The sequence below is a fragment of the Marinococcus sp. LNHM4E3-1 genome (genome assembly GCF_056034405.1).
Genome location: NZ_JBQLID010000007.1, coordinates 1 through 206,158, shown reverse-complemented (window position 1 = coordinate 206,158; position 206,158 = coordinate 1). Strand labels below are relative to the sequence as shown.

Annotated in this window: 217 protein-coding genes, 3 riboswitches and 1 other annotated feature; of the genes, 165 read left to right on the top strand and 52 right to left on the bottom strand. The window is 48.5% G+C overall.

Going from position 1 to position 206,158, the window contains the following annotated elements; genetic code table 11:
- Positions 1-231: 231 nt before the first annotated feature.
- Positions 232-1,065, bottom strand: a complete 834-nt coding sequence (locus ACTRXI_RS09985; protein WP_474262278.1) for a LysR family transcriptional regulator — start codon at positions 1,063-1,065, stop codon at positions 232-234.
- Between the two features lie 36 nt (positions 1,066-1,101).
- Between ACTRXI_RS09985 and ACTRXI_RS09980 the strand changes: the two genes are divergently transcribed.
- Both ACTRXI_RS09980 and ACTRXI_RS09975 read left to right on the top strand, forming a co-directional pair.
- Positions 1,102-1,449, top strand: a complete 348-nt coding sequence (locus tag ACTRXI_RS09980) for a DMT family transporter (RefSeq protein ID WP_474262277.1) — start codon at positions 1,102-1,104, stop codon at positions 1,447-1,449.
- Between the two features lie 86 nt (positions 1,450-1,535).
- Positions 1,536-1,763, top strand: a complete 228-nt coding sequence (locus tag ACTRXI_RS09975) for a DMT family transporter (protein ID WP_474262283.1) — start codon at positions 1,536-1,538, stop codon at positions 1,761-1,763.
- Positions 1,764-1,832: 69 nt separating this feature from the next.
- Here ACTRXI_RS09975 and ACTRXI_RS09970 read toward each other — a convergent pair whose 3' ends face one another.
- Complete coding sequence (locus ACTRXI_RS09970) at positions 1,833-3,011, bottom strand: MFS transporter (protein WP_474262276.1); 1,179 nt, start codon at positions 3,009-3,011, stop codon at positions 1,833-1,835.
- 62 nt (positions 3,012-3,073) lie between these two features.
- The gene (locus ACTRXI_RS09965; protein ID WP_474262275.1) at positions 3,074-3,619 is read right to left on the bottom strand and encodes a TetR/AcrR family transcriptional regulator; all 546 of its coding nucleotides are present in this window, start codon (positions 3,617-3,619) and stop codon (positions 3,074-3,076) included.
- A 203-nt stretch (positions 3,620-3,822) separates the two neighbouring features.
- Between ACTRXI_RS09965 and ACTRXI_RS09960 the strand changes: the two genes are divergently transcribed.
- A complete protein-coding gene (locus tag ACTRXI_RS09960; RefSeq protein WP_474262274.1) occupies positions 3,823-4,200 on the top strand; it encodes an iron chaperone in 378 nt (125 codons plus the stop codon).
- 157 nt (positions 4,201-4,357) lie between these two features.
- On the opposite strand, the gene tyrS is transcribed toward ACTRXI_RS09960, so the two are convergent.
- Positions 4,358-5,605, bottom strand: a complete 1,248-nt coding sequence (tyrS, locus tag ACTRXI_RS09955) for a tyrosine--tRNA ligase (RefSeq protein WP_474262273.1) — start codon at positions 5,603-5,605, stop codon at positions 4,358-4,360.
- Positions 5,606-5,647: 42 nt separating this feature from the next.
- Positions 5,648-5,861 (bottom strand) — a binding site (T-box leader).
- A gap of 6 nt (positions 5,862-5,867) precedes the next feature.
- Complete coding sequence (locus ACTRXI_RS09950; RefSeq protein ID WP_474262271.1) at positions 5,868-6,467, bottom strand: MarR family transcriptional regulator; 600 nt, start codon at positions 6,465-6,467, stop codon at positions 5,868-5,870.
- A 202-nt stretch (positions 6,468-6,669) separates the two neighbouring features.
- Here ACTRXI_RS09950 and ACTRXI_RS09945 point away from each other — a divergent pair, with 202 nt between their 5' ends.
- Positions 6,670-6,846: a hypothetical protein gene (locus ACTRXI_RS09945; RefSeq protein WP_474262270.1), complete on the top strand. Its 177-nt coding sequence runs from the start codon at positions 6,670-6,672 to the stop codon at positions 6,844-6,846.
- Between the two features lie 107 nt (positions 6,847-6,953).
- Here the strand turns inward: ACTRXI_RS09945 and ACTRXI_RS09940 are convergent, their stop codons facing one another.
- On the bottom strand, positions 6,954-7,244 hold the full coding sequence (locus ACTRXI_RS09940) for a hypothetical protein (RefSeq protein ID WP_474262269.1): 291 nt from the start codon (positions 7,242-7,244) through the stop codon (positions 6,954-6,956).
- Between the two features lies 1 nt (position 7,245).
- Positions 7,246-7,470: a helix-turn-helix transcriptional regulator gene (locus ACTRXI_RS09935; RefSeq protein WP_474262268.1), complete on the bottom strand. Its 225-nt coding sequence runs from the start codon at positions 7,468-7,470 to the stop codon at positions 7,246-7,248.
- Between the two features lie 179 nt (positions 7,471-7,649).
- On the opposite strand from ACTRXI_RS09935, the gene ACTRXI_RS09930 reads away from it, so the two are divergent.
- Positions 7,650-8,393, top strand: coding sequence for an amidohydrolase family protein (locus ACTRXI_RS09930; RefSeq protein WP_474262267.1), 744 nt, complete (start codon positions 7,650-7,652; stop codon positions 8,391-8,393).
- Between the two features lie 99 nt (positions 8,394-8,492).
- Here the strand turns inward: ACTRXI_RS09930 and araD are convergent, their stop codons facing one another.
- From araD to ACTRXI_RS09910, 4 genes are read right to left on the bottom strand one after another with little or no spacing between them, the layout of a single operon-like run.
- Positions 8,493-9,182 (bottom strand): L-ribulose-5-phosphate 4-epimerase AraD, encoded by a 690-nt coding sequence (araD, locus tag ACTRXI_RS09925; protein WP_474262266.1) that lies wholly within the window; start codon positions 9,180-9,182, stop codon positions 8,493-8,495.
- 42 nt (positions 9,183-9,224) lie between these two features.
- On the bottom strand, positions 9,225-10,226 hold the full coding sequence (locus ACTRXI_RS09920) for a glycoside hydrolase family 43 protein (RefSeq protein WP_474262265.1): 1,002 nt from the start codon (positions 10,224-10,226) through the stop codon (positions 9,225-9,227).
- A gap of 42 nt (positions 10,227-10,268) precedes the next feature.
- On the bottom strand, positions 10,269-11,693 hold the full coding sequence (araA, locus tag ACTRXI_RS09915; protein WP_474262264.1) for an L-arabinose isomerase: 1,425 nt from the start codon (positions 11,691-11,693) through the stop codon (positions 10,269-10,271).
- A gap of 26 nt (positions 11,694-11,719) precedes the next feature.
- Positions 11,720-13,357 (bottom strand): xylulokinase, encoded by a 1,638-nt coding sequence (locus ACTRXI_RS09910; RefSeq protein ID WP_474262263.1) that lies wholly within the window; start codon positions 13,355-13,357, stop codon positions 11,720-11,722.
- 337 nt (positions 13,358-13,694) lie between these two features.
- Here ACTRXI_RS09910 and ACTRXI_RS09905 point away from each other — a divergent pair, with 337 nt between their 5' ends.
- Entirely contained in the window at positions 13,695-15,077 is a 1,383-nt protein-coding gene (locus ACTRXI_RS09905) for a sugar porter family MFS transporter (protein WP_474262262.1), read from the top strand.
- 160 nt (positions 15,078-15,237) lie between these two features.
- Here the strand turns inward: ACTRXI_RS09905 and ACTRXI_RS09900 are convergent, their stop codons facing one another.
- Positions 15,238-16,347, bottom strand: a complete 1,110-nt coding sequence (locus ACTRXI_RS09900; protein ID WP_474262261.1) for a substrate-binding domain-containing protein — start codon at positions 16,345-16,347, stop codon at positions 15,238-15,240.
- A gap of 196 nt (positions 16,348-16,543) precedes the next feature.
- On the opposite strand from ACTRXI_RS09900, the gene ACTRXI_RS09895 reads away from it, so the two are divergent.
- The 9 genes from ACTRXI_RS09895 (at position 16,544) to ACTRXI_RS09855 (ending at position 23,546) form a co-directional block, all read left to right on the top strand.
- Positions 16,544-17,914 (top strand): ABC transporter substrate-binding protein, encoded by a 1,371-nt coding sequence (locus tag ACTRXI_RS09895; RefSeq protein ID WP_474262260.1) that lies wholly within the window; start codon positions 16,544-16,546, stop codon positions 17,912-17,914.
- Positions 17,915-17,968: 54 nt separating this feature from the next.
- A complete protein-coding gene (locus ACTRXI_RS09890; protein WP_474262259.1) occupies positions 17,969-18,901 on the top strand; it encodes a carbohydrate ABC transporter permease in 933 nt (310 codons plus the stop codon).
- A 6-nt stretch (positions 18,902-18,907) separates the two neighbouring features.
- Positions 18,908-19,750 carry a carbohydrate ABC transporter permease gene (locus tag ACTRXI_RS09885; RefSeq protein ID WP_474262282.1) on the top strand — a complete coding sequence of 281 codons (843 nt, stop codon included), beginning with the start codon at positions 18,908-18,910 and terminating at the stop codon, positions 19,748-19,750.
- Between the two features lie 23 nt (positions 19,751-19,773).
- Complete coding sequence (locus ACTRXI_RS09880) at positions 19,774-20,451, top strand: YesL family protein (RefSeq protein WP_474262258.1); 678 nt, start codon at positions 19,774-19,776, stop codon at positions 20,449-20,451.
- A complete protein-coding gene (gene arfA, locus ACTRXI_RS09875; RefSeq protein WP_474262257.1) occupies positions 20,432-21,949 on the top strand; it encodes an arabinosylfuranosidase ArfA in 1,518 nt (505 codons plus the stop codon). The genes ACTRXI_RS09880 and arfA overlap by 20 nt, the downstream gene beginning before the upstream one ends.
- A 151-nt stretch (positions 21,950-22,100) precedes the next feature.
- Positions 22,101-22,274 (top strand): hypothetical protein, encoded by a 174-nt coding sequence (locus tag ACTRXI_RS09870; RefSeq protein WP_474262256.1) that lies wholly within the window; start codon positions 22,101-22,103, stop codon positions 22,272-22,274.
- A 52-nt stretch (positions 22,275-22,326) separates the two neighbouring features.
- On the top strand, positions 22,327-23,079 hold the full coding sequence (locus ACTRXI_RS09865; protein ID WP_474262255.1) for a M23 family metallopeptidase: 753 nt from the start codon (positions 22,327-22,329) through the stop codon (positions 23,077-23,079).
- Complete coding sequence (locus ACTRXI_RS09860) at positions 22,973-23,212, top strand: M23 family metallopeptidase (protein WP_474262254.1); 240 nt, start codon at positions 22,973-22,975, stop codon at positions 23,210-23,212. The genes ACTRXI_RS09865 and ACTRXI_RS09860 overlap by 107 nt, the downstream gene beginning before the upstream one ends.
- A gap of 112 nt (positions 23,213-23,324) precedes the next feature.
- Complete coding sequence (locus ACTRXI_RS09855; RefSeq protein WP_474262253.1) at positions 23,325-23,546, top strand: DUF6007 family protein; 222 nt, start codon at positions 23,325-23,327, stop codon at positions 23,544-23,546.
- Positions 23,547-23,988: 442 nt separating this feature from the next.
- Here the strand turns inward: ACTRXI_RS09855 and ACTRXI_RS09850 are convergent, their stop codons facing one another.
- On the bottom strand, positions 23,989-24,813 hold the full coding sequence (locus ACTRXI_RS09850; RefSeq protein ID WP_474262251.1) for a DUF6920 family protein: 825 nt from the start codon (positions 24,811-24,813) through the stop codon (positions 23,989-23,991).
- Positions 24,814-25,046: 233 nt separating this feature from the next.
- Between ACTRXI_RS09850 and ACTRXI_RS09845 the strand changes: the two genes are divergently transcribed.
- The 3 genes from ACTRXI_RS09845 to ACTRXI_RS09835 all read left to right on the top strand — a co-directional run bounded on the left by ACTRXI_RS09845 (position 25,047) and on the right by ACTRXI_RS09835 (position 27,142).
- Positions 25,047-25,298 (top strand): hypothetical protein, encoded by a 252-nt coding sequence (locus ACTRXI_RS09845; protein ID WP_474262250.1) that lies wholly within the window; start codon positions 25,047-25,049, stop codon positions 25,296-25,298.
- A 74-nt stretch (positions 25,299-25,372) separates the two neighbouring features.
- The gene (locus ACTRXI_RS09840; protein ID WP_474262249.1) at positions 25,373-25,924 is read left to right on the top strand and encodes a TetR/AcrR family transcriptional regulator; all 552 of its coding nucleotides are present in this window, start codon (positions 25,373-25,375) and stop codon (positions 25,922-25,924) included.
- A gap of 93 nt (positions 25,925-26,017) precedes the next feature.
- Positions 26,018-27,142 carry an MFS transporter gene (locus ACTRXI_RS09835; RefSeq protein ID WP_474262248.1) on the top strand — a complete coding sequence of 375 codons (1,125 nt, stop codon included), beginning with the start codon at positions 26,018-26,020 and terminating at the stop codon, positions 27,140-27,142.
- A gap of 17 nt (positions 27,143-27,159) precedes the next feature.
- Here the strand turns inward: ACTRXI_RS09835 and ACTRXI_RS09830 are convergent, their stop codons facing one another.
- Entirely contained in the window at positions 27,160-27,717 is a 558-nt protein-coding gene (locus tag ACTRXI_RS09830; RefSeq protein ID WP_474262247.1) for a hypothetical protein, read from the bottom strand.
- Positions 27,714-28,307 (bottom strand): TetR/AcrR family transcriptional regulator, encoded by a 594-nt coding sequence (locus tag ACTRXI_RS09825; RefSeq protein WP_474262246.1) that lies wholly within the window; start codon positions 28,305-28,307, stop codon positions 27,714-27,716. Before ACTRXI_RS09825 ends, ACTRXI_RS09830 begins: the two co-directional genes overlap by 4 nt.
- Before the next feature lie 183 nt (positions 28,308-28,490).
- Between ACTRXI_RS09825 and ACTRXI_RS09820 the strand changes: the two genes are divergently transcribed.
- The 4 genes from ACTRXI_RS09820 to ACTRXI_RS09805 all read left to right on the top strand — a co-directional run bounded on the left by ACTRXI_RS09820 (position 28,491) and on the right by ACTRXI_RS09805 (position 31,918).
- Entirely contained in the window at positions 28,491-29,051 is a 561-nt protein-coding gene (locus ACTRXI_RS09820) for a sugar O-acetyltransferase (RefSeq protein ID WP_474262245.1), read from the top strand.
- Between the two features lie 47 nt (positions 29,052-29,098).
- Complete coding sequence (locus tag ACTRXI_RS09815; protein ID WP_474262244.1) at positions 29,099-29,521, top strand: VOC family protein; 423 nt, start codon at positions 29,099-29,101, stop codon at positions 29,519-29,521.
- Positions 29,522-29,590: 69 nt separating this feature from the next.
- Positions 29,591-30,178: a type 1 glutamine amidotransferase family protein gene (locus ACTRXI_RS09810; RefSeq protein ID WP_474262243.1), complete on the top strand. Its 588-nt coding sequence runs from the start codon at positions 29,591-29,593 to the stop codon at positions 30,176-30,178.
- 207 nt (positions 30,179-30,385) lie between these two features.
- Positions 30,386-31,918 carry a BCCT family transporter gene (locus tag ACTRXI_RS09805; protein WP_474262242.1) on the top strand — a complete coding sequence of 511 codons (1,533 nt, stop codon included), beginning with the start codon at positions 30,386-30,388 and terminating at the stop codon, positions 31,916-31,918.
- A gap of 95 nt (positions 31,919-32,013) precedes the next feature.
- Here ACTRXI_RS09805 and ACTRXI_RS09800 read toward each other — a convergent pair whose 3' ends face one another.
- Positions 32,014-32,415, bottom strand: coding sequence for a VOC family protein (locus ACTRXI_RS09800; protein WP_474262241.1), 402 nt, complete (start codon positions 32,413-32,415; stop codon positions 32,014-32,016).
- A 176-nt stretch (positions 32,416-32,591) separates the two neighbouring features.
- Between ACTRXI_RS09800 and ACTRXI_RS09795 the strand changes: the two genes are divergently transcribed.
- Positions 32,592-33,485: a PhzF family phenazine biosynthesis protein gene (locus tag ACTRXI_RS09795; RefSeq protein ID WP_474262240.1), complete on the top strand. Its 894-nt coding sequence runs from the start codon at positions 32,592-32,594 to the stop codon at positions 33,483-33,485.
- A gap of 837 nt (positions 33,486-34,322) precedes the next feature.
- Here the strand turns inward: ACTRXI_RS09795 and ACTRXI_RS09790 are convergent.
- Positions 34,323-34,598 (bottom strand): hypothetical protein, encoded by a 276-nt coding sequence (locus tag ACTRXI_RS09790; protein WP_474262239.1) that lies wholly within the window; start codon positions 34,596-34,598, stop codon positions 34,323-34,325.
- A 221-nt stretch (positions 34,599-34,819) separates the two neighbouring features.
- Between ACTRXI_RS09790 and msrA the strand changes: the two genes are divergently transcribed.
- Both msrA and ACTRXI_RS09780 read left to right on the top strand, forming a co-directional pair.
- Positions 34,820-35,947: a peptide-methionine (S)-S-oxide reductase MsrA gene (msrA, locus tag ACTRXI_RS09785; RefSeq protein ID WP_474262238.1), complete on the top strand. Its 1,128-nt coding sequence runs from the start codon at positions 34,820-34,822 to the stop codon at positions 35,945-35,947.
- 307 nt (positions 35,948-36,254) lie between these two features.
- Positions 36,255-37,217, top strand: a complete 963-nt coding sequence (locus tag ACTRXI_RS09780) for an arsenic resistance protein (protein ID WP_474262236.1) — start codon at positions 36,255-36,257, stop codon at positions 37,215-37,217.
- A 353-nt stretch (positions 37,218-37,570) separates the two neighbouring features.
- On the opposite strand, the gene ACTRXI_RS09775 is transcribed toward ACTRXI_RS09780, so the two are convergent.
- On the bottom strand, positions 37,571-38,176 hold the full coding sequence (locus tag ACTRXI_RS09775; RefSeq protein ID WP_474262281.1) for a LysR substrate-binding domain-containing protein: 606 nt from the start codon (positions 38,174-38,176) through the stop codon (positions 37,571-37,573).
- A gap of 66 nt (positions 38,177-38,242) precedes the next feature.
- Complete coding sequence (locus ACTRXI_RS09770; RefSeq protein ID WP_474262235.1) at positions 38,243-38,437, bottom strand: LysR family transcriptional regulator; 195 nt, start codon at positions 38,435-38,437, stop codon at positions 38,243-38,245.
- Positions 38,438-38,593: 156 nt separating this feature from the next.
- Between ACTRXI_RS09770 and ACTRXI_RS09765 the strand changes: the two genes are divergently transcribed.
- Positions 38,594-39,019 carry a DMT family transporter gene (locus ACTRXI_RS09765; RefSeq protein ID WP_474262234.1) on the top strand — a complete coding sequence of 142 codons (426 nt, stop codon included), beginning with the start codon at positions 38,594-38,596 and terminating at the stop codon, positions 39,017-39,019.
- Positions 39,020-39,915: 896 nt separating this feature from the next.
- On the opposite strand, the gene ACTRXI_RS09760 is transcribed toward ACTRXI_RS09765, so the two are convergent.
- Positions 39,916-40,494 (bottom strand): LysE family transporter, encoded by a 579-nt coding sequence (locus ACTRXI_RS09760; RefSeq protein ID WP_474262233.1) that lies wholly within the window; start codon positions 40,492-40,494, stop codon positions 39,916-39,918.
- Positions 40,495-40,622: 128 nt separating this feature from the next.
- Between ACTRXI_RS09760 and ACTRXI_RS09755 the strand changes: the two genes are divergently transcribed.
- Both ACTRXI_RS09755 and ACTRXI_RS09750 read left to right on the top strand, forming a co-directional pair.
- Positions 40,623-41,519 carry a LysR family transcriptional regulator gene (locus ACTRXI_RS09755; protein WP_474262232.1) on the top strand — a complete coding sequence of 299 codons (897 nt, stop codon included), beginning with the start codon at positions 40,623-40,625 and terminating at the stop codon, positions 41,517-41,519.
- 1 nt (position 41,520) lies between these two features.
- The gene (locus tag ACTRXI_RS09750; RefSeq protein ID WP_474262231.1) at positions 41,521-42,081 is read left to right on the top strand and encodes a flavodoxin family protein; all 561 of its coding nucleotides are present in this window, start codon (positions 41,521-41,523) and stop codon (positions 42,079-42,081) included.
- Between the two features lie 215 nt (positions 42,082-42,296).
- On the opposite strand, the gene ACTRXI_RS09745 is transcribed toward ACTRXI_RS09750, so the two are convergent.
- Complete coding sequence (locus ACTRXI_RS09745; protein WP_474262230.1) at positions 42,297-43,160, bottom strand: LysR family transcriptional regulator; 864 nt, start codon at positions 43,158-43,160, stop codon at positions 42,297-42,299.
- Between the two features lie 110 nt (positions 43,161-43,270).
- Here ACTRXI_RS09745 and ACTRXI_RS09740 point away from each other — a divergent pair, with 110 nt between their 5' ends.
- The 4 genes from ACTRXI_RS09740 (at position 43,271) to ACTRXI_RS09725 (ending at position 46,550) form a co-directional block, all read left to right on the top strand.
- The gene (locus ACTRXI_RS09740; RefSeq protein WP_474262229.1) at positions 43,271-43,840 is read left to right on the top strand and encodes an NAD(P)H oxidoreductase; all 570 of its coding nucleotides are present in this window, start codon (positions 43,271-43,273) and stop codon (positions 43,838-43,840) included.
- 320 nt (positions 43,841-44,160) lie between these two features.
- Complete coding sequence (locus ACTRXI_RS09735) at positions 44,161-44,568, top strand: DUF4181 domain-containing protein (protein ID WP_474262227.1); 408 nt, start codon at positions 44,161-44,163, stop codon at positions 44,566-44,568.
- 27 nt (positions 44,569-44,595) lie between these two features.
- A complete protein-coding gene (locus ACTRXI_RS09730) occupies positions 44,596-45,846 on the top strand; it encodes an aminopeptidase (protein WP_474262226.1) in 1,251 nt (416 codons plus the stop codon).
- 575 nt (positions 45,847-46,421) lie between these two features.
- Positions 46,422-46,550, top strand: a complete 129-nt coding sequence (locus ACTRXI_RS09725; RefSeq protein ID WP_474262225.1) for an SDR family oxidoreductase — start codon at positions 46,422-46,424, stop codon at positions 46,548-46,550.
- A 17-nt stretch (positions 46,551-46,567) separates the two neighbouring features.
- Here the strand turns inward: ACTRXI_RS09725 and ACTRXI_RS09720 are convergent, their stop codons facing one another.
- The 6 genes from ACTRXI_RS09720 to ACTRXI_RS09695 form a co-directional block, all read right to left on the bottom strand.
- Entirely contained in the window at positions 46,568-47,728 is a 1,161-nt protein-coding gene (locus ACTRXI_RS09720; RefSeq protein ID WP_474262224.1) for an FAD-dependent oxidoreductase, read from the bottom strand.
- A gap of 196 nt (positions 47,729-47,924) precedes the next feature.
- The gene (locus ACTRXI_RS09715; protein ID WP_474262223.1) at positions 47,925-48,044 is read right to left on the bottom strand and encodes a hypothetical protein; all 120 of its coding nucleotides are present in this window, start codon (positions 48,042-48,044) and stop codon (positions 47,925-47,927) included.
- Between the two features lie 10 nt (positions 48,045-48,054).
- The gene (locus ACTRXI_RS09710; RefSeq protein WP_474262222.1) at positions 48,055-48,159 is read right to left on the bottom strand and encodes a hypothetical protein; all 105 of its coding nucleotides are present in this window, start codon (positions 48,157-48,159) and stop codon (positions 48,055-48,057) included.
- 346 nt (positions 48,160-48,505) lie between these two features.
- Positions 48,506-48,937 (bottom strand): hypothetical protein, encoded by a 432-nt coding sequence (locus ACTRXI_RS09705; protein ID WP_474262221.1) that lies wholly within the window; start codon positions 48,935-48,937, stop codon positions 48,506-48,508.
- Between the two features lie 114 nt (positions 48,938-49,051).
- A complete protein-coding gene (locus ACTRXI_RS09700; RefSeq protein ID WP_474262219.1) occupies positions 49,052-50,038 on the bottom strand; it encodes an NAD(P)-dependent alcohol dehydrogenase in 987 nt (328 codons plus the stop codon).
- Between the two features lie 88 nt (positions 50,039-50,126).
- Complete coding sequence (locus ACTRXI_RS09695; protein ID WP_474262217.1) at positions 50,127-51,719, bottom strand: phytoene desaturase family protein; 1,593 nt, start codon at positions 51,717-51,719, stop codon at positions 50,127-50,129.
- Between the two features lie 187 nt (positions 51,720-51,906).
- On the opposite strand from ACTRXI_RS09695, the gene ACTRXI_RS09690 reads away from it, so the two are divergent.
- From ACTRXI_RS09690 to ACTRXI_RS09670, 5 genes are all read left to right on the top strand, one after another.
- On the top strand, positions 51,907-52,347 hold the full coding sequence (locus ACTRXI_RS09690; RefSeq protein ID WP_474262216.1) for a MarR family winged helix-turn-helix transcriptional regulator: 441 nt from the start codon (positions 51,907-51,909) through the stop codon (positions 52,345-52,347).
- A gap of 1 nt (position 52,348) precedes the next feature.
- Positions 52,349-52,765 (top strand): organic hydroperoxide resistance protein, encoded by a 417-nt coding sequence (locus ACTRXI_RS09685; protein ID WP_474262215.1) that lies wholly within the window; start codon positions 52,349-52,351, stop codon positions 52,763-52,765.
- A 168-nt stretch (positions 52,766-52,933) separates the two neighbouring features.
- The gene (locus ACTRXI_RS09680; RefSeq protein WP_474262214.1) at positions 52,934-53,320 is read left to right on the top strand and encodes an RrF2 family transcriptional regulator; all 387 of its coding nucleotides are present in this window, start codon (positions 52,934-52,936) and stop codon (positions 53,318-53,320) included.
- 67 nt (positions 53,321-53,387) lie between these two features.
- Positions 53,388-54,290, top strand: a complete 903-nt coding sequence (locus tag ACTRXI_RS09675) for an NAD(P)/FAD-dependent oxidoreductase (protein ID WP_474262213.1) — start codon at positions 53,388-53,390, stop codon at positions 54,288-54,290.
- Between the two features lie 86 nt (positions 54,291-54,376).
- On the top strand, positions 54,377-55,246 hold the full coding sequence (locus tag ACTRXI_RS09670) for a PhzF family phenazine biosynthesis protein (RefSeq protein WP_474262212.1): 870 nt from the start codon (positions 54,377-54,379) through the stop codon (positions 55,244-55,246).
- A gap of 4 nt (positions 55,247-55,250) precedes the next feature.
- Here ACTRXI_RS09670 and ACTRXI_RS09665 read toward each other — a convergent pair whose 3' ends face one another.
- Entirely contained in the window at positions 55,251-55,826 is a 576-nt protein-coding gene (locus ACTRXI_RS09665) for a DUF4256 domain-containing protein (protein ID WP_474262211.1), read from the bottom strand.
- Positions 55,827-55,960: 134 nt separating this feature from the next.
- Here ACTRXI_RS09665 and ACTRXI_RS09660 point away from each other — a divergent pair, with 134 nt between their 5' ends.
- Positions 55,961-56,719 (top strand): SDR family NAD(P)-dependent oxidoreductase, encoded by a 759-nt coding sequence (locus ACTRXI_RS09660; protein ID WP_474262210.1) that lies wholly within the window; start codon positions 55,961-55,963, stop codon positions 56,717-56,719.
- 111 nt (positions 56,720-56,830) lie between these two features.
- A complete protein-coding gene (locus tag ACTRXI_RS09655; RefSeq protein WP_474262209.1) occupies positions 56,831-57,547 on the top strand; it encodes a class I SAM-dependent methyltransferase in 717 nt (238 codons plus the stop codon).
- Here the strand turns inward: ACTRXI_RS09655 and ACTRXI_RS09650 are convergent.
- Entirely contained in the window at positions 57,544-58,311 is a 768-nt protein-coding gene (locus ACTRXI_RS09650; protein WP_474262208.1) for a helix-turn-helix domain-containing protein, read from the bottom strand. The genes ACTRXI_RS09655 and ACTRXI_RS09650 overlap by 4 nt on opposite strands.
- 118 nt (positions 58,312-58,429) lie before the next feature.
- Here ACTRXI_RS09650 and ACTRXI_RS09645 point away from each other — a divergent pair, with 118 nt between their 5' ends.
- The 15 genes from ACTRXI_RS09645 (at position 58,430) to ACTRXI_RS09575 (ending at position 74,483) form a co-directional block, all read left to right on the top strand.
- Entirely contained in the window at positions 58,430-60,352 is a 1,923-nt protein-coding gene (locus ACTRXI_RS09645) for a right-handed parallel beta-helix repeat-containing protein (RefSeq protein ID WP_474262207.1), read from the top strand.
- Positions 60,353-60,495: 143 nt separating this feature from the next.
- Entirely contained in the window at positions 60,496-61,776 is a 1,281-nt protein-coding gene (gene hisD, locus ACTRXI_RS09640; RefSeq protein WP_474262206.1) for a histidinol dehydrogenase, read from the top strand.
- Positions 61,777-61,879: 103 nt separating this feature from the next.
- On the top strand, positions 61,880-62,884 hold the full coding sequence (locus ACTRXI_RS09635; protein ID WP_474262205.1) for a LacI family DNA-binding transcriptional regulator: 1,005 nt from the start codon (positions 61,880-61,882) through the stop codon (positions 62,882-62,884).
- A 34-nt stretch (positions 62,885-62,918) separates the two neighbouring features.
- Positions 62,919-63,761 (top strand): SDR family NAD(P)-dependent oxidoreductase, encoded by an 843-nt coding sequence (locus tag ACTRXI_RS09630; RefSeq protein WP_474262204.1) that lies wholly within the window; start codon positions 62,919-62,921, stop codon positions 63,759-63,761.
- Between the two features lie 49 nt (positions 63,762-63,810).
- Positions 63,811-64,416, top strand: coding sequence for a cupin domain-containing protein (locus tag ACTRXI_RS09625; RefSeq protein ID WP_474262203.1), 606 nt, complete (start codon positions 63,811-63,813; stop codon positions 64,414-64,416).
- Between the two features lie 79 nt (positions 64,417-64,495).
- Positions 64,496-65,779, top strand: coding sequence for an ester cyclase (locus ACTRXI_RS09620; RefSeq protein ID WP_474262202.1), 1,284 nt, complete (start codon positions 64,496-64,498; stop codon positions 65,777-65,779).
- Positions 65,780-65,800: 21 nt separating this feature from the next.
- Positions 65,801-67,159: an amidase gene (locus ACTRXI_RS09615; protein ID WP_474262201.1), complete on the top strand. Its 1,359-nt coding sequence runs from the start codon at positions 65,801-65,803 to the stop codon at positions 67,157-67,159.
- A gap of 64 nt (positions 67,160-67,223) precedes the next feature.
- A complete protein-coding gene (locus ACTRXI_RS09610) occupies positions 67,224-68,555 on the top strand; it encodes an ABC transporter substrate-binding protein (protein WP_474262200.1) in 1,332 nt (443 codons plus the stop codon).
- Between the two features lie 80 nt (positions 68,556-68,635).
- Positions 68,636-69,514: a carbohydrate ABC transporter permease gene (locus ACTRXI_RS09605; protein ID WP_474262199.1), complete on the top strand. Its 879-nt coding sequence runs from the start codon at positions 68,636-68,638 to the stop codon at positions 69,512-69,514.
- Positions 69,514-70,383 (top strand): carbohydrate ABC transporter permease, encoded by an 870-nt coding sequence (locus ACTRXI_RS09600; protein WP_474262198.1) that lies wholly within the window; start codon positions 69,514-69,516, stop codon positions 70,381-70,383. The genes ACTRXI_RS09605 and ACTRXI_RS09600 overlap by 1 nt, the downstream gene beginning before the upstream one ends.
- A 23-nt stretch (positions 70,384-70,406) precedes the next feature.
- Positions 70,407-71,663 carry a histidinol dehydrogenase gene (gene hisD / locus ACTRXI_RS09595; protein ID WP_474262197.1) on the top strand — a complete coding sequence of 419 codons (1,257 nt, stop codon included), beginning with the start codon at positions 70,407-70,409 and terminating at the stop codon, positions 71,661-71,663.
- A gap of 25 nt (positions 71,664-71,688) precedes the next feature.
- Positions 71,689-72,384, top strand: coding sequence for an alpha/beta fold hydrolase (locus tag ACTRXI_RS09590; protein ID WP_474262196.1), 696 nt, complete (start codon positions 71,689-71,691; stop codon positions 72,382-72,384).
- 15 nt (positions 72,385-72,399) lie between these two features.
- Positions 72,400-73,164, top strand: a complete 765-nt coding sequence (locus ACTRXI_RS09585) for an HpcH/HpaI aldolase family protein (protein WP_474262195.1) — start codon at positions 72,400-72,402, stop codon at positions 73,162-73,164.
- 86 nt (positions 73,165-73,250) lie between these two features.
- Entirely contained in the window at positions 73,251-73,427 is a 177-nt protein-coding gene (locus ACTRXI_RS09580) for a CsbD family protein (protein ID WP_079476655.1), read from the top strand.
- Between the two features lie 177 nt (positions 73,428-73,604).
- Complete coding sequence (locus ACTRXI_RS09575) at positions 73,605-74,483, top strand: AraC family transcriptional regulator (RefSeq protein ID WP_474262194.1); 879 nt, start codon at positions 73,605-73,607, stop codon at positions 74,481-74,483.
- A gap of 94 nt (positions 74,484-74,577) precedes the next feature.
- Here ACTRXI_RS09575 and ACTRXI_RS09570 read toward each other — a convergent pair whose 3' ends face one another.
- From ACTRXI_RS09570 to ACTRXI_RS09560, 3 genes are read right to left on the bottom strand one after another with little or no spacing between them, the layout of a single operon-like run.
- Positions 74,578-76,068 (bottom strand): phytoene desaturase family protein, encoded by a 1,491-nt coding sequence (locus ACTRXI_RS09570; protein ID WP_474262193.1) that lies wholly within the window; start codon positions 76,066-76,068, stop codon positions 74,578-74,580.
- Positions 76,065-77,171: a glycosyltransferase family 2 protein gene (locus ACTRXI_RS09565; RefSeq protein WP_474262192.1), complete on the bottom strand. Its 1,107-nt coding sequence runs from the start codon at positions 77,169-77,171 to the stop codon at positions 76,065-76,067. The genes ACTRXI_RS09570 and ACTRXI_RS09565 overlap by 4 nt, the downstream gene beginning before the upstream one ends.
- Before the next feature lie 14 nt (positions 77,172-77,185).
- Positions 77,186-77,896, bottom strand: coding sequence for a lysophospholipid acyltransferase family protein (locus tag ACTRXI_RS09560; RefSeq protein WP_474262191.1), 711 nt, complete (start codon positions 77,894-77,896; stop codon positions 77,186-77,188).
- Positions 77,897-78,177: 281 nt separating this feature from the next.
- On the opposite strand from ACTRXI_RS09560, the gene ACTRXI_RS09555 reads away from it, so the two are divergent.
- A complete protein-coding gene (locus ACTRXI_RS09555) occupies positions 78,178-78,678 on the top strand; it encodes a PTS sugar transporter subunit IIA (RefSeq protein ID WP_474262190.1) in 501 nt (166 codons plus the stop codon).
- A gap of 51 nt (positions 78,679-78,729) precedes the next feature.
- Here the strand turns inward: ACTRXI_RS09555 and uppP are convergent, their stop codons facing one another.
- Positions 78,730-79,560, bottom strand: a complete 831-nt coding sequence (gene uppP, locus ACTRXI_RS09550; protein WP_474262189.1) for an undecaprenyl-diphosphatase UppP — start codon at positions 79,558-79,560, stop codon at positions 78,730-78,732.
- A 154-nt stretch (positions 79,561-79,714) separates the two neighbouring features.
- Here uppP and ACTRXI_RS09545 point away from each other — a divergent pair, with 154 nt between their 5' ends.
- The 14 genes from ACTRXI_RS09545 to ACTRXI_RS09480 all read left to right on the top strand — a co-directional run bounded on the left by ACTRXI_RS09545 (position 79,715) and on the right by ACTRXI_RS09480 (position 92,481).
- Positions 79,715-80,254: an NUDIX hydrolase gene (locus ACTRXI_RS09545; RefSeq protein ID WP_474262188.1), complete on the top strand. Its 540-nt coding sequence runs from the start codon at positions 79,715-79,717 to the stop codon at positions 80,252-80,254.
- Between the two features lie 225 nt (positions 80,255-80,479).
- Positions 80,480-80,968, top strand: a complete 489-nt coding sequence (fur, locus tag ACTRXI_RS09540; RefSeq protein WP_474262186.1) for a ferric iron uptake transcriptional regulator — start codon at positions 80,480-80,482, stop codon at positions 80,966-80,968.
- 155 nt (positions 80,969-81,123) lie between these two features.
- Positions 81,124-82,011: a site-specific tyrosine recombinase XerD gene (xerD, locus tag ACTRXI_RS09535; protein WP_474262185.1), complete on the top strand. Its 888-nt coding sequence runs from the start codon at positions 81,124-81,126 to the stop codon at positions 82,009-82,011.
- A gap of 19 nt (positions 82,012-82,030) precedes the next feature.
- Positions 82,031-83,224 carry a phosphopentomutase gene (gene deoB / locus ACTRXI_RS09530; RefSeq protein WP_474262184.1) on the top strand — a complete coding sequence of 398 codons (1,194 nt, stop codon included), beginning with the start codon at positions 82,031-82,033 and terminating at the stop codon, positions 83,222-83,224.
- Between the two features lie 7 nt (positions 83,225-83,231).
- Positions 83,232-84,059: a purine-nucleoside phosphorylase gene (locus ACTRXI_RS09525; protein WP_474262280.1), complete on the top strand. Its 828-nt coding sequence runs from the start codon at positions 83,232-83,234 to the stop codon at positions 84,057-84,059.
- The gene (locus tag ACTRXI_RS09520; protein WP_474262183.1) at positions 84,060-84,875 is read left to right on the top strand and encodes a purine-nucleoside phosphorylase; all 816 of its coding nucleotides are present in this window, start codon (positions 84,060-84,062) and stop codon (positions 84,873-84,875) included.
- A 29-nt stretch (positions 84,876-84,904) separates the two neighbouring features.
- Positions 84,905-86,206 carry a pyrimidine-nucleoside phosphorylase gene (locus ACTRXI_RS09515; protein ID WP_474262182.1) on the top strand — a complete coding sequence of 434 codons (1,302 nt, stop codon included), beginning with the start codon at positions 84,905-84,907 and terminating at the stop codon, positions 86,204-86,206.
- Between the two features lie 93 nt (positions 86,207-86,299).
- Positions 86,300-87,625 carry a diaminopimelate decarboxylase gene (gene lysA / locus ACTRXI_RS09510; protein ID WP_474262181.1) on the top strand — a complete coding sequence of 442 codons (1,326 nt, stop codon included), beginning with the start codon at positions 86,300-86,302 and terminating at the stop codon, positions 87,623-87,625.
- A gap of 16 nt (positions 87,626-87,641) precedes the next feature.
- A complete protein-coding gene (locus ACTRXI_RS09505; protein ID WP_022792317.1) occupies positions 87,642-88,079 on the top strand; it encodes a peptidylprolyl isomerase in 438 nt (145 codons plus the stop codon).
- A 74-nt stretch (positions 88,080-88,153) separates the two neighbouring features.
- A riboswitch (FMN riboswitch) is annotated at positions 88,154-88,303 on the top strand.
- Positions 88,304-88,472: 169 nt separating this feature from the next.
- Positions 88,473-89,555: a bifunctional diaminohydroxyphosphoribosylaminopyrimidine deaminase/5-amino-6-(5-phosphoribosylamino)uracil reductase RibD gene (gene ribD, locus ACTRXI_RS09500; RefSeq protein WP_474262180.1), complete on the top strand. Its 1,083-nt coding sequence runs from the start codon at positions 88,473-88,475 to the stop codon at positions 89,553-89,555.
- Between the two features lie 4 nt (positions 89,556-89,559).
- Positions 89,560-90,159, top strand: coding sequence for a riboflavin synthase (locus ACTRXI_RS09495; protein WP_474262179.1), 600 nt, complete (start codon positions 89,560-89,562; stop codon positions 90,157-90,159).
- 30 nt (positions 90,160-90,189) lie between these two features.
- On the top strand, positions 90,190-91,398 hold the full coding sequence (locus ACTRXI_RS09490) for a bifunctional 3,4-dihydroxy-2-butanone-4-phosphate synthase/GTP cyclohydrolase II (RefSeq protein WP_322525185.1): 1,209 nt from the start codon (positions 90,190-90,192) through the stop codon (positions 91,396-91,398).
- A 12-nt stretch (positions 91,399-91,410) separates the two neighbouring features.
- Positions 91,411-91,884, top strand: a complete 474-nt coding sequence (ribH, locus tag ACTRXI_RS09485; RefSeq protein ID WP_091611315.1) for a 6,7-dimethyl-8-ribityllumazine synthase — start codon at positions 91,411-91,413, stop codon at positions 91,882-91,884.
- 219 nt (positions 91,885-92,103) lie between these two features.
- Entirely contained in the window at positions 92,104-92,481 is a 378-nt protein-coding gene (locus tag ACTRXI_RS09480; RefSeq protein ID WP_474262178.1) for a GNAT family N-acetyltransferase, read from the top strand.
- A 55-nt stretch (positions 92,482-92,536) separates the two neighbouring features.
- On the opposite strand, the gene ACTRXI_RS09475 is transcribed toward ACTRXI_RS09480, so the two are convergent.
- The gene (locus ACTRXI_RS09475; RefSeq protein ID WP_474262177.1) at positions 92,537-93,067 is read right to left on the bottom strand and encodes a DUF309 domain-containing protein; all 531 of its coding nucleotides are present in this window, start codon (positions 93,065-93,067) and stop codon (positions 92,537-92,539) included.
- A 134-nt stretch (positions 93,068-93,201) separates the two neighbouring features.
- Between ACTRXI_RS09475 and ACTRXI_RS09470 the strand changes: the two genes are divergently transcribed.
- A complete protein-coding gene (locus ACTRXI_RS09470) occupies positions 93,202-93,942 on the top strand; it encodes a segregation/condensation protein A (RefSeq protein ID WP_474262176.1) in 741 nt (246 codons plus the stop codon).
- On the top strand, positions 93,939-94,511 hold the full coding sequence (gene scpB / locus ACTRXI_RS09465; protein WP_474262174.1) for an SMC-Scp complex subunit ScpB: 573 nt from the start codon (positions 93,939-93,941) through the stop codon (positions 94,509-94,511). Before ACTRXI_RS09470 ends, scpB begins: the two co-directional genes overlap by 4 nt.
- Here the strand turns inward: scpB and ACTRXI_RS09460 are convergent.
- Entirely contained in the window at positions 94,496-95,023 is a 528-nt protein-coding gene (locus ACTRXI_RS09460; RefSeq protein ID WP_474262173.1) for a hypothetical protein, read from the bottom strand. The two genes, scpB and ACTRXI_RS09460, sit on opposite strands and share 16 nt — an antisense overlap.
- Before the next feature lie 83 nt (positions 95,024-95,106).
- Between ACTRXI_RS09460 and ACTRXI_RS09455 the strand changes: the two genes are divergently transcribed.
- From ACTRXI_RS09455 to ACTRXI_RS09410, 10 genes are all read left to right on the top strand, one after another.
- Positions 95,107-95,820, top strand: coding sequence for a pseudouridine synthase (locus ACTRXI_RS09455; protein WP_322525178.1), 714 nt, complete (start codon positions 95,107-95,109; stop codon positions 95,818-95,820).
- Positions 95,821-95,913: 93 nt separating this feature from the next.
- The gene (locus tag ACTRXI_RS09450) at positions 95,914-96,633 is read left to right on the top strand and encodes a response regulator transcription factor (RefSeq protein WP_474262172.1); all 720 of its coding nucleotides are present in this window, start codon (positions 95,914-95,916) and stop codon (positions 96,631-96,633) included.
- Entirely contained in the window at positions 96,630-98,375 is a 1,746-nt protein-coding gene (locus ACTRXI_RS09445) for an ATP-binding protein (protein WP_474262171.1), read from the top strand. Before ACTRXI_RS09450 ends, ACTRXI_RS09445 begins: the two co-directional genes overlap by 4 nt.
- 20 nt (positions 98,376-98,395) lie before the next feature.
- Positions 98,396-99,127, top strand: a complete 732-nt coding sequence (locus tag ACTRXI_RS09440) for a class I SAM-dependent methyltransferase (protein ID WP_462866576.1) — start codon at positions 98,396-98,398, stop codon at positions 99,125-99,127.
- Between the two features lie 22 nt (positions 99,128-99,149).
- Positions 99,150-100,100: an ABC transporter substrate-binding protein gene (locus tag ACTRXI_RS09435; protein ID WP_474262170.1), complete on the top strand. Its 951-nt coding sequence runs from the start codon at positions 99,150-99,152 to the stop codon at positions 100,098-100,100.
- Positions 100,081-101,127 (top strand): FecCD family ABC transporter permease, encoded by a 1,047-nt coding sequence (locus ACTRXI_RS09430; RefSeq protein ID WP_474262169.1) that lies wholly within the window; start codon positions 100,081-100,083, stop codon positions 101,125-101,127. Before ACTRXI_RS09435 ends, ACTRXI_RS09430 begins: the two co-directional genes overlap by 20 nt.
- Positions 101,127-102,458 (top strand): ABC transporter ATP-binding protein, encoded by a 1,332-nt coding sequence (locus ACTRXI_RS09425; protein WP_474262168.1) that lies wholly within the window; start codon positions 101,127-101,129, stop codon positions 102,456-102,458. The genes ACTRXI_RS09430 and ACTRXI_RS09425 overlap by 1 nt, the downstream gene beginning before the upstream one ends.
- 14 nt (positions 102,459-102,472) lie before the next feature.
- Positions 102,473-103,060 carry a cob(I)yrinic acid a,c-diamide adenosyltransferase gene (locus ACTRXI_RS09420; protein ID WP_474262166.1) on the top strand — a complete coding sequence of 196 codons (588 nt, stop codon included), beginning with the start codon at positions 102,473-102,475 and terminating at the stop codon, positions 103,058-103,060.
- On the top strand, positions 103,057-103,491 hold the full coding sequence (locus ACTRXI_RS09415; protein ID WP_474262165.1) for a hypothetical protein: 435 nt from the start codon (positions 103,057-103,059) through the stop codon (positions 103,489-103,491). The genes ACTRXI_RS09420 and ACTRXI_RS09415 overlap by 4 nt, the downstream gene beginning before the upstream one ends.
- A gap of 157 nt (positions 103,492-103,648) precedes the next feature.
- Positions 103,649-104,119, top strand: coding sequence for a GNAT family N-acetyltransferase (locus ACTRXI_RS09410; RefSeq protein WP_474262164.1), 471 nt, complete (start codon positions 103,649-103,651; stop codon positions 104,117-104,119).
- A gap of 56 nt (positions 104,120-104,175) precedes the next feature.
- Here the strand turns inward: ACTRXI_RS09410 and serA are convergent, their stop codons facing one another.
- The 3 genes from serA to ACTRXI_RS09395 form a co-directional block, all read right to left on the bottom strand.
- Entirely contained in the window at positions 104,176-105,792 is a 1,617-nt protein-coding gene (gene serA, locus ACTRXI_RS09405; RefSeq protein WP_474262163.1) for a phosphoglycerate dehydrogenase, read from the bottom strand.
- A gap of 257 nt (positions 105,793-106,049) precedes the next feature.
- On the bottom strand, positions 106,050-106,541 hold the full coding sequence (locus tag ACTRXI_RS09400) for an inorganic diphosphatase (RefSeq protein ID WP_022792297.1): 492 nt from the start codon (positions 106,539-106,541) through the stop codon (positions 106,050-106,052).
- A 122-nt stretch (positions 106,542-106,663) separates the two neighbouring features.
- Positions 106,664-106,912, bottom strand: a complete 249-nt coding sequence (locus ACTRXI_RS09395) for a ferredoxin (RefSeq protein WP_022792296.1) — start codon at positions 106,910-106,912, stop codon at positions 106,664-106,666.
- Between the two features lie 172 nt (positions 106,913-107,084).
- Between ACTRXI_RS09395 and ACTRXI_RS09390 the strand changes: the two genes are divergently transcribed.
- The 5 genes from ACTRXI_RS09390 to ACTRXI_RS09370 all read left to right on the top strand — a co-directional run bounded on the left by ACTRXI_RS09390 (position 107,085) and on the right by ACTRXI_RS09370 (position 111,969).
- Complete coding sequence (locus tag ACTRXI_RS09390; RefSeq protein WP_474262162.1) at positions 107,085-108,140, top strand: YpbB family protein; 1,056 nt, start codon at positions 107,085-107,087, stop codon at positions 108,138-108,140.
- Positions 108,112-109,605, top strand: coding sequence for a RecQ family ATP-dependent DNA helicase (locus tag ACTRXI_RS09385; protein WP_474262161.1), 1,494 nt, complete (start codon positions 108,112-108,114; stop codon positions 109,603-109,605). Before ACTRXI_RS09390 ends, ACTRXI_RS09385 begins: the two co-directional genes overlap by 29 nt.
- Positions 109,598-109,888 carry a hypothetical protein gene (locus ACTRXI_RS09380; protein ID WP_474262160.1) on the top strand — a complete coding sequence of 97 codons (291 nt, stop codon included), beginning with the start codon at positions 109,598-109,600 and terminating at the stop codon, positions 109,886-109,888. Before ACTRXI_RS09385 ends, ACTRXI_RS09380 begins: the two co-directional genes overlap by 8 nt.
- Positions 109,889-110,205: 317 nt before the next feature.
- Positions 110,206-110,970, top strand: coding sequence for a metallophosphoesterase (locus ACTRXI_RS09375; protein ID WP_474262159.1), 765 nt, complete (start codon positions 110,206-110,208; stop codon positions 110,968-110,970).
- A gap of 12 nt (positions 110,971-110,982) precedes the next feature.
- Positions 110,983-111,969, top strand: a complete 987-nt coding sequence (locus ACTRXI_RS09370; protein ID WP_474262158.1) for a YpdA family putative bacillithiol disulfide reductase — start codon at positions 110,983-110,985, stop codon at positions 111,967-111,969.
- 33 nt (positions 111,970-112,002) lie between these two features.
- Here ACTRXI_RS09370 and ACTRXI_RS09365 read toward each other — a convergent pair whose 3' ends face one another.
- Positions 112,003-112,977: an asparaginase gene (locus ACTRXI_RS09365; protein WP_474262157.1), complete on the bottom strand. Its 975-nt coding sequence runs from the start codon at positions 112,975-112,977 to the stop codon at positions 112,003-112,005.
- Positions 112,978-113,080: 103 nt separating this feature from the next.
- Here ACTRXI_RS09365 and prsW point away from each other — a divergent pair, with 103 nt between their 5' ends.
- The 36 genes from prsW to ACTRXI_RS09185 all read left to right on the top strand — a co-directional run bounded on the left by prsW (position 113,081) and on the right by ACTRXI_RS09185 (position 146,139).
- Entirely contained in the window at positions 113,081-113,728 is a 648-nt protein-coding gene (gene prsW / locus ACTRXI_RS09360; RefSeq protein WP_474262156.1) for a glutamic-type intramembrane protease PrsW, read from the top strand.
- Between the two features lie 23 nt (positions 113,729-113,751).
- Positions 113,752-113,916, top strand: coding sequence for a hypothetical protein (locus ACTRXI_RS09355; protein ID WP_176967630.1), 165 nt, complete (start codon positions 113,752-113,754; stop codon positions 113,914-113,916).
- Positions 113,917-113,974: 58 nt separating this feature from the next.
- A riboswitch (SAM riboswitch) is annotated at positions 113,975-114,081 on the top strand.
- A gap of 92 nt (positions 114,082-114,173) precedes the next feature.
- Positions 114,174-115,277 carry a methionine biosynthesis PLP-dependent protein gene (locus ACTRXI_RS09350; RefSeq protein WP_474262155.1) on the top strand — a complete coding sequence of 368 codons (1,104 nt, stop codon included), beginning with the start codon at positions 114,174-114,176 and terminating at the stop codon, positions 115,275-115,277.
- A gap of 32 nt (positions 115,278-115,309) precedes the next feature.
- Positions 115,310-117,151 carry a bifunctional homocysteine S-methyltransferase/methylenetetrahydrofolate reductase gene (locus ACTRXI_RS09345; RefSeq protein ID WP_474262154.1) on the top strand — a complete coding sequence of 614 codons (1,842 nt, stop codon included), beginning with the start codon at positions 115,310-115,312 and terminating at the stop codon, positions 117,149-117,151.
- A gap of 47 nt (positions 117,152-117,198) precedes the next feature.
- The gene (locus tag ACTRXI_RS09340) at positions 117,199-117,873 is read left to right on the top strand and encodes a flagellar brake protein (RefSeq protein WP_474262153.1); all 675 of its coding nucleotides are present in this window, start codon (positions 117,199-117,201) and stop codon (positions 117,871-117,873) included.
- A gap of 159 nt (positions 117,874-118,032) precedes the next feature.
- Positions 118,033-118,719 carry a (d)CMP kinase gene (cmk, locus tag ACTRXI_RS09335; RefSeq protein ID WP_462866543.1) on the top strand — a complete coding sequence of 229 codons (687 nt, stop codon included), beginning with the start codon at positions 118,033-118,035 and terminating at the stop codon, positions 118,717-118,719.
- On the top strand, positions 118,709-119,314 hold the full coding sequence (locus ACTRXI_RS09330) for a lysophospholipid acyltransferase family protein (protein ID WP_322525154.1): 606 nt from the start codon (positions 118,709-118,711) through the stop codon (positions 119,312-119,314). The genes cmk and ACTRXI_RS09330 overlap by 11 nt, the downstream gene beginning before the upstream one ends.
- 63 nt (positions 119,315-119,377) lie before the next feature.
- Positions 119,378-120,532 (top strand): 30S ribosomal protein S1, encoded by a 1,155-nt coding sequence (gene rpsA / locus ACTRXI_RS09325; protein WP_091611240.1) that lies wholly within the window; start codon positions 119,378-119,380, stop codon positions 120,530-120,532.
- A 12-nt stretch (positions 120,533-120,544) separates the two neighbouring features.
- The gene (fni, locus tag ACTRXI_RS09320; RefSeq protein WP_474262152.1) at positions 120,545-121,600 is read left to right on the top strand and encodes a type 2 isopentenyl-diphosphate Delta-isomerase; all 1,056 of its coding nucleotides are present in this window, start codon (positions 120,545-120,547) and stop codon (positions 121,598-121,600) included.
- A gap of 144 nt (positions 121,601-121,744) precedes the next feature.
- A complete protein-coding gene (der, locus tag ACTRXI_RS09315) occupies positions 121,745-123,058 on the top strand; it encodes a ribosome biogenesis GTPase Der (protein WP_474262279.1) in 1,314 nt (437 codons plus the stop codon).
- Between the two features lie 33 nt (positions 123,059-123,091).
- Positions 123,092-123,748, top strand: a complete 657-nt coding sequence (plsY, locus tag ACTRXI_RS09310; RefSeq protein WP_474262151.1) for a glycerol-3-phosphate 1-O-acyltransferase PlsY — start codon at positions 123,092-123,094, stop codon at positions 123,746-123,748.
- Positions 123,749-123,762: 14 nt separating this feature from the next.
- Complete coding sequence (locus ACTRXI_RS09305) at positions 123,763-124,800, top strand: NAD(P)H-dependent glycerol-3-phosphate dehydrogenase (RefSeq protein ID WP_474262150.1); 1,038 nt, start codon at positions 123,763-123,765, stop codon at positions 124,798-124,800.
- 114 nt (positions 124,801-124,914) lie between these two features.
- Positions 124,915-125,481 carry a GTP cyclohydrolase I FolE gene (gene folE / locus ACTRXI_RS09300; protein WP_322525149.1) on the top strand — a complete coding sequence of 189 codons (567 nt, stop codon included), beginning with the start codon at positions 124,915-124,917 and terminating at the stop codon, positions 125,479-125,481.
- 81 nt (positions 125,482-125,562) lie between these two features.
- The gene (mtrB, locus tag ACTRXI_RS09295) at positions 125,563-125,790 is read left to right on the top strand and encodes a trp RNA-binding attenuation protein MtrB (protein ID WP_091611224.1); all 228 of its coding nucleotides are present in this window, start codon (positions 125,563-125,565) and stop codon (positions 125,788-125,790) included.
- 98 nt (positions 125,791-125,888) lie between these two features.
- Positions 125,889-126,647 carry a heptaprenyl diphosphate synthase component 1 gene (locus tag ACTRXI_RS09290; RefSeq protein ID WP_474262149.1) on the top strand — a complete coding sequence of 253 codons (759 nt, stop codon included), beginning with the start codon at positions 125,889-125,891 and terminating at the stop codon, positions 126,645-126,647.
- Between the two features lie 15 nt (positions 126,648-126,662).
- Entirely contained in the window at positions 126,663-127,367 is a 705-nt protein-coding gene (locus ACTRXI_RS09285) for a demethylmenaquinone methyltransferase (RefSeq protein WP_474262147.1), read from the top strand.
- Between the two features lie 30 nt (positions 127,368-127,397).
- A complete protein-coding gene (locus ACTRXI_RS09280) occupies positions 127,398-128,258 on the top strand; it encodes a UbiA-like polyprenyltransferase (protein WP_474262145.1) in 861 nt (286 codons plus the stop codon).
- A 50-nt stretch (positions 128,259-128,308) separates the two neighbouring features.
- Positions 128,309-129,169, top strand: a complete 861-nt coding sequence (locus ACTRXI_RS09275) for a menaquinone biosynthesis protein (RefSeq protein WP_474262144.1) — start codon at positions 128,309-128,311, stop codon at positions 129,167-129,169.
- Between the two features lie 11 nt (positions 129,170-129,180).
- Positions 129,181-130,152 (top strand): heptaprenyl diphosphate synthase component II, encoded by a 972-nt coding sequence (gene hepT / locus ACTRXI_RS09270; protein WP_474262143.1) that lies wholly within the window; start codon positions 129,181-129,183, stop codon positions 130,150-130,152.
- An 85-nt stretch (positions 130,153-130,237) separates the two neighbouring features.
- Positions 130,238-130,687, top strand: coding sequence for a nucleoside-diphosphate kinase (gene ndk / locus ACTRXI_RS09265; protein WP_474262142.1), 450 nt, complete (start codon positions 130,238-130,240; stop codon positions 130,685-130,687).
- A 69-nt stretch (positions 130,688-130,756) separates the two neighbouring features.
- Positions 130,757-130,930, top strand: a complete 174-nt coding sequence (locus ACTRXI_RS09260; RefSeq protein WP_462866522.1) for a YqaE/Pmp3 family membrane protein — start codon at positions 130,757-130,759, stop codon at positions 130,928-130,930.
- 180 nt (positions 130,931-131,110) lie between these two features.
- Positions 131,111-131,926 carry a CheR family methyltransferase gene (locus ACTRXI_RS09255; RefSeq protein WP_474262141.1) on the top strand — a complete coding sequence of 272 codons (816 nt, stop codon included), beginning with the start codon at positions 131,111-131,113 and terminating at the stop codon, positions 131,924-131,926.
- A gap of 113 nt (positions 131,927-132,039) precedes the next feature.
- On the top strand, positions 132,040-133,212 hold the full coding sequence (gene aroC, locus ACTRXI_RS09250) for a chorismate synthase (protein ID WP_322525140.1): 1,173 nt from the start codon (positions 132,040-132,042) through the stop codon (positions 133,210-133,212).
- 3 nt (positions 133,213-133,215) lie between these two features.
- Entirely contained in the window at positions 133,216-134,295 is a 1,080-nt protein-coding gene (gene aroB / locus ACTRXI_RS09245) for a 3-dehydroquinate synthase (RefSeq protein WP_474262140.1), read from the top strand.
- A gap of 13 nt (positions 134,296-134,308) precedes the next feature.
- Positions 134,309-134,689, top strand: a complete 381-nt coding sequence (gene aroH, locus ACTRXI_RS09240) for a chorismate mutase (protein ID WP_474262139.1) — start codon at positions 134,309-134,311, stop codon at positions 134,687-134,689.
- A gap of 247 nt (positions 134,690-134,936) precedes the next feature.
- Positions 134,937-136,445 (top strand): anthranilate synthase component I, encoded by a 1,509-nt coding sequence (gene trpE / locus ACTRXI_RS09235; protein ID WP_474262138.1) that lies wholly within the window; start codon positions 134,937-134,939, stop codon positions 136,443-136,445.
- Entirely contained in the window at positions 136,438-137,463 is a 1,026-nt protein-coding gene (trpD, locus tag ACTRXI_RS09230) for an anthranilate phosphoribosyltransferase (RefSeq protein ID WP_474262137.1), read from the top strand. Before trpE ends, trpD begins: the two co-directional genes overlap by 8 nt.
- Positions 137,456-138,238 carry an indole-3-glycerol phosphate synthase TrpC gene (trpC, locus tag ACTRXI_RS09225; protein ID WP_474262136.1) on the top strand — a complete coding sequence of 261 codons (783 nt, stop codon included), beginning with the start codon at positions 137,456-137,458 and terminating at the stop codon, positions 138,236-138,238. Before trpD ends, trpC begins: the two co-directional genes overlap by 8 nt.
- Positions 138,213-138,878, top strand: coding sequence for a phosphoribosylanthranilate isomerase (locus tag ACTRXI_RS09220; protein WP_474262135.1), 666 nt, complete (start codon positions 138,213-138,215; stop codon positions 138,876-138,878). Before trpC ends, ACTRXI_RS09220 begins: the two co-directional genes overlap by 26 nt.
- Positions 138,856-140,058, top strand: a complete 1,203-nt coding sequence (trpB, locus tag ACTRXI_RS09215; protein ID WP_474262134.1) for a tryptophan synthase subunit beta — start codon at positions 138,856-138,858, stop codon at positions 140,056-140,058. The genes ACTRXI_RS09220 and trpB overlap by 23 nt, the downstream gene beginning before the upstream one ends.
- Positions 140,051-140,875: a tryptophan synthase subunit alpha gene (gene trpA, locus ACTRXI_RS09210; RefSeq protein WP_474262132.1), complete on the top strand. Its 825-nt coding sequence runs from the start codon at positions 140,051-140,053 to the stop codon at positions 140,873-140,875. The genes trpB and trpA overlap by 8 nt, the downstream gene beginning before the upstream one ends.
- A 35-nt stretch (positions 140,876-140,910) precedes the next feature.
- Positions 140,911-142,011: a histidinol-phosphate transaminase gene (gene hisC, locus ACTRXI_RS09205; RefSeq protein WP_474262131.1), complete on the top strand. Its 1,101-nt coding sequence runs from the start codon at positions 140,911-140,913 to the stop codon at positions 142,009-142,011.
- 45 nt (positions 142,012-142,056) lie between these two features.
- Positions 142,057-143,193: a prephenate dehydrogenase gene (locus ACTRXI_RS09200; protein ID WP_474262130.1), complete on the top strand. Its 1,137-nt coding sequence runs from the start codon at positions 142,057-142,059 to the stop codon at positions 143,191-143,193.
- 283 nt (positions 143,194-143,476) lie between these two features.
- Complete coding sequence (locus ACTRXI_RS09195) at positions 143,477-144,736, top strand: tetratricopeptide repeat protein (protein ID WP_474262129.1); 1,260 nt, start codon at positions 143,477-143,479, stop codon at positions 144,734-144,736.
- Positions 144,737-144,787: 51 nt separating this feature from the next.
- The gene (locus ACTRXI_RS09190; RefSeq protein WP_474262128.1) at positions 144,788-145,390 is read left to right on the top strand and encodes a DUF1405 domain-containing protein; all 603 of its coding nucleotides are present in this window, start codon (positions 144,788-144,790) and stop codon (positions 145,388-145,390) included.
- Between the two features lie 71 nt (positions 145,391-145,461).
- Positions 145,462-146,139: a zinc metallopeptidase gene (locus tag ACTRXI_RS09185; RefSeq protein ID WP_474262127.1), complete on the top strand. Its 678-nt coding sequence runs from the start codon at positions 145,462-145,464 to the stop codon at positions 146,137-146,139.
- 77 nt (positions 146,140-146,216) lie between these two features.
- On the opposite strand, the gene ACTRXI_RS09180 is transcribed toward ACTRXI_RS09185, so the two are convergent.
- Positions 146,217-147,086: a YitT family protein gene (locus ACTRXI_RS09180; RefSeq protein ID WP_474262126.1), complete on the bottom strand. Its 870-nt coding sequence runs from the start codon at positions 147,084-147,086 to the stop codon at positions 146,217-146,219.
- 127 nt (positions 147,087-147,213) lie between these two features.
- Here ACTRXI_RS09180 and ACTRXI_RS09175 point away from each other — a divergent pair, with 127 nt between their 5' ends.
- The 17 genes from ACTRXI_RS09175 (at position 147,214) to ACTRXI_RS09095 (ending at position 165,689) form a co-directional block, all read left to right on the top strand.
- Complete coding sequence (locus ACTRXI_RS09175; RefSeq protein WP_462866500.1) at positions 147,214-147,555, top strand: nucleotide pyrophosphohydrolase; 342 nt, start codon at positions 147,214-147,216, stop codon at positions 147,553-147,555.
- Positions 147,552-148,355: a 4-hydroxy-tetrahydrodipicolinate reductase gene (gene dapB / locus ACTRXI_RS09170; protein WP_474262125.1), complete on the top strand. Its 804-nt coding sequence runs from the start codon at positions 147,552-147,554 to the stop codon at positions 148,353-148,355. Before ACTRXI_RS09175 ends, dapB begins: the two co-directional genes overlap by 4 nt.
- Positions 148,356-148,367: 12 nt before the next feature.
- Positions 148,368-148,775, top strand: a complete 408-nt coding sequence (gene mgsA / locus ACTRXI_RS09165) for a methylglyoxal synthase (protein ID WP_322525126.1) — start codon at positions 148,368-148,370, stop codon at positions 148,773-148,775.
- Position 148,776: 1 nt separating this feature from the next.
- Complete coding sequence (bshB1, locus tag ACTRXI_RS09160; RefSeq protein WP_474262124.1) at positions 148,777-149,487, top strand: bacillithiol biosynthesis deacetylase BshB1; 711 nt, start codon at positions 148,777-148,779, stop codon at positions 149,485-149,487.
- Between the two features lie 2 nt (positions 149,488-149,489).
- On the top strand, positions 149,490-150,617 hold the full coding sequence (bshA, locus tag ACTRXI_RS09155; protein WP_474262123.1) for an N-acetyl-alpha-D-glucosaminyl L-malate synthase BshA: 1,128 nt from the start codon (positions 149,490-149,492) through the stop codon (positions 150,615-150,617).
- Positions 150,617-151,774: a tRNA nucleotidyltransferase/poly(A) polymerase-related protein gene (locus ACTRXI_RS09150; protein ID WP_474262122.1), complete on the top strand. Its 1,158-nt coding sequence runs from the start codon at positions 150,617-150,619 to the stop codon at positions 151,772-151,774. The genes bshA and ACTRXI_RS09150 overlap by 1 nt, the downstream gene beginning before the upstream one ends.
- A complete protein-coding gene (locus ACTRXI_RS09145) occupies positions 151,767-152,750 on the top strand; it encodes a biotin--[acetyl-CoA-carboxylase] ligase (RefSeq protein ID WP_474262121.1) in 984 nt (327 codons plus the stop codon). Before ACTRXI_RS09150 ends, ACTRXI_RS09145 begins: the two co-directional genes overlap by 8 nt.
- Positions 152,751-152,771: 21 nt before the next feature.
- Positions 152,772-155,576, top strand: a complete 2,805-nt coding sequence (gene dinG / locus ACTRXI_RS09140) for an ATP-dependent DNA helicase DinG (protein WP_474262120.1) — start codon at positions 152,772-152,774, stop codon at positions 155,574-155,576.
- A gap of 14 nt (positions 155,577-155,590) precedes the next feature.
- Positions 155,591-156,898: an amidohydrolase gene (locus ACTRXI_RS09135; protein WP_474262119.1), complete on the top strand. Its 1,308-nt coding sequence runs from the start codon at positions 155,591-155,593 to the stop codon at positions 156,896-156,898.
- Between the two features lie 21 nt (positions 156,899-156,919).
- The gene (locus ACTRXI_RS09130; RefSeq protein WP_474262118.1) at positions 156,920-157,093 is read left to right on the top strand and encodes a YpmA family protein; all 174 of its coding nucleotides are present in this window, start codon (positions 156,920-156,922) and stop codon (positions 157,091-157,093) included.
- 11 nt (positions 157,094-157,104) lie between these two features.
- The gene (locus tag ACTRXI_RS09125) at positions 157,105-157,581 is read left to right on the top strand and encodes a PepSY domain-containing protein (protein WP_474262117.1); all 477 of its coding nucleotides are present in this window, start codon (positions 157,105-157,107) and stop codon (positions 157,579-157,581) included.
- Between the two features lie 90 nt (positions 157,582-157,671).
- A complete protein-coding gene (locus tag ACTRXI_RS09120; protein WP_474262116.1) occupies positions 157,672-158,841 on the top strand; it encodes a pyridoxal phosphate-dependent aminotransferase in 1,170 nt (389 codons plus the stop codon).
- 38 nt (positions 158,842-158,879) lie between these two features.
- Entirely contained in the window at positions 158,880-160,169 is a 1,290-nt protein-coding gene (gene asnS, locus ACTRXI_RS09115) for an asparagine--tRNA ligase (protein ID WP_474262115.1), read from the top strand.
- Positions 160,170-160,247: 78 nt separating this feature from the next.
- Complete coding sequence (locus tag ACTRXI_RS09110; RefSeq protein ID WP_474262114.1) at positions 160,248-160,940, top strand: DnaD domain-containing protein; 693 nt, start codon at positions 160,248-160,250, stop codon at positions 160,938-160,940.
- Positions 160,941-160,951: 11 nt separating this feature from the next.
- Positions 160,952-161,614 carry an endonuclease III gene (nth, locus tag ACTRXI_RS09105; protein WP_474262113.1) on the top strand — a complete coding sequence of 221 codons (663 nt, stop codon included), beginning with the start codon at positions 160,952-160,954 and terminating at the stop codon, positions 161,612-161,614.
- Positions 161,608-162,132 (top strand): YpoC family protein, encoded by a 525-nt coding sequence (locus tag ACTRXI_RS09100; protein ID WP_474262112.1) that lies wholly within the window; start codon positions 161,608-161,610, stop codon positions 162,130-162,132. The genes nth and ACTRXI_RS09100 overlap by 7 nt, the downstream gene beginning before the upstream one ends.
- Positions 162,133-162,146: 14 nt before the next feature.
- Positions 162,147-165,689: a dynamin family protein gene (locus tag ACTRXI_RS09095; protein ID WP_474262111.1), complete on the top strand. Its 3,543-nt coding sequence runs from the start codon at positions 162,147-162,149 to the stop codon at positions 165,687-165,689.
- 36 nt (positions 165,690-165,725) lie between these two features.
- Here the strand turns inward: ACTRXI_RS09095 and ACTRXI_RS09090 are convergent, their stop codons facing one another.
- Both ACTRXI_RS09090 and recU read right to left on the bottom strand, forming a co-directional pair.
- On the bottom strand, positions 165,726-168,266 hold the full coding sequence (locus ACTRXI_RS09090) for a transglycosylase domain-containing protein (protein ID WP_474262110.1): 2,541 nt from the start codon (positions 168,264-168,266) through the stop codon (positions 165,726-165,728).
- A gap of 87 nt (positions 168,267-168,353) precedes the next feature.
- Positions 168,354-168,956 (bottom strand): Holliday junction resolvase RecU, encoded by a 603-nt coding sequence (gene recU / locus ACTRXI_RS09085; RefSeq protein WP_474262109.1) that lies wholly within the window; start codon positions 168,954-168,956, stop codon positions 168,354-168,356.
- A gap of 146 nt (positions 168,957-169,102) precedes the next feature.
- On the opposite strand from recU, the gene ACTRXI_RS09080 reads away from it, so the two are divergent.
- The 3 genes from ACTRXI_RS09080 to ACTRXI_RS09070 are packed head-to-tail and all read left to right on the top strand — an operon-like array spanning position 169,103 to position 170,641.
- Positions 169,103-169,369 carry a DUF370 domain-containing protein gene (locus ACTRXI_RS09080; RefSeq protein WP_022792233.1) on the top strand — a complete coding sequence of 89 codons (267 nt, stop codon included), beginning with the start codon at positions 169,103-169,105 and terminating at the stop codon, positions 169,367-169,369.
- A gap of 54 nt (positions 169,370-169,423) precedes the next feature.
- The gene (locus ACTRXI_RS09075) at positions 169,424-169,783 is read left to right on the top strand and encodes a DUF1798 family protein (RefSeq protein WP_322525110.1); all 360 of its coding nucleotides are present in this window, start codon (positions 169,424-169,426) and stop codon (positions 169,781-169,783) included.
- A gap of 15 nt (positions 169,784-169,798) precedes the next feature.
- The gene (locus tag ACTRXI_RS09070; RefSeq protein ID WP_474262107.1) at positions 169,799-170,641 is read left to right on the top strand and encodes a sulfurtransferase; all 843 of its coding nucleotides are present in this window, start codon (positions 169,799-169,801) and stop codon (positions 170,639-170,641) included.
- 54 nt (positions 170,642-170,695) lie between these two features.
- Here the strand turns inward: ACTRXI_RS09070 and ACTRXI_RS09065 are convergent, their stop codons facing one another.
- Together ACTRXI_RS09065 and ACTRXI_RS09060 are read right to left on the bottom strand one after the other, a co-directional pair.
- On the bottom strand, positions 170,696-172,372 hold the full coding sequence (locus tag ACTRXI_RS09065) for an ABC1 kinase family protein (RefSeq protein WP_474262106.1): 1,677 nt from the start codon (positions 172,370-172,372) through the stop codon (positions 170,696-170,698).
- Positions 172,373-172,404: 32 nt separating this feature from the next.
- The gene (locus ACTRXI_RS09060) at positions 172,405-172,713 is read right to left on the bottom strand and encodes a phasin family protein (protein ID WP_474262105.1); all 309 of its coding nucleotides are present in this window, start codon (positions 172,711-172,713) and stop codon (positions 172,405-172,407) included.
- A gap of 287 nt (positions 172,714-173,000) precedes the next feature.
- On the opposite strand from ACTRXI_RS09060, the gene ilvA reads away from it, so the two are divergent.
- From ilvA to ACTRXI_RS09035, 5 genes are all read left to right on the top strand, one after another.
- Entirely contained in the window at positions 173,001-174,248 is a 1,248-nt protein-coding gene (ilvA, locus tag ACTRXI_RS09055; RefSeq protein WP_474262104.1) for a threonine ammonia-lyase IlvA, read from the top strand.
- Between the two features lie 38 nt (positions 174,249-174,286).
- A complete protein-coding gene (locus ACTRXI_RS09050; protein ID WP_474262102.1) occupies positions 174,287-175,033 on the top strand; it encodes a DUF3891 family protein in 747 nt (248 codons plus the stop codon).
- 31 nt (positions 175,034-175,064) lie between these two features.
- The gene (locus ACTRXI_RS09045) at positions 175,065-175,589 is read left to right on the top strand and encodes a type 1 glutamine amidotransferase domain-containing protein (RefSeq protein ID WP_474262101.1); all 525 of its coding nucleotides are present in this window, start codon (positions 175,065-175,067) and stop codon (positions 175,587-175,589) included.
- Between the two features lie 80 nt (positions 175,590-175,669).
- Positions 175,670-176,059 carry a thioredoxin family protein gene (locus tag ACTRXI_RS09040; RefSeq protein WP_474262100.1) on the top strand — a complete coding sequence of 130 codons (390 nt, stop codon included), beginning with the start codon at positions 175,670-175,672 and terminating at the stop codon, positions 176,057-176,059.
- A complete protein-coding gene (locus tag ACTRXI_RS09035; RefSeq protein ID WP_474262099.1) occupies positions 176,013-176,438 on the top strand; it encodes a TlpA family protein disulfide reductase in 426 nt (141 codons plus the stop codon). Before ACTRXI_RS09040 ends, ACTRXI_RS09035 begins: the two co-directional genes overlap by 47 nt.
- A 47-nt stretch (positions 176,439-176,485) precedes the next feature.
- On the opposite strand, the gene ACTRXI_RS09030 is transcribed toward ACTRXI_RS09035, so the two are convergent.
- Positions 176,486-177,211, bottom strand: a complete 726-nt coding sequence (locus ACTRXI_RS09030) for a metallophosphoesterase family protein (RefSeq protein WP_474262098.1) — start codon at positions 177,209-177,211, stop codon at positions 176,486-176,488.
- Between the two features lie 165 nt (positions 177,212-177,376).
- Here ACTRXI_RS09030 and ACTRXI_RS09025 point away from each other — a divergent pair, with 165 nt between their 5' ends.
- The 4 genes from ACTRXI_RS09025 to ACTRXI_RS09010 are packed head-to-tail and all read left to right on the top strand — an operon-like array spanning position 177,377 to position 180,736.
- Positions 177,377-178,516, top strand: a complete 1,140-nt coding sequence (locus tag ACTRXI_RS09025; RefSeq protein WP_474262097.1) for a conserved virulence factor C family protein — start codon at positions 177,377-177,379, stop codon at positions 178,514-178,516.
- A gap of 24 nt (positions 178,517-178,540) precedes the next feature.
- Positions 178,541-178,750 (top strand): hypothetical protein, encoded by a 210-nt coding sequence (locus tag ACTRXI_RS09020; RefSeq protein ID WP_322525099.1) that lies wholly within the window; start codon positions 178,541-178,543, stop codon positions 178,748-178,750.
- Positions 178,747-179,268 carry a PH domain-containing protein gene (locus tag ACTRXI_RS09015; protein WP_474262096.1) on the top strand — a complete coding sequence of 174 codons (522 nt, stop codon included), beginning with the start codon at positions 178,747-178,749 and terminating at the stop codon, positions 179,266-179,268. Before ACTRXI_RS09020 ends, ACTRXI_RS09015 begins: the two co-directional genes overlap by 4 nt.
- Positions 179,252-180,736, top strand: coding sequence for a PH domain-containing protein (locus ACTRXI_RS09010; RefSeq protein WP_474262095.1), 1,485 nt, complete (start codon positions 179,252-179,254; stop codon positions 180,734-180,736). Before ACTRXI_RS09015 ends, ACTRXI_RS09010 begins: the two co-directional genes overlap by 17 nt.
- A gap of 35 nt (positions 180,737-180,771) precedes the next feature.
- Here ACTRXI_RS09010 and ACTRXI_RS09005 read toward each other — a convergent pair whose 3' ends face one another.
- Genes ACTRXI_RS09005 through ACTRXI_RS08995 form a run of 3 tightly spaced genes read right to left on the bottom strand, consistent with a single transcriptional unit; the run spans position 180,772 to position 183,753 of the window.
- Positions 180,772-181,734, bottom strand: coding sequence for a DUF2777 family protein (locus ACTRXI_RS09005; RefSeq protein WP_474262094.1), 963 nt, complete (start codon positions 181,732-181,734; stop codon positions 180,772-180,774).
- A gap of 21 nt (positions 181,735-181,755) precedes the next feature.
- Positions 181,756-182,667: a hypothetical protein gene (locus tag ACTRXI_RS09000; protein WP_474262093.1), complete on the bottom strand. Its 912-nt coding sequence runs from the start codon at positions 182,665-182,667 to the stop codon at positions 181,756-181,758.
- 30 nt (positions 182,668-182,697) lie between these two features.
- Complete coding sequence (locus tag ACTRXI_RS08995; RefSeq protein ID WP_474262092.1) at positions 182,698-183,753, bottom strand: toxic anion resistance protein; 1,056 nt, start codon at positions 183,751-183,753, stop codon at positions 182,698-182,700.
- Between the two features lie 392 nt (positions 183,754-184,145).
- Here ACTRXI_RS08995 and ACTRXI_RS08990 point away from each other — a divergent pair, with 392 nt between their 5' ends.
- From ACTRXI_RS08990 to kapB, 5 genes are all read left to right on the top strand, one after another.
- Positions 184,146-184,898 carry an NRDE family protein gene (locus ACTRXI_RS08990; protein WP_474262091.1) on the top strand — a complete coding sequence of 251 codons (753 nt, stop codon included), beginning with the start codon at positions 184,146-184,148 and terminating at the stop codon, positions 184,896-184,898.
- 191 nt (positions 184,899-185,089) lie between these two features.
- Entirely contained in the window at positions 185,090-189,697 is a 4,608-nt protein-coding gene (gene gltB, locus ACTRXI_RS08985) for a glutamate synthase large subunit (protein ID WP_474262090.1), read from the top strand.
- A gap of 93 nt (positions 189,698-189,790) precedes the next feature.
- Positions 189,791-191,275: a glutamate synthase subunit beta gene (locus ACTRXI_RS08980; RefSeq protein WP_474262089.1), complete on the top strand. Its 1,485-nt coding sequence runs from the start codon at positions 189,791-189,793 to the stop codon at positions 191,273-191,275.
- A 123-nt stretch (positions 191,276-191,398) separates the two neighbouring features.
- Positions 191,399-191,623 (top strand): hypothetical protein, encoded by a 225-nt coding sequence (locus tag ACTRXI_RS08975; protein ID WP_474262088.1) that lies wholly within the window; start codon positions 191,399-191,401, stop codon positions 191,621-191,623.
- 19 nt (positions 191,624-191,642) lie between these two features.
- Complete coding sequence (gene kapB, locus ACTRXI_RS08970) at positions 191,643-192,020, top strand: sporulation phosphorelay system protein KapB (RefSeq protein WP_474262087.1); 378 nt, start codon at positions 191,643-191,645, stop codon at positions 192,018-192,020.
- Positions 192,021-192,059: 39 nt separating this feature from the next.
- Here kapB and ACTRXI_RS08965 read toward each other — a convergent pair whose 3' ends face one another.
- Positions 192,060-193,769 carry a PucR family transcriptional regulator gene (locus ACTRXI_RS08965; RefSeq protein WP_474262086.1) on the bottom strand — a complete coding sequence of 570 codons (1,710 nt, stop codon included), beginning with the start codon at positions 193,767-193,769 and terminating at the stop codon, positions 192,060-192,062.
- A gap of 203 nt (positions 193,770-193,972) precedes the next feature.
- Here ACTRXI_RS08965 and ACTRXI_RS08960 point away from each other — a divergent pair, with 203 nt between their 5' ends.
- From ACTRXI_RS08960 to ACTRXI_RS08930, 7 genes are all read left to right on the top strand, one after another.
- Entirely contained in the window at positions 193,973-195,178 is a 1,206-nt protein-coding gene (locus ACTRXI_RS08960; protein ID WP_474262085.1) for a cystathionine gamma-synthase family protein, read from the top strand.
- Positions 195,179-195,193: 15 nt separating this feature from the next.
- On the top strand, positions 195,194-196,408 hold the full coding sequence (locus ACTRXI_RS08955) for a M20 metallopeptidase family protein (protein WP_474262084.1): 1,215 nt from the start codon (positions 195,194-195,196) through the stop codon (positions 196,406-196,408).
- 16 nt (positions 196,409-196,424) lie between these two features.
- The gene (locus ACTRXI_RS08950) at positions 196,425-197,465 is read left to right on the top strand and encodes a homoserine dehydrogenase (protein WP_474262083.1); all 1,041 of its coding nucleotides are present in this window, start codon (positions 196,425-196,427) and stop codon (positions 197,463-197,465) included.
- Between the two features lie 12 nt (positions 197,466-197,477).
- Complete coding sequence (locus tag ACTRXI_RS08945; RefSeq protein WP_474262082.1) at positions 197,478-198,917, top strand: aldehyde dehydrogenase family protein; 1,440 nt, start codon at positions 197,478-197,480, stop codon at positions 198,915-198,917.
- A gap of 35 nt (positions 198,918-198,952) precedes the next feature.
- A complete protein-coding gene (locus ACTRXI_RS08940) occupies positions 198,953-200,176 on the top strand; it encodes a M24 family metallopeptidase (RefSeq protein ID WP_474262081.1) in 1,224 nt (407 codons plus the stop codon).
- 132 nt (positions 200,177-200,308) lie between these two features.
- Complete coding sequence (locus ACTRXI_RS08935) at positions 200,309-201,682, top strand: hypothetical protein (RefSeq protein WP_474262080.1); 1,374 nt, start codon at positions 200,309-200,311, stop codon at positions 201,680-201,682.
- Between the two features lie 21 nt (positions 201,683-201,703).
- Positions 201,704-202,645, top strand: coding sequence for a DMT family transporter (locus ACTRXI_RS08930; RefSeq protein WP_474262079.1), 942 nt, complete (start codon positions 201,704-201,706; stop codon positions 202,643-202,645).
- Here the strand turns inward: ACTRXI_RS08930 and yidD are convergent.
- Positions 202,629-202,871 carry a membrane protein insertion efficiency factor YidD gene (gene yidD, locus ACTRXI_RS08925; protein ID WP_322525080.1) on the bottom strand — a complete coding sequence of 81 codons (243 nt, stop codon included), beginning with the start codon at positions 202,869-202,871 and terminating at the stop codon, positions 202,629-202,631. The two genes, ACTRXI_RS08930 and yidD, sit on opposite strands and share 17 nt — an antisense overlap.
- 105 nt (positions 202,872-202,976) lie before the next feature.
- The gene (gene dapA / locus ACTRXI_RS08920; protein ID WP_298785836.1) at positions 202,977-203,864 is read right to left on the bottom strand and encodes a 4-hydroxy-tetrahydrodipicolinate synthase; all 888 of its coding nucleotides are present in this window, start codon (positions 203,862-203,864) and stop codon (positions 202,977-202,979) included.
- Between the two features lie 149 nt (positions 203,865-204,013).
- A riboswitch (Lysine riboswitch) is annotated at positions 204,014-204,193 on the bottom strand.
- Between the two features lie 280 nt (positions 204,194-204,473).
- On the opposite strand from dapA, the gene ACTRXI_RS08915 reads away from it, so the two are divergent.
- Positions 204,474-204,740, top strand: a complete 267-nt coding sequence (locus ACTRXI_RS08915) for a hypothetical protein (RefSeq protein ID WP_322525078.1) — start codon at positions 204,474-204,476, stop codon at positions 204,738-204,740.
- 58 nt (positions 204,741-204,798) lie between these two features.
- Positions 204,799-205,188, top strand: a complete 390-nt coding sequence (locus ACTRXI_RS08910) for a type II toxin-antitoxin system PemK/MazF family toxin (protein ID WP_022792199.1) — start codon at positions 204,799-204,801, stop codon at positions 205,186-205,188.
- Positions 205,189-205,260: 72 nt separating this feature from the next.
- Here the strand turns inward: ACTRXI_RS08910 and ACTRXI_RS08905 are convergent.
- Positions 205,261-206,158: transposase (locus ACTRXI_RS08905; protein ID WP_474262078.1), on the bottom strand; the 898-nt coding region annotated here is incomplete at its 5' end.

Below are 206,158 nucleotides of genomic sequence, written 5' to 3'. Positions count from 1 at the left end.
ATCCGCATGAAGTACAGACAAACGTTGTTTCCCGAAACAAGTGGTCTATCTTAATTGGTGAACGTTGATCTATCTTAATTGGTGAACGTTGATCTATCTTATTTGGGAGAAAGTGATCTATTCTACTTGACGGTTACACGAGGGAAGTGTTTTTTTGTGAAGATATAACTTTTGGTTATATTTCCATCCAGAATAAGTATTATGCGCACCTGCCATATGCATTTATAGTAATTACAGGTCGAAGCCGTTCCGAAGCATTTCCAGATAGATTTGATCGGTGGCAAACAAATACATGTCGCGGTGAAGGGGAGCCTCCTGAAGAGGTATAAACACAACTCCTCTATAGTCCACGTTTTGAACTACCATCGAAGGAAGGTAGGAAATGCCGTACCCTTGAGCAACAAATCCCACAATAGCATTATAAGGAACTTCCTTAATAGAAGGAACTGGAGCATTGTAAGCATCTATAAGCCTTATGATCCGCTGGTATAGAGGGGTGGAGGGGCTCAATATTTGGGGATGCTGAAAGCATTGGGTTATGGAAAGCCGTTCGAACTGGGCCAACGGATGATTGACAGGGACAGCCGCAAAAAATTCATCGTGAAATAAAAAAGCAGAAGCCAGACCGTGGTACGAGGGTTGATCCTGGACAATAGCTGCGTCGATATCTCCTGAACGGAGGAGCGGCAATAAATCGACCGTATCATCCTTAATATGGGTGAGCTGAATTTGAAAAGGACTGAAGCTCTCCATATGCTGCGGAAAATAATACGAAGCCAGTAAAGGGTCGGCACCTATATGAATAATTCTGCTTTCCGTATGTTTTTTCATACGGGAGTGCAGCTGATTTACAAGAGGTTCAATATCATCATACAGCTGTTCTCCCTTATGGGTTAGCATCATCCCATGGGTGGAGCGCACAAAAAGGGAAAACCCAAGTATGCTTTCCAACTGTTTGATTTGTTTGCTTAAGGCCGGCTGAGAAATAAATAACTTTTTGGAAGCTCTGGAAAGATTTTTTTCCTGAGCGACGGCCAGAAAATAATCCAGCATACGTATATTCATCTGTACACATCCATTCTAAAAATAAAAGGAGCTTCTATGCTAAAATACTACACTTTACTGAGTTTTGCGATTGTTTTAGAAGTGATTGGAGCTGCATATATGAAGGTGGCGAATGGGTTTGCCAACCTGGAGGGGACGATTGTGGTCGTCATTTGTTATATAGTAGCGCTTAGCTGCTATATTATTCTCACTAAAAACTATGAATTAGGAATTGTAAATGCTTTATGGGCAGGAGGAGGAACGGTGCTGGTCGTCCTGATCGGATCCATTTTCTTTCAGGAAAGCATGTCTATGATTAAAGCCGCCGGGGTGTTGTGTGTAGTGGCGGGGATGGTAGGACTGAATATTCCTGAACGGCAAAATTATAATAAAGGAGCTTGGTGATGGGCGCATTATTATTAACCGTAAGCTTAGTGTTTGCGGTCATAGCTAACCTGGCGGTGAAATTATCCAGAGGGTTCTAGGAAAAGCTGCCAAGCGCTGCGGCTTATTTGTTTTTTCTCGGTTGCATTTATTTTTTGACGTTAAGCATTCAATATATTGATATAAGTATCGCGTACGCGATCTGGTCCGGAGTCATGGTCGCTGTGACAGCGACGCTTGGTACTCTTTATTTCCAGGAACCGCTCACGAGAAAAAAATTCATATCTTTAGCGCTGATCGCAGCTGGCGTTTTAATACTGCATCTTCAAAGTTAAATAATAAGAATGGCAATAAGAGCAGAGGTGTATTTGACCTTTGCTCTTATTTATTCCCTTTCATTAAGTTTAAAGATAATATTGATCAGTCTGCTGATAAACCCGGTACAGACTCTTGTTAATTTTCTTCGGACCAAGGGTCATCGCGAATATGCCGATGAAACCGTATATAATGAAAGCCCACGAGTAATTAAACGCCCCAATCAGTGCTCCGGCGAAGATAGAACCAAGCACCTGGCCGAGCGCAAGGAGTAAAAACGGAGTGCCAATGCCGAGTGAAGCGTTGTGGATAAACACCCGGATGCCCCACACCATTAAAACACCAGTAATAAAAATGTAGGAAAAACCAAAAAGTGCAGCTGACAGATAAGCCAGAATCCATTGTTCAGGAAACAGAGCCAACAGTAAAGAAGCGGTCCCAATCACTAAACTTGCCCATTTATAAGCAAAAGGGAGGCTCAGTTTTTCGATTAAAGCCCCGGAAAAGCCGCCAAGGATGCCTGAAGAACCAATAATGATCCAAAAAAGGGAAGTCCCGCTGCCGCTGTATTGATTGGTCGATGTTAAATAATCGATGGAAAATGTCCAGAATGCAGCGGTGGAGATTCCTAAAATCGTAGAACAAATAACTAAGGGGACAGCGCCCTTTACGCCTCTGAAAGAAAATTTGCCTTTTTCGAACATTACCTTGGGTTTAGGCCCGGGGGAAGGAATCATTTTCGCATTCCAGAAAAAAGCAAGCAGGGCAACACCTGCATAGATCATATATGTTAAGCGCCATTCCGAGGCCAGAAAAACAGCGCCCACTCCAGAGAGCGCAAGCCCGATACTGGTGCCGGAATTAATCCAGGTATTGGCCTGGCCCTGCTGTTTTTCCTTCAGCCAAAGCGAGATCGCAGCGCCGTACGGTGGCGAAACAAATCCTGTGCTCGCCCCGGCAAGCAGGACCCCGATACCAAGAAACCAGACGTTCGGACTGGTCGCCATGATCAACAGACCCAAAAAGGCTGAGGCGCCGGCAGCGAGAATCATTCCCCGCGGTCCTTTTTCTGTGGTAAATACCGTAGCAGCTACAATGGCAAGACAATAAGAAAAATAAAATAGTGATGAAATAAAACCGGAAGTAGTCGAATTCATCTCCAGGTCTTCGTTGATATTTGGCAGCAGCAGGCCATAGCTAAACCGGGCGAGTCCGTAAGCGACGGCAATCATAATAATTCCTGGAGCCACTAGTGCTGAAAAACGCAATGGGTGTTAACCTCCTTTTAGATAGAACGACCTTTATAATAAAGGGATAAAAAATAACGCAGCTACGTAACGATTTTTTTGGCCATCGCGAGCGAATAATCTGTCGCCTGTTCAGCACCTATGAGTGTCGTCATAGACGTAGTGCCTTCGAGCAGCAGGGTGAAGTAGTGGGCGACTTCATTATGGTTTTCTTCCCCGAGACGAACAGCTGAATGCTGTAAGTACTGCAGTAATTTTTCTTTGTGGGAACGGGCGATACTTTCGATGCCGTTATCAGTACCGGCGTAGTCTTCAATAGCCCGCAGGAACATGTCTCCCTTGTAGGATTCTTTCTTCAGCCAGGTTCCGTGTGCTTTGACAATAGTGATAAAGGGGTGATCATTTTCGTCATGAACGAAGTTGTCCAAATAGGACCAGTATCTTTCTTCCCGCTGCTTCAATACTTCCTCAACCAAGTGTTCCTTGGAGGAAAAGTGATTATACAATGTCATCGTTGCAACGTCTGCTTCCTGAATAATTTGTTTCAGTCCGACACCGCGAAATCCATGTTCGTAGAAAAGTCTTTCCGCTGCGGTCAAAAGTGCTTTCTTTTTCTCAGAAATAGCCATCCAATACTCCTTTACTATACAGAACGTTTATTATAGTTGAGGGTATCATTCAATGTATCAATATTTCAACTAGTGCATTTCGTTTTTCTGTTTTAATTTAAACAAAGCAGCAGTTCACCTTTTTAAACTGATAGAATATAAGTAGGGTAACGACAGTTTTTTAAGAGAACGAATAGAGAATAAATTTAAATGGAGGGGTATTAATGGAAGTTTTCACAGAATATTTATCACGTATGGAAAATCAGGAGCACCGGGAGCGGACAGAAGAGATTCTGAATTGGACAGCAGGGGAGTTTTCTCATTTAGTTCCGAAAATTGCATGGAACCAGCCAATGTTTACTGATCACGGTACCTTTATTGCTGCCTTCAGCACGGCCAAACGCCATTTGGCATTTGCACCGGAAAAAACGGCTATTGATCAATTTTCAGAAGAAATTACGAAGGCGGGATATGAGTATACAAAACAGCTGGTGCGTATTCCGTGGGAGCAGCCGGTGGATTACGGGTTACTTAAAAAAATGATCGAGTTTAATATTTCCGATAAAGCAGATTGCTCCACTTTTTGGCGGAAAGAGAAATAAAATACGCCGGTTGTGTCTTTATTTATGAATAAACCTTCACGCAGATAAACTTCGCGTGAAGGTTTGCTGCTATCTTATGGTTTGTAGAAAATACATAGCCATTAGGAGCATGAAATCCTGTAATCACTGAATGGAAAACTGCTGCTTTCATATTTATCTACGCGGGCACCACTTTAATAAATTTCCGCTTGCCAACTTGAATAATTAGATCTGAATGAAGCTCGAAGTAAACATCGATGCTGTCGATGCGTTCGCCGTTTACTTTCACTCCACGGTTCTGAATCATTTTCCGTGCTTCTGTCTTCGAGGGGAGCAGATGTAATGTGGCCAGCAGATCAACAATATTGAACGGCTGCTCTCCATTAAGTGTAACCACTGGTATTTGCTTCGGCATATCCCCCTGCTGAAAAACGGATATAAATTGCTGCTCGGCTTCCAAAGCTTTCTCCTGGTCGTGGTACACGGTGACAATGGTACGGGCCAAATGCATTTTCGCTTCTTTCGGATGCAGGGTTTCTTCCCGGAGCCCGGTTTCGACGTCATAAATCTCTATTTTCGGTAAAGGCGTCACCAGGTTAAAGTATTTGACGATCAGCTCATCCGGTAGCGACATGACTTTTCCGTACATAGAAGCCGGGTCTTCGTAAATACCAATGTAGTTATTCTGGGATTTTGACATTTTTTTCGTGCCGTCGAGGCCTTCGAGCAGCGGCATCGTCATGGCTACCTGTTTGTCTTTGCCCAACCGCTCCTGAAAATGCCTTCCCATTAGGATATTAAAGTATTGATCAGTGCCGCCGAGTTCAATATCACTCTCGAGCACAACGGAATCATAGCCCTGCATGACAGGGTAAAAGAACTCATGAAGCGCAATTGGCTGACCGAACGCCGTTCGCTCTTCAAAATCATCCCGCTCCATCAGTCGGGCGGTCGTAATTTTTCCTGCCAGCTGAATGACCTCTTCAAACGAGAGCGGGGCAAGCCATTTGGAATTGTAATGAAGCTCCACCTGGTCCATGTTAATGACCTGACCGAACTGTTCGAAATAGGTCTGGGCATTTTGCGCAACCTGTTCCGTCGTCAGTGGCTTCCGGGCGACGGGCTTTCCAGTAGGGTCTCCGATTTTTCCGGTAAAATCTCCGATCAACAGCTGGACAATATGGCCGTGATCCTGAAACTGTTTTAATTTGTTTAAAACCACCGTGTGGCCTAAATGCACATCCGGCGCCGAAGGATCGAGGCCGAGCTTGATTTTTAGCGGACGGCTTTCCCTTACGGAGGCAGCGATTTTTTGTTTAAGTTCCTCATGGGGAATAATTTCTTCAACACCGTGCATGAAAAGGTCCATCTGCGCCTGGACAAGCTGTTGTTGCTGCGGGGTTAATGGTTGGTGATGGTTTTGCATGATACGTCCTCCCAAATAATAGAATATAAAAAACAGCCTTCATCAAGGGACGCGATATGTCGCGCGGTACCACCCTTGTTGAAGCCTGTCAGCTCTTCCAACTCCCGGATAACGGCCCGTCCGTCCCGCTGCCCAGGGGGGCAGCGGGAAAACTCCAAAAATGTATTTCACTCTATCTATAGGACCGACTCTCAGCACGATCGGCTCTCTGTACCCAGGGAGATAGAAGCTACTGCGTTTTCTTCTTCGTTGTTTTCGTGTATTAAAATTGCTGTTGACGTATGATCCGCCGCAGGTACTGGGCGGTTTGTTTTTTTTCTTCTGGGGAAAGGCATTGGACAATCTCTGCTTCTTTCTGATGAAAGAGAGGATAGAGTTCCTCTAGAACAGCTGTACCTTCTTTCGTAATATATACGTAAGTGAGGCGCCGGTCGCGAAGATCCGATTTTCGATAGCATAAAGATTTGTCTTCCAGCGTGCGGATGATGTTGCTGATCGTCGCGTTTGATACGCCTGCGGACACAGCCAGCGACCGGGTATCCAAAGGTGTGTGCACCCAGAGATCGTATAACAAAGAAAAGGCCGTCCAGGATAGCCGGTACTTCCGCAGCACTTCCTGTTCCATTTTGTTCCGAAGCCCCTGGGCCAACCGGTATACGTTGGTAACTACCGAAATGGCATCCATATCGAGCAGGGAAACCCCTCTGTCTTCTAACTGTTTCAGGGTTTGATGTTCCTCCGGAAGAAGTTCCCCGTATTGATCGAATTCGTGAATATCATCACCGCCTCTTAAAATGTCAAAATCATTAGCTATGAAATGATTATAATGAATGGAAATAAAAAATGCAATAGAATTCCTCAATATTTCATATAGTTGAAGCAGCTAAATGAAATAAAATGACTCGTGGCTTCAACACAACTTATGCTGGAGCGGCAGACTCTATCGTATTTATAATGACAGTCCTTATACTGCTCGGAATTGATGGGAATTTTGGATTGATTAGTGGCACAACTTTGTCGTTGATGCTACTCCATTAGCGACGAAAGCGAAAACGCAGGGTTCCGTGGATGTCTGGATGGCCTTTTTAGGGGCAATCGGTGGAGGATTGTCTGAAATCCTCGCAGCGTATTCGAGTTTTGCTGCGCTGTCCAGTGGGATGTCAATGCTTTCATTATTGTTGATTCCGATCCTTATCTGGGCAGGCATCAATAAACAGCGTGAGGAGACTGAAGCACGGTAAAAAAGTAATTAAAAATGCATTAACGAATCGTTGAATTCTTTACAATAAAAGATCTCTGCATCTCTTAAGAATTAAGAGATGCAGGTTTTTTATACTGAAGGCGTATCTTAATAGATCTTTCTAAAGATAAAAATGAGCACCGAATGGAGGATCATAATTCCGGTAATCAAATACCACATGGCGTTCCGCCAGGCGTCCCCGTCAAGTGGAATGATGAAGTCCTCGATCAATCTGACTACGACCCAGCCGATAAGAAACATGGGAAAAATAATCGAATACGATCGGTTAATAATTTCACGGCCGCGTTCGTCTTTACCTTCTTCGCCGTGTTGAAATCTAAACCAGATGATGAGAGAGAAAAGGAAGACGGCCAAATACGGATAGAAAAACCATTCCATGTTAGTCCTCTCCTTTCAAATTATATTGAAAAATATCTTCCACACCGGTATCAAAGAGATGCGCTAGTTCAAATGCTAATTTAAGAGAAGGGCTGTATTTATTTTTTTCCAGGGAAATAATGGTCTGGCGGCTCACACCGATTCTCTTTGCGACCTCTGCCTGGGAATAGCCCTTTTTGGCCCGGAATACCGACAGCTGATTAGTTAATTCACCTTGTTCTTTCATTCATCTATGGCCTCCTTACATTTATGGTAATATATTTTTAACATAATGTCAAAAATATATTATGTTTTTATTATATTGCCTACTATGTGTGAGGAGAGATGGGGCGAACATTTAGAGATTTTTTGACCAAATAATCTGAACCGGGATATTCTTAGGAGAGATAAAAGAGGAGGAAGAATATGAGAATGTTTGATGCGCACCTGCACATTATTGATTTTGATTTTCCTATTACTAAAAATCAAAGCTATATACCTCCGGAATATGAGGCAGCCGATTATCAGAGGGATACGGCTGAACTCAACGTCCTGGGCGGAGCAGTGGTGTCAGGTTCGTTTCAGGGGTTTGATCAGGGGTATTTATTAAAAGCTCTTCAACAGCTGGGGCCCGAATTCTGTGGAGTAACTCAGCTGCCGTCCAGTGTGAGTGATGAAGAAATTTTAAGGCTGCATGACCATGGGGTGAGGGCGCTGCGGTTTAATATCCGGCGGGGCGGATCTGAAGATATTTCCCGGCTCGAGTACATGGCACGGAGAGTGGATGAAACAGCGGGCTGGCACTCTGAACTTTACTTGGACGCCAAAGGGCTGCCTGAACTCGCAGCAACTATTGAAAAGCTGCCTGCTGTATCCATCGATCATTTAGGGCTGTCGGAGGAAGGGCTGCCTCATCTGCTGAAATTAGTGGATAAAGGCCTTCGGGTGAAAGCTACCGGCTTTGGGCGCGTGGACCTAAATGTGGCGAATGCTTTAACTTCCATTTATAACGTAAACCCAGAGGCTTTGATGTTTGGCACAGACCTTCCATCTACAAGAGCGCCGAGACCGTTCAAGTATGAAGACATTGAAATGGTTCAAAATTTATTTGATGAGAACGCAACTGATAAGATCCTGTATTCGAATGCATTGAGCTGGTATACGAAATAGATTAATTATTATACAAAAGGTATGTAAGCCTTTTTAAGCTTTTTAGACGTGAAAAAGAGCAAGCCTGTTTAAACCATGGCTTGCTCTTGAAAGTAGGAATTATTTAGACTGCCCGTAATAGGCGTTTTCCCCATGCTTTCTTTCGTAATGCTTTTGCAGTACATGGTCATCAAGGGGAAGCTCACCTGAGAGCTGGAAGGAAAGAAAGGTCATTTTTGCGACTTTTTCAAGCACGACAGCGTTATGAAGGGCGTCCTCCGGAGAGCTTCCCCACGCAAACGGAGCATGCCCGTGAACAACTATTCCCGGTACTTCCACAGGATTTTTTCCCTGCATTGCTTCTATAATGACGGACCCTGTTTCTTTTTCATAACCATTTCGGACTTCTTCTTTTGTTAGTTGACGTGTGCAGGGAATATCTCCGTAAAAGTAATCCGCCTGAGTAGTTCCGGAGCAGGGAATGCTTTTACCAGCCTGGGCCCAGGCTGTGCCCCAGTCCGAATGCGTATGAACAATACCCTTTACACCTGGAAAAGCTTTATACAGCTCGATATGGGTAGGAGTATCAGAGGAGGGCTTTAAATCGCCTTCCACAACGTTTCCTTTTAAATCCACCAATACAATATCCCCGGGAGACAGCTCTTCATAAGGCACCCCGGAAGGCTTGATGGCCAATAATTCTGTCTCGGGGTCAAATCCGCTGACATTCCCCCAGGTAAAAGTAACGAGATCATGATCAACGAGTCCCTGATTTGCGCTGCACACCTGCTGCTTCAATAGTTCCAGCAATGGGAAACCTCCTTCAATGTACGTACATGTATTATCAATAAATTATTCATTGGAATTTTCTTTAGTTAATATTGTTGGCGTGCCTGGAGTCCACCGGTCATCCGACACAGGAATTCCAAATACCGGGTTACCGTTTTCATCCCATGTAATTTCCTGCGCACGCGCATGACGATTCGGGTCATAAAGGGGATCCCCGACAATTTCAGTATAATTACGGGCATGATAAACCAGAATGTCGCTGCTGCCATCTTCAGATACAGTAAAGCAATTGTGTCCCGGACCATATTGTTTATTCGGTGAATAGCTTTCAAAAACTGGCTCTGGGCTTTTAGTCCAGGAATTTGGATTCAATAAATCTGCCTCGGCATCACTTGTCAGCAGCCCCATGCAGTAATCGATACCAGTGGCACTTGCTGAATACGTAATAAAAACCTTTTCGTTTCTAATCAAAACGGAAGGACCTTCATTGACCCAAAAGCCTTTAACTTCCCACTGCAATTCAGGTTTAGTCAGCAAAACGGGGGTAGTCGCCAAAGTCCATGGATTTTCCATCTCAGCAATGTAAATATTTGAATGGCCCTTTATATTTACATCCTGCTGTGCCCAAACATAATATTGGATACCATTGTGTTCAAAGGTGGTTGCATCAAGAGCGAATGCACTCCGCCCTGTATTTATTTCACCTTTTTCTTTCCATTCGCCTTCAATTGGGTTGTCTGATTCATTTTCAATCACAAACATTCGGTGATTGAACGTATTATCATCAATGTTGTCGTCAGGAGCAGCGGCATAATAGATATACCATTTTCCATTCACACGGTGAATTTCAGGGGCCCAGATTAAATGACTCTGAGCGCCGCTGCTGTGTTTACTCCAAATAATGTGTTCTTCTGCGTCGTACAGGTCATTCAGATGTTCTGCGCGCCGCAAAATAATCCGGTCGTAGGAAGGGTGCGAGCCGGTAAAGTAATAAAACCCGTCATGGTGCTTATAAATAAATGGATCGGCTCTTTGTAAAACAATAGGGTTTTTCAGATTCTCCATAAAGCCCACTCCTTAAACATTAATAGTTTAAGCTGAAATATATTAATTAATAACGACGTATTCCAGGCCAACCAGCTTTGCATAATTAATAATCTGCTCTGTCGTTACATTTAATGAAACGACAGTGTGGTGACCGCCACCGTTTTCAATCCAGGCTTTTATCCCATCCTGGAGGTTTGGTTTAACGCTCCAAAGTATACGGGCTACCGGGAGATTCGGTGCAGGAGCAGGCGGTTCAAATGCCGAAACTTCATTAATCAGAAGCTTGTAATGCGTTCCAAAATCCGCCATCGAAACCACGACCCCGTCCCCGGATTTACCATCAAAGACTAAGCGTGCTGGGTCTTCGCCGTTTCCAATGCCTAAGGGCGATACCACGATTTTTGGTTTATGGTTTGCCAGCGTGGGATCTACTTCAAGCATATGGGATTGAAGGATGGCTTCCTTCCCAGCTGTTAATTCATAGATATAATCTTCCATAAACCCTGTTGCCTCGTTATGGCTCATCACCTTCATCAAACGGTCAAGCGCAGCCGTTTTCCAGTCTCCTTCAGCAGCAAAGCCGTATCCTTGAGACATTAGACGCTGCACCGCAAGGCCGGGAAGCTGTTTCATTCCATGTAAATCTTCAAAGTTGGTTGTGAAAGCATTGTAGCCTCCATCGTCCAGGAAGCGTTTAATGGCAATCTCGTAGCTTGCCTGTACTTTAACACTGTCTTTCCATTTTTCTTCTGTATAGCTGCCGTAATCAAATTCATAAAGGTCCTTGTATTCTGAAAGGAGTGCATCAACCTCTTTATCTGTAACACGATTGACGTATTCGACAAGGTCTCCAATCCCGTAGTAATCGACGACCCATCCAAATTGAATCTGCGCTTCAATTTTATCGCCTTCTGTAACGCCCACATTGCGCATGTTGTCACCGAAACGGGCAACCTTAATGTTGAAACTCTCATTATAAGCTGCAGCTGTGTTCATCCAATGGGCAATCTCCTGTTGAATATCAGCGTGCTTCCAGTGGCCGGCGACCACTTTGTTCTGCTTGTTTAAACGAGCGTTGATAAAGCCGTATTCGCGGTCCCCGTGGGCCGATTGGTTCAGGTTCATGAAGTCCATGTCGATGGTTTCCCAGGGGATACTTTCATTAAATTGAGTAGCTAGATGAAGCAGCGGTTTTTGCAGGATTTTCGTCCCGCGGATCCACATCTTCGCAGGGGAGAACGTGTGCATCCAAGTGATAACACCCGCGACTTCGTCACGATAGTTTACTTCTTTCATGGTGCGTGTAATTTCATCTGTATTGATTGCTAAGTCTTTTAAAATAAGCGGGTAAGGTAAAACACCGCTCTCATTTAATGCATCAGCTATATGCTGGGCATGAGCCTTTACTTCCTTTAACGCTTCTTCTCCGTAAAGCTCCTGTGCACCGACGATGAACCAGAATTCTTTTTTTTCGATAGCGGGCATAAGTATCCTCTTTTCTTATTGATAGTTTAATTTACTTTGACTTGTTTGCTGACTGCTTCGGCCGGTGTTAAATGCTCTACCGCCGCCTGTTCGATGACGAGACCTTTTTTATAACGTTCCATAAAAATTTCAAAGCCTTCCACGTCAGAACGGTCCGGGTGGATTTCCGTGGTTTCGATGTCGTTAAAAACCTTATTGTCCAAAAATTCTTCCAAGGCCTCGTCCTGGCCTTTGTTCTTCATATAGGAGGCCAGTACAGCAATACCCCAGGCTCCGCCTTCTCCGGCCGTATCCATAACAGAAACAGGCGTATTTATTGCAGCAGCAATTATCCGCTGTCCAACCACTGGAGTTTTGAATAAGCCGCCATGAGCGAAGACATTATCAATCGCCACCTGCTCTTTATCTGTTAAAAGATCCATGCCGATTTTTAGGGCACCGAAAGCAGAGAAGAGGTGTGTTCGCATGAAGTTAGCTAAATTAAAATTACTTTCCGGAGAGCGTACAAACAAGGGGCGGCCGCTTTCCATTCCTGTAATATTTTCACCGGAGAAATAACCATAGCTGAGCAGGCCGCCGCCATCAGGATCCGCTTCGAGAGCTTTCTGCAGCATTACTTCAAATAATTCGTCGGAATCAAGCTTTTGGCCAGTTGCTTCTGAAAACTCCCGGAACAATCCAAGCCATGCGTTCAAATCACTTGAACAGTTATTCGCATGCACCATGGCGACAGAATTTCCATTTGGTGTAGTAACTAAATCAATTTCTGGATGCGTGTTAGAAATTTTTTGATCCAGTACAATCATTGCAAAAACAGAGGTTCCTACAGAAACGTTTCCGATACGTTTTTTCACACTGTTCGTAGCCACCATTCCGGTTCCGGCATCACCTTCCGGAGGACAAAACGGAATCCCGGGCTGTAGATTTTGTGATTTATCCAGAATTTTGATGCCGTCATTGGTTAAGGTGCCTGCCTGTTCGCCGGCTGTAAGAACTTCAGGAAGAATGTCTTTAATTTTCCATGAATAATTTCTTGCTGTAATGAGGGTGTCGAACTGTTCAAGCATGAAATCGTTGTAGTCCTGAGTAGTTTCGTCGATTGGAAACATCCCCGATGCATCCCCGGCTCCAATGACCTGTTTTCCGGTCAGCAGCCAGTGGATGTATCCGCTTAAAGTCGTAATCAACTGAATACGCGGCAAATGTTTTTCATCATCGAGTATAGCCTGATAAAGGTGGGCAATACTCCATCGTTCCGGGATATTGTACTGAAAAAGGCTCGTCAATTCGCTGGCCGCAGCTCCGGTGGTATTATTACGCCACGTCCGAAAGGGGACGAGCAGTTCTCCGGTGTGATCAAATGGCATATAGCCGTGCATCATAGCTGAAATACCTATCGAACCAATAGTTCGGAGTGTAATCCCGTACGCGCTTTCCACTTCGGATTTCATGTCACCATAAGCCTTCTGCAAACCAGCAATAATATCTTTCTGATGGTATGTCCAAAGACCGTTTTTCATCTGGTTTTCCCATTCATAGCTGCCCGTGGCGATTGTTTCAAAGCTGTTGTTCATCAGTACTGCTTTAATACGCGTGGAGCCAAATTCAATTCCGAGTGAAGTATGGCCTTGAGTAATGGCTTGTTTCATTTCTGACTGCTTCATTTTGACTCATTCCTTTAAAAAGCATTTTTAGTAACTCGAATGAATCTCTCATTTCTGTTTCATTGCGTTAATGAAATCAATGGATAAAACATAACTTGTACGTATAAGTTATGTTCATTTAACCACGAAACGAAGCTTCTTGCAACCGCTTTCTATCCTTTTTAAACAACATAATTAGAAAAGAAGGAGTGAGAAATTGTCGTTAGTTTAATTTTAAAAAAATACTTGTATGCAACTAATGTAAAAATAACCCAAATTATTGAAACTTGTACGAACATATGATAGTTTTCTTGTGAACGTTATCATTTCCAATTATTGAAAGGGGACATTGAACATCATGAAAGAGAAGCAGTCAGTCTGGTATGTATTGTTGATAGCTTCCGCAGCAGGAATGGCAGGGTTTTTGTATGGTTTTGATACCGCAGTAATTTCAGGCGCCATCGGCTTTTTGCAGGAGCTTTATAATTTAAGTCCGGCTATGGAAGGATTTATTATTTCAAGTGTTATGGTAGGAGGAGTGGCCGGGGTCGGGCTGTCCGGATATTTAAGTGACCGCTTTGGCAGAAAAAAGATTTTAATGCTGTCGGGGATTCTCTTTGCTGTTTCCGCCTTATGGTCTGCGCTCGCTATGAGTGTTACTTCTCTCATTCTCGCAAGAGTTCTGGGCGGTCTCGGAATTGGCTTTGCCTCTGCGTTGTCAGTTACGTATATTGCTGAGTGTGCCCCGCCTGCTATACGCGGCCGGTTGGCTTCTATGTATCAGTTGTTCACTATTATTGGTATCTCAGCTACATTTTATATTAACCTTGCTGTGGCAAACTCGGGCAGCTATGGATGGGGAGTTGAAACAGGCTGGAGGTGGATGCTCGGATACGGAGTAGTGCCGGGAGTTCTCTTTTTTATCATGCTCATCTTTATTCCTGAAAGTCCCAGATATTTAGTGAAAAAGCAAAAGCATACAGAAGCATTTCGGACATTGGAAAAAATCAATAACACCCGCACAGCTGAACTGGAACTTGAGGCTATTCAAACCTCTCTTCGAAGTGAATCAAGCACATCAATTAGAGAGCTGTTGAAGCCGGGTCTTCGAAAAGCAATGGCAGTCGGTATTTTCCTGGCTCTATTTAATCAGGTTATCGGAATGAACGCTGTAACTTATTACGGACCAACGATTTTCCGGCTGGTTGGGTTTGAAAATAATACTGAATTTCTGGCCACCAGCTTAATAGGAACCGTACAGGTAATATTTACAGTAGTTGCTATTTTATTAATCGACAAAGCAGGAAGAAAACGATTGATGGGCGTAGGATCGAGTTTGATGGCAATATTTATGGTTCTTATTGGAAGCGTTTTCTACTTTGATGCAGGTAATGGAATCTGGGCGCTGCTTTTTATCATGGGCTTTACTGCAGCATTTTGTATCTCAATGGGCCCAATTCCATGGATTATGATTCCGGAAATTTTTCCAAATCATATGCGTGCAAAAGCAGTCGGAATTGCGACCATGTTTTTATGGGGAGCTAACTGGGCGATAGGGCAGTTCACGCCTGTACTCATCAATAACGCCGGAGGTGCTTTTACATTCTGGATGTTTGCGGTTATTAACGTTATTTGTTTTGTTTTTGTGATGACCATAGTACCTGAAACGAAAAATAAGTCTTTAGAAGAAATAGAAACAATATGGGAGCCTTCCAAGAAAGCCTATCGCTTTGAAAAATAAACAGTTCTAAGGCCCGGAGGAGCCCGGAATTACTGTGCTTTAAAATAATATTTACAGGAATTACGAATTGTAACCAGACGAAAAAGGAAGCTGCCCGTAATAAAAGAGGCAGCTTCCTTTTTGAGTACGGTCCAGCTGTCTGCCGGTCCGTATTTAATATTTATTCTGTTTCCAGCGCTGGTGTGAATTGGAGACTCCGTGTCGAATGGCGGTCAATAAAATGAGGCTCGTATACAATAGAGGAAAGGGCGGCATCCGGCTGTTCAATGAGAGTCGTTACATATTTGGCTGCGTCCTCTCCCATACGTTCTTTAGGATGTACGATGGAAGAAAATTTCACTTCGGAGATTTGGGTAAAATGGGAATCGTCAAAACTTACGACAGAAATATCCCCAGGAACCTGCAGGTTTTTATCGCGGAGCACATCGAGAAGCTGCAGCAGGAGTTCATCGTTATAGGTGACAAGTCCAGTAGGCCCATCAGTCTGATCCCTTAAAATCTGTTCAACAGCTTGAGCAGCCTTGGAATACTTTTCATCGGTGGAATACGTGATCAAAAGGGAGGGATCCACCGGACAGCCGTAGTGCCGATGAGCTTTAAGGAAACCTTTCATCCGCTGCACGCCCTGCATGTCATCAGTTTTAAATAACCCAATTATCCGCCGGTGGCCCAACTGGATTAAATGCTCCGCGTTCCGGAATCCGGCTTCCTGATCGTTTAAGGTTAAACTCAGCGGTTCAAGCTCTTCATAATACGCGTTCATCATAACATAAGGGATACCGGCATTTTCGAGATTCAGGTAGTAATTTAGATTGGGATTAGCCTGCGCGCTGCGTGTCGGCTCAATAATCAGTCCATCGACCTGCTGGGTAAGAATATTTTCGAGCGCCTGTTTTTCTTTATCAAAATCGTTATTGGTGCTCATAAGAATAACGTTGTAGCCTTTATCGCTTAAATACCTTTCAGCTCCGCGTATAATATAGGGGAAAATATAATCTGAAATGTACGTAGTGATAATGGCTACGTTTTTACGGGTGGAGGGAGAAGAAAATTTAGAGCGGTCTGCACAAAATGTGCCGACGCCGTGCTCCCGGTACAGCCATCCCTCGCTCACAAGCTCGCCGATAGCCTGGCGTACCGTATGTCTGCTTACTTCAAAGTTCTTTACGTATTCGTATTCAGATAGAATTTTTTGGTGGGGACGGAAGCTGCCGTCCAAAATTTTGGATTGGATGTGCTGCTTTAATTGTTTATATTTTGAGACCATCATGCACCTCTTTTTCTTTTTATCGTATCATACACATGCGTACAACTGAAGAAAAATTGTTTTGTCAGTATTTGTCGGCATTTGATATCTAAATATTGAAATAAATATATAGAAAGCGCTTGCAATAAATGTACCTGTATGGTTAAATAAAAAAATAACTTGTACGTATAAGTTAGGAAAATAGATAAGGGGGACAACTATGAAGCGTTGGTCGATTTTTGGTGGTGCGATGCTGTCTTTGGTTTACTTAGCAGGTTGTGGCGGCGGGAGTGGTAGCGGAAGTGATGGTGAAGGAGGCGGAGAAGGAGGAGAAGGCGAAGCAGATGAAGTAGAAGTAATCGGGGAAGATAGTGAGAATGCTACCGAATTAACTTTTTGGACATTCAATGAACAACATATTGGTATTTATGAAGATGCAGTAAACAGATGGAATGAGGGGCATGAAGACAGGCCGATTAAATTACAGGCTGAGGTATACCCTATTGATCAGATGAATAATAATTTGCTTCTCTCTCTACAGTCGGGGTCTGGAGCTCCTGACATGGCGGACATAGAAATTAGTTACTTTGCCAACTTCCTTGAAGGTGACGTTCAATTAGAATCGATGAATGAATACGTAGAGCCAGTGCTCGACGATATGGTGGAAGAACGGTTTGATATATATTCCAAGGATGATAATTATTACGGTATGCCTTACCACGTTGGCGCTACAGTAATGTACTATAATACGGAGATTATGGAAGAGGCCGGGGTGGATATAGATGAAATTGTTACCTGGGATGACTATGTAGAAGCAGGAGAACAGGTGGTAGAAAATACAGATTCTATGATGACTACAGTGGAGGTTGATGAGCATTTCAGCTTCTGGCCTTTAATCAGTCAAAGAGGATCCGATTACTTCAATGATGAAGGCGATCTAACCCTGGCAAACGATACTAACGTTGATACACTTCAATTTCTAGACGACATGGTGAATGAACATGAAGTAGCAGAAGTAACACCAGGCGGATTTCATCACTCTGAAGAATACTATGGATACATGAATGACGGAGGAGCCGCTTCGTTAATGATGCCAACCTGGTACATGGGCAGATTTATTGATTATATGCCTGATCTCGAAGGGAAAATGGAAATTCGTCCACTGCCGGTATGGGAGGAAGGCGGAAACCGCACAGCTGGAATGGGCGGTACAGGTACAGTAGTGACGAATCAGACGGAAGAGCCGGAACTGGCTAAAGAATTTTTAGCCTATGCGAAATTGTCTGAAGAAGGAAATATTGCACTTTGGCAGGAATTAGGATTTGATCCACCAATGTACACTGTGTGGGATGATGAAGCCATGGATGAACCTAACCCTTACTATGACTACTTTGACGATGAAATCTTTGACACCCTTCTGGACTTAAATGGGGAAATCGAAGCGTTGAATATTACATCGGATCTGCCGGATGTGCAGTCCGAAATTCACACGAATGTGCTGAACAGCGCTATCAGGCAGCAGAGCCAGGACCCAGAAGAAGCATTAAAGCAGGCTGAAGACGCAGTAAGCAGCGGGCAGACAGAAGAATAGAACTGGGGGGCTTTTGCCCTCCTTCTATTATTATTTAGCGGAAAGGAGCAGAAAATGGAACGTTCAGAAACAATGTCCAATAAAAAGACTTTTTCTTTAAAAGGTATTCTGCATTTCCTGAATTCAAAGAAGGTTGCTCCTTATGTTTTTGTATCGCCTTTCATTGTATCTTTCCTGGCACTGTACTTGTATCCAATGATTCAGGCGATCATTATGAGTTTTCAGCAGGTTCTTCCTGGCCAGACGACTTTTATAGGAACTCATAATTATGAACGTATTTTAAACCCGACTTTTTTTCAGGCGCTGGGAAATACAGCAACCTACGTGTTTTTTACAGTCATTATATTGGTAATGATTCCAATTATACTTTCAGTATTTTTAAACAGTAAATCCCTGTATTTTAAAAATTTCTTCAGGGCTTCACTTTTTATACCTGCTCTTACTTCGGTTATCGTCGCCGGTATTATTTTCCGGATGATGTTCGGGGAGTCGGAAAACTCCTTTGTAAACGAATTGCTTGGACTTGTTGGCATGGACCCGGTGCAGTGGAGGTACGGAGCAGGCACGGGAATGTTTTTAATGGTGCTGCTTGCTTCATGGCGCTGGATCGGCGTGAACATACTATACTTTCTCGCTGGTCTGCAGAACGTTTCGGAGGAGTTATATGAAGCGGCTGATATCGACGGAGCGAGCGCATGGCAGAAATTTTTATTCGTTACGATGCCTGCTTTAAAGCCTGTTATTATTTTCGTAGCCACCATTACGATCATTAACGGCTTCCGGATGTTTGAAGAAAGCTTTGTATTCTGGGAAAACAGTTCTCCCGGCAATATTGGCTTAACCATTGTAGGATATATTTACAAAGAAGGCATTCAGCAAAATGACATGGGCTTCGGCGCAGCTATCGGAGTCGTGCTAATGCTGATCATATTTGTTGTAAGCATGGTTCAGCTGAAATTCTTTGGCGCCTTCAAAAAGGAGGATTAAAGAGTGATGGGCAAAAATAATAAAAAATGGGTGTCAATTCTATTGACTGCATTGTTTGCAGTAATAACTGTAATTGCTCTCACCCCGGTAGTATCATTGATTGTAGCTTCTATGCGGCCCTCTTCAGAATTGATGAGGCAAGGTCTTTCGTTTTTCTTCGATCCAGCCAGTCTGGATCTTGGTAATTACCTGGCTGTATTTTCTGAGGAAGGGGCCAGCTACTGGCAGTGGTATATGAACAGTCTCATTGTTAGTGGAGGCTTAATTGTATTATCACTATTCTTTTCCTCCATGGTGGGTTACGCGCTAGCGATGTACAATTTCAAAGGAGTAAGAGTTATCTTTATGCTCGTATTGTTTGTACTGATGGTACCGTTTGAAATCTTAATGCTTCCCCTTTACCAGATGATGACCGGTTTAAACCTGGTGGACACCTATTTTGCGGTAATGCTCCCCTTAATTGTTGCCCCGGTGGCAGTGTTTTTCTTTAGACAGTATTGTCTGGGGCTGCCGAAGGAACTAATGGAGTCCGCGAGAATTGACGGATGCACAGAGTACGGCATCTTTTTCAAAATAATGGCGCCACTCATGGGTCCTTCGTTTGCGGCAATGGCTATTCTCCAGGGGCTTACCAGCTGGAACAACTTTTTGTGGCCGCTGCTTGTATTAAGATCAAATGAAATGTTCACGCTTCCGGTAGGCTTGGCCACATTGCTTACTCCATATGGTAATAACTATGAGCTCCTGTTTTCCGGATCCGTTCTTACCATTGTTCCTATTGTCATTCTGTTTCTGTTCTTTCAGAAATTCTTCATCTCCGGCCTTACTGTCGGCGGTGTTAAAGGCTGATTACTCCAGAGGGAGGAAAAGGTATGAAAAAGCTCCCATTAGAAAAATTGAATATGATTTTCGCATGGATCAATAAACTATTTATATTAAACGTATGCTGGATTGTAGGAATGCTTAGTGGCCTGATAGCATTTGGTATTTTTCCAGCTTCGACTGCAGCACTTGGTGTTTCAAAAGAGCTTTTGAATAGCAGGGAGATAAAGGTAGGGAAAAAATTTATTCAGTTTTACAAGCGGGATTTCATACAGGCAAACATGCTTGGCTTCCTTTGGCTGGGAGGCGCCGTGCTTATTCTTGTTAACTATGCGGCGCTGAATAACGGTTTTTCCGCAAACGCAGTAACAATATTTTTCTACATTGTTATTTTAGTCGTTTACAGTTCACTGACAGTGCATCTGTTTGCTTTACATTCAAGCTTTCAAACGAATTTATTAACTTACTTTAAAAACGCTTTGATTATTGGAATCACAAAAATGCACATTACTGTTGCATTAATAGCAGTTCATTTTGCTTTAATCTACGGGGCGTTAACGATCCCGGCATTTTTCCTCTTTTTCTACGGCAGTCTTTCCTCATTAGCAACTGTATTTATTACGAAAAACCTGTACCAGCGACTGGAAGAAAAAAGTGCACGAGAACAGGAATCTAAGAATTACAGCATATCCAAGGAGCGTACAAAATATGGCGAAAAAACAACCTAAAGCTTCAGTTATTGTCGATAAAGATTTTGTGATTTCTGAGGTGGATGAGCGAATTTACGGCTCGTTCATCGAGCAATTGGGACGGGCTGTATATGGCGGCATTTATGAGCCGGGACATGAAAATGCAGATGAACAGGGCTTTCGCCAGGACGTGCTGCAATTAGTCAGGAATCTGCAGGTTCCCATCGTTCGTTATCCAGGGGGGAACATGGTTTCTGCGTATAATTGGGAAGACGGCGTAGGGCCAAAAAATGAACGGCCGAGACGGCTCGAGCTTGCCTGGAGCACTATAGAAACAAACGAAGTGGGTACAAATGAATTTGCCGACTGGGCGGCAAAAGCCGGCACCGAGGTTATGATGGCTGTAAATCTGGGGACCAGAGGCATCGATGCTGCAAGAAACCTGCTGGAATACTGCAATCATCCCGGAGGCACGTACTATAGTGATCTACGGAAAGCCCACGGCTACGAACAGCCGCACAATATTAAAACGTGGTGCCTTGGCAATGAAATGGACGGGCCCTGGCAGATCGGCGGCAAAACGGCTGACGAATACGGACGTCTCGCTTATGAAACAGCGAAGGCGATGAAAACCGTGGATCCATCGATTGAACTGGTGAGCTGTGGTAGTTCGAATTCCGCTATGCCGACCTTCCCGGAGTGGGAAGCGACGACGCTTTCACACACCTACGAATTTGCCGACTATATTTCACTGCACCAATATTATGGAAACCATGATAACGATACGGCTAATTTTTTAGCAAAATCATTGGATATGGATCAATTCATTCGTACGGTCATCTCTACATGTGATTACATTAAGGCTAAAAAACGAAGCAATAAAACAATTAATCTCAGTTTTGATGAATGGAACGTATGGTTTCATTCGACCGAAGCGGATAAACAGCTGGAGTCGTGGCAGATCGCGCCGCCGCAGCTGGAAGATGTTTATAATTTCGAAGACGCTTTGCTCGTAGCTAACATGGTTCATACGCTGATTAACCATGCTGATCGTGTAAAGATGGCCTGCATGGCGCAGTTGGTAAACGTGATCGCACCGATTATGACGGAAAATCAGGGGAAAGCGTGGAAGCAGACCATTTATTACCCATATTATTATTTGTCGGTCTACGGACGTGGAAAAGCACTGCACCCGATTATTCAATCGGATAAATACGATTCCAGGGAATTTACAGACGTTCCATACTTAGATAGTGCGGTAGTATTGAATGAAGAACGAAATGAGCTGGTGCTTTTTATGACCAACAGGCATCTAGAAGAATCATTATCCATCTCTTATGATCTGCGTTCGTTTGAACAGGCGGAGGTAGTGGAGCATGTCGTGCTCGAGCATGATGATCCGAAAGCGGTGAACACGAAAGATAAGGAAGAGGTAGCACCGCACAACGGTGGCAATGCTGTTCTGGAAGAAAAGCAGATGCAGGCAGAGCTGCCGCGCATGTCCTGGAATATGGTAAGACTGCGTATAAAAAAATAAATTGAAGTGGCCAAAAGGGTTCTTGGATAAATGTCTAAGGACCCTTTTTTAATTCGAAACAAATATTATCCATAACATTCCTTCCATTGTTGACTCCTGATATGATGAAGGAATAAAAAGTAGAAGCTGTTGGTAATTGGAGGAATCAAAGATGAAGGGAAAACAAATAATAACGCCGGTTTCCTTGCTATTGGCAGCAATTATCGCTGGATGTCTGGGGCTCGGCTATGAATTAGGAAAGCCAATTATATCCGCTGGGCTGATAGTAATCTTTATTCTGACGGCTGCCTGGGACACTTCCTGGATAAGCACCCCAAAAAAGTAACCGGATGGTTAGTAATACGAAACGCAAAATGACTTTTCAGGGGGAAGGCATTATGACGTCTACATTTCCGGATAATCCAATACCGCCTCAGGAGTTTGGAAATTCGTTTCTGCGCGGAGATTTTGTTCGCATTTACGAGCAAACTACCAACGATTTTAAGCGGCTTGCTGCCAGCGAAGAATTTCAGAAAATGGCCGCCGGCTTCAATAAAGGGGTAACAGCATATAGTCTTCTGTTTTCATGTCAAATAGATGAACATTTAGTGCAGTACGTTTGGAACGACGACCGGAATGAGCGGGCGCTTGATGTCTACATGGATGATCAATACATCATACACGGATTGGCTATGATTCCCGTAGCTATTGATCCCATTGGCGAAAAGGAGGAATCCAGGCAACAGTATCGCTGGCCGGTAGAGCCGGGGGCAGGATGGACAATCGATGGGGGTGGAAATCATCCTCTGGCTAACGCTCATCACCATCTATCCAACCAACGCTATGCGTATGATCTGGTAATTCAAACTAACGGAAAAACCTATGAAAAATCGCCGGCAAGAAATGAGCACTATGCGGCGTATGGGGAACCAATTTATGCGCCGGCAGAGGGTACTGTAGCTGCGGTTGTGGATGGAATCCCGGACAACGAGCCAGGAGTCATGAATGAAGAGAAGCTGGCGGGTAATGTGGTGGTTATTCATCATGCTCACGAGGAGTACAGCGTTCTGGCCTCACCTGCAGCCCGGTTCGATTCTGGTAGAGGAGGGAGAACGCGTTTCAATAGGACAGCTGATAGGAAAATGCGGTAACTCAGGCAATTCATCAGAGGCCCATCTGCACATGCAGCTGTCGACCCGGGCGGATTTTCTTCAAGGGAAATCTATCCGTATGAGGTTTGAGAACGGCTGCAATTCTATCCGCGGCGAGCAAATCAATGAATGATATTAAAAATGTATTCGTGAGTGATTTGTATTTATATGTACAGAGATATCCAGAGTAAGCAGTCATATTTTATAGTTAAAAAGAATTTGGCTAAAATAGGAGGTGGGCAAATATGAGAGATAAGAAACAGGAAACTCTTGAATATACTTTTGCTCAAATTAATACATATGATCTTATCTTTTTGCTCCCGATGGCCTGGCTGTTTTCATACCTCCCCGTCCATGGTTTATGGAGTATTGTTGTAAATGTCTTCATTATTATTTTTGTTGGTATTGGATTATTTTACGTTACTCATACGCTGGTGGAAGCAGGAAAACGCCGGAACAGAAAATAGTTAATCGTATTTCACTGCGGACGGTCGTTGTTCTCAATGGTTTTTTCTTAATCAAAAGACAACCAGGTGCTATAATGAGTAAGAATAGAATATAACATCGCTCTTCTGTTGCTTGTTTTTCTGGAATTTTTCATAACGAATGCAACGAACCTGGCAAGGGTTCGTTGTTTTCTATAGCTGGGGGTGTTTAATTGAAACAAACGATAAATACCGGGTCAGTCATTGGAGGAATTTTTCTCACGGCTGTAATTTTTTTTAATATCTATTTAATAATTGTTCAAGACTCTTTGATTTCCAATCTATTATCAGCGGTCGCTATTGTTTTACTTCTCATCATTGTTATCCCCTTTTGGGTGCTTATGGTAAAGTATGTTTTTAAATCGTGAATATGAAAGGGCTGTCTCCAGGCGTATAAAGAGACAGTCTTTTGCTTTGTTTATGGTTATTCATTAAATTTTATGTCTTTCACCTCTACTTTATACCACGTGAATTTTCCTTCTTCTAACATCCACGAAACAGTTAATGTTGTAGGAATATCTATCCCATCAATAGTGGAATTCTCTATAACCTCCCCGACGCATTCCAGAAGTTTTGCATTTTTACCACTATCCTTATATCGCAAAGCGCTAATTTTTTCTATATTTCCTTCAGCGTTAAACTGATATGTGGCGGACCCCGAAACGTCGTTATAATCCATAGTGGCTTCGGCGGAAAACTCATCGATCTGCCTCCATTGAATATAAGGGCTGAGCGCAACGGAAGGGTACCAGGGCAGCTCAAGCAAATACCTTTGCAGGGTGGACTGGTTTAATTTTTCATTATCAGCTATGTTTACGATGGGAATAATCGAAGCTATTTTGATTTTCATTTGTCCCTGGCCCTGCGTAAAAAGATCTTTTCCGACTACGTTGATGAAGGGAAGCATTTTTATTTCTGCCTTCCAGAGAAACGCTGGTTCATTGACTGTGATATATTGTTCCGCATTTGATTGATACCACTTTTTCTGTGAAGGCTTCAATTTCATTAATCCCGTTTGTTTTAATCGTACCGACTTTATTTCACGTTTGCCCGCCAGTCCGATATTCATGAGCCATCTCGCTACAGGGAGAGGAAGAGTTTCGATTCTTTGCTGTGTTATCGGCATAGCTTGGTCATTTTCGCTAGTAGCGGAAAGAGAAGCGATTTCTTTATTTGTAAAATAGTGAAAACGCCATTTTTCGAGAATTAATATAATAATGAAAAAAATAATAAAAGAAAGAACTTTCATCAGCTGCACCTCCAGATTACAGGACTCATTTCCTGTGTGTATGGCTATATCAAAAGTATACTGACATTCCGTTCTTCTTAGTGGTAATACCGCTATTCCCTTATAAAACTTTCATCAAAAGACGAACATGAAAAAAGTTTTTAGTTTTTACTTTCTAGAATTTTCTTCAACTTGCATTTGAAAGGGTAAAGTATAATTGAATTATAAAATATTATCCGAAAAGGGGTAGCGATATGGAATATCGGGAGTTTTTAGAAGAAATTGTCGGTATTATCTGGGGCGGGGATGCGGAAAATATTTCCGAAGGTGAAGAAGACTACAAAGCTGCGTATAATGTCAAACTGCTGGATTTAATGAAGGAAGGAAAATCAGAACAGGAAGCGAAAAGCATGGTCATTGCTGAAATTCGGGATGATTACAAAGAATATAATATAGATGAATTTTTAAATGAGACGGCAGAAAAAATTAGAAAGAAAAAACAATAAAGTAACATTTCGCGATAGAATATGTTACGATTTATTATAATGAACGTTCAATAAATAAAAAGGAGGGGCGATTTATGAAAGCGGCATCGAAAAAAGAGGTTATATTGAACACCGCAGAAGATCTTTTTTATCAGAACGGGTTTCATGCTGTCGGGGTCAAAAGTATATTAAATGAAGTCGGAGTGGCGCCGATGACGATGTATTATCATTTTAAGTCTAAAGAAGTGTTGATAATAGAAATATTAAAGCGCAGGGAAATGCGTTATTTCGACTTTATAAAAGAAAAAACGGAGGGAGCAAATAGTTTCACCATATACGCAGGATCACTGATTCAGGCCCATGTGGACTGGATGAAAACGGACGGCTTTAATGGATGTTTGTTTTTAAGAGCAAAGCAGGAATATGAGGGAGTCAACGAAGAGATTACTGCTATGAGTAAGGACCATAAAACCAATTTATTAAATAAAATTGAGCGTGACATCAAGCCTTTTAATAATTCCAAAACGCTAGGAATGAAGCTGTTCATGATACTGGAAGGAATTACGTCCATGGCTCAAATTCTGGAGATGGAAGAAATAGAAAAATCGGCATTCGATTTGGCGGAAAACATGCAGACGGCCCACTAATAAACATGATAAAAGAGCATCGTTATTTGACGGCTCTTATTTTTTCACCGTTTATTGAATGAACGATCAATAAATAAAAAGGGGCGAATAGCTATGAATGCGAATAAATTAATCCTTGCGGGACTGCCGATGATTGCGGTGACCTACGGGCTGTCCCGTTTCAGCTACGGACTGATGCTTCCCTATATTAATGAAGCAATCAATATGACCCAATCCACGAGTGGAATCATTTCTTCTATGTCTTATGTGGCGTACTGTATAGCGATAGTAGCAGCGATGATGTTTTCCGGGAAGGTGACTTCGAGGCTGATGCTGGTGGCAGCGGGACTGTTGTCGATCATTGGCCTTGGCGTTATCTCGGTTTCTTTGACTCCGATCGGGCTTGGGGCAGGGATATTTTTAGCAGGGATGAGTACGGGCCTATCGTCCCCGCCGTATGCCAGTATTGTAAATACGACGGTAGAAGCCAGGGAGCAGAACCAGGCGAATGCGTGGATCAATTCCGGTACAAGCATCGGAACGGCATTCACCGGTGCCATCGCAATTATGATGGTGGACAGCTGGAGGGAGACGTATATGATCTTTATGGTTATCGCCGTAATCGTACTGGCTGCCAACTACAAAGTACTCCCTCACGAGCCGGCAATTGAAAAAAAGAGATCGGCTGGCTTTGTGAAGCAGGAGTGGAAGCAGTCTGTCCCGCTGATCGTGGCCTCGCTGCTTCTGGGCATCTCTTCTGCGGCATACTGGACCTTTTCGAGAGATTTTATCGTAAATTTGGAGGGCGTACCTGGCTACCTCGGAGACTGGCTCTGGGTAATCATCGGTTTGTCAGGTTTATTGGGCGGTACCGCCGGCATCTTTATTAACCGGTTTGGCATTTGGAACGCCTTCAGGCTTTCAGTAGTAACGCTGTCCACTGCGTCTCTGCTTCTCGGCAGCTGGCCCGGCAGTCCCGTGGTTGGTTTTTTGTCCCCGTTTCTGTTTGGGAGTTCGTATGTTTTCATTACCGGGGTCCTAATTGTGTGGGGCGTTTCAGTATTCCGGACGAATCCCTCCATTGGGCTGGGGCTGCCGTTTTTAATGCTTGCCCTGGGGCAGGCGGCAGGATCCATTTTTTCCGGAATCGTCGCTGGTGCGTTTGGTTATCATACACTGTTTCTCGCCGCTTCTGTAGTAGGTTATGCGACGATCATATTCAAATATCAATCGCACTAAAGATGTTCCCGGGCGTGTTACTCTTGAATTTCTTCTTTATATTTCGCCTCGCGCGGCCATATAAAGTACGTAATGGAGATAACTAAATCGATCACTACGATGAGAGACCATAATTTAATCGTGCCGCTCAATGCTTCAGTTCTGTCTGCGTTATTAACGACAAAAATAACTCCCCACAGCATCCCTGTTCCCAGCGCATATGCCAATACGTGTTTGACCCAGTCCTTAAAGTATTTCCGGGAGTAGGCATAGCCGTAGAGCCTGAACGGCTTGTCGCCCTGCCTCATAATATAATACTTGAACCGTTCGTCGGCCCAGCGGATCATCTGCTTTCCAAAAACAATGGATACCGCAATATAAATGGCAGCAATGGCATGAGCCGTGGTAGCTATTGCCCCGCCCATAAGATCCACGGAGGCCGCAGCCAGCAGCACCAGGTCCAGGACGGGAGTTAAGGCGAGAAAGAATAACCCGAGTCTGGGCATTTGAAACACGTAACGAATAATTAACCCGGCGGCAATAACCAACCAGAAGGCTATTTCGATCCCAATAATCAACAGCAGTATGAAATTCATCTATGCTCCTCCTTAAGCCAGGAATAGACTTCTTCGCGAATCAGTTTAATAATATTATTATTATCTATGCGGTCAGGGGTTAACCATTTATGCAGGGCCAGGCCGTCAACGAGGGCGTGAGCACGCATGGTAGTGAGCTCGACAGGCAGGTCCTCCTGCAGCATTTGTTTTTCTTTCAAATACTGTAAGGTTTTTTGAATGAGCATTCGTATCTCATCTCCCATGAAATTCGTTCCTGCTGCATGGATTTCGTACTGGAACGCCATCCATACCTCCATATCCGCATAGCGGTCATCATCCAAAGGGAGGACCGCGAGTATCGCCTGAATGACCCGTTCCTTTTCGGTGACATTTTCCTGCCCGAAAATCTCCTGAATTCTTTGGGCAACTTTATGATTTACTTTTTTCATGACTGCATCGAGCAGCGAGCTGTGGGTAGGATAGTAGTAGCGGATCTGCCCCGGCGTCATGTCAGCGAGCTTTGCGATATTTCTTACCGTCGCGCCTTTCGCCCCGCTGTTCACAATGGACTGCCATGCATATTCAATAATCTGCTCTTTTTTCTTTTCGTGGTCAATGAGTTTTGGCATAGTACACCCCGGTATTTAGAAAGTAATGTAAGTATACCATCTTTTTAATACATGTGTATTAAAAAGAAAAAGAAATTTCTGGAACATTCCGTAAAACAAATATCCCAGACTAAACGAACAGTGGTATAGTGGGCGTATAGAAGTGTTCAAGGCTTAAGAGGCGAAAATAAAAGAGGTGTCCGAATGAAAAGTGAAAAGCAAAAAATGATGAATGGAGAGCTGTTTTTACCGCACGACCCTGAACTTGCATCGGAGCGGCTGCAGGCGAAGCTGCTGCTTGAAGAGTATAACTCCACCAGTGTCCGGGAGAAAGAAAGAAGCAATCAGCTGCTACAGGAAATCGTAGGCACAATGGGGGAAGAAGCCCGGATTAGTGCGCCGTTCTGGTGTGACTATGGTTATAATATTCATCTTGGTGCCCGTTTTTTCGCCAATTTCAACTGCGTTATGCTCGATGAGGCGCCAATTACATTCGGTGACGGAGTGATGCTGGGGCCGGGCGTGCACATATATACCGTAAATCATCCGATGGAGGAAGCCTCCCGCGCGACGCTCCAGGAATACGGAACGCCTGTGACGATCGGACATAATGTGTGGATCGGGGGAGGAGCCATCATTAATCCCGGCGTTCGCATTGAAGACGGCGCAGTTATCGCTTCGGGAGCAGTCGTTACCAAAGACGTTTCTGCCCGTACGCTTGTGGGCGGAAACCCGGCACGTCTTATTAGGCGTTTGGACCAATGAATCTTTCCGGCAATTAGATGATTTTATTTTTACAAGGAGATGATTTTATGAAGCCAAATGTGTCTGTGATTACTATTGGAGTGCAGGATTTACAAAAATCGCTGCGCTTTTATCGTGATGGGCTGGGGTTTCCTACTGAAGGGATTGTAGGGGAGGAGTTCGATCACGGAGCAGTAGCCTTTTTTGATCTGCAGGCAGGGCTGAAGCTTGCCATTTGGAATCGTAAAAATATTGCGCATGAAGCTGGTATAAAGGCCAACCAGCCAAATCCTGCGGAATTCACTCTCGGTCACAACGTGAATAGTAAAGCGGAGGTGGACGAGATTATGGGGAAAGCGGAACGTGCAGGTGCCTTTATCACAGACCCAGCACATGATGCATTCTGGGGAGGGTACTCCGGACATTTCCAGGACCCGGATGGCCATCTGTGGGAAATTGTCTGGAACCCGGCATGGATTGAGGCAGAGTGAGCATTGTTCAGTTAGGCTGCAGCCGGCCTATGTAAAGTTATAACAAAAATCAGCTTGGAGGAATTTGCTGTGAAACGAGCATTGTTTCTGCTTTTAGATGAGTATGCTGACTGGGAAGCCGCTTACCTGTCGGCTACATTGAATGAGGGTAAGGAGTGGGCGGTTAGTACAATTTCTCTGCATGACCAGGTTACATCTATCGGAGGCTTTAAAACAGCGGTGGATTATAAAATCAACCACCATCCGGATTTCGATTTGCTCGTATTAATAGGCGGCAACAAATGGGACGTTGAAAGCGATGATATTTTTAATTTAGTGGACAAAGCGATCACTAAAAATATTCCGGTCGGTGCCATATGCGGAGCGGTAGATTATTTAGCAAGGAATGGATTTTTAAATCATTTCAGCCATACCGGCAATTCGGCTTACTTCTGGCAGGACTACGAAAACTATCATCCGGATGCAGAGTTTATGGAAGAGCAGGCTGTTAAAGATAAAAACCTGGTAACTGCGAATGGCACAGCCCCCATAGAGTTCACTGAACTGGTTTTGCACATGATTAATTTTGCTGCGGCGGAGGAAATTGAAAAGACAATGTATATGTACCGCTACGGCTATTACGAATACACTGAAAAATACGGAAGCCCATTTTTATAAATGGAAATTAAGGAAAAAATACAAAAATAGAAAGTATCCAGAATTGCTAATTTTCAGCGGTTTTTGATTTTTCGATTAGATCTGAAGATATAAGGCGGGTTTACACAGCAATTGCGGCGGGTATCACTTATTTAGCTTTAAACGATAGGTGTCCGGGGCGATCAGTTCTGGATCTCAGCCGCTGTTTAAAAAGGAAGGAGCCCCGCCGTGGATAATCAAAAACCAAGAGTAGGCTTTGTATTTTACGGAGCCCTGGTAATACTGCTTATTATGGCGGTTGTCGGAGTCGCAATTCCACAATCGTTTTTTAACGCAAGCTCTGCAGTAAGATCATTTGTATCGACTCATTTTGGATGGTATTATCTTTTACTTGTGTCAGCATTTGTACTATTATGTGTTTACTTTATTTTCAGCAGGTATGGAAACATTCGTCTTGGGAGGCCGGAGGACCGGCCGGAATACAGCTATCCGACCTGGTTTGCGATGCTGTTCAGCTCGGGGATGGGAGTAGGACTAGTGTTTTGGAGCGGGGCGGAGACAGTATCCCACTACGCAACGAACGCCCCGGAAGCAGAGGTCGGAACGGACCAGGCCCTTGTCGATTCTATGCGCTACATGTTCCTGCACTGGGGAATACACCCTTGGGCTATCTACGGTGTTACCGGCATCTGTTTTGCCTACTTTACATTCCGTCTGGGCGCCCCGGGCATGGTAAGCGCCATGCTCAGCCCGATTATGAACGAAAAAGGCATCGGTGGAAAAGTGGTGGATATTATTGCCCTGATTACTACAGTATCGGGGATTGCTACCGTCCTCGGGCTTGGCGTGACCCAGGTTTCCGGCGGTATGTCCTACTTGTTTGGCACACCGAATAATTACACGATGCAGCTGATTGTTATTGTCGTTATTACTGCAATGTTTTTAGTATCGGCGTATACCGGCTTAAATAAAGGAATTAAATCCTTAAGTAATGCAAACATCTATTTAACAATCATTCTGTTTATTTTAATGCTTTTTATCGGGCCAACGTTATTTTCCATGAATTTGTTCACGAATACACTTGGTACGTATATACAGACGCTTCCGCAAATGAGCTTTCGGATCGCGCCGACATCTGAAAGTACAAGAGAGTGGATTAATGCGTGGACCATCTTCTACTGGGCCTGGTGGATCTCATGGACGCCTTTTATAGGAATATTTATTGCCCGTGTGTCGAGAGGACGCACTCTGAAGGAATTCACTATCGGCGTCATTCTGGTGCCGTCAATTGTCAGCTTTATCTGGTTCTCGCTGTTTGGCGGAGCCACATTGAACGTACAAAGCACCGGCATGGCAGACATTGCTTCGCTGGCTCCTGAAGAAGCGATTTTTGGCGTGTTTGATCAATACCCGCTCAGCACAGTCATGTCCGTCATTGCACTACTGCTAATTGTTTCATTCTTTATTACTTCAGCAGATTCTGCCACCTTTGTGCTTGGTATGCAGACCTCCAACGGAGCAATGAATCCTTCGGCTGTAGTGAAGTTCATCTGGGGACTCATGCTTTCTGCTACAGCGGCCGTGCTGCTGTATTCCGGAGGGATCGATGCGCTGCAGAACGTCATGATTATATCGGCGCTCCCGTTTTCTCTCGTAATGATACTGATGGTGTACTCGCTGTTTAAAGCACTCCGGGAGGAAAAAGATATTGAAACAAAGGGTAAAAGTAAAAATGCTGATAAACCGGATAAAGCTTCCTGAACTGGTTTGGAGAACTCCTGATAAAATTGGGAGTTCTTTTTTTATGGGAAGCTATTTTACAGGTGAAGTCCGAAATCCTTTATTGTCGGTGAGATTCAGCTTTCTGCTGGAGCTACGAGCTCTACTTTAATACGGTCCGGGTCTTCAAAATAGAGGGCGTAGTGATTGTTTCCCCCGGCAAAGGGATGCAGGTCTTCATAAAGAATTGGGATATCCGCTGCTCGCAGCTGCCTGGTCATTTGATCCACATGCGATTTCGACCGGGCATGGAAAGCAATATGGTTCAATCCTGTCCGGCGCCGGTGATAAGAAATGTCCAGAAAACGATCCTCCGTCTGAACAAATACGATGTAGGAGAAATCCAATTTAAAACTGATCCCATCCGGCCATTGCTGAAAGACGTGATAGCCAAGGTCTTCCAGCAGCCACTGCCAAAAGGCCTTCGATTGTTCGAGGTCAGATACATAAAGCTCAATATGATGAATGTGCCCGTTCATCTGAGATCCTCCTTTTATCTGAAGAAAAATAGGAAAAAGTTTTTCTCTCTTTTCCTATTTATTGTAAAAAAGTATCATAGAGAGAAGATAAAGTAAAATGAACATCTGAAAACATCTTTCCCCGGGGAGGAATATACATGAAGTCTTGGAAAAGTTAATCGGGGGAGTGGAGAACAATGCAGAACATCCGTGTGTATCATTATGATGCTTTCAGTGAAATTCCGCATAAAGGGAACCCAGCAGGCGTTGTTTTTGACGGAGACAACGTGACAGAAAAAGAAATGCAGGTGGTGGCGTATCAGGTTGGGTTTAACGAAACGGCCTTTGTATTATCTTCCGAATCAGCAGATATACGTCTGCGCTTTTTTACACCGGGCCACGAAATGAATTTGTGCGGCCACGCTACGATGGCTTCGGCTTATGCATTAAAAAACAAAGGACTGCTTGGTAATAAAGAACGTATCACGGTGGAGACGAATGCTGGAATTATCACCGTCACAATACAAACGTCTGCCCATCAACAGCGCACAATGACAATGACCCAGGCGCCGCCAAAGTTGGAAATGTTTCATAGTTCCCGGGCTTCTCTGGCCGCTTCGATAGGATTACAGGAAAATGATATTCAAGCTGATATGCCTATCGTCTATGGAAATACTGGAACTTGGACGCTGCTGGTGCCGATCGCTAATTTAAAAAGCTTTGAAAAAATGAGACCTGATAATTCAGCATTTCCATCGGTTCTCACAAAAATGCCGAAAGCATCCATTCATCCGTTTTGCCTGGAAACTTATGATAAAGTGGCGGATATGCATGCGAGGCACTTTTCCTCCCCGTACTCGGGAACCGTGGAAGACCCTGTCACAGGAACAGCCTCCGGAGTTATGGGAGCTTATTGGGCGGCGTTTATTGATGAGCATTTTCAATCGCCTCTACAACTTACCGTAGAGCAGGGACAGGAAATGAATAAAGATGGAAGGGTTCACGTGCAGGTCGTAAAACATCAGGATAAGATTGAAGTGAGTATTTCCGGCCATGCAGTGTATGTGACCAGCTTTGATGTGAAAATATAATAGGCAAGCCATTATAAATAAAAAGATAGACGGCAACGCCAATCTCATTTTTCAAGAGTAAAAACAATTATATTTTTTCAATACACTAAAGGTAGTGTGATGATAAAAATCGGAGAAGAAGGTTGAGATTTCTGTGCAGTGATGTTTCATTAATCTATAATATGAAATAAGACGGGAAAAGGAGACTATACGAAGAGATAGCATGAATACAATTACAATAGCAATTCTTTTATTTATTATCGCCGTCGAAAAGTATCAATCGAATGTAAAATACATAAGCTTGAAAATCGGATAAATGAAATGAGAAATTTCATATCAGCAAAAAGGAGATACGAAATGAAGATTATGACAATATGCCATCAGATATTTTGCATTGTAGTTCTTGTATTAGTGGGATTGGATTTTATAGATGTTATTACTATACCCTTCTGGCTTTTTAATGGACTGGTAGCTGTATTACTTATATCGACAATTATTATTTGGATAGACCAGAAAAAAAGAAAAAAAGCGACCATTGAGTCGTGAGACATTTTTATAGTGTGGCTGTATTAGACATTTTCGAGGAGGCAGTTAAACATGAAAAATAAGTATGTGCGATTTCTGGTATATTTTCTTTTTGGTATGATTGTAGGAGTGGTATTACTCTCGCTGGTAAATTAAGAAGGAAATCCTTATGACTTGAATGACAATTTTGTTGATAAAAAGGAGAAGCATATATGGCTATTTTTTACGTCCTGGGCAATATAGCTTCCGCAATATTTCTCTATGACTGGGGCAAAAAAACGAATGAAAATAAGAGTTAAAGGATGGCCGTTAATTAATAAAATATCCCTTCTTTCATTCCTTTATCATTTCATAAATAGCGATTCCTATCCATCCCAGCCCCGTACCTAACCAGATAAAAAATGTTAAAACTGCATAAGCAATGCCTGTAAAAGGATCATCTGGCCTGAGAAAACTATAAATAATAATTCCTATTCCTCCAAATACTAATAAAGCAGTCAAAGCATGAACAAATCTCTCTGTCTTCGGCAATAGATAGCTGAAAAATATGATGGCGCCAATAACAATCAATATCGCAAAAAAGAATCCATACTGCGCTATAAATGTCATGATCTGTCGCCCCCTTATGCTTGTGTTAATGATGTCCTTGCTGTTAATACCTAATTTTACCATCTATTTAAAGGCCCGGTCTTTTTCAAAAGTCCGGGTCTTTAAAATTTTGTTTATACCCCAGCGGCTCTAAAGTATTGCTGAATACGGATAAGTTGTAATGATGTTAAATCTGCTTTCTTTTCCTTATAATGAAAGGAAAGAAACTAAAGGGGAGCTATATGAATAAAAAACGGTGGTTTTTTAGTATAACGGCAGTTCTTCTTCTGGCCGGCGGCTGGTATTTGTATCAGGCGTTTACGGCCTCGGAATATGAAGAAGTGGTCGCGACGGAACAAACGGAGCTGCAGGGGGATTTAGAAGGAATGGAGCAGGCTACATTTGCCGGGGGGTGCTTCTGGTGCATGGAGCCGCCGTTTGAATCCCAGCCCGGCGTCGTCAGCGTGATTTCCGGCTATACGGGCGGCGAGGAAGAAAATCCTACGTATGACGAAGTGTCGAACAAAGAAACGGGTCATCAGGAAGCGGTTCAAATTACGTATGATCCTGAAAAAATCAGCTACGAAGACCTTCTGCAGATTTTCTGGCGCCAAATTGATCCGACGGATGATGAAGGACAGTTCGTGGATAAAGGAGAGCCGTATTTATCGGCTGTATTTTATCATGACGAGGCCCAGCGGCAGGCAGCGGAAGCGTCATTAATAGAGATGGAGAACTCCGGACGGTTTGATGGAGAGATTGTGACGTCCATTGAAGAATACGATATGTTTTACGAAGCAGAGGCCTACCATCAGGATTATTATAAGAAAAACCCGGGAAGGTACGAATATTACCGCAGCAACTCCGGACGTGATGCCTATTTAGATGAGGTATGGGGAGAGGATAAAGAGTACGAAGTAAGCACAGATTCCCCGTTTGTCGTAGAGGATAAAGAAGCGGCCGTGTCTGAACTGAACAGCATGCAGTATGAGGTGACGCAGGAAGACGGAACAGAGCCTGCTTACGATAATGCCTACCATGATAACGAGAAAGAGGGAATATACGTTGATATCGTCTCCGGGGAGCCGCTATTCAGCACGCGCGATCAGTATGACTCCGGTACAGGCTGGCCGAGCTTCACGAAGCCTCTGGAGCTGGGTAATATTACGTATGAAGAAGACGGTGGCATTCTAGGCACGAGTGTGGAAGTGCGCAGCAAGCATGCAGACTCCCATTTAGGGCATGTGTTTCAGGACGGACCTGAGCCTACAGGCCTTAGATACTGCATGAATTCCGCAGCCATGGATTTTATTGCGGCCGATGAACTGGAAGGCACTGAATACGAAGAGTATGCAGCTGATTTTAAATAGCAGAAAAAATGCGCGTCTCCCAATTTATTTTACGGGTCCTATGTTCTAATTAAACAACAAAAAAGCGGAAGCAAGAAGCAGCCTCGTATCTCTTTAACAAGGGATGCGGGGCTTTTTTTAGAGCACATGTTACCGATTAAAATATCTACCGTCTCTTCTAAATACGGTTATTTGAATTGATATTTCGAAGAAAAATTTTTATGAGAAGAACATTCAGGATTCTGACAACGACTGGGAGGTGCCTGTTTGGTATGATAGAGGGACGAAACTTATCAGGCTTACCGGCATCCATGGAAAGGAGGAAGCCGTGAATATTATCGAAAAATATCAAACGCTCCTAATTATCATGGCGGTAGGCACAGGCCTGGCTCTGGGCCAGGTGAGAGTGATCGGTGCCCACGCGGAGGTACTGATTGTTCCTTTTTTGCTGCTGATGCTGTATGGCTTGTTTTTATCTATTCCGTTAAAGGATCTGCATAGGGCCTTTACGCATCGGGTCTTTCTCGGTGTGAGCCTGGGGATCAATTTTATCTGGACCCCGCTGCTTGCCTGGGGTCTTGGCGCCTTGTTTCTGACTGATCATCCGGCCTTATGGCTCGGATTTATTATGTTGATGGTAACGCCCTGTACTGATTGGTATCTTGTCTTTACATCTATAGCTAAAGGCAATCTCGCATTATCGACGTCGATTCTTCCCCTGAACCTTGTCCTGCAGTTCCTGCTGCTGCCGTTATATCTCTTCTTGTTCGCCGGAACGATCGAAACGGTGGCGCTGCCGACGATCATCGAAAGTGTCCTGCTCGTGCTGTTGCTGCCGTTTCTGCTAGCTCAGGGAACCAAGTACCTTTGGCGCCGGCAGCCCGAATTTCTGGCACACAGGCTGCTTCCATTCTTTTCACGGGCCCAGATTTTCTTTCTGGCCCTGGCGGTAGCCGCGATGTTTGCCTCTCAGGGTTCGGCGCTCTTAAATAACTTGAGCGTTATTACCATTCTCGTGCTGCCGATTCTCCTGTTTTTTGGCATCAATGTGACGGTCGCCCAAATGACCGGCCGGGCCCTGCGGTTTTCTTACGAAGAAACGGTCAGCCTGACATTAACCACAGTGGCACGGAATTCTCCGGTGGCCCTGGCGATTGCAGTCACCGCTTTTCCTGAGCAGCCGCTGGTAGCCCTGGCTCTGGTGATTGGTCCGTTGATCGAGCTGCCGATCCTGGCAGGAGTTGCCCAGGTGCTGCTTGCGTTTCGGAGACGGAACCGCCCGCGCTTCTGATGCCAAACATTTCCTAAGAAAACTGCCCACGGAATGGATGCCGTACAGTATAGAAGCGGGAACAACCGTATCTGGTTGTTTCTGCTATGAAGATCCTTCCATCAGCCAGCGAATATTAAACGTTTGTTAAGATTAATCGGTAAGGGTCGTGACAGGCCTGCGTGAATAGTAATTGGGCGGCATTTAGACTACAAAAAGATAAGCGCAATAATGGAAAGCTAAGAAAATCATGAATGCCTGAAGAGATATATGTCTTCAGGCATTTTTTATTCACACATCCTTTAAAAGAAAAAGGCGTAGATATAAATGGAGATCTTCCTGTCACGGTTATCTGTCTGCCAGTAAAAACTGGATTAGGGTTGCCTGGCAAAGGTGTCAAGAAAGGCACGGAGCGAACGTTGCTGTAGATTATCGTTTCGGTAGATAAACCATGTCGTTGCTGCCTGATACGGTGATTCGAGGGTGTGCGTGGCGATGCCCTGGGTTCGATTCCGGCGTTGAAGGTACGATTGGGAAAGAAGGGAGACACCGATGCCAGCTTTCGTGAGTTCGATAATGGTATCTAAGCTGGCACACTCCATGATTTTCGGAGCAGAGAACTGGTGGTTGTGCATCCATTCGAGCAGCGTTTGTCGATAGATGCATCCTTCTTTTAATACTAACAGCGTCGGGGCGTGCCCGGGTTTTTGGATCATGGGCACCGAAAGCCCCAGCGTTGTGATCAGTAATAATGATTCCTGAAGCACCGGCACGCTGGACACGTCCGGGTGATCGATGCTTCCCACTACAAAAGCGCCATCGAGGTCATATGCTAACACCTGTTGGGCCAGGTTCTTGGTTTCACTAATGGTTAGTGAGACTTGGAGACGGGGGTGCTCGGTCATAAGCTGCTGTAGAGCGGCAGGCATGTGTGTGGAGGCAGTTGATTCAATGGACCCAAGACGTAATTTTCCTTCCATAGTTGGCCGTGCAGCCATCTCTTCCAGCATGTCCTGCTCCAACTGCACAAATTGGCGGGCATAGGTCTACAGCTTGTCTCCGTCTGGGGTGAGATGAACCCCTTTGGCATGCCGATACAGCAATGTTGTCTGCAATTCTTCCTCTAAGCGGCCAATGCGGGCACTGACGTTGGACTGAACGTATCCAAGCGTTTGAGCCGCCCGGGAAAGGCTGCGGCTTTGAGCCACGGAGAGAAAAATCTTCAAATCACGTAGTTCCATGCTACCTTCTCCTATTAGTAAAAATGATGGGCAGATCTCATAAGCATTCATTTTTCATGGTTGGTGTTGTTCTTTAGTATAGAATGTAGTCCACGTTTCGACAAGCGTAGATGAATGAAGAACAGACATTAACATATTAAAGGAGATGACTCAGGGATGGCGTGGTTTTTTATGATTTTAAGCTTTGCGGGAGGGGCTGCTCTGGCTTTTCAAGCGGGCGTCAATGGAGAAATCGGAGCCAAAATGGGAAGTTTGCCAGCCGCATTGGTCGCCTATGCTGTTGGTACAGTGTTTTTGTTGGCGAGCACATTGGTTCAGGGCTTTCCGCCAGCGTTTCCGTCGCTGCCCTTATGGAAATGGATGGTGGGAGGACTGGGCGCTTTTTATATTGTTTGTATCATTCTGGCAGTACCAAGGATTGGCGCTTCGGCAGCCATAACCGCCGGTATTGCTGGTCAACTCCTTTTAGGACTGTTTCTTGATCATTTCGGTGCTTTTGGGACTCCGGAGATTCCCATAGATACGTCCCGGCTGATCGCGGTCGGACTGATCGGAATCGCTCTGTATCTGTTGTATCAATAAAGCCAGGAAGCTTTTTAGATGGAAAATGACAGATAGTCGTTATTATGTTAAGCGAAAAGACTGTGCCAAATAAGCGGCGATTTCCAAAGTTGTTTTACGTTTGTTTAGAACTAGACTTCTGATAAGAGCAATTATGTTTAATAGGTGTTACTACACATTGTTAGGATAATAAGCACTAATAAAATCTATAAAACAGCAAAAAGAGGGAGTCTTGGGCCTCCTTTTTTATATCTCTATATTCAATTCTTTTCTTCATGGGCTTCAAGTAACTTTCTTTCCCTTGCTGCTAATGGAGTAACGTTCATGACGTTTTACAGTCCTTATTCGCCGTATGATCTTGGTTTGATCGCTTCTCTCATTCGTCGACTCGTTTCTCCAGCCGACGAAAGAGCATATGGGCTCGAAGTATTTCTCCAATGACCACAAACATTAAACTGCCAAATGGGATGATGACCCCCCAATTCATTAAAATTCCTTCCTCAAAGTTTGTACTTCAATCGTAAATTATTACCAAATGATTTCATAGGTATGAATTCAGCTTTGCTTCTTATCCAACACGCTTTTAAAGGAAAAATAGTACCATTTTTTAATACATTCGAAAGATTCATTCTATCGTTAATCTCGTTTTCGCTTAGCATAAATCGTCGAACGGGGAACGCCTGTGACTTTCCACAATATCATTCACACTCATGTTATTGGTTGTTCGATTTTGGAAGAGCTGTAAGGATGGAAAACACCCCGTTTTCGATATCAAAACGGGGTGTTCGGGGCACTGTCCAGAAGTTGAGGGTTTTAGATGCATGGAGTATGAGATCACGAATAGATAAACTGAATACGAAAAAGATGCAGGGAGAAATAGACGAGAATATTTGTCCTTTGAGGAAAAGCTCCACGTATTAGAGAAAAATAGCGAAGGCCGCATAGATGAGGAGACCGCTCATCACCACCCGCACCGGCCGATCGTATGTGGCGAAAAACGCTTGAAACATGCTCCCAAATACCGACCATAGGAGCAGGGCCCCCCATCCGAGAACGATGGTGATGATCATATAACCAAGCACTGCCAGTAATGATCCCGTGAGTGGCAAAATAAAGGCACTCATGACCGTTAAAAAGAATAAGATGCTTTTGATGTTGAAAAGCTGGACGAGCACGCCGGTCCAAAACGATGAACGGCCGGGTTTGCCAGTGGTACTGGAAGAGGACGGGCGGCTCACTTTCCAGGCTAGATATAAGAGATAACCGGCTCCTAACGTCTTCAAGTACGGTTCGATCATGGGTATCCATTGATACAACGTCGATGTAAAAATACCGCTGAGGAAGCCAAGGAGTGCAAATCCGGTTAAAATCCCACTCGAGAATCGCCACGCTCCGGTAAACCCTTCTTTTCGTGCTTCATTCATCATTAAAATATTGCTCGGCCCAGGCGTGATAGAAGTAACGATGATATATGAAAGAAATGCGGCGATATTCATTTGATCCCTTCCTTTTTGATTGCTCATTGGCCCTTTCTATTGTATGGTACTTATGACGATTCATAAAATTGAAATTAGTAAAACGACTATCGAATTTTTCGATTAAAAAACCAGAAAGGAAGCTCTCGATGGAAATCCGGCACATTCTGACGTTTCAAACCATTGTAAAAACAGGGAGCTATACCGAAGCTGCAGCCGTCCTCGGTTATACGCAGTCCACGATTACTTCTCATATGCAGGCACTCGAACGAGCCATTGGCGGTCCCGTCTTTTTATATGAATATAAACAGCTGCGACTGACCCCGCTCGGGGAAGAACTCATTCCCTTGGCTGAAGACCTGCTGGCGACGCACAAGCGGATGACGCAGATGCACCACTCCCAGGAGGTTCAGGGAGTGTTAAAAATTGCTGCTCCCGAGTCGCTGACTATTTCCCGACTTGGACCGGTCATTCAAGCGTATTCCCGGAAGTACCCTCAGGTGGAAGTGGTCCTGACCAACGGCACCTGCAGCAAAAATCAGACGGACTTGCTCAGCGGCCGGGTCGATGTTGCTTTTATGGTGTATCCGGAAGTTCACTTGGAACGATGCGAGCATTATTCATTCGGGCAGGAGCCCATGGTGCTTGTCGGGCCCCCGGAGGGGCCCGGTCATTTCAATGATTATAAGATGGGGGGATCCGACACCAGTTTCATTACCAACGAACAGGGATGCAGCTATCGGACGCTGTTTGAACGGTATATGGCCAAGCACGAACTCCCGGTGTTTCGTCCCATGGAGTTGTGGAGCATTGAAGCTATCAAGCAGATGGTGCAATGTGGGCTGGGATTTTCCTTCTTGCCAAAGGTGACCGTAGAAAACGATATCTCCCGTGGCCGTCTACGGCTTGTCGACCACGAGGAAACGTTCGACCCTCTTTACAGTCATATGCTCGTCAAAAAGAAACAGTGGCGTTCTCCAGCGGCCAGCGCATTTGCGGAGCTGGTAACGGCCACGATTCCCTTATCATCGGAAGGAGTGGTGTAACGTGCCAAGTATCATGGTCTTGTACGGAAGCTCCAGACGGAACGGAAATACTGATTTGTTGGCAGACCGCGCGACGGAAGGGCTGGGCGTTACCCGGGTCTACCTGCAGGATTGGGACATCCAGCCGATCATTGACCAGCGCCATGAAGGGCATGGGTTTTCTCCTGTGGCCGATCACTACGAGACCCTGCTAGAGGATTTTTTAAATCATGACATTTATGTGTTCGCAACTCCACTGTACTGGTTTGGGATGTCGGCCCCCCTTAAAGCGTTTTTCGACCGGTGGTCTCAGTATAAGGATGATCCCGCCTGGTCCTTTCAAGAACGTTTGAAAGGGAAAAACGTCTATGTGATTACGGCCGCCAATGATGACCCCGTCGAAGAAGTGTCCGCCCCGCTTCTCCAACAGTTCGAACTCATTTGCCGTTATATCGGCCTCCACTACGAGGGGGCCATCATTGGTCAGGGCAGCCGGCCCAAAGAGGTGTTAAACGACGTTAGGGCTTTACACCAGGCGGATGAGCTCCAACAGAAATTCAAGAAGCTCCTTTCTCGCGAATAAAAACGAAAGAGCAAACCAATGTTAAACCAGGAAAGCCCTCTGGCCCCTAGACAAAAAAAGCGACAAGGCATAAAAAAAGGAAGCAAACACCCTCATGGAAAGAGGCGTTTTTGCTTCCTTTTTATTTGGGAACTGCTGATAATCGCGATTATGTTAAGAAAGTATAGGCTGTAAAACATGAGCCAAATATGTTCGTTCATGCATGGTATCAAAAACTATAACGATTCTTGGAGTAAATGGATGAATGCTTGCATCGCTGGCGTCAAATGCTTGTCTTTGTGCCAACAAACCGATATCTGAAGAGAATCTAACGGCGGTACCATCGGAAGAGATTGAAGTTGCCCCGTACGCAGTTCTTCCTCGACAACCAGTTTAGGGAGAAGAGAAGCACCGAGACCGGTCAACAAGCACTGCTTGATAGCTTCAGCGCTTGGCAGTTCCACGGTGCTCGTATGTTCATACTCTTTATAACGAAGTAAGCGTTCAAAAATGGGGCGCCAACTGCATGCGTGGTTTGTCATTAGCATCAGATCAGCGAGAGCCGTGGCATTCTCGTGTTGAAAAGGAGCCTGGACCAGCTGAAGCGGTTCTTCTGCTAACGCATGGACCGTTAGTTCGGGAGGGTGCCATTCGGGGGATTCAATTAGCAATGCCAGATCGTACGTCCCTTGCTGCAATTGTTCGGTAATACGCAGGTAATCCACGGCCGTTACCTTAGGGAAGACCTCTGGATAGTCGGACAGAAAGGTCCGCAATCTGCTGGGCAGCCAATAACTCATCATGGTATCGGTGACGCCAATCGTCAGCGGTCCGGCTGGGGTTTGAGTCTCATGCGCTACCTCATAGGCCTGTTGGTGACGACGGATAAGGTCCAGGGCGTAAGGATAAAAACGTTCGCCGCTGGGAGTCAGCAGCACCGTCTTTCCCAACCGGTCGAACAGCGTGGTCTTCAACTCTTCCTCCAACCGGCGGATGTGGGCGGTGATCGAGGATTGGGCGTACCCCAATCGATCCGCTGCTCGCTGGAAACCCTGTTCCTGCACGATGGTGATAAATGAAACCAATTGACGAAATTCCATGCGCTATCTCCTATCGAAATAAATGATCGTTTTAGTGATAAATATTCATTTTACCTATCGATAGTTTATCGTTATCCTGAACAGGAAGCAAGAGCGAAGGAGGAAACAACATGAATATTTTAGTTACGGTAGCCCATCCCCGGGAAGATTCACTGACATTTGCGCTGATGCATGCGTTGCTCCGTGGATTAGCAGATGCTGGCCACCACACGGAAGTGCTGGATCTCTACCGGAGTGATTTTGATCCGGTGCTGGAGGAACAAGACGAGCCTGCATGGACCCAAGATGAACAAGCATATTCCTCGAAGGCTGAGGAAGAAATGCAACGCATGAATAGCCATGAGGCTTTGGTATATGTGTTTCCTTTATGGTGGTGGAGCATGCCGGCCATGTTGAAGGGTTACATTGACCGAGTCTGGAATTATGGATACGCGTATGGGCCGTCCCGGTTGTCGCATCAAAAAGTTTTATGGTTAACGATTGCCGGTGCTCCCCGGGAGCGCTTTGAAAAACGGGCCTATGACCGCATGATGGAACATTATTTCAATGTTGGTCTGGCGAATTACGTCGGCATCCGTGAGTCCCGTTTTCATCTATTGGTCCAGGGAATTGAGCCTTCTATAGAGCATTTCGATCATCTCCTGCAAGAAGCATACGATCAGGGAAGGTATTTTGGATAAGCGTGCAAATGGCATTAGCCATTGTTGAGGGAAAATGAGATATGGTCCAGTCTAGATATAGGATCAAGAAGGAATGATCCAGCTTCAGTCCAGTCCGGCTGGGCTTTTTATCATTCAATAAAATTTCATGGACCGTAATTATTTAACATCTAACTCATAAATCATAAAAACGAAGAATGGCCCATTAAATTTCTAAGGAAAGCCGGCATTTCTCCAGGAAATGATTGGCAAGGAATTTTCTTTTCTTGAGATATTCTTTTTTCCTTTTATTGGATGGTATCATAACGAAAGAACGAAAAAGAGGGGATGGTGGGGATGTCATGAATGACCAACTATGGTTTCTTGTCGAGCTGTTCGCAAACGTATTGTTGATGTTGGGGGGCGTGGCTCTGGCTATCATCCTGACGCAACGGTGGTACCGGAAGCGTAATGGAGAGGACCGTTCCCAAAACTATGCGAATGATACTCATCAAACAATCACGATGGGGTTTGCTGTCGTGATCGTTTTTCTTTTAGTGCCAATCATAAATCTGGAACGAACGCCGGATCATTGGATGTTCCTTTTCATTATTGTTCCCTTCCTTTTGCTGTACCTCGCGATCGGAACGCACTTATGGAAAAAGGTGAGTAATAATAAAGATAATTATTGGTACGACTGGTGGGTCTCCGGGGGCATTTTTGTGTGGTTTGTGCTTTTCATGATGGGCAGGCAATGGTTAGGGATGTAATAGTTTCTATGAAAAGGAGTGGGGATGATGGAACACATTGAAGAGCTTATCAGCGACGAATCGTTGAAAAAATATGCCGAACTTGCGGTACGAATGGGGGTCAATGTGCAGAAAAATCAATTAGTGGTAATACATAGTGATATTAAGCATGCCACATTTGCTCGTTTCGTCCAAACGGCAGCCTATGAGGCAGGGGCTTCCAACGTAGTCATGGACTGGAGAGATGAACGGTCCACCCAAGCCTTTTATCTTCATGCCGCCGATGAGGCCATCGATCAGATTCCCGACTGGCAGGAGACGCGCGTGAAAGAGTGGGAAGATGCGGGGGCTGCGTACATCCATCTCATTTCTGAAAGCTTCGATGTCTTTAAGAATGTTTCCTCTGAACGGATCAGCCGCTTTCAACAGGCTTATCGCACCAAGCTGGAAAATCATGATGCAAAGATCAGAACCCACGGGGTGCGCTGGTGTCTTCTGGCTGTCCCGTCCTTCGCCTGGGCGACAAAAGTGTTTCCACATGTCAGTCAAGAAGAAGCGCTGCAGTCGTTATGGCAGGCCATCTTACGCGGGGCCCGGGCCGATGGAAACCATCCGGTCAACGACTGGAAAGATCATGATAAAACCTTCGAGTCCCGGAAAACGTTTCTCAACGATCGCCAATTTGACAAGCTGCATTTTACCAATAGCCGGGGAACGGATTTGGTCGTCGGTATGCCGAACAATCACGTCTTTATCGGCGGAGGAGTGACAGATAAACAAGGCATACCGTTTGTTCCCAATATCCCTACAGAAGAAATCTTTTCGGCTCCCCACAAAAACGAAGTACATGGCACACTCGTAGCCACGAAGCCGCTTGTCTATGGGGGGAGGGTCATCGAGGACATTACCCTCGTTTTTCAAGATGGACGGATTACGGGCTATGAGGCCGCTACGGGACAGGAAGCGTTACAACGTCTTATCGAAACAGATGAAGGGTCCTATTATCTAGGGGAAATTGCCCTGGTTTCTCCCCACTCGCCTCTTGCTCAGACAAATATGCTTTTTTATAACACCCTGTTTGATGAAAACATGGCCTGCCATATTGGCATCGGCAATGCCTCCCCGTCTAACCTTCAACATGGCAGCAGTCTATCGGAGCAAGCGCTGAAGGAAGCAGGACTGAATACGTCTCTCTTGTCGGTTAATGTGGCTTTTGGTACCGAAGATATGAAAGTGGTGGGTATCGAAGAAGACGGAACGGAAGTCGTGTTAATGGAAGGCGGGGTTTTTCAATTCTAATCCAAAGGGTTACATGGTATAAAATAATTTTTTCCAATGACTCTACTTTATTCTTAGCTTTCCCCCCAAAAAGTACGCCTTTTGAGAGACTTCATCTGACTTTTAAACCAACCAAGTAGAATAAAGAACGTTTTGGTCCACTCATATCTCCTGAACATCAAGAGCACGAAAGCCGTTGTACCAATTCCGTCCAAAAAGGCTTGCTGGAAAGAACTAGAAAGCTTTCATTGTTCATATAAAAAAACTAAAAGTTAAGCGTTTACGAAGGCCAACTCTTAGTCTTTTAATCATGTTTTCTATGATTGTGGAGGAAATGATTCGATTAACGTAAAAGCAATCCTTCATCCGGTTTCGCTTTATAAACAGGAGATACATCGTCCGGTTCGCCTAGTGCATAAAGCAATTTGACATACGCTTTTCCTTAAATACTTTCACGCCCGGCTCGATTTTCGGTATCGTCGCATGGATCATAAGAAACTCTTCAAAAAACAAGAGTTCAACTGATTATCAATAATGTGAACGCCAGAATAAAGTTGGGTCCTATCCACTTTTGGGGATGGGTCCGGGACAAAAAAGTGGATAGGAAGGAAGATGAAATCGGTGATGCAGCAAATATTGCCAATGCTTACGCGTTCCTTGCCTCCGAAGTAGCGCGCTTTATCACAGGAACTGTATTGAGCGTGGATGGCGGATTAACCATTTGACAGTATGTTGTATATTACTATTTAGGAAGCTTCGTTCTGTCCAGATTAATGAATCGGCGGATGGGAGGAGTGAAAACTAACCGCATGCCGATCTCCCGGATCCAAAGGGTCACATGATTTTCCGGCGCAAACCATTTCGCAAACCGCCTGCCGAATTGTTGGATGTCAGCAATGGCAGGCTGCATCAGACGCTCATAATGCTGTAGGGCAGCGGAAACATCCGTATCTTTTTCAATTTCGCGGGAAAGGACCCAGGCCCCGGCCATCGCCATGGAAGCCCCTTGCCCTGCGATCAAGGAGACTGCCTGGCAAGCATCACCTATCAGGGTCACGCGTCCTTTTGTCCATTCAGGCATCTGAACCTGAGAAACTTCGTCAAAGTATAGATCCGACGCTTTTTCCACCGAATCGAGTAGTTCGGGTATAATCCATCCCAGATCACCATAATGGGTGCGAAGATCCCGGGCAATCGCTTTTCTGGTAATCGGCTTTTCCAGTTTAGGTGATTTATATAAGAAAAAAGTGGCCAGTCTCCCCCCACTGATAGGATAGACCGTAACCTGCCGATTGGGACGTATCAACATATTAAAAGAATGACGGTATTTCTTTTCCGTTTGTTTCGCGTCCAAAATAAAGGCAGCGGTGTTATAACCAAGGAAATGGAGAGGAGATGGATCGTTTCCAAAAATTAATGAACGAACCTTGGAATGAATACCGTCGGCTCCTACCAGCAGATCACAGGGGAGAGAGGAGCCGTCGGAAATGGTGACATCTACCTCTTCGGAACGCTGTGTAATAGATTGAACCGTGGTTCCGAAGCGAAAATCAACCTGCGCTTTGATACGATTGTATAAAAGGCGTTCTAACTCTCCCCGCATGAAATTGTAGTGCTTATTCTGAACCATATTTCGCAGGGACTGGTAGGGAATGGATGATTTCTCCTTCCCATCCGGGTTCAGAAACTTCAATGATTCGATTGGATAATGAATCTTCTCCAGCTCTTGTAGCAGCCCCATTTTTTCAGCTGCCGCGTATCCCGGACCGAAAAAATCGATCATATAGCCTTCTGTGCGAAGCTTTGACGCTTTCTCCAAGATAGTTACGTTGTGGCCCGAGCGAAGCAGACAATCGGCTAGTGTTAAGCCGGCGATACCGCCGCCAACAATTAAAACCTTCATTCTGTTCCTCCTTTCATACATTCAAATACGAGCGGGTCCGAGTCGATTACGCGCGAAACAATGTCGAATACGATCGGAAACTGGTCTTTTACAGGCGATCCCCGCACGCAGCGGTCACCTAATCACTGTCAGCTCTCGTCGTTTATACATTCCCGAAATCATACTACGTACGTCTTAATGTTTATATTAGACGAACTTATTTTACTACGAAATAAAAAAAGTTCTTATGATAAAAAGGAGATTTATCGATAAGCTTCATCAAATAATGATATCGGCAGACAATAACACTGATTTTCTGTTTCTCGGCGGTATACACCAAACGATGTTCAATATCGATGCGGGGCCTGTAAAAAAACGGCTAAATCTCCTTTTAATTTCTCTGGTTTTCCGATACCGTCTAAAGCCCCATCTCGTTCTATACTTTTAATCACCTCATTAATTCGTTTGAAAAAACAGGGGGAATTTTCAGTGTTGAAAAAGGTAGACCTTTTTAGTCATTGTATCTATCAACCTAAAAACAACACCATTGTGTATCAAAAGGTCTTGAATTATTTTTAGCACGTTCTAAAAAGAACATGGATGTTTTGGCACGCTATTAAACTACTTTGCCATATTTACTTGATTAGGAGTCGAAATGACCTTCTAATAGGCTTGTCGTAATTCTATAAAACAGCTGAAGTAACGAAGCCGATAATAAAAAGCATAAATAAACAGCAGCGCTTTCTAGAAAGATAGCGCCGCTGTTTATTTACAAATGATTTATTGTTTCAGTATCCTTCACGCAGAAAGCTTTTGTTCTTCGGCAGGCACCGATAGTATTCTTCGGTTCCGTATATACATCAGACCGCTGATGACCAAAAGGAGGGAAGCAACGATGAAAACGCTGCGCACTCCCGCTGTTTCCGCCAGTCCTCCAACCAATAATGAAGACAGGCCAAAAAAGCTGGTCAAAATAACGTCTCTGGAAGAAAATACCTTTGCCAACTGCTTTTCTTCCGTATGGGATTGAATCAGAGAAATTTGCGTAACTTCCTGAACCTGCGTCGGAATACCGATCAAAAGGGAAATGAGCAGGGCGAAAGCGCTGGAAGCAGGAAACGCGAACCAAAAGGTCAACATCGCAACACAAAACGAGCTGCCAATTAAAAAATACCGGGATTTGGCCTGAAGAGCTTTTTCAAACCGGAAGCAGAGCATGCTGCCAATCATCAGTCCGGCGAAAAAATTTTGTTCGATATGCTGTTATAAGAAAATTTTAAATGTGCATGCTCTTATCTTTCAAAAGTAAAGGCTTTCAGTTTACCCTAATGGAACTTAATAGTCTTAATCTGTAGGCGGTTCCGGTATTGTGACCACGACATTCCCTTTTTTATGCTGTTGATCAACATACCTGTGTGCCTCTGACATTTGGTTCAATGGATAGAGTTTATCTATAACCGGTTTAATCTTTCCGGCCTGAAAAAGTTCTTTGAGATAAAATAAGTCTTCTTTTTTATAACCTGCTAACTCAAACAAAACTTTCTTGTCAGATGTCACTGAAGTCCACAGCCCTCTGAGCATCCCTGGAAGACTTGGATTACCTAAAATATAACGTCCATTTTGGCTCAGGGACTTTACGGTTCGTGCATACGGACATTTCCCAACCACGTCTATAATAACATCGTAATTCTTACCGCTTTTAGTGAAATCTTCTTGAGTGTAATCAATAACATTATCCGCGCCAATGGAACGGAGCATATCTAATTTCTTCGTGCTGTCGATACAAGTTACTTCAGCTCCAGCTGATTTGGCCATTTGTAATGCTAAAGTGCCTATACTTCCAGCAGCTCCAACGATAAGAACCTTTTGGCCTTGCTGGATATTTGCTTTTCTAATGAAATGTAATGCATTTAGACCTCCAGTGGGGAGGACGGCAGCTTCTTCAAAGCTCATATTGTCTGGTTTAATCACTATCGCATATTTGCTCGGTAAACAAACGTACTCGGCATAAGCACCAAACCTTAGCTGGGTAGAACCGAAAACCAAGTCTCCCTTTTTAAATTCAGTAACCTCTTTACCCACAGATTCAATTTCCCCGGATAGCTCTTGTCCCAATATATTAATTCTTGGTTTAAATATGCCGAAATAAATTCTCATGGGGAGCCAAAACAAGATTGGCATTTTAAATTTGCGCAGCTCACAGTCCCCGACTGTTACCGTAGTTGCATGTACTTTAATCAGTACTTCATCGTTTTTGGGAGTAGGTTTTTCTACCTCCTTGAGCTGAAGAACTTCTGCTGAACCGTATTTTGTCGCTACAATAGCTTTCATATAAATCTCCTCCCTGGAGTGGATAAACTCTTGCAGGTTTTCCAAATGAACTATTAAAGCAATGAAATGATAGTCAATAGCGGTCCAATCATAAAGGCGAAAATTTAAAAAAGGATCTGCTTTTTAGCTTTTTCCCCAACAAATACCCGGAACCGGCGTTTAATCCTCCGCCGGGCCACGTGGAGGCCCCGATCATATAGAAATGGCTGATCGGTGTTTGATACCGGGAGTAGCCTATGATAGGGCGGAAAAGAAAATGCTGAAACAGCTGATGGCTGCCGGCCATATGGTCACCCTCGACAAGATTAGGATCCTCCTTCGGCAGATCCTCCGGTGAAAAGACGTGCCGGCCTTCAATAGTATCCTTGACATCAGGCGCATATTCCGCCAGTTTATCAATAATCCGGTCGGCATATAGTTCTTTGATGGAGGACCAGGGCCCCGGCTCAATCTCGTTTAGTGCGTCATACTTAGGATGAGCGGGGAGGGAGCGAACCATAATCCATACCGCCGCCTTTCCTTCCGGTGCTCTGCTCGCATCGACGGCACTGGGCTGGCCAACAATCAGTAGGGGGCTGTCCGGAAGAACTTCATTCAGTGCCTGGGTATGGGTGCGGGCCAGATCCTCCACGTACGGTCCCACATGCACATAAGCAGATTGGGCAATGTCTTCGCCGGCTGCCCATCGAAGCGGTTCATTCAGCGCCAAGTGAATGACCATCGTTTTTGGACCGTATTGATAATTTTTTGCTTTAGAAACAAAGGACGCTGGAAGGTGCTTGGCATCGACCAGATGATCGGCTATTTGGGTCGGGGTAGCGGTGCCAATCACGTCTCCGGCTTCTATATACGTCCCGTCGGCCAGGATCACACCTCTGGCTTCACCGTTTTCGACATGCACTTCATTTACCCAAGTGTCAGTTTGCAGCACGCCGCCTCTCGCTTCGAGCATCGTTACCATTGCCTGAATCATCGTTTGAATACCGCCGCGTGCAAACGGAATTCCCTCCCGGTAATGTCCAATGGCTTCTATTAAAGGAAAAGCCGCTCCACCGCTTATATCAGGGGCATAATCCATCTGATAGCCCCAGGGAACGACCAGCGACTTAACTTTATCGTTTTCAAACCAGGAGTCAACAAACTGCCGTGGGGACTTGGCAAGCTGACTGGAAACCTTCAGGGCGGTTTTTATTTTTAAGTCAAGCAGGGCCCTGGATACGACAAGCCCGGCTCGGAGAGAAGGGAGCTCCCGCTGCATCAGTTTGTACAAATAAGGAGCTACCTGATCGTATAGGGCATCAAATTCTTTCCAGGCCTCCGCATCAGCGGGGGAATGGCTGGAGAGACTCTGGTGCGTTTTTTCCGCCTCTGTATCAATTGCGAGTCCGTCTCCGTCCGGAAAAACACTTGCATATGGGTGGGAACTGTGTACCGGGGTAAACCCGTTCGCGGCAAGCTCCTGCTCATTTTCCATATAAAACCGGGACTTTAAAAACAAGCTGATGTTCATGGAAAATAAATCATGAATAAAGCCGGGAGCAGCTACTTCGCCGGATTTAGCCGCTCCTCCGGGCCGGGATTCCTTCTCGAGGACGAGTATCTGTTTTCCCTGCTTGGCGAGTTGAATGGCGGCGGCGAGGCCGTTGTGTCCGGCGCCGATGACAACTATGTCATATTTCATATTTTCCTCCTATATGATTTCGTTTTTCTATACGGTCAATTGTATGCTGAACTCCTATTCTTTTCCCGAAAATCCGGAGGGGTAAGAGCCCGATTGCCCGAATGATATAAGCACATTGTTTGTGCTTCAGTATAATATTGTGTACTATTTGATTGTGCACAATTAAATGTAAAGGATGGCCATCCGCATGAATGATTCACCATTATCGCTTGATCATCAGCTGTGCTTTGCTGTTTATGCCTGTTCCAAGGAAATATCAAAAATGTATCGCGAGGAGCTGGAGCCGCTCGGGCTCACCTTCTCACAGTATTTGATGATGCTTGTCCTGTGGGAGGAGGATCATCAGTCCGTAAAAGCTATTGGCGAGAAGCTGTACCTTGATTCCGGGACGCTGACCCCAATGGTCAAACGAATAGAGGGCGCCGGCCTGGTAGCAAGGGAGCGCTCTCTGGAGGATGAACGAATCGTGCTTGTTCATCTCACCGGGAAGGGAAGAGAATTAAAACGCGACGCAGCGTGTCTGCCTGCGCGCCTCGGCACCCGGCTGGGGATTGATGAGGAAGGTGCGAAGCAGCTGCTTCGTCAGCTGCACCAAATTACGGAACATATTCAAAAAGGAGAGAATTAACATGCAGCCAATTTATACAACTACCGCTACCGCTGTCGGAGGACGCGACGGCCGTGTCACTTCAGAGGACGGTAATTTAAACCTGGACGTTCGTACACCGAAAGAGCTCGGTGGAAGCGGCGAGCAGGGCACAAACCCTGAGCAGCTTTTCGCTGCCGGCTATGCGGCGTGCTTTGAAAGCGCCCTGAACATGGTCGCCCGTCAGAAAAAAATCAAGCCGGACCATACGGAAATCACTGCTAATGTCTCCATTGGCAAAGAGGACGAAGGCGGGTTCGGTCTGGCCGTGCAGCTGTCGGTTCATGTGGAAGGCGTTTCGGAAGAGCAGGCAAAAGAACTCGCCGAAGGCGCTCACGAAAACTGCCCGTACTCAAAAGCGACACGTGGTAACATTGAAGTGGATGTAACAGTAGCTTAACCTGTTATAAGAATCAAAGGGGGCAGGCTCCCGAAAGTTTAAGGACTGATGCCGGAGATCATTCTCTGTCATCAGTCTTTTTATTTGGATTAGCATTTAAGCTTGCGAATTAAACCATACAAGTATATAATAGATTTATAATATCTTTAATTGGAAGTGAAAAGCGGTATGAAATTTTCAAAAGCCACGGATTATGCGCTGCATGCGCTGGTGTATATGATTCATCGTGACGGGGATACGGTGAAAATTCCGGTACAGGATCTGTCTGTAGCGCTGAATGTCTCTACGACGTACCTATCCAAAGTGTTAACGCGTATCGTGAAGGCAAATTACATTACTTCCACGAGCGGTGCCAAGGGCGGCTACCGGCTGCAGCAGAACTGGGAAAACGTGAGCGTGTACGATATTGTAGTTGCGATCGACGGCGTGCAGACGCTGTTTGAGGACAGCTTTGATCACGGAAATGAATGCAGAATCCAGGCAGCCATGATGGAAGCGCAGGACAATTTAATCAGCACGTTAAAAAACAAAAAGCTGAAGGATTTGACGGTGTAGCAAATCCTTTTACTTTATTATAATTATGGATAATAAGAATCTTTAATATACAGGAAGGAGTTTTAAAATGATTTATGATGTGATTATTATTGGTGGAGGCCCGGCGGGATTGAGTGCGGCCCTGTATTTTGGAAGGGGTTTAAAGCAGGCGCTGATTATTGATGAGGATAAGCCGAGAAACATCGTAACGCATGAAACGCATTCCTATTTAACACAGGACAGAGTGACCCCGCAGACGTTCCGGAAGCGGGCCAGAGAAGACGCGCTGAAGTACGAGGGAAATACGCTGTTAAAGGATAGAGTGATTACAATACAACAGCATAATGACGGCTTTATCGTCCAAACGCCTACGGAGCAGTTTCAATCAAAGCAGGTGCTGATCGCCTCCGGCTTAATCGAACAGCTGCCGGCCATTAAAAATATCGAAAGCTATTACGGGCAAAGCGTCTTTTACTGCCCGTGGTGTGACGGCTGGGAAATGAGAAACAAAAAGCTTGCCGTTATCAATCCGTATGAATCGGTCATGCATATGGTTACACTTCTCTCCAACTGGACAGACAAACTCGAAGTATTCACTGATGACAATGACAGCCTGACAGAGGAAAACAAAAAGGTGCTCAAGGATAAAAATATTCCTTATCATTTGGGGAAAATCGCCGAAATGTCTGGAGAGAAGGGGCAGCTGCAGACGATCAGAATGGCCAACGGGAAAACGGTGGACGTGGAGGGTGCTTTTACGTACGTGCACTGGAACACCAATTATGAATTTTTAAGCGGTCTGGACGTGGAACGGGATGAAAACGATCGGTTTGTGGTCGGTCAATTCGGAGAAACCTCCGTTAAAGGGCTGTATGTGGCTGGAGAATCCAAGGACAACTTTGGCAGCCAGCTGATAGCGGCAGCGGCGAATGGCGGAGAGGTGGCAAGGTTTATGATGATGATGCAAATTCAACAGGAGTTTAATAAGTAAGCATAAAAGTCCGGAAAGAAACAGCAGTTTTAAATATGTACTAAATGCTATAATAAGCCTGAAAGCTAACGAAATGAGGGAGAAAAGTGAGCTATCAGGTTGTACACACCACAGTGTTTTCTTTAGAAAATGGAGGAGGCAACCCGTGCCCGGTCGTATTAAACGCGGATCACCTCTCCACAGAGACAATGCAGCAGATGACGAAAGAGTTTAAGCATGAGTCAGCCTTCGTCATATCTTCAACCCGTCCGGACTGCGATCTTAAGCTTCGTTTTTTTGTTCCCTCCCATGAGATGGAAATGTGCATACATGCAACCATAGGGAGCATTACGGTTTTAGCTAACAAAGGAGCCGTTAGCCATTCCCCGGTCGTTGTGGAAACGATGCTTGGCCCTGTGAATGTAGAATGGACAAAGCGTGATTCGAAGCTGAAGATAAGTGTCGAACAGTTCCCGCCCGAGTTTCTGAACACCGTGCCGTCGAAAGAAGAAATAGGCAGGGCACTAAATATTGGCTCAGAGGAATTGGCGGAATGGCCGGTTCAATCCGTTTCCACGTCTCGTTATAAATTAATTATCCCTTTAAAAAGTGTAGATACGCTGAACTCGATTCATCCTGATTTTGAATATCTTTGGGATTTATGTGACGAATTCAACACGACCGGCTTTTATCCTTTCGCTATTTCACAACAAAAAGAAAAATACGTGCAGGCGCGCCAGTTCCCCCGAAGAGCCGGCTATCCGGAAGATCCGGCCACCGGGGTAGCTGCGTCGGCCTTAGGTGCCTATTTAACGGCCCATAAAATGTTGCCCCCAGTAAAAGAAGGATGGAATACCTTACGCATTATTCAGGGAGTCGCTATGGGAAAACCGAGCATGATTGAATCCGAAACGTTTGTAAGCAGCAATCAAATTATAAATACCCGGATCAAAGGGAGTGCCGAAGAAGAGCAGTAGTATTTTATACTTTCAATATACACCGAAAGCCTCTCGCGGCGTAGTACGCTTCGGCTCCGTTATGGTATATGAACGTGCGACCGTACCGGTGGTCACCAAACAAAGCGCCGCCCCGTTTTCTTATGTCCGCAGGTGTCTGAATCCAGCTTGATGTTTTCGTATCAACTTTTTCCAGCTTCTGCAGGGTGCGGTACTGCTCTTCGGTTAAAAGCTCAACACCCATAGCCTGAGCCATGTCGACAGCGCTTGTTTCAGGCTTATATTTCTTTCTTGCTTTTAGTGCTTCGCGGTCATAGCAGAAACTCCGGCGACCCTTAGGGCTTTCTGGCGAGCAGTCACAGAATAAATATTTGTTTTCTTCACGGTCATAGCCAATCACATCCGGTTCTCCGCCGGTTGCTTCCATTTCGTTCAATGACCACAGTTTTTCGTCGTCAGCCTCCAGCTTTTCCAAAACAGAAGTCCATGCTAATTCTTCATGGCGGTGCATATGCTGCCCGAAACGGTCTTCGAGTATGGCCAGTATGTCTTTCTTCTGTTTTGATGCAAGGTGCTGAGATGAATTATTTCTCGCGTCCATATGAATCCCTCCTTAAGACTTTAAAGATTTGTCTAAAGTATACCATTTAAAGGGGCCTTGATTACCTGCTCTCCATAATGGGTATTTGTACGAGAGAAAACGGATGAGTCTGAATCATTGAAGGAGGAAATAGATTGGCACGTTTACAAAACAAAGTTGCGATTGTGACCGGGGCAGCCGGTGGGATTGGCCTCGGCACTGCCAAACTGTTTGCAGAAGAGGGAGCGAAGGTGATAGCAGCCGACGTTCAGCTCGACCTGCTGCAGGAGGAAGTAAAGAAAATACAGGACGAAGGGGCAGACATCACCGCCTTTGAACTGGATACCACTTCAGAGGAAAATTGGAAAAAAGCGGTCCAACAGGCGGTGGACGCCTACGGTCAGGTGGATATCCTGGTAAACAACGCAGGTATCCATTATCCGAGCAAGATTCTGGATACTTCTCTTGAAGAATGGAATAAAGTCATGAACGTGGATTCGACAGGCTACTTTCTCGGTATGCGCGAGGTTATTCCGGAAATGCAGAAGGCCGGGCAGGGAGCGATTATCAATATAGCCTCGATGGCTGCACTGACCGGATCCGGAGCGGCCGGCGGCAACGGTACAGCCTACAGCGCAGCAAAAGGAGCGGTCCGTTCGATGACGACGCACGTGGCCGCGCACTTTGCTGAAGAAAACATCCGGGCAAACAGCATTCATCCCGGGCCGATCAGAACACCTATCATGGGAGAGCGGCAGAAAACCATTTCGCAGGATAACCAAGATGTCGTGCCTCTTCCGCCTCACCACGGGGAAGCGGTAGATATTGCCTATGCCGCCCTGTACTATGCTTCCGATGAATCCCGGTTTGTCACCGGGGACGAGATGGTTGTTGACGGAGGATCATTAGCTTAACAGGATGTAAAATAACGGTTAAAAAATAGATTATTTTTCCAGTAAGGATTACCCTGGTAGCAGAACATATGCTAACGTGAGGGTAATCTTTTTTATTTGAGGTGAGCAGAGTTGAGCAGAGAAGAGAAGAAGACGAAGCTTGATTTGGATCGTATTGTTTTTATCGGGCGCACATTTGACGAATACCTGGATATGTTTGCCCTCTCAAAAGCAGGAATCCAGGGAAAACGCATTCTTGATTGCCCGGCCGGGGCCTGTTCGTTTACGGCTATTGGAAACAGTCTGGGGGCAGAAGTGACAGCCTGTGATATTGCGTACGATCACCGGGGCGAAGACCTGAAACAAAAAGGGCTGCAGGATATTGAGCACGCGGCGGCACACATAACGAAGGCCGAAGATAATTACAAATGGGCGTACATTCGTAGTGTTGAAGATTTAAAAAGCAGACGCAAACAGGCGCTGCACGACTGTGCGGAAGATATGTATCATTCAGGCGGCCGGTATGTGCCAGCGGAACTTCCGGTGCTTCCCTTTAAGGATAGTGCCTTCGATATGGTTTTATCCGCCCATTTCCTGTTTATGTACGCCGACCGTCTGAGCTATGACTTTCATATCGCCACGCTTACAGAATTGCTGAGAGTGGCAAAAGAGGAAGTGCGTATTTTTCCGCTGGTGGATCTGAAGGGCGACCGGTACGAACACCTGGATGAAGTGATTGAATATTTAACAACGGAGGGCCATAGGGTGGAAGAGGTTTCCGTTTCGTATGAATTTCAAAGAAAAGCGAATTCGTTTCTCCGAATCACGAAATCCTCCGCCGGTAATTAAGCCTGTTGGGACGAAAGCTCCCGAAACCTGCGGGGGGAATCGCGTACAAATGCCTGGAAATTCCGGTTGAAGGAGCGGAGGCTGCTGTAGCCGCAGTCTGCAGCAATTTCCCCGATCGGCTTCTGGCTGCTTTTCAGTAAATAACAGGCACGCGAGATCCGGTAATAGTTTAAGTATTCGGTAAAGGTCATGCCTGCCATGTGAACAAACAGCTTGGACAGGTAGGGATAGTCATACTGCAAATGTTCAGCCACCGCTTTTAACGTACATTCGGCGGCGTAATTATTATCCACATACAGAAGCATTTGATGAAGTATTTTTGTTTTCGCGGAATACTGTACGGGCTTGAAATCGGTATTTTCCTCTAATGTACTGCATATGCCGTACAAAAAGCTTTTTTGCCTGTAGACGGAGCCCCGGGACGGTAGCTGCGCGTCCGGTGAAAGAGAGAACGTATTATTGACGGGAATGAGGCCTTTATAATCCATAAAGAAACGGCCAATCAATTCAGGGGAAAAAATGATGATGGTGATAGCGGAATGCCCGACCGTTGTAAATTCATGCATCTGATTATTAAAAATAAAAACCGCTTCGTTTTGCTGCAGAAGATACTCCTTCTGGTCAATGGTGACCCGCACCTGTCCTTCATGCACGATGATCAGTTCATAGGCACGGTGAAAGTGAAGCGGGAAGCTGAAATTAGTCAAGGTAACACTCTGAAATGATTCCTGCTCTTCGACTCCATGAGGCTCAAAAAAGACCACAGCCGGTTCCCCCCTTTCATAAACACTAATATTGTCTTATATTATACTATTTTTTGAATAGAAGCATAAGAAGCTTCCTGCCTATAATAAAAATAGATTGATAAAAGGGGGAAGCTTTATGGCAGTTGAATATCATGTAGCAAAAAACGGCTCTGACAGCAGTAATGGTACACGGGAAAACCCATTTTTAACAATTAATAAAGCGGCTTCGACAGCCGCTGCAGGCGATACCGTAGTAGTGCATGAAGGTGAATACAGAGAATGGGTGAAGCCGAAAAATGGAGGCCGGAGCGAGGATCGAAGAATTACATATACCGCTGCTCCCGGAGAAAAAGCAGTGATTAAAGGTTCGGAACAAATTGACTACTGGGAACAGGTGGAAGGAACGGTCTGGAAGGCAGTTATTCCAAACACGTTATTTGGCGACTACAATCCGTTTACGGAAAAAATATTCGGGGACTGGATCGTACACAACCCAGGCAGGCATCTGGGAGATGTATATTTAAACGGAATGTCCTTTTACGAAGCTGAAACCTTCGACGAAGTGATGAATCCGGAAAAGCAGACCGAGGTTCTGGACCACTGGACAAAAACGATTGTTCCTGTCCATCGGCCGGAGCAGACCACGTATCGCTGGTATGCGGAAGCAGACAGCAGCCATACGACGATTTTCGCCAATTTCCAGGGAACTGATCCGAATAAAGAGCTGGTGGAAATAAACGTGCGGAAGGCCTGCTTTTATCCGGAAGAGACAGGGCTCAACTATATTACGGTGCAGGGGTTTGAAATGGCACAGGCAGCAACGCCGTGGACCCCTCCGACAGCGGATCAGCCGGGGTTGATCGGACCGAACTGGAGCAAAGGATGGATTATTGAAAACAACGTGATTCACGATTCCAAATGCAGCGCGATCAGTATTGGAAAGGAAGCATCGACCGGCGATAACTACCGGACGATAAGAAAAGACAAGCCAGGCTACCAGTACCAGCTGGAATCTGTATTTCTTGCCCGTCAGATTGGGTGGAGCAAGGAGCGTATCGGCTCTCACATTATCCGGAATAACACCATTTACGATTGCGGCCAGAACGGGGTGGTCGGTCATCTGGGCTGCGTGTTCAGCGAAATCTATCATAACCACATTTATAACATCGCATTAAAGCGGGAATTTTTCGGTCACGAAATTGCCGGAATTAAACTGCACGCAGCAATTGATGTTCAGATTCACAGCAACCGCATCCATGACTGCTCGCTTGGGGTATGGCTCGACTGGCAGACCCAGGGAACAAGGGTAAGCAAAAATCTATTTTACAGGAACAGCCGCGATCTTTTTGTAGAAGTGAGCAGCGGGCCGTACGTGGTGGACCATAATATTTTAACAGCAGACTATGCCCTGGATAATCATGCGCAGGGAGGAGCTTACGTTAACAATCTGATTGCGGGCAGGATGGTTCATCGTAAAATGCTGGACCGGGCAACGCCGTATCATGTGCCTCACAGCACGGAGGTAGCAGGCTTTGCGGCCACCTACGGCGGGGACGACCGTTTTTACAATAACATGTTTGTCGGAAAACCGGACCTGGATAATGTAGGAACCTCCCATTTTAACGGATATACGGCATCGCTTGAGGAGTACATCGAAGCTGTTGACCAGGTAGGCGGCGACCATGAAGCGTTCCACAGTATCGAGCAGCCGGTCTATATTAATCATAACGCCTACTTTAACGGGGCGGTTCCGTTTGAAGGAGAAAATGAGGCATTCACCAAAGAATCCTTTGACCCCCAGCTTACGATCATCGAAAAAGAGGACGGTGTATATCTTTCCTGTGAGCTGCCTGATGAATTTGAGCAAATGCGCGGTGAGATAAAGCATACGGGCAACCTGGAGCGGGCACGTATCGTGGATGCAGATTTTGAAAATCCGGATGGAAGCAGGCTGCGGATAGACACCGACTTTTTCGGAGAACAAAAAGACGGCGCAGACGTCCCGGGTCCGATCGGTCAGCTGCAGTCCGGCAAAAATGAAATAAAAGTGTGGGGTTAATTTTTAATCGTACGGTACCTGTTCTTGATAAACAGGTGCCGTATTTTTTATGAAAGAGCAGCCGGATTATTTAATAAAGCGTTTACAAAATAGGTGGTTTAGTTTATATTGAATACGTATTCAAAAATAAAGGAGGATGCTTGATGCCCACTTATTTGAAAAGAGGTAAAAGCGATCAGGAAAAGCAGGAGGCGGACACGGAGGTTCAGCAGGCGGTGCAAGGGATCATTCATGACGTAGAAAAGCGGGGAGATGAAGCGGTCCGGGAGCTCTCCGAAAAATTCGACAAATGGTCACCGGAAGCGTTCCGTCTATCGCCGGAAACCATTCAGCAGGTAATCGATGAGCTCCCCCAGCAGGTAATTGACGATATTAGCTTTGCGCAGGCACAAATTCAAAATTTCGCAAGGCATCAGCGGGAGTCGATTCAGGATATTGAAGTGGAAACACGTCCCGGCGTTATTTTAGGGCATAAAAACATCCCGGTGAACAGCGTAGGCTGCTATATTCCAGGAGGACGCTATCCGATGGTTGCTTCTTCCCATATGAGTATTGTGACAGCGAAGGTGGCCGGAGTCGAAAGGGTAATCGCCTGCACGCCACCGAGTAATGGTGAGATACCGGCAGCTACAGTAGCAGCTATGCATATGGCTGGAGCCGATGAAATCTATCTGCTGGGAGGAGTCCAGGCAATGACCGCCATGGCTGTCGGAACGGAAACGATTCAGCCGGTGGATATGATCGTCGGTCCGGGAAACGCTTTTGTGGCGGAAGCAAAGCGGCAGCTGTACGGCAGAGTGGGCATTGATTTATTTGCAGGCCCGACCGAAACGCTTGTCATTGCTGATGAAACAGCCGATGTGGAAATGGTGGCCACTGATATTCTCGGCCAGGCAGAGCACGGCCCAACGTCTCCGGGCGCTCTTATTACCACGTCCCAATCGCTTGCCGAGTCGTTGGAGGAGGAGATTGCCCGTCAGTTAAAAACACTCCCGACAGCGGAAGTCGCAGAGCAGGCGTGGCAGGACAATGGTTCAATTATCGTAGTAGAAGATGTGGAGGAAGCGGTTCAGGAGGCAGATAAGCTTGCCTATGAACACGTAGAGGTTCTCACGAGCAATCCGGATTATTTTCTGGAAAACATGACAAACTACGGTGCACTCTTTCTCGGGCCTGAAACGAATGTAGCGTACGGGGACAAGGTAATTGGAACCAACCACACACTTCCGACCAAGCAGGCGGCAAAATATACGGGCGGTTTATGGGTAGGCAAGTTTTTGAAAAACTGCACGTATCAGCGTGTGACGAAGGAAGCCAGCGTAGAAATAGGCAGATATGCCGAACGACTGTGCGAGCTTGAAGGCTTCAAAGGCCATAAAGCCCAGGCTTCATTACGTGTCCAAAGATACAGCGCCACCGATTGAACGCGGCACGAAAATTGAAGTATATGGATAAATGTGCTAATTTAAAATTAGTTGAATACGCATTCAACTAATTTCGGGAACATGAAAAGGTGATTGGTAAGTAATGAAGTTAACTGTGACGTCCAACGATGTAGCCAAAAAAGCAGGCGTGTCCCAGGCAACGGTTTCAAGAGTAATTAACAACTATCCTTATATCAAGGAAGCCACACGGCAGAAGGTGTTAAGTGCGATAGACGAAATGGGCTTTACGCCGGATGAAGTCGCGAGAAGTTTAAACAAACGAAAAACCGGAACGATTGGTTTAATTGTCGGGGACATAGCGAATACCTTTTTTGCGGAAACCGCGAAAATTATTATAACCGAAGCCAGAAAAAAAGGCTACGACGTCATATTAACAGATACCAATCACAGCAGTGACAATTTAAAAACAGCGATAGATACGCTGATCGGAAAGCGTGTGGAAGGGATCATTGTCGGATCCGTGGAAAGATATGAAGAAGAAATCAACCGGCTTTACAGCTCGGATACCCCTGTCGTTTTGTATAATACAAAAACGTATTCAGAAAAGGGTCATTCCTTTGTACTCGACAACGTTAAGGGTGCTCACATGGCGATGGAGCATTTGATTGGCAAAGGCCATAAGCGAATAGGGTTTGCGACGCTGTTAACAAAGTATTCGACGCTTTATGAAAGAAGTATTGGCTATGAAAACAAGCTTGAAGAACATAGCATTCCCTATGATCCAGCGCTCGTTTACGTTGGGGATTTGGAACACACAGCGATTTCGGATTATATAAAAGAAATAATGAAGGGCCCGGACCCGGCAACAGCTGTATTTGCTGCTTCAGACCAGATGGCGCTGGCCATTATGGAGAGCTGTAAAACGATGAATCTGAATGTGCCTGGTGATCTGGCAGTTATTGGCTTTGACAATATCAACCTTGCGGCTAATCCACTGATAAATTTAACGACCATTTCCCAGCAGCATGAACGTATGTCGCTTTTGGCAGTGGAAAAATTAATTAATTTACTGGCATCCGGGGAAAAGCAGGAAGCCTATACGGACGAGGTTATTGAGCCAATTTTAATTGAGCGGAGCACCACATAAATAATAAAAAACAAAGAAAGCGTTTACAAATAAAATGCTGCCTGTTATTGTATACGTATTCATAAAATTTTTAACCGTTTTTGAATACGTATACAAAAAAGGAGGAAAAGCCATCAGCTCTAATCTATTCTCTTTAGAAGGGAAAACGGTCGTCGTTACTGGTGCTAATAAAGGCATAGGCAGGGAAATAGCGGTTATGCTGGCCGAGGCCGGCGCCGGCGTGGCTCTGGTAGCCCGGGATGAACAGGCTTTACAGGAAACAGCCCGTATCATTCAGGAGAAAGGCTGGACGGCTGAGTCATTTCCGTTTGATTTAACCGACACCGAACACCTGGACGAATTATTCGAAAGTATTTACAAATGGTTTGGCCGGATCGATGTGCTCCTGAACAATGCCGGCACGAATATCCCGGCGCCGGCAGAAGAGGTAACGGAGGAGCAATGGGACCGAATCCACGACATTAATTTAAAAAGCGTCTTTTTTGCCTGTCAGGCTGCTGGAAAATGGATGCGTGAAGCGAGGCGCGGAAAGATTATTAATATGTCCTCCCAGATGGCTTTTGTAGGGTATTACAACCGCACAGCCTACAGCTCAAGCAAGGGAGGAATTACGCAGCTGACCAAATCACTGGCAATTGAGTGGTCTTCTTACGGCATCAATGTTAATGCTGTAGCTCCGACCTTTATTGAAACACCAATGACAGAAAAAATGTTTGAGGATACAGAATTTAAAGAGGAAGTGCTTGCAAGAATTCCGCTTGGCAGACTGGCCCGGCCTGAAGACTTATTCGGAGCAGTGGCATTTCTCAGCTCGGCTTCCTCCGATATGGTTACCGGCCAGACGATCGTCGTCGATGGCGGCTGGACCGTCTGGTGAGAGCTTCTGATAATACACAACAAAACAATCGTCTTAGGAGGACTAGTACATGAATGAAAACTCGACAAAAAGCATTAATGAACAAATGAAGGAACGGATTGTACGATTTAAGGACATGAAATCGCAGGGCATCCCGCTGATGTTTATCGACAGCATCATCCCGGGGCACAACCGGATTAATTACGCAGTGATCGGGGACACAGCAAGCGAAAATCCTGAATACAACCCGATTATTACTGAGCCGCATGGCTTCCAGATTGGAATGGTCAAGGCTCCGCCCGGAAACGGCCCGGCTTTTCATACGCATGATTATATTGAATCGTTCATGCCGCTGAGTGGAAAATGGCGCTTTTATTGGGGAGAAGGTCCGGACGAGATTGAAGGTGAAGCTATTTTGGAAGCATGGGATTTGATCACACTGCCGAAAGGGCTGTACCGCGGTCTGGAAAATGTGAGCGATGAGGACGCGTGGCTGTTTGCGGTGCTCGAGCAGCATGAAGTGTTTGAAGGAAAGGATCCTTACTGGGCGCCTGACGTGATGAAACAAGCAGCCCAATACGGGTTCAATGCGGACGAAAAAGGCAAAATGGTGCCGCCGGAGGATTTTAAGGAAAGAGAAAAAGAAATGGCAGAAAAATTGAAAATGGGAGAGTGAAAAAATATATAATAGAAGAATTACGTAGACGAGAGTCTATAGGCAAGTGGGACACAACCAATGCTCAGGAGGGTATTTTATGGAAAACAAGAATGCAGCCAAAACAGGTAAGAAACAGGAAGAGGCACTGACAGCCGGAAAAGGAGAACCGGCCCAGGAAGTGACAAAAAGCCCGAAGGCAGAAACAAAAGGCGGAAAGGACACCGTTCATAAGCATCTAGTACATTACGCTGACGGCAGTGAAGTAAACGCGATGGATGCCCGGGATGATGAGGATTATCTGCGTATCCCGGAGCATGAAATCAAAAAGCAATCGATGAAGGGCTACGGCAATTACCACAATATCGTGGATTATATTGTACGGATTACCCGTCAGATCTGGAAGGAAAAGGACATCGGACTTATTTATGATACGTACAGTCATGGCGTGCAGATCCACCGCGGACTCATTAACAGCCACGGTGTTAACGAAGTAATCTCGGGGACGCTGCAAACCCTGCAGGCTTTTCCAGACCGTACAGGCCTCGGGTGGAGCATTGTATGGTCCGGCAATGATGAAGAAGGCTTTTTCACTTCCCACCGCGGCAGGTCTGTAGCGACTAATATTGGTGACACCCTTTATGGTCCTGCAACAGGGAAAAGAGTCGTTTTCCGGACAACCGCCGACTGCCTGATTCATGAAAACAAAATATATGAAGAATGGCTCGTGATGGATACGCACCACCTCGTGCAGCAGCTCGGCTATGATCCGTTGGAAATAGCTAAGCGTACCGCGAAGCAGACAAAGCAGCTGGCTCCTAACCTGCAGTTCAGCCTGTCCCAGTCGGCAGAGGAAGGGCTTCCGCCAAAAGAGTATATCCCGCAGCACGAAGAATTTGAAATTGGTGATTTTATACTCGAAATGTTCAACAAAGTGTGGGAGCGCCGGTCGTTTAATTATGTAAAGAATTTTTACGAAAGCAATGCCGTGATTCATTACGTATGCAATAAAGACATGGTCGGACATAGTGAAATCCAGGGCATGTTCATTAACCTGTTTGCCTCTGTACCGAATGCCAAGGTGCTGCTTGATCGTGTGACGTGCAACAAAAAAGGCTCGGATGACGATTGGGATGTAGCTGTGCGCTGGAGAATTCAAGGTGTACATGGCGGTATTGGCTATTTCGGTTCACCAAGCGGAAAAGCGGTGGAAATCAACGGGATGAATCATTTCAAAGTCCGCAACAAAAAGATTCAGGAGGAATGGATGCTGTTTGACGGCATGGAAGTGCTGCGCCAGATCTATGCTCAAATGGACGAAGATAACGAGGGCGGCGACAACCAGTTTTCCTCTGAGGACGGTAACTTTACCGGTGTTTCATAACAATCATTGGAGGGAGGTATCATGAATTCCATCCGCAAGCTGCACGAAGGATATCAGCATAAATGGTTTTCTCCTGCGGAAATAGTTACGGACTGCCTGCGAAAAATAAAAGCCCGGGACAGCGAACTTCATTCCTTTATTTCCATAACAGAAGAAGAAGCAGTACTTGAAGCAAAAAACATAACTGAAGAATTTAATAAGGGCCATTTCGAAAGCAAGCTGGCGGGAATTCCTGTTTCCTACAAAGACATTATTAATACAAAAGGAACAAAAACGACCAACGGATCCTGGATTGATAGGAATTACGTTCCCAGTGAAGACGCTGCAGTGGTAACGAATCTAAAAAGCCGCGGGGCCATTAATTTGGGGAAGAACAATTTACATGAGTATGCGTTTGGGATTACATCAAAAAATCCCTTTTACGGGGACGTTCTCAATCCGTGGCATCAGGACTATATGGTAGGCGGGTCCAGCGGCGGCTCGGCGGCGGCTGTAGCTGCCGGCTTTTGCTGCAGTTCCGTTGGTACGGACACCGCAGGGTCCATCAGAATACCGTCCTCATGTACAGGAATCACCGGGTTAAAGGCGACGTATGGGCTCATCAGCACCGAAGGCATTTTTTCGTTATCCACTTCGATGGATCATGCAGGACCAATGGCTAATTATGTATCAGATATTTCTTTATTGCTTTATGGCATGCAAAAAACTACTCCTGGCAATCCACAGACAGGGGAAAGACCACTCAAGCTGGGCGTCCCCAAGCAGTACTTTAATGAAAACCTTAGTGCGGAGGTGCAGAAGGTGTACGACCAGTTTTTGGGAAACTGTCGTTCAATGGGAGCCGAGCTAATAGAAGTGGACACGGCTTTCTTCAACAGCTCCATTGAGCTGGCCCGGAAAATTGCCGCACCGGAGGTTACACTTGTACATCAGGGAAAAGCATCTCTTGATGATTACGCAGAAGATATCGGCCCCACGTTTGCACGGGGAGAAAAAGCTTCGGCGTTAGAATATTTGGAAGCTCTTAAACAGAAGGAAGAAATGACACTCAAACTTTCCAAACTATTTACACAGATGGATATTTTAGTAACTCCTACTCTTCCTGTTACCCCGCCGCGCCTGGGAGAAAACCAGGTTTTGGACGGGGAGCATATAAACGAAGCAATGATCAGATACACGTGCCCGTTCGACATTACAGGGCATCCGGCTCTGTCCATGCCCGGCGGCCTTTCGGGCGGTCAGCTGCCAGTGGGGATTCAATTAGTTGGAGGCTGGCATCAGGAGAAAACCGTGCTGCAGCTTGCTGAAGAATATGAACGTTTGTTTTTAACACCGTTTTATGAGCAGAGAAACAAGCAATGTGCAACTGCCGGCAAATAATGCTGCAGAATCAGCAGTGAAATTGGTTTGCAGCTTGCAGGCATAAAAAATAGGGGGCATAAAAATGTATAAAAAGCCATCACTGTTACTACTGTCCGGAACATTGGTTTCGTCACTGGCGCTTAGCGGCTGCGGTAATTCCTCGGGGGATGAAGATTTAGAAGGGGAGACAGTCACTGTAGCAGTTACCGAAGGAGATATCGGCCAGTTTAATGCATGGGAAGCGAGAAGTGAAGAATTCACGGAAGAAACGGGCATCGAAGTAGAATTCATCGGGGTGCCTTACAATAACCTGCTTGACCGCATTACTACTGAAGGTATTTCGGGAGAGGGCACCTTTGACCTGGTCACGTATCTGGATACGATGGGACCGTCTGTGCAGCAGTTTCTGGAGCCGTTAGATGAGTACGCTGCCGAGGACGACTATAATTTTGACCGCTTTCCGGAATCATCGTTAAATTTATCCACATTTGACGATGAGGTACACAGTCTGCCGGTTCGGGCAAACGCGCAATTGATGTTTTACCGTAAGGATGTTTTTGAGGATTTAGGCATCGATCCACCGGAGACATGGACGGAATTAGAGGAAGCAGGCAAAGAAATTACAGAAAATACAGAAATGTCAGCAATTTCCCCTTATTATCAGGGCGGAAACAACGGGCAGAACATGTACATGTGGACCTCTTACTTGTGGAGCAACGGAGCCGATATTTTCGACGAGGATATGAAGCCGGTGTTTAACTCTGAGGAAGGTATCGAAGCGACCCAGAGGTACGTTGACCTGTTAGTGGAAGATGAAATTGCCTCCCCGGGTTCTGTTTCCTTTGGGGAGCAGGATGCACGAACTGACTTTAAACAGGGGAATTCTGCCATGTGGGTCGGCTGGTGGTGGGTATATTCCGACTTTAACCTGAGTGATTCAGCAGACGAGGAAGTTCAGGGTAATGTCGGCTTTACTACTGTACCCGGCTGGGAAGGAAAAGGCAGCACCGCAAATATTTCTACTTTCCCACTGGGCATGATGAAGGATTCAGAGAATAAAGAAGCCGCCTGGGAATTCATGAAATGGGTAAGCGAGCCGGAAAACGAAAAAGAGATCGTCCTGGATGCATTGAATGGAGAATCGCCGTCTGATCAATTCTCCACCGACATTTCCCAGACGGAGAATTTTAATGACGAAGAATTAAATGAAGCGGGCGACGATCTGTTCAAAGTAGGCGGAGAAGCGTTTGGAAACGCCCAGACACTTCCAAAAATTCCGGAGTGGCCTGAAGTCTCAAATATTATCAGCAGTGCCATCTCAGACATGGCAGCCGGAGCCCCGGTAGAGCAAACGACGAATGAAGCGGCTGCGGAAGTAGAACAATTGTTGGAAGAAGAAGGATATTACGAATAAAACCATTCAGCCCCCTTACGGTGAAGGGGGCTCCCTAACAATGTTTTATCGGCATCGGCCTCAAAGAGGAGGATAAAGGCATGACCAATAAGTATTTTAAATATATACTGCTCGCCCCTGCACTTTTAATCGTTGGAACGATTACCGTGTTCCCGCTGGTCCGTTCACTCTGGATCAGTCTCCATGAATGGGATTTAACTGAAACGCTTGAAACCGGCCCCTTTGTAGGGTTTGATAATTATCTTCAGGCAATGTCGGACGGAAATTTCTGGAACAGCGTCATAGTGACGCTAATATTCACCATAAGCACTGTTTTTATCACCATTGCAGCCGCAATAGCTGTAGGTATGCTGCTGAGTAAAGAAAAAAAGCATCTGTCGTTTTTGCGGGCTGTACTGATCATTCCTTTTGCTTTAAGTCCGGCGCTGGTAGGGTACTCCTGGCGTTTTATGCTGAACCCGGATTACGGGCTGTTTGACCGGATTGTCGGATTTTTGGTTCCTCCGCTGTCAGATGTCGTCTGGCTCGGCAACCCTTCTACGGCAATGGCGGCACTAATTTCGGTGGCTGTCTGGATATGGCTGCCGTTTATGAGTCTCATGTTTATCAGCGGATTAATGGGCATGCCAGGAGAAGTATTTGAAGCAGCAAAAATCGACGGGGCTTCCGCCCTTCAGACGCTTTTCCGTATCACCCTGCCCATGCTGCAGCCGATCATTTTGATCGCCTCTATTCTGATGACGATGTTTGCCCTGAAACAGTTTGACCCCATTGTCACACTAACCAGCGGGGGACCGGGGAATTCCACCGAAGTTTTGAACTTCCTCATCTATAATACGTCCTTCAGGTATTATGACATGGGTTACGGAGCGGCTCTTGGCTACATTCTCGCCATTATAACGATCGGCTTCGTTCTTATTTACATGAGGAAACTCGTGAAAGGAGGCGAGTGGAACTAATGAATACTACAGCGGCACCTGCTACGGAAGAGAAGAAAGCCAAAGCACTGCAAAAGCGCAAAATAACGCTGGGTGTAGTGGAAACCATTGGCGTATTGCTCGTCGTAACGTTTTTGTTTCTGCCTATTTTTTGGATCACCTTAACTGCCTTCAAACCGGTATCGGAAGTGTATTCGTTAAGCGTGTTTTTCCAGCCGACCCTGGAGAACTTCAGCAGAATATTCAGCGCAGAGTATAATTTTGGGAGGTTTTACTCCAACAGTACCATAATCGTGTTTTTCACGCTGCTGATCACTATGCCGGTCAGTGTGCTGGCAGCCTACAGCATCTCCCGCTTTGACATGAAGGGGAAACAGGTATTCATGTTTGCGATTCTGGCAACGCAGTTTATCCCTTTAATCGTCAACGTGATTCCATTTTTCATTATGTTCCGGAACTGGGGGATCCTCGATACTACACTGGCGCTGATTATTGTAAATCTTGGCCACACGATTCCGTATGCGATCTGGCTGATTAAAGGCTTCATCGACAGCATTCCGCAGGACATGGAGGAAGCAGGAATGATTGACGGTGCGGGGAGGCTCCGTGTCATATGGCATATTCTGCTGCCGATGGCCCGGCCGGGTATTATTACTGCCGCCGTCTTCTGCTTTGTTATTACGTGGAATGAGTACATGTTTGCGCTTATTTTAACGAACGAGGAAGCCGTAACATTACCGGTGGCTCTGTCCTACTTTGTCGGCCAGAACGGTGTAATCTGGAATGAAATGGCTGCTGCAGGCATTATCTATGTGCTGCCGACGATTATATTTATGCTTATCGTCCGGAAGCAGTTTGTTAAAGGTATGAGTGCAGGAGCAGTGAAATAATTTATAGAACCTGGGAGGCGTTTATGCAGTATTTAAAGAAAGCTGATGCCATTTCGTCCGAAGTGACGGAGGAAACAGAGCAGATTGTAAAACAAATTATTAAAGACGTGAAGCAGGAGGGCGATGAAGCGGTTAAACGCTATGAGGAGAAATTCAGTGACTCCGCACGGCCCATTCGTATTTCTGAAGAAGAGCTGAACGAAAGCATTGCTTCTCTTTCAGACGAAACGAAGAGGTTGATCGAAAGAGTAGTGGATAGGGTGACGGCGTTTGCTGAAGCTCAGCTCGAATGCCTGCAGCCCCTGGATAAAGACTTTGGGGAAGGCATCCGGATGGGGCACCGGGTAATACCGGTGGAAAAGGTGGGAGCATATGTGCCTGGCGGCCGGTTTCCGCTGCTTTCCTCCGGACCGATGGTAACGGTGCCTGCCAAAGTGGCAGGTGCAAAACAAATTATTGCGTGCAGTCCGGCTAATTATAAGGGCAGCATTCATCCGGCGGTATTGTACGGGCTCCATTGCTCGGGGGTAACGGATATTTTCGCCATAGGCGGAGCGCAGGCTGTGGCAGCAATGGCGACAGGAACAGAAACGGTGCCGGAGGTCGATGTCATTGCCGGGCCGGGCAACCGGTTTGTAGCAGAAGCGAAAAGACAGGTGTTCGGCAAAGTGGGCATCGACCTGATTGCCGGGCCGAGTGAAGTGCTCGTGTTTGCCGATGAGCATGCAAAGCCCGAATGGTGCGCAGCAGACCTATTAGCCCAGGCAGAACACGATCCAAATGCCAGAGCCATTCTTGTTTCCACCTCGGAAGAACAGGCCGCCCAGACAATCATTGAGGTGGAAAAATATTTGAAGCAGTTTTCTGAAGATTCACCGGCTCACGCGGCATGGGAAAAAGCGGGAGAGGTTGTTGTTGTAGACAGCACCAGCCAGGGCATCGACGTGTGTGATGACTACGCTATCGAACATCTGCACGTGCACCTGCGATCGTATGAGGAGATTAAGGACAGATTGAGCAATTACGGCTCCATATTTTTAGGGGAAGAAAGCTCCGTGGTCTTCTCAGACAAGGTTTCAGGAACCAATCATACCCTGCCAACGCAGCGGGGCGCCCGTTACACCGGAGGACTATGGGTAGGGAATTTTGTGAAAATCGCCACCCATCAGGAAATTACAGGCAGAGGCACCCAGCATCTGGCCGCTCATGCTACAGCACAATCCGAAATTGAAGGATTGGAAGGGCACCGTTTGTCGGCAGAGGTGCGGCTGGAAAAATAAGTACTCCAAAAGGAGGGGGAGCAGCATGGAACCTCTTGTATTAATTCCCGGTACGTTGTGTACGTCAGCGTTATGGGAGCATCAACACCGTGCTTTTTCTGCTGATAGAGAGATCATCATTCCAGACATGACCCGGGACGCCTCCGTGAAGGAGATGGCGGAGCGAATACTGGGCAGTGTTTCCGGATCCTTTTCGCTTGCCGGGCTGTCGCTTGGCGGCATTGTGGCTATGGAAATAATGAAAGAGGCTCCGGACCGGGTGAACAAGCTGGCACTGCTCGATACCAATCCCTATCCCCCGACTAAAGAACAGATAGAGCTTTGGGATAATCAGCAGAAGCAGCTGCAGGCAGGCGGCTTCGAACAAATGGTTTCGGAGCAGTTCCTGCCTGGTGCTGTATTTCAGGAACATGCTGGTGAGAGCGTTAAAGAAGTAATTCGGCAAATGAGTCAGGATGTCGGGGAAGAGGGCTACTACAGGCAGCTTGAAGCCAATAAAACGCGCCCGGGGGCGGTAGACGTGCTTTCTGCTGTAAAGTGTCCGGCGCTGGTTTTGGCAGGCAGGCAGGATGCGCTGTGCGGGCCTTCCATGCAGGAAGATCTCGCGAAGAAAATACCGGGTGCAAAATTGGTTTTGATTGACCAGTGCGGCCATTTAAGTCCTCTGGACCAGCCCGAAGCAGTAACAGCAGTTTTATCCTATTGGCTTCAGGAAAACTAACAAAGGAAGATGAAAATGCTGAAAAACGAGGTTAAAGATAAGATTAAAAAAAACGAGCTGACCCAGGGGGCTATCACAAGCCTCTATTCGCCGGCAATCGTAGAGATGCTCGGATACGCAGGCTATGAGTTTATTATCATGGACGATGAGCACGGCGCCTACAGCGGGGCAGAGATGGAGGAAATGATCAGAGCCGCCCGGCTAGTCGGAATGGTGCCTATCATACGCGTGAGCTATGATCCCTCGAGCATTCAAAAGGCATTGGACCGCGGGGCTCTGGGTATCCAGGTGCCGATGGTAAATTCCCGGGAAGAAGCAGTAAAGGTGGTACGGGCAGCAAAATATCCACCGTATGGAACACGGGGAACCGCGTTTTCGATGAGGGCCGCAGGATACGGTTTCCACGGCGGAGAAGCGTTTATGAATGCGTCCGATGAACAAATTTTAGTGAGCGTTCAAATTGAAACCCCGGCAGCGGCCGAAAATTTTACGGAAATTATGGAGGTACCCGGCATCGACATGGCGTTTTTAGGACCGACGGATTTGTCCGTTAATATGGGGTATAGAAACGGAGCAGACAACCCGGAAGTGCAGGAGGTGCTTAGAGGGCTGTATCAAAAAAGTGCAGATATGAAAATGCCCCTCGGTACGATTGCAAGCTCCCGGGAAGACGTGCTTCAGGCACAGCAGAAAGGTGCCTGCTTTGTTTCACTCGTTATCACCAATGTCATAAAACAGGCATTGATGGCCAGCCTGGCCCCGAAGCAGTCTGCCAATTAAATATGCACGATGGGGAAAGTCTTCTGTTTGACGCTGCCTGCTGAAGGGAACTGCTGATGTAGACAGACATCATGGAGGGATCACAGATGAGCGGTAAAAAAGGTTTTGGCGACAAACTGAAAGGAAACGCGAACAAGGTCAAAGGGGAAGCAAAAGACCGTATGGGAAGCGCCACAAACAATTCAAAGATGCAGCGCGAAGGAAAGAAAGACAAGCTTAAAGGCGTCGCCCAGGATAAAAAAGGCGATTTTAAAAACAAATAATGAAATGGAATAGAAGTTTTCCCGTGAGGGGCTTCTATTTCTTTTTTTTATGATATACATAGTCCGGTGCGCTTCTTAATCAGAAAGCTAATAGTTATCATCCGACTTTATCAGGCACGAAAAGCAGGGCACGTATTTCAGGGGATTGATATTCTCTAAATAAGAGAGGTCATTATTATGGATAGTTTACAGGAAATGAATAACGCCCTGCGTTATATTGAGAATCACTTAACGGAGGTAATCGATTTTCAGGAAGTGGCCCGTATTGCCTGCTGCTCGGAGTACCATTTTAAGCGGATGTTTTCTTCTTTAGCAGGCGTCCCGGTATCGGAATATATCCGGCGCCGCCGTTTAACGATGGCAGCGCTTGATCTTCAGCGTCGCCAGGTACGTGTTATCGATACAGCGTTAAAATATGGCTGCGATTCGCCCGATTCGTTTACGAGGGCCTTTCAGAAGCTGCACGGTGTAACTCCTTCAGAAGTAAAACGGCACGGAATTTCTTTAAAAGCATATCCAGGGATGACCTTTCAACTATCTGTCCAGGGAGGAAACGAAATGAACTACCGTATAGAGAAAAAAGAAGCTTTTCGAATCGTCGGCATAAGTAAAAGAGTTCCTATCATCTTTGAGGGAGAGAACCCTGAAATTAATGCGATGTGGAAATCCTTGAACGAGGAGAAAATAAATGAATTACTTGCGCTGTCAAACGGTGAACCGGCGGGGCTCATTCAAGCTTCCGTGAATTTCTCTGAAGCACGCATGGAAGAACAGGGAGGGCTGGATCATTATATTGGCGTAATTACTGATAAAAAAAGCCCTGAAACATGGGACGTGCTGGAAGTGCCTGCTTCCACCTGGGCTGTATTTACCTCTGAGGGACCTTTTCCAAGTCATCTTCAAACAACGTGGGGACAAGTATATTCGGAATGGTTTCCTTCTTCCGGTTATCAGCAAGCATCCGGCCCGGAAATGCTGTGGATGGAGGGAGATCAGTTTGATAAGCCTGATTTCAAAAGCGAAATATGGATTCCAGTGGAGGAGAGAGAGGAATAGTTCCCCTCTTTCTATTACAAACAGCCCCGCTTTTATCGTAAGCGGGGCTGTTTGTATGCGCTGCTTTTATTAGAAAAGCAGAAAGCTTCTCATTTTAATTTTTCCCCCAGAAATCAAGCAAAACACCGTTATCCTTAAGGAGGGCGGAGGCAGCAAGAACGCCGCTGGTAGTCACCATGGGCGAGCCGCCGCCAGGGTGGGTGGAACCGCCGGCAAAGTAAACATTCTTCAAATCCTGGGAGCGGTTGAATGGCCGGAGAAACGCATCCTGCCGCCGGTTGGATGCGAGACCGTAAATGGAGCCCCTGTAAGCGCCAAACGTTTCTTCCAGATAAGACGGACCGAGTACTCGTTCCTCCACAATATGCGGACGCAGAAAAAGGCCAAACTCCTCAAGCTTGTCGTATACAAGATTTCTGTACGATTGTTTTTCCTCTTCTGTCATGGCGCCGCCGGGAAGTGCTGGTGCGTTAATAAGAATAAACAGGTTGTCGCCGTCCGGGGACTGGCCGCGGTCGCTGTAGGAGGAGTTGCTGATATAAATGGTTGGATCATCTGGAAATACTCCGTGCTTGAGCTGCTCAAACTCTTTTGGATAATCGGCAGAAAAGTAGACCTGGTGATGCTTTAACTGCGGAAGGCGGGTGTTGAGTCCGGCCATGATCACAAATGCTGAAATAGATGGCTCGGGATGAGCTGGAACGGTCCGGCTCTTTTGACTGAAGCCCTGGAAAAGTAACGGATACTGGCTGAGAAGATCCCCATTTAATAATACACTGTCCACTTCCAGAGATCCTGAGGCTGCATGCACGGTTTGAGCACGTCCATTGCGGGTGGAAACGTGGTATACGGGATCATTGAACGAAAAGGTAACGCCAAGCTCTTTGGCTGTTTCATAAAACACGTCGGCAATCTTTACGTTTCCGCCCGGAGTATAGTACACGCCGTCAGCGAGCTCGAGGTGGGCAATCAGCGCGAATGTTGCCGGAGCATCATACGGCGAAGAGCCGATATAGGTCGCATAACGGTCGAACGCCTGCTGCACATCCGGATGCTCGAAAAACCGCCGGTGGAAAGCATGCATGGTAGTGGCCGGACGCACTTTGCGAAGGGCAAGGGCGAGCCCCGGTGAAAGGTAATCCAGCGGCGACTCGAAGGTGCGCTGCAGAAAATTTTCAGTAGCGAGGATGTAAAGCCGTTTCACTTCCCGAAGGTAGTCATCGTACCGGCTGGCGTCGGATTTTGAAAGACGGGCAATGGCCTGTCTTGTTTCTTCGGCATCTGAGGAGACGTTGAGCATGCTGCCGTCAGGGAAGTAATTACTGGTATGCTCCGGCAGCTGTTTGAACGGAAGGAGCTGCCCGGGATCCTTGCCGGCAAAAGCAAGTACGCGGTGAAATATATCCGGCATCGTAATGGTGTTAGGACCATAATCAAATGTATGATTTCCCAGCTGAAACGGGCGGAGTTTTCCTCCAGCCCGTTCGTTTTTTTCGTATACAGTAACGTTTTCCCCGGTTTTAGCGAGTACAATGGCAGCACTTAAGCCTCCGAGTCCGGCGCCGATAACAGCAGTAGTTGTCATTGATAGGTCCGCCCTTTCCATGAATAGCCTTTTTTCGTTTTGTCCAGATAAATCGAATACAGCAGCACAGCAATCATGGCTCCCGAAGATAGAGGCTGTACGAGTACTGTCCACCACGGATGGGAAGCTTTTATCGTAATCCCAGCGCGAAGCAAAGCCGTCAGCACGTATGGGACAGCGAGCTGCCACTCGGACATGGCAATGGCAGCCAGCAGAAGAAAGGCCGGGACGATAAAAAAAAGAGTATGAACAGTGATGACGGCCAAAGCAATGATCGCCGAGCGGCCGATCCCCGGAAAAATATTTTTGCTGAAGCCAAGCCACGCTTCCCGGCTGGACGTATACATATAACAGGTAACCGCAGGGCCCGGAGAAACGAGCAGTGTTTTTAAGTGTTTTGATTTTATGTTTTGGGCAAGTGCCATATCATCCACGAGCGCCTGTTTAACAGCAGCATGACCCCCGGCCTGGTCGTAGGCTGTCCGGCTGAAAAACAAAAAAGCCCCGTGTGCTGCAGTAAAGGCCCTCCAGGTGGTGCGGTTAGCGGCTGCGACGGGCAAGTGGGCATACACGACAAAATGCTGCATATACACAAGCAGCCGGCCCCAGAAGCCTTCTGTTTTGAAATGAGGAAACCCGGTAACCAGACCGGCATCGTGCTTCTGAAGAGCCCCCTCTGCCCAGCGGAGGGCGTCCGCGTGCAGTCTTACATCGGCATCAACAAAACACAAATACTGTCCGGCAGCTTCACTCGACAACTGATGGCACGCATGTACTTTGCCGTTCCAGCCGTCCGGCAGCGTGGTTCCCTCAATGTAGCGGGCATTAGGCCAATAGCGTACAGCATCCTGCAGGAGCATTTTTGTGCGGTCAGTCGAATGGTCATCGAGAAAGATAAATTCTGTTTTTAGATCGTCCGCCTGGCGGAGGCTCCGCACAAGCGCTGGCACGTTCCGTTCTTCATTCCGAAGCGGTACAAGAACGCTGATCAAGCCCGGTCGCTTCGGTACCGAAAACGAGGCGAGAGAAGGAAGGGTCCACACGTTAATGATCGTAAATACCGTCCAGGCGCTGAGGATGCATATGAGAATCCATAGGAACATGGCGGGAGTCCTTTCTATTTTTTCTGCCGGAGGGAGGTCCACCAGCTGCTCATCGTCTGTGAACCTCTCAAAACGGTAGTGTAGTTCTCCATATGCTCGTAAGCGATGTCTTCACGCATCTCGTCCCATTGATGCTGCAGGTGACGCTCCAGCGCGTCCTGAGATGCCGCTCTCGAAGCGAGGTTCTCCGGGGTCCTCGGGAGCGGTGGGCCGATGTTTATGAAGATTTCAGGCTTTTGATGGTGCAAAAATGTGTAGTGCATCGTAACCGGTACAAACGGTACATCCACCCGGGGAAGCAGATAGGAAATGCCGGGCTGAAGAGTGATCGGAAACTGATCGGCATGGGTTTCTGCCCCTTGCGGGAATAGCCAGACGTGATGACCGTTCACGAGCTTATCCTCTGTGTAGCGGAGGGCATTAATAACATCGCGGCGGCTGCTGCGGTCCACCGAGTAGGCTCCGAGCCTGCGGAAAAATGGGAATTCGCGCAGCCCTTCTTCGTCCATCATGACGTAGCCCGGGTGACGGAACCAGTGTTTATTTAAAAAGTAGATTAAAAGGCCGTCCCACCAGTTGCTGTGATTCACATAAAAAAGCGCAGCATCGTCGGTGTAGATGCTGTTATTGTGCATATGTACGGCTGAGAAATGCTTTTGGATCAAGCGCCGGTCATACAAATAAAACAACTTCTCAAAAAGTGGCTGTTTATTTTCTGTAATCATCTGCGCACCCCCTGTGTTGGACTGTATGTATAGAATTCAGGTTTAAATTGTTATAAAAAGAAGGTATATACAATTAGAATAGAGTTCTATTCCTTATTCGCGCGTATTTAAAACGTGTTGTATAAACGTACAAAAAAAGAGTATTACATCAGGCATTCTCTGGAATGTTATGGTAAAGACGTTCCGGAAAGTTTGTGCGCAGGCGTGAAGTTCGTTACACTTACTAAAGCATACGCACAGCTTGAACGCAGTTGTGACTATATAAGAAGGAAGTGAATAAAATGTTAAAAAAACTATTTGGAAAAGAACAAAAGCCTGTAGAAGTCACCATAAAATCGCCGGTCAGCGGGGCATTCGTTGATATTACAGAAGTGCCGGATCCGACATTTTCAGAAAAAATGATGGGAGAAGGTTTTGCGGTTGATCCATCGGAAGGAATTATTCTTTCACCGGTTAAAGGAAAGGTGGAACAGATCTTTCCAACGAAGCACGCCATTGGCATCCGTTCAGAGGAAGGACTTGATGTATTAATTCACATCGGACTTGAAACGGTGTCTCTCGACGGAGAAGGCTTTACATGCAAAGTATCCGAAGGAGACAGCGTGGAAGAGGGCGATCTGCTGATGGAATTTGATATGGATGTGATCAGTGAAAAAGCTGCCAGCAAAATCACGCCAGTCGTATTCACGGAAGGCGATCAGGTCGAAAATATCCAGATGAACAGCGAAAACCGCCTGAAAGCGGGAGAAACCGTAGTAGCGACTATCACTGTCAAAAAATAATGAAATACAAAATCCAGCCGGAGTCCGGCTGGATTTTTATGTGATAAACGATTATTCGACTACTGTACTTCCCGGATCGAGAAATAAAATAGTCACAAGCGCGAGCAGGAAGCAGTAGATTGCAAAGTAAGTGAGCTTTCCTTTATTCAGGAAGTTAATCAGCCATACGATGCCGAGCCATGAAGTGATCAGTGAGGCAATGAATGCAGCAATAAGCGATACTGCCCCAATAGAAGCGAGGCTGCCGTCTGTAATATCACCGAGGGCGAGCACGGTTGATCCTAAAATGACAGGGATCGAAAGCAGAAATGAAAACCGGACCGATGTCTCCCGGTCCAGACCGGAAAACAACGCAGCAATCAGCGTGCTTCCGGATCTTGAAATGCCGGGAATGACAGCCACCGTCTGTGCAAGGCCGACAATGACCGCATCGAGCGTCGTCATTTCATTAACGGTACGGCTGCCAATGGTGTAGGCCCGCTCGATGATGATGAGAAAAATGCCGGTCAGGGTAAGCGATATAGCAATCATCACCGGCGTTTTCAGAGCGCTGCCAAGCGAATCTTCAAGGAAGACGCCAAGAATACCGGTAATAACGGTTGCAAGTACTATGTACAAACAAAGGAAAAATTCAGGGCGGTCCTCCCGGTTCCTTTTGGCGATATACCGGAAAAATACCTGAATCAGATGAAGAATGTCTTTGCGGAAATAAAAAATGACGGCTACGATTGATCCCAGGTGCAAGAAAATTTCAAATGAGAGGCCGGGGATCGAATGGCCGAGGAGAAATTCTGCAATGATGATATGGGCGGTACTTGAAATCGGCAGGAATTCTGCAATTCCCTGGACGATTCCTAGAAAAATAGCTTCAAAAATATTCATGGTTCCAACTCCTCCATCAGATTACTTGGATAGTGTAGCAAATCTGGTGATAATTAGGAAGAGTGAAAATAAGCAAATGACTATTCTCACAGACAGTTAAAGACTGGTAAACTAAAACGAATGAATCACATTCGATGCAGAAAGGACGTTAACGATGAATTTTACAGAAAAAACAACGAATAAGAAAACAATATTTGAAGGAAAAATCGTCGATTTATCAGTGCATGACGTAACACTTCCGGACGGGCGGAGCAGCAAGCGTGAAGTGATTAATCACAGCGGTGCGGTTGCTGTGGTGGCGGTCACCCCGGAGCAGAAAATAGTTATGGTGAAGCAGTACCGGAAGCCGCTCGAAAAGCCGCTGGTTGAAATACCGGCCGGGAAACTCGAGGGTACTGACAGTCCTGAAGAAACAGCAGCCCGGGAATTAAAAGAAGAAACCGGGTACACTGCAGGGCGCCTGCAGAAAATTGCTTCATTTTATACCTCTCCTGGATTTGCAGACGAAATTGTTCATTTGTATGAGGCGTTCGAACTGGAGGCCGGAGAACCGGAAACCGAAGAGGATGAATTTATTGAACTGATGGAGGTAAGCGTGAAGGAAGCAGATGAATTGATCCAGAAAGAAGAAATTCATGACGCTAAAACCATGTACGCAGTGCAGTATGTAAAAACGATTCTCGGTCAGCGGTAATTGAGATTGAATATCGTCATTTATCTGTCACATAGGGAATTCATTGATAATCAATACCTGAATTACTGAAATTACGGGATAAACAAGGTTTATATGCAAATTTCATGCCAATTTATTTATAATGATTTTAAACTGAGAATGGTTATCGGTTTTATATTGACAGGCTTATTTAAAATTATTATAATAAGTTTATTACCCTTGAAGGAATAAGGGAGGTAGCGATAATTGGAAAATCGGGTAGAACGTATTAAAAAACAGCTGCATGAACAGAGCTACAAGCTAACCCCGCAAAGGGAAGCAACCGTACAGGTGCTTTTGGAAAATGAAGAAGATCATTTAAGTGCAGAAGATGTGTACCTTCTGGTAAAGGAAAAAGCGCCGGAGATTGGTCTTGCCACCGTGTACAGAACACTGGAATTACTTAATGAACTTGAAGTTGTGGACAAAATCAACTTTGGTGACGGAGTTTCACGGTATGACCTTCGAAAAGAAGGAGCCAGCCACTCTCATCACCATCTCGTCTGCATTGAATGCGGAACAGTTGATGAAATCCAGGAGGACCTGCTTGCAGAGGTCGAAAAGATTGTAGAAAAAGACTATCAGTTTAAAGTGAAAGATCATCGTTTAACATTCCACGGTGTCTGCCACCGCTGTCAGGCGAAGGCAAAAAAGGACAAAGAAAGTGCGGAGGCTCCTTCGCTGCACACGAATTAACATATGCACGGGCATCGTCTTTTGACAAAAAGCGGTGCTTTTTTTATTTTACAGTATAATGAAAGCGGTATATTTACTGGCGCATTCGCCCTTTCCTAGTAATAAGCGACTATGCTATTCTTAGAAGGGAAGATTGGGAAGCAGGAGGCGGTCGTATGACCACGGAGGTACTGGACTTTATTCATTATTGCCAAGTTGAAAAAGGCCTCTCCAAAAATACGATTCAGTCGTATCAAAGAGACCTGGAACACTATAGAAAATTTATGCAGCTCCGGGAGAAGAAATCATGGGCGGATACTGAGCGTGCGGACATTGTGGATTTTTTGTATGCCCAAAAAGAAGCCGGACGCTCTACAGCTACGCTGGCGCGCTTTTTGTCATCGGTCCGGGCGTTTCACCAGTTTCTTCTGCGTGAACAGGTGGTAAAAAAAGACCCTGCAGAGTTGATTGAAATCCCGAAAGGGGAAAAGAAGCTTCCGACCGTGCTGTCTACTCAGGAAGTTGAGCGGCTGCTCACAGCGGCCGAGGGCACAACAGCCTTTGCAAAGCGGAATCATGCGATGCTTGAGTGCATGTACGCTACCGGTCTGCGGGTGACTGAACTGTGTGAATTGAAAATGTCTGATGTGCATCTGCAGATGGGATTTATCCGCTGTATCGGTAAAGGAAACAAAGAAAGGATCGTTCCGCTTGGGAAAGTGGCTTCCGAGGCTATTGACACGTACATACATCACGGTCGCAGTACCCTGATGAAAAGCAAACGTCATGAGCTGTTATTTGTTAATCATCACGGCAATCCGCTTTCAAGGCAGGGTTTTTGGAAGATATTAAAAGCAACAGCAGGCCAAGCAGGGATAGAAAAAGCATTAACGCCGCATACCCTGAGGCATTCCTTCGCCACCCATCTGCTTGAAAACGGGGCAGATCTGCGGGCGGTCCAGGAAATGCTCGGACACGCCGATATTTCCACCACCCAGATTTACACCCATGTATCCAACCATAAATTAAAAGATGTATACCTGCAGGCTCATCCGAGAGCTTAGCAGAAAAGGAGAGAGAGTAATGGAAAACTACAAGTACCCACGCATTTTTTTAGTTGTTATGGATTCCGTCGGCATCGGCGAAGCTCCTGACGCTGAAGAATACGGAGACAAAGGGGCCGACACGCTCGGTCATATCGCCCAGCATATGAACGGAATCAAAATTCCGAACCTTGAACGACTCGGCCTTGGAAATATCCGGGAAATCCCGGGTGTAGAGGCGTCAGCGTCACCAACGGCTTCGTACGGTTATATGGAAGAAATGTCGCGAAGCAAAGATACGATGACCGGCCACTGGGAAATCATGGGCCTCTACATTGACGAGCCTTTCCGGACATTTCCGGATGGCTTTCCGGATGAGCTTTTGCAGCAGCTCGAACAGGAAACAGGCCGGGGTGTTCTCGGAAATAAAGTGGCTTCAGGTACCGAGATCATTGAAGAGCTCGGCGAAGAGCATCAAAAAACCGGAAAGCTGATTGTCTACACATCGGCGGATTCAGTGCTTCAAATCGCCGCACATGAGGATGAGGTGCCGATTGAAGAATTGTATGACATCTGCGAAAAAGCCCGGGCGATGACGTATGAAGCACCGTATATGATTGGCCGCGTGATTGCCCGCCCGTTCACCGGATCCCCCGGCAGCTATGAACGTACAGCGAACCGACATGATTACGCGCTTAAGCCGTTTGGCCGTACGGTCATGAATGACATTGAAGATGCCGGTCTTGACAGCATTGCCATTGGAAAAATCAGCGATATATATGACGGCGAAGGGGTTACGGAGTCGATCCGTACCTCCTCCAATATGGATGGCATGGACCGTGTTACAGAAACCGCGCAGAAATCCTTTACGGGTCTCAGCTTTTTAAATCTGGTGGACTTTGACGCTAAGTTCGGCCACCGCCGTGACCCGCAGGGATACGGAGAGGCGCTCGAGGAGTTTGACGCCAGGCTTCCAGAGCTGCTGGAAGCTATGGAGGAGAATGACCTTCTGCTTATTACTGCCGATCATGGAAACGATCCCGTGCATCACGGCACTGACCATACCCGTGAAATCGTACCGCTGCTTGCCTACAGCAAAAGCACCGGCTCTGCTCCACTTGGCACCCGGAAAACATTTGCCGATATCGGTGCCACGGTGGCGGATAATTTCCGTCTATCCATGCCGAAGTACGGTACAAGCTTTTTACAGCAATTAAAAAGGAAGGGTGAATAATTTGAGTATCCAGCAGCAAACCAAAGAAGCAGTTCAATACATTCAGTCCAATATCTCCGCTGTACCGACGACCGGGCTCGTGCTCGGTTCTGGCCTGGGGGTACTGGCCGATGAGATTAAAAACCCAGTCGTTCTAAAATATGAAAACATCCCGGGCTTTCCTGTTTCCACGGTGGAGGGCCACGCGGGCCAGCTTGTATTCGGTGAACTTGAGGGTATGCAGGTGGCAGCGATGCAGGGACGTTTTCATTACTATGAAGGCTATTCCCTTCAGGAAGTGACTTTTCCTATCCGCGTCATGAACGCGCTCGGAGTGAAACGGCTTCTTGTCACCAATGCTGCGGGCGGCGTGAACCATGACTTTGAACCGGGTGATTTGATGATTATCGATGATCACATCAACTGGCTCGGCGCTAATCCGCTTATTGGAGAAAATGATGCAGAACTCGGTCCCCGCTTTCCGGATATGAGCTCGGCGTATTCGAAAGGACTCGCCAAGATTGCTGACGAAGCGGCGCTGTCGCTGAACATCCGTATTCAGCGCGGCACATATATGGCAAATACCGGACCGGCCTATGAAACCCCGGCAGAGGTCCGCATGGCCCGGGTGCTGGGAGCGGATGCCGTCGGTATGTCCACGGTGCCGGAAGTAATCGTTGCCGTTCACGGAGGCATGGAAGTGCTCGGTATTTCCTGCATTTCAAACCTCGCTGCCGGTATGCTTGACCAGCCGTTAAGCCATGATGAAGTCATGGACACGACCTCAAAGGTCCAGGAAGATTTCTTGAAATTAATGAAAGAAACCCTTCGTCGGATCGCACAGGAGGATGCCTGAATGAATGCTGTAAAAATAAAAGAAGCAAAGGATTACATCCAGTCGAAGTACAGTGCAGCGCCTGCGGTCGGCATGATTCTTGGCTCCGGGCTCGGCGATCTGGCTGATGATATTGAAGCGGCTACTGTAATCCCATATGAAGACATTCCGCATTTTCCTGTCTCTACAGTGGAAGGCCATGCCGGACGTCTTGTCCTCGGCGAGCTCGAAGGAAAAACAGTCGTAGCGATGCAGGGCCGCTTTCATTACTATGAAGGCTATTCGATGCAGGAGGTGACATTCCCGGTCCGGGTGATGAAAGCGCTCGGCGCCGAGTTTTTATTTGTCACCAATGCGTGTGGAGGGATGCAGTCGTCGTTTCGGCCGGGGGACTTAATGGTGATTGAGGATCACATAAACTTTACCGGCACCAACCCGCTGATCGGCCGGAACGACAGCGATCTCGGGCCGCGCTTTCCCGATATGAGCCAGGCCTACGATCCAGTACTCCGCGGTAAAGCATTCCAGGCCGCTGAAACGCTTGAAATTGACTTGAAACGCGGCGTCTACGGCGGCATCGGCGGTCCAAACTTTTTGAGCCGGGCAGAGTTAATTCTGCTTCGGAACGTCGGCGCTGATGTAGTGGGCATGTCCACGGTGCCGGAGGTAATTGTGGCACAGCATGCCGGTCTGCGTGTGCTCGGTGTTTCATGTATTACTGATATGGCCATCGGCGAAGAAATCGTCAGCATATCCCACGAGGAAGTGATGGAAACGGCGGCCAAAACCAAACCGATTTTTATCTCTTTAATGAAAGAAATCGTCAAAAATACGTAATCAACAGCAATGTGTAAAGGGGCCATACTATGAGAATGGTGGATATTATTGCAAAAAAGCGCGATGGAAAAGAACTGAATGAAGAAGAAATCCGCTGGTTTGTGGAATCATACAGCAACGGCGAGGTGCCGGATTACCAGGCATCGGCGTTTGCGATGGCGATTTACTTTCAGGACATGACCCAGAAGGAATCTGCCGCGCTCACCTACGCGATGGCAGAGTCCGGCGATCAGCTCGACCTGTCGGCAATCGAGGGAATCAAAGTGGACAAGCACTCCACCGGAGGCGTCGGCGACAAAACGACGCTGATTATTGGACCGATTGTAGCAGCATGCGGCGTTCCTGTAGCGAAGATGTCCGGGCGCGGCCTCGGGCATACCGGCGGCACGATTGATAAGCTGGAAAGCTTCCGCGGATTTGAAACAGAGATTCCAAAGGAAGAGTTCGTCAATCTTGTTAATGAGCATAAAATTGCTGTCGCAGGTCAAAGCGGTAACCTCACCCCGGCAGACAAAAAGCTTTACGCACTTCGGGACGTGACGGCAACTGTAAACTCTATTCCATTGATTGCAAGCTCGGTGATGAGTAAAAAAATCGCAGCCGGCGCAGACGCGATCGTGCTTGATGTAAAGGCGGGCTCAGGCGCCTTCATGAAAGAAGTGGAGGAAGCGAAGCGTCTGGCGGAAGCAATGGTGGAAATCGGCCAGTCACTCGATCGTAAAACGATGGCGGTCATTTCCAATATGGATCAGCCGCTCGGCCGGACCGTCGGGAATGCGCTCGAAGTAAAAGAAGCAATTGAAACGCTGCAGGGCAACGGGCCGGAAGATCTGCACGAGCTGAGCGTCACGCTTTCTTCCTATATGCTTGTCGCGGGCGGCAAAGCCGATACGCTCGAGCAGGCGGAAAAAATGGTGCTTCAGGTGATTGAAAACGGGGAAGCGCTTGAAAAAATGAAAGCATTTGTGAAAAATCAGCACGGTGATGCCTCCGCTGTGGATCATCCGGAGAGTCTTGCGGCTGCTGAGCACCGGGTAGAAGTGAAGGCGGAAGCCACCGGCTACGTACATGGTATTGAAGCCGAAGAAATCGGCGTAAGTGCGATGCTTCTCGGAGCCGGACGGGCCACCAAGGACGATGTGCTTGATTACAGTGTGGGCATCGAACTGACGAAAAAAATCGGTGACCCTGTACAAAAAGGAGATACAATTGCGGTCATGCACGTAAACGCCCAGGACAGCGCTGAGAGCGCCAGAAAAATTTCTGAAGCCTTTACGATTGCAGAAGCTGCGGTGGAAAAACCAGTCCTCATTTATGAAACCGTGCAGTAATTGCGCGGTTTCTTTACTTGCATAAAGCTTTTGTCTTTTTCGGAAGCGTGCTAAAATAAACGGACGAGGAGGAGCAACGAAGGAGAGAATAATATGCAGCTTCATGGAACGCACCATATAAATGAACACGGCCACCTGGAGATTGGCGGGGTGGATACCGTTAACATAAAGCAGGAGTACGGAAGCCCGGTTTACGTCTATGACGTCGCTTTGATGCGGGAGCGGGCCCGGGGATTTCAGCAGGCTTTTGAAGATAACGGAATGACGTATCAGGTGGCCTACGCGAGCAAAGCCTTCAGCTGCGTTGCAATGTCACAGCTGGCGAAAGAAATGGGGCTCAGTCTGGACGTGGTTTCCGGAGGAGAGCTGATGACGGCATCAAAAGCCGGTTTTCCTATGGAAAAAGTTCATTTTCACGGTAACAATAAAAGCGAAGCAGAAATCGCTCTTGCCATTGAGCTTGGCATCGGCTGTTTTGTGATTGATAATTTTCATGAAATTCAATTGATTGAGCAGCAGGCGGCCAGGCAGCAGACGCGTGTGGAAGCGTTGATCCGTACGACTCCGGGCATCGAGGCGCATACACATGAATACATTTCCACTGGGCAGGAGGATTCAAAGTTTGGCTTTGACCTGACGTCCGGCCAGGCAGACCAGGCTATTTACCGCCTGCAGCAGAGTCCGTCCATCAATATCAAAGGCGTGCATTGTCATATCGGCTCGCAGATTTTTGAAACGAGCGGATTTACAATGGCTATCAAAAAACTGTTTGATCAGTTTGTGCACTGGCAGGAGCACCTGCAGTTCACGCCGGATGTGCTGAACTGCGGCGGCGGCTTTGGGATCCGCTATGTGGAAGGGGACGAACCGCTGGCACCGGAGCAGTACGTGCAGGATATGATTCAGTCAGTCAAACAGGAAGCGCTCCGGACCGGCATGGATGTGCCGGAGATCTGGATTGAGCCCGGAAGGTCCATCAGCGGCGATGCCGGCACGACGTTGTATGACGTAGGGTCAAAAAAAGATATTCCCGGTGTCCGCCGGTACATTTCGGTGGATGGCGGCATGTCCGACAACATCCGCCCGGCATTGTATCAGGCAGAATATGAAGGCATTCTTGCCAACCGCGGCCATGAAAAAGCCGACGACACGTTTTCAGTCGCCGGCAAGCTTTGTGAAAGCGGCGATATGCTGATTTGGAATCTGCCGCTTCCGGAAGTGAAAACCAACGATACGCTGGCGGTTTTCTGTACAGGAGCCTATGGGTACTCCATGGCCAACAATTATAACCGTCTCCCGCGTCCGCCGGTCGTCTTCGCCGAAGACGGGGAATCGCACCTGGTGGTTCGCGGAGAGACATACGAAGATATTCTTCAGTACGACCTGTCCTATGAGCCAGCAAAGGCAAAAACAAAATAAAAAGGGGTAGAGAGAGATGAAAAAAGGTAAAATCGCATTTGAAAATGGAGAAACAGTAACGTTGGAATTTTTCCCGGAGGACGCACCGGGCACAGTGAAAAACTTTGAAAGTCTGGCAAATGACGGCTTTTATGACGGCCTTACGTTCCACCGCGTCATCCCGGGCTTTGTCGCCCAGGGCGGGTGCCCGAACAACCGCGGAGACGGAGGCCCGGGGTACACGATCCCTTGTGAAACGGAAGGGAACCCGCGCACTCATGAAAGAGGCTATCTGTCGATGGCGCACGCCGGAAAAGACACCGGCGGAAGCCAGTTCTTTATTCTGTTTGACCAGCAGCCACACCTGAACGGCGTGCATACGGTATTCGGCCGTGTGACAGATAACATGGACCAGGTGGACCGCATTCAGGCGCAGGACGTTATGAAGGAAGTGCGGGTCTGGGACGAAGCGTAAGCTGAATCTTTTGACGGATATTTAAGAACGTAATAAAATGTATTTTAACTTCATACGGTACGTTGATTGCGATCAACATCCTTCGGGGTCGGGTGCAAGTCCCAACCGACGGTGATAAAGCGAATGCTTTTCAGTCCGTGACCCGGTAAGCGCTCCTGGCGTGGACGGTGGATTCAGTGCAACTCTGAAGCCGACAGTAATAGTCTGGATGGGAGAAGGAAAACCGTATTCGAAAAAATTCTGTTTTTCTGTCAGCAGGTGTAACGCTGCAGAATAGAACCGGAATATTATTTTGGATACGTATGTATAAAAGCCCCCGGATGTTTTCATTCGGGAGCTTTTTTTATTTCTGTAATCAATAGCAGCAAGCAAAAATAAAGGAGGTCCGGCCATATGGATCATACCTGGATGCACACAGCACTCGAACTGGCACGCTCGACGGAAGGGCAGACTTACCCGAATCCAATGGTCGGTGCCGTCGTCGTTAAAGATGGGAGAGTCGTAGGGATGGGAGCGCATCTTCGCTCCGGGGAAGCACATGCAGAAGTCCATGCGCTCGCGATGGCAGGAGACGAAGCTGAAGGAGCGTCGATTTACGTCACTCTTGAGCCCTGCAGCCATTACGGCCGTACTCCGCCGTGTGCCAAACAGATTATTGAAGCGGGCATCGAAAAAGTAGTGGTGGCAGCGTCAGACCCGAATCCGCTTGTAGCCGGAAAAGGCATACAGATGATGGAAGAAGCAGGCCTTGAAGTGGTGACCGGAGTCAGGCAGGAAGAAGCGGCTTACTTAAACCGGAAATTTTTTCATTTTATTAAGACCGGCCGACCTTACGTGACGGCTAAAACAGCTTCTTCTCTAGACGGAAAGACTGCTACGGCCACGGGCGAAAGCCAGTGGATTACCGGAAAAGAAGCCCGGGAGGATGTTCACCAGGAACGGCGCCGGTGTGACGGCATATTAGTCGGCATCGGAACGGTGCTGAGCGATGATCCCTCTCTTACGGCCCGGGTCCCGGAAACGGGAGTGACGCCGGCACGGGTCGTGCTGGACAGTGAACTCCGGATGCCGGAAAACAGCCGGATGCTAAAAGACGCCGCAGCTCCGGTCTACGTTTTGACGAACGATCCGGCTGATGCTGAGAGGCAGCGCCGCCTGGAAGAAGCAGGAGCTGAAGTGATTCCGGTCGCTTCCGGCGTGAAAAATATCTCCGCGGTGCTGGATGTGCTCGGGAAAAAGAAAATCGTTTCATTGTTTGTGGAAGGAGGGGCCGGCATTCTCGGCTCTTTCCTGGAAGCAGAAGTGATTCAGGAATATTTAATGTATGTAGCGCCGATTGTGATTGGCGGGGAAAATGCACCTGGAGTGTATCAGGGAAATGGTATTTCGACGCTTCAGGAAGCCCGGGCATTTTCATTGAAAAAAGAAGAGACATTCGGGCAGGACCGAAAATATACATTGCAGTCCGGGGAGTGAAAGCATGTTTACAGGAATTGTAGAAGCGACAGGAACAGTATCAAAAATGACGCATCAGGAAAATTTAATTCAGCTCGAGCTTGAGAGTAATCTGGATATGGACAGTATTCACATTGGCGACAGCATCGCGGTAAATGGCATCTGCCTGACAGCGACGGCTAAAAACGGGCGGTGCGTCTACGTAGACGTGATGGCTGAAACGCTCAAGCACACGAGTCTGAAATACATGGAAGAAGGCATACGCGTAAACCTGGAGCTTGCGATGCAGGCTGGAGGACGGTTTGGCGGACACTTTGTCCAGGGACATGTGGATGCCACTGGAACCATTGCTTCCATTGAAGAGGAAGAAAACATGATTTACGTGCACGTAAAGACACCGAAGGAGCAGCTCCGCTACATGACTAATAAAGGCTCCGTCACGGTCGATGGCATCAGCCTGACAATTTTCGGAGTGGACGACGAAAAAGAAACCTTTACTCTGTCGATTATTCCGCATACGTGGGAGGTAACCAACCTGGCAGATAAACAGGCTGGTGATCTGGTCAATATTGAATGTGACATGCTTGCCAAATATACAGAACGTCTGTTAACTGTAGATAAATAAAACCTTTGCAAAGAAAGTAGGAACGATACCATGGAGGAACGACGCTGGTTTGACCCCATTGAAGAAGCGTTAGATGAACTGAGAAACGGGCAGGTTGTGATCGTCTGTGATGACGAAGACCGGGAAAACGAAGGAGATTTTGTCGCCCTGTCGGAAAACATTGATGCCCAGACAATTAACTTTATGATTACGTATGGCCGCGGTCTCGTCTGCACTCCGATTACTGAAGAGCAGGCCGGGCGTCTGCAGCTTCAGCCGATGGCTGATCAAAACACTGATCCGCACGGTACTGCTTTTACGGTGAGCGTCGACCATGTGTCGTCCAAAACCGGTATCAGTGCCTCCGAGCGGGCGCTGACGATCCAGCATCTTGCCAACCAGACCGCAGAACCGGGGGACTTTCAGCGTCCGGGCCATGTGTTTCCACTTATTGCAAAAGAAGGCGGGGTCCTGCAGCGGGCCGGTCATACGGAGGCTGCGATTGACCTTGCGCGCCTGTCTGGAAAAACGGCCTCAGGGACGATTTGTGAAATTACACGGGAAGACGGGGAAATGGCCCGGGTGCCGGAGCTCCGCGAAATTGCTGACCGGTTCGGGTTAAAAATGGTAACGATCAAAGACTTAATCAGCTACCGCCGTCACCGCGAAAAACTGGTGAAGCGGGAGGCGGATACGAGCCTTCCGACCGAATTTGGTGATTTCCGGGCGCTTGGTTTTACTTCCTCCATTGATGGGAAAGAAATGATGGCGCTTGTAAAAGGGGAGATCGATCCGGAGGAAGAAACACTGGTCCGGGTTCATTCGGAATGTCTGACTGGGGACGTCTTCGGCTCCAAGCGTTGTGACTGCGGACCACAGCTGCAGGCAGCGCTGATGCAGATCGAAAAAGAAGGCAAAGGGGTACTGCTTTATATGCGCCAGGAAGGACGCGGCATCGGCCTGATCAATAAATTAAAAGCCTATGAGCTGCAGGAGGCGGGCTATGATACGGTGGAAGCAAACAAAAAGCTTGGTTTCCCGGATGATCTGCGTGAATACGGGATCGGCGCCCAGGTGCTCCGCGACATTGGCGTAGGGAAAATGAAGCTGCTCACTAACAATCCGAGGAAAATAACGGGGATCTCCGGCTACGGCCTTGAAGTGACACAGCGGATTGCGATACAGCTGCCGCTGCAGGAGGAAAATGAGAAATATATGCGTACGAAGTTTCAAAAATTGGGACACATGCTTCATTTTTAGGAGGAAAATAGAATGACAACTACTATTGAAGGCAACGTAAACGGCAGTGGACAAAAAATTGCGATCGTCGTAGCACGTTTTAATGAATTTATTAACAAACAGCTGCTCGAAGGAGCGGAAAGCACACTAATCCGCAGCGGGGTGAAGGAAGAGGATATAGATGTTATCTGGGTGCCCGGGGCGTTTGAAATTCCTTTTGCCGCCCAGCAGGCAGCCAAAACGAAAAAATACGATGCGATTGTGGCCATTGGTACTGTCATCCGCGGCGCAACTCCACATTTTGACTATGTATGCAGCGAATCCGCCAAAGGAGTCGCAAATGTCTCCCTGCAGGAAGAGCTTCCGGTTATTAACGGCATCATCACGGTGGAATCCATTGAACAGGCGATTGAACGTGCCGGCACAAAAGCTGGGAATAAAGGTTCCGAGGCAGCTATGGGAGCCGTGGAAATGGCCAGTCTTGCAAAAAAAATCCGCATGGAGTAAAATAAATCACACGGTTTAAAGCCGTGTGATTTTGGTTTGAGTGATTACACGTGCATGAGCGGTGATAAGCGGCTTTCAGTTATAATTACCTATATTCCTCTTGCATTTCTGTCCAAAAGCGTGTATGGTCAATGGTGAATTTGGATACTGGTTTGCGTAAATTATGGAAATGAAGACAAATTTGTCTGAAATTCTGATCACAATGAGGGATAATTGGTTATGTTGATTAAGTATAAACAATCCTATAAAAAAATAGCGATGGGGCTTCTTTCGTACATGCCGGAAGAAAAGGATGTAAAAAAGCTCCAGGAAACGGTCCAGCAGTATGAAGAAACAGATGACTGGCAGCTGTTTATGTGGAAGGAAGACGATGATATTGTCGGAGTCGTCGGTCTGCGATACACCGAAAACGGAGAAGCAGAGCTTCGCCATGTATGCGTGAATCCATCCTACCGGGATGAAGGGATCGGCAAAAAAATGGTGCAGGCGGTCAGAGGGCGTCTCGACCAGGACCTGGTTGCGAGCAAGGAAACGGTCCAATTCCTGCAGGTGTGCGATGAACACCAAAAGGATATTCTGGAAAATGAAGTGAACTAATACCCACCCGCCGGTACACGGCGGGTTTTTTAATGGAAATACGCAGAAGATGTGATTACAGACCGCCGCTCCGGCGCTGCTTATCCCGGATGCGGAGCTGCTTATCGCGTTCATGTACAATATCGGTGCGGTCACGGAGCACGTGCTTGTGGACGAGATCCGTATCTTCAAGCGGAGAGGCCTGCAGCCAGGGAATGTTTTTTTGTTCACACATACGGATGCACTCGGCTTCGAGTTCGGAATCCCTCATCGGCAGGTTCATGTCCCGGAACGGCTCTCCGAGATGTTCGAGCTGCTCCTCGATAGCCTGCAGAAGCCTCTCGGCGTCGAGCCCGAGTGCCTGCAGACGGTGCGCAAGCGGCCCGAGAATCACGCCGGCGTTTTTCAGGCACTTGGAAGCACCGGTAAGATTTCCCCTCCGCTCGTGGTACAGACCAACAGCGATCTGAATTAGTCCGGGCCATACAGGGTCACGCTCTCCGGAAGGAGCTTCTTTCCAGTGGTCCTCAAGTATTTCGTGGCATTCAAAGTAATCGCGGGTGCTGTGAAATTCGACAAGAAACAGAATGTAGGCGTCTGGATACATACGGCGGTTTCTCCTTTCAAAAATCATTGATAGAACTGATTGTATCAAAAACGTACGGGGAAAACGCATGCCCTGCTTACAGCGGATATGATATACTTGCAACAGCACTCAACAAGTGATGAAGGATGGGAACTATGTCCGAGCAGTATAAAGTGAAAATTGATCAATTTGAAGGGCCGCTTGATGTGCTGCTTCATTTTGTCCAGCAGGCGGAGATGGATATTCAGGATATTCCGCTCGCTGCAATCACGGATCAGTATTTGCAATATGTCCGGACCATGCAGGAGCTTGAGCTCGATGTGGCGGGGGAGTACCTCGTGATGGCCGCTACGCTTTTGCAGATCAAAAGCCAGACCCTGCTGCCTGTGACGGCTGATGAGGAGGCCTGGATTGAGGAAGAAGACCCGAAGGAACAGCTGATTGAGCAGCTTGAAGAATACAGGCGCTATAAAGAAGCAGCCGGGAAGCTTCAGCAAAAAGAACAGCAGCAGCAACAGGTGTACAAAAAACCGCTTAGCGAATGGAGTACCGGTGAAGAAAAGGAAGAAAGTCTTCCGGAGGGGCTGACGGTGTATGATATGGTGGCAGCGTTTCAGAAGATGAAGGAACGGGCGAAAAACGCCCATCCTCCGCAGGCCACTGTCCGGGCGGATGAATATTCGGTGGAAGATCGGATGACAGAGGTAATGGGAGAAGTCGAACGACTCGATGCCTGTTCGTTTTACCAGCTGTTTGAAGAAACAAGAACCAAGCCGCAGATGGTGGTAACATTTCTTGCTCTGCTCGAGCTAATGAAACAAAAGCAAATTCGCTGCGAGCAGGCGTACAATTTTGATGATATAACGATTCAACTGGCAGAAAAGGTGAAGGTATGAAACAGGAAAAAACGATTGAGGGGAAGCTGGAATCGCTGCTGTATATTAGCGGGGATGAAGGCCTGGAGGCAGAACAGGCCGCCCAAGCCCTCGGTTTAGAAACCGAGACTGCCCGCGAACACTTAATCTCCTTAAAGAATGCCTGGGCGGAGCGGGAAGGCGGGCTGCAGATTACCCAGGCGGAAAATACATTTTTCTTCGCCACGGTGCCCGGGGCGGCGGAAGCGATTGAGCAGTTCAGTGAGCAGCAGAACCGGCAGACGCTCAGCCAGGCAGCCCTGGAGACACTTGCTATTATTGCGTACAATCAGCCGGTACTGCGGGCAGACATTGACCAGGTGCGCGGAGTAAAATCGGACCGGGCGCTGCAGACCCTTCTCACCAAAGGACTCGTCAAAGAATTTGAGCGTACCCAGAAGCCGGGGAGGCCGATGTCCTTTGTAACGTCCACCCGCTTTTTAGAGTATTTTGGACTTGAAACCCTGGAAGAACTGCCGCCGCTCGAGGATGAAGAACAGCCGGAACAGGCGGATCTGTTTTTCCGGGAACTGTATCAAGATGAAGAATAAGTGAAAAGCGCTGATAAGCGCTCTGCTTCCTGGTACAGTGACTTAGTGGCGGCGTGGACAGTTTCCCAACTGTCAGCGCCGTTTTGTGCGTTTGACACAAATACCGTTTTCCAGCTGCTCGTACCGGTTTTCCAGTACGAATCAAGGTATATACGGTAGCGCTGGAAAAATTGCCGCAATTCCTCTGCTTCGCGGGACGAAAAGGCAGTGTGAAGCTGTTCTTCCGAAAAATGCAGAGCGTGCTCGGACTCCCGGACAGCCCGGGGGTGCGGTGCATTGAACTGCCGGAACAGAGCATCTTTCACCGTTATGAACCGTATGTAGATGTCCTGCTCGACGGAGGCCGTATAGGCCTGGGTCCGGATGGTTTCTGCTGTGGTCTCGAGCCGGTTTATACGCAGGTCCACTTCCCACAGCTGTCTGTATGTACGGTAGGTGCGGACAGCGGACCAGGCGGTTATACCGGTAAGAAGCAGCAGAGCGGCATAAAGAATCAGAAAATGAAATGTCATGTGGAACGCTCCTTTCTCCGTATTGTAGCGGAAGCAGGACGAAAATAAAATAAGCAGAAAAAACTGTATGAGGAGGCCTATTTATGGAAAGATTACAAAAAGTGATTGCCCAGGCCGGCATCACTTCAAGAAGAAAAGCAGAAGACTATATTACGGACGGCCGGGTAAAGGTGAACGGCAAAACTGTCAAAGAGCTTGGCAGTAAAGTCGGTATCAATGACCAGGTGGAAGTGGACGGCATTCCGCTCACGAAGGAAGAACCGGTCTATTATTTACTATACAAGCCGAAGCAGGTTATTTCCGCGGTAGCGGATGATAAAAACCGCAAAGTGGTCACCGATTTCTTTCCCGAAGTAAAGGCGCGTATTTTCCCCGTCGGCCGGCTGGATTATGACACTTCCGGGCTGCTGCTTTTAACTAATGACGGCGAATTCGCCAATAAAATGATGCACCCAAAAAGCAATGTAAAAAAGACGTATATCGCGAAGGTGACGGGCAAACCGTCCGCAGAAAAGCTGCAGCTTCTCCGCCACGGCATCGAGCTTGACGGGGTAAAAACGGCCCCTGCGAAAGTGAACGTTAAATCCGCCAACAAAAAAGGCAACAGCTCGATTATTGAAATTGTGATCCATGAAGGAAGAAATCATCAGATCCGCCGCATGTTCGAAAAGATCGGACACCCGGTGGAAAAGCTGAAGCGCGAGCAGTACGCCATGCTCGATCTGCTCGGAATGAATCCAGGGGAAACCCGTCCGCTGAAGCCAAAAGAAGTTAAGCAGCTCAAGGATCTGGCCTAAAAGTTCATCAATGTTTCAGACCTGCCGCTTGGAATCTCAGTCTGGCGGCGGGTAAAATGAATGCATAAGCTTTTTAAACAGGGAGAGGATTTCATGGACCAGCAGACAACAATATTAGTCGTAGACGATGAAGCCCGGATCCGCCGGCTTATCCGGATGTATTTGGAGCGCGAAGATTTTTTAATTGAAGAGGCGGAAAACGGGGAGGACGCTCTTGCGATGGCCCTGGAAAAGGATTACGACGTTATCCTGCTTGATTTAATGCTTCCCGGCATGGACGGCGAAGAAGTATGTGAACAGCTGCGTGAAACAAAAGCGACGCCGGTTATTATGCTGACAGCTAAAGGGGAGGAATCCAACAGAGTACAGGGATTTGAAGTAGGGGCTGATGACTACATCGTCAAGCCGTTCAGTCCACGCGAGGTAACGCTGCGCGTAAAAGCGCTGCTCCGGCGTTCATCGTCCACTAAATACATGAAGCCGGAAGCATCTGCCAATGAAGTGCTCGTTTTCCCGCATTTAACGATTGATAACGATGCCCACCGGGTAACGGTGGACAATAAAATCATCGGGCTGACGCCGAAGGAGTACGAGCTGCTGCTGTATCTGGCCCAGTCGCCGGACAAGGTATTCTCCCGGGAGCAGCTGTTGAAAGACGTATGGAAATATGATTTCTTTGGGGACCTCCGGACAGTGGATACGCACGTAAAGCGACTGCGTGAAAAGCTTAATAAGGTTTCTGAAGAAGCTGCAGACATGATATCAACAGTTTGGGGCGTTGGTTATAAATTCGAGGTGGAGCAAAAGCAATGATCTGGCGCAGCGTCGTCGGAAAGCTCTGGCTGACTATACTGGGACTGTTAACGGTAGTCCTGTTAATTCTTACCATCCTGCTGCTCCAGTTTTTCGAACAGTTTAATATTTCGGAAGCAGAAAACCAGTTAACGAACAATGCTGAGATCATTGCCACATCGCTGCAGGAAGAAAATACCCTGGAGAGCTCGCAGCCGGTCATTGATCAAATTGCCGGCACATACAATTCGGAAGTGATGGTGTTTATCGATGGAGACCTCTGGTACGGCTCTGGGGGCGGGGATGGTCTGGCAGCCGCTGATATTCAGAACAGCAATGAACTCGGCCGGGTGGCCGGAGAACGCGAGCAGGTTACGGTTCACGACACCTTTTCCATGGATGGCGGCGAAGATGAGATTTTTGCTGTTGGTGAGCCATTTACCACAAATGACGGCCTTGAAGGGGAAGTGTATGTGTATCAGTCGCTCTCGGTCATTGAAGAGACCACCGGGGAAACAAAGCAGATTATCCTGCTTTCAGCCGGTATTGCGATTATTTTAACTACCGTTTTTGCTTTTTTTCTGAGTACCCGTATTACAGCACCGCTCCGGAAAATGCGTGAGCTTGCCCTCAATGTGCTGAAGGGGGATTTCGACTCCAAGGTGCCTGTAGTCAGCAACGATGAGATTGGTCAGCTTGGCAACGCATTTAACCGGATGCGCCGGGAACTGTCGCATAACCTCACAGCGTTAAATCAGGAAAAAGAACAGCTGAGCCGCATTCTCCACAGTATGGCTGATGGGGTGATCACCTTTGACCGGGGAGGGACGATGGTGCTGACTAATCCTCCGGCGGAATACTTCATCCGCTTGAACCAGCTCGAGGATAAAAAGGAAGCGAGTTCACTTCCGGCGGAAGTTACCAGCCTGTTTGAAAAAGCAGTGGAAACAGAAATGGAACAGCTTGATGAGTTTGAGGTGCAGGGGCGCAGCTTTGCGGTGCTGGTCACCCCGCTTTATGGCAACGAAGACGTACGCGGGGCGGTAGCCGTAGTCAGGGATATGACAGAAGAACGTCGGCACGATAAGCTGCGTAAGGACTTTATCGCCAACGTATCCCACGAGCTGCGGACACCGATCAGCATGCTCCAGGGGTACAGTGAGGCCATCGTGGATGATATTGCAGCGACAGAGGAAGAAAAGAAAGAAATCGGACGCATCATTTACGATGAATCGCTGCGCATGGGGCGTCTGGTGAATGAACTGCTTGATCTTGCCCGGATGGAAGCCGGCTACCTGAAGCTCGAAAAAGAGGAGGAGGAAGTGACATCCTTCTTTCAGCGGGTGGAACGGAAATTCCAGGGACTTGCTGATGAGTCTGAGGTGCAGCTTGATCTGGATCTGCATGCCCCGGAGCCATACGCCTATATTGATGTTGACCGGGTAGAGCAGATTCTGACAAACCTGGTTCATAATGCGATTCGTCACACCGAAGCAGGGGGAGCTATCACTATCAGGGCTGTGAACGGGGAATCGCTGCATATGGAAGTCAGCGACACAGGCAGCGGAATCTCAAAAGAGGACCTCCCATATGTATTTGAACGTTTTTATAAAGCAGACAAAGCAAGGACGCGGGGCAAGGGAGGCACCGGGCTCGGACTTGCCATAGTTAAAAATATTGTCGACGCCCATCACGGGGCTATTGCAGCAGAAAGTGAGCCGGGGGAAGGGACGACGTTTTATATTGATCTGCCGAATAAGTAAAGCCAGAGGAGCGGTTCAGCATGAAAGCTTGGTACGAAGAGCACTTTCAGGAAGACTATTTGCGGGTGTACGACCACCGCGATGAAACAAAGGCGGCCAGTGAATTAAACACGATCATGGAAAAGGTCCCGTTGACGCCGGGCGCCAAGGCTATTGATCTTTGCTGTGGAAACGGGCGTCATGCCCGCTGGCTCGCGAGAAAAGGTGTGGATGTTACCGGCATCGATCTCTCGCCGGCACTCCTGAAAAAAGCAATTGAATTGACGAACGGACTGGCGGTGCAATACCAGCGGGGTGATATTCGCAACGTGCATATCCGGAAAGAATACGACTTGGCTTTTAATTTGTTTACAAGCTTCGGCTACTTTCCGGACGATGAGGAAAATGAGTTAATATTCCAGCAGGCGGCCTCTGCGTTAAAGCCGGGTGGATGGTTTGTTTTTGATTATTTGAACCCCGAGTATATTAAACAGCATATTGTTCCCCGGGATGAGACGGTGAAGGATGGACTGAAAATTTATCAGGAGCGGAGCATTCAGGATGAATTTGTTGTAAAGCGCATCAGTATCGTAGAAGGAGATTCCACCAGAAGATACATGGAAAAAGTGAAAATGTATCAGGAAAGCCAGCTTCGCAGCATGATGGAGGCGCACGGACTGAAGATCCATGCTTTTTACGGTGATTACGATGCTTCTCCTTTTCAACTCGAAACTTCCCCAAGGCAGATATTTATCGCCCAGCTTGCAGAATAATAAGCAGGAAGGAAGAACATGGATGAAATTCAAAGCACTGATGATGATAATCCCGGCAGCAGGGGCGCTTGCTGCCTGCAGCACTGATGAAGAAAGCGGCAGTCAGGGCGGGGACGGGGGCAGCAGTAATGAAAATACGGAAGCGATTGAAGTTACGGACGCTACCGGAGAAACAGTGACGCTCGACGGGGCGCCTGAAGAAATTGTCAGTCTGATACCGAGCAACACAGAAATAGTTTATGAGCTGGGAGCGCTCGACCGGGTCGAAGCAAGAACCGATGCGGATACATATCCGGAGAAAGTTACAGATATCGAAAGCGTTGGTTCAGGCCTTGAACCAAATATTGAAGAGATTATTTCCATGGAGCCGGATGTGGTGCTTGCCCACGCGTCCTCCGGCATTGAAGACTCTCTTTCCCAGGTGGAGGAAGTGGGCATTCCGGTAGTTACCGTCCCGGACGCGCAGTCGTTTGAAGCTGTATATGAGAGCATCGAATTGATTGGGAGCACCATCGGAGAAGAAGAGGAAGCCGCTGAATTTATCGATGGAATGAAAGAAGACGTCTCAGAAGTAAAGAAAGCGACCGAAGAAGCAGAGACTGACCGGCAGGTGTATGTGGAAGTAGGGGCCTCCCCTGATCTGTATACCGCAGGAAGCGGCACGTTTATTGATGAAATGCTTGCTGCTGTTCATGCTGGGAACGCTGCCGGCGAATTGGAAGGGTGGTCGATGGTGAGTGAGGAAGAAATCATTGACGCTTCCCCGGATATCATTTTAACGACGTACCCGACCGAAGAGGAGCCGCTTGAAACGATTGCTTCAAGAGAAGGCTGGGAGACTCTGCCTGCAGTGGAAAATGAAGAAGTGTACGCATTGAGCAGCGATAAAGTGAGCCGTCCGGGTCCACGTCTTACTGAAGGGCTTAAAGAAATGGCAGAAAGAATTCATCCGGATGCGATGGCTGAGAACTAATTACGCCAGCGCGTATCTTCTGATGCTCGCAGCGTTTGCCGGGGCGCTGGTGCTCGCTGTTTCCATGGGGAGCGTAGCGGTGCCTTTGTCTGTAAGCATCAAAGCGGTAGTGATCCAGTTTTTTCCGTTTCTTCCTATCTCACTTGAAACAGAAACCGGTGCTGCAGCGATTATTCAGGAGGTGCGGCTGCCGCGCGTACTCCTGGCGTCCGCAGTAGGAGGGGCTCTAGGGCTCGCCGGGGCTGTTTTTCAGGGACTGCTGCGGAACCCGCTTGCCGATCCTTATACGCTCGGCGTTTCCTCGGGATCTTCGCTCGGGGCGGTGGCCGTATTGTATTTCGGATGGCAGATACCCCTGCTTGGGGGATTTACCCTGCCGGTAGTCAGCATCGTCTGCGGTTTTTTAACGCTTGTTGTCCTGCTTCTTTTTGTTTATTCCGTGGAACGGGCCGTGCGCACTGAAACGATGATTCTTGCGGGCATTATCATCACCGCATTTCTCAGCGCGTTTATGTCGCTTTTGATTGCGTTCAGCGGAGAAGAACTCCGGCAGATTATTCAGTGGCTGCTTGGCAGCGTGAGCCGCAGAGGATGGGATTATTTTCAGCTGATTGTTCCGTTTCTGCTGGCAGGAGCGCTGCTTCTGCTTCCGCATGCCCGCGCTCTCAACGCGTTTGCGTTTGGGGAGGACAGTGCTTCCTCGGTAGGGGTGAACGTACCGAGGATAAGGCTGCTGGTTTTAATCGGCGCATCCGTACTAACAGGAGGAGCGGTCGCTGTTTCAGGCACTATTGGGTTTGTAGGGCTCGTGATTCCGCATATGATCCGGCTCCTGTGGGGCCCGGATCATAAACATCTGCTGCCGCTGTCTTTTGGCGGCGGAGCAGTGTTTTTAATGCTGGCGGATTTGATTGCACGCACGGCGGCTGCTCCGGCAGAGGTGCCGGTCGGGGTGATTACGGCACTGGCCGGAGCTCCTGTATTTGCTCTGCTTTTATTTTATCAGCGAAGAAGGCGGTGGCAGTAATGGCAGAAGTCCAGGTCGAAAGCGTAACTGCCGGCTACGGGAAAAGCAGTACGGTCGTTGAGCGTATCTCCTTTAACGTTGAGGCTGGGGAGATGATCGGCATCGTTGGCCCGAACGGCAGCGGAAAGTCTACACTGCTCCGCGTGATGGCCGGTCTGCATGAGGTGTCGTCCGGAAGCATCCGGTATAAAAACAAACCTCTGAGCTCGTTCACTTCTTCGGAACGGGCTAAGACTGTCGGCTACCTGCCGCAGTTTGACGAACTGACAGCAGCCTATTCGGCGCGCCAGGTCGTAGAAATGGGAAGATATGCGTATCAAAAAGGCCTGTGGCCGGCAGCAAGCAATAAAGAGGATGAACGAGTCATTCAAAACGCGATGCAGCAGATGCACGTATGGTCCAAAAGATTTCATTCGTTTCACGCTTTAAGCGGTGGTGAAAAACAGCGGGTGCTGCTTGCAAAACTGCTTGCGCAGGAACCGGAATGTCTGCTGCTTGATGAGCCGACTAACCACCTGGATATACACTATCGCATTGAATTGTTAAACTACATTCGCAGCTGGGCTTCGGAACAAAACCGGACTGTGGTAGTCGTAATGCACGATATTCAGGCGGCTGCTCTATACTGCGACCGGGTGCTGATGCTCTCAGAGGGCCAAACGGAAGCGTTTGATGAACCGGCGGCTGTTTTTACCGAAAAACGGCTGTCGGAAGTGTACCAGGCTGATATTCATGTCAGCCTGCAGCATGAAATAAAAGCACCAGCCGTGCACTGGCGACCGCCACAGCGGGAAGGTAACGACCCGGACACACCGCTTTCATGGTCGGAAACAGCGTATCAAGCCGAAGCAGTTTCACGTTCAGCTTTAAACGTGTACGCTCCTTCGTTAAAAAAGCTGGTTTATGGAGCGGTGCTTTCAGTGGACAAAATAAAAGGTGCTGTGCATATTTTCACTGACGAAAGCCGCAACAAGCGGCCGGCCCATACCATCCAATGCTCCCCAGGGATGCAGGTATGGAGAAAAAGCGCAGGCAGCCGGGAGGCTGTTTTTGGCTCCGGACAGTCATGCTTTTTGTGGATCCATATGGCCGAAGGCTGGCCAGCCGAGGAGATTTCATCTTTACAGCTTTACATACAAAGAAAGGCCTTTGAATGGATGTATGACCGCGGGTGTACCGGGCTTTCCCACGGGAAGCTCAAAGAGATTATGGTGACAGCACCGATAAAGAAGAATGAAGCATTCCCGGAAGAACAGTTACATTGGCACTACCTTCACACCGGAAAATTGATAGAATCATTGTTAGATGAATATAATTCGGCTTCCGGATAGAAAGGGTGAAAAACATGAAGCTGTATACTAAGCAGGGAGACCGCGGAGACACCTCCGTGGTAGGCGGAAAAAGAAACAAAGGCGATGCGAGAATTGAAGCGTTTGGAAGCTTTGAAGAAGTAAACGCATTGATTGGCAAGGCACGGCTGATGGCGGCGGAGGAAAAAAGCGGATCAGATCTGCAGAAGGATCTTGAGCGTATTCAGCATGAATTATTTGACTGTGGCAGTGATACAGCTGACATTCGCCCGGAAGCTATAAAGAAGGTCACAGCTTCAACGGTGGAATGGCTCGAGCACCGGATTGACCAATATACGGAGGAGGCCCCGGCGCTGAAAAAATTTATTCTTCCCGGAGGCACGCCGTTATCGGCAGAGCTTCATCTTGCCCGTACCGTCTGCCGGCGGGCAGAACGGGAGCTTGTTCGCGCAGGCGAAGCTGAAGACGTGCCCGCCCCGGTGCTTATGTATATGAACCGTCTGTCGGATTATCTGTTCAGCGCCGCGAGAATTGCGAACAGCCGGACGGGGGCAGTGGACGTTGAATACGAACGAAGCGCAGAAGTATTTACGACTGAGCAGGATAGGAAAAATAAGAAATGAAACAGCTTCCGGCACAGACTATTCAAACACAGCTCAGTGGTGAAGATGTTTTCATTGACGTCGGGCTGCTCCGCTGGCTGAATGATCAAAGCGGGCCAGTAGAACGGGACAGCTGGCTGCTCTCTGCATGTTTGTTTTTTCTGACCCGTCTGAGGGTGCATGGACGTATCCGGCTTGATGAGGAAGGACATATTCACCGGCGTTTCTGGAAGGTTATGGAGAAATCGCTGAAATTGGAGAAGCACGGTAAGCATATCAAAACAAAGCATATTTTTATCTACTGCTTTTTGGAGCAGATGGCTATGCAGAAGCAGTGGATTCAAAAAGACGGGAATTATGCATTTATTACCCGGAGCGGCGATATTTTTTTGAACGAAAACCGGGAAAAGCAGCTTAACGAGCTGCTTGGCTATTTGTGGCCGAAAGCATAAAAAAGTGACAGCGGCGGGCCCGGAGCTCGTCTTTTTTTTATCACTAAACGAATTTAAATTGAAGATTTCAATAAAACTGAATATATTTAAGACAGCTAGAAGCGATTCACCGTTAATGCAGCGGAGCATTACAGATCCGGAAAGGAGGAGTTTTCCTATGATGGTTACCTATCAGCGGCTGGAGCACGATGGGGCGGGCGTAAAGCAGATGAGGAAATTGAACGAGCTTTATGCTGAAGCGTTTGAAGAAAAGGAGATGTACACGGGGCACAAGCCTTCGGATGCCTATCTTTTGAAGCAGCTTTCAAACGACAGGGTAATTGTCTGTACAGCGGCCTGTAGCGAGCGGATTGTAGCCGGCCTTACGGCTTACGTGATGAATAAAATGGAAAAAGAAACATGTGAAATCTACATTTATGATCTCGCTGTGGATGCCCGGTTTCGCCGGCAGAAAATCGCCACAAATCTATTAATCTTTTTCATGAAGGAAGCGGAAAACCTTAATGCTTCCGCTGTTTTCATTCAGGCAGACAAGGAAGATGCGCCTGCTGTGGCTCTATATGAGTCAATGGGAGAAAGGGAAGAAGTGTACCATTTCGATATTTATTTAAAAAAAGAGATCAGGTAGAAGAGCAGCTGTACAAAAAAAGACGCGCCCGCGGGCACGTCTTCTTTGTGTTACTGCTACAGTTCAATCGTATCGGCCAGGGAAATTTCTTCAATGGACGTTAAATCTTTTACGACATCCTGGTTGGCTTCACGGTCAACGGCGAGCATCATGATGGCTTCGCCGCCTTCTTCGCGGCGTCCAACCTGCATGGTGGCAATGTTGATCTGATGCCTTCCGAGAATTTGTCCCATCTTACCGATAACCCCCGGCTTATCCGTATGCTGGATATAAATGAGGTGGCCGGTCGGATAGAAGTCGACATTAAAGTCGTTAATGCGTACGATGCGCGGACCGTATTCCTTCACATAGGTGCCGTACAGCGCAAACGAACGGCCTTCGCCTTCGACGGTCGCCTGAATCAGGTTGGAGTAGCCAAGCGACTGGGAGCCGAACTGCTCTCCATAGTCAATGCCCCGTTCCTTGGCGATCGTGGAGGCATTCACATCATTGACCGGTGCGTCAATGCGGCTCTGGAGAAAGCCGGCGAGAAGGGAGCGGGTCAGAATAGATGTTTCAAGGTCGGTGACATTGCCACTGTAGCGCACGTTCAGCTCCTGAACGGGCGTTTTTACGCTCTGGGACATGATATTACCCATGCGGCGGGCAAATTCATAGTACGGGCGTATCGCTTCAAACTTTTCTTTCGACATGGTCGGGAGGTTAATGGAGTTTAAGGCCGGCAGCCCCTGCAGAAACTGAAGCACCTCGTCGGAAACCTGGGAAGCAACGTTTAACTGGGCTTCTTTTGTTGAAGCCGCAATATGCGGTGTGCTGACGACCTGTTCAAATGCGATGAGTGGGTTTTCATTCGCCGGCTCCTCTTCGTAAACGTCAAGAGCCGCGCCTGCCACATGGCCGCTTTCAAGATAATGAACGAGGGCGTCTTCATCAATAATCCCGCCGCGGGCGCAGTTTAACAGCATTACTCCGGGCTTTGTTTTGCCAAGGTTCTCCTGGCCAAGCATGCCTTTTGTATCTTTGGTGAGCGGCGTATGAACCGTGATTACGTCCGCCTCTCCGAGCAGCTCTTCGAAGTCCCGGAGGTCAACGCCCATTTCGTTTGCGCGTTCTTTTGTCAGGAACGGATCGTATACGATAACGCTCATTTCAAAGCTCTGGGCCCGCTTGGACAGCTCCGAACCGATACGGCCGAAGCCTACAATGCCAAGCGTCTTTCCGCGAAGCTCCGTACCCTGGAAGCCTTTACGGTTCCATTCACCGGACTTTAATGAGGCATTCGCCTGCGGAATTTTACGGGCGAGCGAAGCCATCATGGCAAATGTGTGCTCGGCCGTGGAGATGGTATTGCCGTCCGGGGCGTTGATCACAACAATCCCCCGTTTGGTAGCGGCATCAATGTCAATATTATCCACTCCAACACCGGCGCGGGCTACGATGCGGAGGTTCGGCATGGAATCCATTACTTCCGCAGTGACGGTCGTACCGCTCCGGACGAGCAGGGCATCAAAAGAATCGAGTCCTTCTGCCTCATCAACGTGCTGCTGAACGCACTGTACCTGATTGCTTTCAAGCAGCGGCGATAGGCCCTCGCTGCTCATCGAATCGGATACAAGCACACGAAACGTCTGATTGCTGGTCGTTGTTTCTTCTTCGTTCATAGTTTTCTGCATGTTACTCCACTCCCTTGTTCGTTCATTCACAAAAAGTCCGTTGACATTTTGTGCTTTAAATGCCCATTTGTATTTCTCTGGAGGACAAATGTCTACGCGTAGTTGGAAAGAACTTTATCATACTCCAGTACAGGTGTCAATTTACCTGACGCCGCTGAACATACGAAAAGAGACTGGTATTCAGCCTCTTCGGTTTCGTGCATGTATAAAAAACCGGCGGCAGCAGAAAAATATCCCGCTGCCGGCCCGTTTGATAATTACTGGTTGTTATAACGGTCGATGGATTCCTGTACAAGCTTAGCTGCTTCTGCTTCGTTTTCCCAGCCGCCGATTTTAGTCGTTTTCTTTTCAAGCTCTTTGTACGTCTGGAAAAAGTGGGAGATTTCATCTAGCTTGTGCTGCGGTACATCATCAAGCGTAGTTACTCCTTCAAAACGTGGATCCTCCGTTGGTACAGCGAGCAGCTTCTGATCCTCGTCCCCGTCATCGATCATGTTTAAATAGCCAATGACCCGGGCATCAATGACGCAGCCTGGAAATGTTGGATTGGTAACGAGTACAAGTACGTCAAGCGGGTCTCCGTCGAGCGCCAGCGTGTCGTCGATGTAACCGTATTCTGCTGGATAAAACATCGGAGAGAAAAGCACGCGGTCGAGTTTAAAGACACCTTTATCTTTATCAAATTCGTATTTGTTCTGGCTGCCTGTCGGAATTTCAATGAGCACTTCCACTTCTTTGTTTTCTGCCAAGGCAATCTCCTCCTTCAATATGTATAGTAAACATCTCCTGCATTATAGCAGGAATGAAAGACGGAAGAAAGGCAGGGAACAGAATCTGTAAAAAAACCCCCAGCAGCCTGAGGGCACGGTGCTTATTCGAATTTAAACGGGTCACCGCCAAACGGTTCCTCCGCTACTTTGATGGAATCGGTCGGGCAGCCTTCAAAAGCGTCGATCATATCTTCTTCAAGGTCGTCCGGAATGCTCTCTGTACCCTGGTTATCATCGACGATGTTTTCGGCCAGACCTTCCTCATCGTAATCGAAAATATCGGGAGCTGCTGCCCCGCAGGCACCGCAGGCGATACATGTATCTTTATCAACAATGGTGTATTTCGCCATCTGTGTCCCTCCATGTGATCGGATATCTATAAACTTATGCGCTTGATTGAAGAGCGTCGTAAGGTCTATTCCATATTGTATTTCTTCGTGATAAACTTTTCAACAGATATGAAACGCCCCACACAGCCTAACTTGTGGCATTTTGATGAACGAATAGAAAGGAAGAGGCGTATTGCTGTTTCAAGAGGCGATGATCCTGATAGCATTAAAAAGGCTCCGCGGAGAACGTACAGACGCTTCTGCCTATCACCTTTTGTCTGGAAAGCGGTCCTCCCAGACGATCACAGACGCCAAGTGGTTTCAATCGAAGGACCTGTTCGGGGCCCTGGCCAGGCTCGACAAACCGCAGTTTGAACACATTACCGCCTCTTTTTATCAACGCGGCTGGCTGGAGGCCGGAGGAATCCCGGGTGCAGAGGCTGCCGCTGCTATTGAACCGTGGGAGAAAATACTGGAAGAAGCAGGCTTTGACGGTTGGGCGTACCGCGACACGGGACGGCAGTTTTGGAGAAGGATTGCTCTGTTGATTCAGACACTCTCCCACCTGTATCAGCAGAAAAAACAGTTTGTGCCTATTATCCAGGATGTATCAGCACAGGAGTGGGTAAAACAAAAGCTGTCGGCATGGGGAGCGGAAAGATACACTGCCATGAACAGGTTATATGAAGAAATAAAGAGCTGCTTGCATGAACTGAAGGAGATACAGGCATTTATATTTGTATACAAGCTGACGGGAGCGGAAACTCTCGGTAAAACGACAGATCAGATAGCGCGTATCCAGGGCATGGAAAAGGCCGAAATTGAGTATTTGTTTCAGGGCACGGTGCACACCTTAATAAAAAAAGCGGAGAGCCGGCCGGGCACTGTTCTTTATGAATGCCTGGATGCCGGAGGAAATCCTCAGCTTACCGTCACAGCTGAAAAGACGCTTGATTTTATAAACAGGGGACTGTCACTCGAAGAGGTCGCCCGTGCCCGCCGTTTAAAGGAGAGTACCATTGAAGACCATTTTGTGGAAATTGCCGGCGAGGTCGAAGGATTTTCCATTGACCATCTGGTTCCGCCAAAGCAGCAGGAAGCCATACGCCGGGTGGCTGCTTCTCTTGATACGTTTAAGCTGAAGGCGCTGAAAGAACAGCTGGGCGGGGACGTGACATATTTTGCGATCCGGCTTGCACTGGCGAAAGGAGGGGAAAAAGGTGAGCGGAAAAACAGAAGCGCTGAATAAATACTTTGGCTTTCCTTCTCTGCATGAGTACCAGGAGCCGATCGTGGATGCGCTGCTGGCAGATACGGACACCCTGGCCGTTCTGCCGACTGGAAGCGGCAAGTCCATCTGCTTTCAGCTGCCCGCTTTAATGAAGAGCGGCCTGACAATTGTCGTTTCCCCGCTTTTGTCTTTGATGGATAATCAGCTCCAGGAGCTGCGGGCAAGACATATTAAAGCAGCCGCCGCCTACAACAGCTTTATGAGCCCGGAGGAGAAATCCCGGGTGCTCAGCCGGCTTTCGTCGTTAAAGCTTTTGTATATATCTCCAGAAGCTCTCTCCCTGCCGTTTATTGTAGAGCGGCTGAAGAGTGTAAAAGTGTCAATGATGGTAGTGGACGAGGCCCACTGTATTTCCCAGTGGGGGCACGAGTTCCGGACGGATTATTTAAAAATCGGGCCGGTTCGGCAAGCACTGGGACGTCCCTGTATGGCAGCTTTCACGGCAACGGCGACTCCGGAAGTACAGCTTGACATTAAAAAACAGCTGCAGATGAAAGCGCCGGAAGAATTCATTCATTCGGTGGATCGTGCAAATATTGCTCTGTTTGTCCAACGGTGCACGAGTGAGCGGGAAAAGAAAAGAGAGATGGTCGAGCTCGTTCAGAAGGCTCCCGGTCCCGGACTGGTTTACGTATCGAGCCGGAAAAAATGCGAAGAGCTTAAAGCGCTGCTCCAGGAAAAAACCTCCCACCGGGTGGAGTCTTATCACGGCGGGCTTGAAAATGAGGCCAGGCTGATGATCCAGCAGCAGTTTTTACACGGCGACCTGGACGTCGTAGTGTGCACAAATTCCTTTGGTATGGGGCTGAATAAAGCTAACGTCGAATTTGTTCTTCATTATCATTTTCCAAAAGATGCAGAATCGTATATTCAGGAAATCGGAAGAGCTGGAAGGGACGGTAGACAGGCATGGGCGGCGGTGCTCTACCTGGAGGAAGACATCATTATTCCGCAGATGCTGATGGAAGCAGAGCTCCCCCCTGTGAATGAACTCGGCTCCGCACTGGCTGCGGCAGCCCAAAGCAGCCGGGGAGAAATAACAGATAACCTGATAAACAGAATGGGATGGACAGAAACTGCTGCCCGTTTTCTTACTTACTATTTTGAAAAATACCCGGGGAAGCCTGAGGCAGAGCTTCTGGAAGAGCTGGAAAAGCAGGTGCAGCAGCGATCGTTTGAAAAGCAGAAAAAGCTGAAGGTTATGATACAATGGTTAGAAAATAACGAAGACTGCCGGAGACGTTTATTACTGCAGGTTTTTGGGGAAGCGTTAATGAAACGTCCCGAACCTTGCTGCGATATATGCGGGCACAGGCTTCCTTTTCGTGAGCATCAGGGAGCAGAGAAAGAAAAAGAAACAGCCCCGTGGGAAATACGACTGGAGGAGCTGTTTTTCGGAAGGGAGAGAGCGAAGCATGAATAAAACACGTATGGAAAAGCGAAACGCCGGTACGGAGGAAAATGCAAAGCATCCGGATGCAGATCGGAGCCGCCTCAGCCGCCGACGTGGCAGTGCAGGCGGGGAGACTTCGGGTGAAGAGGAGCACCAGGAGGCTTTAAGGCGTTCACGCTACTCCGGAAAAGAGGAAGAGCCGGAGGAAGAAGAGAGTCCAATGCTGACTCTTCCCCATACGCTGTTGGCCGCATTTATATTGATTGTCATTACCGCCCTGGCATCCCCGTTCATCATGAGTATGTTTCAGTAGAAATGAACGCGGCAGAAGTTTCTGTCAGTGGTGAAGATAAAAGAAGGCCGACAAAACAGGCAATCACGCCAAAAATCATTAATACAAACGGCCAGGTGAGCGGTTTTTTTCTGAACAGAAAATATAAAAGCAAAAAAAAGCCTCCTCCAAATAAAGCGGCTCCTGCTAAAAAGACAATAAGATCCATCGTTTAAATACCTTCTTTCCGGTCAGTTTTTCCCTTACATAAGTATAGCGGAGATAAACGGTATACGTATACTCGTTTTTAAATTGTCCGGAAACGTTCAAATTTTATAAAGGAAAAGAGGGGTTCCATCATGAAAAAATGGCTGCTGGCTCCTCTTCTTTTTTCTGTGCTGTATGCCGGCAGAGTCCTGCAGGAAACATGGCAGAATAAAGTAAGAACTCATGAGCTGGAATATAAAAATCTGCCGCCGGAGGTGGAGGGCTCCTCCATTTTTTTCATCACCGATATTCACCGCCGGCGGATATCGCCTGCATTATTCCGGCAGCTCGAACGGAAGCCTGATCTGGTTATTATTGGCGGTGACCTGACCGAGCTGGGCGTGCCAGCTGAACGTATCAGACAGAATCTCCGCCTGCTCCGCAGTCATGCCCCGGTCGTGTTTGTCTGGGGAAACCACGATCTGCAGGTGGGCCGCAGATGGCTTAGGCCGCTTCTGCATCAGGAGGACATCGAAATTCTTGAAAAAAATGCATACACGTTAAAGGAAAGTGATTTTACGATCGCGTCCTTCGGAGAGGAACGCTTTTACGAATCCTACCGTAATCCGGCGCTTGTGCCAGAGGCAGACCTACTTATTGCCCACAATCCGGAAGCGTATTACCGGTACGGCCCTTTTTCCGAACGGGCGGTGTATATGCTTACCGGACATACCCATGGCGGTCAAATCCGGCTTTTCGGCTGGGGGCCGAAATTAAAGGGGGGCTGGTACGATGAAAAATACCAGGCTTTGTTTATCAGCAACGGCTACGGCACGACCAGCATACCGATGCGCCACGGTGCCCCGGCGGAAACGCACCTGTTTGTGCTGAGAAACAGTCATTCCAACAGTGAATAAAGGAGTATGAATATGAATGAGCAAGTAATTATTATTGGGGGCGGGCCTTGCGGTCTGGCAGCAGCGATCGCATTAAAGCGCCGGGGAATTGATGCAGCTATTATCGAAAAGAAAAATATTGTCCACAGCATTTATGAGTACCCCGTACACCAGACGTTTTTCAGCTCTGCGGATAAACTTGAAATCGGCGGCCATCCTTTTCCGGTTGTAGACCGAAAGCCCCGGCGCCAGGAGGCTTTAGTTTATTACCGCAAAGTAGCGGAAGCGGAAAAACTGCGTATTTACAATTACGAAGAAGTGCAGACGATCCTGGAAACGGAGGAAGGTTATCTGGTGCAAACTGAAACGCTGCAGGGTGAGACCCGGGAGTGGAAAGCTCCTCACGTTATCATAGCCACCGGCTACTATGATAATCCAAATCATATGGGCGTGCCTGGAGAAAGCCTGCCGCATGTAAAGCATTACTTTGAAGAAGCCCATCCTCATTTTAATCAGAAAATCGTTATTATTGGCGGGAGAAATTCAGCTGTAGACGCTGCTCTTGCTCTTGAGCAGGTGAACGCTCAGGTGGCGGTTCTCTACCGGGGAGAGGAGTATTCTAAAAGCATTAAGCCGTGGATCCTCCCCGATTTTCAGGCAATGGTCCGGCGCGGCGCAGCCCGGATGGAATTTGAAGCAGACGTGGTGCGTATTGAGCCCGATCAGGTTGTTTATGAACAAGGGGGCGTCTCCCATTCCGTGCCGGCTGATTTTGTTTTCGCCATGACCGGCTATCATCCATCGAGAGCTTTTTTCCGCCAGCTCGGTATTGCTGTTGATGAACAGTCAGGCCGTCCGTCCTTTGATGAGGAAACGATGGAAACAAACCGGGAAAACGTTTATATTGCCGGAGTTATAGCCGCAGGAGATGAAGCGAACGAGATATTTATCGAAAACGGACGCTTTCATGGAGAGAAAATAGCGGAAAATATAGCACGAAAAAAAGCCACTTCGTTTTAATAAACTGGTGGCTTTTTTAATGTGGAGGGGATGCTACTCAATGTGTTCAAAGCAGTCGCGGATAGCTTCGAGCGGCCGTTTTTCATCGAGGGCAGCGAGCAGCTTCAGGCGCGCCTTCTGGCCGTTCAGCCCGTTCGTAAAAATAACGCCCTTTTGCTTCAGCTGGTAGCCGCCTCCTTCATAGCTGTAGGTAGCCTGGACGACACCGCTGTGGCAGCGGGAAACAAGGACCACAGGCACCTGTTTGGCAATCGAATCCTCAAGCAGCGGAACGATGGTTGGAGGAATGTTGCCCTGACCGAATGCTTCGATAATAATACCGTCAAGCGGCTGGTTAAGCAGCGGGGAAAGCAAAGCAGCATCCATGCCGGCTGCCATTTTTAAAAGTAGAACCTTCTTATTCATATGGACCGGCGAAAAATGCTCGCGGCTTGCCGGGTAGTGATGGATAAATATTTCGTTGTTCGTCACAAAGCCGAGCGGACCGTATTGCGGACTCTGAAATGTGGCAATATTGGACGAATGGGTTTTTGTCACGTTTTTTGCAGAATGGATTTCTTCGTTTAAAACGACGAGAACTCCGATGCTCCGGGCTTTCTCGCTTGCGGCAGTACGGACCGCTGCCAGGAAATTCTGGGGGCCGTCAGCGCTGATTTCGTTGCTAGAACGCATTGCGCCTGTCACTACCACCGGCAGGTCTTTGTCATGAAAAAGATCGAGCGCATAGGCAGTTTCTTCCAGGGTGTCAGTGCCATGCGTAATAACGACACCGTCATATGTATCCTCGGAAAGCTTTTCAAGCATATGCTCGTGTAAAGAGAGCATGTGCTCCGGAGTAATATGAGGAGACGGGAGATGCAGGAAATCGCTCGTAACAATCTCAGCAATTTGATTGGCAATGCGGCTCCAGTGGCTTAAAGGGTTGTGAAGCCCCGGCTCCACGCCGCTTTCTTCTGTCTGGGTCATGGCGATCGTGCCGCCTGTGTGGATAACTAGTATTTTTTTCATTTCAATTCCTCCTCGTCGGCCCGGCTGTGGCTGGCATTATTCTTTTACGAATTTGAACATAGCATGATACGATACGTTTAACAAGAGAGGGTGAGAACGAAAGGTGATCGCACTGATTATGGCGGCCCTGGCGCCGGCTGTTGCTTTACTGATATATTTCACATTAAAACGCCGGGCGGACGTGGAGCGGAGGCTGCCGGTCATCCGTGCGTTTGTCATAGGGGTACTGATTGTATTCCCGGTGCTTGTGATCGAACATGCGCTTGAAACAGAAGGGGTAAGCATGCCGCTTTTTGCGGCGCAGTATACCCAGGCGGCCTTGCTCGAGGAAGGCATCAAGTTTTTCCTCCTGTATACGTTTGTGCTTCGATTTGCCCCGATTAAAAATACTTACGACGGTGTTATTTACGGGCTTTCCCTGTCGCTTGGCTTTGCTTCGCTTGAAAACATCCTGTACTTAATTGCAAACGGCATAGAAACGGCTGTTACCAGAGCCCTGCTCCCAGTGACGGTGCATGCGCTCCTGGGTGTGATTATGGGTTATTATGCGGTATCAGCGAAACGCGCCTCCCGTCATGGCAGGCGCCTCTTCTCTTTTTTTCTTGCTCTTGCGATTCCGCTTATCTTCCACGGGCTGTACGACTATATATTAAGCGCTTCTTTAGGCAATATTCTGTATTATCTTATCCCGTTCATGCTATTTTTGTGGTGGTTTGCGTTGTCGAAAGCAAATAAAGCCAATGCGAAATAACAACTCGAAAGGACGAAGCTACTATGTCAGAAGACCGCCGTTACCGCGTTGTTATCCGCTGTCCAAAATGCGGGGAAAAGTACATTCTACGCGGCAGAAAGAACAAGGCCGGGGAAATGGAAACAGGTTTTCGCCGCTGCGTCTGTGGCAATGAAAACCAGCTGCATGTTGATATTGCACCGGAATAAAAAGGTTACTTGCAATATCGATTCGTTTCATGTACTTTGGAAAGTAATCATATAACGTTTCTTATCAAGAGAGATGGAGGGATCGGCCCTTGGAAGTCTCAGCAACCAGCCGCAGGTGAAGCGGTCAGGTGCTAACTCCTGCAAGCTGTGCTTGCGAGATGAGAAGAAGTATTGCATGCCAAGGTCTTCTTCTGTCTAAGGAAGAAGGCCTTTTCGTACATTTAATGCATTAATTTTACAGAAATGAGGGCTGTGACATGTCAAAGCAACTGCAGATAGAAACCATCCTGGCACAACTGGGTAATAATTCCGACCCGCGGACCGGAGCGATCAATCCTCCTGTTTATTTTTCCACAGCGTATAAACATACAGGTATAGGAGAATCGACGGGATACGACTATTCCCGGACGGCCAACCCGACGAGGGACCTGCTTGAAAACGGTATCGCCGCGCTTGAAGGAGGTAAACACGGGTTTGCCCTCAGCTCGGGGATGGCTGCGATCCAGACGCTGTTTGCGATATTTGAAACCGGTGATGAAGTGATTGCAACAAGCGATATTTACGGCGGCACGTACCGTCTGTTCGAAGAAGGATGGCGGCACTGGGGCGTCACGGTTACATACGGTGACCCGAGGGATCTCGAAGCATTTGAACAGCTGATAACAGATAAAACAAAAGCGCTGTTTATCGAGACGCCAACGAACCCGCTGATGCAGGAAGCGGATCTGAAGGAGCTTTCGCTGCTCGCGAAAAAGCACGGTGCCTGGCTTATTGTGGACAATACGTTTTATACGCCAGTGCTTCAGCGCCCGATAGAAGAAGGGGCGGACATTGTGGTGCACTCGGCCTCGAAATATTTAGGCGGACACAATGACTTGATTGCCGGACTGATTGTATCCAATGTGGACGAGCTTTCTGAAAAAATTGGGGCACTTCAAAACGGCATGGGTACAATTTTAAGCCCGTTTGATTCCTGGCTGCTGATGCGGGGGATGAAAACCTTAAAACTCCGCATGAAGCAGCATACAGAAAACGGCAAAGCCATCGCAGAGTATCTCAGCGGTCATGAAAAGGTAACAGACGTGCTTTACTCGGGCCGGGGCGGAATGCTCTCCTTCCGTCTTGAAAACGAAGAGTGGGTAGATTCATTTTTACGAAACATTAAAATCATCACGTTTGCAGAAAGTCTGGGCGGGGTTGAAAGCTTTATTACGTATCCGGCAACACAGACACACGCAGATATGCCGGAAGCGGTACGGGTTCAAAACGGCGTTGATAACCGTCTTCTCCGCTTCAGCATCGGCATAGAGGATAAGGACGATTTAATTGAAGATCTCGAACAGGCGCTCAGAGCGCTGTAACTCATAAGCACAAGCAGGAGAGGGGCAAGGCTATGAACGTACTCGAAAAACTCGATTTCTCGATTTTGATCGGCGACGGGGCAATGGGCACGTATCTTTACCAGAAAGGCTATAAGGGCTCGTTTGAAGCTATGAATTTAACGGACCCTGAGGCTGTGGAGCATGCTCACCGGGAATACGCAGAAGCCGGGGCGGATATTCTCCAGACAAATACCTACGCGGCGAACCGGGTGAAGCTTGAAGGCTACGGGCTTGAAGATAAAGTGCAGGATATTAACCGGGCCGGCGTGCGGCTGGCTAGGAAGGCTTCCGGCGGCTCGGCTTATGTATTTGCTACAGTCGGAGGGATTAAAGGCGTTCAGGTGAGCGAACATTCAGATGAGTTTCTAAATCAGGCGCTGCAGGAACAGGTGAATGTCTTTTTGGCGGAACCGGTGGATGGTCTGCTGCTCGAAACGTTTTACGACCTCCCCGAGCTTCTGCAGATCGTCCGTTACATCCGCAGTAAAGATGAAGAGATTCCTGTTATTGCCCAGGTGGCACTTGGTGATGTCGGTGTCATGCATGGGGGAGTGCAGATCACTGAAGCCTTCAGCCGGATCGAGGATGCCGGCGCTTCAGTGGTCGGACTCAACTGCAGGATGGGCCCGTATCATATATTGAAATCGCTTGAGCAGGCGGAATTAACCGGACGGGCATATTATTCGGCTTATCCTAACGCCAGTCTTCCAAACTGGTATGACGGTCGTTACGTGTACCAGTCCAACCCGGAGTACTTTTATAAGCAGGCTTTCCGCTTTAAAGAACAGGGCATCCGTCTGATTGGCGGCTGCTGCGGCACGACGCCTGAGCATGTCCGCATGATAGCGGAAGCCGTTAAACACGACGTTCCGGAAAAGACGAAGCGCCCGGTAAAGGTAAAAGCTCCGGCGGCTGAGGCGACAGCCGATAAGGAACCGGTTGTGCCCCTCCATGAAAAAGTGAAAACCGAGAAAGCGGTCATCGTAGAGCTTGACCCACCGAAAAAACTGAAAACAGGAAAATTTATACGCGGATCCCAGGCGCTTCATGACGCAGGAGCGGATGCAGTTACGCTTGCCGATAATTCCCTTGCTTCCCCGCGGATTGACAATCTCGCTATGGGAGCTATGCTCAAGCAGCAGACCTCTGCCAGGCCACTTTTGCATATCGCCTGCCGGGACCGGAATCTGATCGGCCTGCAGTCCCATCTGCTGGGGCTTCACACAATTGGCGTGCGGGACCTGCTGGCGATTACCGGCGATCCTTCGAAGGTCGGGGATTTTCCAGGGGCGAAGTCTGTATATGATGCGAACTCCGTATCCCTTATCTCTCTGATACGGGAAATGAACGAAGGGCGGCTGTTTTCCGGGAAGTCCCTTGGAGAAAAGACGAATTTCTCCATCGGGGGAGCGTTTAACCCGAATGTGCTTCATATTGATAAAGCTGTAAAAAGGCTGGAAAAGAAAGTGAATGCAGGGGCGCATTATTTTATGAGCCAGCCGGTGTATGACATTGAACGGATTGAAACGATCCATGAAGCGGTCAGGGGACTCGGAGCGCCCGTGTTTATCGGCATCATGCCTCTTGTGAGCGCGGGAAATGCAGAGTTTCTTCACAATGAGGTTCCGGGGATTCAGTTAACCGGGGATACGCGGAAGCGGATGGCGGCCTGCGGGAACGATTCCGAAGCAGCCCAACGGGAAGGCATCGCTATCGCAAAAGAACTGATTGATGAAACGCTCCGCTATTTTAACGGTATTTATTTAATCACACCGTTTCTGCGCTATGAAATCACGGCCGAGCTGACAAAATATGTACGGGAGCAGGCTGGTGCCGGTGCAACAGAAATTTAACACTGTTTCTTTTTATCCGATATATATAGTAAAAGGGGTTTTAGCTATTGTACGAGATTGGAAGCGTTTGGCATCTGCATGAAAACATAAAAACGAAAGAACCACATGACAACGATACCCAATATAAATCCCAGCTGCTTGATGCAGATGAACATACGTTCACGATTGCTATGCCTGCAGAAAAAGAGACTGGTAAAATTATTGCCTTTCAGGCAGGCAGAGCAGTCCATGTATGGTTTGTCGGGGAGGACAGTGCTGTTTATTCGTTTCGTTCTAAAGTGCTTTCCCGTCAAAAAGGGCACATACCAGCACTGATCATTGAACGGCCTGCAAAAAAGGAATGGCAGCGGGTGCAGCGCAGAAATTATGTACGCGTGGAAACAAGCGTCAATACAGCTGTACACGGCCATTACCGTCCGTTCACTACGGTGACGGTAAATGTGAGCGGCGGTGGATGCATGATCGTCGTGCCGCCAAAAGCAAAGCTGCTTGAAGATGAACAGGTGCAGATCACGCTCGCTTTTCCAATGGAGGACGGGGCGATGCATTACCTGCATTGTACTGCTGCGGTTAGAAGAGTGCTGGAAAAAGAAGAGCGCCGGCCGAAGAGGGCAAGCATGGAGTTTTTGGATCTGGCCGAAAAAGAGCGTCAGGCAGTAATACGATACTGCTTTGAACGGCAGCGCTCCGCAGCGAAACATGAAAAACGAATCGGAAGCTAGTATGTTAGACCGCCGAAGCGGTCTTTTTCTGTTTGTAAAGTACCGGGAAATGAAAAGTTCGGCAGGTGCCATATATGCAAACGGGACGAAATATGTTAGTTTTGAAAATGATGAGCAGATGCTACATGTTCAACAATCTAATGGGCGGGGTGCAGGAGGATGAGGAAAATCAATATTGCTATTGACGGGCCGGCCGGTGCTGGGAAAAGCACTGTATCGAAAGGATGTGCCGTGCAGCTTGATTATACATACATCGATACAGGAGCAATGTACCGGGCGCTGTCGTTAAAGGCGCTGCGCACAGGCACGCCCCTGGACGACGGTGGAAAAATGACGGAGCTGTTAAAAGCCGCCAGCATCCGTCTTGTCGGTAACCCGAAGGTGAGCGAAGTATACCTCGACGGGGAAGACGTGTCTGAAGCTATCCGTACGAGCGAGGTGGACAGCGTTGTATCTCTGACCGCGGCTCACCTTGGTGTACGTGAGGAAATGGCTCTGAAGCAGCGCCGGCTTGCGGCAGAAAAGGGAGCGGTGCTCGATGGCCGGGATATCGGCACTACCATTCTTCCGGATGCGGAATTAAAAATATTCCTGGTTGCTTCAGCAGAAGAGCGTGCACTTCGAAGGTACAAGGAGGTGCAGGAGCGTGGCACCCCGGCGGATTACGATGAAATTTATGAAGCGATCATTCACCGGGACGAGTTCGATAAAGCCAGGGAGCATTCTCCGCTAAAAAAAGCAGAGGATGCTGTGGAGATTGATACGACTGCTCTTACCATCCCGGAAGTTATCACCAGGATCACAGCGCTCGCAGAAGAGAAGGTGAATCAGTCTCATGATGTATAATATCGTAAAGTATTCTGCTTACTTTCTTGCGGTTATTTTTATGCGTGTCCGGGTGACCGGAAGAGAGAACGTGCCGAAGGAAGGGCCGGTTCTGATCTGTTCGAATCATATCAGCAACTTTGATCCGCCTCTGCTTGCCACTCATATTCGCAGAAAAGTGCACTTTATGGCTAAAAGCGAATTGTTTAATAAAAAAATTCTGGGTTTTATTATGTATTTTGTCGGAGCGTTTCCCGTCCGCAGAGGCGTGGTAGACCGAAAGTCATTAAAACAGGGAATTCAATTTTTAAACGAGGGACAGGTTTTATGTCTTTTTCCTGAGGGTACTAGGAGTAAAAGCGGGGAAATAGGAAAAGGATTAACCGGCGCCGGTTTTTTTGCTCTCCGTTCAGACGCAGCAGTAGTTCCGGTTGCTATCAGCGGCCGTTACGGTCTGTTCAGGCGTGTGAATGTAGTGATAGGCCGGCCGGTGCCTATGCAGGACCTTCGGACGAATAAAGCGAAAGCTGAAGAAGCGACCGAAGTAATCATGGAAGAAATTAAAGCCGTTCATCATCAGGCAAAGACAGGCACCAGCCAGCTGCAGTCCGGTTAACACTTCAAAATCCCCAAAAACCCCATAGACAGGATTTAAGGACACTGAAGGAGGCAATGGTCAATGGCAGATGAAATGAACAACGAACTTGAAGGTATGAAAGAGTTTAACGTGGGAGATATCATTACTGCCACAGTAACAAAGGTAGAGGAAAAACAGGCGTACGCGGATGCCGGTTATAAAGTGGATGCGGTTATTCCGATCAGCGAACTTTCAAGCCTGCACGTAGAAAAAGTAGACGATGTGCTCAAGGAAGGAGATCAGCTCGAATTCAAAGTAACAAAAATGGAAGATGATGAGCTGGTTCTCTCCCGCCGGGCAGCACTTGCTGATAAATCCTGGGGCGAGCTTCAGGAAAAGTATGAATCCGGCGATGTTATTGAAGCCCAGGTGGCTGAAATTGTCAAAGGCGGGCTTGTGGTCGATCTAGGCGTGCGTGGCTTTATCCCGGCTTCGCTCGTGGAAAGATATTACGTGGAGGATTTTTCAGATTATCAAGGGAAAACATTAAGACTAAAAATTGCAGAAATAGATCCGGAAGAAAACAAGCTGATTTTATCTCAGCGTGCTGTTCTGGACGAGGAGGCCGAAGTGAAGAAGAAAGAAGTGCTTGAAAACTTGAATGTAGGAGATACGGTGAAAGGAACAGTGCAGCGCCTGACTAACTTTGGCGCATTTGTGGATGTCGGCGGTGTCGACGGTCTTGTCCACATTTCGCAGATGGCTCATCACCGTGTAGAATCACCAGGAGAAATCGTCAACGAAGGCGATGAGATCGAAGTAAAAATCTTAGCTGTTGATCCGGACAGCGAAAGAGTTTCTCTGTCGATTAAAGATACCCTTCCTGGACCATGGACAACTATTGAAGGACAAATCGAAGCCGGAGATGTTATTGATGGTCAGGTAAAACGACTGGTCAGCTTCGGCGCATTCGTTGAAGTGGCTCCTGGAGTGGAAGGTCTTGTCCACATTTCCCAAATCGCGAACCGTCACATCGGAACGCCGGGAGAGGTGCTTGAAGAAGGGCAGGCAGTTACAGCAAAAGTACTTGATATTAATCCTGCCGAGCATCGTATTTCCTTAAGCATCAGAGAACTTGAAAATCCTGAAACCAGTGATTCGAAAGTTCAAAGCGAATACGAAGCACCGGAAGAAGATCACGCTGGCTTCTCTCTTGGAGATATGGTCGGCGATCAGTTGAAAAAATATAAAAAGTAAGGAGATTTGCTTGTGTCGCGGGCTAGGCGGAAACAGGATCACATTGAATATGCTTTATCCACAGGTTTTTCAGCCGAAAGCAGTTTAGATGACATTCAATTTGTCCATCAAAGTCTGCCTGACTCAGCTTCTCTTTATACAGATGCATCAGTAGAAATCGGCGGACTTTCGTTAAGTTCGCCGATTCTTATTAATGCAATGACGGGTGGAGGCGGCAGTGAAACAGCCGCTGTTAACGCGTCACTGGCAGAAGCTGCAGCAGCAACTGGCGTTGCTATGGCAGTCGGATCCCAAACATCGGCCATCAAAAATGAGCAGGAATCCTATACATACAAAATCGTACGGGAAAAAAATCCTGATGGTGTTATTTTTGCCAATACGGGAAGTGAAGTAAGCGTGGAGCAGGCTGTCCAGGCGGTTGAAATGATTCAGGCTGATGCTCTTCAGATTCATTTGAACGTCATTCAGGAGCTTGTTATGCCTGAAGGGGACAGGGATTTCCAGGGAGCCCTGGACCGGATTGAACGTATTGCGAATGAGCTTTCTGTTCCGGTAATTGTAAAAGAAGTAGGGTTTGGCATTTCTTTTGAAACGGCAGCCAAGCTGCGCAGCTCCGGAGTAGCCATTATTGACGCGGGGGGCAGCGGAGGGACGAATTTTTCCATGATTGAAAACAAAAGACGGGATCGTCCGTTTGCTTTTTTCGATCAATGGGGTATCCCTACAGCGGCGGCCATCGCCGAAACCGTACACGCCTGGCACCCTGGCAGCGTGATTGGCTCAGGAGGTGTAAGGCACGGCCTGGACGTCGCAAGGATTATTGCACTTGGAGGCAGTGCAAGCGGAATGGCAGGCGCCGTCCTGCGGGAAGCGAAAGAAAGCGGAGCAGAGGGCGCCGCTTCTTTTCTCCGGCAGATACAGGAGGAACTGAAAACAGTAATGACAGCGGTCGGGGCTCAAAACATTCATGAACTGCAAAAGGCTCCCATTGTTCTGCGCGGAGAAACGGCCCACTGGCTGAAAGAGCGCGGCATTGACACTTCTGTATACAGCCGGCGTTCGATATAAATTAAGTGAAAGCAACCAGGCGCATTTTTCGTGCCTGGTTTTTTCCTTGTTTTACCCGCTGGATACAAATTTGGGGGAGAGGAACGGATCTGTTTCATGTTATGATAATGAAGATAGATTTAGAGACAGAAAGGAATCAAAATGATGGTAAAACCTACAGTCGCCATTGTCGGCAGGCCAAATGTCGGCAAATCAACAATATTTAACCGTATTATCGGAGAACGAATGGCTATCGTCGAAGACGAGCCGGGTATTACAAGAGACAGGCTTTACGGGGAAGGTGAATGGCTGCATCGCTTCTTTCACGTGATTGACACCGGAGGCATCGAACTGAATGATGAACCTCTGCTCACTCAAATTCGGGAGCAGGCTAAGCTTGCTATCGATGAGGCAGACGTCATTATTTTTATCGTGAACGGGCGGGACGGCATTACGGCTTCAGATGAAGAAGTCGCAGATATTCTGCTTCGATCCAAAAAACCGGTCATCACGGCCGTGAATAAAATAGACAACTATGAAATGCGTGAGCAGATGTATGAGTTTTACTCCCTTGGACTCGGAGAAGTATTTCCGATTTCCGGCTCCCACGGGCTTGGCCTTGGTGATCTGCTTGATGAAGTACTCGAACGGTTTCCCGTGGAGGATGAAGAAGAAAAGGACGATGACACGATTCATATGGCAGTCATCGGCCAGCCGAACGTGGGGAAATCCTCTCTCGTGAACGCAGTGCTCGGAGAAGAACGGGTAATTGTGAGCGAAATTCCCGGTACAACGAGGGATGCGGTGGACACGGAGTTCGAAAAAGACGACCAGAAATACAGCATCATTGACACGGCAGGAATGCGCCGGCGCGGAAAAGTGTATGAAAAAGCAGAAAAATACAGTGTTCTCCGGGCGATGCGTGCCATGGAACGGGCTGATGTAGCTGTTGTCGTTCTCGACGGCGAAGCAGGCATCCGGGAGCAGGACAAAAAAGTAGCAGGCTACGCGCACGACTCCGGCCGGGCTATCGTTATTGTAGTTAACAAATGGGATGTAGTGGAAAAAGACGACAAAACGATGCACCGGTTCACCGAAGAAATTCGGGAGGAGTTCCAGTTCCTGGACTATGCACCGATCGTTTTCCTGTCTGCCAAAACGAAGCGGAGAATGCAGAACCTGCTTCCGGTAGTGCGTCAGGTGGCTGAAAATCATCACGTACGGGTGCCTACCAACGTGCTAAATGAAGTTATTATGGATGCGGTGATTATGAACCCGACCCCAACTCACAGTAACAAACGCCTGCGTATTAATTTTGCAACACAGGTCGCCTCAGGCCCTCCGGTTATTGTGTTGTTTGTAAATGACCCGGAGCTGCTGCATTTTTCATATCGCAGGTATTTGGAAAACAAATGCCGCGAAGCTTTCTCGTTTGAAGGCACACCGCTTCGAATCGTGGCCAGAAAGAAAAACGAATAGCAGACGGAAATGGTTTGGTAAGGGGAGAGTGCAATGGGAGTAATTCTTGCAGTTGTGATTGGCTATCTAATCGGCTCAGTTAGTTTTAGTTATCTATTTGTACAGCGTATAAAAAAGGTGGATGTGCGTTCTGTTGGAAGCGGCAATGCCGGTGCTACCAACACCCGCCGGGTCCTGGGCACGAAATGGGCGGTGGTGGTGCTGCTTTTGGACGTGCTGAAGGGAATGGTGGCCGTCTGGCTCGGCTTCTTTTTTCAATGGGCAGCCTCGGGCCTGCTGCCAGGATTTTTGTCGTTAAGCCAGATGGAGGGCCTGGCTCCCGCTCTTGGCGGTCTTGCCGCTGTGCTTGGGCATAACTGGCCGGTCTATTTCGGCTTCCGCGGCGGTAAAGGCGTGGCCACGGCCATCGGAGTTATCAGCGTACTCGTCTTTTTTCCGGCAATCTATGTCGGAATCATAGCGATTGCAGCTATTGCAGTTACCGGTTACGTGTCTCTTGGTTCTCTATTGTTTGCTGTTTTGACCCCGGTTGCGGTTTTCTATACCCAGTCCACCAACGGACATCCAGAGACCTATTTGTATTTAACCGTTTTCCTCGGCCTTCTTTCGATATGGAAGCACCGTACAAATATCGTCCGCCTGCTGCGTGGCAATGAAAGCTCATTGTATAAAAAGAGCAGTGAAGGATAAAAGGAGTTAAAAGCATGAAAAAACAGGCAGCTGTTATCGGAGCAGGGAGCTGGGGAACGGCCCTGGCTTCTGTGTTAGGAAAAAATCAGCATGGGGTGCGTCTTTGGTGCCGCAGAGAAGCGCTGGCTGAAGAAATTAACACCACACACAAAAACGAAGGCTATTTAAAAGGGATTGTACTGCCGGAAAATATAGTGGCTACAACGGACATAAAGGAAGCAGCAGCAGAGGCTTCCTTTATTGTTCTTGCGGTCCCGAGCGGAGCCGTCAGAAAAATCGCCCGGGATTTAATGCCGTATCTTCAGAAGGACACTATAGTTGTACACGCGGCTAAAGGTATTGAGCCTGAATCGTTTTTAAGGGTATCGCAAATTCTCGAAGAAGAGTGGGCCGGTCTTTCTTTTCAGGGAATGGCAGTACTTTCAGGGCCAAGCCACGCAGAAGAAGTGGCAGAGCAGCAGCCGACCACTGTCGCAGTGTCCGGCACGTCTGAGTACGTACAGACCCGTGTCCAGGAGCTGTTTATGAATCAGGCTTTCCGTGTATACACCAACGATGATTTTCTCGGTGTCGAGCTTGGGGGGGCACTGAAAAACATTATTGCCCTCGGCATCGGTCTTACGTCAGGACTTGGATACGGTGATAACGCAAAAGCTGCCTTAATGACAAGAGGGCTGGCGGAAATCACCCGGCTCGGGACCCATCTGGGTGCATCTCCGCTCACTTTTACCGGGCTTTCGGGTCTTGGGGATTTGATCGTTACATGTACAAGTGAACACAGCCGGAACTGGCGGGCTGGAAATCAAATCGGCTCAGGTAAAAGCCTCGAAGACGTTCTGGAGCAGATGGGGATGGTTGTGGAAGGCGTGCGCACTACTGAAGCTGTCTACCACTGGTCCCGTTCGCTTGGAGTGGAGATGCCGATTACAGAAGGATTGTACAAAGTACTGTTTGAACACGTGCCGCCGGAAAAAATGGCGAAATCCCTGATGGAGCGTGGGAAGAAAAATGAGAAGGAGCACTCCATCATGCTGCTTGATGATAATAATTAATGCGCCGGTTACGTTTAAAGGCGCCCCTTTTGCTTTCTAAAAGGGCTTGTGCTAAAATTTTTCAAGACAAACAGCAGCGGCAGAAGGCAGCAGAAGTTGATTGGAGGACTTACGGTGGCTAATTTCGATCACGAAAAAATAAAAGAAGGTGTCAGGCTGATTCTTGAAGGCGTTGGTGAAGATGCCGGCCGTGAAGGCCTGCTTGACACACCGGATAGAGTAGCCCGTTTATACCAGGAGGTTTTTGCCGGGCTGCATGAATCAGCAGACGAGCATTTAAAAACCGTATTTGGGGAAGATCACGAGGAACTGGTGCTGGTAAAAGACATACCGTTTTTTTCGATGTGCGAGCATCATTTAGTTCCTTTTTTCGGTAAGGCTCACGTAGCCTACATCCCGAAAGGCGGCATGGTGACAGGCCTCAGTAAGCTGGCCCGGACCGTAGAAACGATTGCGAAACGTCCGCAGCTTCAGGAACGTATCACCTATACTATCGCAAACGAAATTGTTTCGACGCTTGAACCTCACGGGGTGATGGTCGTGCTTGAAGCAGAACATATGTGTATGACCATGCGCGGCGTGAAGAAACCGGGATCTATGACGGTAACTTCCGCAGTGAGAGGAACATTCGAAGGAGATCAGGCGGCAAGGAGCGAGGTTCTGTCGCTTATTAAGCACTGATCTCGAGCAGATAAAAACGAGGCGCCTGCAGAGAGCGGGCGCTTTACCATGAGAACAAAACGAAAACAGGGAGGGTCTTAAATGCAGAATGGAGATGATTTTATCGTCATCCGTGCAGAAGAAGACGGTGTCAACGTCATGGGCTTGACCCGCGGCAAGGACACCCGTTTTCATCACTTGGAGAAATTAGATGGCGGAGAAGTGCTCATCGCCCAGTTTACCGAACATACTTCTGCGATCAAGGTGCGCGGCAACGCGGTTATACAAACGAGCTACGGCGAAATGAAGGCAGGCAGCGGGGAAGATTAACTTAATCTTTCTTGGAAGCAAAGAGGGTGTGCTATAATTGGGTAGCATAGAACGCAAGAAATGAAATCACCAGCATTTAAGGGGTTGGGGGAAGCGGCATGAACAACTACTGGACACCATGTGCAGAGGAAATAAAAAAAGAGTTTCAGCGCCTGACCCAGCACTCGTATATTGAGGAGAAAATCGGGCTGCCGGAAGCGCACGAAGAAACGATCCACCTTCTGCTTGAGGCATTAAGCGAAGCAAAAGTGCCCCGGGAACGGATGGTGGAACAAATTGCAGCTGTACTGCTCGTTCAATCGGCGTTTAAAGCTCATGAACAGATTCAGCTGCATAACGACGGCGATGACAAAAAAATAAGACAGCTGATGATTCTGAACGGGGATTTGATGAGCAGTCTTTACTACCGTTTGCTCAGTACTGCCTTTCATCAGGAAATCCTTCTTGTTTTTACATCGGCAATCCGAAGCATGAATGAAGCGAAAATGAAGCTGCATTTTGGTGAGTGCCGGAACCATACTGATATGCTTCAAACACTTAGAACGTGTGAAGCGGGCATTGTGGAAGCGGTTATCCATTTTTACGGACGCCCGTATCTTGCAGTGGCTTCCTCGTCTATTTTTGCCTTGAAAAGGCTGCTTCATGAATGGGAATGGTTTGGCCGTACCGAAGAATTTTCGGCCTGTGCCGCCCAGGTGCAGTACTGGGAAGGCCAATCGCAGAGCGCACAGCAAATATTAAAACAATTAATCGATCAAGAACACAGCTTTTTTCATCAGCAGGTTGAAAAAGACGAACAGCTCTCTGATACGCTGCAATCGTTAATGGATGAATGGATAGCTGTAGGTATTGAGTAAAAAGGGGTTTCAATGATGGCTACCCAAAAAGAAAATAAAGTGTATCAGGTATTCCAGTCTATTTCAGGCAACTACGACCATATGAACAGCGTGATCAGCTTCCGGCTGCATAAGCGCTGGCGGAAAAAAACCATGAAGCAGATGAGCGTCCGCCGCGGCTCAAAAGCGCTCGATTTATGCTGCGGCACGGCAGACTGGACGATTCAGCTTGGTAAAGCAGTAGGAAAAGGCGGCAGCGCCACCGGCATCGACTTCAGTGAAAAAATGCTTGAAGTCGGCCGGGAGAAAGTGCACCGGGAACAGCTCGGAAACATTGATTTAATACATGGCAATGTAAACAGCCTGCCGTTTCCCGATAACTCGTTTGATTACGTAACGATAGGCTTCGGCCTCCGGAACGTATCCGATTATCTGCGGGTGCTTAAGGAAATGCAGCGGGTGCTGAAGCCTGGCGGTACCGCTGTGTGCCTGGAAACGTCCTGGCCGGAAAACAGCGTCGTGGAAAAATTTTATTCCTTTTATTTTCAATCAGTTATGCCGGTGATAGGAAAAGTATTGATTAACCGGTACGACGAATACCGCTGGCTCCAGGAATCGACGATGGCCTTTCCGTCGAAAGAAACGCTTGGGGTTATGTTCATGGAAGCAGGGTTCAGCCAGGTGCAGATGTCTCCTTTTTCTGCCGGCACAGTCTGCGCCCATATCGCCCGCAAAAAATGATAAGATGACAGTGATAAGGAAGTTGAACCAATGAGTAAAATTAAAACTATTTTAGAAATGATAAAATTCGAGCATACCGTATTCGCCCTCCCGTTTGCGTTTTTGGGAGCGGCGCTCGGCGGCCTGATGATCAACGGCTCCTGGCCCTCCATTGCTGACTGGATCTGGATTACACTGGCAATGTTTGGTGCCCGCAGCGCTGCAATGACATTGAACCGCCTGATCGATGCAGAAATAGATGCCCGCAATCCGCGAACGGAAACACGAGCCATTCCTGCAGGGGAGGTTTCACGAGGTCAAGCCATTTTGTTTGTGCTTGGATCTTTTTTTATTTTATTTGTCGCTGCGTTTCAGTTAAATATGCTGGCAGTCTATCTTCTGCCAATTCCTGTATTTTTTATGACGCTGTATTCCTACACGAAGCGCTTCACCTGGCTCTGCCATGTGTTTTTAGGAGTAACCATTGGGATCGCTCCGCTCGGCGGATGGGTAGGAGTGACCGGCACGCTTCAGCCGGAGGCATTTTTGCTGTTTACCGCGGTGGCGATGTGGATTGGCGGATTTGATATTATTTATGCGACTCAGGATGCGGAGTATGATAAGCGTGTCGGGCTGAATTCCATTCCGGCCCGGTTCGGAATTGCAAAAGCTCTTTACATCTCCCGGGGTTTTCATCTCGTCAGTCTGATTTCCCTTCTGGCACTGTATCTGCTTTCGCCGCTCAGCTGGTTTTACCTTGTGGGAGTTGCCGCGGCCGCTGCAATCATGATCTACGAACATTCGCTGGTGAAGCCTTACGATTTGTCGAAGGTCGGGGTCGCCTTTTTTCCTATGAATGGGATTATCAGTATTGTGATATTAGTATTTACCCTTGGAGATATTTTAATGTAAAAATATGTACACCTGCGTAAGGAAGATGTATACGATTTGGAGAGATGGTTATGTCCATAACAATGGGAGAAATCGCTTATACGAATGCAAAACCGTTTTTTTATTATCTTGACCGGCAAAAGCTAGAGCAGGAAGGGGTGCGGTTCGAACAGGACGTACCCGCTTCACTGAACCGAAAGCTCGAAGAACAAAAGCTGAGCGGAAGCGCTGTATCTTCGTTTGCTTTTGGGTCCAGTACGCGTGCTCTTTCGCTTCTGCCTTCTCTTTGTGTAGCTTCTGCCGGCAAAGTACGTTCCATTTTGTTCTACTCCCGTTATCCTCTTGATGAGCTTACGGGCAAGCGGATTGCTTTGACATCGACGAGTGCGACAAGCGTGCATCTGCTGAAGATCATTCTGCAGGAATTCTATCAGGTGACAGAGGCGGATTATCAAACGCAGGCACCGGATCCGGTGAAAATGAAAGAGGAGAATGACGCTTACCTGTTAATTGGCGATGATGCGATCAAGGCTTCCTGGGAGGAAAGTGACTGGTTCCGTTACGATCTCGGTGAGTTGTGGTATGCTCATACCGGTCTGCCGATGGTTTACGCTGTATTTGCCGTTCAAAATGAGTCGTTCCATCAGGCCGGAAGCATATGGTCCACGCTCTATCAGGATTTTTTACAAAGCCGTCGCACAGCGCAGCAGGACGATTTTGCCGGAATGGCCAGTGATTACAGCCATCGGCTCGGAGGCAGCAGGACGTATTGGCAGGAATACTTCCGGGGACTTCATTTCACGCTTGGGGCCAGGGAGCAGGAAGGCCTGCTTTATTATTACCATCTCGCTTATAAGTATGGATATTTAAATGAAGCAGTTGAAAGTTTAGATATTTTGCAGCCGGGAGACGAGGTGCATTATTTATTTTGAAGGTGAATAAGATGAAGCTGATGGATCTGTACAGAGATTTAAAACCGGATATTAAAGTGATCGAAAAAACGCTGGAAGAAGCGGTGGATTCGAAACACGCCGTCCTGACTGAAGCGTCAAATCACTTATTAAAAGCTGGAGGCAAACGAATCCGGCCGGTTTTAGTGCTGCTCAGTGCGAAATTTGGAAATTATGATATTGAACATATCAAACATGCTGCCGCTTCGCTTGAACTGATACACATGGCTTCCCTCGTCCATGACGATGTGATAGATGATGCCGAGCTGCGCCGGGGTGAGTCTACAGTTAAGGCGGCATGGGATAACAAAGTAGCGATGTATACCGGTGATTATATCTTTGGAAGTGCTGTTGAGCGTGCAGCCTACTACCGGGATCCTGTTATCAACCGAATTATCTCAAAGACGCTGATCGAAATATGCGTCGGCGAGATCGAGCAGATCCGGGACCAGTACAACTGGGAGCAGCCGCTGCGGACGTACCTGCGCAGAATCCGGAGAAAGACCGCAGTTTTGATTGCGGCCGGCTGTGAACTCGGTGCTGCAAGCGCCGGAGCATCAAAAAAGACGCAGCGCCAGCTTTACCGGTACGGCTATCACCTTGGTATGTCCTATCAGATTATCGATGATATTCTCGACTTTACCGGAAGCGAAAAAGAGCTTGGAAAGCCTGCCGGTGGTGACCTGAGACAGGGAAATGTAACGCTGCCTGCGTTGTATGCTATGCATCAGAACCCGCAGCTGCAGGAAAACATTAGTACAGCCATTCAGGAAGAAACCGTCGACGAAGAGCAGGTCACCCGCATTCTTTCGGAAATCAACAGTTCCGGAGGCATCGAATATGCAAAAACAATGAGTGAGCGGTATCTCGAGAAAGCCTACGAAGCTATTGCCACTTTGCCGGACATAGAGGCAAAGGATTCTTTAAAGGACATTGCTGCATATATTGGCGGCAGAAAATATTGATTCTCCCCGTCCAGGCGGTAATTGCTAACGCTTTCAACTTTTGCTATACTAATTTTGGTAAATAGTAATGGATGGGGGAAGAAATATGACGAGTGAACGCACGTTTGTAATGGTAAAGCCGGACGGAGTCCAGCGCGGACTGGTTGGCAGAATTGTTCAGCGTTTTGAAGAAAAAGGACTGAAAATCGCCGCCAGTAAATTTATGCACATTTCACCTGAATTGGCCCAAACGCATTACGAAGAACATAAAGAAAAACCTTTTTTCAATGATCTGGTCGGTTTTATTACGTCGGGCCCAGTGTTTGCCTTAGTGCTCGAAGGCCAGGACGCCATACATATTTCCCGGCTGCTGATTGGGAAAACTGATCCAAAAGAAGCACCGGCAGGAACGATCCGCGGCGATTATGGCCATGTTAAGGAGAAAAACGTTATCCACGGCTCAGATTCCCTCGAGAGCGCAGATCGGGAGATTGGTTTGTTTTTTGAACCGGAAGAAGTGCTCGACTATGAACGTTCCATTGATGCCTGGCTGTAAAATAAGATTAAGCTGGTACGCTTTTGGGAATACACTCTTATAGACAATTCAAGATAAGGGTGATAACTAATGATGTATTTACTTGCAATACTTTTGCCGCCGGTAGCGGTTCTGCTCGTCGGCCGGCCGTTTCAGGCATTTATCAATTTTCTGCTGCTCCTGCTTTTCTGGGTGCCGGCATCCATTCACGCCTGCTTCGTTGTGGCGGATGCCAAAGCGGAAAAACGGGCGAAAAGATATTAATCTAAAGCGTGTCCCTTCAGGGGGGCCGCTTTTTTTATAATTAGTCAGGATACGCCTTCCACCTGTTGATCAAGTGAAAATTCCCTTTCTGCTGGTCGATATAATGAAAAAGATCTTTGGGCGGAACCTGAAGAAACAGGGCCGCCGTGATATAATAATACTCAGCAAAGTGGGGATACTATGACAAGCAGACAACATACAGCAGTGGAAAATCCAATGAATGATGATTACGGTCTATTCGTGCAAAAGATGAAGGGTCTGACCGGCCTGGATCTGCACTTATACAAAGAGGCGCAGATGAAGCGGCGGCTGCTATCCTTTTTACAGAAAAAAGGTTTTCATTCGTTTACAGATTTATTTGACCGGGGGCTTCAAAAAGACGAAGCGCTTTTGAAGGAAATACTTGAGCGGATGACTATCAATGTTTCCGAGTTTTTTCGTAATCCTTCCCGGTGGGAGGTGCTGCAGACATCGGTTCTTCCCGAAATACTTAACAAACGCAGCAATCTGCACATATGGTCTGCAGCGTGTTCTACAGGTGAAGAACCATACTCGCTCTGGATGATGATGAAAGAAGCATTTCCGGGGGTTTCCTTTTCCGTTACGGCGACAGATATTGACACCAGTATTCTTGAAAAGGCGCAAATGGGTATCTATTCGAGCCGGGCCGTAGAAAACGTGCCACCGGCGTATCTGCAGAAATATTTTGAAGCGAGTCCGCCGGCCTACCAGTTTGATACAAAAGCGGCTGCCCGGGATATTCGCTTTAAAAAGCAGAATCTGCTTGCGGACAAACCGGTGGGGGATGTAGATATTATCATTTGCAGAAATGTGATGATCTATTTTACAGAAGAAGCTAAGGATTATATTTACCAGCAGTTTTACAGTGCGCTGCGCCCGGGGGGCGTACTGTTTGTCGGAAGCACGGAGCAGATGTTTCATCCGGAAAAGTATAAGTTCGAGCCGGCCGGAACTTTTTTTTACCGAAAAAGCTAAGCTTTTCAGGAAGATGAAAGCTGGCAGTTTCACTAAATAGAGGATTATGTTATCATTTACTGCATAAAAGCACTAAAGAGATACGTATGGAGCAAAGGGGAGAGAAGACGCATATGAGATTTTTAACCGCAGGAGAATCACATGGACCACAGCAGACAACGATAGTTGAGGGAGTCCCGGCGCAGATGGAGCTTCTTGAAGAAGATATCAACCAGGAGCTTGCCAGACGCCAGGGCGGATATGGCCGGGGCCGCAGAATGCAGATTGAAAAAGATAAAGTTAAGTTTTTAAGCGGGGTCCGGCATGGAAAAACGACCGGAGCGCCGATTACGATGGTCGTCGAAAATGACGATTTCGTGCACTGGGAAAAGATTATGGGCACCGAACCGCTCTCCGAAGAGGAAGCGGAAAAAGTGAAGCGGAAAATTACACGTCCCCGTCCCGGGCATGCAGATCTGAACGGGGCTATTAAATACGGGCACCGTGACATGAGAAACGTACTCGAGCGTTCCTCGGCAAGAGAAACAACTGCGCGGGTAATGGCAGGGGCGCTGGCGAAAAAAATTCTCAAAACCTTCGGAATAGAAGTAGGCGGCCAGGTTCTTACGATAGGCGGTATCCATTCAGCAGAGACGTCTTATTCCTCCATGCAGGAGCTTCAGGAAAAATCAGAAGCCTCTCCGGTCCGCTGTCTTGATCCAGAGGCGGAAAAACAAATGATGGAAGCGATCGACAAGGCGAAGGCAGATGGCGATTCCATTGGCGGTGTCGTACAGACCGTAGTGGAAGGCCTGCCGGTGGGTCTCGGCAGTCACGTGCAGTACGATCACAAGCTTGACGGCAAAATCGTCGGTGCGGTTGCAAGCATTAACGCTTTTAAAGGGGCTGAAGTAGGTATCGGCTTTGAAGCGGCAAACCGGCCGGGAAGCCAGGTGCATGATGAAATTGTCTGGGATGAAAAGAACGGCTATTACCGGAGCACCAACAACCTTGGCGGATTTGAAGGCGGGATGACCAACGGTATGCCGGTAGTTATCCAGGGCGTGATGAAGCCGATTCCGACCCTCTATAAGCCATTGCAAAGCGTAGATATTGATTCCAAAGAACCGTTTAAAGCGAGCATTGAGCGCTCGGACAGCTGTGCAGTGCCTGCTGCTTCGGTTGTAATGGAAAACGTTGTGGCGTTTGAAGTCGCCGTTTCCTTTTTGGATATGTTCGGTACAGATAATGTGGACCGTATCCGCCGGAACTTTGAAGAGTATGTACAGGAAGCCAAGGATTTTTAACTAATGGAAACTGTTCAGATACAGGCGGAGAAGAGAAGCTACCCGGTCATAATCGGGGAAGGACTGCGCTATCAGCTTGCAGATCTTTTAAAGGAAACTACGGCAGGCAAGAGCCGCTTCCTCCTCGTCGTAGACAAGGCCGTGGACACTCTCTACCGGGAAGAGACAGAAGGCCAGCTCGCCAGGCTGCTGCCCGTAAGCACCTATGTGATGCCTTCAGGTGAGCAGTCTAAATCGGTGGAGGAGCTTTCCCGGCTGTGGGAATTCGCGGCAGAAAACGAAATGGACAGGAAGGCGGTCTTTGTGGCGCTCGGCGGCGGAGTGGCCGGTGATTTGACCGGCTTTGCGGCAGCCGGATACATGCGGGGTGTAGACTATATTCAACTGCCGACTACTCTTCTTGCCCAGGACAGCAGCGTAGGTGGAAAGACGGGTATTAACCTGAAAGCAGGCAAAAATCTGGCCGGCGCTTTCCATCCGCCTCTGGCTGTCATATATGATACTGCGACGCTGCATACCCTGCCCGACGCGGAGTGGCGCTCCGGCTTTGCCGAAATGATCAAGCACGCCTACCTTGACGGGGAGGCCTTTTTACAGGATTTGAAAGCCCGTGTACAGAGCGTGGAGGACATGAAGTCACCGGAGGTTGCTTCGTGGATTAAACGGTCGATTGAAGTTAAAGCGCGTATTGTCGAAGAAGACGAACGCGAGCAGGGAGTGCGGGCGTTTTTAAATCTTGGGCACACCCTTGGCCATGCCCTGGAGAAAGAAATGGGCTACGGACGCATTACTCATGGAGAAGGAGTGGCCGCCGGCCTGTGGTTTGCTCTTGCGGTAAGTAATAACGAGAGCGCAGGCGACTGGGAGCTGGAGAAAGAAAAAGCATGGCTCCAATCACTGGGCTATCCGGTGGACGCCCCGGGCGGGCTTTCGGCGGACACATTAGTGGAATCGATGAAAAGAGATAAAAAAGCTTCCCACGGGGATATCCATTACGTGCTGCTTGAGAAGCCGGGGAAACCGCTGACAGCAAAAGTGGAAGAAAACACGATCAGGCAGCTGCTCGATCGCTATTACAAATAGGCAGGTGACAACAGTGATACGAGGTGTACGGGGAGCAACAACGGTAAAACAAAACCGCGCAGAAGAGATCTGGGAGGAAACCGGCCGGGTACTTGAGGAGATGATTGCGGAAAATCACATTACCGCGGACCAGGTCTCGCATATTTGGTTTACGGTCACTTCTGATCTTAACGCTGCTTTTCCGGCAAAAGCAGCGAGGGAGATTCCTGGTTGGGAGTTTGTACCGGTAATGTGTGCACAGGAAATCCCGGTGCCCGGGAGCCTGGAGCGGTGCATCCGCGTAATGATGACTGCGGACGTGAATGTACCTGCAAAAGATGTGAAGCATATCTTTTTGAACGAAGCGGTGGCGCTTCGCCCGGACCTGGGTTTGACAAAGCAAAAGGATTCCTAGTAGGATAAGTATAAGTTTAGAGCATCGACAGTTAAGGTATAGATGAGCGCTGCAATCGGAGGCAGCATAGAGAGTTAGAAGAGCAGAGGCAGAATAGCAGAGAATAGAAGATACCTGACAATACATTTAACCAAAAAATCCTGCGAAGTTATATTATATGCAGGGTTCTCTTCTATCATGCCTCTCTGTCCGCAGAGAGGTTTTTCTCGTGTTCTGGCATGCTTTTCCGATCAAAGGAGGAAAAACCGTGACCAAAACAACGAAGCAAGCATTCACTGACGAATGTGCGTTCCACCGCACAATTCCCTATATGGAGCATTACTTTTCCGACACCCTCACCCCCATCGATGTGTTTCGCCACTTTCAGGAAGATGCGGTATATCTGCTTGAAAGTAAAGACGAAGCCTCTCCGTGGTCCCGTTACTCGTTTGTCGGGCTTCATCCTTCCTACCGGATTGTAGAGCAGGGAGGGGAGTTTCGTCTCGAGAAAACGGACGGCACCCTCATACTTACAGCTTCTGATCTGGAGGCCTGCATGCAGCAGGCGACAGACTATATTAATCCTTCGCTCCCGGAGGTGGATCTCCCATTTAAAGGCGGAGCTGTTGGGGCTCTCTCGTACGATGCCGTGGAATTGTTCGAGCCAAAGCTTGCCCCGGAGAGCGCCCCGGAATCACGTATACACTTTGTGTACTGCCGCACGATTATGGCGCTCGATCAGACGAATAAAGAGCTGACAATCATTTATTACGATGAACATACAGATAAAGAGCCTGAGAAACGTTTTGACGAAGCAAAGGCAACGGTGGGAAAGCTTCAAAAGAGTTTGCAGAACGGGAATTCCGGCTCCGCCATGTATCCGCCGCTGGAAAAAAACACAGCAGTGGACTTCAGCCGGGTTCAATCCAATTATACGAAGGAAGACTTCATGGAGGCAGTGGAGAAAATTAAAGAATATATTGTAGCCGGAGATGTATTTCAAACAGTGCTATCCCAGCGCTTTGAGCTTCCGACAACGGTAAGCGGCTTTGACCTTTACCGGGTGCTCCGCATGATCAACCCGTCGCCGTATTTGTTTTATCTGCGTCTCGGGGAAACAGAAGTGGTAGGAAGTTCTCCGGAACGACTCGTGCAGGTGCTCGACGGCCACGTGGAAATTCATCCGATTGCCGGGACCCGCAAGCGGGGAAAGACTGACACAGAAGATAAAGCACTCGAAGAAGAGCTGCTTGCCGATGAAAAAGAGCGGGCGGAACACTTTATGCTCGTTGACTTGGCCAGAAATGATGTTGGCCGGATTGCTTCCTACGGCACGGTGGAAACGCCGGTGCTGCTTGAAACAGTCCGCTTCTCACACGTCATGCATATTATTTCCAAAGTGACAGGAAGACTTTCCCCGTTTGTTTCCCCGGTTGCGGCTCTTCAGTCCGCTTTCCCGGCCGGAACCGTTTCCGGAGCGCCGAAAATCCGTGCGATGGAAATTTTAAAGGAGCTCGAGCCGACAAGGCGCGGTATGTATGCCGGGGCTGTCTGCTATATGGGCTTTGACGGCAACATTGACTCCTGTATTGCCATCCGGACTATGCTTGTGGAAAATCAGACGGCAAAGGTCCAGGCCGGTGCCGGTATCGTTGCCGATTCGGACCCGGCATCGGAATACGAAGAAACGCAGAATAAAGCAGCAGCTCTTCTTCGTACAGTAGCCGCTGCCGAAGCAATGTTCACCGATGAGAAGGGAGAGAATATTCATGCTTAAGGCACTGTTGAATAAATGTATTGAGGGGCATACACTGAAAGAACAGGAAGCAGAACAGGCAATGGACTTTATTATGCAGGGAGAGGCTACGCCGAGCCAGATTGCCGGCCTTATTACCATTATGCGGTTTCGGGGCGAAACGGTGGAAGAGCTGACCGGCTTTGTCCGCAGTATGCGCCGCCATGCGCTGTCTTTAGAGCATGAGGAGCCTTCTCTTCTCGATACTTGCGGCACTGGCGGCGACGTAAGTTCAACGTACAATATTTCCACCGCCTCTGCGATTGCGTTAAGTGGAGCGGGTATTAAAGTAGCTAAGCACGGCAACCGCTCGGTATCATCCAAAAGCGGCAGCGCCGATGTGCTTGAAACACTGCAGGTGCCTGTACAGTCAGGACCTGATGAGGCGGTAAAAGCCCTGCAGGAAAAAGGGCTGGCCTTTCTGTTTGCCCCGCTGTACCACGTAGCGATGAAGCATGCAGTCACCCCGAGAAAAGAACTGGGTTTTCGTACAATCTTTAACGTGCTCGGTCCGTTAACAAATCCGGCAAACGCTGATATTCAGGTGGTCGGTGTGTTTGACCGGGAATACGGGGAGAAGATGGCCTACGTACTGAAAAACCTGGGTGCAAGCAGGGCTTTATTTGTTACCGGCAGAGACGGACTTGATGAAATGACGATTTCAGACAGTACGTACATTACGGAGCTTCGGAATGGTGAAATTATGAAATATGAAATTACACCTGAAGAGGCAGGGCTGAAGAGGTCTCCCGTCGAAGAGGTGCAGGTGGAAACAGCAGAAGAAAGCGCAGTGCTGATCGAAAATATTTTTAACGGCTCAGAAACCGGTGCTGCAAAAGACATTTTACTATTAAACATGGGTGCTGCATTTTACGCTGCCGGCCGTGCAGAAACAATCGCAGACGGCGTGCAGCTTGCGGAAGAAGTCATCCGCGGAGGCAAAGCCGAACAGCAGCTGCAGCGCCTGCGGGGAAATGAGGTTAATTCAACGTATGCTTGAAAAAATATTGCAAACTAAACAGGAAGAACTTTCCCGGATTACGGTGGGCGAGCGTCCGGACGTGCCTTTTTATTCGCTGAAAAAAGCACTGCAGCAGGATCCGCCGAACGTACAGATTATTGCGGAAGTCAAAAAAGCTTCGCCCTCCAAAGGGCTGATACGGAGTGATTTTGATCCGGAAGCCATCGCTCTTGGCTATGAACGGGGAGGCGCCGCTGCTCTATCGGTGCTGACGGATGAAACGTATTTCCAGGGGAGCGGCAGCTATCTGACAGCGGTCAAAAAAATCTCCGCTCTGCCTGTACTGCGAAAGGACTTTATTATCGATGCCAGACAGGTGGAGGAAAGTGCGGCGATGGGGGCAGATGCTATTTTACTGATCGCAGAGGCCATTGCTCCGGAAAAGCTGCACGAATTATACCAGCAGGCCTACGAGCTCGGGATGGAGGTGCTTGTAGAAGCACATTCGCCTGAAAAGCTGCACGAACTTCTCCATCAGTTTACGCCGGAAATTATCGGTATTAATAACCGTGATCTCTATACGTTCCATACAGAACTCGGGCAGACAGGAAAAGCAGCTTCGTTCATACCGGAAGGCAGTGTGCTTGTGAGCGAAAGCGGTATCCGTACAAACGAAGACCTCGATTATGTACAGCTGCTCGGGGCAGAAGCGGCGCTCGTCGGAGAATCACTTATGAGACAGCCGGATGTACGTGAAGCGTTATTAAAACTGCGGGGAGTGAGCGACCATGCCTCCACAGACGCCGATGTTTAAAATGTGCGGCCTGCATTCCGAAAATGATGTGCGGCTTGCTGCTTCTTCCTCTGCCGCTTTTGCAGGGTTTGTATTTGCCCCGGGGAAACGGGAGGTAGAGCCGGGAGCCGTTCGCGAATGGCTGGAGACTCATCCGCTGCACGGTAAAAAGATAACAGCCCTGTTTGTGAATGCACCGGTGCGAAAAGTGATTGCGACCGTTGAAGAAATACAGGCGGACGTGATTCAGCTGCACGGCGAGGAACCGCCGGAAGAAGCGGCGGTGATCCGCCACCGTACAGGGAAGGATGTTTGGAAAGCCCTGCCGCATGGAGAATACACTCATCAGCAGATCGATGCCTATGCGGATTACGTTGATGGTTTTATCATCGACGCCAAAGTCGATGGCCGGTTTGGAGGCTCAGGCGAATCCTTCGCCTGGGAGCACGTGCCCGGCTATATTAAAGCCGGAAAAGCCCACCGACTTCCGTTATTTATTGCAGGAGGAGTCCGCCCGGAAAATGTTGAAGACCTGCTTGCTTATCATCCGGCGGGCATTGATATTTCCAGCGGACTCGAAAAAGACGGAGTAAAGGATGCCGGCTTATTAGAACAATTAGAGAAGAGGTTGAATAGCTATGCAGCAGATATATCCCGATGAACACGGACGGTACGGGGAGTACGGCGGAAAGTATGTGCCGGAAACGCTCATGTATGCACTGGAGGAACTTGAAGAAGCATTTAATGCGGCCTGGGAGGATGAATCCTTTCACGAGGAGTACCAGGACATTCTGCGTGAATATGCCGGCAGGGAAACCCCGCTGACGTTCGCGGGCCATCTGACGGAGCATCTGGGTGGAGCGGAAATTTATTTAAAACGGGAGGACCTGCTTCATACCGGTGCCCATAAATTAAATAATGCCATCGGCCAGGTACTTCTGGCCAGACGGATGGGAAAATCAAAAATTGTTGCAGAAACAGGCGCCGGCCAGCACGGTGTGGCGACAGCGACCGTCTGTGCTAAGTTTGGGCTGGAGTGCAAGGTGTTTATGGGCGAAGAGGATATGGAACGGCAGGAACTGAATGTCTTCCGTATGGAGCTGCTGGGAGCGGAAGTGCTGCCGGCCTCGTCCGGAAACAAAACTTTAAAGGACGCCACCAATGAAGCCATCCGCTACTGGGTAACAAACGTGGAAGATACGTTTTATCTGATCGGTTCGGTCGTTGGCCCGCATCCCTATCCAATGATTGTCCGGAACTATCAGCGGATTATTGGAGATGAAACCAAACGGCAGATGCAGACGCGGTGCGGGGCTCTTCCGGATGCGATTGCAGCATGCGTGGGAGGCGGAAGCAATGCGATCGGCATGTTTTATCCGTTTCTTGAAGACGACGTAAAGCTTTACGGCGCGGAGGCTGCCGGCATGGGCGTGCATACAGCTATGCACGCAGCAACCATTACGAAAGGCACCCGCGGGGTGATCCACGGGTCGCTGACGTATTTAATCCAGGATGAGAACGGACAGATTATTGAGCCGTATTCCATTTCCGCCGGACTGGATTATCCGGGCATTGGACCGGAGCACGCCCATCTGGCTGAAAGCGGCCGCGTGGAATACACGGGTGTGACAGACGAAGAATCCCTGGAAGCACTTTCGCTCTTAACAAAGAAAGAAGGCATTCTTCCGGCGATTGAAACCTCCCATGCCCTTTACCTGGCGTTTGAAAAAGCCAAACAGATGGACAGAAGTGAACGAATCGTTATCTGCCTCTCGGGTCGTGGAGATAAAGACGTTGAAACGATCCGTCGTCGTATGGAAGGGGAGAGCAGTGATGAATAAAGCAACAAATGTGCTGACAGTAGAAGAAGCGGCAGCTCAGGCTCCATACCCTCTGTTCGTGCCATTTATTATGGCAGGGGACCCGCATGAAGAAGCGACGATTTCGATTGCTCTTTCGCTTCAGGAGGCAGGCGCCCACATTTTAGAGCTCGGCATCCCGTATTCTGATCCACTGGCTGACGGTCCTCTGCTGCAGCGCTCAGCCCAACGCGCCCTTAAAGGTGGTATGAGCCTGAAAGGGGCTCTGCGCATGATTCAGACGATGAGAGAACGTGGACTGACAATTCCGGTGGTCGTGTTTTCCTATGTGAATCCTGTGCTGCGCATGGGAGAAGAGACGTTTGTCAAAGAAGCGGCATCTGCCGGGGCAAACGGGGTGCTGATTCCGGATCTTCCCATGGAAGAGAGCAGTTTTATCAGTGAGCTTGCCAGGGAAAAGGGACTGTCGGTCATTTCACTTGTGGCACCGACATCTGCCCACCGCATTGAAAAAATTGCCTCCCAGGCCCAGGGTTTTCTGTACTGCGTTTCAAGTCTTGGCGTAACTGGTACGAGGGATGCCTTCCCGGACGAAGCCTATGCGTTTATCCGCAAAGTGAAAGAAGCAAGCACGGTGCCGGTTGCTGTCGGCTTTGGCATATCCAACCGCCGGCAGGTGGAGCTGCTTGACGGTGTGAGCGACGGCGTTGTCGTCGGCAGTGCGATTATGAAAATCGTCGAAGAACAGCAGGAGGCACTCGTTTCGGCCGAAAAAACAGAGCGCGAGCAGGCGCTGAACGAAATTAAAACCTTTGTCTCCGAGCTAATTTCGTCGTAAGATAGTAATCAGCATACAAAGACGAGGTGACAAAGTTGTATATTAAAAAACAAATCAAAGGCATGACGCCTTACCAGCCGGGGAAACCAATTGAAGAAGTGAAACGGGAGCTCGGACTGACTACCGTCCATAAAATGGCTTCCAATGAAAATCCATACGGTGCTCCGCCGCAGGCTAAACGGGCAATCGAGGAAGCGGCCGCCGATCCGGAAATTTATCCGGATGGTTATGCAGCTGAGCTGCGTCAGGCAGTGGCCGAAGAGCTGAATGTCGGAGAAAAACAGCTGCTGTTTGGAGCCGGCTCCGATGAAGTTATTTTAATGCTCTGCCGGGCCATGCTAGGCCCGGACACAAATACCGTTATGGCAGTACCTTCCTTTTCGCAGTACAAGCATAATGCAGCCATTGAAGGAGCAGAAATCCGTGAAATTCCGGCAGTGGACGGGGAACATCAGCTGGAAGCTATGCTTGAAGCGATTGATGAACAGACACGTATTGTCTGGGTATGTAATCCGAACAATCCGTCCGGAGCCTATATTAATGATGAAGCGTTTGTGGCATTCCTTGACCGGGTGCCGGAAAACGTACTGGTTGTTTCGGATGAAGCTTACATTGAATATGTGACCGCAAACGATTATCCGGATACGCTGAAGCTGCTGCAGGAATACCCGAACCTTCTTCTTTTACGTACCTTTTCAAAAGCTTACGGCCTGGCATCACTCCGGGTTGGCTACGGCGTGAGCCATGAAGAACTGATTCAGTCCCTGGAGCCGGTCCGGCCCCCGTTCAATGTGACAGCTGTGGCCCAGCGGACGGCAACGGCCGCCTTGAAGGACCGCGCCTTTATTGAAAAGTGCCGGGAGAAAAATAAAACCGAACTCGATAAAATGACGTTTTTCTGCGAAGAGCACGGACTGGACTATGTGCCTTCCCAGACCAATTTTCTGCTGATTCATACAGGAGTTGCGGGAAGCGTAGTTTTTGACGAAATGCTGAAAAAGGGAATTATCATCCGTTCAGGAGAAGCCCTCGGCTATCCGGAATCGATCCGTGTAACGATAGGGACCGAAGAGCAGAACGAAGCTTTCCGCCAGACGCTGAGTGAAGTGCTTGAACATCAGCAGGCCAGGCTTTAGCGGACAACACCTGGAATCCGGCTCCGCTCGGAGCCGGGTGTTTTTATGTATGGAAACAAAGAGAGGCCTGGAGGGAAACAGATGCAGAAAAAAGCAGCAGTTATCGGGCTGGGACTGATCGGAGGGTCAATTGCCCTCGCCATCAAACAGGAACATCCCGATGTTTATATTACAGGAACAGATGTAGATGAAGCCCAGACCAAGCTCGCGGTATCCTTGAGTGTTATTGACGAGGCAGTCCCGGACCTGGAAAAGGCTGTAAAGGAAGCAGACCTGGTGGTGCTTGCCACTCCGGTTGCCACCACGGAGAAATTGCTCGTGCAGCTCGCCGGAATGTCTCTAAAGCCCGGGGCCATCATTACTGATGTCGGAAGCACAAAAACATCGATCTGCGAGCAGGCAGACGTTCTTTCAGAAAAGAACGTTCATTTTATCGGGGGCCACCCAATGGCCGGATCACATAAAAGCGGTGTCCATGCCGCCCGGGTCCGTCTGTTTGAAAACGCCTACTACGTGCTGGTGCCAAATGGTCCTGGGTCCTCTGAAAAAATTGGTGAAATCAAAGATTGGCTTCAGGGCACGCAGGCAAAGTTTATAGAGCTGTCCTATGAGCAGCATGATCTGCTGACGGGCGTCATCAGCCATTTTCCGCATATCGTAGCATCGGCACTCGTGCATCAGGTGAAGGGAATGGAGGACGAACAGGCCTGGGTGACAAAGCTTGCAGCCGGCGGGTTCCGGGATATTACAAGAATCGCTTCAGCCAGTCCGGAAATGTGGACCGATATTCTTCTGAAAAACAATGACGTGATGCGGCAGCTGATGGAAGACTGGAAGCAGCAGATGAGTGCCATTGAACAAATGCTTGCTGCGGGGGATAAAGAGCAGATATATCAGTTTTTTGAGCATGCAAAATCTTATCGTGACGGTCTGCCTGCAAAAAAGCAGGGAGCCATACCATCCATTTATGATCTGTTTGTCGATGTGCCGGACCACCCCGGCGTTATCTCGGACGTAACCGGGATTCTTGGACGTACCGGCATCAGTATTATTAATATACGGATCCTTGAAACGAGAGAGGACATCATGGGCGTGCTGCAGCTGACCTTCCGTACGGAAGAAGACCGGCGGGCCGGTATGCAGCAGCTCGAAAAGCACGATTATGAATCCTACATCGGTTAACGGAAAAAAAGAATGAAAAATAGGAGAGAAGCATTGACAACGCTTACAATTACGTTATACTAATATTAGCGTATGGTTTCTCTCCACTCCTATCCATACTCTTTATCTTAAAACTAGCCGATGTGGCGGCACACCTGATGAGTAGACATCAGGTGTTTTTTTTGTTTTTGTAAACGTTATCATAATGGGCGGGGGGAGGTTTTCTGTTCGTCACAGCGGGCAATGTTTGCTATAATTACACAGTGCTAAACGAGATTTACCTGGAAGAAAGGTTGTTGACGGCGTGAATTTAGAAACGATCCTCGAAACGATAAGAAACGGCGATACGGAAAAAGGGCTCGAAGAGATGGAGAAATACAGCCACTCTGCGAACGATCAGGAAAAATACGATATAGTGGAAATGTATCAGGAGCTGGGCCGCTCAGATAAGGCCCAGCCGCTGATTGAAGACCTGCTCGGACGCTATCCCGATGAGGGGGCACTGCTGACGACAGCAGCCGAGAATGCGATTGATATGGACGATGAAGATGAAGCGATTGAATGGCTGCTCGAGGTGAAGGAGTCAGACGAAGAATATCTGCGGGCGCAGCTGCTGCTAGCTGATTTGTACCAGATGCAGGGGCTCGATGAAGTAGCGGAGCAAAAGCTGCTCGATGCCCTGAAGCTGAGTCCTGAAGAGCCGGTGCTGCTTGCCGCCGTTGGAGATTACTATTTATCCCGGGGGGACTACGCTAAAAGCATTCCTTATTTGAAGCAGGCTGAAGGCGCCGGGTTTAAGTTTCCGGATGGCAGCCTGAGCCTTCGTCTCGCTGAAGCATACAGCGTGACCGGTTCTTTTGAGGATGCGCTGAGTTACTACGAGGCTGGACTGAAAGAACATACCGAGCTTCACGCTCTGTTTGGATACGGCTATACGGCGCTTCAGGTCAGCGATTATCAGCTGGCTGCAGAGAAATTCGAAGAGCTCCGCAACATGGATAAAGATTTTGTGGCACTCTATCCATATCTCGTGCGAAGCTACGAAGGGCTCGAAGACCATGAAAAAGCTCTGGAAGCAGCAAAGGCTGGCATTAAAGAAGATGAATACAATGAAAATTTATATACTGAGGCCGGAAAGCTGTATATGGCGCTTGGCAATGAAGAAGAAGGAGAAAAACATCTCAAGGAGGCACTTGCTTTAAATCCGGCACATCTTGAAGCAGCGAATGCGCTTCTCAGCATGTGGATGGAGCAGGAAGAGCCGGAGGCGATGATTGACCTGATTGATCATTTATACGAAATGGGAGAGCCGGATGTACGTTTTCAGTGGTATTACGCCCGCGCTAAAAACCTCCAGGACGAACCCGCCGAAGCGAAAGAAAAATATGAAGAAGTGTACAGCGTATATCAGGAAAACGAAGTATTCCTTGAAGAGTACGGTCGTCTGCTGCTTGAACTCGGCTACCGGGAGAATGCGCTGAAGCACCTGGAGCAGGCTTCAGCCCTGCAGCCGGACAATACAGAGCTTCAGCTTTTGCTTGAAGACCTTCGCATGAGTGAATAAAGACACGAATCTGGTGTCTTTTCCTACATATTGAACGAGGCGGATGATATCGTGAAACAGCTACTTGGATGGTTTGGAACACCTTACGTGTTAATCCCTCTTTTTATCATTAACGCGCTCGGCACTATCTACGGCTACATTTGGTACGGTCAGCAGCTGCAGCAGACGCCGGCTGTGTTTCTGCCCTTCGTCCCGGACAGTCCGACGGCAAGCCTGGTTTTTACGATCGTTCTCGGGCTGTACATTATCGGCAGAAGGAGCGGACTGGCGGAAGCATTCGCTTTTATAACGCTTGTAAAGTACGGGCTTTGGGCGGTGGGGATGAACGTGTTTTCCGGCGTAGCCGGGGAGACGCTCAGCTGGCAGCACTACATGCTTATTGCCTCTCACGCCGGCATGGCACTGCAGGCTTTTTTGTATCTGCCTTACTACCGGGTAAAGCTTTGGCATATAGGAGCAGTAGCGGTATGGACATTACATAATGATGTGATTGACTACGTTTTTGGAATGTATCCCTGGGCCTCGGCGTCGCTTGAGCCGTACATTTCCTTAATCGGCTACGGGACATTCTGGCTGAGTATTATTTCTGCAGGGGTTCTGCTCTGGTGGAGACTCAGCCCCGGCCGGAAAGAGCTTCGGCTCATGGAGGAATAGAGCAGAATCTTTGACATTATACCCCCGTCTTCATACAATATAAGTATATATAAATGGAGGGATGAGAAAAAATGGGAATGCTTCTGTTATATTTAGCAGCGCTTATCCTCATTCCGCTTTGGGCACAGTCCAAAGTGAAAAAAGCATACAAAAAATATTCGAATGTAAGCAATTCGTCCGGGATGACAGGTGCCTCCGTGGCAAAGAAAATCCTGGAGGAAAACGGCATCTATAACGTACGCGTAGAGCCAACTAAAGGAAAATTAACGGATCATTATGATCCTTCGAAAAAAGTCGTCCGCTTGTCGGAGGATAACTATTACAATTCGACAGTAGCGGCTCAGGCGATCGCTTCCCACGAGGTGGGGCACGCGATTCAGGATGCGGAAAACTATGCGTTTTTACGATTCCGTTCCTCGCTGGCTCCAGTGGCTTCGACTGGCTCCAACCTTTCCTTCTTTTTAATTCTTGCCGGTATTTTACTGCAGTCGACCGGCATGCTTCTGGCGGGCATCGTGTTTTTCTCGGCCGCTGTTCTGTTCCAGGTTGTCACCCTTCCGGTGGAGTTCAATGCGAGCAGCCGCGCCATGAATCAGATCGTTGCGACCGGTATTATCAGTAACAATGAAGAGCGGGAAACGAAAAAAGTGCTCGATGCTGCTGCATTAACGTACGTTGCAGCCGCTCTGGTAGCCGTGCTGGAACTGGGGCGTTTTATCGCCATGTTCCTCATGACGAGCGAAGAATAGCAAAAAACACCTGTACCGGTCACCGGGCAGGTGTTTTTTATGTGTTGCGGCTGATGAAAATACATGGCTGAGACGCCTTATTGCAACGGGTTTTTGTTTTCATCGAGAGTGAACCCCTCACCGATAACATCCTGGACATCGTTAACTGTAACAAAGGCATGAGGATCCACCCGTTCAACAAGGTGCTTCAGACGCATCAGCTCGTTTTTGCCAACGACGCAGTAGAGAATCTCTTTTTCCTGACGGGTGAAGCTGCCCTTACCGTTTAGTATAGTTGCTCCGCGGTTCATATCCTGCAGAATGGCGTCAGCTACTTCCGGAGCCTGATCGGAAATGATCATAGCGGCTTTTCCGGAGTACGCTCCCTGCTGAATGAAGTCAATGACGCGGGCAGCCACGAACACAAACACGAGTGTGTACATCGCTTCCCGGTAGTCTAAATACAAAAGGGAAGCGGTTATTACAACAGCATCAAACATAAACAGCGAGCGTCCCATTGTCCAGCCGAATACGTTACTCGCAAGCTTGGCGATAATGTCAGCTCCTCCGGTGGTTCCGCCGTACCGGAAAACAATGCCGAGGCCCGAGCCGACAAAAACGCCGGCGAACAGGGCCACAAGAACAAGATCATCCTGAAGCGGCAGATGGAGAAGCTCGACCTCCTGGAAGAGCCATAAAAATAAGCTGACTGCCGCCGTGCTTATTAACGTATAGATGAAGACGTGCCGGCCGAGCAGACGCCAGCCCAGAATCAGGACGGGAATGTTCAGAACGAGGTTGCTGAAGGCAGGGTTGATATTGAATAAATTATAAAGAATTAGGGTAATACCAGTAAAGCCGCCGTCCGCTAGCTGGTTTTGCATGTTAAAATAGACAAGTCCAAAACTCATAATAGCAGAGCCGAGCACGACAAAAAAGATATTGCGGGTATGTATCCAAATGTTCATGATGGTTCCTCCTCTCCGGCCGGAAAGCTTGTATCAACCGTTACATTATAGTAAAGCCCGGGGCAGGAGGCAATCTATGTTTGTCAAACCGAATGGATTTTTATACGATTGAAAGGAGGACGCCGGAATGGCCGGGGAACCAATGACGATGAAAGAAATGCAGGAGAAAGTGGATGCCTTCATCGGCCAGTTTGAAGAAGGTTATTTCAGTCCGCTCGCCATGCTTGCAAGAATGACCGAAGAAACGGGAGAGCTTGCCAGAGAAATTAATCACTATTACGGTGAAAAGCCGAAGAAAGAAAGCGAAGAGCATAAATCACTGGAAAAGGAAATGGGTGATCTGCTGTTTGTGCTCATCTGCTTTGCCAATTCGCTTGATATTGATTTGGATGAAGCGTTTCGTATCGTAATGGAAAAGTTTGAAACAAGAGACCAGGATAGATGGACGAAAAAGGAGAATGACAAATGACTGAATCAATCCGCGTTATCGTTGCCGGACCGAGAGGAAACATGGGTAAGGAAGCTGTACATATGATTGAAGCAGCGGAGCACCTGCAGATCGCCGCTGTGGTGGACCATAAATACGAAGGCTCGCTGTTGTCGGAAATCGAAGGCATGCCAAAATCCGGGGCCCGCGTCTATACGGACGTTGACCAGTGCCTCGGCGAAGTCGAAGCAGAAGTGTTTGTAGATCTGACCACGCCGGAAATTGGAAAGATACATACAGAGAAAGCACTCGACTACGGTCTTGCACCGGTCGTTGGTACTACCGGCTTTACCGATGAAGACCTCGAGCGCCTGCGTCAGAAAGCAAAAGAGCAGCAGCGGGGAGTGCTTATTGTACCAAACTTTGCTATCGGCGCTGTTCTGATGATGAAAATGTCGCAAATGGCTGCAGCCTACTTCCCGGATGTTGAAATTACTGAATTGCACCATGACCGAAAGCTTGACGCCCCGTCCGGCACCGCAGTGAAAACAGCAAAGCTGATTCAGGAAAACCGCACCAAAAAAACGCAGGGGCACCCGGAGGAAAAAGAAACGATGCCGGGGGCGCGCGGAGCAGAGCTCGACGGCATGAGGATTCACAGTACGCGCCTTCCGGGCCTCGTGGCACATCAGCAGGTAATGTTTGGCGGCGAAGGCCAGACGCTTACGATCCGGCACGATTCGATCAACCGGGCGTCATTTATGCCAGGGGTCAAATTTGCGATTGAGCAGGTAGTCACGATGAAGGAACTCGTGTACGGCCTCGAAAACATTCTGGAGTAAAGGGGAACTTTTATGAATATCGCACTGATTGCCCATGATAAGAAAAAAGATGATCTGATCCGGTTTGCCGAAGCGTATAGGCATATCCTCGAGCGTCACACCCTTTCAGCAACAGGAACGACCGGGGGGAGACTGAATGAAGAGGTCGGCCTGAACGTCAAACAGTACCAGTCCGGGCCGCTGGGCGGCGATCAGCAGATTGGGGCAAAGATTGCAGAACAGCAGGTGGATTTGGTGCTTTTTTTCCGGGACCCATTGACCGCGCAGCCGCATGAGCCTGATATCACTGCGCTTATGAGGCTCGCCGACGTGCACGGGGTGCCGCTTGCAACGAATATGGCCGCAGCTGAAGTGCTGATTAAAGGCCTTGAACACGGATTGTTTGCCTTCCGGGATATTTTAAAGGAGTCCACAGATTAATATGACACATAAACGAACATTGTTAACCGTCGGGGCCCACCCTGATGATATCGAAATCGGAATGGGCGGGACGGTAGCGCTGCACAGTAAAACCGACAATGTCTATATGCTTTCCCTGACAGAGGGAGATCTTTCCTCCAACGGTACCGTGGAAACCAGACAGCAGGAAGCAGAGCAGGCAGCAGAGATCCTCGGTGCAGGACGGCTCCAGCTTACCTGGAGGGACCGTATGCTTACTGCAGTAACCCAGGAAGAGTACACCCAGCTTGTGCAGCTGATCCGCCGCATCCAGCCTGACACGATTTTTGCCCCGTACTACATCGACCGGCATCCGGATCACGGTGATGCTGGAAGTATTGTTAAGCGGGCCGTCTTTGATGCCGGGGTCAAGCTGTACCCTGGTGTGGACGAAAATGCCCACAAAGTGCCAAACATGTACTACTATATGATCAACGGCTACCACCGGCCTTCCTTTTATGTGGACATCACCCCGGCCGCCGGCGATAAAGAAGCGGCATTAAAGGCGTATAAAAGCCAGTTTAACCCAGGGGAAGAGGCCGTAAGCACACCGCTTACAGACGGGTACCTCGAAACAATAAAGGCAAGAGATCGACTATTCGGCAAAGAAACGGGAGTGACTTACGCGGAAGGGTTTATCGCCGAAACTCCGATGCTTTTTCAACAGGTGCCCAAAAGACAAGGAAGTGACTAAGCGTGAAAATTGGAATAACGTGCTACCCGACGGTGGGAGGATCGGGAGTGATCGCGACTGAGCTCGGCAAGCTGCTTGCTGAGCGGGGCCATGAAATTCATTTCATCACCTCGGCGATCCCTTATCGTTTAACCGAAACCTCACCGAATATTTATTACCATGAAGTCTCAGTAAACCAATACGAAGTATTCCAGTACCCGCCGTACTCATTAACACTTGCAAGCAAAATGGCGGAAGTTGTCAACCGGGAGGAGCTCGATGTCCTGCACGTGCATTACGCCGTGCCTCACGCTGTTTGTGCGATTTTAGCGAGGGACATGACCGATCATCCTGTAAAAGTAGTAACAACGCTTCACGGCACAGATATCACTGTGCTTGGCCATGACTCCTCGCTTCGTGATATTATCCGCTACGCCATTCAGCGCTCGGATGAAGTGACAGCAGTATCAGACGCTCTGGTGGAGCAGACCAGGCAGATGCTTGAAGTCGACCGCGATATTCATACGATTTACAATTTCGTGGACGAACGGGTGTATGGGCCGAAAGTCGACAAAAAGGATTTAAAAAAAGCATACAACATCGACGAAGACGAAAAGGTGCTTCTGCACGTCTCCAATTTCCGGCCGGTGAAACGGGTCGTAGACGTCGTGCGGACATTTGCTGCAGTGCAGGCAGAGGTTTCCTGTAAGCTGGTCATGCTTGGGGATGGACCGGACCGGGAAAAGGCTTGGGCGGAGGCAAAAAGGCTCGGCGTCGATCAGGACGTGCTGTTTTTAGGCAACCAGCGGGAGGTAGCCGACTATTTGCACGTTGCCGATCTGATGCTGCTGCTTTCGGAAAAAGAAAGCTTCGGCCTGGCTGCGCTTGAAGCGATGGCCTGCGGTGTGCCGGTCATTGGTACAGATGTCGGAGGTATTCCTGAGGTGGTCTTTCATAATGAAACCGGCTATGTTGTCCCGCTTGGAGCAGTGGAACTGGCTGCCCAGCAGGCGGTCGGGCTACTGACGGATCCGGGTAGAATGAAAAGGTTTAAACAGCGCTCGCTCGACGTGGTGGAAGAATATTTCTCCTCCGCCCGCATCGTAGCCCAGTACGAAGAAGTATACCGACGGACCGTGGAGGGCAAGTAATGAACGAGCAGCAGACGTGGCAAGAGGCGCTGCTTGTTATTAAGAGGTTACAGCAAAACGGCATTACTGCCTATATTGTAGGCGGAGCTGTACGCGACCGCCTGATGAAACGGGCGCCGAGCGATATAGATATAGTAGCGGCTGCGACCGTTGAAGAGCTTTCGTTTGTTTTTCCGAACGCTGTGAAGCCGTCGGAAAAATTCGGGACGCTTCTTGTGAAGAGCGGAAATAGTATCGTGGAAGTGACTCCGTTCCGGGAAGGGGCGGAAACAATCGAAGAGGATCTGCAGCAGCGGGATTTCACATGCAACGCGATGGCAGCAGATACAGACGGCAAGGTGATCGACCCGTTTAACGGGAAGAAGGATATCCAGAGGCAGGTGCTTCGCACCCCGGCCTCAGCTGAACGCGCCTTTTCCGACGACCCGCTCCGGGTGATACGGGCGTTCCGTTTTAGGGCGGTTCTCGGTTTTTCACTGGATCTGGAAGCTGAGCGGGCAGCGGAGGCAGCTGCAGCAGGGCTTGCGTATACCGCCGTGGAACGAATACGCGATGAAATAACCAAGCTGCTTGAAGGGCAGAAACGGCTGAGCGCCCTCGAAGGCATGCGAGAGCTGCGTTTGTTTTCACATTTTCCGGAACCGGTTCGGACGGCCTCTCCATTTTTTCACCACTCCACGCTTGTACAGTTTCCAGCGGGCACGAAAGCTTCATGGGCGGCTCTGCTGTATGCCCTGTACGGTCAAAAAAGTCTGGATATGCTGAATGGATGGCGGTTTTCCAATCAGGTACGGAAGCAGTGCCGCTGGCTGCTGGAACGAGTCGATGTCCGGGCTTCTCCCGATACGTGGCTGCAGTGGCTGTATTATTTTGGTCCAACGCAGGTGGCAGATCTGGAGAAGCTCAAAAAGTGGAAAAATTTTACTTACCAGGGGCTTTCCTGCACAGAATGGAGAAAGAAATGGGAAGCTCTTCCGATTCATTCCAGGCAGGATCTGGCCCTTCCGCCGAAGTCAATCGCCTCGATGCCGGGTTATAAGGACACGGCGAGAATCGGAAAGACGATCGCCTTTTTAGAGCAGGCAGTCGTGAATGAAAAGGTAGAAAATAGTGAACAAAAGCTGTTAGCCTATTTGGAGGAAATGAACGATGAATAAAAATCGATTGCTGCAGCTGTTGATGGCCCACCGGGACCGTCCGGTATCCGGTCAGGAAATCAGCGATGAACTGCAGGTGTCCCGTACCGCTGTGTGGAAGCAGATCGAAGAGCTGCGGAAAAATGGATATGAAATTGAAGCGGCATCCCGGCGCGGTTACCGGCTGGTGCGTTTTCCCGACCGGGTTGGTACAGAAGAAATTATGCTTCATCTTACAACTGAACGTCTCGGCCGTACGATTATTTATAATGATACTGTCACCTCCACCCAGGAAATTGTGAGGGAGCAGGCTGAAAAAGGAGCCGGGGAAGGACTTATTGCCGTCGCGAATGAACAGGTGCAGGGACGGGGGAGGCTTGGACGCACGTGGCAGAGTAGTCCGGAACAGGGCATCTGGATGAGTCTTCTGCTCCGCCCGCAGGTGCCTCCCCGCTACGCTCCGCAGCTCACGCTGCTGTCGGCGGTAGCTCTTGCCGAGGCGCTTGATAGCTATCTTCCGGCTCCGACTGCGATTAAATGGCCGAACGATATCCGCATTCATAAAAAGAAGCTGGCAGGTATACTGACGGAGATGCAGGCAGACATGGATGAGGTACAGACAGTAATTGTCGGCATGGGTATTAATATAAACCAGGCGGACGGGGATTTTACCGGAGAGCTTGCGGATAAAGCCGCTTCCATCCGGCAGTATGCAGGAGTCCGGCAGAGTCGTCCGCAGATTATTGCATCTATCTTAAAAAGCTATGAGTCCTGGTATAATGAATACTTAACGAATGGATTCGGTGCAGTCAAAGCTGCCTGGTCCCAAAAAACAGATACGCTGGGGAGCTTTATTCAGGTGGAAACGTCCCGCCAGACAGTGGAGGGCACAGCTCTTCGTATAACCGAAGAGGGGGCCCTGGAGGTGCAAAAAACAGATGGAAGCATACAGACGGTGCACAGCGGCGAAATTCTGGACGTTCCCCCGCCGGAATAGCGGAAGAAAGGAGGCAGGCAGATGGGACAAAAATATGTAGTCATAGATGTAGAAACAACCGGCACTTCTCCAAGAAAAGGAGCAAAAATTATTGAAATCGGCGCAGTGCTTATGGAGGACGAAGAAGTGCTCGACACTCTTTCCACCTTTATTCAGCCGCATATGCCGATCCCTCCTTTTATCCAGCAGTTTACCGGTATCCGGGAGCAGGACGTAGAGCAGGCCCCGGAGTTTTATGAGGTGGCTCCCACGTTAACCGCCTGGCTTGAGAACGCTGCCTTTGTCGGTCATAATGTGCAGTTTGATCTGGCATTTATCAATGCAGGCATGCAGGAAGCCGGGTTTCCGCTGTTTCAGGGACCAGTCGTGGACACAGTAGAGTGTGCGAGACTTGCTTATCCGGAAGCGCCGGGCTTTCGGCTTTCCCAGATCACATCGTGGCTGGATCTTGACCACGACCGTCCGCACCGGGCGGACAGCGATGCCCTCGTCACTGCAGAGCTTTGGATATCCATCCGTAAAAGGCTAGCCTTGCTTCCAAAGGACGTGCTTCACCGCCTGGACCGGCTGGCTGCCTTCTTGCACAGTGACCTTCACCAGTATATTGAGCGCTGTATTGCAAAGGCCCCGCAGCAGCTGCCGTATGATTTAGAGGAAAACCACGGCATTGTGTTCCGCAAAGAGCTTCCGGCAGAAAAGCCGGAGCAGAGAAACGTATCACTGCAGGAGACCCTGAGCGGAAGTCATGCTAAAAGCCGGGGATGGGATCGTTTTGAAGAGCGTCCGGGGCAGCTGGAGATGGCAGAAATGGTCTATGCCTCGTTTGAGGAACGCTCCCACGCTGTTATAGAAGCGGGCACCGGTCTTGGGAAAACGCTCGCCTATCTGCTTCCAGCCGTAAAATATCACCGTACATACAATCAAAAAATATTAATTTCCACGCAGACACTCACGCTGCAGGAGCAGCTGATGAATGAAGATCTCCCACTGCTTGAGCGGCTGATCGACGACCAGGTTTCTGTGGCTGTTTTAAAAGGCCGCGGCAACTACATTTCTTTGCAGCGACTTGAAAAATGGCTGCAGCACCGCCAGTTTTCGCTCGAAGAAGCACTCGGCCTCGGCCAGGTGTTAATATGGCTGACACAAACCCGGCACGGGGATCTTGATGAAATTAATATGGCCGGCGGCCGCAGAAATGCTCTCTGGGAAAGCCTCCGCCAGAATCATTATCAGGATGAGCACGCGCAAAGAGGGTGGGAGGCGTACTGTTTTTATGCACGTGCCCGCCGTAAAGCCGAATATGCCGATATCGTCGTCACCAATCATGCGATGCTTTTGAGCGATATGTACCAGGGTAAAAATTTATTTTCATCCTATCCATACGTGGTCATTGATGAAGCGCATCACCTGCCGGAAACGGCGGGGAAATATGCAGGCAGATCCGTTCACTACACAAAAGCAAACCGGCTGCTCCGCAGGTTCGGCCTGGATACAAAACAGAGCGTCGTGCGCCCGCTCATCTGGTTTGGGGAAGAAGCCGGCATCGTTTTTGAGCCGGGCTGGTACCAGGAACGCGAGGACAATCATGCAGTGCTGATGTATGAATGCGACGAGCTCTTTCGTCTGCTCACACGCTGGTGCCGCACGGCTTCCGGGCGGCGGCGTTCGGAAGTGGGCCGGTACAGCCAGCGCTTCACACCCGGCGGGGAATCCGGCTCCGTGTGGGAGCAGGTGGAAGAAGCCGGACGCCGTTTCCTTACGCTTCTGGAACAGGAATTTAAGGCGTGGGAAACGTTCGAACAAGCATGGGAAACGCAGCCTTCTTCCAAAAACTTTGTAAATGAACTTGCCGAACTAAACTCTTACCTGGGGCAGCTGGACAGCCTGGGGGACAATCTGTTCCACCTGCTGTTTGAACGGGAACCCGAACATGTTTACTGGGTGGAAGCAGAGCAGAGCGGCGCCAAAAATGCTGCGTACATTTACGCCCGGCCGGTGGAGGTAGCCTCGGAGCTGAGTGAACAGCTGTTCATGAAAAAAGCAAGCGTCGTGCTTACCTCCGGCTCTCTCGCAGTCAACGGTTCATTTGAATACATGAAATCAAAAATGGGGCTGGATGATTTTCTGCCGCACACAAGTCTGATTGCTTCCCCTTATCATTATGCTTCCCAGACGCAGCTGCTCGTTCCAAAAGACATTTCCGGGGTGAATGATAAACATGCTGATTTTGCGCAGGAAGCGGCCGAATATATTTTTCACGCTGTCAACATTACGGAAGGAAAAACGATGGTTCTGTTTACTTCCTTTAACATGCTTAAACAGGTGTATCACCAGCTGAAAGAATGGACCGAGGAATCGACGCTTAGCGTCATCGGACAGGGTATTACGAGCGGCACCCACGCCAAGCTGACCAAGCTGTTTCAGCAGCAGGACAATGCGCTTTTGCTTGGAACCAATGCGTTCTGGGAGGGTGTCGACATACCCGGGGAAAAGCTGCAGCACGTGATCATTGTGCGTCTGCCTTTCTCTCCGCCCACGGATCCTGTTTATGAAGCTGTGTCGGACAAAATGCAGCGTCAGGGGAAACGATCGTTTTATGCAGAAGCGCTGCCGCACGCTGTACTCCGATTCAAGCAGGGCTTTGGCCGGCTGATCCGTCATTCCGAGGACCGGGGCGTGGTAACAGTACTTGATAAGCGGATTATGGAGGCTTCCTACGGCTCGTCGTTTATTGACTCGATTCCCCGGACGAATACGTATTATGAACCGATGGATGCGGTGCTGGACCGTATCGCTGACTTTTTTGAAGAAGCAAAAAAACGTTAAAAAGGAGTACGGATATGGAACACTTTGTAATCGAGCACGTTTACCCAATCCCGAATGCACGGGGCGTTCAGGCAGTCGAGAGCTATATTGAAGTCAAGGACGGTAAAATCGTTCAAGTAGAGCCTGGAAACTATCCGGAGAAAGAGAACGGCGCCGATATTCTGGATGGACGGGGGAAGTGGCTCAGTCCTGGTCTTTATAACACCCACGGCCATACACCGATGACAATGATGCGCGGCGTTTCGGACGATGTAGTGCTCCAGGAATGGCTGAACAACCACGTCTGGCCGCGGGAGCGCCTGTTCAGCAACGAAACAGCGAAGGCTGGTACAGGTCTCGCTCTTGCGGAAATGATCCGCACCGGAACAACCGGGTTTCTTGATATGTATCATATGGGCATGCAGAATACGTATGAACTCGTGAAAAGCTCCGGCATTAAATCCATGATTTCCAAGGGCATGATGAGTATTGGCACTCCGGAGGAGCAGAGCGAAAAGCTGGAAGCAGCGGCCCGCGACTTAAAGGAATGGGAGCAGGATACAAGCGGCCGGGTTACGGGCATGCTTTTCCCGCACGCCCCGTATACGTGCACGCCGGAGTTTTTGGAAAAAATTGTTGACGCCGGTCACCATTATGACCTGCCGCTTGGCATTCACCTTGAGGAAACGGCCAAAGAAGTGGCTGATTACCGGCGCGACTACGGGATGACACCGGCAAAAAAGCTAAAAGAAATCGGATTTTACACACGTCCGGCGATGCTTACGCATGTCGTGCATGCGACCGATGAAGATCTTGACGATATGAGCGTACCAGAAGTGACCATCTCCTATAATCCGATGAGCAACGCCAAGCTTGGATCGGGCATCGCCCGCATTCCCGAAATGCAAAAGCGTGGTCTGCGGATTACGATCGGTACGGACAGCGCTGTGTCAAACAACAACCTCGATATGTTTGAGGAGCTTCGCCTGGGCGCTTTGATGCAGAAGGTCGCCTTTCAGGACCCGAGTTCGATTGAAACGGAGGCGGTCTGGAAGATGGCAACCGAAAACGGAGCCGCTTCGATGGGATTTAGCGACAGCGGCAGGCTGGAACCAGGAGCCGCGGCGGACTTTATTCTGATTGACAGTGAATCATTTGCGCTTCAGCCATACGATAATATTTTATCGCATCTGGTGTACGCAGCTTCCGGCCGGGACGTGACGGACAGCTTTGTGAACGGCAGGCAGCTGATGAAAGACGGCGAACTTCTGACGCTCGATGAAGAAAAAATTAACGCCGAGGCCAACCGCCATTACCGCAAATTAAATGAAGCGTACTTATAGTACGCTGGGTGAGGTGAAACGATGGGAAACGAACAGCTTGAAGTCGTCGCGTCGGTTAAAATCGAAGCGTCGTCAGATCTGTATAAAATTGTTGATACACTGAATCGCACGTTAAAGCAGGATGAATTAATGTTCGGCCTTTCTCTTGATAAGGAAAACGAGGAGCAGATGGTGTTTACCATTTACCGCACATAGGGGGATACGTCGTGAAAAACTGGATCACGCTTGCGGCTTTTTTAATTGTCTTTCTGGTTGTTCTGGGGCTTGTGACCGGTTACTTTCAGGCCCGTGCGCCTCTTGCTGACGACAGGGAACGGGCAGAAGCACTGGCGCTTGAAGAAAACAACGTCGCCGAAGTACAGAATACGTTTATATATAACGGCAAACAGCCGGTGAAAACAGCGCGCGTCGAAACCAACGACGGCAGCAGGGACTGGCTGTTTTACCACGACGGGGAACTGCTCGAACGCCTGGCGGCGGCTGATACGCTGAGCATTCAGGAGGCTGAGGAGCGTATAGCGGAACAAGAGGGAATTGACGCCGTGCGAACAGTGACCCCCGGCTACGAAGACAACCGTCCAATATATGAAGGCAAATACCGGACAGAAAACCAGCAGCATTATGTGTACATTGATATGGAAACAGGAGAATTTGTGAAAAGCTTCAGCCTGGACCGCCCTTAAGCGGCGTAAACCACGCTTGAACTCCTTTTCGCTTTTCTTTACACTAACTATGGATAGATTGAGCACGGAAACTATTGAGGAGGAAAGAGTATGGAATTGTCCCAACGAGTGAAAGAAATTACCCCTTCGTCAACCCTGGCGATTACCGCCAAAGCCAACGAACTAAAGGCAGCCGGCCAGGATGTTATCGGCCTCGGCGCCGGTGAGCCGGATTTTAATACTCCGCAGTACGTAATCGATGCGGCTGTTCGCTCCATGCAGGAAGGAAAAACAAAATACACTCCTTCCGGCGGCCTGCCGGAACTGAAGGATGCGGTCATTCAAAAGTTTAAGCAGGACCAGGGGCTGGAGTATAGCCGCGAGGAAATCATTGTCGGTACTGGCGCCAAGCACATTTTGTTCACGTTGTTTCAAACCATTCTCGATCCGGAGGATGAAGTAATTATTCCAACGCCCTACTGGGTCAGCTATCCGGAGCAGGTCAAGCTTGCCGGCGGACGCCCGGTATTTGTGGATGGCAGGGAGGAAAACCAGTTTAAGATTCTTCCGGAGCAGCTGCGCGGGGCGGTAACGAATAAAACGAAGGCCGTCATTATTAACTCCCCGAGCAACCCGACCGGTACCATGTACAGCCGGGAGGAGCTGCATGCGCTCGGTGAAGCCGCCAGAGCAGAGGGTCTGCTGATTGTTTCCGACGAAATTTATGAAAAGCTGATTTACGGGGACAAGCAGCACACATCCATCGCAGAACTTTCCCCGGAATTAAAAGAGCAGACCATTGTCGTCAACGGCGTCTCCAAATCCCATTCGATGACCGGATGGAGAATCGGCTATGCAGCCGGTAATCGTGCTATTGTGAAGGCAATGACGAGCCTTGCGAGCCATTCAACGTCCAACCCGACAACGAACGCCCAGTACGGGGCTATCGCTGCCTATACGAAGGATGACGGTGCTGTAGAAACGATGCGCCAGGCATTCAGCGAACGGCTGAATACTATTTATGACAAGCTCGTTTCGATTCCGGGAATCACCTGCGTGAAACCGGAAGGGGCCTTTTATCTGTTCCCGAACGTCAAAGAGGCAGCTGCTTCGTATAAGGATGTGGATGAATGGGTAAAGGCTCTGCTTGAGGAGGAAAACGTGGCGGTCGTTCCGGGCAGCGGATTTGGTTCTCCGCAAAACGTCCGGCTCTCCTACGCTACTTCTCTGGATCAGCTTGAAGAAGCGGTGGCGAGAATCCGCCGTTTCACAGAAAAATAATTCGATCAGCATAAACAGGACGAACCGGAGGGACTAACGTGAAAGTAACCATTGAACGTTTGAATCAATATATCGGCCAGGAAGTAAGATTTGGCGCGTGGCTGGCCAATAAGCGGTCGAGTGGCAAAATTGCCTTTTTACAGCTGCGGGACGGCACCGGCTTCGTGCAGGGAGTCATTGTAAAAAATGATGTCGGCGAAGAGCTGTTCACCGAGGCCAAGAATCTTCCGCAGGAAAGCTCGCTTTATGTGGACGGCACAGTGAAGGAGGATGATCGTTCGCCGACCGGGGTGGAGCTTCAGGTGACCGGATTTGAGGTTATCCAGGAGGCGGAGCCTTACCCGATCACGCCGAAAGAGCACGGAACAGAATTTTTAATGGACCACCGGCATCTGTGGATGCGCTCACGTAAGCAGCACGCGCTTTTGCGTATACGCGATGAAATCATTCAGGCGACCTACGCTTTTTTCCGGGAGAATCAGTTTATTAAGGTGGATCCGCCTATTCTGACCGGCAGCTCGGCGGAGGGGACGACATCGCTTTTTCATACGAAATACTTTGATGAAGATGCATACCTCTCCCAGTCCGGTCAGCTGTATATGGAAGCGGCGGCTCTCGCTTTTCAGCGCGTGTTTTCATTTGGCCCGACATTTCGGGCGGAAAAATCAAAAACCCGCCGGCACTTGATTGAATTCTGGATGATTGAGCCGGAAATGGCTTTCTGCGACCATAGTGAAAGCCTCGAAATCCAGGAGCAGTATGTCTCCCATGTCGTGCAGGCGGTGCTTACCAACTGCCGCCAGGAGCTTGCTGTGCTTGAGCGTGACACCTCCAAACTCGAAGCCATCCAGGCACCGTTTCCGCGCATTACGTACGATAAAGCAGTCGAAATGCTGCAGGAAGCGGGCTATGAAGTAAGCTGGGGCGAAGATTTTGGTGCTCCGCATGAAACGTATATAGCGGAGCAGTTTCAAAAGCCGGTATTTATTACTAATTACCCGCTCGAAATCAAAGCTTTTTACATGAAGCCCGACCCGGACTATCCGGAAACCGCACTCTGTGCCGACCTGATTGCTCCGGAAGGCTACGGGGAGATTATCGGCGGCAGTCAGCGCATCGATGACCCGCAGCTTATGAAGCAGCGGTACGAAGAACACAACTTATCGGAAGAAGCCTACGGCTGGTATCTGGACTTAAGAAAATACGGCACCGTGCCGCACTCCGGATTCGGTCTCGGTCTGGAGAGGACGGTCGGCTGGATTGCCGGCACCGAACACGTCCGGGAAACGATACCGTTTCCGCGTTTGTTAAACAGGCTGTATCCATAAGAGAAAAAGCCCCCGTTCCGGGGGTTTTCCTTTATGCACTTTGCCGACAGCCGGCCGGGTGAAAGGGAGGACAAACAGATGAATAAAGATAAAGAAAAAGAAATAGAAGCACTCATGCACGGCCACCTTTCCATTCCAGTAATTATTCTGGATAAATACGAGCAGGTGGGGCTGAATGAAACAGAAGCAATGATGCTTTTGCATATATACCGTTTTGGCCAGAACAGCGTGCCGCTTCCAACGCCGAAGGAGCTGGCTGAAAAAATGAGTATGGATGAAAATGAATGCGCCGGCTGCCTGCGCTCGATGATAAAGCGGAATCTGCTGCAGATTGATGAATCTGAACGCGATGAAATCCGGCAGGAAGCGTACTCCCTCTATCCTTTTTTCCGTCAGGCCCTTACAGCGGAGGTACCGTCCGGGCAAGGGGATCAGGTTGAAGAGCAGCATCTGTTTCAAAACATTGAGCAGGAATTTTCCCGCCCGCTTTCCCCCATGGAGTGGGAAACGATTAACGTCTGGCTCGATCAGGATCATTACTCGCCGGATATGATCCAGATCGCGCTGAAAGAAGCGGTCATGAATCAAAAATTCAGCCTTCGCTACATGGACCGGATGCTGCACGAATGGAAGCGCAAAGGCATTCAGACTAAAGAAGATGCTAAAGCGCAGACCGAACAGTTTAAACAAAAGGGTGGACGTCGCACACAGGCGGCCCAGTCGGAAAAGCTGCCGGAATATCCCAATATTAACTGGCTGGATGAAGAGTAGAGGAGAAAAAAATGGCATTAACGAATAAAGATTTACAGGTTGTGATTGAACGGATCGAGCACATGTTTCCGGAAGCAGAGTGTGAACTGAATCACCGCAATCCCTTTGAACTGCTGGTAGCAGTCGTGCTTTCCGCCCAGGCAACTGATGCTCTGGTGAATAAGGTAACTCCCGGGTTGTTTGAACAATACAGCTCCCCGGAAGACTTTGATGAGGCACCGCTTGAGGCTATTGAACAGGCTATTCGTTCGATTGGACTTTATCGCAATAAAGCGAAAAATTTAAAAAAGCTTTCGGCGTCTCTGCTCGAACGCCATGACGGGCGCGTGCCAGAAACGCAGGAAGAGCTGGTCGAGCTTGCCGGTGTCGGCAGAAAAACAGCGAATGTGGTAGCGTCAGTAGCATTCGGGGTGCCGGCTATTGCGGTGGATACGCATGTTGAGCGGGTGTCCAAGCGTTTAGGCATATGCAGATGGAAAGACAGCGTCACCCAGGTGGAGCAGACGCTGATGAAACGGCTGCCAAAAGAAAAATGGTCCCAGATGCACCATCAGCTTATTTTTTTCGGCCGCTACCACTGTAAGTCCCAGTCCCCCCAGTGTCCGTCCTGTCCGGTGCTTGACTACTGCAGGGAAGGACAGAAACGGATGCGGAAAGAAGGTGCAGCATGGTAAAAATACAAATTCCAGCGTCATTTCAGCATGAAATTTTTTATACTGTAACGCAGATCGAGGTAGATGAAAATACAGATCGAAAGACCGCGGCTCTGCACTACCCGTTCTGGTATGAGATTGCCTATGAAAACGGCATCGCCGGTACGCCTCCGTGGCAGGAAAACATTAACCAGCACATTAAAACATTTATGCAGTGGTGGGAAGAGCATCTGCCTTTTTTAGATGAATGCTGGGACGAAAGGGACAAGGAAAAGGCCGCTCCGTATATGAGACTCGGGCTCGCTCACTGGCTGTGTACGCTGTTTTGGATGAACGAACGGCCGGTGCCTTCTTCAGAGCCGGAAGAATTGATCGCAGAAAGCAGGAAGCTTGCCCATAAGCCGATCAACGTGGAGGAAAGGCTCGGCTTTCTGCTTGAGTATCCGAATTATTTTCATTCCTATCTGCAGCTGAAGGAGCTGTATACAGAAGTGAAGAAAAAAGAAGCGCTGGCAAAACGATCCCGAAATCACGAATGATAAAGGAGTAAAATATGGCTAATACAAGCGGTTGGGAACAACAATGGCTGCAGACAGACATGCATTTGGATCCGGCAGAAACCGCGATGCTTGAAGACGTGCAGGAAAAAATTGAGCATCCTTATTTTGAAGTTGCGTTTTGCGGGCATTTTTCGGCCGGCAAGTCGACTGTATTGAATGGCCTGCTTCAAAACGATCTGCTGCCCGCGAGTCCGATTCCAACAAGCGCCAATATTATATCGATTGAAAACGGGGAGCTTGGTCTCGAGGTTGTAACGAGTGAAGGCCAAACTAAAACCTGGGAAGCCGATATTCCGTGGGGGCAGGTGCAAAAGTGGGGCAGGGACGGGGCGGACATTCGCTCGATCCGAATGCAGGCCCCGCTGCCGTTTTTAGGATCTTACAGCCGGATGGTGGATACGCCGGGGGTGGACTCGACGGATCCGCTGCACCAGGCAGTGACAATGGAGAGACTGCTGTCAACCGATGCTGTTATTTACGTAACGGATTACAACCATGCCCAGTCGGAAACAAACATCCGTTTTTTACAGCAGCTGACAGCGGAAGGCAAGCCGATCATTTTTGTTGTCAATCAGATGGACAAACACCGGGAGGAAGAAATCACGCTGCGGTCCTACCGCAATCAGATTGCCGCCACGCTTGAGCGAAACCAGGTGCACGTGCTTGCCACGTATTATATTTCGATGCGCGATGAAAAGCACCCGGATAATGAGCTGCAGACATTCTCTTCTCATGTGCGCAGCCTTTTGTACCACGGCAGCGAACTGCTCGAAAGAAGTGAGGAACGGATGCGCCAGACCGTGCTGTCACGAATCCGTGACAGGCTTAGGGAGGAACAGCAGACAGCCCTCGAAGACTGGCAGGAGCGGGCGGAGCATGCCGGCGTGCCTGCACAGCTGATTGACGAAAGTGCTCAGCCGGACAGTGAAGAAAGATGGAGCAGCTGGTTCAGGGAATGGAAGCGAACGCTCGATCAGGCTCATTTGTTTCCAGCGTCCACTGTGGATAAAGCCAGGGACTGGCTTGAAAGCTGGCAGCCAGGCTTCAAAGCAGGATCTCTGTTTAATAAAAAACGAAAAACGGAAGAAGCCCGCAACGAACGAGCTGATGTGCTGCTTGCAGATATAAATGAAAATATTAAAGCGTCTTTGACGTTCCACGTGCGAGAACTGCTGCAGCCGGAAAAGCAGGATGCTTCTTCCCACAGTGCCGATTACATTGACCAGGTGCAAAACATTGACGTTCAGCTTGAACGCGCCGATCTCGAGGCCTTTATTCCGGAGGGTGAGACCGGCAGGCAGTATGTGTTTCAAGTGACCGACCAGCTGGCCGGCGTAATTACCCGGCGGTTCAAGGATCAGGCAGAGCCGCTGCTTGAAGAAAAAGAGCGCGTGCTTACCTCAGCCGCTGGACCGGCTTTGACAGAAGCAGAGCAGACGAAATTAAATGAACTTCAGAATGACTGGAAAGAGGAAAAGGAACGCCTGGAGCAGGAAATTGCCCAGGTGGAGCGTCAAATGGAAAGCGTATCTGCCCGGCGGGAATGGGAACAGGAAATCCGGCAAATGATGAGTGAAGAGGCACCATCCGATGTCCCGGAGATTTCTATTTCCAGGGAGGATGAAGTGGTGGAAGAGCAGGAGAGTGCTTCTAGCGGGCAAAAGGAGCTTCCTTCGTACAGTGAAGAAATCCAGATGGTGGAAGCCTTCGCCGCCGAACCATCCGAATCCTCGTTAATCGAAGAAGAAAAGAAGCATCTAAAGCGTTTATGCGAAAATCTGCACAACCAGGAACTTCACGTTTCGGTTTTTGGCGCTTTCAGTGCCGGAAAGTCGAGCTTTATCAACGCGCTTCTCGGTGCTCCGGCACTTCCTGTGTCGCCGCATCCTACCACAGCAGCCGTAAATATTGTGCGTGCTCCGGAGAAGGATTACACACACGGTACGGTTATTCTGCAGCTGAAGGATGAAGCGTTTCTTGATGAGGAAATCCAGGCCGTGTCGAAAGAGCTCGGAGAAGTGTACACGCTTGCCTCCATTCAGAAATGGAGAAAGCCGAACCGTACCCGGGACGCACGGATGGAAACATACAGCCAGTATATGTTCACGCTTCAGGAAAGCATTAAAAAACACCATTCCTCGCTCGGTGAGACCCGCACGATTGGGATGGAGGACTGGGGCTCCTGGGTGGCAGATGAGCAGAAGGCGTGTCTTGTCAAACAGGTGACGCTTTATTACGAGAGCTACTGGACGAACCGGGGACTCGTCTTAACCGATACGCCGGGCGTGAATTCGATCCACGGACGCCACACCAATGTCGCATTTGACCACCTGCGCCAGTCGGACGCCATTTTTTATGTCACATACTTTAATCATGCGTTCTCGGATGCCGATGAACGTTTCATTCAGCAGCTTTCCCGGGCGAATGAAGAATTTGAACAAAATAAGCTGTACTTTCTGATCAATGCCGCTGATCTGGCAAAAGATGATAACGAGCGCCGTCAGGTTGTTAACCATGTGCGCGGCCAGCTCCGGCAGAATGGATTTGAAGAGCCGTTTCTGCTTCCTGTGTCAAGCCAGCGCGGTTTGCAGGAAAAGCAGCAGGGCGGAGAAGACGACATGTTTTCAGCCTTTGAAAATTATTTATCCGGACAAATTTGGCAGGAACTCCTTGTCGTGCAGCAGCAGTATGTTGTTGAACAGGCGCTGAATTTAAAAGAACAGCTTGGGCGGGCCCTGCAGGTGCAAAAGCATGATGCGACAAGCGTTGCTGCTGAAGCAGACAGGCTTAAACAAAAGCTCGGGCAGTATGAAGAAGTGCCGGAACGCTTTCATATGGAACGGTTGCGGAAAGAACTCGTTTCAGACACCGAAGAGCGGCTGATTCATGTGCGCAAGCGTCTGTATTTATTCTATCAGGACTACTTTAATAAAGTGGTGAATCCCGTCACTATAGATGGCTCCTCACGAAAAGAACAGCGCAGGCAGCTGACGGGACGGCTGACGGAAATTAAAGAAGAGATACTGGTGCAGGCAGGGCAGGAGAGAGAAACGGCGTTCATCCGTCTGGAGGAATTAATGAAACGGCAGTTGAAGCAGGAGACTGAAGAACAGTACAGAGAGGTTCAGGCGGACTTCCCGATGTTTCAGGTTCCTGACGCCGGCCGCTCCTTTATTCCAAAACCAGAAAAGACGCTTGACTTAGAGGTGGATGCTAAAGCATTTGAAACGTACTTCCGCTCGGCGAAGGACTTCTTTGTTCATCAGGAAATAAAAACTCTGAAAGAGGCATATGGGGAAAATGTCCAGAGCGCTGCTGCGGAGATAACGAAAGAAGTAGCACAGGAGCTTGAAGAAAAAATAGAGAACGGTGTTAAAGCGGCGTCTGACTATATTTATGCCGAACACAGGAAGGCGCTCGACAAAGAATTCGATCGGCTGTCTACGTGGTACGACAAGAGCTATTATTCCGTATTGCAGACAGAATGGGAGAAACTTGCCCCGTTAACTAGAAAAGAGGACCACGTTCAGGTATAACAAAAACCGCACGGCCGAAAAGGCGTGCGGTTTTTGTTATTCGTTTGTTTCGGATTCCTGTTCCGGTGCAGAGGTGCTGTCTTCCGTATCAGCAGGCTCTTCCTCATCTGGGGTCTCTGCTTCCGGCTCTGTGTTCCCGGAGCCCTCATCTTCGGTATTTTCACCGCTGTCGCTTCCCCCGCCGTTGTCTGATTCGGATTCTGCAGGCTCGCCTCCGCTGGTATCTGTTTCTTCTTCGCGGCCTTCCCCGGAGGCGCCGGAATCTTCATCCGCCGGAGCTTCTTCGGTTTCATCATTTTCTTCCGTGTTTTGCTCTGTGTCCTCTTCCGGAGCTTCTTCAGTATTTTCTTCATTTTCATCCGTTTCTTCTGCTGGTTCCTCTGCTGGTTCAGACTCATTCTGATTGTCGTTTGTTTCCCCAGAGTCACTGTCGCCAGAAGGTTCTTCGCTGTCTGATGCCCCGCTGTCATCCGAGCCGCTGTCAGAGGACGGTTCAGTGACCTGGGCGTCCACTTCGCCTTCTACAAACAGCTCGGTGATCGTGTCAGCTTCGGGAGTGTTTGACGTAGCTCGCTCCCCGGTCTCTTCATTTAACCGTACTGATACTACAGAGTCGGGCTGTTCAAAGTCGGGAGTGTCAATGCCGCTGCTGACCTGCTGCATTATCTCGCGGAAAACATCTTTGGCAGCATCAGTCTGTCCGTCGACAAGATAATTGCTTTCCGACCGGGTTTCAAAGCCGGCCCAGACAGAAGCTGTATAGTTCGTAGTGTAGCCGTTAAACCACACATCAGGGACGCCACCGTCAGGGATATTCAGGGTGCTCATTTCGTCCTCGGTGAAATTAGTGGTTCCGGTTTTACCGGCGAGTGGAAGCCCGTCAATCTGGGCACCCGTGCCAGTACCATTGGAAACGACATCTTTAAGCATATCTGTGATCATGTAGGCAGTATAATCCTCCATTGCCTGCTCCTGCTCCGGTTCAAAGTCAATCGTTCGTCCATCCGGAAACTCAATCCGCCGGATGGAATGGGGATCGTTATAAACTCCTTCGTTTCCGAAAGCTGCGTATGCGCCGGCCATCTGTTCAGAGGAAACCCCCTGCTCCAGGCCGCCGAGAGCTGAACCGTAGTAGACGTCCTCAAGGCCGAGCCCGAGCCCGTTTGCAAACGATTTGGCGTTATCAAGGCCGACTTCCTCAAGCGTCTTTACTGCAGGAACATTCAGGGAATCCGTCAGTGCTTCGCGCATGCTCACGCTGCCCCGGTAGTCCCGGGTATAGTTTCGCACGTCGGTGTCTGTGTCCGGATACTGGTATTCTTCATCTTCGATCTGATGGTACGTGGACCACTGCATGTTTTCAATGGCCGGCCCATAGTCCAGGACGGGCTTAATGGTCGACCCAGGCTGATTAGGGTCGGTAGCGAAATTATAGCTCATGGCAGTATCCGGATTCTGCCTGTTTCCAACAATGGCTTTTACCGCCCCGGTCTGAGTGTCAAGCAGCGTAAACCCAATTTGAAACTCTTCATTGTCTGGAAAGCTGTCAACGGCGTCCTGACCTTGAATGAGCTCTTCAGCCTGCTCCTGGGCTTCGGTGTCAAGCGTTGTGTATACTTTCAGCCCGGCGGTATATATATCTGACGGCTCAATACCGTCAAAGTCTTCGAGCTCATTTTGCACGTAGGACATAAACGAGTCATAGGCAACTCCGTTCTCCGGCGGCTGGTAGTTAAGCTGCTCGTCCACCGGAGTGCTTGAAGCCTCTTCGGCTTCTTCGTCCGTAATGTAGTCCTGCTCATTCATCATGGAAATAATCTGATTTCTGCGGTCCTCGGCGTTTTCCGGGTTTTGAACCGGGTCGTAGTACGAAGGCCGGCGGGGGATAGCTGCAAGCAGCGCAGCGTCTGCGATAGTGAGCTCGCCTGGATCCTCTTTTCCAAAATAGGTCTGGCCGGCCTGGGTGATGCCGTAGGCTCCCTGATTGAAATAGATCAGGTTAACGTACATTTCAAGAATTTCATCCTTACTGTACTGCTGTTCAAGCTTGATGGCTAAATACTGTTCCTGGACTTTACGTGATATGTTTTTATCTGGTGAAAGAAATGCATTTTTCACGACCTGCTGGGTGATCGTGCTTGCTCCCTGGGAGCCGAAGCCGTCAGTCACGTTTGCCCATAATGCGCCGAAAATCCGCTGGACGTCGATGCCAAAATGGCTGTAAAAACGCTCGTCCTCGACAGCGATAAATGCTTCCTTCGCGTAGTCGGGCATTTCTTCAATGTCGGCGAGTTCACGGTTACTGCTGTTTTGCAGCTGGGCAATTTCTTCATCGTTCTGGTCATATACAGTAGCCGCTTCTGATAATACCATCGCCTCCGCATCCAGTTCCGGGGCCTGATTGATCATGTAAGCGACAATGATGACGCCGGCAGTCATGAAGACAAGCATGAGGGAAAGCGCCCAGATGATGAATGTCTGCCAGAGCGGACGTTTGCGGTTTTTCTTCTGTTTCTTTTTAGGATTTTTCTGGTCGGCCGTCCGCTTTTCCTGGCGGGACCGGTAATTGTCGCTCATTGACGTTCGTCCTTTCGTTGTACATAGCATCTAGTTCTGTGTGCCCAGGCATTAGACGTCCAAATTTTTGTTTTGTTACAAGTGTATTCAATGAAAATAAACGTCTTTCACGATCTTCAAGTAGTCCAGTCTTGGTTGAAGACCGAGCGGAATGGGATGGCCGTGCGTCTGGATCTCCTGGTAGGGAATAGATTTCCGCTTCGTCTGGCCGTAATACCAGTGAAGAAAATGGGAAGCGTCATATAAATACGTCTCCCCATGTACGGCAAAACGAAGAAGAACAAATGCGATGCCGTCCTGCTTTTGAACTTTGTGCATATGATCCGCCTGGTGGTCATGAAAATTCTGCAGGGGAAAAGCTGTTTTGTTTCGTGTTTCTTTTGCTTCAAAATCGATGTAGCGTCCGGAAAAAACACCGTTATAGTCCGTGGTGGAGGCCTGCTTGAAATATGCTTCGGTGATGCGCGCGGCGCTTCGTTTCGGGTAATGAACATCGACAATCTGTACGGGCGTCGGTTTTTTATGTATGATGCCGATGTCGTGTGCGATATAATATTCGTTGGACTCATTAATGTCTTCCTCAAGCGTCATCCCGCGGTTGGCAAAGCTTTTTTCCGCAGGAGGGCCCTGGGGGGAGGAAGCATTTTTTTTCGGACGGTATACTTTTCCGTTTGGGTAGCGGTAAGCCATGATAATCTTCCTTTGCTGAAATTTACTGCCTGCTGCTATTTTACCATAATTTCAGCAGGATATTACGTATGCCGCGCTTAGAATGATAGACAAAGCCTCGGTTATTCGTGTTAGGATAGAAAAGAACGAGAAAGGAAGGGGATAGCATGAGCGATACACCGATCAATATCGGCTTTGGAAATATGGTGATGGCAGAACGGGTAATTTCAATTGTGAGCTCTGATTCTGCCCCGACAAAACGTTTGATCCAGGAGGCACGCGAAAGAAAGATGCTCATCGACGTGACGAACGGACGGAAAACCAGAAGCATTATCCTGTCGGACAGCGACCACGTGCTTCTGTCGGCCATTCAGCCGGAAACAGTAGCCCAGCGGGTGAGCAATCAGCAGGATCAGGAAGAAAGCACATCCTAAAATATTCGCTTTCCTGTAAAGGGAAGCGTTCTTTGTATCGAAGGGGGTTTTTCGATGCCCGGGCTTTTTGAAAGCTGTGACCAGATGAAACGGCGCATGGATGAAGCAGAGCAGATTTTTTACGAAGTACAGGAACGGGAGGACCGCCCCGATTTTTATGAGGAGGTAAAACCGTTTGTCGACAAGGTAAAAGGGGAAGCAGATATATGGAAAGAGGAAGCTTCTGCCTGGGTGCAGACGACAAGCTACCCGTACCTGCATGAATCCCAGATGGAAGACACATATGATAATATCATGAATGCCTCTCTCCAGGCTTACCAGCGGACAACGAAAGAAAAACAGTTCAAGGAAACGCTGCAGGCCGTAGAGTTTATTCTAAACAGCATTCAAACACAGTTAACACAGGAATCCTAGAAAGGGGAGAGTAAGTTGGGCTTTCTAATTTCTTCTGAATGGCTGGATGAAAACCGCCGCGATGAACATGTCCGGGTGGTGGACTGCCGGTTTGAACTGAAAGATGCAGCAGCGGGTCATGAAGCATACGTTAAACATCATATTCCGGGTGCTGTCTTTATTGATGTGGAAAAGCATTTGTCCGCCCAGGCAGGGACCCACGGGGGACGTCACCCGCTGCCGGATATGGACTTTTTCGCTCAGGTTCTCTCGGAACGGGGCATAGACATGCAGACGACCGTTGTAGCTTATGATGATCAGGGAGGCATGGGGGCAGCCAGGTTTTGGTGGCTGATGCAGTATGCGGGCCACACGAATACATATGTCCTCGATCGTTCTTATTCCCACTGGATGGAGGAAGGATTTCCGACAACAGAGGAAATCCCGACGCCGCTCATGAAGCAGATGAAAATCGACCGTGAGCCGAATCAGCTGGTTCACCTTGAAGAAGTAAAGCAGCAGCTGCGGAATGAACATGTAGCGCTGGTGGATGCGAGAAGCTATGAGCGCTACGCCGGGGAAAACGAAGAAGTGGACGCCGTTTCCGGCCACATTCCAGGTGCTTATCATTATTTCTGGAAGGATGTGCTTCGCGAAGACGGCACATGGAAGTCGCAGAGTGAGCTGCGTGACCATTTTCAGGGGCTCGAGGGATTTGATGAAATTATTTCTTACTGCGGCTCCGGTATTACGGCCTGTGTCAATGTGCTCGGCATGAGAGAAGCCGGACTCGAGCAGGTGCGTCTTTATAACGGGAGCTGGAGCGACTGGATTTCCTATCCGGACCTTCCGATCGAAAAAGAGCCGAACAAGTTATAAAGGAACACAAAAAAGCTGCCGGCAGAAGCCGGCAGCTTTGCTTTGTATCGGAGGTCAAAATCGGCCTGAGCGGAAAATTGCATACAGCAGCCAGATGAAGAGAAAGAACGACACGATAAAGCTGATCTCGATGACGGGGAGCTGAACGAGAATCGAATTGTTATCTCCAAACGTGGATCCGACGATAAGGCCCACCATCACGATACTGAAAGCGAGCAGTATAACGCTGAAGCTCAGACGGTTGCCGATACGGTCAAGCTTGTTCATTAAAATATTAATGCGGGGCATGCGTATATCGACACCGAGTTCATCATCATTGATTTTTTTCAGTGCGGAGCGAATCTCTTTTGGCAGCTCGCGGATATAGCCAAACTGCTCTTTGCCCTCTCGGAAAACATCCTCGATCCGGTCCCGCGGGTTCAGCCGTTCTTTAACGAGCATCCGGCCGTACGGTTCGGCAATTTCGACGATGCTTAAGTCCGGATCAAGCTCGGTGGCAATGGATTCAATGGTAATAATAGCTTTCGCAAGCATCGTAAATTCTTTATGGATGCTGATGCCATAGCGGTGCGAGGTGGAAAATACATCATTGATAGCTGCACCAATTTCTATTTCCTTAAATGGCGTTTCATAATATTTGGATAAAAGGTATTCCACATCTTCTTCAAAAATTTCCGTTTCCATATCTTCCGGAAAGTCGGCCATTTCATAAATTGCTGCCGCTACGTCCCGGGTATTCCGCCTCGTCATGGCAATAACATAGTTAATGAACTGCCTGCGCATGCTTTTACTTAAACGGCCGACCTGGCCGAAATCGATATAGGCGACAATGTTTCCTTCTTTAAAAAGCAGGTTCCCGGGGTGGGGGTCGCTGTGAAAAAAACCGGTGCGCAGCACCTGGTGCAGAAAGGAATCCACCAGATGATGAGCGAGCTTCTTTTTATCAAATTCGACGGTGGAGTAATTAAGCTCGGAAAGCTTATAGCCATCGATGTATTCGATAGTCAAGACCCTCCGGGAGGACCAGGCTTCGTATACTTCGGGGACCTGTACAGATTCAAAATGCTGAAGGGTCCGGGCCATTTTTTCCACATTGCGGGCTTCGGTAAAGTAGTCAAATTCATCCCGTATTGCAGATACGTATTCTTCGACAATATCCTGAAGCTGATAGAATTGGGCCCATTGAAACCGCTGGGTGAGGAGTCGTGCCAGATCCCGCAGAATATCGATATCCTGTTCGATAATCTCTTTGATGTGCGGCCGGCTGATTTTCACGACCACCTCCCGGCCGTCACGGAGGACTGCTTTATGTACCTGGCCGATGGAAGCTGCGGCTATGGGGGTTTCGTCAAAATAGGAATAAATATTGCCGAGAGGTTCATGCAGATCGTGCTCGATCACCGACTTGGCCGTCTCATATGGAAATGGAGGTACGTGATCCTGCAGTTTTGCAAGTTCATCAACGACGGACGGGGGGAAAATATCCTTCCGGGTGCTTACAAGCTGCCCGAGTTTGATGAACGCAGGACCGAGCTCCTCTACGACAAGCCGAAGACGGACCCCGATAGACTGCGTGTTCCAGTCATTGGGATCCGACATAATCCGCTTAGGAAGAGAAAGAATGTGAAAAAGTCCCACTTCCTGCAAAATATATCCGAAGCCGTGTTTCGCAAGCGTAGTAGCAATCTTTCTGTATCGATTTGCGTGCCGGATACTTTTTGTTATAGCCATGAAGCGTTCCTTCCTTTAATTAGAATTGGCGGTTATTCGTCGTCTGGTCTGTTCATCGCCTTTTCAATGGCATCGAGCTTTTGCTCGAGACGGTCAATATCACGTTTAGTGGCGATACCCATGCTTTCCGCCCGGTTTTCGAAGGAGTTTTTCGCCTGGCTGTTCCAGGAGTCGCTTTGAGCCGATCCCCGTTGAATCATTTCCTCTTTCCATTCGTCTGCTTCCCGGGGGGTTATTTTCCCCTTGGTGACGAGGTCATCGAGATATGTTTGAACTTTTTCCCGTCCGTATGAAGCCGCTCCGAGTCCTAGAAAAAATCCTTTTTTCAGCATGTCGTTCATGAAAAAATCCCCCTTTGTATTTTGTGAAAAAGTGTACTGCTAACATTATACCAAAGAATAGGGCGGGTAAAGAACTGCCGGGATTATCATTTATGTACCCTTCGCACAAAAGAGGAAAACGCACGGCTTTTCAGTATGCATATTCATGTTATAATAGTAAGGGTTTGAACGGGATCAAAAAGCGGCGGAGAGGTTCTCCGCCGCTTTCGAGCATTTACACTAATCATGTTAACCGGGCATTCACGCTTGAAGTGGACGCACGCTAAGTAGAAAGGAACGTTGCTTGTATGGGGAATATACACATTGAAGACATTATCATAGCAAATCAAACACTGAAAGACGTGGTCACGCATACCCCATTGCAGAAAAACCAGGTGCTTTCTGAACGTTACGGGGCCAATATTTATTTAAAGCGGGAGGACCTCCAGGTGGTGCGCTCATTTAAAATCCGCGGGGCGTATTATATGATGAGCAGTATTCCGAAGGAAAAGCTTGAAAACGGCGTCGTATGTGCAAGCGCAGGAAATCACGCTCAGGGCGTGGCCTATTCCTGCCAGGAGCTGAAAGTGAAAGGCCATATTTTTATGCCGAACACGACTCCGCGCCAGAAAATTTCGCAGGTGAAGTTATTTGGGAAGGACTACGTGGAAGTAGTACTTACAGGCGACACGTTTGACGATGCCTATTACGAAGCAAACGCTTACGGCGAAGCGCATGAGATGGAATTTGTGCATCCGTTTAATAACGAAAAAGTGATCGCTGGTCAGGGAACGGTCGGGATGGAAATTATGAACGATATTGAAGAGCCGATCGATTATTTATTTTCCTGCGTCGGCGGAGGCGGCCTCGTATCCGGCGTTGGCACATACGTGAACTCCATTTCTCCTTCAACGAAGATCATTGGCTGCGAGCCGGCCGGAGCTCCCAGCATGAAAGCATCCATTGAAAATCAGGGCGTTGTCTCGCTCGACTACATCGACAAGTTCGTTGACGGAGCTGCTGTGAAGCGGGTCGGGGAACTGACGTATGACGTCTGCAAGGATCTGCTTAACAGCATTACGCTCGTGCCTGAGGGCAAGATATGTACGACGATTCTGGAGCTGTACAATGAAAATGCCGTCGTAGCTGAACCGGCCGGAGCCTTATCAATTGCAGCTCTTGATTTTCACAAAGAAGAAATTAAAGGAAAAACGGTCGTCTGCATCGTGAGCGGAGGGAATAATGATATCGGCCGCATGGAAGAAATGAGGGAAAAATCATTGATTTATGAAGGACTGCAGCATTATTTTATTGTGAACTTTCCGCAGCGTGCCGGCGCTCTCCGGGAATTTTTACATGATGTGCTCGGCCCGGACGATGACATTACCCGCTTTGAATACAACAAGAAAAACAATAAATCCAACGGCCCGGCGCTTGTCGGCATTGAAGTGACCTATCCATCGGACTACGATAAGCTGCTTACGAGAATGAGAGACCGCGGCATCAAATATACTGAAATCAACAAAGAAGAAACGCTGTTTAATTTCCTTATCTAATTAAGACGGTACACATGGGCAGAAAGGGAGCGGATACTATGATCAGCGAGAATCGGAACGGCTGGGTGGAGGTTATGATGCAGCAGGAGCATGCGGCTCTTTCCGGAGACTGCATGAAGTACTGGCACCATACAACGTTTAAAGAACAGGCGTCCTGGTCTTCGGCGCTTCAGGCTACAGCCCGCCATGACGATGCCTGGAAAACGCTTGACGAAGAACCGGTACTTGATGAAAACGGGTGGCCGGTATCCTTTGTCAATTATCCGGTCCCGCCGAAGCTCGGCGCCTACCGGAACACCATCAATGCTCTTGAAGAAGAGGACCCGTACCAGGCGTATTTGATCAGCAGCCACTACGGCTCGTTTTTTAAAGACTCCGAGGTGCCGGAGGAAATTGCCTTTATGCAGGAGGAGATTGCCCGTCAGCAGCGCCTGATTGTCGGCTACCAGTGGAATTTCCTGATGGCAGCTGAACATTTTCATCTGCTTCAGTTTTTTGATGACCTGTCTCTTTATATTTGCATGAATACGCCGGGGGCGTCCAAAGAGGAGGAGGTCCCCTGGTTCCGGGACGGCTTCCGTCAGACCTTTGCCTCCCTTGATCATGAAACGATTCATGCCCGCTGGGAAGACGAAGAGACGATAGCTCTACAGCCATTCCCTTTCACGGAAGCCTTTGCCGTCGAAGTGGAGCGGCGCTGTGTAAAGCAGCCGCTTAAGGCACCGAAGGATCTGTGGAATGTAAAGCCGGACAGCCGGCGGGTTACATTAAAACCTGCTGAATAGCTGCTGAAAGCAAGATAAAGGAGGAATCATAATGTCACTGCAGGGAAAAAGAATTATTGCATTTGTCGAAGACGATTTTGAAGATTTAGAGTTGTGGGTGCCGGTTATGCGTCTGCGCGAAGAAGGCGCTGAAGTGCTGCTTACCGGCAAGGAAAATGGCAAATCGTATACAGGAAAACACGGGGTGCCGGCCATCTCAGAGGCAGCACTTGCCGATATCGACCCGGCAGACTATGACGGAGTCCTGGTTCCTGGAGGATGGGCACCGGATAAACTCCGCCGCTACAGCGAAGTGCTCTCCATCGTCCGGCATATGGACGAGCATAAAAAAATCATCGGTGAAATCTGCCATGCCGGCTGGGTGCTTTCCTCCGCAGGCATCCTGCAGGGAGTTCACGTAACGAGCACTCCTGGTATTAAAGACGATATGACCAACGCCGGGGCAGTATGGTCGGACGAGCCGGTCGTCGTAGACGGCCATATCGTTTCAAGTCAGCGTCCGCCGGATATTCCAGCGTATAATCAGGCGCTTGTCGAAGCTTTTCGTACGCAGTAAAAACAAGAGACCAAAACAGCCGGCTGTGTCTAAAAGGATGCAGCCGTTTGCGGTCCTGATACAAAGCGGGTGAAACAAAATTGGAACGAATAACGAACAAACAGCTTGAGCAGATGCTCGAAGCGGAGGAAGGGCGTCGGGTAGTTTTGTTTACTTCGCCGACGTGTGGTACATGCCAGCTGGCAAAACGTATGCTTGCCCCAATAGAAAAATTGTATGCCGGCGCTTCTTTTCTGGAAATGGATATCAATACTGCCCCTGTACAGGCCCGGCAGCTCGAAATTCAGAGTGTCCCGTGTTTAATTGTATTTGACACCGGGGAGGAAAAAGAGCGGATGTATAAAATGCAGTCGGGATCGTATTTGCTTGAGCAGCTCCACCCGTATTTGAAACAAGATTTAACAGAAAAAAAGGAGGATACCTATGCAGGCCCCTCAGTTTCAACTCAAAGAAATGTCGAGCGGCGTTGAATGGTCGCTTGAACAGCTGAAAGGAAAACCGGTGCTGTTGACGTTCTGGGCGTCCTGGTGCCCTGATTCTTCTGCGGACCTGGTGCAGAAGAACCGGTTTTATGAACAGATGAATGAAGACAGTCCGCTGCAGTTTGTTACGATTAATGTGACCGGCCGCGAACGGCGGGAAGAGGATCCTAAAACGTATGTGGAAAACAACAATTATCGTTTCCCGGTGCTTCAGGACGAAGGTGTGGATACGTACAGACGCTATAAATGCGAAGGCGTACCGAGTACGTTTATTATTGATGAACAGGGCGAGATTGTAGCGCAATACGGAGATAAAGCATCGTTTATTGATATTATGCAGAGCCTGCAGAAGGTTAACAGCATATAAAAAGGCCCGCCGAGGACGGCGGGTTTTTTGTATATATTGGACAAACGTTATTTTGGCGGACGTCCAGACGAAATAATGCGTTTTACCTGGTCACTGTTCGGATAATCGTTAGCGTCAAATTGTGCTAAAACTTCATCCGTATCATAAGGGACCCGGCGGATTTCCGGAATTATTTCCCCGTCTTCGATGGTCAGAAGAACATATGACGGTGTCGGGTCTCCGTCGAACGGAAGCCCGATACTTCCTGTATTGATTACCCATTTAGCCCCAATCTTTCGAATAGAGGGAGTGTGCACGTGCCCGTACACGTAAATATCTGCTTCCTGCTTCTGGAAAAATGATTCCTCGAAAACGGAAGCCTCACTATCGACCGGAACTGGGGGGAACAGGCTCCCGGGTACCGCGTGAAAGGCGAACAAACGGAAGCCGTCGTATTCATCGAGAAATGATTCCGGAAGCTCTTCTAAGTATTTAACGTCATTCGCAGAGAGCCGCTCGAGCGCCCAGTCCCGTTCCTGGTTCATGATCGAGCGTTTGGCCTCGGGGACTTCTCCTTCCCGGACGCCGCGGACAATCCATTCGTCTGCATTTCCCTTCAATACTTTTGCAGGAAGGGATTGAACGGTTTCAATCGAATTTTTTGGTTCCGGGCCGCGGAAAGCAAGGTCTCCGAGCATATACATATGGTCTACCGATAAGGCGTGCAGGTCGTTTAAAACAGCTTTTAATGCACGGGCGTTACCGTGTACATCTGAAAGAAGTGCAATTTGCAACGTAATAACCTCCTCATAACTTTTGAAAACAGTCTTTATTACAGTGTATCAGAACAGCGGACTGGTTTGGAATGCAAATGCACAGCCGGTTGGCAGGAGAGGCTTCTCCTGTGCTATAATCAGACGTGCAAATTGGGACGTTATTTTAAAGGAGAGAGATTAATCATGCATATTACATCCATTGAGCCAACACCGAGTCCTCATACGATGAAGCTGAATGTTAACGAATCGCTGCCCGCCGGAACGAGCAGCAATTATAAACCGGAAAATAAAGAAGAAGCACCGGCTCCGATCCAGCAGCTGCTGGAGATCGAAGGCATAAAAGGTGTCTACCACGTTGCCGACTTCATGGCCCTCGAGCGCCACCCTAAAGCCGACTGGGAGCAGCTGCTGCCCCAGGTGCGCCAGGCGTTCGGCGAAAAGGTGGAGCAGCCGGATGAAGAGCCGGAGGAGCCCCAGGAAGCATTCGGGGAAGTGCAGGCGCAGGTCCAGATGTTTAAAAACATCCCGATGCAGATAAAGCTGCTTTCCGGCGAGGAAGAAAAACGCCAGGGCCTGCCGGAACGTTTTCAGACCGCTGCTTTTGAAGCCCAGCTTGAAGATGACAACATTGTGATGCAGCGCAAATGGGAGGATTACGGGGTCCGTTACGGCCAGGACCTGGAACAGATCGGCAGCGATATGGCAGAGGAAATTGCTGCGGCCTACCCGGAGGAGCGGCTGAAACGGCTGGTACGGATTGCGAATACTCCGGAAGCAGAAAACACTGAGCCAAAGTTTAAAAAAGTAACGATGGATATGATGGAGGAGCCGGACTGGAAACAGCGCTATGCAGCCTTTGACCAGATGGATCCTTCCATGGAAGACCTCCCGGTTATACAAAAAGGGCTTGCAGATGAAAAACCGGCCATCCGCCGGCTGGCGGTCGTGTATTTAGGGATGCTTGAAGATCCCCAGGTGCTGCCGGATCTGCAGAAGGCGATGCAGGACCCATCTGTCACCGTTCGAAGAACAGCGGCAGATACGTATTCTGATCTGGGAGATCCTGCGGGTATCCCGGACATGATTGAAGCGCTGAAGGACAAAAACAAGCTGGTGCGCTGGCGTGCGGCAATGTTTTTATATGAAGTCGGTGACACTTCGGCTGTCGAAGCGTTAAAGGAAGCCAACGGGGACCCGGAGTTTGAAGTGGATCTGCAGATTAAGCTCGCGCTGAAACGAATTGAAGGCGGGAAAGAAGCAAAAGGCTCCATCTGGAAGCAGATGAGTGAGAAAATGGAGCAGGAGCGAAAGCCCAGGTCGTAAATGAAAAGGGAAGGAGCCTGAACGATGACGAAAGCAGAAGTACGACAGCAGCTTGAAGAACGAAACATGGAGGAAGTGCTCGAGCTGATTGAAGACGCAGAAAACGGTGATTTAAAAGAGCTTGAACTGGCCGCTTCTCTCGGCCTTCTTCGCGATGAAAAACTGAACGATGCAGTGCTGAAAGTGCTGCAGGATGAAGGAGTCACGATTATTTACGTGGAGGATGAGGAATGAATGACGGCATCCATGAGGAAGAAAATGTAACAAGACCGGCACCGTCGCAGCGCATATCAGAAGATGCGCTGACGGTCTGGCGCTTCAAGGGGATGATTGAAATGGCCGTTGTTTCTTTCATCCCTTTTGCTTTACTTGTGCTTGCCTTCTGGTTCGGGTGGTCCGAATGGGTCCGGTGGGCCCTTGGCGCGATTCTGGCATTTTTGGTTTTTTTTTCTGCCTGGTACGCATGGGTGCTGCCGAAATGGCAATGGCAGCGCTGGCGCTACGAGGTGTATGAAACAGAGGTGGAGCTTCAGTACGGTGTGATTATCTCTAAACACGTATTGATCCCAATGGTGCGTATCCAGCATGTGGATACAGCCCAGGGGCCGATATACAAGCGGTATGCGCTTTCCACCGTGACTATTTCCACCGCAGCCGGCATGCATGAGATTCCAGCGCTTAAAGAAGAGACGGCGCCGGAGCTGCGCAACCGGATCGCCTTTTTGGCGGGAACGGATGATGACGATGAATGAATGGAGACGGATGCACCCGGCGGCCATTGTCACCGTCTTTTTCCGGCAGCTGAAGGATTTTCTTTTTCCGCTTATTATTACGTTCTTTGCTGGAGGTACGGCTTCCGGACCGCTTCCAGTCAACTGGATCTTTTTGCTTTTAGTGCTGTTCATTGTCATCAGCAGCATCATGAAATGGATCTTTTTCCGCTACCGTTTGATTGAACGGGAGCTTCAGATCCATTACGGTATTTTTGTGAAAAAAGAACGATTCATCCGCAGCCAGCGCGTTCAATCGGTAGATATCACCGCCGGCATCATTCAGCGGATGTTCGGTCTTGTGCGTCTTAATATTGAAACAGCAGGCGGAGGCGCAGAGGCGGAAGCTTCGATTCAGGCGATCCGCCGGGAAGAGGCAGACATTATTCAGACGGCTCTGATTCAAAAATCCTCTCATGCAGCTGAGGAAGAATCAGAAGATTTTTCGGGGAACAGCATAGCCGCGGAGCCGGCAGAACCTTCGTTTTCCTGGAAAGTACCGATGCGTACCATTTTCACGGCGGGACTCACCTCCGGCCGGGCGGGTATTATTTTTGCGGCTCTTGCCGGGCTGTATTCCCAGGTGGGGAACTTTCTTCCCGATGCGTGGGTCGAGCAGTCGATTGGCGTGTTGATCGAGCTCAGCTACTGGTTTATTATCGGGGGCCTGTTAGTGACAGCACTGCTCAGCTGGCTCGTTTCGTCGGCATGGACGCTTGTGCAGCATGGAAATTTCGAAGTGAACCGCACCGGAAATGATCTTGAGATTACCTGGGGACTTCTCGAACGAAAGCAGATTACACTTCAAATGCACCGCATAACGTGTATTCGTTTTATCAGTAACCCGGTCAGGCAGGCGCTCGGCATGTGGGCGGTTTATATAGACAGCGCCGGCGGAAGCACCGAACGGGGACAGAATTCGATCATGCTGCTGCCGCTGATCCACCAGAAGCAGCTACATACCTTTATGGAGCAGATTGATGATACGGCATTGATTCCGGAAAAGGTAAACAAACTGCCAAAACGGGCGGCAAGAAGATATATGTTCCGGGCGTCGGTATTTTGGTGGCTGTTGTTTATCCCGGCGGCCATCTGGGTGCCGTATGGCTGGGCAGCCGCAGCAGTGCCGCTGTTTTTCACCTGGTGGGGCTGGATATGCTACAAAGGCTCCGGCATGAAAGTGGAAGATAAGCAGCTGGTTGTCCGGGAAAGAGCCTGGAGTGCCATTTATAATTTTGTACCTAAACGACGGATTCAGTATTTGGAAAACACGCAGTCCTTTTTCCAGCGGAGACGAAGACTGTATACGATCTCGGCTTCGGTTATCAGCAGCGTTACCGGGCGGACGGTTTACTTAAGGGACGTGGATGAAGAGGACGAAGCTGCTTATTTTTCCTGGTATCAGAAAACATGGGATCATGATGCCAAATCACAAAAAAAAGGCTTTTGAACCGAGGTTCAAAAGCCTTTTTGTATACCATGCGGTTACTGTCCCCGGGCAAACGAATTTGTATAAATAAACAGGTTGCGGACGCCCTTGTCGGTCGTAATTTCAAAACGATCGAATACATAGTCCTCGTCCTCTGCGTGCAGGTTCCTTTCATAATGGTGCTGCACAATAAGTACGGACTGCTGTTTTCGGAAATAGAGAAAATTCACTCCGGTAAAAGAAGTTTCTTCGGGCTCCTGCATTAATTGATACAGCAGATGGTTATGGCATTCAATCAGATCGTCCTTGCTGAACCCGTTGGAATGAATATTTTTAACCAGACTGTAGCGGGAAGGGTCTTCAAGCTCATTTAAAAAGATGGCAAACGGCCGGAATTGATCACTGTGAATGCGGACATGATCATGCTCCTGCAGCTCAAATATCTGACCATGATCGTTACGGAAATACATATCGTAGTAATGGACCGCCCGGCGCCAGGGGAGGCCAGCCGGAGAAATTTCGAGTTCAAATGGGCAGTCCTCGATGTCAAGGGCCTGGCCATCCGGTGCCTCCCGCAGGAATACGTTTCCACGCGAGCGGTGAATTTCATAATAAATATAAGACTCTTCCTGTGGCTCTTTTGGTTCTGGTGTAAACGTAACGGAAAGAGAATGCAGCAGGCGCTTCCATTCTTTTTTATCGCTGTAGGGTACGAGAGGGGAAGAAATCTCTTTTTCAAGCAGCTGAACGACAGAGTGCTCATAGGAAGCTGGAGTGCGGTCGTCAGCAGCCTGAATTTTCGTTCCCGGTACAGTAATGGTTTTAAGGTTAAATTCATGCACCGCTTCTTTTTTGTCTACATCCGGGAGACGGTGGGCCTGCTGAATCCGGACACGTCCTTCCCAAATTTTCCGGGGAGCGGCGGACGTCTGCTCTAAAATACCGTAATAGGCCCCGGTTCTGCCGTAATCGACAACCACGGGGCGGCCTTGATGCTCGAATGCTTCTTGTCGTTTCATAATGGACCTCACTTTATTCCTTTAAAATTTCTTTTCCTGACGGTATCTTTTTTCGTTTACCTTCAGCAGCTGGCGCATTTTCCGGGCGTGCACATCATTTTGTTCCATGCGCAGCGAGCTGAGGCGCCCGCGCATTGCTTCAAGCGCCTGCAGCAGAGCACCGTGCTGCTCGTCCCTGTGCTTTGGTTCAAGCAGCCTGTACGTTTCGATTAGATCCGGTATTTCACGGCCAAGCATTCGTTCGACCAGATATTCATCCTCCACATCAAACTGCAGGGAAGGCGAAGAACGCAGTTCCTCAAGCTCCCTGTCAATCTGCTGCAGCTCCTGTTGGATATCTGCCGGGAGGCTGCTGTTTTGCTTTACGTAGTGCTGATGAAACCGGTCGAGTGCTTTATGCCATTTTACTGGCTCGTCTTCCGGCACTTCCTCCGCGTGGGCCGGTTCGGCTGTGTGCAGCTGAATGTCCCGGGGGGCCCGGCCCTGCAGGGTGTAATCGAGCACTTCAAGCTTGCGGAAAATATGCTGAAAGTAGGACGACTTTTCAATGTTACGGGCATGCATTTTGCCGTTTTTCATGTAATGGACCAGCGCTTCCCGTAAAAAAGCCGGGGTGTGACCGTCAGTACTCCGCACATAGTCAATGGTCACCGTCTTTTGAATAGCTGCCTGGGAACGCTCTTTTTCGAAGCTTGTGATGCGGATGCGTCTGGCGGTCAGCTTCATACGGAACAAAAAAAGTTCGTTTTCACGTTTCAGGCGTTTGGACTGACGGAGTTCGTCCGCCCGGGCAATCACCCGGTCGATCGCTGCCTCCATTTCCTCCACGATAAACAGCCCGTGGCTATCGGAGAAGATATGATCATCCACCGGGCGCATATGGTCCGGCAGGAAGCGTTCAACCCAGGGATGTTCGAACCATCTGTTAGCCAAGTGATTCACCGTCCTATACGTTGATATCTATCAGTTTAACAATTTGTGCTTCATCTGGTTGTTTAATTCGTCCATTTCAGAAATGAACTGTTTACTGGAGGCGACAATACGTTCATTGGACTGCTCCGTCATCTGGATGGCTTCGTACACGTCCTGATAAGCCTGCTGGAACGTTTCAAGGGCGATCGCCGGCTCTTCGAGTGTCTTCAGGGTATCGGCCGTGTTTTCCTTAAGCATGCGTGCATTGTTGGTGAGCATACTTTCGGTAGATTCGTTAACGCTCTGCACCGCATTGATTACTTTCCGCTGGTTGCCAAGAGCAAGCTGGATGGAAGCGGTGACGGTAACGATATTTTTCGTCATGGTAATGGCGTTAAAAATCGCTTCTTCAAGCTTTCCATTGTTATCGACAATCAGGTCGATCGAAGCAATCGACTGCTGCAGCACCATAACCGCCTGGGTCATATTTTTCACCCGGGATATTACTTTTTGCTGCCCTTTTTGAATAGCGGCCGGGTTATCGCGCCACTGTTCTTCAAGCATTTCTTCCTCGAGCATGGCGTTCAGCTGTTTCCCGGTTTCAATCTGCATTTCAAGTTCCTCAATGCGCTTAATGGCAGTTTCCCGTAATTCTTCAAGCATGACGTTGTCTTCCTGCAGCTTGTCCCGGCCGGCAAGGAGACCGTGAATAATATTGTCCACCTGGGATTCCACTGTTTCGTATTTTTTCGCATACTGTTCGACCGGATCGCGGCGTAAAATTTTATTCATTGTTTTCTGCAGGCGGCCTTCTTTTAAATATTCCGGTTCAAGTTCGCCGACCACCGTTTTTAATTCATGAAGCTTATCGGGAAGCTCATTGTCCTTTTGATCCATCATTTCCCGGACGGGACGCTTTAATGCTTCAAGGGAGTCGCCGGCTTTACGCTGCTCCGCTTCCCCGAGGCCGCCGAGAGTACTTACGAGCTGGTCTGTATCTTTTTCATTTTTAAAACGTTCTATGAATTTTTCAGCTTCTTCCTTGCTTTTCCCTTCGTTATTGGAGGGAGTTAAATCTTCTTGATTTGTATTGGGTTCGTCAGTCATACGGATTCCTCCTCATGGTTAATTCGGCGGGGCCTTTACTTATATATCGTATGATCATTAACAATAGTTTATAAAAAGGAAGTATAATACTTACAGTTTAGCATTAGAGCGGGCAATAGTAAAAAAATGTCCATTAGAAAAGAAATCCCCGGGTGAACAGAATAAATCATTTTACTTTGCAATTTTGAAAATTTTTTGTAACATATTATAGAAGCAGTATATAATACAGGCGCCAGAAGCCAGAAGGCTTTTTTCAGGTAGAATTGCCAGGTACAGCAAATACTATTCAATAGAAAAAGCATTTGCTCCATTTATAAAACGAAAGCGGATAAACGACGAATCAGATCCAGCGTGCGGCAACCATCCGCAGGAAGAAGAAAGGAACGAATGGCATGTGTTTAATTGCTTTTGCGTATCAGATGCATCCATGGTTCCCACTTGTCGTGGTTTCCAACCGGGATGAATTTTTAGAACGGCCGACTGAGCGCCTTCATAAATGGGAAGGCGAAGGCATCGTGGCGGGAAAAGATTTGCAGCAGGGCGGCACATGGATGGGAGGCAGTCTTTCCGGACGGTTCGCAGCTGTGACAAATATCCGCAGGCCGGGCATGGAAAACGGGGAAAAATCACGCGGGCATCTGCCGCTGCGATTTTTGCGGAACGAATCGGGGCAGGCGCTTGAAGCAGTGAAAAAAGACCGCAACGAGTACAGAGGCTTCAATATGATCGCGGGCTCAGATAAGGAATTGTTTTATTTACATAATCACAAAGAAGGGCCGCATGCAGAGCGCCTTTCACCCGGTGTGCACGCGCTCAGCAATGCCTCTCTGAACACACCCTGGCCGAAGGTCGAAAAAGCAAAAAAGCATGTGGAAATGCTGCTTGCTTCTTCAGGGAATACGCTCGACCCTGACCCTTTTTTTAAAGCAATGCAAAATGCAGAGCCGGCCGACGACCAGGACCTTCCTGATACAGGGATAGACAAACAGCTTGAGAAACAGCTTTCATCGATGTTTATTGATCTCCCGGAATACAAAACGAGATGTCAGACCATGTTTATTGTGCGAAAAGACGGAAAAATTACAATGCTCGAGCGGATGACAGACGCCCGGACCGGTACAGGCCATTATGAATGGCATGTATAAAGGTGAATATTTATTCTTTAAATCGTATGAATATAAAGAAGCGCTAAAAGAATAAAATCGTGCAGTCCTGCTTATAAGCGTTTACATGACTAGTGAAACTCAAATCTTAATTTGTCGAATGTTTAGAAAAATGATATAATATGCAAACCAATTTAAATTTGGACACCATGGAGAGAGGTGGAGAGGGGTATATGTTATTGCCTAGAAAAAATTATAAAGAAGGCTTGTATGACTCCCAGTTTGAGAAGGATAACTGTGGGATCGGCTTTCTTGCGGATATTAAAGGGAAAAAATCACACGACATTGTTGAAAAAGGATTGCAAATTTTAAGAAACCTGGACCACCGCGGCGGTCAGGGAGATGAAGTAAATACCGGGGACGGCGCGGGAATGCTTCTGCAGATTCCGCACCGTTTCTTTAAAAATAAAGAAAATGAGCTCGGTTTTTCGCTGCCGGAGGAAGGCGATTACGGGGTTGGGATGCTGTTTCTGCCTGTAGATAACACCAGGCGTGCCCAGTGCGAACAGGCCATTGAAAAAATGGTTGAAGAAGAGGGGCTGCCGCTGCTCGGCTGGCGCGAAGTGCCTTCTGACGATTCGATGCTCGGAAACGCGGCACTCTCGGCTATGCCTGCCATCCGCCAGCTGTTTATTAAGCGCCCGGAAAATGTAAAAACGAGAGAAGATTTTGAGCGAAAATTGTATATTGTCAGAAAACGGTCTGAGCATGAGCACGGGGTTAAGCTTCATGACCAGGACAGCTTCTATTTTGCAAGTCTGTCCTCACGGACCATTGTGTATAAAGGGATGCTTACGACAGAGCAGCTGAACCAGTTTTATAAAGATTTAAATGACCGGCAGTTTGAAACGGCGCTCGCGCTTGTGCATTCCCGTTTCTCCACGAATACATTCCCAAGCTGGGAGCGGGCGCACCCGAACCGTTATCTCATCCATAACGGGGAGATCAACACGATTAAAGGGAATGTTAACTGGATGCATGCCAGGGAGCCGAAGTTTGAATCAGAATTGTTTGGCAGCGACATGGAGAAGGTTCATCCGGTTGTGGATGCTGAAGGCAGTGACTCATCGATGTTTGATAACGCGTTTGAATTTTTGACGCTGTCCGGACATAAAATGCCTCATGCTGCCATGATGATGATTCCTGAGCCGTGGCAGAACAACCCGCTTATGAATGAAAAGAGACGTGCGTTTTATCAGTACCACAGCTGCTTAATGGAGCCGTGGGACGGGCCTACAGCCATCGCATACACGGACGGAAGCCAGATCGGTGCCTGTCTCGACAGAAATGGCCTGCGTCCGGCCCGTTATTATGTTACTAAAGACGACCAGATTGTTATGTCTTCAGAGGTGGGAGTGCTTGATATCGCTCCCGAAGACGTCTTATATAAAGAGCGTCTGCATCCCGGCCATATGCTGCTTGTGGATCTTGAAGAAGGGCGTATCGTTCCTGACGGAGAGATTAAGGACAAAATTGCCGGCGAGCATCCATACCAGGAATGGACAGACGAATACCTGACGGATTTAGAGGATATGCTGGAAAGTCAGGACGTTTACAACACTAATTTCGAAAAATTGGAGCAGCGTCAGCTTGCTTTCGGCTACACATATGAGGAATTGGAAAAAGTGGTCAAGCCGCTTGCCACAGGTTCAGGAGATCCGGTCAGCTCGATGGGCTACGACTCTCCGCTTGCAGTGCTTTCCAAAAAGCCGCAGCTGTTATACAACTACTTCAAACAGCTGTTTGCACAGGTGACAAACCCGCCGATAGACGCTATCCGCGAGGAAATAGTTACTGCTGTCGGCACGACTATCGGAAAGCAGGGCAACCTGCTCGATCCAAAGCCATCGCACGCCCAGCAGCTGTATTTAAAAAAGCCAATTGTCAACAACGAAGATTTAGCCAAGCTCCGCTCCAATAAACTGGAAGGATTTGCAGCTTCTACGCTTTCCATCGTCTTTGAAGCAGCAAAGGGAGCCAATGAAATGGAACGTGCTCTTGAACGTATATTTGAGCAGGCGGACCAGGTTATTGAGGAAGGCTCGACTATTCTTATTTTAAGCGATCGTGACGTGAACGGGACTTACGCTCCGATCCCGGCGCTGCTTGCGGTCGGCGGGCTGCATCACCATCTCATCCGTACGGGCCGCCGTACAGATGTCAGTCTGGTGCTTGAAAGTGCCGAGCCGCGGGAAGTACACCATCTCGCGGTGCTGCTCGGTTACGGCGCAGAAGTAATCAATCCGTACCTTGTCTTTGATTCGGTTGACGACATGATCAAAGAAGGATTGATGGAAGGTTCGTATGTGGAAGCGGTAAGCACGTATATTAAAGGTGCTACAAAGGGTATCATGAAGGTCCTCTCAAAAATAGGCATTTCCACGGTGCAGAGCTACCGGGGCGCCCAGGTTTTTGAGGCTGTCGGTATTAATGACGAAGTAATCAACCGCTATTTTACATGGACGTCCTCAAGAATCGGCGGTGTAAGCACAGAAATTATTGCAGAAGACGTTCTTGAACGCCACTTCCGGGCCTACAATGACCGCGAAGGACTGGATATGACGCTTGACCCTGGGGATGACCTGCAGTGGAGACGGTACGGTGAACCTCATCAATACAATCCACATACGATCCATATGCTGCAGCACGCCGCGAAAACTAACGATTTCACGCTGTTTAAAAAGTATTCAGACGCTATTGATAAACAGGAACAGGAGCAGACAACGCTCCGCGGCCTGCTTGAATTTAATAAAGGAGTCCGCGAGCCGATCAGCATCGACGAAGTGGAGCCGGCAGAAAATATCTTTAAACGCTTCAAAACTGGAGCAATGTCATTCGGCTCTATCTCCGAGGAGGCTCATGAGGCACTTGCCATCGCCATGAACCGCATCGGCGGTAAATCAAATACGGGCGAAGGCGGGGAAAATCCAGAGCGGTTTACGCCGGATGAAAACGGTGACCTGCGCCGGAGTGCGATCAAGCAGGTAGCTTCGGGACGTTTTGGTGTTACAAGTCACTACCTGGTCAACGCCGACGAAATACAAATTAAAATTGCCCAGGGGGCAAAGCCTGGCGAAGGCGGACAGCTTCCCGGCAAAAAAGTATATCCGTGGATTGCGGAGGTGCGGGGTACGACGGCAGGTGTTGGCCTGATTTCGCCGCCGCCGCACCATGATATCTATTCGATTGAAGATTTGGCAGAGCTGATCCATGATTTGAAAAATGCGAATCCGAACGCCCGGGTCAGTGTGAAGCTCGTTTCAGGAACCGGTGTCGGTACGATTGCCGCCGGCGTCGCGAAAGGCCGGGCTGACCATGTAGTCATCAGCGGTTACGATGGCGGCACGGGTGCCGCTGCCCGTACAAGCATTAAGCATGCCGGCCTGCCATGGGAAATTGGGCTCGCTGAGACGCATCAGACGCTTGTCATGAACAATTTGCGGAACCGGATTTCTGTGGAAACAGACGGCAAGCTGATGACAGGCCGCGATGTAGCGGTGGCGGCTCTTCTCGGTGCGGAAGAATATGCATTTTCCACGGCACCGCTCGTGGTACTTGGCTGTGTCATTATGCGTGTGTGTCATCTCGATACATGCCCAGTAGGTGTGGCTACACAAAATCCTGAACTGCGTAAAAAGTTCATGGGCAAACCGGATAACGTCGTAAACTTCATGACCTTTGTGGCCGAAGAGCTTCGTGAAATTATGGCAGAACTCGGCTTCCGCAGCATTGATGATATGGTTGGCCATACCGAAGTGCTGAAGCAGGTAGACTCGGTAAACAATAAAAAAGCACAGACGGTGAATCTGTCGAATCTGCTTCACCGTCCGAAAGCGAAAAATCAATCCAAGCACGTGGCCCATATTAAGCAGGACCATGAGTTGAATATCTCTCTTGACGAAACGTTGTTAAAGCATGCGGCAAAGGATGCCCTTGAATCACAGACACCGGTGTTTGGAGAGTTTGATATCCAAAATACCAACCGTGTGGCCGGGACGATGCTCGGAAGCGAAATTACGCAGAAGTACGGTGCCGAAGGTCTGCCTGAGGACACTATCAGATTTACTTTCTACGGTTCGGCCGGCCAGAGCTTTGGGGCGTTTATTCCTAAAGGCATGACGATGAGCCTGATTGGCGATGCCAACGACTATATCGGCAAAGGACTGTCAGGCGGAAAATTGATTGTCACGCCGCCGGATACTTCTACATTTGATGCGGAAGACAATATTATTATTGGAAACACGACCTTTTACGGAGCCACTTCCGGGGAGGCTTACATCCGCGGAGTAGCCGGTGAGCGTTTCTGTGTCAGAAACAGCGGGGCAAAAGTCGTAGTCGAAGGCGTCGGGGACCATGGCTGTGAATATATGACCGGCGGTGTTGTCGTCAATCTCGGTGTTACCGGTAAAAACTTTGCAGCAGGGATGTCTGGCGGCGTAGCGTACGTGTATGACCCTGACCATACGCTTGAAAGTAAATACAACAGCGAAATGGTAGGTCTTGAAGTGATCGAATCTGCCAGAGACGAGCAGGAGATCCAGCAGATGATTGAAGCGCACGGAAAACAGACGGGCAGCGAAGCAGCAGAGCGTATCCTGGCTGCCTGGGAGACCGAGCGCAAACATTTCGTGAAGGTTATTCCGTACGACTACCAGGCAATGCTGCAGTCGATCCAGGAAAGAATAGACAACGGCTTGAGCGAAGCGGATGCTGTGCTTGAAGCTTTTCAGGAAGCAACGACGGAAGAAGACAAAGATAAAGAAAAAGTCACTGGAAATTAACAGTCCGGGAAGGCTTTCACAGCCTTCCTGGCTTTTCGAATAAAGGCGTTGAATGAACAGCATACAACGATTTCTAAAGTGGGAGTGAGGGAAATGGGGAAACCAACAGGTTTTCTGGAATATAAAAGAGAAGCTCCAAGTAAATTGGACCCGCTCGAACGGGTGAAAAACTGGCAGGAGTTCCAGATCATGATGCCGGAAGATAAGCTTCAGGAACAGGGCGCCCGCTGTATGGACTGTGCGATCCCGTTCTGCCAGGCTGGTACTTCCATGGTCGGTTCCGATGAAATTGGCTGTCCCGTATACAATTTGATTCCGGAATGGAATGATCTTGTCTATCGCGGAAAATGGCAGGAAGCATTGACACGTCTCCATAAAACGAACAATTTCCCGGAATTCACCGGGAGAGTGTGCCCGGCTCCGTGCGAAGGCTCGTGCACCGTAGCCATCAACGATGACCCGGTAACCATCAAATCCATTGAATACCACATTGTGGAAAAAGGATTTAAGGAAGGCTGGATTACAGCCGAGCCGCCAAGAACAAGAACTGGCAAAAAAGTAGCGGTAATCGGTTCCGGACCGGCAGGACTTGCAGCTGCCCAGCAGCTGAACCGGGCCGGCCATACGGTGACGGTATTCGAAAAAGACGACCGCATCGGCGGACTGCTTGCCTATGGAATTCCGGAAGTAAAGCTTGAAAATGAAACCATTACAAGAAGAACAGATATTATGGAAGAAGAGGGGATCGAGTTCCGGACGAGTGTCGATGTAGGAAAAGATATTACCTCCGAACAGCTCGATGAAGAATACGATTCAGTTATTCTCTGTACAGGCGCGCAGAATCATCGCGATGTTCCGGCAGAAGGACGCGGTTTGAAAGGAATTCACTATGCGATGGACTTTCTGCGTGGCAATACAAAATCCCTATTGGATTCGAACCTTGAAGACGGCAGATATATCAGTGCAAAGGATAAGCATGTGATCGTCATCGGCGGCGGGGACACCGGGGTGGACTGTATTACGACCTCACTCCGTCACAACTGCGCTTCTCTGACCCAGTTTGATATCAATAAAGAAAAAGATAATGAACGTCCGGAAGACAACCCGTGGCCGCTGTATCCACTTGTTTATAAGCAGGAAGACGGGCATAAAGAAGCAGCTGCTCTGCAGGGCGAGGACCCGCGTGCCTATAAAGTAATGACAAAGAAATTTGTCGGAAACGAAAAAGGGCAGGTAAAGGAAATTCATACGGTGGAAGTGGAAACGGTCTTTGAAGACGGCAAAAAAGTCCGTCACGAAGTGCCTGGAACCGAGCGTGTATGGAAAGCCGATCTCGTACTGCTCGCCGTTGGCTTTACAGGACCCGAGCAGGAGCTGCTTGAGCAGATGGAAATCGAACGTACAGAAAGAAGTACAGTGAACGCTGAATACGGAAGCTATGTTACAAATCATGAAAAAGTATTTGCAGCAGGCGACAACCGCCGCGGTCAAAGCCTTGTAGTTTGGGCTATCCATGAAGGACGTGAAGCGGCCCGCGAATGCGACCGTTTCCTGATGGGAACGACTAACCTGCAGTAGAATGAAAAAGTCCGGAGGGTCCGGGCTTTTTCAAGAAAAGATTATTAAATTTCACGTACTGCAATGAATTTTTATTAATAATCTGATACAATAGATTAAAACTTTGTTGGAGTAGGAGTCACATTGAAAAAAGTTGCAAAAGGGATTTTAACAGCAGTAATTATTTATGCAGTCATTATCGTCCTTATTCTAGCAACGACGTTATTGTTTGTAATGGTTTCATTTTCCGGGGAGATGGCCCAGGTGCTTTTTGGATGGAACGAATACAATGAATGGACAAACACGCATCTGGTCCCCTGGGCAGAAAAGCTGTGGGAATGGTTTGTCGCTATAACGCCGGGAGGCTGACAGGAAAGGTGGAAAAAAGATGGAACAATATCGATTTCCTTATAAATCAGGAGTTTACGTTGGAATCCCTGTAAAAGAAAATCCCGAACAGTGGCTGATGGAAGTACAAGTGGTGCTCGAACACCCGCGGCAGGGAGACCTGCACCAGCCGAAGAAGACAAATGTGCCGGTTTTCCATGAACGCCGGGCACTAGCGGAAAAAGAAAAAATCTGGGTGCAGAAAAAAGCGGTGAAGCCGCTTGAAACAGTACCGGACATGACGTATAAAGAGTCTCTTCGACAGGCGTTTGATGCTTACGAGCGGGAGCTCGAAAGCAAAGAGGACGAATTTTCCCAGAAATCGCTGAAAACGCTCCATGCGGTAAAAGCTGATTATGAACGGCAAAAACTACTATAACTCTGCCCGCGGGCAGAGTTATTTTTGTATTTATCCTTTTTATACATGAGGAGTGCGCTCATCGGTAACAAACAGGGCTCCGGCTGTATGGAGCCGAATAGACAGTTCAATTAAAAACAGGTCATCGGAATTATTCAAATCACAGCTCGTAAGGGATTCGATTTTTTTCAAACGGTATAGCAGGGACTGGCGGTGGAGATTTAATTCCCGGGAGGTCTGACTGACATTGCCCTTGCATTCATTGTAGGTGCGGACCGTTTTCATTAAATCAATGCCCCGTTCGACGGAATAATGATGGAGGGGGGCAACTGTAGCTTCAGCGATCTGGCGGATTTCTTCATTTTTAGACAGAGACATCAGAGCCCGGTCAAAACGAGTGTCTTCATACGTATGAATGTAGCCGAATCCCCGCTGCCTGCGTCCGGCATCAAGAGCAGAGGAAGCCTCCGAAAAGCTTGTAACAAATTCCCAGGGTGCAGCTGTCTTGCTTACCCCCCAGGAAATGATGAGGTGGGGGATTTTTTGTTCGAGGCGGTACTGCACCGTTTCTGCAAAATAATATACCGTGTCATACATCATGGTTGGGTGCATTTCCAGATACACAATCAGCTCGGATTTTTGGAACGTGCTCATCACGCGTGCTTTTAAATAACGGCTCGCGTGGGAAACTTCTTCCTCAAACATATAGCCAATCTGTTCAAGCCAGTGATCATAGGAAAGCGGCGGGGATTCTGCGTGAAACACCCGTTCGACATTTTCAGGTTTGGCTACAAAGCAGATATAAGGGAGCTCAAGGTTATAGCCTAATGATTTACCGCGCGAAAGCGCCTGGTCCCGGGATTCGTAATTATCCTTTGCCAGGCTCCAGACAAAATCATCCTTCAGGCGCATCTCGGTTTCAAGCGCTGTCTGGTCATGCAAAAAGCAGAGAGCGGAAGTGGTGACCGAATGTTCAAGCAGAAGCAGGGTGTATTCTTCAAATACATCGTGCTTTTCTTTATGGGTAGGCCACTGGAAGATCATATAACCCTGAATATCCTGGGTCGTCTGCACAGTTAGGCGCAGCAGGGTGCCGGTATCTGTATCCATCCATTCCATGTTGGCCGGCAGGCTTTTTTCGGGATCTGACTGCTGGAAAGGGGGGAAAAGTGGATTCCCTCCCTGGCTTAAATACTGGTTCCACCATTCGGCGAGGCCCGACGAACGGTCCGTCTGCGTCTTCAGGCGTCCGCGCTTATCGACTACAAGCATTGGTATATGCAGCTGTTCGTATACGTAAGAGGCAATTGCCTCCATGCCTTTGCCTTCAAGTATGATTTCGAGAAGGTCTGTGCGGATTTTATTTGAAACGTCGATGGAGCGGAGAGAGCTTTTATGAAGGGCTTCGGAAATCGCTTCTGTAATGTCCGAAAAACGGATCTCCCACGGAATTTCCACGAGCGGAAACGCTTTTGACTCGCAAAAGTCGATCACGTTGTCAGGAATGGAGGAGATGTAGTGGCCTACAGACAAAATCAAACCGCTCGCTCCTGCTTCCATCAGCTCTTCAATAAACTCAAGCAGATCCTTCTCGTTTTGACATCCGATCCCGGAGCTTAAAATTAATTCCCGTGGCCGGACGAAATCTTCCACAGGTGTTTCTATAACCGAGGCCCAGTAAACGGTAATAGAGCTTGAATCGGCATTCGATGTGAGTGGAAGGGCCGTGTTCATAATCGGAAGCTGTAATACTTGTTGCATAGAAATCATCGCCAGACACCCCTTTACAATACCAAAACGTAAATTCATCTTCTGATTATTATTTTACCATATTTGCATGGAAGATAATGTGTCATGCACATTGTGCAAAAGAAAGTGCGAAACTTCATACAATTGTGTGAATGGAATTTAAACAGATAATCTATACACTGAAGGTAGAGAAAAAATAGTAACAGGGAAGGTTGTGTTCAATCATGACAAACACACACATTAATCGTTCAACAAAAGCAGTATGGGCAGGAGAAAAAGAATACCGGGCATTTGGAGCGACCCAGGTTCCGGTAGTCCACAGTGTTGCCTATACGTATGACGATCTGGACCATTGGTATGAGGTAGCAACAGGAAAGAAAGAAGGGCATATCTATGGTCGGAATACGAACCCTACCCTGCAATCGTTCGAAGAAAAAATCAGAATTTTGGAAGATGCTGAGGCGGCTACGAGCTTTTCGACCGGCATGGCTGCGATCAGTAACTCTCTGGCTACGTTCCTCCGTCCGGGCGACCGGGTAGTATCCATGAAGGATACGTACGGTGGTACAAACAAAATCTTTACCGAATTTCTGCCGCACATGGATATTGATGTGTCGCTCTGTGAAACGGGCAACCATGAAGAGATTGAGGCAGAAGTCCGTAAAGGCTGCGATATTTTATACCTTGAAACACCAACCAATCCAACGGTGAAAATTACTGATATCGAACGAATGACCAGGGTGGCAAAGGAAGTGGGAGCGCTTGTGTTTGTTGATAACACATTTGCAACCCCAATCAACCAGAACCCGATCGAATTTGGTGTGGATCTTGTTATTCACAGCGCAACGAAGTTTCTGGGCGGGCACGCGGATGCCCTCGGCGGGGCAGTTTGCGGCCGTAAGGATCTGGTCGAAAAGATCTTCCATTACCGCGAAATCAACGGAGCGACGATGGATCCAATGGCTGCCTACCTGATGATCCGGGGCATGAAGACGCTTCATCTCCGGGTGCGCCAGCAGTGCGAATCCGCTATGAGGATCGCTGAACACCTGCAAAATCATGAGCAGGTGGATCAGGTATTCTATCCGGGGCTCAAAACTCATCCGGGTCATGATATTGCAGAGAAACAAATGAAACAGTTCGGCGGCATGTTCAGCTTCTCGTTAAAAGGCGGAATGGATGCTGTGCGCCAGTTCCTGCCAAAACTCGAGTACGCTAACCGTGCAGCAAATCTGGGGTCGGTGGAAACGACGGTAGGACCGGCAAGAACGACGAGCCACGTAGAGAATACACCGGAAGAACGCGCAGCTCTCGGTATTCCGGAAAGCCTCGTGCGCTACTCGGTCGGAATTGAAGACACAGATGATCTTATTAACGATTTGGAACAGGCACTGGCTTCGCTGCCAAAAGCCGAAAGCGTGCAAAAATAAAGGGCGGTTGGAGCGATGACTATAGTGACCAAAACGATTAAAGAAGAAGCAGAAGCGATCCGGGAGCAGCTGGTGGAGTGGAGGCGCGGCCTGCACCGCCGTCCCGAGCTGAGCTTTGAAGAGCATGAAACAGCATCATTTATTAAAGCGACGCTTGCCGGACTTCAGGATTTAAGAATTTACAGTGGCAGAGAAGAAACGGGTCTCGATACGGCCGTAATTGCAGAGCTTAGGGCCGGTGACGGCCCTCTCGTCATTTTGCGTGCAGATATTGACGCCCTCCCGATCCAGGAAGAGAACGACTGTGATTATGCTTCCACGTATGAAGGGAAAATGCATGCGTGCGGGCACGACGCCCATACCGCCATGCTGCTCGGTGCCTGCTTTGTGCTTCATAAGCAGCAGGAGCTTTTAAACGGCACCATCCGCTTCATTTTTCAGCCGGCAGAAGAAGATACAGATGAATACGGTAGCACCGGCAGTCCGTATCTGATCAGTCGCGGTTGGCTAGAAGGGGCCCGGGCAGCCTTTGCCCTTCATATGGACCCTGAGTTCACGCCTGGTCACGTAAGGCTGCAGGAAGGCCCGAGCATGGCAGGCATCGATACGTTTGAAGGGGTCATTCGTGCAAGCGGCGGCCACGGTGCTTATCCGCATCTTGCCACTGACCCGGTGTGGATCAGCACGTTTGTGATGCAGGCGATGCAGGGAATCGTTTCACGGCGGACGTCTCCGCTTGAGCCGGCAGTGGTGAGTATCGGCGAATTAAAGGCAGGAGCTTCTACGAACGTTATACCGGACGAAGTCCGTATCCGGGGCACAATGCGCAGCTATTCGGACGCCACCCGCAAGCGGCTGCGTGAGGAGCTGCAGCAGGCCTTCCGCATAGCCGAGACGATGAATGCCTCCCAGGAGGTAACGATCGCTGAAGGAGAGCCGGCGCTCGTCAACAGTCCCGAAGCAGTAAAGGCCTACCGGACCGTACTTGAAGAACTATACCCGGAAACGGTTATTCACGAAGAATCCTATGGCATGGGCGGAGAAGATTTCAGTTACATGGCCCGCGAGGTGCCGTCCTGCATGATGTTTCTCGGCGCAGGCTATCCTGATCGCGCAGACAGCGGGCTGCACATGCCCCAGTTTGATATTGAAGAAACCATTTTACCAATTGGAGCTTCCCTGCTTGCAGGAGCAGCTGTACACTATATGACAAAGCACAAGACAGATTAGACTGGGAGGAAAAAATATGCCGCATAAATTAGACTTTATAGGGTTTGGCGGAGTGGGCCGGGGCCTTGCAGAAATACTATTGGAACGGGGAAGCTGGCTGAAGGAAACGTTTGGTTCCGACTTTGTGGTAGTTTCTGTTTCCGATTTGTACAAAGGCTCCCTTCACCACCCGGACGGCCTTGACATGCAGAAGGTGCTCGACTGCCTGAAAAAAGACGGGACAGTCGAAAACTACCCTGATACCGAAGGGCTCGTTCGCGGGTGGGACAGCATCGAAACGATTACCCAGTCGAACGCTGATACCGTGATCGAAATTACGTTCACCAATGTGGAGACCGGCCAGCCGGCGATTGACCACTGTAAAACGGCGCTCAAGGCCGGCAAAAATGCTGTTCTTACGAATAAAGGCCCCGTAGCCCTTGCCTACAAAGAGCTTCAGGCACTGGCGGAAGAGAACGGGGTACGGTTTTTATTCGAAGGAACGGTCATGAGCGGAACACCGGCAATCCGGATGCCGCTTACAAGCCTTTCCGGAAACCGGATTACTTCCATTAAAGGAATCATGAACGGAACGACCAATTACATGCTCACCCAGATGGAGCAGGGCATGGAATACAGCGAAGCTTTAAAAGAGGCACAATCCCGCGGATACGCGGAAGCAGATCCCACGAGCGATGTTGAAGGCTATGATGTATTGTATAAAGTAGTCATTCTAGCCAACGTGGTTATGGGAGCAGATTTGAAAAAAGAGGATGTGGAACGCCAAGGAATTACATCTCTTTCTGCAGAAGATATGCAGCAGGCAAAAAATGAAAATAAGCATTGGAAGCTGATCGGGCGCGTTGAAAACGTCAACGGCACAATCAAGGGGTCTGTAAAACCAGAGCTGCTCTCTGAAGATGACGCCCTCGCTAACGTCGGAGGTGCGGTAAACGCGGTCACTTATGAATGCGACCTGAGCGGTCCGATTACGCTGATGGGCGCCGGGGCCGGCGTGCCGGAAACAGGATTTGCATTGTTGATCGATTTGATTAACATGGACCGAAATACTATATAAAGGCGGGATAATATGACAACAAAAATCACAGAGCAAAAGATGCTGCTCGGCGGAGAATGGGTCGGCCGGGAACAAACGCTGGACGTCGTCAATCCCGAGGATCAGTCCGTTATCAGCACAGTGCCGATGGCAAGCAGTGACGATGCGCGCGAAGCTGTGCGGATTGCTGTGGAAGGAAAGGAAATCGCCGAAGCGCTGAGCGTCCGGGAACGTATGGATATATTAAATAAAGTAGCGGATTATGTGCTTGATCATGCAGAGGAGTTTGCGGAAATCATTGCTCTTGAAGGAAGCAAAACGATAGCGGAAGCTTCCGGTGAGGCACGCAGGACCGCTGAGACGATACGTCTTGGAGCGGAAGAAGCACGCCGTCTTTCCGGGGAATCGATTAATTTCGACCAGATGGAAGGCAATACGAACCGGATGGGGTACTATTATCACTTCCCGGTAGGCGTTGTAGCAGCTATCACGCCGTTTAACGATCCATTGAATCTAGTGGCACACAAGGTAGCACCGGCGATTGCCGCCGGGAATGCTGTGATTGTGAAGCCGGCAACAGAAACACCGCTCAGTGCGTTAAAGCTGGCCGAAGCGTTTATTGCCGCCGGTCTGCCGAAAAAAGTACTCACAGTAATTACAGGAAGAGGCCGTGACATCGGCGACATTCTGGTTGAAGCAGAAGACGTTCAGATGATCAGCTTTACCGGTGGCTATGAAACAGGAAAAAGCATTGCCCATAAAGCAGGACTGAAAAAGCTGTCCATGGAGCTGGGCTCGAATTCCCCGTTTATTATCTGGAAGGACGCAGACATTGAAAAGGCGGCCCAGTCAGGCGTGGACGGAGCGTTTGGAGCTGCCGGCCAGAACTGCCTGAGTGTCCAGCGGGTGTATGCACACGAAGAAATTTACGAAGCGTTTGAAGCATCGTTTGTAGATAAAGCCAAACAGGTGCGTGCAGGCAGAAAGATGGATAAGGATTCGGATATCGGCCCGGTAATCAATGAAAAAGAAGCCAAACGGATTGAAAGCTGGATTGAAGAAGCAGTGGAGGCAGGAGCCAAAGTGCTTGCCGGCGGCAAACGGCACGGCGCCTTTATCGAGCCGACTGTTCTGTCGAACGTGCCGGAGGATATAACGATTGTAAAAGAAGAAGTGTTCGGCCCGGTAGTAATACTTGCTTCTGTGGCAACGTTTGATGAAGCAGTCACACGCTCGAACAGTGTGCCTTTCGGTCTGCAGGCCGGCATTTATACGAATGATATCAATTTAGCGCTGAAGGCTGTACGCAAGCTTCACGTCGGCGGTGTCATGGTAAACGACAGCAGCGATTTCCGGATCGATGCCATGCCATTTGGCGGCGTTAAGCATTCAGGCATCGGCCGCGAAGGCGTAGCATTTGCCATTGAAGAAATGTCGGAAAAACGGCTCGTATGCTTTACCATTGATGAATAATTAAATGTAAACGGGATAAAAGGGGGGATCAGCTCATGTTATTTGAAAAAGATGAGTACCTGACGAGAATGAACCAGACGAAAATGAAAATGATGGAATACGGTATTGAAGTGCTATTGGTCTCCAATCCATCGAACATGTACTATTTAACAGGATATAACGCATGGTCGTTTTATGTGCATCAAATGGTGATTGTGATGATTGACGAAGATCAGCCATTATGGATCGGGCGGGAAATGGATGCCCACAGCGCTACCGTCACTACATGGCTTGACGAAGACCATATCATTCCGTATCCTGATGAATTTGTGCAGTCGACGATCAAGCACCCTATGGATTTCGCAGCGAACATCCTGACCGAGATCGGCCAGGGCAACCGTAAAATTGGTTTGGAGATGGATGCATTTTATTTTACCGCCATGTGCTATGAACGAATCCAGGCTGGTCTCCCAAATGCCGAATTCCGTAATTTCAGCACGCTTGTCAACTGGGTCCGGCTGGTAAAATCAGAAGCGGAAATTGAGTGCATGTACCGCGCCGGACGTATACTCGAAAATGCCATGCAGGCTGGTTTTGATACGGTAGATGTCGGCGTTCGTGAAAATGAAGTAGCTGCGGCTATCACCAATGCTCAGATTCTTGGAACAAAGGAATTCGGTGGAGATTATACGTCGATTGTGCCGATGATTCCCGCGAACGAAAATACAGCTACCCCGCATTTGACATGGACGGACCGGAAATATAACTACGGGGACTTTTTAACGATTGAAATTGCCGGCGCGTATATGCGCTATCATACTCCAATGGCACGGACGATGGCAATCGGCCAGGCTCCTGAAAAAATGTATGATCTCTCGGAAACGGTCGTTGAAGGCATCGAAACTACGATGGATTCAATTAAGCCGGGGATGACGGCAGAAGAAGTGGAAAGCGTGTGGAGCCGGACGATCGCAAGACGCGGGTATTTTAAGGAATCCCGCCTCGGCTACTCCATCGGGCTCAGCTATCCGCCGGACTGGGGCGAGCATACGGTCAGCTTCCGGAAGGGTGATCACACTATTTTGCAGCCGAACATGACGTTTCACCTGATGCCTGGCATCTGGCTTGATGACCACGGGGTAGAGATTACAGAATCGATCCGCATTACGGAAAATGGCTGTGAACTGCTCAGTCACGTGCCGCGGGATATGTATGTAAAAGAACCCGGGGTACTCGGTGACGGTTTTGCGGAAAACCGATTGAACGCCCACTATAGATAAGAAACAGGCAGCGGACTTCCAAAAAAGGAGTCCGCTTTTTTATGAATGATATGCGGGTGTTGGCTATTTTTTCCGGATAGTGGTAGCATAAAGGTGTTTGCAATGAAGATTTGACTAAAACGGGGAATGATCATGAACCGGCAGGCCTACATAAAACCAACACTGGGAGCTGCAGCTTTTGCAGCTGTATTTTGCTATTTTTTAGAAGTGCTTTTAAACGTTCCGTTTGTCGACTACGGATACAGTTTTATTGCCGGGGTGCTGCTAGTGGCATCCCTGCCTGTGATGCCGCCCCTGAACCGGCGTGTGGTTTACGTGCTGATTGCTGTCGGCATTGCTTTGTTCTGGACGTACGGTGTTTCCTGGCAAACGGTGTGGACAAGCTTCGGAGAAAACCTGCCGCTGCTTGCCCTCTTTTTAACGGTGCCGCTGATTGGGACGTACATGTCGGAAGCGGGGCATCTGCATGCTTTTCAACAATATCTCGAACAACAGAACAAAAAAAGAGGAGTGCCGCCGCACCGGCTTGGCTACGGCGTGACAGCAAGCATTGGTGCCATTCTGAACCTCGGCTCCATGCCGCTTGTGTACGGCATTGCTAAAGAAAGCTTTCCATCTTTTGAGAAAAAAAGAATGGCATTAACGGTACTCAGGGGATTTGGCTCGTGTATGCTCTGGTCGCCGTATTTTGTAAATATGGCCCTGATTTTAAGCATCTATGATTTGAGCTGGGGAGAAGTCGGACCCTACGGGATCGTGATGGCTGCTGTGTTGACAGCTCTGGTCGTTGTATTTTTCCGCTCGTCAGCATTCGCCGATGATGCCTGGACGGTTCCAGAGAAAGAAAAAGAAGTCAATCCGCCGGTGTCTTCGATGCGCACGTTTTTACTATTTTTAGGCATTCTGCTTGCTGCTTCTTTTTTGCTTGAAGCACTGTTGCCATACAGCATGCTGACAATTGTTTCGGTGCTCGCCCTTTTGTATCCGTGGGTGTGGGCCCTGGCGCGAAAACAGGCTGTCTCGTTTGCACAGTCAACGTGGAAACACGTAAGCGGTTCGTTTGAACGCCTGTACAACGAAATTGGTATTTTTGTGACGGCTGGATTTTTCAGTGTGGCGCTTCGAAGCAGCGATGCCGGAAGATGGCTTTCTGAAGCCATCAGCTTTTTGTCCCAGGGCTATATGATTCTGCTGATTGCCTGGGTGGTCGCTATCGTAATGGGGCTCTCTGCGGTAGGTATTCACCCCGTAATAATTGTCACTGGTCTCGGCGGGGCTCTTTCGCCGGAAATCTTTGGGGTTGGGGCTCCGTTTATGGCCGTGCTGCTGCTCATGTCGTGGATGCTCGGCGTTCAGGTGTCTCCGTTTACAGGAGCGATACTTATGACATCTCATTTAATGGGGGCGACTACCATTCAGGTAATCAGGAAAAATACAGCATTTATTCTAAGCGCTGCCGTCGTGTTGAGCCTTGTATTATTTGTACTGGGAGAAACGTTAATGTAAAAATGAAGGAGAGAATGCAGCATGCGTCCACTCGAAGCTGGAAAATTATACGGGTCCGTCATGCTTGTTATGCTGATGTGGGGACTTAATGTCGTGGCGCTGAAGGTGCTGGTGGCTGAAATAAATCCGGTTTATATGCAGGCGGCCCGCATTTTGCTCGCCGGCCTGTCTGTCGCCTTGTTTGTTTTTCTGCGCAAAGAGCATGAGCGGGTGCCGAGGGCTGCTTTTATGTATATTCTGCTGGCTGCAGTGTTTGGCATGACCGGTCACCATACGTTTTTAGCTATAGGGCTGAGTGAAACAACTGCTGTAAAAAGCTCGCTCATACTGGCTCTTCTTCCTATTACAACAGCTCTTTTGTCCATGCTGTTTTTGGGAGATGCCTTTACGAAGCTTCGCTGGCTCGGGGTGTTTGCCGGGTTTGCCGGGGCAGTACTTATTAATCTCACCGGAGAAGGCGGGGAGGCTGTTCAGGGAGCAGCGAGGGGAGATGCGTTTATTTTTGCAGCAATGACTGCCCAGGCTGTGAGCTTTTTATTCATTAAAAAAGCGTCTGAACTGGTGGCGCCGAGAGTATTAACGATCTACACGCTGATGCTCGGCTCTGTTGGTTTGTTCGCAGTCAGTTTTGTGCTGTCCCCGTCCGGGTGGGAGTCGTATATTACAGCTCCTGGCTGGGTGTGGCTCGTGTTTTTACTTTCCGGAGTATTTGCTACCGGCCTCGGCCAGATTTTATATAATGCGTCGATTTCGAAAATCGGCCCGGGGAAAACTGCCATATTTAATAACTTTGTGCCTTTTTTCGGCCTGTTAAGCTCGGCGCTTATCCTCGGAGAAAACGTATCACCGGCTCAGCTTGGAGGATTCATATTCATTGTGGCCGGAGTGCTGCTTGGCACCGGGTGGGTGGACCAGCTGCTGTTAAAAAAACGAAAACAGGCGCCTGCTAAGTATGATGCTTAGCGGACGCCTGCTTTTTTTTCGGAACTTCATCAAAACCCCCGGGGTGAAATGGATGGCATTTGACAATGCGCCGAACTGTCAAAAAGGCCCCTTTCCAGAATCCGAAGCGCTCAAAGGCAGTAATGCTGTACTGCGAACAGGTGGGATAAAAACGGCAGGAGGGGGGCGTGAACCGGGAAATATAACGTTGATACAGCCGGATCAGCGCCACTATCAATTTTTTCATACATACGCACTCCTATAGTCTTTTTTGCACTTAAAGCGTAGCATAAATAAAAGCAGAACTAAAAAACCCCGCCTGAACCGGCGGGGTTAAAACCTTACTTCTGTATTAACCGACATAAAAGGAGGCTGCTGGTTCAACAACCTGGCGAAGAAGTGCTTCTTCTTCCGCGTTTAAACGTACCATTGGAAGACGGACATCGCCGGAAATGATACCGCGCATCTCAAGAGCTGCTTTTACCGGAGTCGGACTAGGCGCTGCGAACATGGATTTCATCAGCGGCAGCAGATCGCGGTGCCGGGAAGCGGCATAGACCGGCTGTCCGTTAAAGAAGCTCTGGATCATGTCCTGCATGCTCTCTCCGGCCACGTGGGCAGAAACAGAAACGACGCCGGTAGCTCCAACAGACAGCAGTGGCAGCGTCAGACTGTCATCGCCGCTGTATAAGGTAAAGTCCTGCGGTGCATGCTGCAGAATATAGGCCGCAGCTTCGAGATCACCGCTCGCTTCTTTGATGGAGCAGATGTTTCTGACATGGGAAAGCCGTACAATAGTTTCCGGTGTCATACCGGCCGCGCTTCGCCCTGGAATGTTATAAAGCATAACCGGAGTGTTAATTCCTTCAGCAATTGTACGGAAATGCTGGTACATGCCTTCCTGGGAAGGCTTGTTATAATACGGAGTTACAAGCATGACGGCATCAATGCCGGTTTTTTCAGCTTCAAGGGACAAAGCGAGTGAAGCTCTTGTATCGTTGGAGCCTGTGCCTGCAATAACCGGCACCCGGCCGTTTACAGTCTGGACAGTATGACGGAACAACGAGATTTTTTCCTCATGGGAGAGCGTTGGGGATTCGCCGGTCGTACCTGCCACCACAATGCTTTCTGTTCCTGTGCTGATCAAATGATTAATCAGTCTGGTTAATGCTGTGTAATCTATATCTCCGTGTTCATCAAATGGAGTCACCATTGCTGTACTCAATCTGCCAAAATTCATGTTTACTCACCCTCTTAAAAGTATAGTCTTGCCTAAAAAGAGAGGGCTTGCGGTTTCACGTCTTCGTCTCCGTCCGGACACGAAAAAAGCAACCATGGAAAGAGCCCATCGTTGCAGGAACGCTTCAGCTGTTAAGCAGAACCGCACGTGCGTGAGATAGCCCTCCATACAGAAAATCTGTATGACAGTCCCGCATTTATTCAATACGAGACCAGCGTTGAACGATTGAGTCGTCCGCAGCTTCGGCAAAAACCCCTTTCCGCTTTAATCACCAGAGCTCATTCTCTTCCTAAAGCGTACTAATAGTTTTCGCAGCCTCTAACCTCACTTCTCAAATAAAGAAGCAGGATATGAAATTAATTAACTACACCATAGCAGATAACGCCCCGAAAGACAATAGTACGGCAGAAAATCAATTATCTTTTCTATATTGCCTGATTTTAGCGTGAGTAAACATAATTAAATATTGTCTGTTTATCCCTTCTCCGCAACTGTTTTAGCGGATTCCGCCCGCGGCGGGCAAAAAATTTTTAAAAACACGTTTCATTTTAGTGAATCTTTCTTATATAATGAGAGAGGGAAAACAGAACATTAGGGGGCCAATTACGTATGTCGCAGCTTCAGCAGATCGCTCTAGAACTTCCAAAAGAACTCTATACGGAAATCGAACATCTGTCCCAGTCAGAAAAGGATTCTTTTTTTCATCAGGTATTAAAAGATCAAATTGAAAAACAAAAATCCACAGACATGCAGGAACAATTGAAGAACGGATATGCAGAAATGGCTGCACTAAATGCTGAAATATGCGCTGAATTTGAATATGCCGAAACAGAATCTACACAGACGACAGAACGACGGCTGCATGAACAAGACTAGCTGTTCATCCTGTCCGGCAGCATGAGCGCGCAACCGGAAAAGGAGGTGAATGGGTGGTTTGAGTGATTCGAAACAAAACAATCAGCATCATAAAAAAGTAGTCAAACGGGGGGACGTATTTTTTGCGGATCTGTCTCCGGTAGTTGGATCAGAGCAGGGAGGCGTCCGCCCCGTACTTATCATTCAAAATAATATTGGTAACCGCTTCAGTCCTACGGTGATTGTAGCTGCTATTACGGCACAGATTAAAAAGGCAAAAATGCCGACACACGTAGAAATTGATGCAGCCAAGCATCGATTTGACCGTGACAGCGTTATCCTGCTCGAGCAGCTTCGTACTATTGATAAGCAGCGGTTAACTGATAAAATTACCCATCTCGATGATGAAACCATGGAGCAGGTACGTAAAGGTCTGGAAATAAGCCTTGGCCTGCATGAGTTCAATTAATCCATCATACATAACGACTACGGGCCCCCGCCTGCATTTCGATACGTAAAACCTTTCCGGACTGGAAAGGTTTTAGATTGTAGACAAAGGCCTCCGAAAATAGATTTCGGAGGCCTTTGTTGTGCCATCGAAAGAAAAAAGAAGCCCTAATAGACAAGCGCCTATTTGTCGCCACCGCCAGGTGGCGAGTTTTTTGAGATTCATCGCCGCATAAACAAGCATCGCCTGCGCAGAGTTTCTTGCCCCTCCGGCGAGGAGCGTCCAACGCAAGCCATGCTTTTGTTTGAGATCCGCAAAAATCCGTTCGATGGTTTCTTTTCGTTCCGCATAGGTTCTCCGGTTCCACGGAGTGTGTCGAAGGTGTTCGGCTTCGTCCAGATCGTCCTGCCAGACGTGGCGGAGAATCACCTTCCGGTGATCCCGGCTTTGGGTGCAGGTTTCAAGCAGCGGACAGGACTGACAAATGGCGGGATCTGAGACATACTCCTGATAGCCGTCCCGAGTCGTGGTGCGGTAGCGCAGGGCCTGGTGCTCGGGACAGAGATACGCGTCCAGATAGGCATCATACACAAAGTCCTGTTTGCGCAAGCGTCCCGGCGGGCCTTTGGGACGGGTATAAGGCATGACCGGGCGGATGCCCTGCTCGCGAAGCCAATGAGCAATCGCCGGGGTTTTATATCCGGCATCCACCGCGACGGCATACGGGCGGCCCATCCGGGCCGTCACCTGGGCCAACAGATCATGAAAGACCCGGCTGTCATGAACATTGCCCCCCGTCACGATCGCTCCGAGGACAAACCCATGCCGGTCGCAGGCGGTGTGCCAGCTGTAGGCAAACATCTTCTCCCGTTCATCTTTGACGTAATAGCCGCTGTCAGGATCGGTCGTGCTTTGTTTGACCTCCCGTCCGCCCGGTTCGCGGCGGGCGGGAGGCAGGGGCTTTTTTCCATGGACCTCACGGTCCCGGTGA

What these genes read in the sequence shown, in the direction of transcription:
- ACTRXI_RS09985 (WP_474262278.1), bottom strand. Translation starts at nt 1,065, where the DNA reads ATGAATATACGTATGCTGGATTATTTTCTGGCCGTCGCTCAGGAAAAA.
- ACTRXI_RS09980 (WP_474262277.1), top strand. Translation starts at nt 1,102, where the DNA reads ATGCTAAAATACTACACTTTACTGAGTTTTGCGATTGTTTTAGAAGTG.
- ACTRXI_RS09965 (WP_474262275.1), bottom strand. Translation starts at nt 3,619, where the DNA reads ATGGCTATTTCTGAGAAAAAGAAAGCACTTTTGACCGCAGCGGAAAGA.
- ACTRXI_RS09960 (WP_474262274.1), top strand. Translation starts at nt 3,823, where the DNA reads ATGGAAGTTTTCACAGAATATTTATCACGTATGGAAAATCAGGAGCAC.
- tyrS (WP_474262273.1), bottom strand. Translation starts at nt 5,605, where the DNA reads ATGCAAAACCATCACCAACCATTAACCCCGCAGCAACAACAGCTTGTC.
- ACTRXI_RS09940 (WP_474262269.1), bottom strand. Translation starts at nt 7,244, where the DNA reads ATGGAATGGTTTTTCTATCCGTATTTGGCCGTCTTCCTTTTCTCTCTC.
- ACTRXI_RS09935 (WP_474262268.1), bottom strand. Translation starts at nt 7,470, where the DNA reads ATGAAAGAACAAGGTGAATTAACTAATCAGCTGTCGGTATTCCGGGCC.
- ACTRXI_RS09930 (WP_474262267.1), top strand. Translation starts at nt 7,650, where the DNA reads ATGAGAATGTTTGATGCGCACCTGCACATTATTGATTTTGATTTTCCT.
- ACTRXI_RS09920 (WP_474262265.1), bottom strand. Translation starts at nt 10,226, where the DNA reads ATGGAGAATCTGAAAAACCCTATTGTTTTACAAAGAGCCGATCCATTT.
- araA (WP_474262264.1), bottom strand. Translation starts at nt 11,693, where the DNA reads ATGCCCGCTATCGAAAAAAAAGAATTCTGGTTCATCGTCGGTGCACAG.
- ACTRXI_RS09910 (WP_474262263.1), bottom strand. Translation starts at nt 13,357, where the DNA reads ATGAAGCAGTCAGAAATGAAACAAGCCATTACTCAAGGCCATACTTCA.
- ACTRXI_RS09905 (WP_474262262.1), top strand. Translation starts at nt 13,695, where the DNA reads ATGAAAGAGAAGCAGTCAGTCTGGTATGTATTGTTGATAGCTTCCGCA.
- ACTRXI_RS09900 (WP_474262261.1), bottom strand. Translation starts at nt 16,347, where the DNA reads ATGATGGTCTCAAAATATAAACAATTAAAGCAGCACATCCAATCCAAA.
- ACTRXI_RS09895 (WP_474262260.1), top strand. Translation starts at nt 16,544, where the DNA reads ATGAAGCGTTGGTCGATTTTTGGTGGTGCGATGCTGTCTTTGGTTTAC.
- ACTRXI_RS09890 (WP_474262259.1), top strand. Translation starts at nt 17,969, where the DNA reads ATGGAACGTTCAGAAACAATGTCCAATAAAAAGACTTTTTCTTTAAAA.
- ACTRXI_RS09885 (WP_474262282.1), top strand. Translation starts at nt 18,908, where the DNA reads ATGGGCAAAAATAATAAAAAATGGGTGTCAATTCTATTGACTGCATTG.
- ACTRXI_RS09880 (WP_474262258.1), top strand. Translation starts at nt 19,774, where the DNA reads ATGAAAAAGCTCCCATTAGAAAAATTGAATATGATTTTCGCATGGATC.
- arfA (WP_474262257.1), top strand. Translation starts at nt 20,432, where the DNA reads ATGGCGAAAAAACAACCTAAAGCTTCAGTTATTGTCGATAAAGATTTT.
- ACTRXI_RS09870 (WP_474262256.1), top strand. Translation starts at nt 22,101, where the DNA reads ATGAAGGGAAAACAAATAATAACGCCGGTTTCCTTGCTATTGGCAGCA.
- ACTRXI_RS09865 (WP_474262255.1), top strand. Translation starts at nt 22,327, where the DNA reads ATGACGTCTACATTTCCGGATAATCCAATACCGCCTCAGGAGTTTGGA.
- ACTRXI_RS09860 (WP_474262254.1), top strand. Translation starts at nt 22,973, where the DNA reads ATGCTCACGAGGAGTACAGCGTTCTGGCCTCACCTGCAGCCCGGTTCG.
- ACTRXI_RS09855 (WP_474262253.1), top strand. Translation starts at nt 23,325, where the DNA reads ATGAGAGATAAGAAACAGGAAACTCTTGAATATACTTTTGCTCAAATT.
- ACTRXI_RS09850 (WP_474262251.1), bottom strand. Translation starts at nt 24,813, where the DNA reads ATGAAAGTTCTTTCTTTTATTATTTTTTTCATTATTATATTAATTCTC.
- ACTRXI_RS09845 (WP_474262250.1), top strand. Translation starts at nt 25,047, where the DNA reads ATGGAATATCGGGAGTTTTTAGAAGAAATTGTCGGTATTATCTGGGGC.
- ACTRXI_RS09840 (WP_474262249.1), top strand. Translation starts at nt 25,373, where the DNA reads ATGAAAGCGGCATCGAAAAAAGAGGTTATATTGAACACCGCAGAAGAT.
- ACTRXI_RS09835 (WP_474262248.1), top strand. Translation starts at nt 26,018, where the DNA reads ATGAATGCGAATAAATTAATCCTTGCGGGACTGCCGATGATTGCGGTG.
- ACTRXI_RS09830 (WP_474262247.1), bottom strand. Translation starts at nt 27,717, where the DNA reads ATGAATTTCATACTGCTGTTGATTATTGGGATCGAAATAGCCTTCTGG.
- ACTRXI_RS09825 (WP_474262246.1), bottom strand. Translation starts at nt 28,307, where the DNA reads ATGCCAAAACTCATTGACCACGAAAAGAAAAAAGAGCAGATTATTGAA.
- ACTRXI_RS09820 (WP_474262245.1), top strand. Translation starts at nt 28,491, where the DNA reads ATGAAAAGTGAAAAGCAAAAAATGATGAATGGAGAGCTGTTTTTACCG.
- ACTRXI_RS09815 (WP_474262244.1), top strand. Translation starts at nt 29,099, where the DNA reads ATGAAGCCAAATGTGTCTGTGATTACTATTGGAGTGCAGGATTTACAA.
- ACTRXI_RS09800 (WP_474262241.1), bottom strand. Translation starts at nt 32,415, where the DNA reads ATGAACGGGCACATTCATCATATTGAGCTTTATGTATCTGACCTCGAA.
- ACTRXI_RS09795 (WP_474262240.1), top strand. Translation starts at nt 32,592, where the DNA reads ATGCAGAACATCCGTGTGTATCATTATGATGCTTTCAGTGAAATTCCG.
- ACTRXI_RS09790 (WP_474262239.1), bottom strand. Translation starts at nt 34,598, where the DNA reads ATGACATTTATAGCGCAGTATGGATTCTTTTTTGCGATATTGATTGTT.
- msrA (WP_474262238.1), top strand. Translation starts at nt 34,820, where the DNA reads ATGAATAAAAAACGGTGGTTTTTTAGTATAACGGCAGTTCTTCTTCTG.
- ACTRXI_RS09775 (WP_474262281.1), bottom strand. Translation starts at nt 38,176, where the DNA reads ATGGAAGGAAAATTACGTCTTGGGTCCATTGAATCAACTGCCTCCACA.
- ACTRXI_RS09770 (WP_474262235.1), bottom strand. Translation starts at nt 38,437, where the DNA reads ATGGAACTACGTGATTTGAAGATTTTTCTCTCCGTGGCTCAAAGCCGC.
- ACTRXI_RS09765 (WP_474262234.1), top strand. Translation starts at nt 38,594, where the DNA reads ATGGCGTGGTTTTTTATGATTTTAAGCTTTGCGGGAGGGGCTGCTCTG.
- ACTRXI_RS09760 (WP_474262233.1), bottom strand. Translation starts at nt 40,494, where the DNA reads ATGAATATCGCCGCATTTCTTTCATATATCATCGTTACTTCTATCACG.
- ACTRXI_RS09755 (WP_474262232.1), top strand. Translation starts at nt 40,623, where the DNA reads ATGGAAATCCGGCACATTCTGACGTTTCAAACCATTGTAAAAACAGGG.
- ACTRXI_RS09745 (WP_474262230.1), bottom strand. Translation starts at nt 43,160, where the DNA reads ATGGAATTTCGTCAATTGGTTTCATTTATCACCATCGTGCAGGAACAG.
- ACTRXI_RS09740 (WP_474262229.1), top strand. Translation starts at nt 43,271, where the DNA reads ATGAATATTTTAGTTACGGTAGCCCATCCCCGGGAAGATTCACTGACA.
- ACTRXI_RS09735 (WP_474262227.1), top strand. Translation starts at nt 44,161, where the DNA reads ATGAATGACCAACTATGGTTTCTTGTCGAGCTGTTCGCAAACGTATTG.
- ACTRXI_RS09730 (WP_474262226.1), top strand. Translation starts at nt 44,596, where the DNA reads ATGGAACACATTGAAGAGCTTATCAGCGACGAATCGTTGAAAAAATAT.
- ACTRXI_RS09720 (WP_474262224.1), bottom strand. Translation starts at nt 47,728, where the DNA reads ATGAAGGTTTTAATTGTTGGCGGCGGTATCGCCGGCTTAACACTAGCC.
- ACTRXI_RS09705 (WP_474262221.1), bottom strand. Translation starts at nt 48,937, where the DNA reads ATGATTGGCAGCATGCTCTGCTTCCGGTTTGAAAAAGCTCTTCAGGCC.
- ACTRXI_RS09700 (WP_474262219.1), bottom strand. Translation starts at nt 50,038, where the DNA reads ATGAAAGCTATTGTAGCGACAAAATACGGTTCAGCAGAAGTTCTTCAG.
- ACTRXI_RS09695 (WP_474262217.1), bottom strand. Translation starts at nt 51,719, where the DNA reads ATGAAATATGACATAGTTGTCATCGGCGCCGGACACAACGGCCTCGCC.
- ACTRXI_RS09690 (WP_474262216.1), top strand. Translation starts at nt 51,907, where the DNA reads ATGAATGATTCACCATTATCGCTTGATCATCAGCTGTGCTTTGCTGTT.
- ACTRXI_RS09685 (WP_474262215.1), top strand. Translation starts at nt 52,349, where the DNA reads ATGCAGCCAATTTATACAACTACCGCTACCGCTGTCGGAGGACGCGAC.
- ACTRXI_RS09680 (WP_474262214.1), top strand. Translation starts at nt 52,934, where the DNA reads ATGAAATTTTCAAAAGCCACGGATTATGCGCTGCATGCGCTGGTGTAT.
- ACTRXI_RS09675 (WP_474262213.1), top strand. Translation starts at nt 53,388, where the DNA reads ATGATTTATGATGTGATTATTATTGGTGGAGGCCCGGCGGGATTGAGT.
- ACTRXI_RS09665 (WP_474262211.1), bottom strand. Translation starts at nt 55,826, where the DNA reads ATGGACGCGAGAAATAATTCATCTCAGCACCTTGCATCAAAACAGAAG.
- ACTRXI_RS09645 (WP_474262207.1), top strand. Translation starts at nt 58,430, where the DNA reads ATGGCAGTTGAATATCATGTAGCAAAAAACGGCTCTGACAGCAGTAAT.
- hisD (WP_474262206.1), top strand. Translation starts at nt 60,496, where the DNA reads ATGCCCACTTATTTGAAAAGAGGTAAAAGCGATCAGGAAAAGCAGGAG.
- ACTRXI_RS09635 (WP_474262205.1), top strand. Translation starts at nt 61,880, where the DNA reads ATGAAGTTAACTGTGACGTCCAACGATGTAGCCAAAAAAGCAGGCGTG.
- ACTRXI_RS09630 (WP_474262204.1), top strand. Translation starts at nt 62,919, where the DNA reads ATGCTGCCTGTTATTGTATACGTATTCATAAAATTTTTAACCGTTTTT.
- ACTRXI_RS09625 (WP_474262203.1), top strand. Translation starts at nt 63,811, where the DNA reads ATGAATGAAAACTCGACAAAAAGCATTAATGAACAAATGAAGGAACGG.
- ACTRXI_RS09620 (WP_474262202.1), top strand. Translation starts at nt 64,496, where the DNA reads ATGGAAAACAAGAATGCAGCCAAAACAGGTAAGAAACAGGAAGAGGCA.
- ACTRXI_RS09615 (WP_474262201.1), top strand. Translation starts at nt 65,801, where the DNA reads ATGAATTCCATCCGCAAGCTGCACGAAGGATATCAGCATAAATGGTTT.
- ACTRXI_RS09610 (WP_474262200.1), top strand. Translation starts at nt 67,224, where the DNA reads ATGTATAAAAAGCCATCACTGTTACTACTGTCCGGAACATTGGTTTCG.
- ACTRXI_RS09605 (WP_474262199.1), top strand. Translation starts at nt 68,636, where the DNA reads ATGACCAATAAGTATTTTAAATATATACTGCTCGCCCCTGCACTTTTA.
- ACTRXI_RS09600 (WP_474262198.1), top strand. Translation starts at nt 69,514, where the DNA reads ATGAATACTACAGCGGCACCTGCTACGGAAGAGAAGAAAGCCAAAGCA.
- hisD (WP_474262197.1), top strand. Translation starts at nt 70,407, where the DNA reads ATGCAGTATTTAAAGAAAGCTGATGCCATTTCGTCCGAAGTGACGGAG.
- ACTRXI_RS09590 (WP_474262196.1), top strand. Translation starts at nt 71,689, where the DNA reads ATGGAACCTCTTGTATTAATTCCCGGTACGTTGTGTACGTCAGCGTTA.
- ACTRXI_RS09585 (WP_474262195.1), top strand. Translation starts at nt 72,400, where the DNA reads ATGCTGAAAAACGAGGTTAAAGATAAGATTAAAAAAAACGAGCTGACC.
- ACTRXI_RS09580 (WP_079476655.1), top strand. Translation starts at nt 73,251, where the DNA reads ATGAGCGGTAAAAAAGGTTTTGGCGACAAACTGAAAGGAAACGCGAAC.
- ACTRXI_RS09575 (WP_474262194.1), top strand. Translation starts at nt 73,605, where the DNA reads ATGGATAGTTTACAGGAAATGAATAACGCCCTGCGTTATATTGAGAAT.
- ACTRXI_RS09570 (WP_474262193.1), bottom strand. Translation starts at nt 76,068, where the DNA reads ATGACAACTACTGCTGTTATCGGCGCCGGACTCGGAGGCTTAAGTGCT.
- ACTRXI_RS09565 (WP_474262192.1), bottom strand. Translation starts at nt 77,171, where the DNA reads ATGTTCCTATGGATTCTCATATGCATCCTCAGCGCCTGGACGGTATTT.
- ACTRXI_RS09560 (WP_474262191.1), bottom strand. Translation starts at nt 77,896, where the DNA reads ATGATTACAGAAAATAAACAGCCACTTTTTGAGAAGTTGTTTTATTTG.
- ACTRXI_RS09555 (WP_474262190.1), top strand. Translation starts at nt 78,178, where the DNA reads ATGTTAAAAAAACTATTTGGAAAAGAACAAAAGCCTGTAGAAGTCACC.
- uppP (WP_474262189.1), bottom strand. Translation starts at nt 79,560, where the DNA reads ATGAATATTTTTGAAGCTATTTTTCTAGGAATCGTCCAGGGAATTGCA.
- ACTRXI_RS09545 (WP_474262188.1), top strand. Translation starts at nt 79,715, where the DNA reads ATGAATTTTACAGAAAAAACAACGAATAAGAAAACAATATTTGAAGGA.
- xerD (WP_474262185.1), top strand. Translation starts at nt 81,124, where the DNA reads ATGACCACGGAGGTACTGGACTTTATTCATTATTGCCAAGTTGAAAAA.
- deoB (WP_474262184.1), top strand. Translation starts at nt 82,031, where the DNA reads ATGGAAAACTACAAGTACCCACGCATTTTTTTAGTTGTTATGGATTCC.
- ACTRXI_RS09520 (WP_474262183.1), top strand. Translation starts at nt 84,060, where the DNA reads ATGAATGCTGTAAAAATAAAAGAAGCAAAGGATTACATCCAGTCGAAG.
- ACTRXI_RS09515 (WP_474262182.1), top strand. Translation starts at nt 84,905, where the DNA reads ATGAGAATGGTGGATATTATTGCAAAAAAGCGCGATGGAAAAGAACTG.
- lysA (WP_474262181.1), top strand. Translation starts at nt 86,300, where the DNA reads ATGCAGCTTCATGGAACGCACCATATAAATGAACACGGCCACCTGGAG.
- ACTRXI_RS09505 (WP_022792317.1), top strand. Translation starts at nt 87,642, where the DNA reads ATGAAAAAAGGTAAAATCGCATTTGAAAATGGAGAAACAGTAACGTTG.
- ribD (WP_474262180.1), top strand. Translation starts at nt 88,473, where the DNA reads ATGGATCATACCTGGATGCACACAGCACTCGAACTGGCACGCTCGACG.
- ACTRXI_RS09495 (WP_474262179.1), top strand. Translation starts at nt 89,560, where the DNA reads ATGTTTACAGGAATTGTAGAAGCGACAGGAACAGTATCAAAAATGACG.
- ACTRXI_RS09490 (WP_322525185.1), top strand. Translation starts at nt 90,190, where the DNA reads ATGGAGGAACGACGCTGGTTTGACCCCATTGAAGAAGCGTTAGATGAA.
- ribH (WP_091611315.1), top strand. Translation starts at nt 91,411, where the DNA reads ATGACAACTACTATTGAAGGCAACGTAAACGGCAGTGGACAAAAAATT.
- ACTRXI_RS09480 (WP_474262178.1), top strand. Translation starts at nt 92,104, where the DNA reads ATGTTGATTAAGTATAAACAATCCTATAAAAAAATAGCGATGGGGCTT.
- ACTRXI_RS09475 (WP_474262177.1), bottom strand. Translation starts at nt 93,067, where the DNA reads ATGTATCCAGACGCCTACATTCTGTTTCTTGTCGAATTTCACAGCACC.
- ACTRXI_RS09470 (WP_474262176.1), top strand. Translation starts at nt 93,202, where the DNA reads ATGTCCGAGCAGTATAAAGTGAAAATTGATCAATTTGAAGGGCCGCTT.
- scpB (WP_474262174.1), top strand. Translation starts at nt 93,939, where the DNA reads ATGAAACAGGAAAAAACGATTGAGGGGAAGCTGGAATCGCTGCTGTAT.
- ACTRXI_RS09460 (WP_474262173.1), bottom strand. Translation starts at nt 95,023, where the DNA reads ATGACATTTCATTTTCTGATTCTTTATGCCGCTCTGCTGCTTCTTACC.
- ACTRXI_RS09455 (WP_322525178.1), top strand. Translation starts at nt 95,107, where the DNA reads ATGGAAAGATTACAAAAAGTGATTGCCCAGGCCGGCATCACTTCAAGA.
- ACTRXI_RS09450 (WP_474262172.1), top strand. Translation starts at nt 95,914, where the DNA reads ATGGACCAGCAGACAACAATATTAGTCGTAGACGATGAAGCCCGGATC.
- ACTRXI_RS09445 (WP_474262171.1), top strand. Translation starts at nt 96,630, where the DNA reads ATGATCTGGCGCAGCGTCGTCGGAAAGCTCTGGCTGACTATACTGGGA.
- ACTRXI_RS09440 (WP_462866576.1), top strand. Translation starts at nt 98,396, where the DNA reads ATGAAAGCTTGGTACGAAGAGCACTTTCAGGAAGACTATTTGCGGGTG.
- ACTRXI_RS09435 (WP_474262170.1), top strand. Translation starts at nt 99,150, where the DNA reads ATGAAATTCAAAGCACTGATGATGATAATCCCGGCAGCAGGGGCGCTT.
- ACTRXI_RS09430 (WP_474262169.1), top strand. Translation starts at nt 100,081, where the DNA reads ATGCGATGGCTGAGAACTAATTACGCCAGCGCGTATCTTCTGATGCTC.
- ACTRXI_RS09425 (WP_474262168.1), top strand. Translation starts at nt 101,127, where the DNA reads ATGGCAGAAGTCCAGGTCGAAAGCGTAACTGCCGGCTACGGGAAAAGC.
- ACTRXI_RS09420 (WP_474262166.1), top strand. Translation starts at nt 102,473, where the DNA reads ATGAAGCTGTATACTAAGCAGGGAGACCGCGGAGACACCTCCGTGGTA.
- ACTRXI_RS09415 (WP_474262165.1), top strand. Translation starts at nt 103,057, where the DNA reads ATGAAACAGCTTCCGGCACAGACTATTCAAACACAGCTCAGTGGTGAA.
- ACTRXI_RS09410 (WP_474262164.1), top strand. Translation starts at nt 103,649, where the DNA reads ATGATGGTTACCTATCAGCGGCTGGAGCACGATGGGGCGGGCGTAAAG.
- serA (WP_474262163.1), bottom strand. Translation starts at nt 105,792, where the DNA reads ATGCAGAAAACTATGAACGAAGAAGAAACAACGACCAGCAATCAGACG.
- ACTRXI_RS09395 (WP_022792296.1), bottom strand. Translation starts at nt 106,912, where the DNA reads ATGGCGAAATACACCATTGTTGATAAAGATACATGTATCGCCTGCGGT.
- ACTRXI_RS09380 (WP_474262160.1), top strand. Translation starts at nt 109,598, where the DNA reads ATGAATAAAACACGTATGGAAAAGCGAAACGCCGGTACGGAGGAAAAT.
- ACTRXI_RS09375 (WP_474262159.1), top strand. Translation starts at nt 110,206, where the DNA reads ATGAAAAAATGGCTGCTGGCTCCTCTTCTTTTTTCTGTGCTGTATGCC.
- ACTRXI_RS09370 (WP_474262158.1), top strand. Translation starts at nt 110,983, where the DNA reads ATGAATGAGCAAGTAATTATTATTGGGGGCGGGCCTTGCGGTCTGGCA.
- ACTRXI_RS09365 (WP_474262157.1), bottom strand. Translation starts at nt 112,977, where the DNA reads ATGAAAAAAATACTAGTTATCCACACAGGCGGCACGATCGCCATGACC.
- ACTRXI_RS09355 (WP_176967630.1), top strand. Translation starts at nt 113,752, where the DNA reads ATGTCAGAAGACCGCCGTTACCGCGTTGTTATCCGCTGTCCAAAATGC.
- ACTRXI_RS09350 (WP_474262155.1), top strand. Translation starts at nt 114,174, where the DNA reads ATGTCAAAGCAACTGCAGATAGAAACCATCCTGGCACAACTGGGTAAT.
- ACTRXI_RS09345 (WP_474262154.1), top strand. Translation starts at nt 115,310, where the DNA reads ATGAACGTACTCGAAAAACTCGATTTCTCGATTTTGATCGGCGACGGG.
- cmk (WP_462866543.1), top strand. Translation starts at nt 118,033, where the DNA reads ATGAGGAAAATCAATATTGCTATTGACGGGCCGGCCGGTGCTGGGAAA.
- ACTRXI_RS09330 (WP_322525154.1), top strand. Translation starts at nt 118,709, where the DNA reads ATGATGTATAATATCGTAAAGTATTCTGCTTACTTTCTTGCGGTTATT.
- rpsA (WP_091611240.1), top strand. Translation starts at nt 119,378, where the DNA reads ATGGCAGATGAAATGAACAACGAACTTGAAGGTATGAAAGAGTTTAAC.
- der (WP_474262279.1), top strand. Translation starts at nt 121,745, where the DNA reads ATGGTAAAACCTACAGTCGCCATTGTCGGCAGGCCAAATGTCGGCAAA.
- plsY (WP_474262151.1), top strand. Translation starts at nt 123,092, where the DNA reads ATGGGAGTAATTCTTGCAGTTGTGATTGGCTATCTAATCGGCTCAGTT.
- ACTRXI_RS09305 (WP_474262150.1), top strand. Translation starts at nt 123,763, where the DNA reads ATGAAAAAACAGGCAGCTGTTATCGGAGCAGGGAGCTGGGGAACGGCC.
- mtrB (WP_091611224.1), top strand. Translation starts at nt 125,563, where the DNA reads ATGCAGAATGGAGATGATTTTATCGTCATCCGTGCAGAAGAAGACGGT.
- ACTRXI_RS09290 (WP_474262149.1), top strand. Translation starts at nt 125,889, where the DNA reads ATGAACAACTACTGGACACCATGTGCAGAGGAAATAAAAAAAGAGTTT.
- ACTRXI_RS09285 (WP_474262147.1), top strand. Translation starts at nt 126,663, where the DNA reads ATGGCTACCCAAAAAGAAAATAAAGTGTATCAGGTATTCCAGTCTATT.
- ACTRXI_RS09280 (WP_474262145.1), top strand. Translation starts at nt 127,398, where the DNA reads ATGAGTAAAATTAAAACTATTTTAGAAATGATAAAATTCGAGCATACC.
- ACTRXI_RS09275 (WP_474262144.1), top strand. Translation starts at nt 128,309, where the DNA reads ATGTCCATAACAATGGGAGAAATCGCTTATACGAATGCAAAACCGTTT.
- hepT (WP_474262143.1), top strand. Translation starts at nt 129,181, where the DNA reads ATGAAGCTGATGGATCTGTACAGAGATTTAAAACCGGATATTAAAGTG.
- ndk (WP_474262142.1), top strand. Translation starts at nt 130,238, where the DNA reads ATGACGAGTGAACGCACGTTTGTAATGGTAAAGCCGGACGGAGTCCAG.
- ACTRXI_RS09260 (WP_462866522.1), top strand. Translation starts at nt 130,757, where the DNA reads ATGATGTATTTACTTGCAATACTTTTGCCGCCGGTAGCGGTTCTGCTC.
- ACTRXI_RS09255 (WP_474262141.1), top strand. Translation starts at nt 131,111, where the DNA reads ATGACAAGCAGACAACATACAGCAGTGGAAAATCCAATGAATGATGAT.
- aroC (WP_322525140.1), top strand. Translation starts at nt 132,040, where the DNA reads ATGAGATTTTTAACCGCAGGAGAATCACATGGACCACAGCAGACAACG.
- aroB (WP_474262140.1), top strand. Translation starts at nt 133,216, where the DNA reads ATGGAAACTGTTCAGATACAGGCGGAGAAGAGAAGCTACCCGGTCATA.
- trpD (WP_474262137.1), top strand. Translation starts at nt 136,438, where the DNA reads ATGCTTAAGGCACTGTTGAATAAATGTATTGAGGGGCATACACTGAAA.
- trpC (WP_474262136.1), top strand. Translation starts at nt 137,456, where the DNA reads ATGCTTGAAAAAATATTGCAAACTAAACAGGAAGAACTTTCCCGGATT.
- ACTRXI_RS09220 (WP_474262135.1), top strand. Translation starts at nt 138,213, where the DNA reads ATGCCTCCACAGACGCCGATGTTTAAAATGTGCGGCCTGCATTCCGAA.
- trpB (WP_474262134.1), top strand. Translation starts at nt 138,856, where the DNA reads ATGCAGCAGATATATCCCGATGAACACGGACGGTACGGGGAGTACGGC.
- trpA (WP_474262132.1), top strand. Translation starts at nt 140,051, where the DNA reads ATGAATAAAGCAACAAATGTGCTGACAGTAGAAGAAGCGGCAGCTCAG.
- ACTRXI_RS09200 (WP_474262130.1), top strand. Translation starts at nt 142,057, where the DNA reads ATGTATGGAAACAAAGAGAGGCCTGGAGGGAAACAGATGCAGAAAAAA.
- ACTRXI_RS09185 (WP_474262127.1), top strand. Translation starts at nt 145,462, where the DNA reads ATGGGAATGCTTCTGTTATATTTAGCAGCGCTTATCCTCATTCCGCTT.
- ACTRXI_RS09180 (WP_474262126.1), bottom strand. Translation starts at nt 147,086, where the DNA reads ATGAACATTTGGATACATACCCGCAATATCTTTTTTGTCGTGCTCGGC.
- ACTRXI_RS09175 (WP_462866500.1), top strand. Translation starts at nt 147,214, where the DNA reads ATGGCCGGGGAACCAATGACGATGAAAGAAATGCAGGAGAAAGTGGAT.
- dapB (WP_474262125.1), top strand. Translation starts at nt 147,552, where the DNA reads ATGACTGAATCAATCCGCGTTATCGTTGCCGGACCGAGAGGAAACATG.
- mgsA (WP_322525126.1), top strand. Translation starts at nt 148,368, where the DNA reads ATGAATATCGCACTGATTGCCCATGATAAGAAAAAAGATGATCTGATC.
- bshB1 (WP_474262124.1), top strand. Translation starts at nt 148,777, where the DNA reads ATGACACATAAACGAACATTGTTAACCGTCGGGGCCCACCCTGATGAT.
- ACTRXI_RS09150 (WP_474262122.1), top strand. Translation starts at nt 150,617, where the DNA reads ATGAACGAGCAGCAGACGTGGCAAGAGGCGCTGCTTGTTATTAAGAGG.
- ACTRXI_RS09145 (WP_474262121.1), top strand. Translation starts at nt 151,767, where the DNA reads ATGAATAAAAATCGATTGCTGCAGCTGTTGATGGCCCACCGGGACCGT.
- dinG (WP_474262120.1), top strand. Translation starts at nt 152,772, where the DNA reads ATGGGACAAAAATATGTAGTCATAGATGTAGAAACAACCGGCACTTCT.
- ACTRXI_RS09135 (WP_474262119.1), top strand. Translation starts at nt 155,591, where the DNA reads ATGGAACACTTTGTAATCGAGCACGTTTACCCAATCCCGAATGCACGG.
- ACTRXI_RS09130 (WP_474262118.1), top strand. Translation starts at nt 156,920, where the DNA reads ATGGGAAACGAACAGCTTGAAGTCGTCGCGTCGGTTAAAATCGAAGCG.
- ACTRXI_RS09120 (WP_474262116.1), top strand. Translation starts at nt 157,672, where the DNA reads ATGGAATTGTCCCAACGAGTGAAAGAAATTACCCCTTCGTCAACCCTG.
- ACTRXI_RS09110 (WP_474262114.1), top strand. Translation starts at nt 160,248, where the DNA reads ATGAATAAAGATAAAGAAAAAGAAATAGAAGCACTCATGCACGGCCAC.
- nth (WP_474262113.1), top strand. Translation starts at nt 160,952, where the DNA reads ATGGCATTAACGAATAAAGATTTACAGGTTGTGATTGAACGGATCGAG.
- ACTRXI_RS09100 (WP_474262112.1), top strand. Translation starts at nt 161,608, where the DNA reads ATGGTAAAAATACAAATTCCAGCGTCATTTCAGCATGAAATTTTTTAT.
- ACTRXI_RS09095 (WP_474262111.1), top strand. Translation starts at nt 162,147, where the DNA reads ATGGCTAATACAAGCGGTTGGGAACAACAATGGCTGCAGACAGACATG.
- ACTRXI_RS09090 (WP_474262110.1), bottom strand. Translation starts at nt 168,266, where the DNA reads ATGAGCGACAATTACCGGTCCCGCCAGGAAAAGCGGACGGCCGACCAG.
- recU (WP_474262109.1), bottom strand. Translation starts at nt 168,956, where the DNA reads ATGGCTTACCGCTACCCAAACGGAAAAGTATACCGTCCGAAAAAAAAT.
- ACTRXI_RS09080 (WP_022792233.1), top strand. Translation starts at nt 169,103, where the DNA reads ATGAGCGATACACCGATCAATATCGGCTTTGGAAATATGGTGATGGCA.
- ACTRXI_RS09075 (WP_322525110.1), top strand. Translation starts at nt 169,424, where the DNA reads ATGCCCGGGCTTTTTGAAAGCTGTGACCAGATGAAACGGCGCATGGAT.
- ACTRXI_RS09065 (WP_474262106.1), bottom strand. Translation starts at nt 172,372, where the DNA reads ATGGCTATAACAAAAAGTATCCGGCACGCAAATCGATACAGAAAGATT.
- ACTRXI_RS09060 (WP_474262105.1), bottom strand. Translation starts at nt 172,713, where the DNA reads ATGAACGACATGCTGAAAAAAGGATTTTTTCTAGGACTCGGAGCGGCT.
- ilvA (WP_474262104.1), top strand. Translation starts at nt 173,001, where the DNA reads ATGGGGAATATACACATTGAAGACATTATCATAGCAAATCAAACACTG.
- ACTRXI_RS09050 (WP_474262102.1), top strand. Translation starts at nt 174,287, where the DNA reads ATGATCAGCGAGAATCGGAACGGCTGGGTGGAGGTTATGATGCAGCAG.
- ACTRXI_RS09045 (WP_474262101.1), top strand. Translation starts at nt 175,065, where the DNA reads ATGTCACTGCAGGGAAAAAGAATTATTGCATTTGTCGAAGACGATTTT.
- ACTRXI_RS09035 (WP_474262099.1), top strand. Translation starts at nt 176,013, where the DNA reads ATGCAGGCCCCTCAGTTTCAACTCAAAGAAATGTCGAGCGGCGTTGAA.
- ACTRXI_RS09025 (WP_474262097.1), top strand. Translation starts at nt 177,377, where the DNA reads ATGCATATTACATCCATTGAGCCAACACCGAGTCCTCATACGATGAAG.
- ACTRXI_RS09020 (WP_322525099.1), top strand. Translation starts at nt 178,541, where the DNA reads ATGACGAAAGCAGAAGTACGACAGCAGCTTGAAGAACGAAACATGGAG.
- ACTRXI_RS09015 (WP_474262096.1), top strand. Translation starts at nt 178,747, where the DNA reads ATGAATGACGGCATCCATGAGGAAGAAAATGTAACAAGACCGGCACCG.
- ACTRXI_RS09010 (WP_474262095.1), top strand. Translation starts at nt 179,252, where the DNA reads ATGATGACGATGAATGAATGGAGACGGATGCACCCGGCGGCCATTGTC.
- ACTRXI_RS09005 (WP_474262094.1), bottom strand. Translation starts at nt 181,734, where the DNA reads ATGAAACGACAAGAAGCATTCGAGCATCAAGGCCGCCCCGTGGTTGTC.
- ACTRXI_RS08995 (WP_474262092.1), bottom strand. Translation starts at nt 183,753, where the DNA reads ATGACTGACGAACCCAATACAAATCAAGAAGATTTAACTCCCTCCAAT.
- ACTRXI_RS08990 (WP_474262091.1), top strand. Translation starts at nt 184,146, where the DNA reads ATGTGTTTAATTGCTTTTGCGTATCAGATGCATCCATGGTTCCCACTT.
- gltB (WP_474262090.1), top strand. Translation starts at nt 185,090, where the DNA reads ATGTTATTGCCTAGAAAAAATTATAAAGAAGGCTTGTATGACTCCCAG.
- ACTRXI_RS08980 (WP_474262089.1), top strand. Translation starts at nt 189,791, where the DNA reads ATGGGGAAACCAACAGGTTTTCTGGAATATAAAAGAGAAGCTCCAAGT.
- kapB (WP_474262087.1), top strand. Translation starts at nt 191,643, where the DNA reads ATGGAACAATATCGATTTCCTTATAAATCAGGAGTTTACGTTGGAATC.
- ACTRXI_RS08965 (WP_474262086.1), bottom strand. Translation starts at nt 193,769, where the DNA reads ATGATTTCTATGCAACAAGTATTACAGCTTCCGATTATGAACACGGCC.
- ACTRXI_RS08960 (WP_474262085.1), top strand. Translation starts at nt 193,973, where the DNA reads ATGACAAACACACACATTAATCGTTCAACAAAAGCAGTATGGGCAGGA.
- ACTRXI_RS08955 (WP_474262084.1), top strand. Translation starts at nt 195,194, where the DNA reads ATGACTATAGTGACCAAAACGATTAAAGAAGAAGCAGAAGCGATCCGG.
- ACTRXI_RS08950 (WP_474262083.1), top strand. Translation starts at nt 196,425, where the DNA reads ATGCCGCATAAATTAGACTTTATAGGGTTTGGCGGAGTGGGCCGGGGC.
- ACTRXI_RS08945 (WP_474262082.1), top strand. Translation starts at nt 197,478, where the DNA reads ATGACAACAAAAATCACAGAGCAAAAGATGCTGCTCGGCGGAGAATGG.
- ACTRXI_RS08940 (WP_474262081.1), top strand. Translation starts at nt 198,953, where the DNA reads ATGTTATTTGAAAAAGATGAGTACCTGACGAGAATGAACCAGACGAAA.
- ACTRXI_RS08935 (WP_474262080.1), top strand. Translation starts at nt 200,309, where the DNA reads ATGAACCGGCAGGCCTACATAAAACCAACACTGGGAGCTGCAGCTTTT.
- ACTRXI_RS08930 (WP_474262079.1), top strand. Translation starts at nt 201,704, where the DNA reads ATGCGTCCACTCGAAGCTGGAAAATTATACGGGTCCGTCATGCTTGTT.
- yidD (WP_322525080.1), bottom strand. Translation starts at nt 202,871, where the DNA reads ATGAAAAAATTGATAGTGGCGCTGATCCGGCTGTATCAACGTTATATT.
- dapA (WP_298785836.1), bottom strand. Translation starts at nt 203,864, where the DNA reads ATGAATTTTGGCAGATTGAGTACAGCAATGGTGACTCCATTTGATGAA.
- ACTRXI_RS08915 (WP_322525078.1), top strand. Translation starts at nt 204,474, where the DNA reads ATGTCGCAGCTTCAGCAGATCGCTCTAGAACTTCCAAAAGAACTCTAT.